The sequence below is a fragment of the Campylobacter sp. JMF_11 EL3 genome (assembly GCF_027736965.1).
In the GTDB taxonomy this organism is placed as follows: Bacteria; Campylobacterota; Campylobacteria; order Campylobacterales; family Campylobacteraceae; genus Campylobacter_B.
Window position 1 is genome coordinate 114,420 of the sequence record NZ_JAOVTJ010000001.1, and the last position, 230,686, is coordinate 345,105.

The 230,686-nt window shown below is 41.3% G+C and carries 218 protein-coding genes, 1 tRNA gene and 2 pseudogenes (2 of these 221 only partly in view); 116 read left to right on the plus strand and 105 right to left on the minus strand.

Annotated elements, in window-relative coordinates:
- The 4 genes from OFN67_RS00600 to OFN67_RS00615 all read left to right on the plus strand — a co-directional run.
- Positions 1-390, plus strand: partial view of a cytidylate kinase-like family protein gene (locus OFN67_RS00600; RefSeq protein ID WP_270868329.1) — the 3' portion only. The gene continues 186 nt to the left of window position 1, outside the view; 390 of the gene's 576 nt are visible here — the last part of the coding sequence; the start codon falls outside the window, past its left edge; its stop codon occupies positions 388-390.
- Between the two features lie 217 nt (positions 391-607).
- Complete coding sequence (exbB, locus tag OFN67_RS00605; RefSeq protein ID WP_270859086.1) at positions 608-1,021, plus strand: TonB-system energizer ExbB; 414 nt, start codon at positions 608-610, stop codon at positions 1,019-1,021.
- Between the two features lies 1 nt (position 1,022).
- Positions 1,023-1,406 carry a TonB system transport protein ExbD gene (gene exbD, locus OFN67_RS00610; RefSeq protein WP_270868328.1) on the plus strand — a complete coding sequence of 128 codons (384 nt, stop codon included), beginning with the start codon at positions 1,023-1,025 and terminating at the stop codon, positions 1,404-1,406.
- Positions 1,399-2,169 carry an energy transducer TonB gene (locus OFN67_RS00615; RefSeq protein WP_270868327.1) on the plus strand — a complete coding sequence of 257 codons (771 nt, stop codon included), beginning with the start codon at positions 1,399-1,401 and terminating at the stop codon, positions 2,167-2,169. Before exbD ends, OFN67_RS00615 begins: the two co-directional genes overlap by 8 nt.
- A gap of 263 nt (positions 2,170-2,432) precedes the next feature.
- Here OFN67_RS00615 and OFN67_RS00620 read toward each other — a convergent pair whose 3' ends face one another.
- The 8 genes from OFN67_RS00620 to glmU form a co-directional block, all read right to left on the minus strand.
- Complete coding sequence (locus tag OFN67_RS00620) at positions 2,433-3,398, minus strand: hypothetical protein (RefSeq protein WP_270868326.1); 966 nt, start codon at positions 3,396-3,398, stop codon at positions 2,433-2,435.
- 171 nt (positions 3,399-3,569) lie between these two features.
- Positions 3,570-4,271, minus strand: a complete 702-nt coding sequence (gene truA, locus OFN67_RS00625; RefSeq protein ID WP_270868325.1) for a tRNA pseudouridine(38-40) synthase TruA — start codon at positions 4,269-4,271, stop codon at positions 3,570-3,572.
- Between the two features lies 1 nt (position 4,272).
- The gene (locus OFN67_RS00630) at positions 4,273-5,304 is read right to left on the minus strand and encodes an LptF/LptG family permease (protein WP_270868324.1); all 1,032 of its coding nucleotides are present in this window, start codon (positions 5,302-5,304) and stop codon (positions 4,273-4,275) included.
- Positions 5,297-6,049, minus strand: coding sequence for a prepilin peptidase (locus tag OFN67_RS00635; protein ID WP_270868323.1), 753 nt, complete (start codon positions 6,047-6,049; stop codon positions 5,297-5,299). Before OFN67_RS00635 ends, OFN67_RS00630 begins: the two co-directional genes overlap by 8 nt.
- A gap of 109 nt (positions 6,050-6,158) precedes the next feature.
- Positions 6,159-7,301: an acyltransferase gene (locus tag OFN67_RS00640; RefSeq protein WP_270868322.1), complete on the minus strand. Its 1,143-nt coding sequence runs from the start codon at positions 7,299-7,301 to the stop codon at positions 6,159-6,161.
- Positions 7,302-7,303: 2 nt separating this feature from the next.
- On the minus strand, positions 7,304-7,981 hold the full coding sequence (gene uppS, locus OFN67_RS00645) for a polyprenyl diphosphate synthase (RefSeq protein ID WP_270868321.1): 678 nt from the start codon (positions 7,979-7,981) through the stop codon (positions 7,304-7,306).
- Positions 7,982-7,984: 3 nt separating this feature from the next.
- Positions 7,985-9,166 (minus strand): bifunctional phosphopantothenoylcysteine decarboxylase/phosphopantothenate--cysteine ligase CoaBC, encoded by a 1,182-nt coding sequence (gene coaBC / locus OFN67_RS00650; RefSeq protein WP_270859075.1) that lies wholly within the window; start codon positions 9,164-9,166, stop codon positions 7,985-7,987.
- Positions 9,159-10,460 carry a bifunctional UDP-N-acetylglucosamine diphosphorylase/glucosamine-1-phosphate N-acetyltransferase GlmU gene (gene glmU, locus OFN67_RS00655; protein WP_270868320.1) on the minus strand — a complete coding sequence of 434 codons (1,302 nt, stop codon included), beginning with the start codon at positions 10,458-10,460 and terminating at the stop codon, positions 9,159-9,161. Before glmU ends, coaBC begins: the two co-directional genes overlap by 8 nt.
- A 166-nt stretch (positions 10,461-10,626) precedes the next feature.
- Between glmU and OFN67_RS00660 the strand changes: the two genes are divergently transcribed.
- From OFN67_RS00660 to OFN67_RS00730, 15 genes are all read left to right on the plus strand, one after another.
- Positions 10,627-11,484 (plus strand): EamA family transporter, encoded by an 858-nt coding sequence (locus OFN67_RS00660; RefSeq protein ID WP_270868319.1) that lies wholly within the window; start codon positions 10,627-10,629, stop codon positions 11,482-11,484.
- A gap of 131 nt (positions 11,485-11,615) precedes the next feature.
- On the plus strand, positions 11,616-12,800 hold the full coding sequence (locus OFN67_RS00665) for an efflux RND transporter periplasmic adaptor subunit (RefSeq protein ID WP_270873916.1): 1,185 nt from the start codon (positions 11,616-11,618) through the stop codon (positions 12,798-12,800).
- A gap of 16 nt (positions 12,801-12,816) precedes the next feature.
- Positions 12,817-14,745 carry a MacB family efflux pump subunit gene (locus tag OFN67_RS00670; RefSeq protein WP_270859071.1) on the plus strand — a complete coding sequence of 643 codons (1,929 nt, stop codon included), beginning with the start codon at positions 12,817-12,819 and terminating at the stop codon, positions 14,743-14,745.
- A 2-nt stretch (positions 14,746-14,747) separates the two neighbouring features.
- Positions 14,748-16,106, plus strand: coding sequence for a TolC family protein (locus tag OFN67_RS00675; protein WP_270873917.1), 1,359 nt, complete (start codon positions 14,748-14,750; stop codon positions 16,104-16,106).
- Positions 16,107-16,207: 101 nt separating this feature from the next.
- Positions 16,208-16,342 carry a 50S ribosomal protein L34 gene (gene rpmH, locus OFN67_RS00680; protein WP_270859069.1) on the plus strand — a complete coding sequence of 45 codons (135 nt, stop codon included), beginning with the start codon at positions 16,208-16,210 and terminating at the stop codon, positions 16,340-16,342.
- 14 nt (positions 16,343-16,356) lie between these two features.
- A complete protein-coding gene (gene rnpA, locus OFN67_RS00685) occupies positions 16,357-16,662 on the plus strand; it encodes a ribonuclease P protein component (protein ID WP_270859218.1) in 306 nt (101 codons plus the stop codon).
- A complete protein-coding gene (gene yidD, locus OFN67_RS00690; RefSeq protein WP_270868315.1) occupies positions 16,659-16,988 on the plus strand; it encodes a membrane protein insertion efficiency factor YidD in 330 nt (109 codons plus the stop codon). Before rnpA ends, yidD begins: the two co-directional genes overlap by 4 nt.
- Positions 16,989-16,990: 2 nt before the next feature.
- Positions 16,991-18,574: a membrane protein insertase YidC gene (gene yidC / locus OFN67_RS00695; RefSeq protein WP_443101021.1), complete on the plus strand. Its 1,584-nt coding sequence runs from the start codon at positions 16,991-16,993 to the stop codon at positions 18,572-18,574.
- Positions 18,564-19,301 (plus strand): Jag N-terminal domain-containing protein, encoded by a 738-nt coding sequence (locus tag OFN67_RS00700; protein ID WP_270868314.1) that lies wholly within the window; start codon positions 18,564-18,566, stop codon positions 19,299-19,301. The genes yidC and OFN67_RS00700 overlap by 11 nt, the downstream gene beginning before the upstream one ends.
- Entirely contained in the window at positions 19,301-20,632 is a 1,332-nt protein-coding gene (gene mnmE / locus OFN67_RS00705) for a tRNA uridine-5-carboxymethylaminomethyl(34) synthesis GTPase MnmE (RefSeq protein WP_270868313.1), read from the plus strand. Before OFN67_RS00700 ends, mnmE begins: the two co-directional genes overlap by 1 nt.
- Positions 20,633-20,689: 57 nt before the next feature.
- Positions 20,690-21,571, plus strand: a complete 882-nt coding sequence (locus OFN67_RS00710; protein ID WP_270868312.1) for a lysophospholipid acyltransferase family protein — start codon at positions 20,690-20,692, stop codon at positions 21,569-21,571.
- Complete coding sequence (locus tag OFN67_RS00715; RefSeq protein ID WP_270868311.1) at positions 21,571-22,464, plus strand: ELM1/GtrOC1 family putative glycosyltransferase; 894 nt, start codon at positions 21,571-21,573, stop codon at positions 22,462-22,464. The genes OFN67_RS00710 and OFN67_RS00715 overlap by 1 nt, the downstream gene beginning before the upstream one ends.
- On the plus strand, positions 22,461-23,552 hold the full coding sequence (locus OFN67_RS00720; RefSeq protein WP_270868310.1) for a glycosyltransferase family 4 protein: 1,092 nt from the start codon (positions 22,461-22,463) through the stop codon (positions 23,550-23,552). Before OFN67_RS00715 ends, OFN67_RS00720 begins: the two co-directional genes overlap by 4 nt.
- Positions 23,549-24,745 carry an O-antigen ligase family protein gene (locus tag OFN67_RS00725; RefSeq protein WP_270868309.1) on the plus strand — a complete coding sequence of 399 codons (1,197 nt, stop codon included), beginning with the start codon at positions 23,549-23,551 and terminating at the stop codon, positions 24,743-24,745. Before OFN67_RS00720 ends, OFN67_RS00725 begins: the two co-directional genes overlap by 4 nt.
- Positions 24,742-25,719 carry a glycosyltransferase gene (locus OFN67_RS00730; protein WP_270868308.1) on the plus strand — a complete coding sequence of 326 codons (978 nt, stop codon included), beginning with the start codon at positions 24,742-24,744 and terminating at the stop codon, positions 25,717-25,719. The genes OFN67_RS00725 and OFN67_RS00730 overlap by 4 nt, the downstream gene beginning before the upstream one ends.
- A 152-nt stretch (positions 25,720-25,871) precedes the next feature.
- Here the strand turns inward: OFN67_RS00730 and OFN67_RS08050 are convergent.
- Positions 25,872-26,030: pseudogene (locus tag OFN67_RS08050) on the minus strand (DapH/DapD/GlmU-related protein); the annotation flags it as partial.
- 312 nt (positions 26,031-26,342) lie between these two features.
- On the opposite strand from OFN67_RS08050, the gene OFN67_RS00740 reads away from it, so the two are divergent.
- From OFN67_RS00740 to OFN67_RS00770, 7 genes are all read left to right on the plus strand, one after another.
- A complete protein-coding gene (locus tag OFN67_RS00740) occupies positions 26,343-27,338 on the plus strand; it encodes a glycosyltransferase (protein WP_270868306.1) in 996 nt (331 codons plus the stop codon).
- The gene (locus OFN67_RS00745) at positions 27,335-28,126 is read left to right on the plus strand and encodes a polysaccharide deacetylase family protein (RefSeq protein WP_270868305.1); all 792 of its coding nucleotides are present in this window, start codon (positions 27,335-27,337) and stop codon (positions 28,124-28,126) included. The genes OFN67_RS00740 and OFN67_RS00745 overlap by 4 nt, the downstream gene beginning before the upstream one ends.
- Complete coding sequence (locus OFN67_RS00750) at positions 28,123-28,875, plus strand: glycosyltransferase family 2 protein (RefSeq protein ID WP_270868304.1); 753 nt, start codon at positions 28,123-28,125, stop codon at positions 28,873-28,875. Before OFN67_RS00745 ends, OFN67_RS00750 begins: the two co-directional genes overlap by 4 nt.
- A 53-nt stretch (positions 28,876-28,928) precedes the next feature.
- Entirely contained in the window at positions 28,929-31,121 is a 2,193-nt protein-coding gene (purL, locus tag OFN67_RS00755) for a phosphoribosylformylglycinamidine synthase subunit PurL (protein WP_270868303.1), read from the plus strand.
- A 2-nt stretch (positions 31,122-31,123) separates the two neighbouring features.
- Positions 31,124-32,023 carry a DnaJ domain-containing protein gene (locus OFN67_RS00760; protein WP_270868302.1) on the plus strand — a complete coding sequence of 300 codons (900 nt, stop codon included), beginning with the start codon at positions 31,124-31,126 and terminating at the stop codon, positions 32,021-32,023.
- A gap of 38 nt (positions 32,024-32,061) precedes the next feature.
- On the plus strand, positions 32,062-33,594 hold the full coding sequence (purH, locus tag OFN67_RS00765; protein WP_270868301.1) for a bifunctional phosphoribosylaminoimidazolecarboxamide formyltransferase/IMP cyclohydrolase: 1,533 nt from the start codon (positions 32,062-32,064) through the stop codon (positions 33,592-33,594).
- A 549-nt stretch (positions 33,595-34,143) separates the two neighbouring features.
- Positions 34,144-35,208, plus strand: a complete 1,065-nt coding sequence (locus tag OFN67_RS00770; protein ID WP_270868300.1) for an acyltransferase family protein — start codon at positions 34,144-34,146, stop codon at positions 35,206-35,208.
- Positions 35,209-35,262: 54 nt separating this feature from the next.
- On the opposite strand, the gene OFN67_RS00775 is transcribed toward OFN67_RS00770, so the two are convergent.
- Together OFN67_RS00775 and OFN67_RS00780 are read right to left on the minus strand one after the other, a co-directional pair.
- The gene (locus OFN67_RS00775; protein ID WP_270868299.1) at positions 35,263-36,597 is read right to left on the minus strand and encodes a sodium-dependent transporter; all 1,335 of its coding nucleotides are present in this window, start codon (positions 36,595-36,597) and stop codon (positions 35,263-35,265) included.
- A gap of 26 nt (positions 36,598-36,623) precedes the next feature.
- Positions 36,624-37,976: a sodium-dependent transporter gene (locus tag OFN67_RS00780; RefSeq protein WP_270868298.1), complete on the minus strand. Its 1,353-nt coding sequence runs from the start codon at positions 37,974-37,976 to the stop codon at positions 36,624-36,626.
- 128 nt (positions 37,977-38,104) lie between these two features.
- Here OFN67_RS00780 and thyX point away from each other — a divergent pair, with 128 nt between their 5' ends.
- Positions 38,105-38,728: an FAD-dependent thymidylate synthase gene (gene thyX, locus OFN67_RS00785; RefSeq protein ID WP_270868297.1), complete on the plus strand. Its 624-nt coding sequence runs from the start codon at positions 38,105-38,107 to the stop codon at positions 38,726-38,728.
- A 621-nt stretch (positions 38,729-39,349) separates the two neighbouring features.
- Here the strand turns inward: thyX and OFN67_RS00790 are convergent.
- The 4 genes from OFN67_RS00790 to radA form a co-directional block, all read right to left on the minus strand.
- Entirely contained in the window at positions 39,350-40,135 is a 786-nt protein-coding gene (locus OFN67_RS00790; protein WP_270868296.1) for a hypothetical protein, read from the minus strand.
- Positions 40,136-40,465: 330 nt separating this feature from the next.
- Positions 40,466-40,690 (minus strand): cbb3-type cytochrome oxidase assembly protein CcoS, encoded by a 225-nt coding sequence (ccoS, locus tag OFN67_RS00795; protein WP_270859044.1) that lies wholly within the window; start codon positions 40,688-40,690, stop codon positions 40,466-40,468.
- Positions 40,687-43,071, minus strand: a complete 2,385-nt coding sequence (locus tag OFN67_RS00800) for a heavy metal translocating P-type ATPase (RefSeq protein WP_270868295.1) — start codon at positions 43,069-43,071, stop codon at positions 40,687-40,689. Before OFN67_RS00800 ends, ccoS begins: the two co-directional genes overlap by 4 nt.
- Before the next feature lie 43 nt (positions 43,072-43,114).
- A complete protein-coding gene (gene radA, locus OFN67_RS00805) occupies positions 43,115-44,464 on the minus strand; it encodes a DNA repair protein RadA (RefSeq protein WP_270868294.1) in 1,350 nt (449 codons plus the stop codon).
- Positions 44,465-44,607: 143 nt separating this feature from the next.
- Here radA and brnQ point away from each other — a divergent pair, with 143 nt between their 5' ends.
- The 5 genes from brnQ (at position 44,608) to OFN67_RS00830 (ending at position 49,384) form a co-directional block, all read left to right on the plus strand.
- Positions 44,608-45,924 carry a branched-chain amino acid transport system II carrier protein gene (gene brnQ / locus OFN67_RS00810; protein ID WP_270859041.1) on the plus strand — a complete coding sequence of 439 codons (1,317 nt, stop codon included), beginning with the start codon at positions 44,608-44,610 and terminating at the stop codon, positions 45,922-45,924.
- A 164-nt stretch (positions 45,925-46,088) separates the two neighbouring features.
- On the plus strand, positions 46,089-47,777 hold the full coding sequence (locus OFN67_RS00815; protein WP_270868293.1) for an acetolactate synthase large subunit: 1,689 nt from the start codon (positions 46,089-46,091) through the stop codon (positions 47,775-47,777).
- Positions 47,778-47,786: 9 nt separating this feature from the next.
- Positions 47,787-48,257: an acetolactate synthase small subunit gene (gene ilvN / locus OFN67_RS00820; RefSeq protein WP_270859039.1), complete on the plus strand. Its 471-nt coding sequence runs from the start codon at positions 47,787-47,789 to the stop codon at positions 48,255-48,257.
- Between the two features lie 8 nt (positions 48,258-48,265).
- Complete coding sequence (lpxD, locus tag OFN67_RS00825; RefSeq protein ID WP_270868292.1) at positions 48,266-49,219, plus strand: UDP-3-O-(3-hydroxymyristoyl)glucosamine N-acyltransferase; 954 nt, start codon at positions 48,266-48,268, stop codon at positions 49,217-49,219.
- 9 nt (positions 49,220-49,228) lie between these two features.
- Entirely contained in the window at positions 49,229-49,384 is a 156-nt protein-coding gene (locus tag OFN67_RS00830; protein WP_270859037.1) for a hypothetical protein, read from the plus strand.
- Between the two features lie 25 nt (positions 49,385-49,409).
- Here the strand turns inward: OFN67_RS00830 and OFN67_RS00835 are convergent, their stop codons facing one another.
- The 9 genes from OFN67_RS00835 to OFN67_RS00875 are packed head-to-tail and all read right to left on the minus strand — an operon-like array spanning position 49,410 to position 57,042.
- Entirely contained in the window at positions 49,410-50,171 is a 762-nt protein-coding gene (locus OFN67_RS00835) for a TIGR02757 family protein (RefSeq protein WP_270868291.1), read from the minus strand.
- A gap of 28 nt (positions 50,172-50,199) precedes the next feature.
- On the minus strand, positions 50,200-50,775 hold the full coding sequence (gene rsmD / locus OFN67_RS00840) for a 16S rRNA (guanine(966)-N(2))-methyltransferase RsmD (RefSeq protein WP_270868290.1): 576 nt from the start codon (positions 50,773-50,775) through the stop codon (positions 50,200-50,202).
- Positions 50,762-51,118: a hypothetical protein gene (locus tag OFN67_RS00845; protein WP_270868289.1), complete on the minus strand. Its 357-nt coding sequence runs from the start codon at positions 51,116-51,118 to the stop codon at positions 50,762-50,764. Before OFN67_RS00845 ends, rsmD begins: the two co-directional genes overlap by 14 nt.
- Complete coding sequence (locus tag OFN67_RS00850) at positions 51,118-52,074, minus strand: SAM-dependent methyltransferase (RefSeq protein WP_270868288.1); 957 nt, start codon at positions 52,072-52,074, stop codon at positions 51,118-51,120. Before OFN67_RS00850 ends, OFN67_RS00845 begins: the two co-directional genes overlap by 1 nt.
- Positions 52,071-53,237, minus strand: coding sequence for an aspartate aminotransferase family protein (locus OFN67_RS00855; protein ID WP_270868287.1), 1,167 nt, complete (start codon positions 53,235-53,237; stop codon positions 52,071-52,073). Before OFN67_RS00855 ends, OFN67_RS00850 begins: the two co-directional genes overlap by 4 nt.
- Positions 53,234-53,857, minus strand: coding sequence for a trimeric intracellular cation channel family protein (locus tag OFN67_RS00860; RefSeq protein ID WP_270859031.1), 624 nt, complete (start codon positions 53,855-53,857; stop codon positions 53,234-53,236). The genes OFN67_RS00855 and OFN67_RS00860 overlap by 4 nt, the downstream gene beginning before the upstream one ends.
- 49 nt (positions 53,858-53,906) lie before the next feature.
- A complete protein-coding gene (locus OFN67_RS00865) occupies positions 53,907-54,497 on the minus strand; it encodes an NUDIX domain-containing protein (RefSeq protein WP_270859030.1) in 591 nt (196 codons plus the stop codon).
- Positions 54,482-55,864: a magnesium transporter gene (gene mgtE / locus OFN67_RS00870; RefSeq protein WP_270868286.1), complete on the minus strand. Its 1,383-nt coding sequence runs from the start codon at positions 55,862-55,864 to the stop codon at positions 54,482-54,484. The genes OFN67_RS00865 and mgtE overlap by 16 nt, the downstream gene beginning before the upstream one ends.
- Positions 55,865-55,872: 8 nt before the next feature.
- Positions 55,873-57,042, minus strand: coding sequence for a peptidoglycan DD-metalloendopeptidase family protein (locus OFN67_RS00875; protein ID WP_270859028.1), 1,170 nt, complete (start codon positions 57,040-57,042; stop codon positions 55,873-55,875).
- A 130-nt stretch (positions 57,043-57,172) separates the two neighbouring features.
- Between OFN67_RS00875 and OFN67_RS00880 the strand changes: the two genes are divergently transcribed.
- Positions 57,173-57,898 (plus strand): plasminogen-binding N-terminal domain-containing protein, encoded by a 726-nt coding sequence (locus tag OFN67_RS00880; protein WP_270868285.1) that lies wholly within the window; start codon positions 57,173-57,175, stop codon positions 57,896-57,898.
- Positions 57,891-59,270: an FAD-linked oxidase C-terminal domain-containing protein gene (locus tag OFN67_RS00885; RefSeq protein WP_270868421.1), complete on the plus strand. Its 1,380-nt coding sequence runs from the start codon at positions 57,891-57,893 to the stop codon at positions 59,268-59,270. The genes OFN67_RS00880 and OFN67_RS00885 overlap by 8 nt, the downstream gene beginning before the upstream one ends.
- 36 nt (positions 59,271-59,306) lie before the next feature.
- On the opposite strand, the gene OFN67_RS00890 is transcribed toward OFN67_RS00885, so the two are convergent.
- The 4 genes from OFN67_RS00890 to truD all read right to left on the minus strand — a co-directional run bounded on the left by OFN67_RS00890 (position 59,307) and on the right by truD (position 61,497).
- Entirely contained in the window at positions 59,307-59,471 is a 165-nt protein-coding gene (locus OFN67_RS00890) for a hypothetical protein (protein WP_270868284.1), read from the minus strand.
- Between the two features lie 2 nt (positions 59,472-59,473).
- Positions 59,474-59,803 carry a DUF6572 domain-containing protein gene (locus OFN67_RS00895; protein WP_270868283.1) on the minus strand — a complete coding sequence of 110 codons (330 nt, stop codon included), beginning with the start codon at positions 59,801-59,803 and terminating at the stop codon, positions 59,474-59,476.
- A 150-nt stretch (positions 59,804-59,953) separates the two neighbouring features.
- Entirely contained in the window at positions 59,954-60,238 is a 285-nt protein-coding gene (locus OFN67_RS00900) for an Imm53 family immunity protein (protein WP_270868282.1), read from the minus strand.
- Between the two features lie 146 nt (positions 60,239-60,384).
- Positions 60,385-61,497, minus strand: coding sequence for a tRNA pseudouridine(13) synthase TruD (truD, locus tag OFN67_RS00905; RefSeq protein WP_270868281.1), 1,113 nt, complete (start codon positions 61,495-61,497; stop codon positions 60,385-60,387).
- A 111-nt stretch (positions 61,498-61,608) separates the two neighbouring features.
- On the opposite strand from truD, the gene OFN67_RS00910 reads away from it, so the two are divergent.
- Entirely contained in the window at positions 61,609-62,649 is a 1,041-nt protein-coding gene (locus OFN67_RS00910) for a hypothetical protein (protein WP_270868280.1), read from the plus strand.
- Positions 62,650-63,058: 409 nt separating this feature from the next.
- Here OFN67_RS00910 and OFN67_RS00915 read toward each other — a convergent pair whose 3' ends face one another.
- Positions 63,059-65,635 carry an ATP-dependent Clp protease ATP-binding subunit gene (locus OFN67_RS00915; protein WP_270868279.1) on the minus strand — a complete coding sequence of 859 codons (2,577 nt, stop codon included), beginning with the start codon at positions 65,633-65,635 and terminating at the stop codon, positions 63,059-63,061.
- Positions 65,636-65,819: 184 nt separating this feature from the next.
- Here OFN67_RS00915 and OFN67_RS00920 point away from each other — a divergent pair, with 184 nt between their 5' ends.
- The 9 genes from OFN67_RS00920 to OFN67_RS00960 all read left to right on the plus strand — a co-directional run bounded on the left by OFN67_RS00920 (position 65,820) and on the right by OFN67_RS00960 (position 73,127).
- Positions 65,820-67,166 (plus strand): S41 family peptidase, encoded by a 1,347-nt coding sequence (locus tag OFN67_RS00920; protein ID WP_442867877.1) that lies wholly within the window; start codon positions 65,820-65,822, stop codon positions 67,164-67,166.
- 1 nt (position 67,167) lies between these two features.
- Entirely contained in the window at positions 67,168-67,884 is a 717-nt protein-coding gene (gene purC, locus OFN67_RS00925) for a phosphoribosylaminoimidazolesuccinocarboxamide synthase (RefSeq protein WP_270859019.1), read from the plus strand.
- A gap of 3 nt (positions 67,885-67,887) precedes the next feature.
- Positions 67,888-68,124, plus strand: coding sequence for a phosphoribosylformylglycinamidine synthase subunit PurS (purS, locus tag OFN67_RS00930; protein WP_270859018.1), 237 nt, complete (start codon positions 67,888-67,890; stop codon positions 68,122-68,124).
- The gene (purQ, locus tag OFN67_RS00935; protein WP_270868278.1) at positions 68,121-68,786 is read left to right on the plus strand and encodes a phosphoribosylformylglycinamidine synthase I; all 666 of its coding nucleotides are present in this window, start codon (positions 68,121-68,123) and stop codon (positions 68,784-68,786) included. The genes purS and purQ overlap by 4 nt, the downstream gene beginning before the upstream one ends.
- Positions 68,780-70,072 carry a hypothetical protein gene (locus OFN67_RS00940; protein WP_270868277.1) on the plus strand — a complete coding sequence of 431 codons (1,293 nt, stop codon included), beginning with the start codon at positions 68,780-68,782 and terminating at the stop codon, positions 70,070-70,072. The genes purQ and OFN67_RS00940 overlap by 7 nt, the downstream gene beginning before the upstream one ends.
- Positions 70,059-70,781 (plus strand): lysophospholipid acyltransferase family protein, encoded by a 723-nt coding sequence (locus tag OFN67_RS00945; RefSeq protein ID WP_270868276.1) that lies wholly within the window; start codon positions 70,059-70,061, stop codon positions 70,779-70,781. The genes OFN67_RS00940 and OFN67_RS00945 overlap by 14 nt, the downstream gene beginning before the upstream one ends.
- Positions 70,782-70,804: 23 nt before the next feature.
- A complete protein-coding gene (locus OFN67_RS00950; RefSeq protein ID WP_270868275.1) occupies positions 70,805-71,878 on the plus strand; it encodes a CapA family protein in 1,074 nt (357 codons plus the stop codon).
- 22 nt (positions 71,879-71,900) lie between these two features.
- Positions 71,901-72,662: a TSUP family transporter gene (locus OFN67_RS00955; protein WP_270868274.1), complete on the plus strand. Its 762-nt coding sequence runs from the start codon at positions 71,901-71,903 to the stop codon at positions 72,660-72,662.
- Positions 72,663-72,752: 90 nt separating this feature from the next.
- Positions 72,753-73,127: a RidA family protein gene (locus OFN67_RS00960; RefSeq protein WP_270859012.1), complete on the plus strand. Its 375-nt coding sequence runs from the start codon at positions 72,753-72,755 to the stop codon at positions 73,125-73,127.
- Positions 73,128-73,221: 94 nt separating this feature from the next.
- Here the strand turns inward: OFN67_RS00960 and OFN67_RS00965 are convergent, their stop codons facing one another.
- Complete coding sequence (locus OFN67_RS00965) at positions 73,222-74,625, minus strand: DUF4139 domain-containing protein (RefSeq protein WP_270868273.1); 1,404 nt, start codon at positions 74,623-74,625, stop codon at positions 73,222-73,224.
- Positions 74,626-74,723: 98 nt separating this feature from the next.
- On the opposite strand from OFN67_RS00965, the gene OFN67_RS00970 reads away from it, so the two are divergent.
- On the plus strand, positions 74,724-75,365 hold the full coding sequence (locus OFN67_RS00970) for a Crp/Fnr family transcriptional regulator (protein ID WP_270859010.1): 642 nt from the start codon (positions 74,724-74,726) through the stop codon (positions 75,363-75,365).
- 126 nt (positions 75,366-75,491) lie between these two features.
- On the opposite strand, the gene OFN67_RS00975 is transcribed toward OFN67_RS00970, so the two are convergent.
- On the minus strand, positions 75,492-77,780 hold the full coding sequence (locus OFN67_RS00975) for a hypothetical protein (protein ID WP_270873918.1): 2,289 nt from the start codon (positions 77,778-77,780) through the stop codon (positions 75,492-75,494).
- A 106-nt stretch (positions 77,781-77,886) separates the two neighbouring features.
- Between OFN67_RS00975 and OFN67_RS00980 the strand changes: the two genes are divergently transcribed.
- Entirely contained in the window at positions 77,887-78,795 is a 909-nt protein-coding gene (locus OFN67_RS00980; RefSeq protein WP_270873919.1) for a helix-turn-helix transcriptional regulator, read from the plus strand.
- A gap of 28 nt (positions 78,796-78,823) precedes the next feature.
- Here OFN67_RS00980 and OFN67_RS00985 read toward each other — a convergent pair whose 3' ends face one another.
- The gene (locus OFN67_RS00985) at positions 78,824-79,288 is read right to left on the minus strand and encodes a hypothetical protein (RefSeq protein WP_270868270.1); all 465 of its coding nucleotides are present in this window, start codon (positions 79,286-79,288) and stop codon (positions 78,824-78,826) included.
- A gap of 182 nt (positions 79,289-79,470) precedes the next feature.
- Between OFN67_RS00985 and OFN67_RS00990 the strand changes: the two genes are divergently transcribed.
- Positions 79,471-79,647: a YgaP family membrane protein gene (locus OFN67_RS00990; RefSeq protein ID WP_270864919.1), complete on the plus strand. Its 177-nt coding sequence runs from the start codon at positions 79,471-79,473 to the stop codon at positions 79,645-79,647.
- Between the two features lie 32 nt (positions 79,648-79,679).
- On the opposite strand, the gene OFN67_RS00995 is transcribed toward OFN67_RS00990, so the two are convergent.
- The 4 genes from OFN67_RS00995 to OFN67_RS01010 are packed head-to-tail and all read right to left on the minus strand — an operon-like array spanning position 79,680 to position 82,471.
- Positions 79,680-80,753, minus strand: coding sequence for a TRAP transporter substrate-binding protein (locus OFN67_RS00995; RefSeq protein WP_270868269.1), 1,074 nt, complete (start codon positions 80,751-80,753; stop codon positions 79,680-79,682).
- 32 nt (positions 80,754-80,785) lie between these two features.
- On the minus strand, positions 80,786-81,019 hold the full coding sequence (locus OFN67_RS01000) for a hypothetical protein (protein WP_270868268.1): 234 nt from the start codon (positions 81,017-81,019) through the stop codon (positions 80,786-80,788).
- A complete protein-coding gene (locus OFN67_RS01005; protein WP_270868267.1) occupies positions 81,009-82,055 on the minus strand; it encodes a DHH family phosphoesterase in 1,047 nt (348 codons plus the stop codon). Before OFN67_RS01005 ends, OFN67_RS01000 begins: the two co-directional genes overlap by 11 nt.
- A complete protein-coding gene (locus tag OFN67_RS01010) occupies positions 82,055-82,471 on the minus strand; it encodes an Rrf2 family transcriptional regulator (protein WP_270858996.1) in 417 nt (138 codons plus the stop codon). Before OFN67_RS01010 ends, OFN67_RS01005 begins: the two co-directional genes overlap by 1 nt.
- A gap of 108 nt (positions 82,472-82,579) precedes the next feature.
- Here OFN67_RS01010 and rpsO point away from each other — a divergent pair, with 108 nt between their 5' ends.
- Both rpsO and OFN67_RS01020 read left to right on the plus strand, forming a co-directional pair.
- Complete coding sequence (gene rpsO, locus OFN67_RS01015; RefSeq protein WP_270858995.1) at positions 82,580-82,852, plus strand: 30S ribosomal protein S15; 273 nt, start codon at positions 82,580-82,582, stop codon at positions 82,850-82,852.
- A gap of 442 nt (positions 82,853-83,294) precedes the next feature.
- The gene (locus OFN67_RS01020; RefSeq protein WP_270861811.1) at positions 83,295-84,116 is read left to right on the plus strand and encodes a hypothetical protein; all 822 of its coding nucleotides are present in this window, start codon (positions 83,295-83,297) and stop codon (positions 84,114-84,116) included.
- Between the two features lie 419 nt (positions 84,117-84,535).
- Here the strand turns inward: OFN67_RS01020 and OFN67_RS01025 are convergent, their stop codons facing one another.
- Entirely contained in the window at positions 84,536-85,600 is a 1,065-nt protein-coding gene (locus OFN67_RS01025) for a tyrosine-type recombinase/integrase (RefSeq protein WP_270866446.1), read from the minus strand.
- Positions 85,597-88,194 carry a YhdP family protein gene (locus OFN67_RS01030; protein WP_270873920.1) on the minus strand — a complete coding sequence of 866 codons (2,598 nt, stop codon included), beginning with the start codon at positions 88,192-88,194 and terminating at the stop codon, positions 85,597-85,599. The genes OFN67_RS01025 and OFN67_RS01030 overlap by 4 nt, the downstream gene beginning before the upstream one ends.
- A 107-nt stretch (positions 88,195-88,301) precedes the next feature.
- Between OFN67_RS01030 and mltG the strand changes: the two genes are divergently transcribed.
- The 3 genes from mltG to OFN67_RS01045 are packed head-to-tail and all read left to right on the plus strand — an operon-like array spanning position 88,302 to position 92,332.
- Complete coding sequence (mltG, locus tag OFN67_RS01035) at positions 88,302-89,258, plus strand: endolytic transglycosylase MltG (protein WP_270868265.1); 957 nt, start codon at positions 88,302-88,304, stop codon at positions 89,256-89,258.
- A 15-nt stretch (positions 89,259-89,273) separates the two neighbouring features.
- Positions 89,274-91,457, plus strand: a complete 2,184-nt coding sequence (locus OFN67_RS01040) for an NADP-dependent isocitrate dehydrogenase (RefSeq protein WP_270868264.1) — start codon at positions 89,274-89,276, stop codon at positions 91,455-91,457.
- Entirely contained in the window at positions 91,457-92,332 is an 876-nt protein-coding gene (locus OFN67_RS01045) for a lactate/malate family dehydrogenase (protein ID WP_270868263.1), read from the plus strand. Before OFN67_RS01040 ends, OFN67_RS01045 begins: the two co-directional genes overlap by 1 nt.
- A 131-nt stretch (positions 92,333-92,463) precedes the next feature.
- On the opposite strand, the gene OFN67_RS01050 is transcribed toward OFN67_RS01045, so the two are convergent.
- From OFN67_RS01050 to OFN67_RS01065, 4 genes are all read right to left on the minus strand, one after another.
- Positions 92,464-93,807, minus strand: a complete 1,344-nt coding sequence (locus OFN67_RS01050; protein WP_270868262.1) for a site-specific DNA-methyltransferase — start codon at positions 93,805-93,807, stop codon at positions 92,464-92,466.
- Entirely contained in the window at positions 93,785-94,606 is an 822-nt protein-coding gene (locus OFN67_RS01055; RefSeq protein WP_270868261.1) for a DNA-methyltransferase, read from the minus strand. Before OFN67_RS01055 ends, OFN67_RS01050 begins: the two co-directional genes overlap by 23 nt.
- 8 nt (positions 94,607-94,614) lie before the next feature.
- Entirely contained in the window at positions 94,615-96,837 is a 2,223-nt protein-coding gene (locus OFN67_RS01060; RefSeq protein WP_270868260.1) for an HNH endonuclease, read from the minus strand.
- Between the two features lie 92 nt (positions 96,838-96,929).
- The gene (locus OFN67_RS01065) at positions 96,930-97,433 is read right to left on the minus strand and encodes a hypothetical protein (RefSeq protein ID WP_270858980.1); all 504 of its coding nucleotides are present in this window, start codon (positions 97,431-97,433) and stop codon (positions 96,930-96,932) included.
- A gap of 87 nt (positions 97,434-97,520) precedes the next feature.
- Here OFN67_RS01065 and OFN67_RS01070 point away from each other — a divergent pair, with 87 nt between their 5' ends.
- Together OFN67_RS01070 and OFN67_RS01075 are read left to right on the plus strand one after the other, a co-directional pair.
- Positions 97,521-98,399: an aminotransferase class IV gene (locus OFN67_RS01070; protein WP_270861801.1), complete on the plus strand. Its 879-nt coding sequence runs from the start codon at positions 97,521-97,523 to the stop codon at positions 98,397-98,399.
- A gap of 236 nt (positions 98,400-98,635) precedes the next feature.
- Entirely contained in the window at positions 98,636-98,995 is a 360-nt protein-coding gene (locus OFN67_RS01075) for a hypothetical protein (protein ID WP_270868259.1), read from the plus strand.
- A 73-nt stretch (positions 98,996-99,068) separates the two neighbouring features.
- Here OFN67_RS01075 and OFN67_RS01080 read toward each other — a convergent pair whose 3' ends face one another.
- Positions 99,069-100,412 carry an ATP-dependent DNA helicase gene (locus OFN67_RS01080; protein ID WP_270868258.1) on the minus strand — a complete coding sequence of 448 codons (1,344 nt, stop codon included), beginning with the start codon at positions 100,410-100,412 and terminating at the stop codon, positions 99,069-99,071.
- A gap of 55 nt (positions 100,413-100,467) precedes the next feature.
- On the opposite strand from OFN67_RS01080, the gene OFN67_RS01085 reads away from it, so the two are divergent.
- The gene (locus OFN67_RS01085) at positions 100,468-101,799 is read left to right on the plus strand and encodes an SH3 domain-containing C40 family peptidase (RefSeq protein WP_270868257.1); all 1,332 of its coding nucleotides are present in this window, start codon (positions 100,468-100,470) and stop codon (positions 101,797-101,799) included.
- Complete coding sequence (locus OFN67_RS01090; protein ID WP_270868256.1) at positions 101,796-102,752, plus strand: hypothetical protein; 957 nt, start codon at positions 101,796-101,798, stop codon at positions 102,750-102,752. Before OFN67_RS01085 ends, OFN67_RS01090 begins: the two co-directional genes overlap by 4 nt.
- A gap of 50 nt (positions 102,753-102,802) precedes the next feature.
- On the opposite strand, the gene OFN67_RS01095 is transcribed toward OFN67_RS01090, so the two are convergent.
- The 5 genes from OFN67_RS01095 to OFN67_RS01115 form a co-directional block, all read right to left on the minus strand.
- Positions 102,803-104,146: an anaerobic C4-dicarboxylate transporter gene (locus OFN67_RS01095; protein ID WP_270868255.1), complete on the minus strand. Its 1,344-nt coding sequence runs from the start codon at positions 104,144-104,146 to the stop codon at positions 102,803-102,805.
- A gap of 70 nt (positions 104,147-104,216) precedes the next feature.
- On the minus strand, positions 104,217-105,626 hold the full coding sequence (locus OFN67_RS01100; protein WP_270858973.1) for an aspartate ammonia-lyase: 1,410 nt from the start codon (positions 105,624-105,626) through the stop codon (positions 104,217-104,219).
- Between the two features lie 127 nt (positions 105,627-105,753).
- Positions 105,754-106,362, minus strand: coding sequence for a DedA family protein (locus OFN67_RS01105; protein WP_270866434.1), 609 nt, complete (start codon positions 106,360-106,362; stop codon positions 105,754-105,756).
- Positions 106,363-106,440: 78 nt separating this feature from the next.
- Positions 106,441-107,253 (minus strand): peptidylprolyl isomerase, encoded by an 813-nt coding sequence (locus OFN67_RS01110; RefSeq protein WP_270866433.1) that lies wholly within the window; start codon positions 107,251-107,253, stop codon positions 106,441-106,443.
- A 113-nt stretch (positions 107,254-107,366) separates the two neighbouring features.
- Positions 107,367-108,143 carry a MetQ/NlpA family ABC transporter substrate-binding protein gene (locus tag OFN67_RS01115; protein WP_270866432.1) on the minus strand — a complete coding sequence of 259 codons (777 nt, stop codon included), beginning with the start codon at positions 108,141-108,143 and terminating at the stop codon, positions 107,367-107,369.
- Positions 108,144-108,331: 188 nt separating this feature from the next.
- Here OFN67_RS01115 and OFN67_RS01120 point away from each other — a divergent pair, with 188 nt between their 5' ends.
- Both OFN67_RS01120 and OFN67_RS01125 read left to right on the plus strand, forming a co-directional pair.
- The gene (locus OFN67_RS01120) at positions 108,332-108,979 is read left to right on the plus strand and encodes a ferritin family protein (RefSeq protein ID WP_270866431.1); all 648 of its coding nucleotides are present in this window, start codon (positions 108,332-108,334) and stop codon (positions 108,977-108,979) included.
- Positions 108,980-109,073: 94 nt separating this feature from the next.
- Positions 109,074-109,904, plus strand: a complete 831-nt coding sequence (locus OFN67_RS01125) for a hypothetical protein (protein WP_270868254.1) — start codon at positions 109,074-109,076, stop codon at positions 109,902-109,904.
- A 421-nt stretch (positions 109,905-110,325) separates the two neighbouring features.
- On the opposite strand, the gene OFN67_RS01130 is transcribed toward OFN67_RS01125, so the two are convergent.
- The 8 genes from OFN67_RS01130 to OFN67_RS01165 all read right to left on the minus strand — a co-directional run bounded on the left by OFN67_RS01130 (position 110,326) and on the right by OFN67_RS01165 (position 118,224).
- Positions 110,326-111,561, minus strand: coding sequence for a zeta toxin family protein (locus tag OFN67_RS01130; protein WP_270868253.1), 1,236 nt, complete (start codon positions 111,559-111,561; stop codon positions 110,326-110,328).
- Between the two features lie 39 nt (positions 111,562-111,600).
- Positions 111,601-111,768, minus strand: coding sequence for a hypothetical protein (locus tag OFN67_RS01135; RefSeq protein WP_270868252.1), 168 nt, complete (start codon positions 111,766-111,768; stop codon positions 111,601-111,603).
- Positions 111,755-112,564, minus strand: coding sequence for a hypothetical protein (locus OFN67_RS01140; RefSeq protein ID WP_270868251.1), 810 nt, complete (start codon positions 112,562-112,564; stop codon positions 111,755-111,757). Before OFN67_RS01140 ends, OFN67_RS01135 begins: the two co-directional genes overlap by 14 nt.
- Positions 112,565-112,598: 34 nt before the next feature.
- Positions 112,599-112,928: a DUF455 family protein gene (locus OFN67_RS01145; RefSeq protein WP_270868250.1), complete on the minus strand. Its 330-nt coding sequence runs from the start codon at positions 112,926-112,928 to the stop codon at positions 112,599-112,601.
- Between the two features lie 14 nt (positions 112,929-112,942).
- Positions 112,943-114,967, minus strand: a complete 2,025-nt coding sequence (locus tag OFN67_RS01150) for an ATP-dependent helicase (RefSeq protein WP_443101031.1) — start codon at positions 114,965-114,967, stop codon at positions 112,943-112,945.
- Between the two features lie 155 nt (positions 114,968-115,122).
- The gene (locus OFN67_RS01155) at positions 115,123-116,460 is read right to left on the minus strand and encodes a M48 family metalloprotease (RefSeq protein ID WP_270873921.1); all 1,338 of its coding nucleotides are present in this window, start codon (positions 116,458-116,460) and stop codon (positions 115,123-115,125) included.
- A 12-nt stretch (positions 116,461-116,472) separates the two neighbouring features.
- Complete coding sequence (locus tag OFN67_RS01160) at positions 116,473-117,066, minus strand: LemA family protein (RefSeq protein WP_270873922.1); 594 nt, start codon at positions 117,064-117,066, stop codon at positions 116,473-116,475.
- Between the two features lie 66 nt (positions 117,067-117,132).
- On the minus strand, positions 117,133-118,224 hold the full coding sequence (locus tag OFN67_RS01165; protein ID WP_270873923.1) for a D-alanine--D-alanine ligase: 1,092 nt from the start codon (positions 118,222-118,224) through the stop codon (positions 117,133-117,135).
- A gap of 124 nt (positions 118,225-118,348) precedes the next feature.
- Between OFN67_RS01165 and OFN67_RS01170 the strand changes: the two genes are divergently transcribed.
- The 9 genes from OFN67_RS01170 to msrB all read left to right on the plus strand — a co-directional run bounded on the left by OFN67_RS01170 (position 118,349) and on the right by msrB (position 135,269).
- Entirely contained in the window at positions 118,349-120,862 is a 2,514-nt protein-coding gene (locus tag OFN67_RS01170; protein WP_270868246.1) for a transglycosylase domain-containing protein, read from the plus strand.
- A gap of 72 nt (positions 120,863-120,934) precedes the next feature.
- On the plus strand, positions 120,935-126,088 hold the full coding sequence (locus OFN67_RS01175) for an alpha-2-macroglobulin family protein (RefSeq protein WP_270868245.1): 5,154 nt from the start codon (positions 120,935-120,937) through the stop codon (positions 126,086-126,088).
- Positions 126,089-126,212: 124 nt separating this feature from the next.
- The gene (locus tag OFN67_RS01180) at positions 126,213-127,358 is read left to right on the plus strand and encodes a hydrogenase small subunit (protein ID WP_270868244.1); all 1,146 of its coding nucleotides are present in this window, start codon (positions 126,213-126,215) and stop codon (positions 127,356-127,358) included.
- A gap of 2 nt (positions 127,359-127,360) precedes the next feature.
- Positions 127,361-129,085: a nickel-dependent hydrogenase large subunit gene (locus tag OFN67_RS01185; protein WP_270868243.1), complete on the plus strand. Its 1,725-nt coding sequence runs from the start codon at positions 127,361-127,363 to the stop codon at positions 129,083-129,085.
- Positions 129,086-129,087: 2 nt separating this feature from the next.
- On the plus strand, positions 129,088-129,756 hold the full coding sequence (cybH, locus tag OFN67_RS01190) for a Ni/Fe-hydrogenase, b-type cytochrome subunit (RefSeq protein WP_270868242.1): 669 nt from the start codon (positions 129,088-129,090) through the stop codon (positions 129,754-129,756).
- Positions 129,753-130,301, plus strand: a complete 549-nt coding sequence (locus OFN67_RS01195; protein ID WP_270868241.1) for a HyaD/HybD family hydrogenase maturation endopeptidase — start codon at positions 129,753-129,755, stop codon at positions 130,299-130,301. Before cybH ends, OFN67_RS01195 begins: the two co-directional genes overlap by 4 nt.
- On the plus strand, positions 130,298-131,869 hold the full coding sequence (locus OFN67_RS01200) for a hypothetical protein (RefSeq protein WP_270868240.1): 1,572 nt from the start codon (positions 130,298-130,300) through the stop codon (positions 131,867-131,869). The genes OFN67_RS01195 and OFN67_RS01200 overlap by 4 nt, the downstream gene beginning before the upstream one ends.
- Positions 131,859-134,153, plus strand: a complete 2,295-nt coding sequence (gene hypF, locus OFN67_RS01205; protein WP_270868239.1) for a carbamoyltransferase HypF — start codon at positions 131,859-131,861, stop codon at positions 134,151-134,153. The genes OFN67_RS01200 and hypF overlap by 11 nt, the downstream gene beginning before the upstream one ends.
- Before the next feature lie 84 nt (positions 134,154-134,237).
- Positions 134,238-135,269: a peptide-methionine (R)-S-oxide reductase MsrB gene (gene msrB, locus OFN67_RS01210; RefSeq protein ID WP_270873924.1), complete on the plus strand. Its 1,032-nt coding sequence runs from the start codon at positions 134,238-134,240 to the stop codon at positions 135,267-135,269.
- Positions 135,270-135,506: 237 nt separating this feature from the next.
- Here the strand turns inward: msrB and OFN67_RS01215 are convergent, their stop codons facing one another.
- From OFN67_RS01215 to OFN67_RS01260, 10 genes are all read right to left on the minus strand, one after another.
- On the minus strand, positions 135,507-136,652 hold the full coding sequence (locus OFN67_RS01215; RefSeq protein WP_270873925.1) for a DUF3137 domain-containing protein: 1,146 nt from the start codon (positions 136,650-136,652) through the stop codon (positions 135,507-135,509).
- 47 nt (positions 136,653-136,699) lie between these two features.
- On the minus strand, positions 136,700-137,638 hold the full coding sequence (locus OFN67_RS01220) for a carbon-nitrogen hydrolase (RefSeq protein ID WP_270868236.1): 939 nt from the start codon (positions 137,636-137,638) through the stop codon (positions 136,700-136,702).
- 16 nt (positions 137,639-137,654) lie between these two features.
- Positions 137,655-138,635 (minus strand): agmatine deiminase family protein, encoded by a 981-nt coding sequence (locus OFN67_RS01225; protein ID WP_270868235.1) that lies wholly within the window; start codon positions 138,633-138,635, stop codon positions 137,655-137,657.
- Between the two features lie 69 nt (positions 138,636-138,704).
- Positions 138,705-139,496 carry a DUF3298 and DUF4163 domain-containing protein gene (locus OFN67_RS01230; RefSeq protein ID WP_270868234.1) on the minus strand — a complete coding sequence of 264 codons (792 nt, stop codon included), beginning with the start codon at positions 139,494-139,496 and terminating at the stop codon, positions 138,705-138,707.
- Positions 139,497-139,520: 24 nt separating this feature from the next.
- Positions 139,521-141,230, minus strand: a complete 1,710-nt coding sequence (locus OFN67_RS01235; RefSeq protein WP_270868233.1) for a proline--tRNA ligase — start codon at positions 141,228-141,230, stop codon at positions 139,521-139,523.
- Positions 141,220-142,527, minus strand: a complete 1,308-nt coding sequence (gene hemA, locus OFN67_RS01240; protein ID WP_270868232.1) for a glutamyl-tRNA reductase — start codon at positions 142,525-142,527, stop codon at positions 141,220-141,222. The genes OFN67_RS01235 and hemA overlap by 11 nt, the downstream gene beginning before the upstream one ends.
- Complete coding sequence (locus OFN67_RS01245) at positions 142,527-143,429, minus strand: polyprenyl synthetase family protein (protein ID WP_270868231.1); 903 nt, start codon at positions 143,427-143,429, stop codon at positions 142,527-142,529. Before OFN67_RS01245 ends, hemA begins: the two co-directional genes overlap by 1 nt.
- A 60-nt stretch (positions 143,430-143,489) precedes the next feature.
- On the minus strand, positions 143,490-144,110 hold the full coding sequence (locus OFN67_RS01250) for an HAD family hydrolase (RefSeq protein ID WP_270868230.1): 621 nt from the start codon (positions 144,108-144,110) through the stop codon (positions 143,490-143,492).
- On the minus strand, positions 144,091-144,804 hold the full coding sequence (locus tag OFN67_RS01255) for an SIR2 family NAD-dependent protein deacylase (RefSeq protein ID WP_270868229.1): 714 nt from the start codon (positions 144,802-144,804) through the stop codon (positions 144,091-144,093). Before OFN67_RS01255 ends, OFN67_RS01250 begins: the two co-directional genes overlap by 20 nt.
- A 120-nt stretch (positions 144,805-144,924) precedes the next feature.
- Entirely contained in the window at positions 144,925-145,257 is a 333-nt protein-coding gene (locus OFN67_RS01260; protein ID WP_270868228.1) for a hypothetical protein, read from the minus strand.
- Positions 145,258-145,459: 202 nt separating this feature from the next.
- On the opposite strand from OFN67_RS01260, the gene OFN67_RS01265 reads away from it, so the two are divergent.
- The 5 genes from OFN67_RS01265 to OFN67_RS01285 all read left to right on the plus strand — a co-directional run bounded on the left by OFN67_RS01265 (position 145,460) and on the right by OFN67_RS01285 (position 149,471).
- A complete protein-coding gene (locus tag OFN67_RS01265) occupies positions 145,460-146,752 on the plus strand; it encodes an O-acetylhomoserine aminocarboxypropyltransferase/cysteine synthase family protein (RefSeq protein WP_270873926.1) in 1,293 nt (430 codons plus the stop codon).
- Between the two features lie 9 nt (positions 146,753-146,761).
- On the plus strand, positions 146,762-147,175 hold the full coding sequence (locus OFN67_RS01270; RefSeq protein ID WP_270858939.1) for an RrF2 family transcriptional regulator: 414 nt from the start codon (positions 146,762-146,764) through the stop codon (positions 147,173-147,175).
- Between the two features lie 44 nt (positions 147,176-147,219).
- Positions 147,220-148,134 carry a cysteine synthase A gene (gene cysK / locus OFN67_RS01275; protein ID WP_270864410.1) on the plus strand — a complete coding sequence of 305 codons (915 nt, stop codon included), beginning with the start codon at positions 147,220-147,222 and terminating at the stop codon, positions 148,132-148,134.
- Positions 148,135-148,482: 348 nt separating this feature from the next.
- Positions 148,483-149,079 (plus strand): hypothetical protein, encoded by a 597-nt coding sequence (locus tag OFN67_RS01280; protein ID WP_270873927.1) that lies wholly within the window; start codon positions 148,483-148,485, stop codon positions 149,077-149,079.
- Between the two features lie 47 nt (positions 149,080-149,126).
- The gene (locus tag OFN67_RS01285) at positions 149,127-149,471 is read left to right on the plus strand and encodes a hypothetical protein (protein WP_270868225.1); all 345 of its coding nucleotides are present in this window, start codon (positions 149,127-149,129) and stop codon (positions 149,469-149,471) included.
- Between the two features lie 147 nt (positions 149,472-149,618).
- Here the strand turns inward: OFN67_RS01285 and cmoA are convergent, their stop codons facing one another.
- The 12 genes from cmoA to cmoB form a co-directional block, all read right to left on the minus strand.
- Positions 149,619-150,323 (minus strand): carboxy-S-adenosyl-L-methionine synthase CmoA, encoded by a 705-nt coding sequence (cmoA, locus tag OFN67_RS01290; RefSeq protein ID WP_270868224.1) that lies wholly within the window; start codon positions 150,321-150,323, stop codon positions 149,619-149,621.
- A complete protein-coding gene (locus OFN67_RS01295; protein ID WP_270868223.1) occupies positions 150,313-151,233 on the minus strand; it encodes a bifunctional riboflavin kinase/FAD synthetase in 921 nt (306 codons plus the stop codon). Before OFN67_RS01295 ends, cmoA begins: the two co-directional genes overlap by 11 nt.
- On the minus strand, positions 151,215-151,730 hold the full coding sequence (locus OFN67_RS01300; protein WP_270858934.1) for a lipocalin family protein: 516 nt from the start codon (positions 151,728-151,730) through the stop codon (positions 151,215-151,217). Before OFN67_RS01300 ends, OFN67_RS01295 begins: the two co-directional genes overlap by 19 nt.
- Complete coding sequence (gene tlyA, locus OFN67_RS01305) at positions 151,731-152,435, minus strand: 23S rRNA (cytidine-2'-O)-methyltransferase TlyA (protein ID WP_270868222.1); 705 nt, start codon at positions 152,433-152,435, stop codon at positions 151,731-151,733.
- Positions 152,425-154,371 (minus strand): NAD-dependent DNA ligase LigA, encoded by a 1,947-nt coding sequence (gene ligA, locus OFN67_RS01310; RefSeq protein ID WP_270868221.1) that lies wholly within the window; start codon positions 154,369-154,371, stop codon positions 152,425-152,427. The genes tlyA and ligA overlap by 11 nt, the downstream gene beginning before the upstream one ends.
- Position 154,372: 1 nt before the next feature.
- On the minus strand, positions 154,373-155,086 hold the full coding sequence (gene kdsB / locus OFN67_RS01315; RefSeq protein ID WP_270868220.1) for a 3-deoxy-manno-octulosonate cytidylyltransferase: 714 nt from the start codon (positions 155,084-155,086) through the stop codon (positions 154,373-154,375).
- Positions 155,083-156,534: a threonine synthase gene (thrC, locus tag OFN67_RS01320; protein ID WP_270868219.1), complete on the minus strand. Its 1,452-nt coding sequence runs from the start codon at positions 156,532-156,534 to the stop codon at positions 155,083-155,085. Before thrC ends, kdsB begins: the two co-directional genes overlap by 4 nt.
- A gap of 9 nt (positions 156,535-156,543) precedes the next feature.
- The gene (gene argB, locus OFN67_RS01325) at positions 156,544-157,392 is read right to left on the minus strand and encodes an acetylglutamate kinase (protein WP_270868218.1); all 849 of its coding nucleotides are present in this window, start codon (positions 157,390-157,392) and stop codon (positions 156,544-156,546) included.
- Positions 157,393-157,406: 14 nt separating this feature from the next.
- Entirely contained in the window at positions 157,407-158,348 is a 942-nt protein-coding gene (locus OFN67_RS01330; RefSeq protein ID WP_270868217.1) for a tetraacyldisaccharide 4'-kinase, read from the minus strand.
- On the minus strand, positions 158,341-159,477 hold the full coding sequence (locus tag OFN67_RS01335) for a DegT/DnrJ/EryC1/StrS family aminotransferase (protein ID WP_270858927.1): 1,137 nt from the start codon (positions 159,475-159,477) through the stop codon (positions 158,341-158,343). The genes OFN67_RS01330 and OFN67_RS01335 overlap by 8 nt, the downstream gene beginning before the upstream one ends.
- Positions 159,478-159,485: 8 nt before the next feature.
- Positions 159,486-160,289 (minus strand): NAD(+) synthase, encoded by an 804-nt coding sequence (gene nadE, locus OFN67_RS01340; RefSeq protein WP_270868216.1) that lies wholly within the window; start codon positions 160,287-160,289, stop codon positions 159,486-159,488.
- A 163-nt stretch (positions 160,290-160,452) separates the two neighbouring features.
- Entirely contained in the window at positions 160,453-161,346 is an 894-nt protein-coding gene (gene cmoB, locus OFN67_RS01345; protein WP_270868215.1) for a tRNA 5-methoxyuridine(34)/uridine 5-oxyacetic acid(34) synthase CmoB, read from the minus strand.
- A gap of 135 nt (positions 161,347-161,481) precedes the next feature.
- Here cmoB and OFN67_RS01350 point away from each other — a divergent pair, with 135 nt between their 5' ends.
- The 5 genes from OFN67_RS01350 to OFN67_RS01370 are packed head-to-tail and all read left to right on the plus strand — an operon-like array spanning position 161,482 to position 164,719.
- A complete protein-coding gene (locus tag OFN67_RS01350; RefSeq protein WP_270868214.1) occupies positions 161,482-162,567 on the plus strand; it encodes a transglutaminase-like domain-containing protein in 1,086 nt (361 codons plus the stop codon).
- Positions 162,564-162,887: an aryl sulfotransferase gene (locus OFN67_RS01355; protein ID WP_270868213.1), complete on the plus strand. Its 324-nt coding sequence runs from the start codon at positions 162,564-162,566 to the stop codon at positions 162,885-162,887. Before OFN67_RS01350 ends, OFN67_RS01355 begins: the two co-directional genes overlap by 4 nt.
- Positions 162,880-163,155, plus strand: coding sequence for a heavy-metal-associated domain-containing protein (locus OFN67_RS01360; protein ID WP_270868212.1), 276 nt, complete (start codon positions 162,880-162,882; stop codon positions 163,153-163,155). The genes OFN67_RS01355 and OFN67_RS01360 overlap by 8 nt, the downstream gene beginning before the upstream one ends.
- A gap of 8 nt (positions 163,156-163,163) precedes the next feature.
- The gene (locus OFN67_RS01365) at positions 163,164-163,436 is read left to right on the plus strand and encodes a cation transporter (protein ID WP_270868211.1); all 273 of its coding nucleotides are present in this window, start codon (positions 163,164-163,166) and stop codon (positions 163,434-163,436) included.
- 8 nt (positions 163,437-163,444) lie between these two features.
- Complete coding sequence (locus tag OFN67_RS01370; protein WP_270868210.1) at positions 163,445-164,719, plus strand: M20/M25/M40 family metallo-hydrolase; 1,275 nt, start codon at positions 163,445-163,447, stop codon at positions 164,717-164,719.
- Between the two features lie 2 nt (positions 164,720-164,721).
- Here OFN67_RS01370 and nth read toward each other — a convergent pair whose 3' ends face one another.
- Complete coding sequence (nth, locus tag OFN67_RS01375; RefSeq protein ID WP_270868209.1) at positions 164,722-165,354, minus strand: endonuclease III; 633 nt, start codon at positions 165,352-165,354, stop codon at positions 164,722-164,724.
- Between the two features lie 77 nt (positions 165,355-165,431).
- Between nth and OFN67_RS01380 the strand changes: the two genes are divergently transcribed.
- The 11 genes from OFN67_RS01380 to OFN67_RS01430 all read left to right on the plus strand — a co-directional run bounded on the left by OFN67_RS01380 (position 165,432) and on the right by OFN67_RS01430 (position 178,753).
- Positions 165,432-166,241 carry a peptidylprolyl isomerase gene (locus tag OFN67_RS01380; RefSeq protein ID WP_270868208.1) on the plus strand — a complete coding sequence of 270 codons (810 nt, stop codon included), beginning with the start codon at positions 165,432-165,434 and terminating at the stop codon, positions 166,239-166,241.
- Between the two features lie 125 nt (positions 166,242-166,366).
- On the plus strand, positions 166,367-167,188 hold the full coding sequence (locus OFN67_RS01385) for a peptidylprolyl isomerase (protein ID WP_270858917.1): 822 nt from the start codon (positions 166,367-166,369) through the stop codon (positions 167,186-167,188).
- 20 nt (positions 167,189-167,208) lie between these two features.
- On the plus strand, positions 167,209-168,273 hold the full coding sequence (gene fbaA, locus OFN67_RS01390) for a class II fructose-bisphosphate aldolase (protein WP_270868207.1): 1,065 nt from the start codon (positions 167,209-167,211) through the stop codon (positions 168,271-168,273).
- 10 nt (positions 168,274-168,283) lie between these two features.
- Entirely contained in the window at positions 168,284-169,567 is a 1,284-nt protein-coding gene (locus tag OFN67_RS01395) for a MotA/TolQ/ExbB proton channel family protein (RefSeq protein WP_270864385.1), read from the plus strand.
- A complete protein-coding gene (locus OFN67_RS01400; protein WP_270868206.1) occupies positions 169,557-170,567 on the plus strand; it encodes an OmpA family protein in 1,011 nt (336 codons plus the stop codon). Before OFN67_RS01395 ends, OFN67_RS01400 begins: the two co-directional genes overlap by 11 nt.
- Entirely contained in the window at positions 170,554-171,534 is a 981-nt protein-coding gene (locus tag OFN67_RS01405) for a 1-aminocyclopropane-1-carboxylate deaminase (RefSeq protein ID WP_270868205.1), read from the plus strand. Before OFN67_RS01400 ends, OFN67_RS01405 begins: the two co-directional genes overlap by 14 nt.
- A gap of 75 nt (positions 171,535-171,609) precedes the next feature.
- Positions 171,610-174,267, plus strand: coding sequence for an N-6 DNA methylase (locus tag OFN67_RS01410; RefSeq protein ID WP_270868204.1), 2,658 nt, complete (start codon positions 171,610-171,612; stop codon positions 174,265-174,267).
- Complete coding sequence (locus tag OFN67_RS01415) at positions 174,206-174,829, plus strand: restriction endonuclease subunit S (protein ID WP_443101032.1); 624 nt, start codon at positions 174,206-174,208, stop codon at positions 174,827-174,829. The genes OFN67_RS01410 and OFN67_RS01415 overlap by 62 nt, the downstream gene beginning before the upstream one ends.
- Before the next feature lie 351 nt (positions 174,830-175,180).
- The gene (gene hisD / locus OFN67_RS01420) at positions 175,181-176,473 is read left to right on the plus strand and encodes a histidinol dehydrogenase (protein ID WP_270873928.1); all 1,293 of its coding nucleotides are present in this window, start codon (positions 175,181-175,183) and stop codon (positions 176,471-176,473) included.
- 46 nt (positions 176,474-176,519) lie between these two features.
- Positions 176,520-177,692, plus strand: coding sequence for a hypothetical protein (locus tag OFN67_RS01425; protein ID WP_270868201.1), 1,173 nt, complete (start codon positions 176,520-176,522; stop codon positions 177,690-177,692).
- Positions 177,689-178,753: a hypothetical protein gene (locus OFN67_RS01430; protein ID WP_270868200.1), complete on the plus strand. Its 1,065-nt coding sequence runs from the start codon at positions 177,689-177,691 to the stop codon at positions 178,751-178,753. The genes OFN67_RS01425 and OFN67_RS01430 overlap by 4 nt, the downstream gene beginning before the upstream one ends.
- 526 nt (positions 178,754-179,279) lie before the next feature.
- Here OFN67_RS01430 and OFN67_RS01435 read toward each other — a convergent pair.
- The 5 genes from OFN67_RS01435 to metK all read right to left on the minus strand — a co-directional run bounded on the left by OFN67_RS01435 (position 179,280) and on the right by metK (position 184,522).
- A complete protein-coding gene (locus tag OFN67_RS01435) occupies positions 179,280-179,642 on the minus strand; it encodes a hypothetical protein (protein WP_270868199.1) in 363 nt (120 codons plus the stop codon).
- A gap of 160 nt (positions 179,643-179,802) precedes the next feature.
- Complete coding sequence (locus OFN67_RS01440) at positions 179,803-180,165, minus strand: tetratricopeptide repeat protein (RefSeq protein ID WP_270868198.1); 363 nt, start codon at positions 180,163-180,165, stop codon at positions 179,803-179,805.
- A gap of 132 nt (positions 180,166-180,297) precedes the next feature.
- Positions 180,298-181,740, minus strand: coding sequence for a pyruvate kinase (gene pyk / locus OFN67_RS01445; RefSeq protein WP_270868197.1), 1,443 nt, complete (start codon positions 181,738-181,740; stop codon positions 180,298-180,300).
- A gap of 72 nt (positions 181,741-181,812) precedes the next feature.
- The gene (locus OFN67_RS01450; protein ID WP_270868196.1) at positions 181,813-183,159 is read right to left on the minus strand and encodes an FAD-dependent oxidoreductase; all 1,347 of its coding nucleotides are present in this window, start codon (positions 183,157-183,159) and stop codon (positions 181,813-181,815) included.
- A 163-nt stretch (positions 183,160-183,322) separates the two neighbouring features.
- The gene (gene metK, locus OFN67_RS01455) at positions 183,323-184,522 is read right to left on the minus strand and encodes a methionine adenosyltransferase (protein WP_270858903.1); all 1,200 of its coding nucleotides are present in this window, start codon (positions 184,520-184,522) and stop codon (positions 183,323-183,325) included.
- 155 nt (positions 184,523-184,677) lie between these two features.
- Here metK and sstT point away from each other — a divergent pair, with 155 nt between their 5' ends.
- The 13 genes and pseudogenes from sstT (at position 184,678) to OFN67_RS01520 (ending at position 199,261) form a co-directional block, all read left to right on the plus strand.
- On the plus strand, positions 184,678-185,943 hold the full coding sequence (sstT, locus tag OFN67_RS01460; RefSeq protein WP_270865003.1) for a serine/threonine transporter SstT: 1,266 nt from the start codon (positions 184,678-184,680) through the stop codon (positions 185,941-185,943).
- A 91-nt stretch (positions 185,944-186,034) separates the two neighbouring features.
- Positions 186,035-187,750 (plus strand): M3 family oligoendopeptidase, encoded by a 1,716-nt coding sequence (locus tag OFN67_RS01465; protein WP_270873929.1) that lies wholly within the window; start codon positions 186,035-186,037, stop codon positions 187,748-187,750.
- Positions 187,751-187,752: 2 nt separating this feature from the next.
- Positions 187,753-188,154: a hypothetical protein gene (locus OFN67_RS01470; protein ID WP_270870750.1), complete on the plus strand. Its 402-nt coding sequence runs from the start codon at positions 187,753-187,755 to the stop codon at positions 188,152-188,154.
- 7 nt (positions 188,155-188,161) lie between these two features.
- A pseudogene (locus OFN67_RS01475) lies at positions 188,162-190,214 on the plus strand (ATP-dependent helicase).
- On the plus strand, positions 190,211-191,044 hold the full coding sequence (gene truB / locus OFN67_RS01480) for a tRNA pseudouridine(55) synthase TruB (protein WP_270873930.1): 834 nt from the start codon (positions 190,211-190,213) through the stop codon (positions 191,042-191,044). The pseudogene OFN67_RS01475 and the gene truB overlap by 4 nt, the downstream one beginning before the upstream one ends.
- On the plus strand, positions 191,041-191,796 hold the full coding sequence (locus OFN67_RS01485; protein WP_270868191.1) for a 4-(cytidine 5'-diphospho)-2-C-methyl-D-erythritol kinase: 756 nt from the start codon (positions 191,041-191,043) through the stop codon (positions 191,794-191,796). Before truB ends, OFN67_RS01485 begins: the two co-directional genes overlap by 4 nt.
- A 4-nt stretch (positions 191,797-191,800) precedes the next feature.
- Positions 191,801-192,256, plus strand: a complete 456-nt coding sequence (smpB, locus tag OFN67_RS01490) for an SsrA-binding protein SmpB (RefSeq protein WP_270858896.1) — start codon at positions 191,801-191,803, stop codon at positions 192,254-192,256.
- Positions 192,257-192,281: 25 nt separating this feature from the next.
- A complete protein-coding gene (locus tag OFN67_RS01495) occupies positions 192,282-192,902 on the plus strand; it encodes a TlpA family protein disulfide reductase (RefSeq protein ID WP_270868190.1) in 621 nt (206 codons plus the stop codon).
- Positions 192,886-193,182 carry an ATP-dependent Clp protease adaptor ClpS gene (locus tag OFN67_RS01500; protein ID WP_270858894.1) on the plus strand — a complete coding sequence of 99 codons (297 nt, stop codon included), beginning with the start codon at positions 192,886-192,888 and terminating at the stop codon, positions 193,180-193,182. The genes OFN67_RS01495 and OFN67_RS01500 overlap by 17 nt, the downstream gene beginning before the upstream one ends.
- Entirely contained in the window at positions 193,179-195,530 is a 2,352-nt protein-coding gene (locus tag OFN67_RS01505) for an AAA family ATPase (protein ID WP_270873931.1), read from the plus strand. Before OFN67_RS01500 ends, OFN67_RS01505 begins: the two co-directional genes overlap by 4 nt.
- A gap of 2 nt (positions 195,531-195,532) precedes the next feature.
- A complete protein-coding gene (aat, locus tag OFN67_RS01510) occupies positions 195,533-196,204 on the plus strand; it encodes a leucyl/phenylalanyl-tRNA--protein transferase (protein ID WP_270868188.1) in 672 nt (223 codons plus the stop codon).
- A complete protein-coding gene (locus tag OFN67_RS01515; RefSeq protein WP_270873932.1) occupies positions 196,201-198,015 on the plus strand; it encodes a peptidoglycan D,D-transpeptidase FtsI family protein in 1,815 nt (604 codons plus the stop codon). The genes aat and OFN67_RS01515 overlap by 4 nt, the downstream gene beginning before the upstream one ends.
- A gap of 10 nt (positions 198,016-198,025) precedes the next feature.
- Positions 198,026-199,261: a nucleotide sugar dehydrogenase gene (locus OFN67_RS01520; protein WP_270868186.1), complete on the plus strand. Its 1,236-nt coding sequence runs from the start codon at positions 198,026-198,028 to the stop codon at positions 199,259-199,261.
- 23 nt (positions 199,262-199,284) lie between these two features.
- Here the strand turns inward: OFN67_RS01520 and hemH are convergent, their stop codons facing one another.
- On the minus strand, positions 199,285-200,232 hold the full coding sequence (gene hemH, locus OFN67_RS01525; RefSeq protein WP_270868185.1) for a ferrochelatase: 948 nt from the start codon (positions 200,230-200,232) through the stop codon (positions 199,285-199,287).
- Positions 200,229-201,089 (minus strand): Gfo/Idh/MocA family protein, encoded by an 861-nt coding sequence (locus OFN67_RS01530; RefSeq protein WP_270861717.1) that lies wholly within the window; start codon positions 201,087-201,089, stop codon positions 200,229-200,231. The genes hemH and OFN67_RS01530 overlap by 4 nt, the downstream gene beginning before the upstream one ends.
- A gap of 120 nt (positions 201,090-201,209) precedes the next feature.
- Between OFN67_RS01530 and alaS the strand changes: the two genes are divergently transcribed.
- The 4 genes from alaS to OFN67_RS01550 are packed head-to-tail and all read left to right on the plus strand — an operon-like array spanning position 201,210 to position 206,707.
- Positions 201,210-203,762, plus strand: coding sequence for an alanine--tRNA ligase (gene alaS / locus OFN67_RS01535; RefSeq protein ID WP_270868184.1), 2,553 nt, complete (start codon positions 201,210-201,212; stop codon positions 203,760-203,762).
- Positions 203,759-204,253: a hypothetical protein gene (locus OFN67_RS01540; RefSeq protein WP_270868183.1), complete on the plus strand. Its 495-nt coding sequence runs from the start codon at positions 203,759-203,761 to the stop codon at positions 204,251-204,253. Before alaS ends, OFN67_RS01540 begins: the two co-directional genes overlap by 4 nt.
- A complete protein-coding gene (gene maf / locus OFN67_RS01545; protein ID WP_270868182.1) occupies positions 204,250-204,810 on the plus strand; it encodes a septum formation inhibitor Maf in 561 nt (186 codons plus the stop codon). The genes OFN67_RS01540 and maf overlap by 4 nt, the downstream gene beginning before the upstream one ends.
- Entirely contained in the window at positions 204,791-206,707 is a 1,917-nt protein-coding gene (locus OFN67_RS01550) for a transglycosylase domain-containing protein (RefSeq protein ID WP_270865019.1), read from the plus strand. The genes maf and OFN67_RS01550 overlap by 20 nt, the downstream gene beginning before the upstream one ends.
- A 728-nt stretch (positions 206,708-207,435) precedes the next feature.
- Here the strand turns inward: OFN67_RS01550 and OFN67_RS01555 are convergent.
- Positions 207,436-208,197 carry a pyridoxine 5'-phosphate synthase gene (locus OFN67_RS01555; protein ID WP_270858881.1) on the minus strand — a complete coding sequence of 254 codons (762 nt, stop codon included), beginning with the start codon at positions 208,195-208,197 and terminating at the stop codon, positions 207,436-207,438.
- A gap of 55 nt (positions 208,198-208,252) precedes the next feature.
- Here OFN67_RS01555 and OFN67_RS01560 point away from each other — a divergent pair, with 55 nt between their 5' ends.
- From OFN67_RS01560 to OFN67_RS01590, 7 genes are all read left to right on the plus strand, one after another.
- Positions 208,253-209,263 (plus strand): Ppx/GppA phosphatase family protein, encoded by a 1,011-nt coding sequence (locus OFN67_RS01560; RefSeq protein WP_270868181.1) that lies wholly within the window; start codon positions 208,253-208,255, stop codon positions 209,261-209,263.
- Between the two features lie 250 nt (positions 209,264-209,513).
- A complete protein-coding gene (locus OFN67_RS01565) occupies positions 209,514-209,954 on the plus strand; it encodes a GatB/YqeY domain-containing protein (RefSeq protein WP_270867917.1) in 441 nt (146 codons plus the stop codon).
- Positions 209,955-210,102: 148 nt separating this feature from the next.
- Positions 210,103-210,366 carry a co-chaperone GroES gene (groES, locus tag OFN67_RS01570; protein WP_270858878.1) on the plus strand — a complete coding sequence of 88 codons (264 nt, stop codon included), beginning with the start codon at positions 210,103-210,105 and terminating at the stop codon, positions 210,364-210,366.
- Between the two features lie 11 nt (positions 210,367-210,377).
- Positions 210,378-212,015, plus strand: a complete 1,638-nt coding sequence (groL, locus tag OFN67_RS01575; protein WP_270858877.1) for a chaperonin GroEL — start codon at positions 210,378-210,380, stop codon at positions 212,013-212,015.
- 144 nt (positions 212,016-212,159) lie between these two features.
- Positions 212,160-212,486 carry a hypothetical protein gene (locus OFN67_RS01580; RefSeq protein ID WP_270858876.1) on the plus strand — a complete coding sequence of 109 codons (327 nt, stop codon included), beginning with the start codon at positions 212,160-212,162 and terminating at the stop codon, positions 212,484-212,486.
- 14 nt (positions 212,487-212,500) lie between these two features.
- A complete protein-coding gene (locus tag OFN67_RS01585) occupies positions 212,501-212,830 on the plus strand; it encodes a DUF4298 domain-containing protein (RefSeq protein ID WP_270865024.1) in 330 nt (109 codons plus the stop codon).
- 2 nt (positions 212,831-212,832) lie between these two features.
- The gene (locus OFN67_RS01590) at positions 212,833-213,495 is read left to right on the plus strand and encodes a tetratricopeptide repeat protein (protein ID WP_270873933.1); all 663 of its coding nucleotides are present in this window, start codon (positions 212,833-212,835) and stop codon (positions 213,493-213,495) included.
- Between the two features lie 48 nt (positions 213,496-213,543).
- Here the strand turns inward: OFN67_RS01590 and OFN67_RS01595 are convergent, their stop codons facing one another.
- The 13 genes from OFN67_RS01595 to murA form a co-directional block, all read right to left on the minus strand.
- Entirely contained in the window at positions 213,544-214,350 is an 807-nt protein-coding gene (locus OFN67_RS01595; RefSeq protein WP_270873934.1) for a M48 family metallopeptidase, read from the minus strand.
- Positions 214,343-214,813, minus strand: a complete 471-nt coding sequence (locus OFN67_RS01600; RefSeq protein WP_270873935.1) for a YbjQ family protein — start codon at positions 214,811-214,813, stop codon at positions 214,343-214,345. The genes OFN67_RS01595 and OFN67_RS01600 overlap by 8 nt, the downstream gene beginning before the upstream one ends.
- 3 nt (positions 214,814-214,816) lie before the next feature.
- Positions 214,817-215,158 (minus strand): YbjQ family protein, encoded by a 342-nt coding sequence (locus OFN67_RS01605; protein ID WP_270858871.1) that lies wholly within the window; start codon positions 215,156-215,158, stop codon positions 214,817-214,819.
- A 54-nt stretch (positions 215,159-215,212) separates the two neighbouring features.
- The gene (locus OFN67_RS01610) at positions 215,213-216,382 is read right to left on the minus strand and encodes a pyridoxal phosphate-dependent aminotransferase (protein WP_270873963.1); all 1,170 of its coding nucleotides are present in this window, start codon (positions 216,380-216,382) and stop codon (positions 215,213-215,215) included.
- A 482-nt stretch (positions 216,383-216,864) separates the two neighbouring features.
- On the minus strand, positions 216,865-217,560 hold the full coding sequence (gene cysE, locus OFN67_RS01615) for a serine O-acetyltransferase (RefSeq protein ID WP_270858868.1): 696 nt from the start codon (positions 217,558-217,560) through the stop codon (positions 216,865-216,867).
- A gap of 9 nt (positions 217,561-217,569) precedes the next feature.
- The gene (gene speA, locus OFN67_RS01620; protein ID WP_270867924.1) at positions 217,570-219,405 is read right to left on the minus strand and encodes a biosynthetic arginine decarboxylase; all 1,836 of its coding nucleotides are present in this window, start codon (positions 219,403-219,405) and stop codon (positions 217,570-217,572) included.
- Positions 219,402-220,646 (minus strand): histidine--tRNA ligase, encoded by a 1,245-nt coding sequence (gene hisS / locus OFN67_RS01625; protein WP_270873936.1) that lies wholly within the window; start codon positions 220,644-220,646, stop codon positions 219,402-219,404. Before hisS ends, speA begins: the two co-directional genes overlap by 4 nt.
- Positions 220,639-221,268, minus strand: a complete 630-nt coding sequence (gene tmk / locus OFN67_RS01630) for a dTMP kinase (RefSeq protein ID WP_270867926.1) — start codon at positions 221,266-221,268, stop codon at positions 220,639-220,641. Before tmk ends, hisS begins: the two co-directional genes overlap by 8 nt.
- Complete coding sequence (gene coaD / locus OFN67_RS01635; RefSeq protein ID WP_270858864.1) at positions 221,268-221,741, minus strand: pantetheine-phosphate adenylyltransferase; 474 nt, start codon at positions 221,739-221,741, stop codon at positions 221,268-221,270. The genes tmk and coaD overlap by 1 nt, the downstream gene beginning before the upstream one ends.
- The gene (locus tag OFN67_RS01640; RefSeq protein ID WP_270867927.1) at positions 221,738-222,298 is read right to left on the minus strand and encodes a UbiX family flavin prenyltransferase; all 561 of its coding nucleotides are present in this window, start codon (positions 222,296-222,298) and stop codon (positions 221,738-221,740) included. The genes coaD and OFN67_RS01640 overlap by 4 nt, the downstream gene beginning before the upstream one ends.
- Before the next feature lie 31 nt (positions 222,299-222,329).
- Positions 222,330-222,404 (minus strand) — tRNA-Gly (locus OFN67_RS01645).
- Between the two features lie 61 nt (positions 222,405-222,465).
- Positions 222,466-223,638, minus strand: a complete 1,173-nt coding sequence (locus tag OFN67_RS01650) for a molybdopterin molybdotransferase MoeA (protein ID WP_270867928.1) — start codon at positions 223,636-223,638, stop codon at positions 222,466-222,468.
- Positions 223,635-224,903 carry a UDP-N-acetylglucosamine 1-carboxyvinyltransferase gene (murA, locus tag OFN67_RS01655; RefSeq protein ID WP_270867929.1) on the minus strand — a complete coding sequence of 423 codons (1,269 nt, stop codon included), beginning with the start codon at positions 224,901-224,903 and terminating at the stop codon, positions 223,635-223,637. Before murA ends, OFN67_RS01650 begins: the two co-directional genes overlap by 4 nt.
- 122 nt (positions 224,904-225,025) lie before the next feature.
- Between murA and OFN67_RS01660 the strand changes: the two genes are divergently transcribed.
- The 4 genes from OFN67_RS01660 to OFN67_RS01675 are packed head-to-tail and all read left to right on the plus strand — an operon-like array spanning position 225,026 to position 227,301.
- The gene (locus OFN67_RS01660) at positions 225,026-225,679 is read left to right on the plus strand and encodes an NlpC/P60 family protein (protein WP_270867930.1); all 654 of its coding nucleotides are present in this window, start codon (positions 225,026-225,028) and stop codon (positions 225,677-225,679) included.
- A 19-nt stretch (positions 225,680-225,698) separates the two neighbouring features.
- On the plus strand, positions 225,699-226,274 hold the full coding sequence (locus tag OFN67_RS01665; protein WP_270867931.1) for a rhomboid family intramembrane serine protease: 576 nt from the start codon (positions 225,699-225,701) through the stop codon (positions 226,272-226,274).
- Positions 226,275-226,307: 33 nt separating this feature from the next.
- Positions 226,308-226,796, plus strand: coding sequence for a SixA phosphatase family protein (locus OFN67_RS01670; RefSeq protein ID WP_270867932.1), 489 nt, complete (start codon positions 226,308-226,310; stop codon positions 226,794-226,796).
- Between the two features lie 22 nt (positions 226,797-226,818).
- Positions 226,819-227,301 (plus strand): flavodoxin domain-containing protein, encoded by a 483-nt coding sequence (locus OFN67_RS01675; RefSeq protein WP_270867933.1) that lies wholly within the window; start codon positions 226,819-226,821, stop codon positions 227,299-227,301.
- A gap of 54 nt (positions 227,302-227,355) precedes the next feature.
- Here OFN67_RS01675 and OFN67_RS01680 read toward each other — a convergent pair whose 3' ends face one another.
- The 5 genes from OFN67_RS01680 to OFN67_RS01700 all read right to left on the minus strand — a co-directional run.
- On the minus strand, positions 227,356-227,841 hold the full coding sequence (locus tag OFN67_RS01680) for a hypothetical protein (protein ID WP_270867934.1): 486 nt from the start codon (positions 227,839-227,841) through the stop codon (positions 227,356-227,358).
- 96 nt (positions 227,842-227,937) lie between these two features.
- Positions 227,938-228,417, minus strand: coding sequence for a hypothetical protein (locus OFN67_RS01685; protein WP_270865041.1), 480 nt, complete (start codon positions 228,415-228,417; stop codon positions 227,938-227,940).
- A 448-nt stretch (positions 228,418-228,865) separates the two neighbouring features.
- Entirely contained in the window at positions 228,866-229,594 is a 729-nt protein-coding gene (locus OFN67_RS01690; protein WP_270867935.1) for an alpha/beta fold hydrolase, read from the minus strand.
- A complete protein-coding gene (locus OFN67_RS01695; RefSeq protein WP_442867895.1) occupies positions 229,584-229,808 on the minus strand; it encodes a prevent-host-death protein in 225 nt (74 codons plus the stop codon). The genes OFN67_RS01690 and OFN67_RS01695 overlap by 11 nt, the downstream gene beginning before the upstream one ends.
- Before the next feature lie 51 nt (positions 229,809-229,859).
- Positions 229,860-230,686: the 3' portion of a D-alanine--D-alanine ligase gene (locus tag OFN67_RS01700; RefSeq protein WP_270867936.1), read on the minus strand. Its footprint extends 211 nt past the window's final position; 827 of the gene's 1,038 nt are visible here — the last part of the coding sequence; its start codon lies off the right edge, out of view — the gene reads right to left on this strand; the stop codon is at positions 229,860-229,862.

Here is a 230,686-nt window from a genome sequence, read left to right on the forward strand (position 1 = left end):
ATTTCGCACAACGAAATCGCAAACGAAGAGAAGCGCGAACGCATAGCCAAAATTTATCGCCAAATCGCACATGACGGAAATATCATAATTTTGGGGCGTTGCGCTGGGTATTTTTTGCGCAGTAGAGGGGATTTGCTGCGTGTGTTTTTGCGCGCGGAGGACGAGTTTAAGCTCGCTCGCCTTGCTAGCGAAACTAAGGGCGATGTCAGGGAGTTTATGGAAAACTCAGACGCTGGCAGAGCGAGCTTTCATAGGTATTACACGAACGAAATTTGGGGCGCGTCGCAAAACTATGATATCTGCATAAATACATCGTTTTGCGGTGTCGATGGCGCGGCGCAAATCGTGGAAAATTTGATTAAATTTAAAGAAAATTTGGGCGCAAAATGATTTAAATTTTCAAAACTTATAGCGCGTAGTATAAAATTTTATACAATCAATTTTGAGAGAATTTATTAAAAATTTTGCTTTCAAAATTGATTGATATTGATAAAAGTTATTGACTTATATTCTAAATTTCGTTAAAATACCCCGATTTTTCGCTATTTTCAAAATCACTGTATTTTTGATAAGCAAAATTTACAAATTTTATCCACGGGGGAAATTTATGGATTTTCTAAAAGACTATATTGATTATATAATTATTTCTATTTTGGTTTTTATGAGCTTTTTGGTCGTTTGGTTTAGCATAGAGCGGGTGCTGTTTTACAGAAGAGTATCGCCAAAAGACTACAAAAGCAAGGCGCTGTATGAGGAGGCACTGAGCAAAAATCTCACTGCGCTTTATATCGTGTATTCTAACGCCCCGTATATCGGGCTTTTGGGCACTGTGGCTGGCATTATGATTACATTTTATGACATGGGTGCTAGTGCCAATATCGACGCAAAGGCTATCATGCAAGGCCTCTCTCTCGCGCTCAAAGCCACTGCGCTGGGGCTTTTGGTCGCTGTGCCTACGCTGATGATTTACAACTGCTTTTTGCGCAAAGTCGATGTCATGCTCAATCGCTACGAGGGCTAAAATGCGACTACCTAGGAAAGAGGGGCTAAATATCGTCCCATTTATCGATATTATGCTGGTTTTGCTAGCGATCACGCTTAGCGTTTCGACATTTATCGCACAAGGGCTTATTAAGGTGGATCTCCCAAGCGCAAAGAGTGCAACAAAGCCTAGCGAAGAGAAGAAAATCACCATTAAAATCGACGAGCACTCGCAAATTTTCATCGATGATATCGCCGTGGATAGCGAGGCTTTGAAGTCAAATTTAGAGCATTTGCAAAAGCATGATTTGGTGGTTTTAGAAAACGACAAAAACTCTAAATTTGAAGCATTTGTTGTCGTAATGGACGCCCTAAAAGAGCTAAATCACGAAAATTTCGCAATTGTGACGAAAAAAGATGAATAGTGCAATCGGATTTTTTACTTCGCTCGTTTTGCATATAGCTTTGCTTTGCTACGCTTTTGCGAATTTCAGGGCGCCAAATTTGATGCAAGATGAGGCGTTAAGCGTGATTAGAATCGAAAATTTCGTCGCTTTGAGTGATACTGCGCCCGAAAATGTGGAAAATTTAGCCGAGCAAAATTCACAGCCTGAACCTGCCCCAGAACCTGTCCCTGAAACAAAACCCGAGCCTGAGCCTGAGCCAGAACCTGCGCCTGAACCTGCCCCAGAGCCCGAGCCAGAGCCTGCGCCTGCGCCCGAACCGCTCCCTAAACCTGAGCCAAAACCAAAACCAAAACCAAAACCAAAAAAAATCGCAAAAGAAAAGGCTGTAAAAAAGAATTTCGATAGCAATAAAACAGGCGCAAATTTGCCAAATTTAGCCCAAACTAATGCTAGCGCAGGCGCACCAAAAGCGGGCATGGCAAACATACAAGGCAACGCCAAGAGCGATAATATCGGTGGCGTGATACAAAAAATCATCGCAGCCTACGCGCAAAAAAACTACCCAAAAAGCGCGAAAATGCGTAAGCAAACCGGCGTGGTAAAGGCGGAGTTTTCGTATTTGCCAGGTGGCGCGGTGCAGGGCGCAAAGATCACGGCTAGCTCTGGTGTGGAGGCGCTCGATGAGGCTGTTTTGAAGGCGATAGAGCGCACGAAATCGAAATTTCCGCCCACGACAAGCGCGCGAACTTTTGTCGTAAATGTGCGTTTTGTGCTGAAATAAAATTTAAAATTTTGCAAATTTAGCGACTTTAAATTTTGAATTTGTAGATTGCCACGCTCGTTTCACTCGCTCGCAATGACAGATTAAGGAAAATTTGCCAGCCATTGTCATTGCGAGCTTTCGCAGAAAGCGAAGCAATCTACGAGATTAAATTTACGATTGATTTTTATGTTATTATAAGTAAAGCTTTGCAAAGCAAAGAAGCTTTATTTAAATGATTATTAAATTATTTTATCTTTTTTTTGTGGGCAAGGATGCCAACCCTACGATGCTACGATGCTAATTAATGTATTCATTAGATTTCTCCTTTTATTAATGTTTGTTTTAACTAAGCATTTAATATCTAAAAATTTAACACCAACTTCCATATTTTTGCAACCACAAAAAGTATCTTCCATATCGTATTTGGAGCTATCGGCTATGTTTGGAACTAAATTATATAAGCCCTTATAATAATTTTCGGTATAAAAAATTATCTCGTTTGTTTTATTATTCGTTATAGTATATTTAATCGCTTTAAAAAATTTAGAAGCTAATTTGTTAAGGTTAATTTCTTCTTTTTTCGCTGTGTAATCAAATTTTGGAATTTTATCTTTTGTAGTTATTTCTAGCTTCATTAACTCTTTTTTTAATTTATCATATTTGTCATATAAATTATCGTGTTGCTTTTCTATATTTTTCCAATCATCATAGGCTTTATCGACGCTAGGGTCTCCTAAATAATCCACATCGCCCTTAAATCTGGTGGCAACATAAATATCGTGTTTTTCTTTTTCTAATGCTTTGAAAGCATTTAAATCGTTTTTTATAGTTTTTAAATTTTCAAATTCACTCGAATTTGTATCAAAATAATAGATATAAATTTTCCCGTCTTTTCCATTTAAACCGAGAGATTTGACTTTAATGCCGTCTAAATAGTAATCGCTATTTGCATAAAATTCAGTGCTATTTAACGGCTCAGTATCATAATAAATACTCGCTGGATACTCAATCTTTTCTTTTACAAAACTCTTTGGCATAGTTTTGCAATAATATGCCCCCAAAATATTTGTAATAATAATGTCATAAGTCGGTATCAAACCAAGCACGATAATCGAAAATATCTTAAAGGTTGTTTGAGTTTTAGCAAACTTTTCTGGAATTTTACCGCGTATAAATCTGGCCAAAGCAAACCATATCGCCATAGCTATCAGCACAGGCGAAATTAAAATAATATAAAATAAAACCATAAATTTTTCCTTTCAGGTCGTATCGTTTATTCACGATACGAATTTTTTTAAATTTGGTCAGTATCTGTGATACCGAATTTATCAAATTCACAAATTTAAACTTACTTTTGAATTCTAAAATTTAAGCAACAAATAAATTCAAATTTGCAAATTTAAAGGTAATTCTTAAATTTAGTAAATCACATTTGAGAGATAAAGTCCATTTGGTGGGGCTGGTATGCGGGTGAGGGCGCAGGAGAGGTCTATGGGGCGATTTGATTTGAGCGAGGCAAGGGCGTTTGCTAGCATTAATCGCACTTGCGCGCGCAAAAAGCCGTTTGCGACGAAATTTACCACGCTGAGATTTCCGTGCGAATACGCGCGCGCTACGAAAATTTCACGAACAGGGCTTTTTATCTCGCTTCCCACCTTCATAAACTCGCTAAAATCGTGTTCGCCGATAAATTTCGCAAGAATCAAATTTAGCTTTTCAATTTCAAATTTGGGCATAAAAATTTGAAAATCGCTTAGAAATGGGTTAAATTCGCCATGGTTGATGATGTATCGATACGCCCTAGCTTTCGCGCTGTATCTTGGGTGAAATTCATCGCTTACCACGCGCAGGTCGCGCACGAAAATGTATGGCGCGCAGTGGCGATTGATGAGCTCTTTAAGGCGTGGCAGGCTTTGGTAGAGTTCGCATTTTACGGTGCTTGTTTGGCGCAGGGCATGCACGCCCTTGTCTGTGCGAGAGCTAGTGGTGAGCGCGCCAAAAATCCCGACCCTGCCTAGCGCGATTTTGAGCGCGTCCTCGACGCTACGACCATGTGGCTGGGACTGCGAGCCACAAAATCGCGCGCCGTTGTAAGCGTAGGTAAGAAGTAAATTTTGCATTTTAATATCGCGGTTTGATTTTGAAGTTATAATAAATCCAAGATAGGATAAATGTCAGCAAAAATGTCACGCTAATGGCGATTTGTGGGCGTTTGGCCAGTATCATAATCAGCGCAAAATAGCTAAAAAGCACCCCGAAAATCCCAGCGTAAATAAAGCCCTTTTCGTAGCGGTAAGTTACGATTCCAAAGCTTAGCGCAAAAAGCACGCTTGCTAGCGGAAATAGCGAAACAAGCACATAAATGCTGAAATCTTTTTTGCGTTTGTCGTTTTTGCGCATTTCGCGCCAGTATCCTAGCACATCGCTCCCTGTGCGGATATTGCTCTTAGAAAGTGTGCGTATGATAAGCTCGTTAAACTCAGTAATATGCCACTCGTCGCTATCCACGGTGTAGATTTTGCCATCATGCAAAAGTGCGGAGAAGCTTTGATTTTCGCTTACAAACTCGCCTTTTTTGGCGATGATTATGCGCTCATCTTCACCTTTTTTGCCGTGGTTGTAAAATACTAAATTTTTATAAATTTTGCCGTTTTCGCCCTCGTCTTCACCCTCGATGAAAACCATCCACTCCGAAAATTTCTGCCCAAATTCGCTAGCTTTGATATTTAGCGTGGCGCTGACTTTTTTGTAGTCGATGAAATTGTCTTTGAGATTTTCGGCGATTGGCATCATCACAAGCGAAATAAAGAGCAAAAGAACCGAAAAAATCGCCGCAATCACGCCGAAAAACACAGCGATTTTGCGCGTAACATAACCGATAGTAAAAAGCACGATTGTCTCGTTTTCTTTCGAAAGGCGGAAAAGCGCCATGCTAAGGGCGACAAAAAAGGCAATCGGCACGGTGAAAATGAGAATTCGCGGTAGCATAAAAAGGTAGAGTTTGATTAGCTCTATCAAATTTATCTCGATAAAAGAGGTAATGCGCGCAATCTGCAAGAAAAACACAATCGACATAATGATAAAAAGCGTGCTAAATAGCGATGCAAACGAGCTTATGAAGTTGCTAAATAGGTATTTTTGAACTCTATCCATAAATCATTTCCAAAAGCTCTAAAATTTGAGCTTTGAATAAAATCGTAAGCAAAAGTCCGGCTGATAAAAACGGCACAAACGGCAGTTCGTAGCCTTTTTTGTTGGCGATTGCGTATGCTGGCAGGGTCAAAATCGCGCCGATATAAATCGCGATTCCGCCTAGCTTCCAGCCCAAAATCGCGCCGATGATTATGGCGATAAAAATATCGGCTGAGCCCATGGCTTCGCGCTTTAAGACCTTTGTGATGATAAGGCGAAGCGCGAAAAACGCTAGCCCATACCCAGCGGCTGGATACAGCAAGCTAATGTCAAAATCATAAAGCAAAGGATAGACTAGGCTAAGTGCAGTAGCTGTGAAAAGCAGGCTATCTGGCACGGCCTTGAACTCGAAATCGATTGCCGAAAGCGCTAGCAAAAGTATGAAAAGTAGCGCTAAAATGGCGGCTTTGATGATATCTGGCTCGCAGATATACGCGCTCGCGGCTAGCGCACCAGCTAGAAATTCCACTATGGGATAGCGGATAGAGATTTTTTCCTTGCAAAATGCGCATTTTCCGCCCAAAAACAGCCACGAAAACAGCGGGACATTGTGGTAAAATTTCAGCGGAGTGCCGCATTTAGGGCAGTGCGAAGCAGGGAAGTTGATACTCTCGCCACGCGGAAGCCTGTGGATTAAGACATTGCTAAATGAGCCGACACAGATGCCAAAAAGGGCGAAAATCGCCATATAAAGGTAGTATTCCATAAAAATCCATTATTAAATTGATAAATTTTGCAAACGGCTATTTTACAATTTTTTGGCTAAATTTTGGGCAAATTCGGGAGTGAATTTGCAAATTTAGGCTTAAAATTTTTCAGACCACTTTTCGTAAAATAGGAATTTTTGAGAGTATAAACGCCAAAAGTGCAGAAATCACAAAAACTGCCAAGCTTAAAAGTGGAATCATTATTATCGGATTTAGCGTGGTTGAAGTGATGTGAAATTTGTGTAAAATACTTAAAATTGCAGGGTGGATTAGGTAAATCCCAAAACTTAGTGCTGAAAGCTTGGTTGTAAATTTGTAAAATTTATCGCTAAATTGGTATTTTCCAAAAAAATCTTTTGCATAAATAAAAATAGCAAAGGTTACTAGTGCTGTGTTGAGTTTTACGATTTTGTTGCTATAAAAGTATTGTGTGCCATAGCGAGAAAGCTCGTCATTAATAGCAAAAGTCGAATTGAGCGCAATTGAAACAACTAAAAAAATGATTGCAAAAATGTAAATTTGCTTTTTTGTAGCATTTGAAATTTTAAAATTTGCAAAATAAAATCCAGCTAAAAAATACAAAATATAGCCATTAAATTCTGGCATTGGAAAATAAATTTCTTTGTCTAAAAAATATCTCATAAAGACATTTAAAAACTCAAAACATGGACCAAAAATTATTAAAACGATAAGTAAAATTTCAAAATCTTTTTTGCTTAAATTTCGCACCAAAACCTGCAAAAATGGAGCTAAAATATAAAGTCCGATGATGAGATACAAAAACCATAAATGATAACAACTAGGGCGAAATACAGAAGCAAAAAAATTCAGCGCAAATTTCGAAATATCAAAACTAAAAGCGTAAATAATGCTCCAAAAAATCAGAACAATAATCATGCGAAATATATTTTTCTTTAAAATTCTAGCTAAATTTTCGCTCACACTTTCACTATATCGCCTAAAATCAAGTAAAAACATACCGCTAACCATGACAAAAACCGGCACACACCAGCGAACTAAGCCATTATATAAATTGAAAATTTGCCACTCGTAAGTATCACTAGAAATCCCCCATTGCGATGAGGCTACATGCAAAACAATAACCGCAAAAATCGCAATAACTCTTAAAAAATCAGGATAAAAAACCCTTTGCGGTGTGTGTGCGCGCGTGTCAGAAATGCTGTTTGTTTGTGAAGTTCTAGAAATAATTTTTATATCTTGCGAATTTTGTGGATTTTTATTATTTTGCATTATCACAAACCACCAAATCTTCGGTTTTTGTTTTTAAATTCGCTGATGATTTGCGACAATTCTTCGTTAGAAAATTCTGGCCACAAAGTATCGCTAAATGCAAATTCGGCGTAACTTGCCTGCCAAAGCAAAAAATTTGAAATGCGCTTTTCGCCACCTGTGCGGATTAGCAAATCCACATCGCCACTGCGCACGGTATCTAGGTGTGCTGAAATTTCGCTCTCGCTAAATTCGCTCCCAGAGCGTGAAATTTCGCGACACGCTCGCACGATTTCATCACGCGCGCCGTAATTTATCGCCAAATTTAGATTTAAATTCGCACAATTTTGCGTAAAATTTTGCAAATCATAAATTTTACTTTTCAAATCATCGCTAAATTTCGCTATATCGCCGACGGCTTTAAAATTTATCCCATTTGCCAAAAAACTCTCTTTTTTATCAACCAAAAATTTCGCCAAAAGCTTCATCAAAAACTCAACTTCGCTTTTTGGTCGCTTCCAGTTTTCGGTGCTAAATGCGTAAAGAGTTAGATTTGGGATTTTTTCGTTTATGCAAAATTCGCAGACACTCTGCACGACCTGTGCGCCCACTTCGTGCCCGCCAGTGCGCAATAGGGCGCGTTTTTTAGCCCAGCGCCCATTGCCGTCCATAATGATCGCTAAATGGTTTAATTGATTCACGATTTAGATTTTTTTAAGTTCGTTTGCTAGTTTTAGCGCGATTTCATCTTTGCTCGCAGTGTCTAGCTCGGTAATAAAATCGTTTGTCAAAAGCGTGATTCTCGTGACATCGCCACCTAGTTTTACCACATCATCTAGCGTATTTAGGCACACTGCGTCGAGATTTTTCTCATCTAGCATGCGTTTTGCTTCGTTTAGTGCGGTTTCTTTGTCGGTTTCGAGCTTGAAGCCGATTTTTTTTATATTTGCATGCACTGAGCTTAGGATATCATCGGTCTTGCCAAGGCGCAGGTTCCACACATCGCCGATTTCTGTCTTTTTGACCTTGCCTTTGTAGCGGACTTTTGGAGTGTAGTCGCTAACAGCTGCTGCCATTATCAGGTATGAGCCATCAGGGAATTTCGTGCTATCAAGGGCTGATTTTAGACCGATTGTGCTCTCAAAAATCGTAAGTTTGTAAGGCAAATTTGGATAATCCACGCTCGAAATCAGCGTTACATTTGCGCCTAGATAATAAAATGCGTCCGCGATTGCCTTTGATGTTTTTCCGCTAGAAAAATTTGTAATTCCGCGGATATTGTCGATTTTCTCGGTTGTTGGACCGCCTGTGATGACGACATTTTTGCCTTCCCAAAATTTATCCTTATGGATTGCGCGTTTTACGGTTTGAAGTATCGCCTCTGTGGTCGCAAGGCCGCCTTTGCCCTTTTCGCCACAAGCTAGCATTTTTTCGATTGGCTCGACAAACAAAGCTTTGACATTGCTTTTTAAAATTTCAATGCAGTTTTGGGTTATGTTGTTTTCAAGTAGCGCAGGATTGGCTGCTGGTGCGATTACGACCTTGGCTTTGGCGAAGGCTGCGTTTATGGTTTGTAAAAATACATTATCGCAAACTCCCCAAGCAAGCTTGTTTATCGTATTTGCCGTAGCAGGAGCGATTAAGACTAAATCTACTTTTGAGTAGTTTATGTGATTTACCCCTTTTTGCCAGTCTTCGTTGCCACTGCATAGCACAGGGTGATCGCACAAAGCCTCGAAAGCCTTATAGCTCACAAACTCGCTCGCACCCTCGCTAAGTGCGACATAAACATCGAAATTTGCCTTTTTAAGCGCAGAGAGAATTTCAAACGCTTTATAAAAACTAATGCTTCCACAAACTGCTAGTAAAATTTTCTTCTTACTCATTGTTGCTCCTAAAAAATTTATAGAAAAATTCAGCTTTGTTTGTTTGTTTTGATCTAGCTATCGCTAGTGCGCCGTTTGGGACATCTGAGACGATAGTTGAGCCCGCTGCTATGATGACATCATCGCCTATTTTAACTGGGGCTACGAACTGCGTATCAGAGCCTACGAAGACATTTTTTCCGATTATGGTTTTGTATTTTTTCTTGCCGTCATAATTGCAAGTAATCGTGCCGCAGCCGATATTTGTGCCACTACTAATCTCGCAATCTCCAAGATAGCTTAAATGGCCTGCTTTGATATTATTTACTTTTGCGTTTTTTAGCTCGACGAAATTTCCGATATGAGTGCCCACAATCTCGCATTTTGGGCGTATGTGCGCCATAGGGCCAAGGTCGGAATTTTTGATAAGTGAGCTTTCGACTACGCTTGAACTTTTGATTATAGAGTTTTCGATCACGCACTCGCCGATGATACTGACATTTTCTTGCAACTCGCACTCGCCGATAAATTTCGCCCTGCAATCGATATAAATCGTGCTAGGAAGGCGCATTAGCACGCCAGCTTTCATCAAGCGCTCTTTTATGCGATTTTGCATGATTTCCTCAGCCACGCTTAGCGCAAATTTATCATTTATACCCATGAAATTTTGCTCATCAACCCACACGGCAGAGCATTTTAGCCCCATATCCTTGGCGATTTTTATGCTATCTGTGAGGTAATACTCTTTTTGGGCGTTGTTTGGTGTGATTTGAGGCAGTATTTTTTTTAGCACCTTTGTATCGAAGCAGTAGCACCCAGCATTAGCGTCGCAAACTAGCTTTTCTTCCTCGCTAGCGTCCTTTTGCTCGACGATTTTTAAAATTTCGCTGTCTTTTGTGATAACCCTGCCATATCCAAATGGATCTTTTGCGCTAAATACGCTCAGGGCGACATCTGCGTCGCTACTGCAAAGCGAGCGCAAATCTGCGCTGTCGATTAATGGCATATCGCCACATACGATTAGAGTTTTTTGGCTATCAAATTTGATATCTTTTAGTGCGCCTGCGGTGCCAGGGAAGTTTTCGTGGTCTTGTTTGTAAATTTTGGTGTTTGGATACTCACTCAAAACTGCCTCTTTCACACGATCAAATTGATAGTGCAAAATCACGCTCACATCATCGCTAATCTCATACGCGCGCTCTAAAACATGGCTTAACATCGACTTTCCGCAAAGCTCAAATAGGACTTTTGGGCGGTCTGACTTCATACGCGTGCCAAAACCAGCGGCTAGAATTACTACTGAAATTTCACTCATAATTTTCCTAAAAAATAAAAATTTAGGGATTTTATCACAGCAAAGATTAATAAAAGATTACTTTTGCGGGCTGAAAATTTAAAATTTGCCATTAATAAAATTTGTAATATAAATTTAATCTCAAATTTTATAAAATCCTCGAAATTTTAAAATTTTGGGGCAAATTTTGACAAAACTTATCATCGTTACATTTATTTGGGCGTTTAGCTTTTCGCTAATCGGCGAGTTTTTGCGCGGGATTGATAGCGCGTATTTGGCGCTTTCGCGCGTGGCTTTGGCGTTTGTGTGCTTCGTGCCGTTTATGAAATTCAAAGGTGTAAATTTGCGTCTAGCAGGGCAAATTTGCGCGATTGGCGCAGTGCAAATCGGCATAATGTATATTTTTTATTACAAAAGTTTTGCGTATCTCAAAGTCTATGAAGTGGCGCTTTTTACGATATTTACGCCGTTTTATGTAACGCTGATATATGACGCGTTTGCTAGGCGTTTTCGCTCGCTTTATCTACTTAGCGTCTCATTTGCGGTTTTGGGGGCGTTTGTGATTAAATTTAATGGCATAAATTCTGAGTTTTTAACTGGATTTTTGCTGATTCAAGGGGCGAATTTGTGCTTTGGCGCAGGTCAGAGCGCGTATAAATATCTGTGCGAAAGCAAGGGCCTTGGCGAGCAAAAAGAGCTTTTTGGCTATTTTTTCCTAGGCGCGGTGATTGCGTGCGCGCTTGTGGCGGCGCTTTTTGGAAACGCAGCGAAATTTAATCCAAACGCAGAGCAGGTCGCAATCATAATTTTTATGGGCGTGGTAAGCTCTGCGCTTTGCTATTTTTTATGGAACAAAGGTGCTTGCGAAGTCGATGCTGGCGTGCTTGCGATTATGAATAACGCTCTAATCCCAGCTGCGATTATCGTAAATTTAGCCCTTTGGCATAAAGACGCCGAGCTTGGTAAATTCCTAATCGGTAGCGTAATAATCGCTTTTTCACTAATCCTACACAAAAAAATAATGAAATTTTACGCAAAAGCCTAAATTTGGTTAGTTTTGATTAGCTTTTGTAAAATTTAGAGATAGAATTTGTAATTAAAATTTCGCAAAATTTCATTAGGTTTAAATTTGTTCGCTAAAATTGCGGATTTGAATTTAAAAAAAAGTTGGAGAAGATGAAAAAAATAGTCAAAATTTTAGTTATTTTAGCCCTGATTTTGGGCGGATATTTCGCGTATAAAAAATTTGGCGCAAAAGATGAAGCCCCAAAAATCCTAACCACAAAAATGCAAAAAGGCAATATTCGTGGCACCGTGACAGCCACTGGCGAGGTTTATGCGCAAGAATTAGTCGATGTGGGTGCGCAAGTAGGCGGTCAAATCAAAAAGCTCTATGTCAAAGTCGGCGATGTGGTCAAGGCTGGCGATATGATAGCCCAAATCGACTCAGTTACCCAAGAAAACAATATCGCCAAGGAAAAGGCGCAGTTAAATATCTATGAGGCAAATTTGGTTTCAGCCAAAATAGCTAGCGATAATGCCCAGATCCAATACAACCGCGAGCTTAAACTCTACAAAGCAAACGCGACCTCAAAAGAAGCCCTAGAAAACGCCAAAAACAATTTCGCTGCAAAAGAGGCAGCCAAAAAGCAGATCGAAGCGCAAATCGAGCAGACCAAACTATCTTTAAGCACAGCTGAGACAAATTTAGGCTACACCAAAATCACAGCCCCTACTAGCGGGACAATTGTATCGGTGCCGGTAGAAGAGGGCAAAACCGTAAATGCCAACCAAACCACGCCAACAATCGCAAAAATCGCGGATTTAAGCAAAATGGAGATAAAAATGGAAGTCGCCGAGGGCGATATTTCTAAAATTAGTGTTGGCACGCCAGTAGAATATTATATACTTTCGAATTTAAACGATGTGCGCCAAGCTCATGTCTCTCACATAGACCCAGGCCTTACTACGCTAAGTGATGGTAGCTATGACAAGGCTAGCACGAGTGCGAGCTCATCAAAAAGCGCTGTTTATTTTTATGTCAAATCCTCAATCGATAATAGAGATAATTACCTAAAAATCGGCATGACGACAGAGTGTGAAATCATTGTAAATCACGCAGAAGATACAAACTATCTGCCAACTTCTGTGATTAAACGCGATGAAAAAGGCGATTATGTCATGGTAAAAAGGGGTTTTGGCTCAGAGAAAACCTATATCAAAAAGGGTATTAGCGATGATTTAAATACCGAAATTTTGGGTGGTTTGAGCGATGATGATGAGATTATCATCGCAGATGGTTCAAACGCCAATCAAATCGGCGATGGCAGAGGCGGACGCGCTCCTAGAATGAGATTTTAAAATTTAAAATTTAGCCATGATAAAGTTAGAAAATATAAATAAAAAATTCAAACTCGGCGACGATGAGGTTCATATCCTAAAAGATATAAATTTGCATATAAAAGCCGGCGAATTCGTATCAATCATCGGTCAAAGTGGTAGTGGAAAATCCACGCTGATGAATATCATCGGCTGTATCGATACCCCAACTAGCGGAAGCTATAAAATCGACGATAAAGAGGTTGCTAAGCTTAGTTCAGATGAGCTTGCAAGCCTTAGAAGCAAGAAATTTGGCTTTGTTTTTCAAAAATACAATCTCATCGCCTCAATCGACGCTACCGAAAATGTCGCCCTACCAGCCGTGTATGCAGGTGTGCCATCTCATGCTAGGATTAAGCGCGCAATAGAGCTTTTAGAAGGTTTAGAGCTAGGCGACCGCACGAAAAATTTGCCAAACAAGCTCTCAGGCGGACAGCAGCAGCGCGTCTCTATCGCAAGAGCTCTCATAAATGGTGGCGAGATAATCCTGGCCGATGAGCCAACAGGCGCACTTGATAGCAAATCTGGCGTCATGGTAATGGAGATTTTAAAAAAACTCCACGAAGAAGGTCATACCATAATCGTCGTAACCCACGATAGCAATGTTGCCTCAATCGCTGATAGGATTGTCGAGATCAAAGACGGCCAAATTTTAAGCGATAATGTCAAAATGGGGCGCACCTTTGATTTGCATAAAGAAAAGCTAGAAAAAGAAAACTCGCTTTTTTCTGCCAAAGATCAATTTATAGAGAGCTTTAAAATGTCAGTCAGCGCGATATTTTCACATAAGTTGCGCTCGATTTTGACAATGCTTGGAATTATAATCGGAATTGCCTCTGTTATCTGCGTCGTTGCCCTAGGAAACGGCTCGGAGGAGAGGATTTTATCAAATATCCGCTCGATTGGCACAAATACTATCAGTGTCTATCCGGGGCGAAATTTCGGCGATATTAGAGCAGGCGGGATAAATACTCTAACCAAAAACGACTCCCTGGCATTAGCGCACCAGCCTTATGTGGATTATTCTACGCCAAACTCACGCACGAGTGGAACGCTAACTTACGCTAGTATGAGTGCGACGGGGCAGGTTTTTGGCGGTGATGTAAATTCGCTCGCAGTCAGTGGAATAGATGTGGTAGAGGGGCGAAATTTCAACGAAGATGATATAAAATACTCAAATTCTGTCATCATCATCGATCAAAACACCAAAAAAACGCTATTTAAAGGCGTGGAACCACTTGGAAATACGATTTTATTCAACGGCAGAGCTTTGCGCATAATCGGCATAGCTGGCGAGGATAAAAACGCCTTTGGCAGTAGCGAGAGTTTGCGCGTGTATGCGCCATATACGACCGTGATTGATAAAATTTCAGGCGATAGGCAGATTAGCTCGATTACGGTCAAAATCAAAGACGATGTCAGCACCGCAATGGCTGAGGAGAGTATCACACAGCTACTAATCCAGCGCCACGGCACGAGGGATTTTCACACGCGAAATTCAGATACGATTAAGCAAACGATAGAGAGCACGACAGGCACGATGAAAATTTTAATCGGCTCAATCGCCTTTATTTCGCTAATCGTGGGCGGAATCGGCGTAATGAATATCATGCTAGTCTCAGTTACCGAGCGCACCAGAGAGATCGGAATCCGCATGGCAATCGGCGCCAAAGAGGGCAATATCTTGCAACAATTCCTAATCGAGGCGATTTTGCTATGTTGGTTCGGCGGAATTTTGGGAATTTTGTTTGCGCTTTTAATTGGATTTGGCTTTAACACCCTAAGTCCTGATTTTTCTATGAAATTTACCATTGCGCCGATAATTGTATCTTTTGTGGCCTCATCGGCTATTGGAATTATTTTTGGATATTTGCCAGCAAGAAGTGCTAGCAAACTAAACCCAATCGACGCATTAGCACAGGAGTAGAGATGAAATTTAATATATTTGTAAGCGCAGTTTTCGTGGCGTTTTTTGGCGGGTGTGCCGCGATAAATAGCAACCTTGATTACGAAGTGCAAGATAGCTTTATAGACGAAAACGAAACCTATGAAATCGCGCAGGATTGGTATAAGGGATACAATCAGCCATATTTAAATGCCCTTGTTGATGAGGCTTTGGCGAAAAACCACGATTTGCGCGCAGCGGCGTTAAATTTAGAGCGCGCGTATGCGAATTTAGGCCTTAGCAAAGAGGATTTATTCCCTACGCTTGGGGCTTCGTGGGGTGCTAGCGCAAACCGCGATATCAGCAGAAGCGATGAGTGGAGCAAGACTTATAGCTCTGGCTTTAATGTCAGCTATGAGCTAGATCTTTTCGGGCGGATTCGCTCGAACATAAATGCTAGCGAGTGGGACGCAAGTGCTAGTGTGTTTGACTTACAAAACGCCCGTTTGACGCTGATAAATTCGGTCGTGAGCGGGTATTTTGAGATGCTTTATCTAAACGACGCGCTAAAATGGACGAAGCAAAATTTAAAAGATTATGCGCAAATTGAGCAGATTGTCAAGGCAAAATACGATTACGGCAGATCCGAGCTCATCGAATACAAGCAGGTGCAAAACAGCATTTTGAATCTAAAAAACCGCGTTTTGGAAATCGAGAAAAATATCGAGGATAACCGCAAATTTATGCGCGATTTAATCTCGCCTGATTTGCAGTTTCGCGCAGATTTGCCAAGCATTGAGAGCGTGAAATTTCTAGGCGCAGACCTTAGTGTGCCTTACACTGCTTTGCATAATCGCCCAGACATTAGAGCTGCGATTTCTAGGCTAAATGCGGCGTTTTATGACCACAGACGCGCAAGGCTAAATTTCTTCCCGCGCGTAAATTTGGGCGCAGGGTTAAATTCAGCTAATACAGATAAATTTAGCGATGGATTTGATTTGAAATTTTTGAGCGGAAATGTCAGCATTAGTCTGCCGTTTTTGGACTATGGACGGCTAAAATCGCAGTTAAGGATAGCTGAGGTGGATTTTTATGCTTACCGAAATTCTTACGAAAAAACCCTAAGCGGCGCAGTAAATGAGACGCTAAATTTGTATAGAATTTACGAAATCAACCGTGCAAGGCTTGCAAATTTAGCCGATACTTACAAAACAGCTAGTGAAATCGAGCGCATTTACCGCGTCAAATACGACGCAGGTGCTAGCGAACTAAAAGATTTTTTGGAGGCTAGATCGAGTGCGATTTCGGCGCGAATAAATCTACTTGCGCAAAGATATGCGAGTATGCAAAATGAAATTTCGATCTACCGCGCTATGGCTGGTAAATTTCGCCAAAAATTTTAAATTTTAAAATTTGTTTAGCATTGAAAAATTTAGTTTTTCAATGCTTTTTAAGTAAAATTTTTGTAAAATCCACACCTTAAATTTTTTAAAAAAGGAAGAATATGAAAAGAACATATCAACCACACAACACCCCTAGAAAGCGCACACACGGCTTTCGTGTAAGAATGAAAACAAAAAATGGACGCAAAGTTATCAACGCAAGACGCGCCAAAGGTAGAGCAAGATTGGCTGCGTAGGTAGTTTCGCTCCGATAAGCGAAAATCAGGTTTTTTCAGAAGTTTATAAAAGTGCTGCGAAATGGCACTGTGATTGCGCTGTCGTGTATTTTATGGACGGCGAGCGCAGGTTTAGTGCGATAGCTAGTAAAAAGATTGGAAATGCGGTTAAGCGAAATCGCACCAAACGCCTGCTAAGAGCGGCGTTTTATAATCAGCAAAATTTATTAAAAGATGGCACTTTTATCATTATCGCAAAAAAACAGATTGAAAACATGAGTTTTAAAGAGATAGAGCGAAGTTTGCGTTGGGCTTTTAAAAAGATAGGTTCGATAAAATGAGAAATTTTTGTGTTTTTTTGATTAAATTTTACAGAGCCTTTATTTCACCTCTTTTACCTGCGAGTTGTCGCTACTATCCCACATGCTCTACTTACGCGCTCTATCAGTTTAAATTTAACCACCCCTTACACGCATTTTTTGCTACATTAATTAGAATTTTAAAGTGCAACCCTTTTTTCAAGGGCGGAATAGATTACCCTATCATCAAGCATAATTTTAAATTTAATTTTTTTTGGGCATGCAAAAACAGTGCTTTGGGCGTAAAACCAAAAATTTGGTTTATACCATATTCAAAAAATCAGTATTATATAATATTTAGGAGATAATCGTGTTAGATCAAATATCCCAACAAAAACGCCTAGGACTAGCTATTTTGCTAGCTTTTTTGTTTTTTGTGGCATACGACCATTTTTATATGTCAAAAGTCAGAGCAGCTATGGAGGCGAACAAAACAGCCACTGCCGCGCAAAGTGCGCAAAGCGTGGCAAAACAAGCCCCAACTAGCGCAAGTGCTAGCATAACTCCAAGCGCAAGCGCAGGTGTGAGCGCGCAAAATCAGTTAGTCAAAATCGTCGGCAAAGAGGCGAATTTTACGATTGATAATTTCGGTCGCATTAGCTCATACACGCTAAATGATAAAAAATTTACAAAAGATGGCGAACCGATAAATTTAATCAGCAAAGATGGCGATTCAAAACCGCTTGAAATCAGATTTGAAGACGCTAATTTAAACGAGTTAGCATTTTCGACGCCATATACTGCCTCTGCTGATAGATTAGATATCACAAACGGCGCAGCTAGCGTGGTTTTGACGCAAAATTTAGGCAATTTTGTCGTTAGTAAAAATTTGAAATTTAACCCAAATGGAAGTTATGAAATCGATATCAAATTTAACCGCCCGACTTCGTATTTTATCACACCTGGCTCTCGTCCTGATGTCGAGGTAGATGGATATACAATCCACGGTATCACAGTGGGCAAAAGCGACGATACAGTCGAGATTTTCGAAGACGGCGATGTGAGCGAAAACGAACGCGTCGAAAACGCTATATTTGTGGCTAGCTCAGATAGATACTACACGAGCCTATTTTTTGGCGAAAATTTAAACACCACGATTACTAGCGCAAACGATATTTCGCAAGCCTTCATTAGAGCAAACGGCGATTTTAAGAGCATTGGCTATATCGGACCGAAGGATTATGTAACCCTAAAAGAGGTAGATCCAAAGCTAACTAATGTCATCGAGTATGGCTGGTTCACCTTCATCGCAAGGCCTATGTTTAAATTTTTGCGCTGGATTTATAGCCATGTAGGCAACTGGGGCTGGGCGATTGTGATACTTACGCTAATTATCCGCGCAGCACTCTTTCCGCTTAGCTACAAGGGTATGTTATCAATGAATAAGCTAAAAGATTTAGCCCCAAAAATGAAAGAGTTGCAAGAAAAATACAAAGGTGATCCGCAAAAATTGCAAATGCATATGATGGAGCTATATCGCAAAAATGGCGCGAACCCAATGGGCGGATGTTTGCCGATACTACTTCAAATTCCGGTATTTTTCGCGATTTACCGCGTGCTTTTAAACGCAATCGAGCTAAAAGGCGCTGAGTGGGCTATGTGGATACACGATCTATCGCTAAAAGATCCATATTATATCTTGCCGATTTTGATGACAGCGCTTATGTTTTTACAGCAAAAAATCACGCCTACTTCATTTACAGACCCAATGCAAGAGAAGGTAATGAAATTCTTACCACTAATGTTTGGTGTGTTTTTCCTAATGTTCCCAGCGGGTCTTACGCTGTATTGGACTGTGAATAATATGTGTTCGATAGTGCAACAATATGTCATAAACAAAATCTTTGCTCGCCAAAAGCAAGCCCAAATTTCGGAGAAAAAACATGAAAATTGAAGCGATAAATTTAACGCAAGCTTACCAAAAAGCAGCAGATGAGTTTGGGTGTTCGATTACTGAGCTAAATATCAGGGTAATTCAACAGCCAAGTAGCGGATTTTTGGGCTTTTTTAAGAAAAACGCCATTATCGAGGTTGTCAAAAAGGGCGAGAAATTTCCACAAAGCGAAAATTTAGGCCAAAAACCAAATGATGAGAAAAAACCGCAAAATTCGCAAAAAACTAGAAGCGCAAATTCGCACAAAGTCCGCAAAGAAAAGCCAAAAGCTACCATAAATGATGAAATTTGCAAAGATATCGAGCAAAAAATCACAAATTTGATTGCGCAAAGCGGATTTAATCTTAGCGTTTGCGAGGTTAAAATTCACGATGAAAACAGCGTCTATATCAAAATCGACGGCGATGATAGCGCGCTTTTAATCGGCAAGGAAGGCCACAGATACAAGGCTTTTTCGTATATGATTTATAACTGGATTAGTATGAAATACAATCTCTCTGTCGTTTTTGAAGTGGCTGAATTTTTGCAAAACCAAAGCAAACATATCGACTCGTATGTGGGTGCATTAAAGGCGAACGCAAACGGCTCAAAAATCGTAACCAAGCCATTTGACGGGGCATTTGTCAAAATCGCTAGCGACAAGATTAAAGAAAGCTTCCCAGATCGCACGATCGGTATCAAATCCACTCGTAACGGCAAAATCATCATAATCGACGAAAAAAATTAATGAATCAAACAATCGCTGCTATCGCCACCGCTCATGGAGTCGGTGGAATATCAATCGTGCGCATAAGTGGGGCAGGCGCCTTGCAAATCGCGCGCGAAATTTCGCATAAAAATGACTTCTTGCCACGCCACGCCACACTAGCGAATTTATACGGCGCAGACGGGGTGAAATTTGGCGAGGCGATTTTTATATATTTCAAAGCCCCGCATAGCTTCACTGGCGAGGATGTCGTGGAGATCCAAACACACGGCGGACTTATTAGCTCGTCTATGGCGCTTGATAGCGTGGTTGCGCTAGGAGCGCGTATCGCTGAGCCTGGGGAGTTTAGCAAAAGGGCGTTTTTAAACGGCAAAATGGATTTAAGCAAGGCTGAGGCGATTAGCGATTTGATACTTTCTCGCTCAGAAAGTGCGGCTAAGATTTTGTCTCGTAACTTGCACGGCGAGCTTGAAGGCTTTGTAAATGACCTGCGCGCTAAGCTTGTCAAAACCCTTGCCTTTGCCGAGGTTTGCATAGATTATGCCGAAGAGGATTTACCACGCGATGTGCTTGAAAATTCGCTAAAAATGCTAAATGAAAACATAGAAAATTTAGAAAAAATCACCCAGATTAGCAAGAGCAGAAAAGGGCTAATCGAGGGCTTTAAAGTCGCAATCGTAGGCAAACCAAATGTGGGCAAAAGCAGTATTTTAAACGCGCTTTTAAACTACGAGCGCGCAATCGTCAGCGATGAGGCTGGCACGACTAGGGATAGAATCGAAGAGAGCCTTAAAATCGGCACTCACCTAATCCGTATCATTGATACAGCAGGCATTAGGCATGGCGAGAGCAAGACCGAAAATATCGGCATTTCATACTCAATCAAGGCGATTGATGAGGCGGATATTATCCTGGCTGTGTTTGATGGCTCTGCAAATTTTAGCGATGAAGATGAAAAAATCGTCCAAATTTTGGAGCAAAAAAGCGATAAAAAAATATTTTATATCTTAAATAAATCTGATTTAGCGCAAAATTTTGCATATAATTTTGCGCAAAAACCGCTTAAAATTTCAGCCAAAAAGGGCGTCGATGAGATTTTAAAAGAGCTTGAAATTTACCTAAATTCGCAGAATTTCGACGGACTTATGCTAAGTAATACTCGCCAAATCAATGCTTGCCAAAACGCACTAAACGCCCTAAAAAGCGCGCGCGAAAAGCTAAACGAGGCTGAGCTTGAAATTTTTGCTTATGAAATGAATCGCGCCATAGAGCAGATTTCATCGATTTCTAGGCCCTTTGAGAGGGACGAAATTTTAGATGAAATGTTTGGAAATTTTTGCCTAGGAAAGTGATTTTATATCTTATTTAGCCAAAATTTACTATAATCACCCCTTTTAATAAGGGTGAAAATGAGAGAAAAATTTGAATATTTCATAGTCGTAATTTTAATAAAATTAGCCAAAATTCTACCGACAAATTTCTTATATTTTTTCTTTGATTTCTTGGCGAAATTTGCCTTTTTTGCGCTAAAATCACGCGCAAAAATCGCTATAAAAAACCTTAGCCTTGCCTACCCACAAAAATCAGCTGGCGAGATTAAATCCCTAGCGCGCGAAAATTTCCGCTCCGTAGCCAAAACCCTGACCCAAACCCTGCTTTTTTACCACGAAAGGCTTGATTTTAGCGCACTTATTGCTAACAAAGACGAGGCACTAGAAAAGGTAAAAGTGCTAAAAGGTGATAGCAAAAACGGCATTTTGTTTTTCACGGCGCATTTTGGAAACTGGGAAGTTTTAGCCCATTTTTACGGCGCCAACGGCTTTCCTGTGGCAGTTGTGGGGCGCAGGGGAAATAACGAACTCATCGAAGATCGCCTAGTTACGCCGTTTCGCAAAAAATACGGCAACGAGCTAATCTACAAAGATGACGCCATGCGCGGGCTTGTCGAGCGTCTAAGAGCGGGCAAAAATGTAGGAATCCTGCCAGATCAAAAGTCGGGCGGAAAAAACAGCCTAAAAACCACATTTTTTGGGCGTGAGTGTTACACCACAAAGACGATTGCATCGCTGTATTTGAAATTTAACCCAGTCCTAATCCCCGTTTTCGCGCGTCGCATGAGTGATGGTCGCTACGAAATCGTCATCAAAGATTTCACCCCGCCAAGCGCGGATTTGGATAAATCACAGGCCGAGCAGTTCATAACCCAGCAGTGTAACGATATCTTCGAAGAGGTCGTGCGAAGCGCACCCGAGCAGTGGTTTTGGATGCATAATCGCTGGAAAGTTGATTGATGAGAGCGCTTATCTTTACCGACGGGCGCAAGGGGCATGAGAGCCAAAGCGTGGCGTTTTGTGAGTTAAAAGGCTTGGAATTTGAGCTTTGCAAAGTTAGCTATAAAAACAAAATTTTAAAAATTCTCTCATATTTTTTGGATTTTTTGGGGCTGAAATTTAAAATTTTCGAGTGCGAAAACAAAAAATTTGCGAATTTTGACATTTTTGTGGGAGCTGGGTCGGCGACATACTATGCGCTGAAATACTGCGCCGCGAAATTTGGCAAAAAAAGCGTCGCGCTAATGTATCCAAAAGGCTATAAAAAGGACTTTTCGCTCATTTTCGCAAACGCTCACGACACCACGCAAACTGCGCCAAATATGGTGATTTTGCCGACAAATTTAAACCTTAGCAAACCAGCAAATTTCTACGCTCCCAAAAAACATGCCATTGCATTTGTCATCGGTGGGCCAAACGCTTCGTTTGATATGAATAACGAAATTTGCGAGATTGTGGAGAAAATCAAGGCAAAATTTCCGCTTCACGAATACGCTCTGACTACTAGCCCACGCACCCCGCGCGATATCGAGGCGCAGTTTGAATGCGAGAATTTCGATTTTAGCGTGATTTATAGCAAAAATCAGATTAATCCAATCGGCGATTTTTTGGAGGGTTGCGAGTGGATTTTTATCACGCAAGATTCTGTTTCGATGATAAGCGAGGCTGTGTGCAATGGTCGCGCAAATGTCGCTGTTTTGGCGCTTCCGCGCAAAAATTCGCACAATAAATTTGACGATTTTATCGCAAATTTGGCGCAAAATGAGTGTTTGCGAATTTACGCTAAAAACGGCGAGTTAAAACCGACAAAAAAGATAAATTTAAGCCAAATTTTGCAAGGAATTAGCCTATGAGAGTGGTGCAAATACTGCCCGAACTTAACGAAGGCGGCGTCGAGCGCGGTGTGGTCGAGCTCACGCGCGAATTTGCTAAATTTGGCGTAGAGAGCGTGGTGATTAGTAACGGCGGAAAGCTAGTAAGCGAGCTAGAAAAAAACGGCGTGCGCCACATAAAATTCGATGTTTGCTCCAAAAATATATTCACAGCATTTTCTCGCGCTAGTGCGCTTAAAGAAATTTTGCGCGAGATTGCCCCAGATATCGTGCATGTGCGCTCTCGCGTGCCTGCATGGCTAGTGAAATTCGCCAAAAGGGGGCTAAATTTTGGGCTAGTTAGCACCGTGCATGGGCTAAATTCTGTGAATTTTTACAGCAAAATCATGGTAAAAGCCGATAAAATCATCTGTGTCAGCAACGCTACGAAGGATTATGTAGTGCGAAATTTCGGCGCAGATGTCAGCAAAATCAGGGTGATTCCGCGCGGAATTGATTTGGAAAAATTTAATCCTAGCAATTTAGACGCCGAATTTATGGCGAAATTTCGCGCCGAATTTGGGCTAAAAGATAGCGATTTCATCGTCGCAAGTGTCGGTCGTATAACGCAACTTAAAGACTATGAAACGCTCATAAAAGCGGGGCAAATTTTAAAGCAAAGCTTTGGTGAGGGGCTAAAAATTTTAATCGTGGGCGGTGTGAGAGATGATAAAAAAGAGTATTTTTTGGGGCTACAAAATTTAGCGCGTGAGTTAAATTTGGCGCAAAGTGTGATTTTTACTGGTTCTCAAAGCAAAATCCCTGAGATTTACGCGCTAAGCAATGTAGTCGTGAGTGCGTCGAAAAAACCTGAGAGTTTCGGGCGAAGCGTGGCTGAGGCGATCGCGCTAAATGCGCCTGTGGTGGCCTCTAATCATGGTGGCGTGCTAGATATAATCAAATCTGGCGAAAATGGCGAGTTTTTTGCCGTGGGCGATGAGAGGGAGCTAGCCGTGGCGGTAGAGCGCGCGAAGGATTATAAATTTGACGGATACGGCTATATAGCGGAGAATTTCAGCCTAGCGCAAATGGTGGAGAAAACTATGAGTGTGTATAAGGAGATGGTGTGAGTAAAATTTTGGATTTTATCAGATTAAATCCTTGGCAAAGTGCGCTAAAATTCGGGCTTATAATTTGGCTTTGTTCGATTGCATTTGAAAATAGCGTGTATCAAATTTCGACGATTTATATAATAGTTTTGGCGATTTTGCATGTTGTAATTTACAAAAATTTCAGCGTTTTAATCGCAAATTTAAAAGAAGTCAAGCTTTTTTCGTTTTTTGTCTTTTTAATCATTGTTTCTATGGTTATCGCAAATCTCCTAAACCCCGAGCTTTTGACAAAAAAATCGTGGCGAAATATCATTATTTTTGTCACTAGATATGGTTTTGTTTTTATCGCATTGGCTTATTTTTATAAGTTGAAATTTTTCTCCAAAAAAGAGATTATTTTATATTTATTGCTTGGAACATCGATTTTATTGGTATCGGCGATTTATCAAGCGATAAATAATCCAGACTTAATCCTAAGCAAAAAGGTAAATAATATCAAAAAAACAGGTCTAACTGGGCTTTTGGATAATCGCAACAGGCTAGGGCTTATGATGGGTATAGGGGCTGTGTTTAGCCTGATTTTTACAAAATACAAGCCAAAGTTTGGCATAGTTTTGTTTTTATTGCATATTAGCGTTTTGGTTTTTACATATTCGCGTTCGTCGTGGGTCGGCGTGAGTGCGGCTATGCTTTTGTGGGTGGCTTTAAATTTGAGAAAAAATATAAAATTTATACTTTTAGTTTTGATTTTATTTAGTCTTATTGTTTTGGGGATTTATTTTTATTTTGACGCCGTTGCGATTAGGTTTAATCATCTTTTAAAAGGTGTGAGTAGCCACAGAGACATTATCTGGGAATATACGATTACTCAAATCCAAAACAATCCTATTTTTGGGCATGGTGTGCAAACTTGGATTAGCCTAGAAAAACCAAAAAAACTTACGCAATTTGTCATGGTGCATAATGCTGAGCTTGAAATTTTGCTTTTCTCTGGAATTTTTGGTCTTCTAGCATGGCTTGGGGTGCTGTTTTGCGCTATCAAAGAGATATTTAGAAGTAAAAATTTTATCTATTTTTGTGCTTTGGCATATTTTTGCATTGTAATTCAATTTGATTTTAGTCTGTTTGATACAAAAAGGCTGATGAGCTATCTAAGTTTATTTGCGTTTTTGATTTTTGCTGATAAATTTACACAAAAGGCCGGTGCGTGAAAATAGCCTATTTTTCGTGCTCTACAATCTATGGCGGCGTAGAAAAAATCGTTTGCGATAGCATAAATGAGCTATGCCAAAACGATGAAGTGCTTTTAATCGTGCCAAACGGGTGTTTGTATAAAGATAAAATTTCGCCAAAAGTTAGAATTTACGAGTATAAAAACTATGATAAAAGGTGGAATTTACTTTTATATTTTGAAATTTTAAAAGTATTGAAAAAATTTGGCGCCCAGATTTTACACACTCACGGCGCAAAAGCTTCACAAATGGGTTTTTTGCTGAATAAATTTATGGATTTTGTGCAAGTTGCTACAAAGCATAATGTGCGAAAGGGCAAAATTTTTAATAAAATTTCAAATGTCATTTCGGTATCAAAGAGCGTAGCCCAAACTATAAATCACAAAAGTGAAGTTATATATTTTGGTATTAAACAAAGGCAAATTTCACGAAATTTAGACGATAAATTTAGCATTATTGCGGTTGGAAGACTAGATTTTATCAAAGGTTTTGATGAGTTGATAAAATCTGTTAGCAAGCTTGATTTTGACTTTGTTTTGCAAATTGTCGGCGAGGGAAAAGAGAGAAAAAATTTGCAAAATTTAATAAATTCTTTAAATTTGCAAAGCAAAGTGGTGCTCCTCGGATTTAAAGACGATGTCGCGCAAAGGCTAGCAAATTCGCACCTACAAATCATATCATCTCGTAGCGAGGGGCTTTCGATTAGTTTAATTGAAGGGATTTTTTATGCTAATGTTTTACTTGGCACCAAAGTGGGTGGAATTAGTGAAATTTTAGATGAGGAATTTTTTATCGATTATGAAAATATGAGCGCAAAAATTAGTAAAATTTACAAAAATTACGATATATACTCACAAAAATTTAGCGAAAAACACAAAGAGATAAAAAATAGTCTGAAATTTGAAAATTATATATCCACTCTAAAAAATTATTACGAAAACTGCCTAAAATAGGCAATTTATACGCTAAACCCCAAGCTAAAATCACTCAATGCTCTTGTTTGCTCTAAAAGCTCATTTTGGCTCATATTTTTTGGGTGTTTTTCGCTTTTGTGTGAGGTTTGTAGCGCTTCTCGCATTTTTTGCATATATTCATCATATGTGCAAATCAGCCTTGCTGGATTTCCGCCGACAACCGAATTTGGGGCTACATTTTTTGTGATTACGCTTCCGGCTGCGATTATGACCTTATCGCCGATTTTTGTGCGTGGTAAAATAATGCTTCCATAACCGATAAAAACATCGCTTCCTATCTCGACTTTGCCGATTTTAGAGTAGCCAAGAGCTTTTTTTGTGCTCGCATCGTGGGCTAAAATCGTGGCATTTGTTATGGTGACATTATCGCCGATACTGATGAGATGACCGAACGCCTCATCGATGCAAGAGTTGATAATATGGACATTACTGCCCATTTTTATATTTTTGTATGTGGGTTTGCCTTTTAGCTTTTTTATCAAATTTTTAAACATAAATTTTCCTTAAATTTTTTGCCTATTATATAGAAAAAATAATTAAATTTAACGAAGTATAAAGCGGTAATATGAGATAATCGCAGGATTTAAAATTTAGGAAATGGTTTGAAAATCTTACACGCTCTTAATTGGATAAAATTTGCAGGAACAGAAAACGCTTGTGTCCAGCTATGCAACGAATTAGTTAAAGAACACGAAATTTATCTAATGAGCGATAAAAATATTTTAAAATACATAGACAAAAATGTAAAATTAATAGAGATAAATTTTAAAAAAAACAGATACAACCCCATTTTTTTGCATAAAATTGCTAAAATTTTAGATGAAATTAGCCCGGATATCATACACGCTCACAATGCAAAAGTGATAGAGATTATCTATAATGCTAGATTTTTTATGAAAAAGAAAATTCCGCTGATTGCTACAAAACACACTTTGGAATTCAAAAAAAATTATAAATTAGCTGATTTGTGCGTGGCTGTGTTAGATGAGACAAAAAAGATTTTACCGCCAAATTCTATAATTATCGAAAATGGAATTTTGTATAAAAAGCCAGAAAAGATTAAAAAACTAGATAAATTTCACATCATCAGCTCTGGCAGATTAAGCGCTATTAAGCAAATGGATGTGGTCATCAAAGCGCTTAGTTTGGTAAAATTTGACTTTGTGTGCGAGATATTTGGTCAGGGCGAGAAGCAAGGTGAGCTAGAAAGGCTAATTAGTGAGCTAAAACTTGATAAAAAGGTCTTTTTGCGCGGTTTCGTGGATAATATAAATGATCATTTAGCAAGCTGTGATTTGCAAATCATCGCTTCGAAATTCGAAGCTTACGGACTTGTGGCGATTGATGGGGTTTATTATTCGCCGCTTATGATTTCAACGAATACTGGCATTTGTGAGCGAATTTTGCCTAGTGAGTTAAAATTTAGCGCCACGCCAGAAAATTTAGCTCACAAACTAGATGAAATCCACGCAAACTACGATAAATTCGTGCAAATTTTCGCCCCTATCAAAGCCAAAAAAGACGAATTTAGCGTAGCAAAAATGGCGCAAAAATACATAAATGCGTATGAAAATTTGATAAAGGATTTTAAAAAATGATATATTTTTTCTCAATTTTAGCCGTGGCGATTATAGCCTTTTCGTGCAGGTATAACTGGTGGCGGATCCCGCAGGGCTGGGATAAGGCGCGCGTGCTGATGTATCACTCCATAAGCGAGCATAAGGGTGATAAATTTGATAAATGGCGCGTTCGCCCAGCTGATTTTGAAGCCCAAATCGCGTGGCTAGCCAAAAACGGCTTTACTACTTTCACGCTTAGCGAGTTAGCAAATTTAGCCCAAATCCCGCCAAAATCGGTCTGTATTACCTTCGATGACGGATTTATGGATAACTACACAAACGCCTTTGAAATTTTGAAAAAATATAATTTCAAAGCCACGATTTTTGTGGTCGCAGGTGCTACGCAAAATGATTGGGAGCGCGGAAATACCGAGCATTTAAGCCAAATTTTAACTAGCGATGAGATAAATTTAATGTACCGCTCAAATTTAATCGAGTTTGGCTCGCACACGCTAAGCCACGCGAATTTAGAGCGTTTGTGGGCGAGCGAGCCCGAAAAAGCGCGAGATGAAATCGAAAAATCCAAAAAAGAGTTAGAGAAAATCACCGGGCGCGAGTGTAGGGTTTTCGCCTATCCTTACGGCAAATTTAACGATGAAATTTTGTCATTTACTAGGAGTGTGGGATACTGCGCCGCAGTCGTGGTAAAGCGCGGACTTTACGAAGCGGGGAACGATAAATTCGCCATAAAGCGAATTGGCATTTTGGGGACGGAGAGTTTTTTTGATTTTTGGCTGAAATTCACACGCATAAGGAATAAACTATGATAAATGCAAGTGTCTATGCAATCGTGCAAAATGAAGAAAAACATATCGAACGAATGCTAAAAAGTGTCGCGGATTTCGCTGAAATCATCATCGTCGATAGCGGCAGCACCGATAAGACGCTAGAAATCGCGCAAAAATACGGCGCGAAAATCCACCACCACGACTGGCAAGGCGAGGGCGTGCAAAAAAACTACGCTTTTTCGCTCTGCTCTCACGAGTGGGTGCTAAACCTTGACGGCGATGAGGAAGTAAGCGCTGAGCTAAAAGCTGAAATTTGCGAGTTTATGGAACAGAGCGAATTCGACGGGCTTGATATTAAATTTCACGAATTTTACATGGGCGGAATCGTCGATGATAGAGTGCGCAAAAACACCCATATCAGATTTTTTCGCAAAAGCTCTGGCGAATACCGAAATTTGGGCGTTCATGCGCAAGTTAGCATAAATGGCAAAGTGCGAGGCTCGCGCGGCGTGATTTATCATTTCAGCGATAAACCAATCAAAGAGTTAGTGAGCAAAAACAACAACTATTCGAGCCTGCGCGCACAGCAAAAATTTGAAAAAGGCAAAAAACCGAGCCTAGCCAAACTGCTTTTTATCTTTCCGCTTGTCTTTTTCAAATCGTATTTTTTAAGGCGAAGTTTTTTTGACGGCAAAAAAGGCTTCATAATCGCCGTTATAAACGCATTTTACGCATTTATGAAAGAAGCAAAACTTTATGAATTGTGGCTTAATAAAAAAGGAAATTAAGCAAAATTTAGCTATCATAAAAAATCATTAAATTCCACAAAAAGGGCGATAAAATGGATAAAAAAACCATTGCGGCACACAAAATCAGCGAAGACGAATATGCGAAAATTTTAGAAATTCTAGGGCGTGAGCCAAATTTGCTAGAACTTGGCATTTTTTCGGCTATGTGGAGCGAACACTGCTCATATAAATCAAGCAAAAAATACCTAAACGGCTTTCCGACCAAGGCTCCATGGGTCATACAAGGTCCCGGTGAAAATGCCGGTGTTATCGACATTGGCGGTGGCATGGCGGCTGTTTTTAAAATGGAAAGCCACAATCACCCTAGCTATATCGAGCCGTTTCAAGGCGCAGCCACAGGCGTAGGCGGAATTTTACGCGATATTTTCACAATGGGTGCAAGGGTCGAAGCAAATCTAAATTCGCTTCGTTTTGGCGATGTCGTGGGAAATTCTAAAACAAATCGCTACCAAAGATATTTGGTCAAAGGCGCAGTTAGCGGTATTGCACACTATGGCAACTGCATGGGAATCCCTACGATAGGTGGCGAAACGACATTTGATAGCAGTTTTAACGGAAATATTTTGGTAAATGCCTTTGCTCTTGGAATTGTAAAAAGTGATGAAATTTTCTACGGCAAGGCAGAAGGTGTGGGTAACTCAGTCATTTATGTAGGCTCAAAAACAGGCAGGGACGGGCTTGGTGGAGCTGTTATGGCAAGTGATAGCTTTAACGATGAGAACAAATCTCTTCGCCCAACCGTGCAAGTTGGCGATCCATTTGCCGAAAAGCTTTTAATGGAAGCTTGTTTGGAGCTTTTTAAGACTGACTATGTCGTTGGAATTCAAGATATGGGCGCGGCGGGTCTTACTTCTAGTAGCTTTGAAATGGCAGGACGAAGCGGAAGCGGTATGAAAATGCACCTTGATCGTGTCCCTATGCGTGAAAGCGGTATGACGCCATACGAACTAATGCTAAGCGAAAGCCAAGAGCGAATGCTGATTTGTGCGAAAAAAGGTTGCGAAGATAAGATAAAAGAGATTTTTGCGAAGTGGGATTTAGACGCAGAAGTCATCGGCGAAGTAACCAATACCGGTAAAATGGAGCTTTACTGGCATGGCGAGCTAGCTGGCGAGATTCCAATCGAGCCTTTAAGCGAAGCAGCGCCGATTCTAGACCGCCCTACAAAACGCCCAGCGTATTTGGACGAAATCGCAAACCAAAATTTATGCACATGCTCTGATAAATTTGACATAAACGCCGATTTTGACAAGGTTTTTTCGCACCCAGATGTGCTAAATAAATCACTTATTTACGATCAATATGACGCAAATGTCGGGCTAAACTCAGCCAAACGCCCGGGCAAACTAGGCGCTGCGGTAATGAGAGTTAAAGAAAATGGCGCAAAACTCGCAATCGCTATGGATTGCAACACTCGCATGAATTATATCGATCCTTTCACTGGTGCGGCTCTTGCTGTGGCTGTGAGCGGACGCAAGGTAGCCCTTAGTGGCGCGACACCGCTGGCCATAACTGATTGTCTAAACTACGGCAATCCGCAAAATCCAGAGGTTATGTGGCAGTTCGCACAGGGCGCAGAGGGTATCAAAGAGGCCTGCAAGGCTCTAAATACGCCTGTTGTGAGCGGAAATGTGAGCTTGTATAACGAAACAGAGGGCGTGAGTATCCAGCCGACCCCTGCGATCGTAACCGTGGGCGTAAATAACGGCGAGATTATCCCTAGCGATTTCACTCAGGCTGGTACTAGCGTCTATTTGGTGGGCGATACACACGGCGTGTTTTCAGGTTCGCTGTATCAACAAGCCGTAAAAGGCGCAATCGGAGGCATGCTACCAAAGCTAGATTTAGCCAAAGAGCGCAAACTTTGGGACTTTGCGATTAAAGCGGGCCAGCAGGGTGCATTGCGCTTCGCAAACTCCGTAGGAATCGGTGGTGTGGCAATCACCCTAGCCAAAATGGCGTGTGTGGGTAAAATGGGTGGCGAGTTTAAAATGCCGTGTGATGATGAGAGAGATATTTTTGACGAGAGCTTTACGAGGGCTGTTTTTGGCGTGAGCGACGAGGCGAAATTTGAAAGCTTGGCGCGCGAAGCAGGGTTAAATTTCGTAAAACTTGGCATTACTGGCGGTAAAATTTTCCAAATCAATAGCATTTCGCGCGATTTGGGAGAGTTGAGCGAAATTTATTTCAACGAATTTGCAAAAATCATTAGAAGCGAAGATTAATAGTGTCGAGTATTTTTTATCTATTTTTGGCTTTTTTGCTTTATCATTTTATAAAGGGATTTATAAGCGGTCTGGGCGGAAATTCCGGCTATGAGAGAAAAGAGCCAAAAATGAGCCTTGAAGAGGCGAAAATTTTAATCACCCTAACTGCAAAGGTCGCCAAAAGCGACGGCGTGGTAAATGAGACAGAAGCCACGATGATAGGCGAGATTTTGGACGATTTGGTTCGCAAAATGGGCGGTGGCGAAAACGAGAGAAAACTTTTGAAGCAAGTTTATAAGATAAACAAAGACAAAGAGCACGATATCTACTCTCTCGCGTTTCATTACAATCAAAAATTTCACCTAAGTTCGAGCCGAAAAGCGGCGCTAATTTATTTTTTCTTAAACATAGCCTATATCGATCGCTCATTTAGCGAGCAAGAGCGAGATATAATCGCCAAAATCGCGCGCGGATTTGGTATGCCTTCCCATGTGGTAAGTCAAATTTTTGCTATGTTTGAGGCGAGTTATTATGGCACATACGGCGGTTCTAGCCAAAATTACGACAACCGCGGGCGTGGTGGCTACCAAAATAGTCGAAATTCTGGCGGTTATCAAAACGGTGGCAGTTATGGCGGAAATTACGGCGGCGGATATCAAAATTCTAGCTCTGGTGGCGGATATGGTGGCTCTGCGCGAGATACAAGCTCGAAAAAAGACCCTTACGAAGTCCTTGGTGTGGATAAAAGTGCTAGTTTTGGCGAAATAAAGAAAAAATATCGCGAACTAGTCAAAAAATACCACCCAGATATTTTAATGGGCAAGGGTGCAGATGACGAGATTATCCAAGAAGGCACGAAAAAGCTTCAAGAAATCAACGAAGCGTATGAGAGCCTAAATGAGCGTTTGAGCGAAAGCTAAATTTTAAAATTTAAAAATTCAATTTATAAGGAGTGAGCATGAGAGCGTTAATCAGCGTTAGCGACAAAGACGGCGTAGTGGAATTTGCAAAAGATTTGGCAAATTTGGGTTGGGAGATTTTAAGCACGGGTGGCACTTATAAGCTACTTTGCGAAAACGGCGTAAATGCTGTGGAAGTAAGCGCCTACACAGGAAGCCCTGAGATGTTTGAAGGCAGAGTAAAAACCCTGCACCCTAAAATTCACGGCGGAATTTTGCATAAAAGGGACGACAAAAACCACGCCGAACAAGCCCTAAAACACGGCATTGGCGGAATTGATTTGGTTTGTGTGAATTTATATCCTTTCAAGCAAACCACGATTCGCACAGATGATTTTGATGAGATTATCGAAAATATCGACATCGGCGGACCTGCCATGGTGCGAAGTGCAGCGAAAAATTTCAAAGATGTTTTGATAGTAACGGACATTTTAGATTATGATTTAGTTATCGAAAAAATCAAAGCAAAAGCCGATGATTTGGAATTTCGCCGAAGCCTTATGATAAAAGCCTACGAGCACACTGCCGCGTATGATAGCATGATAGCAAACTATATGAACGAGCGATTTAACGGCGGTTTTGGTGCTAAAAAATTTATCACAGGCTCAAAAGTCATGGCGACAAGATACGGCGAAAACCCGCACCAAAAGGGCGCTTTGTATGAATTCGAAAACTTTTTTAGCCTAAATTTCAAAGCCCTAAAAGGCGAAGCAAGTTTTAACAATATGACCGATATTCACGGCGCAGTTATGTTAGCTAGTAGCTTTGGCGAAGCCCCAGCAGTGAGTATCTGCAAACACGCAAATCCATGCGGGTTTGCCATAAAATCAAATTTGCTAGAAAGCTACACTGAAGCTCTTAAATGCGACCCTGTGTCAGCCTATGGTGGCGTGGTGGCGATAAACGGCACACTTGATAAGGCACTCGCAGAGAAAATCAATGAAATTTTTGTGGAAGTCATAATTGCAGCTAATGTCGATGACGCCGCGCTTGAAGTATTTGCAAACAAAAAACGCATTAAAATTTTCACGCAAGAGAATAAATTTTTAATGCGTGAAAATGATAAATATGACTTTAAATTCATAGACGGCGGATTTGTCTATCAAGAACGCGACTATGTGGGTGCTGATGAGGTCAAAAATGCTAAATGCGTTACCAAGCGTTCGGCAAATTCTGGCGAATTTACCGATTTGCAAATCGCTTGGCAGGTCGCAGCGCTAACCAAATCAAACTGCGTTGTGTATGTGAAAAACTCGGCAATGGTGGCGATCGGCATGGGTATGACAAGCCGTGTCGATGCTGCGCGCGCTGCCGTGGCAAAAGCAAGGGATTTGGGCTTAGATTTGCAAGGTTGCGCACTGGCTAGTGAAGCGTTTTTTCCTTTCAAAGATAGCATAGAAATCGCAAATGAAGTAGGCGTAAAAGCCGTAATCCAGCCGGGTGGCTCAATCCGTGATGATGAAGTTGTTGCAGCTGCCGATGAATTTGGCATGGCGATGTATTTTACGGGAATTCGCCACTTTTTGCATTAAGATTTTTAAATTGAAACAAGCCTAGTATTTTGCGGCGTGGGCTAGGACAGACGAGTCGGTCTAGTCCGTCGCTCACTCCGTGAAAAATCGTCGGCATTTGGTTATCAAATTTAAGTTGAATTTGCCTAACTTTTAATTCCCAAATCGGCTAGATTAAATGTTTAAATGTTTCGCATTTCGTGCTCACTACCGACAAGGTAGCAATGCTTGAAATGCGAAATTTACTAAATTTGCCGAATTTGTCATTACGAGCTTTCGTAGAAAGTGAAGCAATCTACGACTTCAAAACAATTAAATGCCAAAATTGTAAAATTCATAAAATTTCATAAATTTTGCAAAAACACTGACCTTAAATTCTGCACTCGTAGATTGCTTCGAATTTGCTACGCAAATTCTCGCAATTACAAACCAAACAACTAAACCCAAATTCCTTATAAATTTATCTCATTTCTAAGCCATAGCATTTCGCTACGCTATTAAGTAAATTTAAACTTATAAAAGGCTATAATTTTGGCTTTTTCAAACCAATAAAAAGAGGGTTTTAAGCAGATGAATTTCTTATCATTGCCCAATGCCGGGCGACAAAACGAGTTGGATATAGCAAGGGGTCTTGCTGTAATCTTTATGGTGCTAATCCACTGCGTGGAATACTTCTACAACGGCGAAGATTCCGTGTTTTTCAAGGTCGCAAACTTCCTAGGCTCACCACCTGCTGCTCCTGTTTTTATGTTTATTTTGGGTTGCGGTATTGTCTATTCTAGGCGTAGTGCGCCGGGGCTACTTTTTAGGCGCGGTGTGATATTTTTGGTGTTATCTTATGTCTTTAATGCGCTTGTGTATGTGCTTCCATACTACATTAGTGCCAAGCTAAACGATGACGCTGAAATTTTCGAAGAAAATTGGACGCAGATTTACGATGCGGACATTTTGCAGTTTGCGGGACTTGCGTTTATATTTTTTGCGCTAATGAAAAAGCTAAATTTATCAAATTTAGGCTATCTCATAGTAGGAATCATCTGCTCAGGCGCAGCAATGTATCTAGGCGAGAATTTCGCAGAGTTTGAATCTGACGCAATGTTGGCAGTAACAGGGCTATTTTGGGGCACACACGAGGGAAGTTATTTTCCATTTTTAAGCTGGATTGCCTACCCGATAGCCGGGTATTTATTCGCTGATATTTTAATCTACACTCGCCCAGAAGATAAAGGCAGCCTATACACAAAGCTAAGCGTTATCGCCGGAATTATTTTTATCGCCTCGGCTGTGGTATTGGCGAAGTTTTATGCGTGGGACGATATGATGGACGGCGACCCATACTACCACCAAAACATATTTTTTAACATAATGTTTATCGCCTTTGTTTTGGCGTGGATTGGGCTAATGTATCTGGTAGCTAAGGTGCTTCCAAATCTTATTATGTCGTGTTTAAAAACGATAAGTGTGCTTGTAACGCCGTTTTATGTGTTGCAATACATTTTTATAATTTATATTGCCGTGCTTGTTTTTGGTGACGAAGCAGAGTGGGATATGACGCCTGTGCTACTAATGTTTGTAGCTGTGAGTGTGCTATCATACATCGTGGCGGTAATCTACTCAAAAATTCGCAAAGCATAAAAAAGGCTACCGAAATTTCGGTAGCCAAAATCCAAATTTAATTCACAAATTTAGCTAAAAAAACAGCAAATTTACCATTATTATGATTATTGCAAGAGGGGCTATAAATCTTAGCGAAAAATACCAGATCTCAAACGCACCCTTGCCCATATCAGCGCTAAAAAACTCCGCCAAAAGGGATTTTTTCATCACAAATCCGACGAAAATCGCCGAACTTAGCGCGCCAAGAGGAAGCATGATATTTGAGGTCAAAAAGTCTAAAATATCGAAAAATCCCTTGCCAAAAAATGTAAAACTCTCGCCAAATTCCGCGTTCATTGATAGCGTGCAGCACGCTCCTAGCGCGCCTACGACTATGCCTGATAACCCACACGCTCTGTTTCTAGAAATGCCAAAATGATTGACAAGATATAAAATAAATGGCTCTATCATCGAAACCGCGCTCGTAATCCCAGCAAAAAACAGCGACACAAAAAACAAAATCGCTAAAATTTGCCCCATAAAGCCAAGCTTAGCAAACATCGTGGTAAGCGATACAAACACCAATCCTGCGCCCTGAGATGGGCTAGCATTAAATTCGAAGATAAATGTAAATACGATTAGTCCCATCATAAGACCAATTGCGATATTGATAAATACGATATTTACGCAACTTTTCACTAGCTTTACACCCTCTCCAAGGCTAGCAGCATACGCAGCGATACAGCCAATTCCGATACAAAGGGTAAAAAGTGAAAGTCCAAGCGCGTCAAGCACGCTAGCGACGGTGATTTTGGAAAAATCAGGCGTGAATAAAAACTTCACGGCCTCGCCAAACCCGTCCATAAAAACCGCATATCCTAGCATTAAAAGCAAAAGCATGAAAAGCAGGGGCATCATTATCAAATTTAGCTTTTCTATGCCACTTTTGATTCCGCGCGATACTACAAAAAGTGTCAGCGCAAGCCCTAACGCATAAAATGCAAGACTTGAAAATAGCGAGTGCGAAATCACGCCCCCAAAGAGCGCGCCAGCCTCATCTACTGAGGCAGGAAGCGCGCTAAAACCGATGAAAATGTATCTCATAACCCAGCCAAGGATTACGAGATAAAATGACAAAACAAAAATTCCACCCACTATGAAAATTCCAGCGAATTTCCACTTTTCGCCGTTTTTGGGGTCGAGATATCTATACGCGCTAGGCAAATCAGCTCTGCTAATGCGCCCAATCGCCATTTCGGCTAAAAATAGGCTAAACCCAATCCCGAGTGTGAGCACGAGGTATAAAAGCACAAATGCGCTTCCGCCGTTGCTACCGACTAGGGTTGGAAACTTCCACGCATTTCCAAGTCCCACAGCACCACCAGCGACCGCTAAAACAAAGCCGATTTTGCTAAATTTATCGTTCATAATCTTTCTTTAAATTTCAAATTTGACTATCCAAAATTTACGATTCCTAGCTCTCTTAGCGCGATTACAAAAATCGCAAGCGGAGATACCACGCGAAGTAGGACATAGTACCAAATCTTAAAGCCCAAATCTCCCATATATGGCGAAAGTAGGGCATAAACGCCGTCTTTTTTGATGACATATCCTACGAAAATGACAATGATTAATCCGCCAAGTGGCATTAAAATTTTAGATGTCAAATAATCCAGCGCGTCGAAAAACGGCTGTCCTGCGATGATGAAATACTCGCTTGTCGCGCCATAGTATCCCAAAATGCAGGCAATTCCTAGCACATAGGTAAATACAAAAACCGCCACGCAAGCTTTCGCGCGAGAAAATGCGCGGGATTTGACTAGGTAATAAACAGCTGGTTCAATCATCGAAATCGCTGAGGTAATGGCGGCGAAAAGTAGGGTTAGGAAAAACGCAAACGCCAAAATATGGCCGATAAAGCCAAGTTTGCTAAATAGCACGGCAAGGGAAACGAAAATCAGTCCAGGACCTGATTGGGCTGGATCGCCGTTAAATTCGAAAATAAATGTGAAAACAACAAGACCCATCATAACGCCAATCATTACATTGATTAAAACGATATTAATGCTCGAAGTTAGGATATTGGTGCGCTCTGGAAGGCTTGCAGCGTATGTCAAAATCGTAGTTACGCCAAGGCTAAGTGTGAAAAACGCTAACCCTAGCGCGTCAAGCACGCTTTGTGAATTTAGCGCGCTAAAATCAGGTAAAAGCAAGAATTTTGCGCTTTGTGCGAATCCGTCGAAGCTAGCCGAATACAAAACCATAAGCACAAGCAGGATAAAAAGGCTAGGCATCATCCAGATATTTAATCTCTCAATTCCGTTTTTGATACCCTTTGAGACGATCAAAAAGCACACAAGCGACATTATCGTAAAGCAGACAATCGCTACGAGCGGTGAATTTGAAATCAAAGCGTTAAACATCGCACCGCTATCGTCTAAATTTTGAGGCAACGAAAAAATCGATGTGGCTGTGTATTTCAAGATCCAGCCCATTACGACGCTGTAAAATGAGTAAATCAAAAGCGCAGTAATCATCAAAAATCCGGCCTTGCTCCAAAGCTCTTTGTTGCTAGGGGCAAGTCTTCGGTAGCTATCGACTGGATCGCTTTCGCCAAGGCGTCCAATGGTGATTTCGCCGATAAAAATGACAAAACTTACCAAAAATGTGAGCAAAAGATAGAGCAAAATAAATGCGCTACCGCCGTTTTGACCTACGAGTGTGGGGAATTTCCAAGCGTTTCCAAGTCCCACGGCTGAGCCTGCGACCGCCAAAATAAAACCGATGCGTGTGAATTTGTCGTTCATACTTTTCCTTTTGGTAAAAAATTTGTCAATTTTATCAGAATTTAGCTTACATTAAGCCTTTTAAATTTGAATATATTTGCAAATTTTGGCTAAAATCACGCGTTATAAAATTTAATCAAGGAAAATTTATGGAAGTAAAACTTTTGAATTTCACGCCACTTTGGGTATGCTCAAACGCCATAAGAACTTGCTGGCAAAGCTTCGAGCGGGGCGATAACGGCGGCGAAAAGGACTTAGCGCTAATTAATCGCGTGGGAAATGAAATGAAGCACTCATCTACGCTCGAACATATTTTTTATAATTTTTATATCAAGGGCATCTCGCGCGCGCTTTTGCAAGAGTTAGCGCGCCATCGCATGGCAAGTCTGAGCGTGAAATCGACCCGCTATACGCTAAAAGAGCTAAGAAATGAGCCTGAAATCACAAGCGATAGCGCCGCAAAATACATCGTGCTAACTGGCAACGAGGCTGTCGATAGCGCAAGCATAAAAGCCCTAAATAATCTAAGGGAAATTTTAGGTGCAAACACTAGCCTAGATATCGCCAAATACTGCCTGCCAGAGTGCTATAAAACCGAGCTGGCGTGGAGCATAAATGCTAGAAGCCTGCAAAACTTCCTCTCTCTTCGTTCTAGCAAATCGGCACTTTGGGAGATACGCGCACTCGCAAATGCGCTCTTTGCAGCACTGCCAGAAGAGCATAAATTTATCTTCGAGCATTGTATGTATAAGGCAAATCAGCAAGAATCGTAATATTTGTGTTATTTCGAGCCTAGCGTTGAAATCCAGGGAAATTTCGATAAATTTTAATTTGCAAATGAATTTTGGTAAATTTTAAATTTACTTTAAATTTTACTGGATTGCTTCGTCGCTTCGCTTCTCGCAATGACAAATTAGGCAAAATTTGTATAATCTGTCATTGCGAGAATTTTGCGTCAGCAAAATTCGTGGCAATCTACGAGCAAAAATCACCAAAACACAAATTTTGTGTCATTGCGAGCGAAGCGAAGCAGAGTAATTGGGGCTCCCTTCCCCCTTACAAGAAAAGCAAAATTTCGCCTAAAATTTAAAAAATCGTTCAATGCTAAATTTAAGTAGAATTTTGAATTTAAATTTCCCTGGATTGCTTCGAAAACTTCGTTTTCTCGCAATGACATTTTATGTAAATTTAATCTCGGTCAGTATTTTAAAATACCGAATTTATCAAATTCACAAATTTAAACTCAAATTTGATAGTTTGGGTTTAAATTTGCAAAATTTTACCAATTGTTTATATTTATTATTTGTAGCCTTGCTTCTAGCTTGTCTAGCTCGATTTGAGCAACTGCTTCTCTACTCATTGTGTCTCCTTAAAAATAAAGTTTTATTAAATTTTTATCTTTTAAAATATAATTTTTCAATATTATCTATGTTTATATTTTTCTTATCTAAAAACCATTGTTTGATTTCTAAATAATCCTTTTTATCAAAAATACAAACCATATAAAATTTTCCACGCAATTTGCCTGTTGCATAAGCCCAACCATTTCTCTGTGGTTCATCAATTATGATTATGGGAAATGCTGTAAAGTTTTTTAAATTCTTTTTTACAATCAAATAGAAGCAAATTTTTAAAAATAAATTTGATAAAAACATAAAAAATATAAAAAATATCCCGATTGCTTTAAAAATAACTAACACAATAACAGAATATACTACAAAACTCAATCCCACATTTTTTCTATCATAACACCAAAATGGCTTACAAATAATATCTCTCAAATTTGCATTTGATGAGCTAAATTGCGTTTTTTCAAATTCATAAAATTTTATTGACTTATTTGTGAAGTGAATTTTGGCTTTTCTTCGTATGATAAAAATGTAGTAACTAATTATGAAATAACACAATAAATTCAAAATTGCAATCCCATTAATTATTGCTATATAATCACCGATTTCATTAATAATTTCATCGTTTTCATTAAACATTAAGTATTTATAAATGAAAATATGTATATTTAATAAAATTATAAAACTCAATAAAGCCGAATTTTCAAATAACATACCATTAAAAATTTGATGATAATCTTTGATAATAATCGGCTCTTTGTCGTAATCTCTCTGATTTTCATCTGAATTTTTATTTCTAACATTTTTATTCCAATTTTCAAAATTTTCCAAAATTTAATCCTTTTATAAATATTTAGTCATTGCGAACGAAGTGAAGCAATCCAGCAACAGTGAAGCCGTTTTTAGAATTTGCAGTCACTTTAAATTTTACTGGATTGCTTCGAAAACTTCGTTTTCTTGCAATGACAGCAAATTTAGCGTTTTGGTTATTTTTACTCGTAGATTGCTTCGTCGCTTCGCTTCTCGCAATGACAAATTAGGCAAAATTTGTATAATCTGTCATTGCGAGAATTTTGCGTCAGCAAAATTCGTGGCAATCTACGAGTAAGAAATTTCGGCGCAGTATTTCTGCGAAATTTAAGTGGAATTTTACTCTAAATTTCAACTATCCAAATTTTCTTTTTTTCGCCTTAACGCCTCTTTGCGTTTTTCTTCCATTTTCACAGCTTCGTTGAGTGCGTCCTCGCCGTCGAATTCCGTCCCGCCAAGAAATTTCGAATAATCATCGAATTGATGATTTTTCAGCGCCCACAAAAGCCCGCCTAACACGCAAAATCCAAGTATTAGCGAAATCGTAACCATAGTCATTAGCACGGCGTTACTCATAGTTTTATCCTTCTTAAAAGCATTGAGTTTGCGACCACGATTAGCGAGCTTAGGCTCATCGAGAGTGCCGCAAACAGCGGGATTGCATATCCCAAAAACGCAAGCGGAATCGTGATTAGGTTATAAAGTAGCGAAATAGCGATATTTTGGCGGATTTTACTGCCTGTTTTGCGCGCGATACGCATGGCGCGCACTAGGCTCGTCATATCGTCTTTGATAAGCACGACATCGCTTTTTTGCACGCTAAGATTTGCGCCACTTCCTAGGCAAATCCCAGCATGAGCGAGGCTAAGCGCGGCCGCGTCGTTTATCCCGTCGCCTACCATTACCACTTTTTTGCCTATTTTAGCGAGGTTTTGGATATAGCTAGCCTTTTCATCTGGCAAAATTTGCGCGCCAAATTTCACTATTTCTAGCTCGCGCGCTATCGCACTGACGGCGTTTTGGTGATCGCCACTGATGATATGAAGTTCGTAACCTAAATTTTGTAGCGTTTTTATAGCCTCTTTGCTATCATCTTTAAGTGGCGCAAGAAGCCAAAATTTGGCTAAAATTTGCCCATTTTGCATGAAAAAATACTCGCTTAAATCCCCGCTAGCGACATTTGCGCCAAGCTCGCACATAAATTTCGCGCTTCCGCCATAAATTTCATTTTCGCCAAATTTCGCGCTAAGGCCCTTGGCTGGGTGGTTTGTGATATTTTCTAAATTCGCAGGCGCAAATTTTGCAAATTCGCCCGAATTTAAAAATTCAAGCACGGCCTCGGAAATAGGGTGGTTTGAGCTTTGCAAAAGCCCTTTTAGCGCGCCGATATCGCAGAGTGGCGAAATTTCGCTTTTTTTGACGATTAGCGCAGAGCTTGTGAGTGTGCCTGTTTTGTCAAAGACGATAGTATCGGCGTTGGAAAGGATTTCTAGCATTTTGGCCTCTTTGAAGATTATGCCATGTCTTAGTGCCGCAGAGATCGCGCACAGCGTCGCAATCGGCGTGGCAAGGGCTAGGGCGCAAGGGCAGGCGATGATGATGACGCTAACGCTGATTAGTAGCGCGCTTGCAAAGCCTGCTTTGGCATACCAAAACACAAACGCCACAAACGCCACGGCTATGACAAAAATCGAAAAATAGCCTGAAATTTTATTAGCCAAAATTTCAAATTTTGGTTTTTTTAGATTTGCGTTTTCTAAAAGCTCGACGATTTTGCTAAGCAATGAGCCCTTAAAATCGGCGTTTGCGCGGTATTTTAGCGAGCCAGATAGGCAGAGCGAGCCTGATTTGATTTCATCGTTTTTGCCTAGCGATACTGGGATACTCTCGCCCGAAATGCCCGAATAATCGAAACTTCCCTCACCACTACTTACCACGCCGTCGATTAGGACGCGATCGCCTTGATTTATGAGAATTTCATCGCCGATTTGCACCTCGTTTGGGGATTTGTTTGCATAGCTTCCGTCAAAGCCAAGTGTGCAAACCTCGCCAAGAAGCATATTTGAAAGCGAGCTTAAATTTTCGCCAGCCCTTTTTTGGCTTAAAATTTGCAGATATTTTCCTGCAAAAACAAAGGTGATTATCATCGCTACGGATTCAAAATACACCTCGCCATTGCGCGAAAACATAACATAAAGCGAATAAATATAAATTACCAAAGCCCCAAGCCCAATGAGCAAGTCCATATTTGGGGTGCGAGTTTTAAGCGCATAAAATGCACTCTTAAAAAATACTGCCCCAGTATAGAAAAGCACAGGCGTAGCTAGGATAAACTCAGCAAAGTGCAAAATATCCTTCGTGCCCTGCTCGATCCCCGTGAAATACCCGCCATACAGCGCGATTGAGATCCACATTATATTCATCACGCAAAAAATTCCAACCAAAAGTCTAGCATAAAATTCCCTGCGTTTTGCCGTGTCTTTGGCGTTTTGGGTGTTTGTGTCATAAGGGTAGGCATCGTATCCAATCGAGCGGATTAAATTTAAAATTTCGGCTAGCCCTATTTGCTCTTCGTCCCAGACAATGCGCGCTTTGTGCGAGGCTGCGTTTAGGCTTACTTCGATTATGCCAGTGGCGTTATTTAGGATTTTTTCGTTTAGCCAAACGCAAGCCGAGCAGTGAATTCCGTCGATTAAAAGCGAAATTTGGTTAAATCCGTCTTTATCTTTGGTGACATAGTTTTTGTAAATACTGCTAGCTGGTCCCTGAATTTGGGCGTTTTGTTTGGCTGGGCGCAGGGTATTTTTGCCAAGGCGCTCGTAAAATTCGCCCAAATTTTGCCCCTGCAAAAGATAATAGACATTTTTGCACCCATTACAGCAAAACTTATGCCCCGCCTCATCGCTAAAAAGCTCCGCGCTCTCAAACGAGCCGTGGCAGTGATCGCATTTTTCCATTGAATTTGTCCGTCCAAGAATTTCGCGCGATTATAGCATTTTTTTACATCCAATCAAGGATTTGCGAAATTTCCGTGGCGTGAAAAATTTTAAGCCCTAGCGAATTTTGCGGTTTCATCGGCGAGATTATGTTTTTGAATTTTTGCAAACTCGCTTCTTTTATACGAGCGTCGAGATTGAAAATTTCACGAATTTCGCCATTTAGGCTAACTTCGCCGATAAATGCGCTTTCTTTGCTAAGCGGGCGGTTTTTAAAGCTACTTACGATCGCAGCGACCACGGCTAAATCGCAGGCGGTTTCGGTGATTTTGACCCCGCCGATGACATTTACGAAGACATCGTATCCGCCAAGACCTATTTCAAGCTTCCTATCCAAAAGCGCTAAAAGCATATCGAGGCGGTTTTTATCATATCCTGTGGCAGAGCGTTTGGGATACGAGCTTTCGCAAACTAGGGCTTGGATTTCGACAACAAGGGCGCGTGAGCCCTCCATTGTCACGGTGATTGCTGAGCCTGAGGCAGGTTTGGTGCGAGTGAAAAATTTACTTGCGACATCTTTCGCGCTAATTAGTCCTTTTTCGCTCATTTCAAAAATCCCAACCTCGCTAGTAGAACCAAAACGATTTTTAAAGCCACGCAAAATTCGAAGTTCCTTGCTCGCGTCCCCTTCGAAATACAGCACCACATCGACCATGTGCTCTAAAATCCTAGGTCCCGCAATCGAGCCTTCTTTGGTAATATGCCCGATGATAAAAATGCTAATCCCGCGCTCTTTGGCTAATCGCATTAGCTCAAAAGTGATCTCACGCACCTGCGTCACGGAGCCTGGGGCTGATGAAATTTTGTCGCTATAAAGGGTCTGGATACTATCAATGATGACGCTTTTGTAATTTTTGTTTGAAATTTCATCTAAAATCGTGTTTAAATTTATCTCAGTTAGCAAGAATAAATTTTTGTTGATTGCGCCTAGGCGGTCGGCTCGCATTTTGATTTGGCTGGCACTTTCTTCGCCACTGACATAGAGTGCAGGCGAATTTGGGCTGGCTAAATTCGCAGCGATTTTGAGCAAAAGCGTGGATTTGCCAATGCCAGGACTTCCGCCAATTAGCACGAGTGAGCCCTCTACGAGCCCGCCACCTAAAACCAAATTTAACTCAGCGTCTTTGGTGTCTATGCGCACGACATCTTCGATTTGGATTTCATCGATTGCTTTTGCGCCGCTCGCGCCTTTTTTTTGCTCTAATTTTTCTATCTCTTTTAGGGTTTTAATCTGCTCGGCTTTAAGCTCCACGAAACTATCCCATGCGCCACAATCAGGGCATTTGCCAAGCCATCTGGATTGTTGATTTCCGCAGTGTTGGCACTCGAAAAGTGTTGATTTTGATTTTGCCATTTTGTTTTACCTTGAAATTTATTAAATTTCGCGCGATTATAGCAAAAATTTTTGCCTTAAATTTTTAGTAAAAATAAAATTTAAATGAAATTTAAATTAAATAATGAGAAAATGAACGATTAAATTTTTGATAAGGAGATTTCATGGACAGAAAGCTTACCAAAAAAGAGTTTTTTACCATTGCTTTAATGCTTTTTGCTATGTATTTTGGTGCTGGAAACTTCATTTTTCCGCCGATTGTGGGCAAAAACGCAGGCGATAACTTTTTCGTGGGAATTATGTTTTTTTGCTGTGCCGCGATTTTAATCCCAGTCCTTGGCGTCGCAGCTGTGGCTAAATCAAAGGGCTTGGCAAATTTAGTCGAGCGCGTAGATCCTGTGTTTGCGCTGATTTTTACAGTCGCATTGTATCTGACTATCGGTCCGCTTTTTGCGATACCGCGTGCTGCAAATATGCCATTTGATATCGTCGTGCGCGAAAATGTCGCCGAAACATCGGTGCAGATGTGGCTTTTGATTTATTCGGCTGCGTATTTTGCGCTAAATTTTGTTTTATGCTTAAATCCATCAAAACTCGTCGATTTGCTCGGACGCTACCTTACGCCTGTGCTTTTGATTTTGATTTTGGGGCTTTTTGTATCGTCGTTTTTCACCCCTATGGGCGAATTCGTCGCTCCAAATGAAGCGTATAGAGATCACGCAGTCGCAAGTGGTTTCGTCGATGGATACCAGACTATGGACGCTTTGGCTTCACTAGCCTTTGGTATCATTATCGCAAATGCGATGAGAGCGCGTGGTGTTAGTGATGAGGGACATATCGTCGTATCTATGATAAAAGCAGGTATGTTTGCGGGCGCGCTTTTAGCCGTGATTTATCTGATGATTTCATATCTTGGTGCAAGTGCGGCTAGCCTTTTCCCTGATGTAACAAACGGCGCGCAATACCTTAGCAAAATCAGCCACTATCTTTTTGGCAGTGTCGGCACAGCCTTGCTAGGGCTTGCATTTTTCCTAGCCTGCCTTACTACGACTTTGGGTTTGATTAGCTCATGTAGCCAGTATTTTGAAAATTTGGTCAAAGGCAAAATTCCATACAAAGCGTGGGTTGTGATACTTTGCCTCGTATCATTTGGTGTGGCAAATTTCGGACTTACAACGATTATTAGTGCGAGTATCCCTGTGCTAATCGCGATTTATCCAGCTGCGATTATGCTTATAATTTTATCGCTAATCGATCCGCTAATTGATACAAGCAAGTTAGTTTATAGGGCTTGCGTGTATGCGAGCTTCGCTGTGGGTATCGTAAATGGACTAGATGTCTTAAAAATCAAAATTCCAGGTATTACTAACTGGGTTAGTAGCTTTCCATTTTATGATGCTATGCTTGGTTGGATTGTGCCTAGCGTAGTGGCTTTTGTGATTAGTTTTTTGATACATATCCTTACGAAAAAATCATTTTAACCAAATTTAGGCTTGCGCGCGTTCGCAAGCCTTTTTAAATTTTGCCTTAAATTTAATCAAAATTCTTACAAAAATATAAAATTTAATCAAATTCTTTAAAAAATTCTTAGAATTTAATCTAAAAAATAATAAAATATCCAGTCATTTCATAATTAGGATTGAACATGGAGAAATTAAACGGTTCGCAGATGATTATCGAGGCGCTTCATCAAGAGGGCGTTGAGGTAGTATTTGGATATCCTGGTGGCGCTGCGCTAAACATATATGATGAAACATACAAACAGACATATTTCAAACATATCCTGGTGCGCCACGAACAAGCTGCGACTATGGCGGCTGACGGATATGCGCGTGCTAGCGGAAAGGTCGGCGTAGCTATCGTAACAAGCGGTCCTGGTTTTACAAATGCAATCACAGGCCTTGCCACTGCGTATGCAGATTCTATCCCAATCGTGCTAATTAGCGGACAGGTTGCTGGTTCGCTTATCGGAACTGACGCATTTCAAGAGATTGATGCGGTTGGAATTTCAAGACCATGTGTCAAACACAATTTCCTAGTAAAAACCGTTGAAGAGCTTCCAATGGTGCTAAAACAAGCATTTTATATCGCGCGCTCTGGCAGACCGGGCCCTGTGCATATCGATGTGCCAAAAGATGTCACGGCTAAACTTGGCGAGTTTATTTATCCAGATGAGATAAAAATGCAAACATATCGCCCAACTTACAAAGGCAACGCAAAACAGATAAAAAAAGTAGCTGAGCTAATAATGGCGGCAGAGCGACCGATAATTTATATCGGCGGTGGCGTGATTTTAAGCGAGGCTAGTGAGGAAGTAAGACAGCTAGCGCATATCACGCAAATCCCAGTAGTCGAAACCCTAATGGCACTTGGCGCGATGAGAAGCGATGATGAGTTAAATTTGGGCTTAGTGGGAATGCATGGAAGCTACGCAGCCAATATGGCGCTTAGCGAAACTGACCTTATAATCTGCCTTGGAGCGAGATTTGACGATAGAGTAACTGGAAAACTCGAAGAATTCGCTAAAAACGCAAAAATTATCCATGTCGATATCGACCCAAGCTCGATTTCAAAAATCGTAAATGCGCATTTCCCAATCGTAGGCGATGTAAAATCGGTCCTAGCAGAGCTAAATCCTAGATTAAAGGACGAAGCAGAGCCTGCGAACTACGCTAAATGGCGCGAACAAATCAAAATTTATAAAGAAATTCACCCGCTAAAATACACAGATAGCGATGAGGTTTTAAAACCACAATGGGTAGTGCAAAAAACTGGCGAGATCGCAAGTGATGACGCTATCATCGTTACAGATGTCGGACAGCACCAAATGTGGGTAGCGCAGTTTTATCCATTTAAGCGCCCTCGCACGCTTCTTACAAGCGGTGGGCTTGGCACTATGGGATATGGCTTGCCTGCTGCAATGGGAGCGAAAGCTTACGCTGGCGAGAAAAGGCAGGTTATAAATTTCACAGGCGATGGCTCAATTTTGATGAATATCCAAGAGCTAATGACGCTTAGCGAAAATAATCTTGGTGTCGTAAATATCATACTTAATAACAACTTTTTGGGTATGGTTAGGCAGTGGCAAAGTATGTTTTATGGTGCGAGATTTTCATCGACGGATCTTAGCAAACAGCCAGATTTCGTAAAACTCGTAGAAAGCTTTGGCGGGCTTGGATTTAGCGTTAGCACAAAGGCTGAGTTTGAAAGCGCGCTAAAAACTGCGCTTGAAAGCAATAAGGTTTGTTTCATCGAGGTTAAGGTCGATCGCTTCGAAAATGTTTTCCCAATGGTGCCAGCAGGTGGCGCGCTATATAATATGATATTTGAATAGGATTTGATTATGAATAGTATAAAAAGAATTATTTCAGTCATAGTTTTGGACGAACACGGCGTGCTTTCTCGTATTTCTGGGCTTTTTGCAGGGCGCGGATATAATATCAACTCCCTAACCGTCGCACCTATCCCAAATACAAATTTATCTAGGCTTACGATTGTAACCTTGGGTGATGAGCGCATTATAGAGCAAATTACCAAGCAACTTCACAAGCTAATCCCGATTTATAAAGTAATCGAGGAGGCAAATTTTGTCGAAAAAGAGATGGTTTTAATAAAAATCGCATTAAACGAAAATTTAGCCGGACTTGACGCTTTGCTAAAAGCGTATAACGGCTCTATCGCAAACAGCGACGAAAACCATATCGTGCTTATGGCGTGCGATGATGCTGATAGAATCGAGAGTTTTTTAAAGACCGTGAAAAAATACAACCCAATCGATATCGTCAGAAGTGGTAGCGTCGCACTTGATATGTAGGAGAATATATGAAACTTTCTGAAATTGTTAAAATTTTAAGAATGGATTTTGATAGTTTGGGGATCGAAGATGCCGAAATCACAGCTATAAATTCATTGCAAAATGCAAGCGGAAGCGAGCTTAGCTACTGTGATAGCGAAAAAAATGAAAAATTTATCGCAGATAGCAAGGCGTGCGCGGTTTTGGTGAAAAAGGGCGTCGAGGTTCCAAAAAACATAATCAAAGTCGAGTGTGTAAATCCACACCTAGCCTTTGCGATACTAAGCAAATATTTCGCAAAACCGCTTATTAGGGAAGCTCGCCCAAGCGCGATAGCTAAAAGTGCGCAAATTGCAAAGGGTGTTTATATCGGCTCAAATACCCAAATCGGCGAGAGAGTCGTAGTCTGCGCTGGTGCGTATATCGGCGATGATGTCGTTATCGGCGATGATTGTGTGATACACCCAGGGGTCGTGATTTACAATGACACGATTATAGGGGCTCGCTGCCATATCCTAGCAAACGCAGTTATCGGCTCGGACGGCTTTGGCTACGCGCACAGAAGCGACGGCACGCATGTTAAAATTTATCACAATGGAAATGTCGTGCTCGAAGATGAGGTCGAAATCGGTGCGAATACCACGATAGATAGGGCGGTTTTTGGCTCTACGATAATTTCATCTTGCACCAAAATCGACAATCTAGTCCAAATCGGACACAACTGCGAGCTAGGTCAAAATTGTCTAATCGTCTCACAAGTGGGACTTGCAGGATCAACTATACTTGGTAGAAATGTCGTCCTTGGCGGTCAAGCAGGCAGTGGCGGACATGTCAGGGTAGGGGATTTCGTCCAAGTCGCAGCCAGAGGCGGGATTAGCAAAGACCTGCCAGCTGGTAAAAATTTCGCCGGCCACCCGATAATGGAGCTAAAAGAGTGGTTTAAACTCCAAGCCAAGATTGCGCGATTTTTCAAAGATAAATAAGGATTAAAAATGACACTAGAAGAGTTAAATGATACAATCGCTAGAATTTTGCTAGAAAGCCCCGAGCTTAGGGGTTGTGAAGTGGAAGTCGTGGGCGAGAAAAAACACGAAATTTTCGCAATCTATGTCGATGAAAACGCCAGAAAAATAGTCGTAGAAATCTAAATTTAGCCCAAAAATGGGCTAAATTTCACTTCAAATTTTTTATTAATTCCTCAATTTCTCTACTTTGTCCTAGTCTATACAGCGCAAAATCGTATTTTATCGGATCGTGCGGGTCGAACTCACGCAGTTTCGCGCTAAGAGCGCTAACAGCGCGAAAATCATAAACCTTTCTATCTATTAAGCCCAAGGCTAGCGAGACCTTGTGCGTGTGAGTATCGAGCGGTATGAGCAGTTTGGACGAACTTATGCGCGAAAATAGCCCCAAATCTATATCGCTTTTGCGCACCATCCAGCGCAAAAACAGATTGTAGCGTTTGTATGGCGAGGTCGGTTTGGCGGTGAAATTTTTGCCGAAAAAAAACTCATATCCAGCCGAGCGATACTCTGAAAGCTCGTAAATTTGGGCTATGAGCGCATTTATGCCATTTATGATTTCGCCATTTTTCATACCATTTAAAATGATTTTTTCTATATCGCACTCGCAAAGTCTGCGAAGCGCGAGAAAAATCTCCGCCACATCGCGCTCGCTTTGAAAGCGGTATTTTTTGCCTTGCAAAGCTGATTTTATCGTCTTTTCATCGCTTCCAAGCAAATCAAAATTTAGCGAATTTAAAAATTTCACTATCTGTCCTGCGTTGCCATAGGCAAAAAGTGCGCAAATTAGCGCGATTACGGGTGCGTGCGGAGTGTGAGCGAGAGGTTTTAGCACTTGCAGTGGATCTGGGGCGCTAAAAAGATTTTCATCAGTATTGCTACGCGCCGAATAATACTCCAAAAGTGCCTTCATTTCGGCACCGCTAAGGTTTTTTGAAATTTTATTTTGCATAGTAAGATAGCGTCGTAGCGCCAAATTTCTTGGATTTTAAAAGGCTAAATTTGGCGATATTTGCCTCAAATTTCATCTCACTTGCGTGCTCGATTATTACAAATTTCACCCTCTCGCACTCGCAAATTTCGCAGATTAGGCCCACTACGCGCTCGTAAATTCCAGCAAAACCATCTCTGATATCAAATGGCGGATCAAGGTAGATGAAAATTTTCTCATTGTCTAAATTCGCCAAAATTTGTGGCAAAAGCGCGAAACAATCGCCATTTAGGGCATTTTTTTCCACGCCAAAAAGGGCGAAGTTGCGCCTTGTGATTTCGTAAGCTTTGCGATCTTTTTCGATAGCAAAAACCTCTTTTGCGCCGTTGCTAAGGGCTTCGAGCGCCATGCCGCCGCTTCCGCCAAAGCCCTCGATGAAGCAGCTGCTCTCTAATTCATACCTAAATGAGTCGAAAAACGAGCCCTTTACGATCGATTTCGTGCTGCGCGTAGTGCCTAGGCTTGGGAGTTCCAAGCTTTTTCCTTTGTAAATTCCGCTTGAAATTTTGCCTCTAAATTTCGCCACTTTGTTTCCTTAAAATTTCTAAAATTCGCGCTTTAAATTCATCAAATACTGCGCCGATTTGCGCTTCTAAATCCAAATTTTGTGAAAACTCAAATTTATTATAGCTGGCTTGCACGATTTCGCTCTCGCTAAAATTTTTAAGCGCCAAAACAAGCTGTTCTTTGCTAAACGGCAGTTCTAAATCGCCGTTTTTGGCGATGATAAAGAGCGGTTTGGCACTTGCTCTGGCAGTGTCTGTCACGACAAAATCGGCCTCGCCTAAATTTTGCACGGCAAAATTTGCCAAAAACATTTCGAGGCTTTTTTGCATAATCTCGCATTCGCAATCGATAAAAACTCTCATTAAAATCCTTTTAAAAACTCGATAAATTTGAACTTTTCGCCAAATTCGTGGCGCAGGTGGTTAAACTGGGCTAGGGCGTTTTGATAGCCGTTTTGACCCAAATTTTGCGCAAATTGCTCCAAAATTTGCGTCGCGCCAAATTCGATTAAAGCCTTTTCAAAACTCATAAATCTGCCAATTTTCGCGCCAGTATTCTCAAAAGCTCGCGATAAAATTTCAAAATCTACATTGTAAGTAATGTCGCTTACCCCGTAAAATTCGGCTAAATTTTGAATTTCAAAAAAATTATAGACTTGGTGATTTTTGTAAATTCTAAGCGAAATTTCCCCGCTCGCACCCATTTTGCCATAATCAAATGCCAAAAAGGCGAATTTTTGCGCATTAATGCTACTAGCAAATTCTCCGTATCCAAGCGGAATTTCTGCGCCCTCAGCGCTAAATTTTAAAATTTCATTATCGCAAATTTCGCGCCAAATTTGTTTAAAATCCTCGATATAAAGCATTTTGCCCTCTTTTACGACCTCGCATTTGAAGGTGTCAAAAAGCTCGTTTGCGATAAAAATCGCCTCGCTAAATTTCGCCTCTTTTAGCGAAGCGAAGTGTTTTAGCGTGATTTCATCGCCAAATTTTTTAGCGAAATTTTTGCTTTGGATTTGGCGCAGCCTCTGGTGTGGCTCGATGATGACAAACTCAAATTTCGCCAAAGAATTTGGATCGAAAGTAAAAAGCGCTTGCGCTATATCAGCGAGCAAAAATCCCTCGTTTGCGCCAATTTCGACGAGTGAAATTTTGCCAGCAAAATTCGCACTAAGGCGCAAAATTTCGCGCCCCAAGCAAATCCCAAAAAAGCTTCCCACGCTAACAGCGGTGTAAAAATCGCCCTCTTTGCCGATTTTAACGCCATTTGCGTAGTAGCTATCATTTAGCCACGCCTCGAAAAAATCGCTAAATTTCAATCTTGAAGCTCTTCAAGAGTTTTGCGCAAAATTTCAAATCCTGCTTTTATCTCTTTTTTCTTTATGTTTAGTGGCGGTAAAAATCTTAGCGTTTTGCTACCTGATTTTAGCACCAAAAGTCCGTTTCTTAGGCACTCGGCAAAGAGTATGCTTAGATATGTGCTGTCTTTTAAAACTAGTCCTTGCATTAGTCCAAGCCCTGTGCGAGATTCGAAGAAATTTGGGAAATCTTTTAAAATTTTGTCTAAATTTTCCTCAAATTCAGCGATAGTTTTTTTAAGCTCGCCACTTTCGTAGAGGTATTCTAGCTCGCGCAAAACGGCGTTTGCGGTCGATGTGGCTAGGTGGTTGCCACCAAATGTGCTTCCATGCTCGCCAGGGGCAAAGATATTTTCCCTAGCTACGCACGCACCGATTGGCACGCCACCTGCTAGCCCCTTGGCAAAGGTGATAATGTCAGGCTCGATACCATAAATCTTGCTTGCGACAAATTCGCCTGAGCGATAGACGCCACATTGGACCTCGTCGGTGATTAGAAGTAGATTTTTTTCTTTCAAAACTTTGGCTAGTTTTTGGACTGATTTTTTATCCAGTGGGCAAATTCCGCCCTCGCCTTGGATTAGTTCTATCATCACAGCGACCGTTTTATCGCTGATATTTGCGATGATTTCATCAATTCCGTCGTAAAATTTAAACCCCTCAATGTATGGAGCGAAAATTTCAGGGTGAAATTTATCCTGTCCTGTGGCACTCAAAGTAGCCATAGTGCGTCCGTGGAAGGAATTTTTCAAAGTCAAAATTTCATATTTTTTGCTCTCAAATTTAGTCATGCCGTATTTGCGCGCCATTTTTATGGCTGCTTCGTTCGCCTCTGCCCCAGAGTTGCAAAACACAGCGTATGTTTGATAGCCTAAAAGATTGCTGATTTTTTTGGCTAGCACCTCTTGTGGCAGGACTCTATAAATGTTCGAGCTATGGATTATCATCGCGCTTTGCGTGTTTATGGCCTCTATCACCACAGGGCTTGCATGCCCTAGGCTACACACTCCGATACCTGCGGCGAAATCAATGTATTTCTCGCCGTTGCTATCCCATAGCTTCGCGCCTTTACCCCTCGTAAAAGCGACATCGACCCTAGAAAAATTACTCATTAAATACTTCATTTGTTATACTCCACTTTTGGCAAATGCCAACCCCTATAATACGCAAACATTCTAACCACAATCCCAGCGAAAAATAGTGCCAAAATCGTGTAGATATTCGCCAAGTCAAGCCAGTCTAAGATAAAATAAACCAGCCCGACACCCATACTTATCGTCCCATAAAGCCCCGTGCGCAAAAACCACGGCACCTCATTTAATAGCACATCGCGCAAAATTCCGCCACCAACGCCATTAAAAAAGGCGATAAGTATCGCCCCAAAAACATTTAATCCATACTCGATCGAAACCATAGCCCCGACAATCGAGAAGCAAATCACATCGATTGCGTCGGAGAAAATAAATATAAATCTGCCTTGCAGTTTTTTGGTCTGAGCTGCGAAAATATGCGAGGCGATAAGCACCGCAATAACGATGATTACTGGCATATAGTGCGTGAAGGAATACAGCGGTCTGCCCACCGTGATATCGCGCACAATCCCGCCACCAAGGGCGGTTAAAAACGCAGCCAAAAAAATCCCCAGCCAGTCGCAATCCCTTTTAACCGCGAATAAAAATCCGCTCAAAGAAGCTGAGGCAATGCCGATGTATTCGATATATAAAATGATATTATGCTGTGTCATCGGCGTGGGTAAATTCTAAAATTTAGTGAAATTTGGGCTAAAATTTGCATTAAATTTCGCCCTTGTTTTGGAAAAACCACAAAAACGCCGCCACTAACCCAGAGGCTCGCACGATTTTTTCGTCATACATAAATTTTTTAGCTTCATCTAACGGCAAAAAATACAGCTCGATATTCTCGCCATCGACCCCGCCACCTGCGCCTTTTTTCATACTCTCATCAATCTCGCCGTAAAATAAAATTTGGCGATTTGCGCCAAAACCAAGCGCGCTGTAAAAGCTCGTGATAAACTCCAAATTTTTAAGTTCATATCCAGTTTCTTCGTAAATTTCCTCGATTGCGGTTTGTTCCTCGCTAATGCCTTTGTCTAAAATCCCAGCGCACAGCTCGTAGGTAAAGCCCTTTTCATCGCAGTTTATTAAATTTTCGTCTTGGTAAAACCACACGCTTGGGCGAAACTGCTTAACGAGCAAAAACGCCTTTTTTTCGCTGTGATACAGCAGTATTGAGACGCTATCATGCACCTTGACGCAGTCCCACGCGCGCGCCTCGCCGTTTAATTCGAAATTTAGCCTAAATGGCTTAATGAAATTCGAGTGTTCGAGTTTTGAAATTTTAAAATTTTTTATATCAATATCCATGTCGCAAGTCCTAAAAAGCTAAAAAATCCCACTATATCAGTAACCGTGGTCAGCAAAACCGAGCTTCCCACAGCTGGATCGATTCCAAAACGGCGCAAGGCAATCGGAATAATCGCACCAAAAAATCCAGCCAAGGTCAAATTTATCACCATTGACATCGCAATCACGACGCCAAGAAGCTTCATACCAAACCATACCCACGCCACAATTCCCATTGCCACGGCAAAAATTGAGCCATTTACTAGCGAAATGGTAACTTCGCGCGTGATTACCGAGCGGATATCGCGCGCCTCGATTTCGCCAAGGGCTAGGCGACGCACCGTAACGGTGAGAGCCTGCGTGCCTGTGTTGCCACCCATGGAGGCCACGATTGGCATAAGCACGGCAAGGGCGACTAGTTGCTCGATTGTAGCGTCAAAAAGTCCGATGATAATCGAGCTAATAATCGCCGTGCATAAATTCACGCCCAGCCACGATGCACGCGCCTTTCCAGCTGAAAATGCAGTATCTTCCTCCTCAGCCTCATCATCGACACCGGCAAGGTTGTAAATTTGCTCTGTGGCGCGCTCTTGAATCAAATCATGCACATCATCGGCTGTGATTCGCCCAATCAGCACGCCGTTTGCGTCCAAAACAGGGATTACATTTAGGTCAAATTCCTCGAAGTCTTTGATGACATCTTCGATTTTATCGGTATCGGTGGCGAAATGCACCTTTGCGTCTGCGTTAAATTTTTGCGAAATTTCTTTTAGCGTGAGCGAAAAATCGTATAAAATCAAATCTGAGGTCGAAAACGCGCTTAGCATGTGGCCCTTATCATCTAAAACAAAGAGCTGAAAAACATTTTCGATATCGCCGTTTTGGCGCATTACCCTTAGCATATCGACAGCTTCGCCTAGGGTTTGGTTTTCGCGTGCGCTAAAAACCTCGGTTTGCATATACGCACCAGCTTCGTCATCGTCGTATTTATTAATCGTCAAAATATCGTGGCGATCGTCCTCATCAAGCCCGTAAAAAAGCTCCTTTGCCTTATCCTCGTCGATTTCTTCGATACTTTGGAGTAGTTCTGCTTGATCATCACTTTCTAGCTCCTCGATAGCTTCGACGATTTTCTCGCTAGGAAGGGTTTCGATGATGTCTTCGAGCATGTGATCTGGCATTTCAAGCGCAGCGTCAGCGAGGTCCTCGGGATCGAGTTTTTCTAGGAATTCGACATATTTTTCCTCGTCGTGTTTTTTAAGCGCCTTTAAGTGATCTGCAAGGTCCGCTGGGCTTAGCTCTTCTTCTATCGTATCGCCGATATGCGCCTCTAAAAGAGCTTCGGCCTCTTCGTAATCTGTCAAAAATTCTTTATCTTTTGCTTCCATTTTTGCCTCTAATTTATGCTGACTAAATTTTCATAAGGTTCAAATTTCGCTGGGTTTTTCGAGCCGTCTTTAACCGCGTCAAATTTAGCGTTCATATCTTTTACTAGCGCCTTAAATTTGCGCTCTTCCTCGCTTACGAAATTTGATTTTGTGATTTTTATGGTTTTTAGGGGATCGACTGGCTGGTTGTTGCGATACAGACCCAAATGCAAATGCGGTCCCGAGCTTAGGCCTGTGGAGCCTACATAGGCGATTAGTTGGCCCTGTTTTACGCTCATACCGACTTTTAGCCCTTTGGCAAATCCGCTTAAATGCGCATACAGCGTAACCAAACCTCCGCCGTGGTTGATTTCGACGGTGTTTCCATAGCCGTTTTTGCGCCCTACGAAGGTTACTTTGCCATTACCTGCGGCATTTACTTTCGTGCCTTTTGGCGCAGCATAATCCACGCCTAGGTGCGCGCGGTATCGTTTAAGCACCGGGTGGAAGCGTTTAGGCGTAAAACGAGATGAAATTCTAGTATAAACAAGAGGTGTGGTAAGCACGAAATGTTCGACCTTTTTGCCAGTTTCGTTGTAGTATTTGTCCTCGAAATAATAAAGCGATTTTGGCTTTTTGGCTTCCTCGATTGTGCCGGCTAGGATTTTAACCCCGCCAAATGGGCGTCCAAGGCGAGTTTTTTGCTCGTATAAAATCGTAAGGCGATCGCCTTTTTGTAGTTTTTTGAAATTTACCTCGTTTTTAAAAACGCTCGAAAATTCGTTTGCTAGCGCGATACTTCCGGTAGCCTTTAAGATATCATTTGAGGGCGATGAAGTAATCTCAATGCTTAAAGCGTAAGAGTGCTGTTCATAAACAATCGGCGTGTAGATAAATTTGTAAATTCCCTTTTTGTCGCGGTAAATTTGGATTTGAAGTTCGTCGTTTATGGGGATTAGGACTTGGACGATTTTGCCAAGCGGGTCTTTAAGCATCATACACTCGACATCTGCGCGCACTTCGGCGGCTAATTCTTGGTCCTCTTTGTCTAAATCATAATATGTCGAGAGCGGAATAGAGAAATTTTCCATAAATTGTAGCAAGCTCACGCCTGAGGGCCATTTAAATTTTTCCACACTCGCAGAAGAGGCAAATGAAAGGCTAAAAAGTAAAAAAATCAGTGCAAAAATTCTCATCATAAACCGCTTTAAAATTGAAATTAAAACCTCAATTCTAGCCAAATTTGGTTTATATTTGGCAAATATCCCTTGCCGTTTGTTGTAAATTCTTATGTATAATTGGCGAAATTTTTTATTTTAGGAGTTAAATTTGGAACGAATTTTACTTGCTTTGGGGCTATTTTTATCATCTGTTTTTGGGGCTGAGTTTTACATGCCACCTTATGAAACGCTGATTTTTGATGTGCAAAATGGCGAAGCCGTAATCGCTGATAATCCCGCTATCATGGTAGGAAGCGCTGGGGTTGTAATGCATGATTTCGGTAACGGCGAAAACGCTATCATCGCGCGAGCTGTGGTAACTGAAAAAATCGGCGCAAAGGCAAAAATCAGATTTGAAGTCTTTGGTATGTTGGAGCAAAAAGCCCTGCCACTACCAAAAATTTTGCCAGCTAATGGCGATAAGGTGATTTTAAACTACCTTTATGACCGTGCCCTAATCGTGGCTCCAAATGCTGAAATTTACGCACAAATCGTGCAAGCTTTCCCAAATATCGAGTTTATTCACCCTGATCTTGGTGGAGCGTATTTGAGGCTAAATTCTAAACCAAACCCAAGCCGTGATGATTTCCGCAAAATTTGCGCGAAAAACAGCACTGGGCTAATTTTTATCGCAATGAACGAAAAGAGCGTATTCGCAGACTGCGGCAGCTTCAAACCACTTCGCACATACGAAAGTGGCAAGGTCGCATACTACACGCTTCCGTTTTATTCACGCGTAGGGGATATCAAAACCGTGTTTTGGGATTTCACAAATGGTCCGATTAGCGACTATGACAGACACTACTCATATCTTTTGGGCTTAGATGATGAATAATTCTGATATAGAATTTTTTACGAATTTATTAGGCGAGCAAAACGCCTATTTCGACGAAGCGCATAAAATCGCCTACTGCTACGACGCGACTAGAAGGCGTTTTAAACCAGACGCTGTGCTTTTCCCGCGTGATGAGAGCGATGTGAGCGAGATTTTAAAATACTGCAACGCTCATAATCTGCCAATTATCCCGCGCGGGGCTGGAAGTGGCTTTACGGGCGGTTCTTTGGCGCATGAGGGCGGGATAATTCTAGGCTTTGAAAAGCACATGAATAAAATTTTAGAGATTGATTTGCAAAATTTAGTCGCCGTTGTCCAACCCGGCGTGATAAATAAAGATTTGCAAAACGCAGTCGCAAAAATGGGGCTGTTTTATCCGCCAGATCCTGCGAGTGAGGCATACAGCACGCTTGGTGGCAATGTCGCTGAAAACTCAGGCGGTATGAGAGCGGCGAAATACGGCATAACCAAAGACTATGTCATGGCTCTACGCGCTGTGCTTCCTAGTGGCGAAATCATACGCGCTGGCAAACGCACCATAAAAGATGTCGCTGGGTATAATATCGCTGGAATTTTAATCGCTAGTGAGGGCTCACTTGCTGTGATTACCGAAATCACGCTAAAACTCATCACAATGCCTAAATTTAAAAAGACCGCAATGGGAATTTTCCCAAGTGTCAAAAACGCAATGGACGCCGTGTATAAGACAATGGCGAGTGGCGTAACGCCCGTGGCAATGGAGTTTTTGGACAATCTGTGCATAAAGGCTGTCGAGCAGAAATTTCATAAAGGCTTGCCAACTAGCGCTGGGGCGATACTAATCTGCGATGTCGATGGCAATATCGAAGATAGCCTAGAAGCCGATTTGCGCGTGATCAAAGATAGTTTTATGGCAAATGGCGCTAGCGAATTTCGTGTGGCAAAAGATGAAAAAGAGAGTGCGGATATTTGGTTTGCGCGCAGAAACTGCTCGCAATCAATCACCTGCTATGGCTCTTTGAAGTTAAACGAAGATATCACCGTGCCACGCTCGAATTTGCCTGCGCTTTTGGATAAAATCGCTGAAATTTCGGCTAAATATGGGCTTGTAACGCCGTGTTTTGGGCACACTGGCGATGGTAATGTCCATACAAATGTCATGGCTGATAAAAGCAATGTCGAAGAGGTCAAAAAGGCTCACCTAGCTATCGAGGAGATTTTCGCAGCGACTGTGGAGCTTGGTGGCACGCTAAGTGGGGAGCATGGGATTGGCATTTCGAAGGCTCCGTATATGAAAATGGCGTTTAACGAGGCTGAAATGGAGCTTTTCCGCGCGATTAAAAAGGCCTTTGATCCAAACAATATCCTAAATCCAAACAAAATGGGGCTGTAAAATTTAGCTTATTTGCGGTGGGCAAGTATGCCCACCCTACGAAGCTTTGCCATAGTTTGATTTTGAAATACAGCGTGGATTTTCGACATTGACCAAATTTAAATTTGATTGTAGAATTTGGGAATTTGGAAGTATCGAAGCGTTTAGCGTGGCAGAAAATCCAAAAATTATGGCGATGAATATATTTATAAATTTATTCATATTCATACTCTCCACTCAAAGACTAGTTCTATATTAATTGAATTTAAAACATCGCTTACTTGTAAAAGAAAATTTTTACCTTTTTCGTTTATACAATGTCTAGATACTATTTTTATTTTAATTTCTTTGTTTTTAACTTCTGGTTTAATATCGAAAATTTCACCACTTTCAACAGCTTCGATATATGAGTTTATTTTTTCTTGCATTAGCCACATATGTTCGTTATCATCTTTTTCTTGCCCTGTCCATTCTAAATAATCAACCATAATTAAATCGGCAGTCGTATTATAAACCGCTATCATATCAATTTCATCTTTTTTATTTAATGCCATTTATTTTCCTTAATTTTATTCAGGTCTTACAATCTGAATTTTTGTTGGCGGAATTTTTGTGCCACCTTCAAAATTTGGTTTGCCCTTTCCAATAATAGTTGCACCATTTTGTTCTATTTCTGGGAAACCAATTTTAAATATGGTGCTATTTTAGTTTTTATTATCCAACCAAGCTATTGCCATTTTTAATAATTTTTCCAAATTATTTGAGCTAGAAGCACCATCAAAACTATTTTCGGTTGCATTGATTACAAGCCAATCATTATCCGATATATCTAAATTTTTACTTATTCTTTGTTTGTCTTCTTCGCCGCTTATATTTATATGCCAACCTGGATTGTCTAAATTTTCTATGACAATTCCATTATTATGTTCCCATTCTCCATTACATTTTGAAATATACCAATTTTGTAAATATAGAATTTCTTTACTCATTATTACTCTTTTCTAAAAGTTTTTTAGAACCGTATGGTGGGTATCCTTGCCCACCGAATTTTATATTTTTATCAAATTTCATTATTATTTCAAACCAGACGCAGTATTTCTAGCTTGCGAAGCGAAAATTGGCTAAATTTCAAATTTCACTCTTCGTTAGGGGCAAAATTTTCGAAAATTTCTCTATGCAAAATTTCTTCCAAAATCACCGTCGCATACGAGCCTTTTGGCAGATAAAAGCTAAATCCAAACTGCGCCTTTTCCTCGTCGTAGCTGTGCGAGATATCCTCTATATAGCTCCACGCATAGCGATACGAGCCGTTTGTTTGCGCCAAATACGCCTCAGCCTCGGCGAAAATCTCGCTCTCAAATCTATTCGCCACGCCACTTGCGCGCAGTTTTTGCGCCCCAGCGATGAGCCCAGTACTCGTGATATCGCGGCGCACAAATCGCTCTATCTCCGCGCCCAAATCCTCGCAGGTAAAAAACGCCCCATGCGGGAAATGCCCTAAAATCTCGCCCGGAAGTAGCTTGTAAAATTGCGCCTGAGTGGCGATAGATTTGGCAAGGGCTTTGTCAAATCCGTAAATTTTGGCAAACTCGCTCACACTAAATTCGCTAGCAAATTTTGAAATCTCGACCCTTTTGGCTAGCCAAGCGTTAAATAGCTCGCTTTGATACGCGCTGATTAAAAAGTCGCGCATTTTGGGATTTTTAATGCGCTTTTCGCCACGCAGTATCGCTAGACCCGTCTTAGCATTGTCGCCAAATTTGCCAAAGCGCTGAAATCCAAAATAGTTCGCAAACCCCTGCGCGCCGAGTGTTTCAAGAGCTTCACGTAGTTTTAAAGCGTCAGTTGGCAAGACCTTTTTTAGGCGGATAAAAAAATTATTTCCCTTTAAATGTCCGATTTTTAGCTTGTTTTTGTGGCGATTAAGGCTTAAAATTTTGATTTTTTCGTGCGAAAAACTCTCTAAATTTTGCGCGAATTTGAAAGGAAATGTAACAAACTGGCTAGTTAAGCCCTCTTTGTCTTTAAGCCCTGCATAGCCAAAATCGCGCATCTTAACACCTAAATGTTCGCTTAAAATCTGCAAGGCTTCCCAGGTGGTTAGGTCCTTTTTTTGCAGATGTATCATCGCATGCTCGCCATCACCGCTAGGCTCATACAATGGGACTTCGCGCACGACGAAATCGTTTGAGTTTTTGCTAAAATGCGCGTTTATGGGCGCGTGGTTTAAGGTATATAAAAATTTCATATTAATTTCACTTTTTGGCTAAAATAAAAGCGATTATTATATAAAATCGCGCCTAAAAATCTAATTATTAGCCAAAATTTAGTAGAATTTCGGGCGCAAAAAGGAGCAGTTATGTTGGAGATCAGGCTTTTCAGATTTGACCCTAAAATCGATGTTTTAAGCTATTTTAAGCCATATATTTTTGAGCGCGAAAATTTCGCTAGCGTGGGCGAGCTTTTGGACGAGATAAAGGCGGGCGATCCGTATTTTAGCTATGAGGGCGTGAGTTTTGTCAAAATAAATGGCGTGGTCGCAAGCGTGGAGGAGCCATTTGGTGGGATTTTGGCGCGTTTTGGTAGGATTTTATACATTGCGCCACTTAGCCAGAAAGAGGCGCGAAAGGATTTGGAGTGCGGATTTGAGAGTTTTTACTCTAAATTTCAGAGTTTTTCTGCTATCGCTAATAGCGATACTTTCGAGTTTTACAAGGAATTAGCGCCGTATTTTTACAGCTCAAATTTAAGGAAGTTTAGCGAGGTTTTTTTGGGAAACAGCGCCTTTGTTTTTGCGAATTTTCTGCTCGAAAATTTCCCGCAAAAAAGGGGCGAAATTTTAGATTTTATCCGCCCGCAGCTCGTCTATTTCACGCCGTGTAATGCCCTAAATTTGGACTATGATTGCGATTTGATTTATGATAGGCTTTGCGAGCTTTGTGGGATTGATCCAGCGCGCGCGGATAAAATTTATAGCGCGCAAAGTCTAGCCGAGATAGACGCAAACACTGCCCTGCACCGCTACACGGGCTTTAAAATCGCTGTTTGGGGCGATGAGGGCGCGCGGGATTTGGTGCGCAGATTTGGCGGAGATGTCGTGAGATTTGAGCGCGAAAATGAGGCGTTAAGGGCTGAAATTTACGGCGCCGAAAAGGAGTGCGCGCTAAGGGTGGCTGGGGAAATTCTCTTTGACGCGTTTGATAGCGGGGCTGATTTTTTGCTGGTAAATTCCAAAAAAGCACTTGGCTTTATTGATGGTAAAAGTGCCGAAATCTGCGCACTAATGGGGCGCGAGCTAATTGATTTTTACCTGCTTAGCACGGACGAGTTTATCACTCTTAGCAAGGGTGAAAAACCAAAAACTTTGGCGTCGCATAAACTAAAAGTCGCGTTGGTGTAGAGCGGTGTGAATTTCAAATGAAAGCCAAGATTTTTTAATTTTAATCTCTATATCTTTTTACAGTTGTGCTTTTCGTTGTTTGGAATTTAATTATATTTCGTGGCATGGATTTAGGCATTATTTTTCAAATGATTTTGAAAAATTTCTATTTTTTGCACTATTTTTTATGTTTGCGAGTTTTTGTTTATATGGATTTTTTTGTAAATCAAAAAGGCAATTTAACACCAAAAATTTTAATTTTATTTCGCCCAAAACCAAAAAACAACCCAAAAAACCAAAAGGCGAAAAAGTCAAATTTGATAAACCAAAAAATAAGTTAAATTTGAAAAATGTAAAATTTAAAAATCAAAAAGGCAGTATCGATGAAATGGATTAAATTTAAGGCGCAAATTCGCGCCTTAAATTTCACCTATGAAACGACCTTGATCTCGATATCTTCGCCGTTGGCGTCGATTAGGATTGCATTTCCTTCTTTTAGCTCGTCGTTTAAAATCATATCGGCGATCTTATCCTCGACCAAATCATAAAGTGCGCGTCTTAGCGGTCTGGCGCCGTATTCTGCGTCAAATCCAGCCCCAGCAATGAGCTTTTTGGCATTTTCGCTTAGAGTCGCGCTGATACCGCGCTCTTCGAGCAAATGTGCTAGCTCTTTAAACATAATTCCCACGATATCGATGAGATTGTCTTCGCTAAGGGCGTTGAAAATTACAATGTCATCGAGCCTGTTGATAAATTCAGGTCTGAAATAGTTTTTCAGCTCGTCTTTTACGGCGTTTTCGCGCTCATTTTCGCCCAGACTCATAATCTTATCCGAGCCGATATTGCTCGTAAGGATAATAATAGTGTTTTTAAAATCCACGACCACGCCCTTGTTATCGGTCGCACGCCCGTCATCGAGTATGCCAAGCAAGATATTAAAGACATCTTTGTGTGCCTTTTCGATTTCATCGAAAAGTAGCACGCTATATGGACGGCGGCGCACAGCCTCGCTTAGCTGCCCACCCTCATCGTATCCTACATATCCAGGGGGCGCACCAAGCAAGCGTGAGACGCTGTGTTTTTCCATATATTCGCTCATATCAAATCTAATCATCGCTCGCTCATCGTCGAATAAAAATTTCGCTAGCGTTTTGGCGCTCTCTGTTTTGCCCACGCCAGTAGGTCCTAAAAACAAAAAGCTTCCAATTGGGCGATTTGCGCTAGCAAGGCCAGCCTTGTTTCGCTTCACAGCGCGCGCTATGGCGTGAAGCGCGGCGTCTTGACCCACGACGCTTTGTTTTAGGTGAGATTCGATATTTAGGTATTTTTCGCGCTCTGATGAGAGCATTTTGCTTACACTAATTCCTGTCCATTTGCTAAGGATTCCTGCGACCATTTCCTCATCGACGCGGTTTTTTAGCAAAACTCCGCTTTCCTTCATACCCTCCCATTTGGCTTCTAGCTCTTTGACTTTGGCGTTTGCGGCTGGGATTTTGCCGTATTCGATCTCGGCGGCCTTGCTTAAATCACCTTTGCTTCTAGCGTTTGCGGCTTCGATTTTTAGGCTATCTATTGATTTTTTGGCTTCGCTTATGCCGTTAAATACAGCCTTTTCGTTTTCAAATTTAGCTAAAAGCGAATTTTTGGTTTCGTTTAAATTCTCAATCTCTTTGTCGATTTGATTTAGCCTTTTGTCGTTTTTGGCGTCGTTTTCCATTTTTAGGGCTTCTTTTTCGACTTGGAGGGTTAGGATTTCCCTTTTTGCCTTGGCTAGCTCGTAAGGCTCGCTCTCGATTTGCATTTTTAGCTCAGCGGCAGCCTCGTCGATCAAATCAATCGCTTTATCAGGCAAAAATCTATCGCTGATATAGCGGTGGCTAAGCTTGGTGGCAGCGACTAGCGCGCTATCTGTGATTGTGACATTGTGATGAACCTCTAAGCGCTCTTTTATACCACGAAGTATCGCCGTAGCCTCGCTCACGGTCGGTTCAGCCACGATGACAGGCTGGAAACGGCGTTGCAAGGCGGCGTCTTTTTCGAAATATTTGCGGTATTCTTTGAGCGTAGTCGCGCCGATAGTGTGTAGCTCGCCCCTAGCTAGGGCAGGTTTTAGGATATTTGCAGCGTCCATACTGCCTTCACTTGCCCCAGCACCCACGATAGTGTGAATTTCATCGATGAAAAGTATCACATCGCCAGCTTTTTTGACCTCGTCGATGACGGCTTTTAGGCGGTCTTCGAACTCGCCTCTGTATTTCGCACCGGCAATGAGCGCGCTCATATCAAGTGCCATTACGCGCTTGTTTTGCAGGCTAAGTGGGACATCTTTTTGCGCGATTAACTGCGCCAAACCCTCGACAATGGCGGTTTTACCCACACCTGGTTCGCCAAGAAGTATTGGGTTGTTTTTCGTTTTGCGAATCAAAATTTGCATCATGCGAGTGATGACTTCATCGCGCCCGATAATCGGATCTAACTCGCCATTTATCGCTTTTTGGGTCAAATTTAGCGCAAATTTGCTAAGCGCTTCAAGCGTGTCATCGCCTGTTTTGGTGGTGATATTTTTGCCTGCTCTTAGCATTTCTAGCTCTTTTTTTATCTCGTTAAGATCGGCAAATTTAGCCAAAATTTCTTTTAGCGGAGATTTGTCTAAATTCGCCACTAACCAAGTATCAATAGCGATAAATTTATCCCCAAGGCTCGTCATTAGGCCTTTTGCGCTCTCTAGCGAATTTACCACTTCGCGCGAAATTTTGATATTATCGCGTGTGACATTTGAGCTAGTTGGCAGGGTTTGTAGCGCGCTTTTGATTTCTAATTCAACTGCGCTTTTGCTGATGTCAAATTTGTTAAAAATTTGATTTAGCACAGAGGTTGAATCCACGCACAATGCCCACAAAATGTGCAAATTCGCAACCTCGCCATTTTTGGAGTGGATAGCTAGGGAGAGCGAACTTTCGAGTAGTGAGTGCATTTTGTCGGTTAAAATTTCAAGTGTTTCGTTCATAAAAAACTCCTTAAAGTTGATTTTGTCTGTATTATATATATTTAGTCTAATTATGTCAAGGTTTTTTAGTAAATAAATTTAATCTTTCAAATTTTTCGCTCTGAATTTTAAAATTTTATCGCTAAAAATGGCTTAAATTTAACTAATATTTAGCGAAATTTTTATAGAATTCCGCCTATTTCAAATTAAGGACAAATTTTTGCAACAAAAACATCTCTTTTTTGGCTTTGGTTTTGTATTTTCACTACTTTTTGGTCTGTTTTTTGTAGGAAATTTGGAGGCGAAAGAGGCAAATTCGACCAAAAAACCTGACAGCGAAAAAACAAGGCTTGAAGCGCTGGCAAAGCTTACTAAAACCCTAGCAATCGTGGAAAATAACTATGTCGAGCAGATGAGTTTTTCGGAGCTTGTGGATAAGACGATTTCTGGATTAATGGGAAATTTGGACGCTCATTCTAGCTTTATGGATCAAAAAGCTTACAATGATACTAAGGTGCAAACTCAGGGCGAATTCGGCGGTTTGGGCATTCAGGTCGGTATGAAAGACGGCGCACTAACGATAATTTCGCCGATTGAGGGCACACCGGCTGATAAAAAGGGGCTCAAAGCAAATGATGTGATTTTGCGAATCGACGGAAATGCGACACTTGGGATTACAATCGATGAAGCTGTAAGCAAAATGCGTGGCAAACCAAAAACAAAAATCACGCTCACAATCGTTCGCAAAGGCGAGAGTAAGCCCTTTGATGTGGAGATTGTGCGCGATATAATCAAGGTCGAGTCTGCGTATTCGAAAATGATAGATGATGAGAAAATTTTGTATTTGCGCGTAACAAATTTCGACCAGCATGTTACGGCTGATACGGCTAAATTTATAAAAGAACACCCCGAGGCAAAGGGGATAATCCTTGATTTGCGAAATAACCCTGGCGGACTTTTGGAGCAGGCAATCGGGCTTGTGAATTTATTCGTGGATAAGGGCTTAATCGTATCGCAAAAAGGTCGCAACAAAGCCGATACCGAGGAGCATAACGCAGATCCTAAGAAAAAGGTAACCGATCTGCCACTCGTCGTGCTAGTAAATGGCGGAAGTGCGAGTGCAAGCGAGATCGTAAGCGGGTCGTTGCAGGATTTAAAACGCGCTGTAATCGTGGGCGAGAATACCTTTGGCAAGGGTAGCGTGCAGGTGATTTTGCCTATCGAAAACAAAGAAGCCTTGCGACTAACAATCGCGCGGTATTACCTTTCTAGTGGTCGCACAATCCAAGCTGTGGGCGTTACGCCTGATTTGATTGTAGCAGCTGGCAAGGTGCCTCAAAAGAGCGAAAATGAATTTTCGGTCAAAGAAGCCGACCTGAAAAAACACCTAGAAAGTGAGCTTGCAAAGGTCGAAGAGCCGAAAAAAGAAGAAGAAAAAAAAGAGAAAAAAGATGAGAAGAATTTCATCTCAAAAGAGCAGATTAACGACGATATTCAGCTAAAAACCGCAATTGATGCGATTAAAATTTTAAGACTAAGCAAAGGAGAGTAGCATGGCAAGCAAAAAAGAGCTTATTTACGAGGGCAAAGGCAAAAAAATGTGGTCAGTCGAGGGCAACGATGATTTGCTAATTAGCGAATTCAAAGATTCCTTAACTGCATTTAACGGCGTGAAAAAGGCAGAAGAGGCTGGAAAAGGCGCACTTAATTGCAAAATTTCAACTCAAATTTTTCATTTATTAGAGAAAAACGGCATCAAAACTGCGCTAGTTGAGACGCTAAACGAAACTGAGCAATTAGTCAAAAAATGCAAAATTTTCCCACTTGAAATCATCGCGCGAAATGTCGCTACTGGCTCACTTACAAAACGCCTTGGTATCAAAGAGGGCACGATTTTGCCATTTACTTTGGTCGAGTTTTGCTACAAAGACGATGATTTGGGCGATCCGATTCTAAACGACGAACACGCCATAATCCTAGGCGCGGTAAAAGATCAAGCCGAGCTTGACGAGCTTAAAGTAATCGCAAAGAAAATAAATGAAATTTTGGTTAAATTTTTCGATGAGAGAAATTTGCGCCTAATCGACTTTAAAATCGAACTTGGCAAAGATAGCAAAGGCGAAATTTTACTAGCTGATGAGATTAGCCCTGATAGCTGCCGTTTTTGGGATAAGGACACGAACCAAAAACTAGACAAAGATGTATTCCGTCAAGGGCTCGGTGATGTAAAAGTCGCTTATGAGGAAGTTTTAAAAAGAATTTTAGGATAAAAAATGAAAGTAATCGTAAATGTAAAATTGAAAAATGGCGTTTTAGATCCACAAGGCAAGGCCGTCAAACATGCCCTAACTTCGCTTGGTTTTAGTGGTGTAAATTCTGTAAGCGTGGCTAAACAAATCGAGCTTGACATGCAAGGCGAGAACAAAGAGGCGATTTATAAAAATGTAGAGCAAATGTGCGAAGACCTGCTAGCCAACACCGTTATCGAAGATTACGAGATTGTGCTATGAAGGTAGCGGTTATCAATTTCCCGGGCACGAACTGCGAACGCGACACGAAGTATGCTTTTGAGCGTCTTGGTTGCGATGTGGAAGTGATTTGGCATAAGGATACTAGGCTAAATGCCGATTTGGTCGTGCTTCCTGGCGGTTTTAGCCATGGCGATTATCTAAGAACGGCTGCGATTGCGAAATTTAGCCCTATCATGGAGGCTGTGCGTGCTCACGCCAAAAAGGGCGGGTATTTGCTCGGTATTTGCAATGGATTTCAAATGCTTTTAGAGCTCAAACTCTTAGAGGGCGCGATGAACCGCAACATAAATTTGAGCTTTATCTCTAAATATCACTATCTAAAAGTTATTAGTAATGACAATAAATTTCTTGCTTGTTGCAAAAATGGCGAAATTTTAAATATCCCTATCGCGCACGGCGAGGGCAATTACTATGTCGATAGCGAAAATTTGAAAAAAATGTATGATAATGACCAAATTTTGCTTAAATACTGCGACGAAAATGGCAATGATTTAAACCCAAATGGCTCGGTTGATAGCATAGCTGGAATTTGCGATAAAAACAAAAAAATCTTTGGTCTCATGCCACACCCTGAGCGCGCTATCGAGGAAATTCTCGGTGGTACGGACGGCGAAAAAATGCTAAAAGGGCTAGTTTGTTAAGAAAAATTTTAACCCTTTTTGGTATTTGCGCACTTAGCCTAGCTGCGCCAGAGGTTAGCATAGATTCGCTTGATGATTTGAGCAAATACGCTCCGAAAAAATCGGAGCAAACCAGCTCTACTGAGGGCGCACAGCGTGATAACTCTCGCGTAATGATGAAATTGAATAAAAACGAGGTTATGAACAAAAACCTTAGCCTTGATGATTTGAAGGCGCTCGCACCGACAAATGAGGTGGATTTGGATATTTCAGATGAGAAAATCTATGAGGATATCAAACCCAAAGAACTCACTCTCAAAGTCGATGGAGCGCCTAAAAAAGCCTATTATAATGAAATTTTTAGGATAAATTTCAGCGTGTATTTAGGTCAAAAAGTAACCGTTACGCCAAAGCTAGCGATAGATCGCACGGAGAATTTAATCTGGCTAAACGAGGATAATCTCTCGTGGATACAGGGCGATGAGATGTTTGAAACGACGCTGTATTTTAGCGCAAACGGCGAGGGTGCGAAGATAAATGACATTATTCTAACCTTAGAGCGAAATGGCGAATTTTTTGAAAAAAGCTCGATTAAACCGCGCAATCCTGAGTTTATCAAGCTAGAAAAAAGGGAAAATTTCGTCCATATTTCAGCTGATGATTTGAAGCTAAAAAACTACAAAACCGCCAAATTTGACGATAATTCAAATTTACTCACCTTAGATTTAAGCGTGCGAAACGGCGCGCTTGCCTCATTTAGCGTGGATAATCCAGCCATTATCAAGCAAGGCGTGGATTCTGTGCGTGGCGGATACGCTAGCCAGAGTGGGTATTATTTCGCTGTAATCGATAAAAATGTGAAAAATTTCGATTTTAGCTATTTTAATCTGCAAACGAAAAAATTCGAAAATTTCGGTATCGAGCTAAATCCACAGGCCGAGGATCTTAGCACGCAAATCGGGCTCAATCCGAAAGAATCCAAATTCGAAGCTTACAAACAAATCGCCATTTACACCCTCGCAGCGGTGCTTTTGGTGATGTTTTTGCTCAGCAAAAATATCACTCCGCTGATTTTTGCGGTGATTATTTTGGCACTAAATTTGTATTATCAAAACCCTTATGGAAATGGCAAAATAGCCAAAAATACCGCCGTGCATATCCTGCCGATACCGACATCTACGGTGTTTTATGTCACCAAAGAGCCTCAAAAGGTCGAAATTTTGGGCGAAAACAAGGGATTTTATAAAATCATGCTAAGTGGTAGCAAAATCGGCTGGATCAAAAAGGACGAAATTGTCAAGGATTAAGGCGCTTTTTTACTCGTTTTGGTTCGTCGCTACGGTAATGGTCGTAATCGTGCTGATGTGGGCGAAAAACAGCTCGCACCGCACATTTCGCCGTATGTGGGGCAGGTGGCAAAGATACGCTGTGGGTTATGATATCGAAATCATCGGCTCGCCAGACCCGCAGGTGGGACTTTTTATCGCAAATCATCAAAGCATTATGGATATCGTGGTCTTGGAAGAAACGCACCCCGCAAACATCTGCTGGATAGCCAAAAAAGAGATTGGCGAACTGCCGATAATCGGCAAAATTTTAACCCTGCCAAAGATGATTGCCGTCGATCGCAAAAACCCTCGCGAGCTCGTGCGAATCGTGCATGAAGTAGATGATCGTATAAAAAACGGCCGCGCTATCGTGATGTTTCCAGAAGGCACCAGACATCGTGGCACGAAAATGCTCAAATTTCAAAATGGCGCAAAAATGATAGCAAACAAACTAGGCCTTAAAGTCCAGCCTATCGTGCTTATCGGCACTGGGGCGATTGCGGATTCGAAGGAATTTCGCGTGCGAAGCGGGCATGTGAAAATCATCTACCTAGACCCAGTCGATACGAGCGATAGCGCATGGCTAGAAAATACCCGCACCAAAATGCAAGCCATCATCGACGAGCACGAAAATTCAGCGCAAAATTCAGAGCAAAATTCGGCTAATAATAGTAGCGAGCAGTGTTAAATTTGGCTAAATTTGGGGAAATTTTGAAAATTTTAATTCTCTTTTTTTCATTTTTACTTTTTGGTTGTGCTAGCGAAAACACCCTCTCTCTCATCGCTGTGGGGGACAATCTAATCCACTCCAAGCTAATCGAGGGCGCGCATGATAAAACCGCCAAAAGCCACGATTTTAAGCCGTATTATCGCTTTATCAAAGATGAAATCAAAGACAAAGATATCAAAATCATAAACCAAGAAACAATCCTAATCGAAGATAAAAAAAAGCTCTCAGGCTACCCAAATTTCGGCTCTCCGCTCGAAGTAGGCGAGGCTGTGAGGGACGCTGGGTTTAATCTAATCGCCCATGCTACAAACCACGCGCTCGATAAGGGCGAAGAAGGCATACTAGATAGCGCGAAATTTTGGTCTGACTTCGATGATATCACATATATCGGCATTTCGCCAGATCAAAATAGCAGTAAAATCGTTAAAATTTTGAAAAAAAACAATGTTAGCGTCGCGTTTTTGAACTACACTTATGGGCTAAACGGCCACATAATGCCAAAAGGCAAAGGGTATTTGGTGGATTTGCTAAGCGACGAGGAAAAAATTTTAAGCGACTTAGAACTTGCGAAAAAACACGCCGATTTTGTGGTGGTTTTGCCACACTGGGGCGTGGAATACACGCACAAGCCAACCGTCGCGCAGAAAAAGCAGGCGCAGTTTTTGGCAAACTCTGGCGCAGATCTCATCATCGGCACACACCCGCATGTAATCCAGCCATTAGAGCTCATCACCACAGATGATAATAGAAGCGTGCCGTGCTTTTATTCGCTAGGAAACTTCATTTCTAACCAAGACGAGAGCGCGCGCATGCTGGGCGCCATGGCTGATATCGTAATCGAAAAAGAGGGCAACACAACAAAGATAAAAAGTCTGCGCGCAGTCCCGCTAATCACGCACATTAGCCCATACTCGCACGATTTTTCTGTGCATTTGCTTGCTCGCTACCCTGAAATGCTTGCGATGACGCACAGGCTTAGGCGGGTTAAGGACTTTAAACCTGAAAATCTAAAAACGCTTTGGAACAGCGTTTTTCCTGAGTTTGAGATAAAATAAATTTGATTAAAAGGGGGAGAGTGTGGAATTTGAAATTTGGCAAATTTTGATTTTAGTTGCTGCGGCGTTTGCTGGTGGATTTATCGACGCAATCGCAGGCGGAGGCGGACTGATATGTCTGCCTGCACTGCTTGCAGTGGGTATCCCGCCACACCTCGCCCTTGGCACGAACAAGCTTCAAGGCACATTTGGCACATTTTCTGCGGCGCTAAATTTCACGCTCAAAGGGCTAGTCGATCCGCGCAAAATCGCACTTGGGATAGTCTGCACTCTCATTGGCGCATTTATTGGCACGCGTGTGGTGCTTTTAATCGACGCGAAATTTCTAAACTACATTATCCCGGTTTTGCTTTTAGCGCTTTTTATCTACACTGTGCTAAGCCCAAATTTGGGCGAAAGTGAGCGCGCAGCGAAGATGAGCAAAAATTTATTTTATGTTTTGTTTGGTCTGCTTTTGGGATTTTATGACGGATTTTTCGGACCTGGGGCTGGGTCGTTCTGGACTTTTGCGCTAGTTGGCGTGCTAGGGCTTCACATGAAAACTGCCGTCGCGCAGACAAAAATTTTAAATTTCGTCTCAAATATCGTATCACTAGGCGTGTTTATTATCGGCGGACAGGTGCTGTGGATGATAGGTATCATCATGGGTTGCGCGCAGATAGTAGGTGGCTGGATGGGGTCGAATTTGGTCGTGAAAAAGGATGTGAAATTTGTGCGCACGATACTGCTTTTTGTCGTTGCATGCACGATTTTAAAGCTACTTTATGGACTGATTTTTGGCTAAAATTTGGTAGTTTTATAAAAAAACTTAAATTTATTGGCTCATAAGTTAAAAGTGGCTAGAATTTTTTAATTTTTTTTGAAAGGATACTGTATGAAGGTAATTTCGACAAAAAAAGCCCCAGGTGCCATTGGGCCGTATTCACAAGCAATCGTCGCAAATGGATTTGTTTTCACTTCTGGTCAGATTGCGCTCACGCCAGATGGCGAGTTCGCTGGCGGCGATGTGAGAGCGCAAACTACGCAGGTTATGGCTAATTTAAAAGCGATTTTGAAAAAGGCCGGAAGCGACTTTGACCACGCGATTAAAACCACGATTTTTTTGGCTGATATGGGCGATTTCGCGGCGGTAAATGAGGTGTATGGCGAGTATTTCAAAGACACCAAACCAGCCCGCTCAACCGTTCAGGTCGCAAAACTCCCAAAAGACGCTCTTGTAGAAATCGAAGTCATCGCAAGCGTGAAATAATTCACAAAATTTTACTAAAAATTTTACAAATCATAGGAAAAAATTCCTATGATTTTTTAAATTTAGCCCAAAATTTGGGCGCGAAACCCAAATCTCACTCGCTTCTAGCGTCGCTGATTTCATATCCGAAATTTATCGTTTTTGCCTCGCCGTTATTTAGCCTGAATTTCCAGCTTGCTCGGCCCTCAGTGTCGATATTATCTATTTTTGTGCCACTTTTATCAGTGATTTTGACTTTTTCGTCCGCGCTTAGTGGCATTTTGGCGAGTAGTTCGATATCCCAAGCCCGCTTGCTTGTGTTTTTCACCTCGTAATTCCAGCTAGAAATCGTGGTTTTTTTGGTGCCAAAAAAGTTTTCTTTGGTGTTTTTCTCATCGATTTTTTTGGTAACTTTGATTAGGCGATTTTGTCCTAAAAATACGCTAGTATCCACACCCGCAGGTATTTCCTCGCGCCAGTCCTGGCCTGCATTTACACCGTCGATTTCGATTGTCGTAAGGGCGTGGTTGAGTGGCTTTTCAAGTTTTGTTTTGGCCTGCAAAAACGCTAAATTTTGGCTGTATGCGTCGATAAAAATGCTAAATTTCGCCTCTAAAATTTGCTTGTCAAAGTCGATTTTCGCACTCTCATTTGGCGCAATGCTTAAATTTTCAATCGTGTATGAGTTCGATAGTGTGAGCTGGGCATTTGTCGCCTGCACGGCGCGGTTGCTCATCGCAGCCCTTGGCGCGGCACTTAGCATGGCTTTTTGCATATACACGCCATCTGCTTCGTAAGTTTGCCCGCCGATATAGTGCGCTTTAAACGGCCTTGGGGCGAGCAGGGCAGAATACGCATACGGATAAATCGCCACACTAAGCGCGTCAAGAGCCGAATTTAGCGGGTTTTTCACGCGGATTGATTGCGTGATAGCAAGCTTTTGCTTCGCTGTATCGGCGCTGATTTTCGCGCTCGCTCCCTCGTTTAAAAACGCCGCGTATCGCAACGCAACGCTCTTTGGCGCGCACGCAAAGCTTAAATTTGCATGCCTCATTTGCGCGCTAGGTGTGCGTGCGATTTGCTCGTTTAGCGCGCTCTCATCGGCTTGAAGCTTAGCTATATTTTCAAAATCCCTTAGCGCGCCCATGTAAAATTCATCTGCATTTCCGCTACCAGAACTAGCCAAACTTTTGCTAAATTCAATCTTGGCCTGGATTGCCTTTTTTTGCGCTACTACCTTTGCGAGTGCCTCTTCTAGGCGTTTTCTCTCGTCGCTTTTTATCTCGTAAATCCCGCTGTCTTCAAGGTTTTCTAGCTCGCACTCGCTTTTGATTTCAAGCAGACCTAAATCGAGCGTAGCAGGGATTTCCACGCTAAATTTCGCAGTGCCCGGGCTAAAAGTTTGAGTCAAAAAACTATCATTTTGATAAATTTCGATGAAATTTTGCTTTGGTTTTTCTGGCTCGTTTGCGCCACAGAGCGCGCACGATACGATTAGTGGCAGGGTTAGGCTTTTCATTGCATCTCCTTAAAAATTTTCAAAATATTAGTAATTTAAAGTAAATGGTAGTTTAAAAGTGTAAAATGAAAGCTTTATAAAATTTTGAGGGGTGAAATATGCTAGAAGCGCAAGACTGGGAGTTTTTGAAGGGAAATTTTTGCGATAAATTTGATTTTGAGGGCGATGATTTGAGCTTGATTTACAAAAACGCGTATAAAAAGCGCCTAAGAGCAGGGCAGATAATCTATGCTAGCGAGGATTGTCTGGGCTATGTTTTGCTTCGTAGCGGGCTTTTGCGCGCATTTATCGGCACTGGGGGCAAGGAGCTGACCGTTTTTAGCATACAAAACGGCGAGAGCTGTATGATCTGCGATACTTGCAAGTTCGCCCTTGCCCAAAACCGCCTTAGCGTCGAGGCTAGAAGCGAGTGCGAGCTCATCGTAATCCCGCCAAGCATTTTCAAAATCCTAAAAGAACGCTACCCAAGCGTGCTAAATTTCGCCCTAGAAATCGTAGCCAAACGCTTTTCGCAAGTCATAATGGCAAGCGAGCAGGCGATTTTCGCGCCACTTAGCGAGCGCATAATGGGCTTTTTGCGCGAAAATTTGGGCGCAAACGGCGAAGTGTGCGCGACGCACGAAGATATAGCCAATCATATCGGAAGTGCCAGAGAGGCGGTATCGCGCGTGCTAAAAGAGATGGAAAAATCAGGCAAAATCGCCCTTAGCAGGGGCAAGGTCGTGGTGATTGAGATTTGAAATTTTGAAATTTTGAAATTTTGCGTTTTGTTTAAATTTTGGCTTGCAAAATACTGCGCCGAAATTTTTTGAAATTTTAAAAATTTTAAAATTTGGCTAAATTTTAAAATTTAGCCAAATTTTGTGCTAAAACAGCCCCCTTAAAATCCCCTTAACAGCCTCTTTTGCCTTGTCTTCACGGCTTTTTTCTTTGGCGTTATTTTGCGCGCTAGAATTCGCGCCAGTGTTTTGCCCTGATTTAGACCCCTTATCGCCTAAGAGTTTGTCGATACCTTTGCTGATTTCTTTGTTTAATTTATCCTTCAAATACGCAGAATCGACGCTATATTTTGGGTTTTGCGTGGTGCCGGTGATTTGGACGCTAATATCCGTTTTTTCGATATTTGCCTTAACCGGGATATTGATTTGCTTGCTTTGGGTGTCAAATTTGCCCCCGCTCACATTTAGCTTGCTTTTTTGTGCGCTCATATTTGTGTTAAAAGTGATTAAATTTTGCACGATTGTGCCATCAAGCGTTACATTATTATAAACTTCGCCGGCTAAATCGCGACCTAAAATTTTGCTTACAACGCCCATAAAATCGCTACTTTTGAGGCGTCCTTGATTTATGAGTGAGTTAAATTTACCCTTTTTGGTCTTTGTGTTGTAGCTAAAATCCATGTCCCCAACGCCGTCGTAAATGTGGCGCACACCAAGCATATCGGTCAGGTCTTTGACTGCGAATTTCGTGAGTTTGACGCTGACATCATCGTTTATCATTTTGCCGTTCATCGCCCCGCCAAGGATATTTGACGCAAATGAAACGGCGAAATTTTTAGGCTTGTAATCAATTTTGCCGTTTGCGTTAAATTTGCCAAACAGCTCAATGCCAGTTAGAAATTTCATCTTGCTTAAATTTGGCACATTTACGCCATAATCGGCGTTTAGAGTGCTAGTTTTGAGATTATAAGTGCCTGTTATTTTGTCGAAATTCGCTAAATCTGAGCCAAGTTTGGCGGTAAAATTCGCAAGCGAGTTTTTGATATTTGCGCCCAAATTTAGGCTAAATTTCGTATCGTTTGGGAAAGATTTGCCACTAAGTTTGTCGAGGTATTTTTTATAAAGCACGCCATTAGCGATATTTGCGCTAAGTTCGCCATTTATGCCAGAGGCGAGGTTTAGCTTAGCTTCGCCGTTTATCGCGCCATTTCCGATAGCTTCCATGCCCAAAAATGAGGTTATAACTGCCAAATTTAGCGATTTTGCGCGCACGCTTAGCGCGCTAAGGTTGCCACTAGCTATCAAATTTCCGCCAAGCGCGTCGAGATTTAGGGCTAGGTTAGCTAGTTTGCCCGATTTTAGCGTGATATCAGCCACGCCCTTGCCAGAGCCTGAAAATTTCTGCCCTGTGATGTGAGAGAGTTTAGCAAAGTCGCTAATAGCGAAATTTGCGCTTGCTTTGCCGTCTTTGCTGGGCGCATTATACGCGCCATTTATCACGGCTTTAAGCCCATTTTTAAAGGCGTTTATGTTTGTGTTTTTTAGCGTGAAATCCTTAAAATCGCTGATTAGCTCGCCACTAGCGAGTAAATCGCCAGAGGTTTCGAAATTTATGATTTTGGCTAAATTTTTAAGCTCAGGCACACTTAGGGTAAAATCGCTTTGAAGGGTGCGTTTTTGCATATCAAAAATGCTATTTTTTGCGCTTAAATTTGCCAAATTTGAGCTGATTTCGCTCGTGGCTTTGGCGATACCCTCGCTCACGCTGATATCGGAGTTTAGCGCGATTTTAACGCCACTTGGGATAGTTATGTTTAGATCTTTTAGCGCCTTTTCATTTAGCAATAAATTTTGCGATTTTATGGTTGCACTGCCCTCTGGTGCGCCGTTTGTGGCGATGATATTGGAGTTAATGGCGACATTTCCAGTGGCGTAAAGTGGCTGACCTGCCACGGCTAAAATTTTGGCGACATTTAAATTTGGCGCTACGATTTGCAGGTCTGTGGGCATAAAATCTGTGAGATTAGCTAGAAATTTCACATCGCTATCAAACGCCCGTCCTGCGCCGTTTGCGCTGATTTTTTGCATATTTCCTAGCACGCGACCATTTAGCGAAATCGCTTCCCCGTCAAGTGCTACGCCAAAGCTTTTTAGATCTTTTGCATTTAGCTCGTAGTTTGTGTCGAAGCTTTTGGAAAAAATGTCGTATTTGCCAACCAAATGCGCCGAAATTTCGCCATTAACTAGCGCTGTAATGTCGAAATCATCGCAGTTAAGGTCGAATTTTTCGAGTTTAATATCAAAGCCCGTTTTCTCGCTAATGTATCGTTCGATATGAGGCTTAGTGATAGAGTTGCCAAAATCGCTCCAAAGTAGCGCAAAAACCCCGCCGAAAATCAATCCGATAAAAACCAAAATTCCTATGATATATTTCATAATCTGCCCTTTAAAATTTTTCTTCGATTTTATCGCATTAGATTAAAATTTTATGCCAAAAATTTTGATAAAATAGGGCAAATTTAATAAATTTCAAGGATTTTTCATGCTACTGCTAAAACAAGTGGAAAATAAAAAAAATAAAAGATTAAATCAAATTTTTGAATTCGTCAAATCCCGCCCCGCAAAAACGCAAGAATTAGCCCAAATTTTCGGTGTCAATGCAAAGACGATAATCAGAGATATGGAGATTTTAAGGGATTATGGCGTGGTAAAAGAGGGGTGGAGCTGGAAATACGACCCTAGCGCGCAAATGCGGGATTTAAGCGATGAGGAGAGGCTGGTGCTAAGCCTGATAGCAAGTCTGTGCGAAAACATATCCTCTGATTTTTATTTCAAAAATAGCGAGCTGATTTCTGGGCTACTTGGAGGCATGGACGAGCAGATTTTGGCGTTTTTTGGCAACGAAAAGCTGGATAAAAAATCAATAGAAAAATTTAGCCTTGTCCAAAAAGCGATAAAAAACAAAAATATTATCAATTGCACTTACGGCAAGCATGAATTCAGAGCAAAACCCCTAAAAATCGCGTTTTTGGAGGGGTTTTGGTATTTGTTTATGTTCGACTGCGGCGAAGGGGATAGGTTTAAGAAATTTCATTTCAAAGATATCGAAAATATAAAAATCACGCCCGAGGTTTTCAAAACATCTGTGCAGGTGCAAAAGCGTATAAAACAGGCGCGCTCGGTGTGGTTCGAGCTAGAAGACAAGTATAGGGCGAGGCTGTGGATAGATGAAGTGATCGCGAAGTATTTTAGGCGCAAACCATATATCAACTGCGATTTTACAAAGGAGTGCGAGGACGGCTCGATCGAGATTGAGTTTGGGTTTAGCAATCCTATGGAGGTCAAACCGCTGATTTATCGGTTTTTGCCACATATCAAGGTCGTCGAACCAGCCTGGCTAAATGACGAGATAAAGGCGGAAATCGCGGGGTATTTGGGGGAGATAAGCTAGTCTTGCAAACTTTGCTTTATCGTGCGATTTACAAATAACTAGCTTCAAGCCTATCGTTTATGCCATCTAGTCTGTGCTCTAAATCGATTATCGTATTTTCTAAAACCGCTATTTTCGCTTCTAAATTTGATATTTTTTTCTCCAAATTTCGCTCGTTGTCTTGCACATCGATTATCGTGTCTCTTAGAAATTCTATATCGTTTTTTAAATCCGATATTCTTTTTTTTAAACTATCATCGTGGTATGGCGAATAATCAGTAATTTTTTTATCGCCAACCTTGAAATCTTTGATTATTTGTATAGCTTCTTTTTCGTCCTTGACACTAAATGTGCCAAAATGAGCACCTGCCGGTCTGAAAAGTCCAAAACTAATCTTGTTCTCTTGCGTATCGATAAGGCAAGCCATTCCACGGCTATCATTAACAAACGCATTTGAGCCTTGTTTTCTTTTTAAAGCACCGATTTCTAGCGGGAATTTGTCTAAATTTAGCATATCTTTGTCCTTTCCTTTAAATTTCGATTGGATTTTACTCAAAATTTCAGACACTTTTATGTCAAATTTAGCCACGAAAATTTCTAAATTTGACAAATTTTTGGTGATTTTATCACTATGAGAGCGCTCTTAAAATGCTATAATCGCGTCAAATTCGTAAAATTTAGAAAAAAGGAGAGAGTATGCAAAGCATAAAAACCCGTATGATTCGCATAGTAATCGGCGCGATAATCATGGTAGTTGGGGCGTTTTATCACAGCTGGTGGGGCGCAGTGGGGCTAGTGCCGTTTGTCGTGGGGGTGAGTGGATTTTGTCCTGCGTGCTATTTTTTAAATCGTTGCAAACTGCCACAAAATTAAAAATCAAAAGTAGGGCAAGCTTGCCCTACAAATTAATTCGAAGTATTTGAATCGCTTGAAGTGTTGTTGATATAGGCGTTTGTGCTGATTTTGTTCCACTCGCGGCCGATTTTTAAAAACGCTCTTTGGCTATCTAAAATCTCTTTGAAAAGCGGATCTTTCGCACTTTCTTCATCTAAAATTTCATTTGTCGCGCTTCTTAGTTTCTCGACTACATCGGCAGGGAAATTGCGGACTTGCACATTTGGAAACTGTGCTTTAAGCTCTGCCCAAATTTTAGAATTCTCATAAAAGCCCTTGTTCTGGAAATTTTCGCCAGCCATACGAGCTGCTGCTTCGATGATAGCTTGCAAATCAGCTGGAAGCTTCTCAAAAGCCTTTAAATTCACCAAAATTTGGCAATCCCCAGCTGGTTCTTGCCAGCCTGTGTAGTAGTAGTTCGCCACTTTGTGGAAGCCAAGAGGCATATCATACACCGGGCTTACCCACTCCACAGCGTCGATTGTGCCCATTTCTAGCGCCATAAATAGCTCACCAGTTGGGACAGTGTTTATCGTAGCGCCTAGTTTGCTCATTACCTCGCCACCAAAGCCAGGAATTCTAAATTTAATGCCTTGCAAATCGGCTAACGAGTTGATCTCTTTTTTAAACCAACCGCCCATTTGCATGCCGGTTGAGCCCATTAGAAATGTCTTCATGCCATACGCGCTAAACATTTTGTCATTTAGCTCTTTTCCGCCACCATAATAATACCAAGCGTGTTGCTCATCAGTAGTCATACCAAATGGCACGGCAGTCCATAGCATGGTCTTTGCGTCCTTGCCTTTGTAGTAATACAGCGAAGTATAGCCTAAATCATACTGACCGCTTTTGACGAAATCAAAAACACCAAAGCTAGCTTTGTGTTTTGATGGAGTGTCGATACGGATTTCCAATCGTCCGCCACTTAGCTCTTCGGCGTATTTTTTAAATTCATTAGCCGCGTCGCCAAGGACAGGCATAGTGCTCTCCCAGGTGCTAGCTAGGCGCAAGCGGTATTTTTTCTCCGCTGCGAAAGCGTGTGTCGAAAAAAGCATTACAAATGCTAAAACTAAAAATTTTTTCATAAAAATCTCCCTTCAATAAATTTTTTAAAATTTTAATTAAATAATTCAGGTTTGTTTGCGCGCAAAAACTCAACCACGGCGATTGGCTCGTCTGCACCCTGCGCGTCTGAGTTTTGCAAAACAGCGTCGATATTTTCGATATAGGCTTGCGCGGCGGCTTGGAGTTTGTCGCGCCTGACGCCAGCGTAGATTAGCATGGCTTCGAGTGTGATATTTAGCTCGTAGATTAAATCATCGTTGCTTAAATTTTCGTTTTCAGATTTCATTGTCTGCCTTTTGGGTTTTTAAATTTATAAGTTGTTCGATTTGGGACTTTATCGCTTCGTATGAATTCGCGTCCTTAAAGCCGATGAAAATCCCGCCACTAGCGTTCGCGTGTCCGCCACCGCCAAGTAGATTTTTCGCCATTGCGCTCACATCGACTTTGCCGTTTGCACGGAAACTTAGCGTTTTTTTCGAGGTTACATCGATAAAAAAGTCCATATCAGGGTTGCGCGTCAAAAAGTCATTTCCGATGACGCTGACATTGCCGATATTATAGGTCAAAATGCCCTTAAAGCCCTCGTATTCGATACTAAATCTCTCTTTTTGCGCGCCAAGAAGAGTTACGACATAATCTGAGATTAGGTTGCTTAGCGTGTCGTTTCGCTCACTATTAAAAAAGCTTTTTTTGATAGCGTGAAGCGCGTCATCTAGGGCGATGTGAGGCTCGTTTAAATTTTGAAATTCAAAAATTTTATTTAGCAAAAAATTTATATACTCTCTGCTTTGCTCTTCGAACATGATTTTGTTGATCTCTTTTGCATTTGAAACCATGCCAAGGCAAACCTTGCCAAGCTCGAACTCGCTCTCATCTTTTAGCCAGATATCGACTGCATTTACGACTTTGACAAATTTCGCTAGCTCTTCGTCTTCGCCAAAAATCGCGCTGAAAAAATCATAGGTGATTTTGGTAGCGCAACGAGAATTATCTAGCAGATACCAAGGGTACTTCTGCGCGCACTCTGCGCCACTTTGGTGATGATCGAGCAAGAAAATTTTGGCGTTTTTTTGCGCTAATTGTGTTTGAAATTTCTCGCACTGAGCGGGGAGTAAATTTAAATCAGTTATCAAAACAAGTGATTTTGCGTCTGGGTTAGTTTGCAAATTTTCATCGATTTTGCCCAAAATTTGGTCAAATTTTTCGACGATTTCTTTGCCATAATTTGCGTTAAAAAACTCCACGCCACTAATGTAGTGCGCGACTACGAGCTGGGCAGAGTATCCGTCTAAATCGGTGTGGCTTAGGTGGTAAATTTTCATTAACGCTCTTTTTTGATAATGTCTTGCAAGGTGACATTTTGCATATACTCATCGACTTTGTCTTGAAGCTCGTTAAACATAAGATTTACGCGACATAAAGCCCGTCCGTTTGGGCAGCCTTTGGTGCCTTCTTGTGTGCAATCAAAAATCGAAGCTTTGCGTTTTTCGGCGCTTGTGATGATTTCAAGCAGAGTGATTTCGCTAGGTTTTTTGGCTAGGCTAAATCCGCCTTTGGCGCCTTTAAATGAGTTTAAAAGCTTGCTTCTAGCTAGGCTTTGCAAAATTTTGGCTAAAAAACTGCGTGAAATTTGAAGTTTTTCAGATATCGTATCGACATCCACAGACTCACTATTTTGATTTTGAGCTATGCAAATCATCGCAAGTAGGGCGTATTCTGACGCTTTTGTAAAGAGCATTTTCTCTCCTTTTTTGATAAATCCGACTATTTTACCCAAAAAAAGCAAAAATTTAGGTAAATTTAGTATAATTACCGCTTATTTTATTTCACCGATCAGGAGGTCATTATGGCTTTAGACACGGCTCAAAAAGCACAAATAGTTGCGAAATTCGCTAGAAAAGAGAAAGATACAGGTTCAGCAGAGGTGCAAATCGCGCTACTTTCTGCAAAAATTGCATATCTTACAGATCACATCAAAGCAAATCCAAAAGATTTCTCATCTCGCCTTGGACTACTTAAAATCGTAGGTCAAAGAAAAAGAATGATGAAATATCTAAAAAACAAAGATTACGCTACATACTCAAAACTAGTTGCAGAACTTGGTTTAAGAGATAAATAATTTCAGTTTTTATTTTGTCTTAAAGCGCGTCTAGCCCCGCTAGATGCGCTTTTTTTATAACAAAAAATTTAAAATTTTTAAGTGATAATCATCAATTTATAACGCACAAAACACAGTTATATTCAAATTTTAAAAGCCTATACCTAAAATTTAGTAATCTTATGCGAAAAATTTGCGTGTGCTGCGCTTTGTATGGGACATACAAGTTGAAATTTTTTATTATAAAAAAAAATTAAACATCGCAAAGATAAATTTTGCATTATAAAATTTTATAAATTCGGTGATAAAAATTTTTCAGTTTTGACGACTTTGCTTGTTATATTTATTCGTAGTAAAAAACAATAAAAATTTTCAAATTTCCTCGCAAATTTTCCAAATTTTAGCCCATTTTAAGAGGGGGGGGATACAATATAAACTTTATTTTTTTTACAAAGGGCGGAAAATGATTGATAGCGTGGTTGCAAGCGAGCTGTTTATAAACGAGGATATTTTGACATTTTGGGCAGGCAGAAACAAAGAAATCTGCGATATGTGCGTGGCAAACGAAAATTTCGATCGTATCAAACGCTACAATATTTCGCTATCGAATCTCAAAGTCGATACTTTTAGAGCTGGCCATGTGCTTTTTGGCGATGTGGGCGATATATTTTTGAAATTCAGCGCGGGGCGCATTAGGTTTTACGGCGACAAGGCTCCGAGGCTGTATCAGGGCGTGTGCCATACCAAAACCAGAATCGGGCGAAAAGATGTGGAGTTTCACTTCGTCTATGCCTCGGCTTACGACGCTAGCGACAATCTCATCGAGGTTTTGCACATCGCAAACGACAAAGAGACTATGTTTTGCCTCGTCGATATCATGCTAAATGGCCAAGATTTCAGCGTCGATGAATACCATGCGCCGACTAAAATCGACCTTGACGCTGACCACACTAGAAGGGTTGCGAGCGTAGATGTGCGAAACCAGCAGTGGAACATAAACACCGCCAAAACCGCCGAAAAAGCAAAAGACGAAAATTTGGATAGCGAGATGATTAAACGCTCTAAATTTGAGGTTGCGGGGCAGATTTCGACCCTGCTAGAAAAGCACAAAGAGACGCTGAAAAATATCACAAATAGAAGTGGCGAGAATTTTTACGATTTGTATGCGAAATTTAGCGTTTATGATGATTTTTTGAAAATCGAGAGCTACAAAAGCGCGCTTGGCGATATCCAAACAATCCTAAATAAAATTTATAAAATCAAATTTGACAGGCTTTTGGACTGAAATTTGGGTCAAATTTGGCTTTTTGTTTGAAATTTGCGTGAAATTTTATGATAAATTTTGCGCAAAATTTTAAGTAAAATTTGGGCTTGAATTTTAAAAATTTTTGTCATTGCGAGCTTTCGTAGAAAGCGAAGCAATCTACGAGTTTAAATTGCAAAAACGCAAATTCCGTGTCATTGCGAGGAGCTGTTTTAACGGTGAGTGAAGTAATTTAGTAAAATTTAGAGAGAATTTTAAAATTATAAAAATTGATTTAAATTTCCCTGGATTGCTTCGGCGATACTCGCCCGCAATGACAGCAAATTTAGCGCAAGGGAATTTCAGGCTCGTAGATTGCTTCGTCGCTTTGCTCCTCGCAATGACAAATCAAAAAATTTTCAAAATTTCACGCTCAAATTCCGCAAATTTCACGCCAAATTTCACTCACCAGAAAAGTCCTCTGCTACCATTGCGGCTAGGCGGAGTTTTTCATTATCGAAATGCGTGTAAATGCGCGAGGTATTCAGGCTCGCATGCCCTAGGGCTTCTTGGACTAGCACCAAATCTTTTTCACGCTTGTAAAGCATGGTCGCAAAGGTGTGACGCAACATGTGCGCGCCGTTTTTTTTCTTGCGAATTCCTACGCTTAAAAGCAGTTTTTCTACGATTCTGCTGATATAAGCCTGAGTGAGCGCCGAGCCTTTTTTGTTGGTAAAGACATAATCATCTTTGTTTGCAAAATTCGTTTCCAACGCGTCCAAATCGCCCTGGATAAGGCGCTTTTTTATCATTACGACGCGGTATTTATTTCCCTTGCCTCGTATCCGCAATACATACAAATCCCCGTCCTCGCTGATATCCTTGCGGCGCAGGTTTATCGCCTCTCCCACACGGATCCCTGTGTAGATAATCACCTTTAAAATCAATCTATTTCTATGGGTAAATTTCTTAAAATCTGCGCTATTTATCGCGCCGATAAATTTTGAAATTTCATCTTCGCTTAGAAATTCAGGCAGTTTCACGCCACGATTTCCGCTCACGCCACCCCAGCTTTTAAGCTCTATTCCGTAGTTGTGCGAGGCGCCATTAGTTTCGTTTTGGCGGTCGATGAAGCCAAAAAAGTTTATCACGGCGATTCGGTAGTTTTTTTTGCTCGCATCGCTAAGCCCTCCCGTGATAGAGGCCAAAACCTCGCTTAAAAGCTCTTCGTCGATATTTTTCATGCTTTCTAGCTCGTAGGATAAAAGCGCGTTATAGAGCTTAAAAAGCGGGTTGAAATATGTATTAATGCCCGTTAGCCCCGCGTTTCTAGCGTCTTTGGCTAGGGTTGAAAGAGCCCCTATATTTGGGACATTTTTGGCTAGTGCCATTATGGTTTTGCTAAACAGCTCCTCGTTTTTAAGCTCTTTGTTTGAAAGCGAGCTTAGCTTATACCTGACGAATTTAGCCATCCAAAAAAGTAGCGAAGAGGCGAAATTTTCTTTGGCGTCTAGGGGTTGTTTCATTTCTCGTCCTTAAAGATCACAAACGGCAACATTAGCGTGTTTTTGATGAGATTATATGGTGTTTTTAAAACATCTGTGGTGACGGCTGTCGAGTAAGTCGGCTTGCTCATAGTGCCTCGGATTTCGATGATAGTCGAGATTGTTTTATCCTCGCCCAAGATTATTTGATTTAAAAGCGGGATTTTCGAGATTATCGAGCTTGCGTCTTTGAGATATTTTAGCTCCAAATCAATATTTAGCGCGCCTGATTTTAGATTTACTTCGCCGTTTCCTGCGATATCTGCGCTCGTGCCCTCAAACTGCATTGCGTTTAGATAGATTTTATCCTCGCTGCGACGGAAGTAAATTTTGCCGTTTTTCACGCTAAATCCGCGGTCATTAAAATCCGGCGTTTTGAAAGCCAGAAGCGAAGGGACGGAGTTTAGGAAGCTAAGGAGTTTTTGATAGACGATATAATCTTTCAAAAATGTATTTTCGACCAAAATCTCCCCTCGATAGTTTCTCGGATCGATTCCGCTGGCTTTGAGCGTGAAATTTCCACTATCGAAGCTTTGCGAGCCGATGATTTGATTCAGCTCCCTGCCACTGATATTTTGCGCGAAAATTTGAAATAGGCTTTTTTTGAAAATTAGCTTAAAATCGCCTTGCCTAAATTTCGCATTTAGGCTCATATCCTTGCCAGAGAGCGAGCCTGAATACGACACCAAGTCGATAGTTTTGTTCATATCGGTTAAAATCACAGATGAATTTGTGCCAGAAAAGTTAAATTTCGAGCGCGCAGAATTCGAGCCTGAGTTAAATTCGCTGGTTTGGACGCTAGTATCTATCATGATATCGAGGTCTTTGAGCGTGATATTTGTGCCAGTCTTGCCACTACTAAAACTTAGTTTGCCATTGCCCATAGCGCCATTTAGCGAGCTTCCTGCGACCTTTAAATTTAGGCTATCGCTATTGTAATACCTGCCATTTTTTTCTATCAAACCAAAGTCAAATTTCAAATTTTTGCTAGTGATTGTGAAATTTGAAAAATCAGCCGTGCTAATGTGCGCATCACCGCCCGTGATTCCGATAGTTTTGAGAGTTTTGGAAAAATTTATTAGATCTTTTATCTCGGCCACATTTATGTCGATTTTATCGCCAAATCTCATATCCGCACCTAAAAACTGCGAGTGCAAAATCGGCGCAGTCCCGCTAAAATCGAGCGTGAGATTGTCTTTGACATTTGAGAATTTTAAAATTTCATTATCCCCAGCCGTGATATTAAAGCTTTTTATCTCTCCGCTAAATTTAGCCTTTCGCGTGGTAAAATCGATAGTCCCGTCCGCTGTGGTGTTGAAAATTTCATTGCTTAGATTTGAGTTTTTGATATCAAGCTTTTTCTCCGTGATATGCACGCTAGCATGCGAGCTTTTAAATTTCGCTTTTGAAATCATAATTTCGCCGTTTTTTAGGCTCACATTTGCATCTACGACTGCGCTTTCATGCACTGGGTCGATGTCGATTAGCACTCGTGCGTCGATTTGCTCGGCCTTGCTGACATATACTGGCTCATTTATGCCATAAAATGCTAAAATATCAATCAAATCCTTGCCGATATTTTCTTTGGTGCGCAAATCAAGCGCGACAATCGGCTCTCCGCTAAAAATTTGCTTGATTTTCACCCCAGAGCCATCTAAGCTAATGCCATTAAAGGTCGGATTGCCGATAGCGATATCTAGGGTGCCGTTTTCTAGCGTGATATCAGCGCAATCAGCGATAACTGGCGAAACTGTGCTAGCAAAACTCACATTTAAATCCTGTGCGCTAGCTCTTGCGAAAATGCGCTTCTCATCGGCGTGGGGATTGTCTAAATCAATGGCGATTTTTAGGGTGTCGATGTAGTATTTCTGCGCTACGACCAGCCCATAAATCCACTCTTTGGCGTGAGGATTGAGGCCTGTGAGCGCGCCAAGCTCGTCCATAAAGCGTTTTAGGCTCGTGGCGTGGGCGTTTGAAATCTCTAAATTTAAATTCGAGCCTATATTTAGCGCAGAAATTTCGCCTGAGATTTCATGCGAAGTAAATGTGCCGTTAAAATCATAAATGCTAGATTTGAAATTCGCGCTAGCCTCGCCTTTAAGCGTGGCGTTGAAATCTTTGAGTGAGATTTCATTTACGCTTACTTTTAGTCCGTTGCTAAGCTGGCTAAGGCCTGCGTTTATGCGAAAATAGCGAGTGTCGATGAAAAATATATCATCGTGGTATAAAACCTCGATTTTATCCTCGCCAATGCGTAAATTTTGGATATTAATCTCCTCGAAAAATTTCATCGCAAGTGTAAATTTCTTGCTATATTCGATGAGTTTTTCGTTTTTTTCTCTAAGTTCGGCGGTGGTTTTTGGCGTAGGATTTGCGTCTGAGAGCTCTTTTTTGTTGATTTGCAGATCTTTTACGCGCAAGATTAGATTGTTTTCAAGCTTTAAAAAAAATCCCTCGATTTTGACGAATTTATTCTCAAATTTATCGATTTTTACCCCTGTTTTTATAAAGATAATTCCACTCATAAAAAGTAAAAGCAAAATGGTAAAAAATCCGTAGATTATCTTTCGTATCACACGCTCTCCAAACTTTTGGCTAAATAAATTTGTGCGTATAATATAAAATTTAGGCAAAATTTGGGCTTATTTTCGTATAATTTCGCAAAATTTGATTAAGGAAAATTATGCAATCTTTGGGCAGGCTTATCCGTTTTTTATCTTTTGTAGTTGAAATTTTACTAATTTTCGTAGCAGTTATTTTCTGGGATTTTCACCAAAGCGCGCAAAACCCAAAAATCGTCGCAGTAGGGCAAGGAAGCGCGGTAAAAATCCTATCTTCGCTGGGGACTGGGGCGAGATTTGGCAAGACTCACGCTAGACTTCTCTCGCTTTATGGTGGCGCAAAAACCGGCGAATTGGAGCTTAGCGCGGAAAATTTACCAAAATATAGATTTTTATACGAGCTAGCTCACGCAAAGCCTGTGATGAACGAAATCAAGCTAATTCCTGGCGAGACCACGATAGTATTTTTGCAAAATTTAGCCAAATCTCGCGCGTTAAGTTTTGAAATTTTAGAGAGCGAATACAACGCAACTGCGCCGTTTTACGAGGGATTTTTGGTGCCAGAGACCTATAAAATCAATAAAAACGAAAACGAAAAAAATATCATTAAAATTTTAAGTGCGAGTGCGAATAAATTTCACGCTGAATTTAGAGAAAAACACTGCGCCGATTGCAACGATACAGCCTATAAAGAGGCGCTAATCAAGGCTTCGATTATCCAAAAAGAGGCCGCAAACACCGATGAAATGCCAATCGTAGCCTCAGTGATTGAAAACCGCCTAAAAATTGGCATGCGACTTCAAATGGACGGCACGCTAAATTACGGGCTGTATTCGCATACTAGGGTTACGCCAGCGCGTATCCGCACCGATACTAGCCACTATAATACATATTTAAACGACGGCCTGCCACACGAGCCTGTGTGCGTGGTCTCGCCAAATGCGATAAAAGCGGTCTTTGCGCCAGCAAGCACTGAATTTTTATATTTCATGCGAAATAAAAAAACAGGCTTGCATGATTTTGCCAAAACACAGGCCGAGCACGAGCGCAATGTCAGAGCTGCGCGAAGCGCAAAATAACAAAAAGGAGAGATTATGGCGATTTACTACACTTACACGGACGAATCCCCAGCCATAGCCACACACTCGCTACTACCGATAATTGGGGCGTTTTTACGCTCGGAAAATATCGAGGTGAAAACGGCTGATATTTCGCTTGCTAGCAGGGTTTTGGCGAATTTTAGCGAGTATTTGAGCGAGGCGCAAAAAACTAGCGATGATTTGGCGTTTTTGGCAAATTTGACCAAAAGTAGCGATGCAAATATCATAAAACTGCCAAATATTTCAGCCTCGCTTCCACAGCTTAAAGCCTGCATTAGCGAGCTTCAAGCGAGGGGTTATGCTTTGCCAAACTACCCTGATAACGCGCAAAGCGACGAGGAAAAATCTATCAAAGCCCGCTATGCAAAGGTGCTAGGAAGCGCGGTAAATCCAGTCCTTCGCGAGGGCAACTCAGACAGACGCGCCGCAAAAAGCGTTAAAGACTACGCTAGGGCAAACCCTGTGTGGAGTGCCCAGTGGAGCGGGAGCGAGCAAACCTGCGTGGCAAGCATGAGTGGGGGCGATTTTTACGCTTCTGAGAAATCGAAAATTTTCGCTAATGGTGCAAATTTGAGCATAAATTTCACTTGCGCTAGTGGCGAGAAAACCTGCCTAAAAACCCTAAAAATCGAAGCTGGCGAGGTCGTAGATAGCGCGTTTATGAGTGTGAGTGAGCTTGATAATTTTATCGCTGCTAGCGCGCAAAAAGCCAAAGAAAGCGGGCTTGTGTATAGCGCGCATTTGAAGGCTACGATGATGAAGGTAAGCGATCCTGTGATTTTCGGACGATTTGTGAGCGTGCTATTTGGGGGAGTTTTTGCTGAATTTAAAGATGAATTTGCGAAATTAGGCATAAATGCAAACGACGGGCTAAAAGGGGTCTTTGAAAAAATAAAAAATTCGCCAAATTTCGCCCAAATAAAGGCTAAATTTGACGAAGCGTTTGCAAATTTGCCCGAAATTTATCATATCGACGAAAATACGACAAATTTCGATATGCCAAATTTAGTGATAATCGACGCCTCAATGCCTGCGATGATACGAAACGGCGGAAGGCTGCGCATCAAAGGCGGGCAAATGCGCGAAGCAATGGCGGCGATCCCTGATAGATGCTACGCTAAAATTTACGAGGCGATGATTGAGGATTTGAGGGCGCATGGGTTTTTGGATCCTGCTAAAATCGGAGCCGTGGCAAATGTGGGATTAATGGCGCAAAAAGCCGAAGAATACGGCTCGCACGATAAGACCTTTATCATGGAAAATGACGGGCGTATCGAGGTTGTAAGCGAAAATGGCGAAGTAGTTTTTGCGTATGATTTGCAAAAAGGCGATATTTTTCGCATGACGCAAACCAAAGAAAAAGCGATTAAAAACTGGGTAAATTTAGCGTTTTCGCGCGCAAAAATCAGTGGCGAGAAGCTGATTTTTTGGCTAGATGAGGCTAGGGCGCACGATAGAAATATAAAAGAAATTTTGCTAAGCCAAATCGCTCAAAATGCCGAATTTAAGGGCGCAAATTTTGAAATTTTAGATCCGTATAAAGCTGTAATTAAGACAAACGAGATTATTCGAAGCGGGAAAAATGTCATAAGCGCGACGGGCAATATTTTGCGCGATTATTTGACCGATTTATACCCGATTTTGGAGCTTGGAAGTAGCGCGAAAATGCTCTCAATCGTGCCACTTTTGGAGGGTGGAGCGATGTTTGAGACAGGTGCTGGTGGGACTGCGCCGGATTTGGTGGCTATGATGAGAGAGCAAAATCACCTTAGCTGGGATAGTCTGGGCGAGTTTATGGCGCTGTGTGAGGCGCTGGAATTTGTAGCGCAAAAAGAGCAAAACAAAAAAGCAAAAATCCTAGCAAATGCGCTAAATGCGGCTATTTTTAGATATTTAAATGAAGCAAAATCCCCAAGCCGTGAAGTAGGGCAAAATGATATTCGCGCAAGCCACTATTTTTTGGCTAAATTTTGGGCGGAAGAATTGGCAAAATTCGAGCCAAAATTCGAGCAAATTTATGCAAAATTTAGCGAAAACGAGGCACAAATTTTAGATGAATTAAACGCGGGGCAGGGCAAAGGCGTGGATTTTGGCGGATATTTTACGCTAGAATTTGACAAAACCCAAAAAATCATGCGCCCAAGCAAAATTTTAAACAAAATCATAGAGGAAATTTAATGAAAATAGCAATAATCGGAGCTGGAAATATCGGCGCAAATGTCGCAAATAATGTGATTGTAAATGAAAATTTGGCCAAATCTATCAGCGAAATCGCGCTTGTGGATATCGCAGAAAACATCGCGCGCGGTAAGGCGCTGGATTTGGCGCATTTAGCGAGCCTTTGCGAGTGCGATGTGAGGGTGTGCGCTGGAAGCGAGCCCGAGCTTTTAAATGGCGCAGGTATCGTCGCAATCACGGCTGGGCTTACGCGAAAAGCGGGGCAAAGCAGAGAAGATTTGCTAAGAGCAAATGCTAAAATCGTGAGCGAGTGCGCGAGGAACACAGCCAAATTCGCCCCTAATGCGATAATCATCATCGTAACAAATCCGCTTGATTTAATGGTTTTGTGTGCGCAAAAAGCAAGCAATTTTGCGCCTAGTCGCGTTATCGGCATGGCTGGCGAGCTAGATAGCGCGAGGTTGAAATTTGAGATTGCGAAATTTAGCGGGGATAAAATTTCGGCTCTAAATGCCCCAGTGGTGGGCACTCACAACGATGAAATGGTGATTTTAAAGGACGAGATAAACGCTAAAATTTCAGCCACTGATTTAAACACTGCCTCGCAAAATACCCTAAATAGCGGTAAAAGCGTCGTTAGCCTGCTTGGCACTTCGGCGTATTTCGCCCCAGCTGGCGGGATCGTAAAAATCATAAAAAGCATAATTGCAGATGATAACAAAACCCTAATTTGCTCGGTAGTCGATGAAAACGGCGTGCCATTTGGCAGGTTTGTGCGCATCGGCAAAAACGGCGCAAATATCCTAAAATACGACTATCCTAGCGAATTTGTGCAAAAATATGAAAAAATGAAACAAAGTGTAAAAGTAATTTAATTTTAAGCTTTTGGTAAATTTTGACTATTAAACCGAATTTAACTTTTTGATTTAAGAATTCAAGGCTTTTGAATTTACGCGGTTTATTTTATGATCTCGGTTAAGACGAATGAATAGCTGGATTAGCTTGGCTATTCACTAATCATTTTAACCTTGACACCTGGAATTTCGCTTTCAAATCTTGACAACATCAATTTCGAAAAACCTTCGTTATACTCATAACCAATGCATGATCTATGTACGGATAGCGCAGAGATTAAAGTTGTTCCACTCCCTAAAAACGGATCAACGACAAGTTCTCCCTTGGTAGTGGATATCTTAATAATCCTTGTAGATAAATCGTTCGGGTAAATTGCAGGATGTATATACTTTTTCCCAACACTTCCAGCTTTCCTGTTAATATTCCAAAATGCCTTTCCTGAGATAATGTCGTTTTTATAATCCTTAAATGATTTAAATATTGAATCATCAACAGCAAAACTTTCGCTCTTGGAAAACAACATAATATATTCATGATGATCCCCAACATTCTTGTTATTTGTCGGAATGCCTGATGATTTGTGCCATATTAGAATGCCTCTATATTTAAATCCTATCAATTTACAAATCGTTACAAAGTCTTTGGGTATTAAAATGGGTTTCCCTTTGCTAGTTCTAATGTTGATATTTATCCATAAACTACCTGTTTTATCTAATTTCGAATAACACTCAGACCAAACTCTTTTCATTCTATCAAGATATACTTCATAGTTTTCTTGACCTATCTGCCCTTTTTTGTAGTAATCTTTGAGATTCCAATACGGCGGAGATGTGACCATGACTTTAACGGATTTATTTTTTATTGATTTCATCGTTTCAGATGTGCCAAATATTACTTGTGCCAATGAATTTGATTTATTGTTATTTTCGGACGCTTTATAAATACTGCGCTTACATATTGATAGCGATTGTATTGCTTTATCATCATAGTAGTAATAGTCTGATCCGCATTCTGTCATCCGAATTAATCGTTTAACTATATCATCTATCGTAAGAAGAATATGATTTGTAATATGTGCATTTCCGTCATCTTCTGTTGGAATCCATACATTCCCTGGGTCTTTTCCTTTCGGATTGTAGTTTTTTGTTCTTTTTCCCCATTCAACATCCTTCCAAATATGTTTTTCTCGAATCAGGTCTTTATTAAATCGCATATTATTACGCTCTTTCGCAAACCACACAATATAAATTACATTATCTGCAAAAGAAGCATTTTGAATATGTTCTGTTGGAAACACTATTGTGTTTACATACTCGTATCCTTTTTTAATTCCTTCATCAATAATATCTAAAAAGTCATGTTTTACATTCCCGTTTTTATAGTATTCTGTACGATACAAAGCAAAAAAACATCCATCGCGACTTAGTGTATCATAACAAGCTTTTAAAGCGCCAACTGTACCATTAAATAACTTATTTGTTATTACTGTTTGCACTTTCTAATTCCTTTATTCTTTTTTTTGCAAGGTCACAATAACTTTTCACAACCTCAATCGCAATCCAATCTCTATTAAGCAAATGAGCGACTTTTGCAGTTGTTCCACTCCCAGCAAATGGGTCAAGGACCAAGTCGCCTTCGTTACTCCAAGATTTAATATGATCTTCCACCAATTTTTCAGGGAAAATTGCTGGGTGTTCATATGCAATTTTATCTTTTGTTGCAAATCCCTTTCCGTTTGCATATCTCCACACATTAGTTCTTATACCAAATTCATTAATCTTCTTTCTTCCTTTGGCAGTTAGAGAACCATCTTTCTCTCTTCGTGTAACTTCGCCGTAAGTATATTGCCCCGCCCACTTGTTTGGCTTATCTTTAAGTAGATTAATTGTCTTAGGCTTCCCCTTGCTTAAAACAAACATGTGTTCAAAAGAATTAAAGTACCTGTTTGGATGTGGCGGTCCAGAGCCTGCTTTTTCATAGATTATTACATCAAACATATCAAACCCGATTTCCTGAAAATACAGAGCCTGCTTAAAACTTGTTAACGATTTATTTCCTTTATTTGTCTTATCTCCTATTACCCATACGACAACCCCACCAGGCTTCATTACTCGATACAATTCATTGGCAACTACTTTGAAGACCTCAAAATTCCAAGCGGACACTCCCTTATAGTCTCGTAGGTCATCATATGGAGGGCTTGTAACAACCAAGTCAACATAATTATCAGGGAAACACTTAAGCATTTCGTCAGATTTAGCATTATATATTCTGTTCTTCTCAATTATTTTCATCATTATCCTCACATAGCTATTAAGTTGTATTCCTCAGCAGATATTGCGTTGTCTGCCAACAGATATTCAAGATGGTATGATCTCAATAGATTATCCGTTTTTAGTTCTCTCAATCTGCTTACAAATTGTAAATGCAAGTAATTGTTTTCATCTAACATTTCATATTGCATCTTTTTTTCATCAAGGTTTAGGAAATGTATTTTCCTATGGCAGTTAGGGCATAGTGCAAATAGATTTAGATAATGGTCTGGACCATAAGCAATGTTAAATGGAATTAAATGATGAAATTCTAGATAAGGATCACCACCACTCGTAATGAATGTTTCTTCTCCACAGCATTCACACTTCAACTTATTGTTATTTGCAAAACTAACCATGTAATATGACTTCATTAGGCCTATCAGAGTCATATTTCTAACTCGACTATCAGAGTAAGCTACTGTAGCTTCGCCAGAAATAACTTTAATTTTTTCCATTAGGTCTTTAGCACTCTCATTTCTATATAGCTTGACTGTTTCTTCTTTTTCGTCTTCATCGCCGATGTACTCTTTATAATCTGATGTTTTTAATGCAAGAAGCAGTTTTTGAATTTCTTTTTTTAATGCAGAAAGACTTTTTAACCCAAGAGAATTCATTAAATATGAATATTCTTCTTTTAGACTTCTTACAATTGAATCAAGCTTTGCTTTATCTATATCGGATACAGAGTAATCTTTTTTCTTGTTCATAATAACCGAAATAGCAGACAAAAGAAGGATAAACCTATCGGGTCTAATATTGTACAAATCCCAATTTATCTTTACCTTAGCATCGATTGTGTTGTTTATTCCGTTAGACTCATCTGCATATCTTCTCTTAAGATCATTCTCGCATTGAATAAATACATCTTTATATTTTATATGTTTGTACTCAGTTGCTTTAGAATAAACATCATAAACAAAAGACAGTGCCTCTTTATTATTAATTGCAACTTTAGAAGACTTAAAAGAACATATGGATAGTGGATTGGTTTCGCTATCTACTTTTAAGTCTGTTCTTATTCCAAGAAGATACTTTAATAATTCTTTTCTTGAATCTTCATTTTCTATATCTTGCTTCCTTCCAAACGAAACAACTTTATCCTTAATGTCTTCTAAGTGCTCTGACAATGATTGCTCCCCGCTAATCCATTCATCTTCAGTAAATAATGATTTTTTTCTCGAAACAATATACTTATACTCATCGAGACTCATTTCATTATTTCTTAAAAGATAGCCCAAAATATCCGTATATGGTGAATAGCTAATGGCAAATTTCTTATCTCCACCAGAAAATCCTTCTATTTTATTAATATCAGCTGTTGCTGGTTGAGATATCATCTTGATTTTTTGGTGTTCCCATATAGCTAAAAATTCATTAGCATTTGCTTTTAATGCTAATTCACCTATTGGAGTAAGACTGCTGAATTCAAAATCATTAGCACCAGATGTTTTCGAATGAAAAAAGCCATAGTAATAGAGAATTTGTCTCTCATTTCTAATAAATGCTGGCACATCATTCTCGATGTTCCGATACTTTGGATTATCCATTGGATACTCATCAATTATCTCCTTAACATTCTTTCTAGTCAGTTCTTCTTCATGGGATAACCTGCATATTTTATCAATAGCATCTTTAGAAACAATGTACTTTACAGAATTGTCGCTTATTATGTGACTCTCATTTCCAGTATCGATGCAACTACTAATTGCTGCACTCATAATCTCCTCATTAATTTTATATGACGAATATACAAATCCGGGCTTTTGAATACTTTCCTTTAAATACTTTTTCACTCCTGTTTGTCCACCAGACCCCATCAGTAATGTGAAATAGAACTTTTTTGCACACTGATAATATGTATTCCTTTCATTTTGAGAAGCGAAAGAGCTGTAACTCGCAAAATTCATAAAAGTATTAAATGATGAAGATCTAAAATTGATTGCTTCATTATCAGGATAAAAAAACTTATATGCTTCTTCTTGCACCTTTTCATCTAATGAATCAATATAACCATCAAAAATATCTATAACCTGTTGAACATACTCATTTGTCATTATGTTATTTGAAAGGAATACGAAGTAATATAATGTTAAAAACTTCTTAGTATACCACAAAGTACCTGAGGATTGGATCTTTGTAAGTTCCATCGACTTAGTAAGTGCATAATTGCCAGGCAAAAGGCATTTGATAAATTCACGGTAAAAAGACATATAACTACTCCTTTTTAATTAAATTATCTGCGTTCTACTTTAGCAATATCATAAATATCGCAATATATCAAAATATCTCAAATTTTAAAATTTTATTCTTCTGGGTTGATTTCGACTATTTTATTTAGGACATATTGTTCTAAATCTCGTTTGGCGATATCGTTTTTAAGGGCTTCGTTGTAGATTTTTTCGACAGGTTTGGAGTATTTTTCGTATGGAAAATACAAAAAGTGATTTGCCCAAGCTTTTTGGATTAAATTTTTAGTGATTTCCTTGCGCCCCCATGCCTTAAAGCAGTCAAATCCGATAAAGACAGCAGAGGTCAGCAAAATGGTAAAAAGTATGGAAAAGTGAAAGTCGATTTTAGTAAAAAGCAGGTGTGTAATGCCTATGGCAAACATCACGAAAACAAAGGCAAATGTCCCAAAAATCGCATACGAGCGACCATAATTAAATCTGAAATTTAGCTTAGCGGGATCGACTAGCATACCATCGTTAAACTCAGCGTTTGCCTCCAACAAATCGCGGAAAAGCACAGGTTTATCCGAGATATGAAACATAATATTTAAAATTTTGTCTTTGCAGTTTTTATTCATCTTTTTTCCTTGTCAAATTTGGCGCCATTATATCTGAATTTTAATTTTTATAAGATAAAATCACCTTTTAAATTTAAGGAGAGCGTAATGTTTGAGATAGCTAATATGAATAACGATGATTTTGTCTATATCAATGGCGAAATCGTGCGTGCCAAAGACGCTGCGATAAGCCCATTTGACCGCGGTTTCATGCTAGGGGACGGCATTTATGAGGCTGCACCTGTGGTAAATGGCAAAATTTGCGATAAAGCCGATTTCTGGGAGAGATTTGAAAATTCTGTCGCACAAATCGAGCTTAAAATCCCATATACTCACGAAGAATACGAGGCGTTTTTAAACGAAGTCATCGCCAAAAACGGCGTCAAAGAGGGCGTGGTTTATACGCAAATCACCCGCGGTGCGGCGTTTAGGGATTTCGACTACACTGATACGAAGCCGACCGTGTTTGCCTATGCCTTTTCAAAAGTGATTTTCGATAATCCACTTGGCACCAAAGGTATCGAAATCGTAAGCCTGCCTGAGATTCGCTGGCATAGACGCGATATCAAATCAATCTCGCTTCTAGCGCAGTGTATCTCAAAGCACCTAGCGCACAAGGCTGGGGCTTTCGAGTGCTTTTTGGTAGAAGACGGCTTGGTGACTGAGTGTTCGAGTTCGAGCGCGTTTATCATAAAAGACGGCGTTTTGATTACCAGGCCGCTATCGCACGACATTTTGCCGGGTATTAGACGCAAGGTGATTTTGGGCTTTGCGGGCGAGCTTGGGCTAAAAGTCGAGCAAAGGGCGTTTAGCATGGAGGAAGTCTATGGCGCGGACGAGGTTTTCATAAGTGCAGCTTCTTTGATGGCAATCCCTGTCATCAAAGCCGACGGCAAGCCGATAAATGGCGGCAAAATCGGCAAATTTACCCCGCTAATTCGCGAACGCTACGCCAAACACCTAAAAGAACAAGCTGGGCTTTTATAATTTTGCTTTGAAATTTTGCTCGAATTTGCTCTGAATTCGGGCAAAATTTGGCAAATTTAATCAAATTTTTAAAATTCAAAATTCTAAAATTTCGCTTCGCAACCCATAAACACTGCGCCTGGAATTTTGCTTTTTGATTTTGTTTGATTTGGCGTGGCAGAAATTTTTGTTTGGCATATCGACAAGCAAGTATCTCCGCTCTACGGTGCTTAAAATTTGGATTTCAAGGAAAAACTATGTTAGATATTATAGAGATGATTTTAGGCTATATAATCCCATACGAATTATTTTTATATATGCCGTTTCAGGTTATTTTATTTGTTTTTTTCACATGGTTTTTGATGATAATTTCATTGTTTGGAATTTTAATTTCTGCATTTTTTAAACGAGTTGCATACAAAAAAATACTCATAAAGTTATTAAAAATTACCATGCTTTTTATGTGGTTAAGTTTTATAATTTCATATTGCTATTATTGTGGCTATGTCGCTAGTTACGGAATATCGCAAGTTCATATTTATAAACCTGTTTTTTATCTATTTGGAATTGTAATAGTGAATATTTTAGTTTATTTATATATGATATCAACGAAATAGTAAAAGAAGCTATTTTATGGTGGGTATTCTTGCCCGCCATAATGATTAAAAACAATAAATCTAATGCAAAATTTCACAAAATTTGATTATAAATTTTAAAAAATTCATTTTCTTCGTAAAATTTCACCACGGCTTTGTCGATTTTGACTATGCGCGAAAGGTAGGCGTAAAGACCTTCTTTGCGCGTGTAGAGGATTTTTAAGCCATTTAGACTTGTGGCGCGTGAGAGCGCGACATAGAGTTGGCCGTTGGCAAAAATCCTATCGATATCGCAGGCTAGGTTTTCGATACTCATGCCCTGGGATTTGTGGATTGTGATCGCGTAGGCGAGTTTTAGCGGGAATTGATAATACCGCGCGATTAAAAAATCGCTCGCCTCGTCCTCGTCCGCTCTAATCTCGCTGTAATCATACCCTGCGCGCTCAACTCGCACGAAGGCGCCTGATTTTTTGCGCACTACGATACTATCAATTTCGCCAAAGCCGTTTAGCTCGATATTTTCTACCACACCGCTTTCGCCGTTGTAAAACTCGCCTGATTTATTCATCGTAAAAAGCACTTTTGCGCCGACTTTTAGGCGCAGGGATTGGCTCAAATTTAGCGAATTTAGCCATTTTGAAATTTTATTATCATCATAAGAGTTTTCGTGGATTTCGCACACCCCCTCGCATAGATACAACCTCGAATCTAGCGCACCAAGCCTAGCTTCGTTTATCGCATTGACCTCGGCATTTCGCCCAGAGATTATGGTCGCATTATCATCTAAACTCTCACGCGGAGTGATTAAATTCACCAAAAATTTGGCTAAATTTTCGCTGATTTTGCCAAGCCTGATTTGCGATAAAATTTCATACAAACTCTCATCGTCCGTGCGCTTAGAACCTAGCATTTCTATGTAGAAAAACTTCATCGTCTCCCATGCGTGCGTGCCAAAGGCATACTCGCTCATACGCAAAAGCGAGCCTTGTTTGCTAGCGCTTAGCTCGTCCTTTTTGACGACTGGCGGGAGTTGATAAAAATCTCCCGTTACTAGCAAATGACCGCTAAATTTGGACTTTACGAGGCGGTATTCGATCATTTCAAAGACATCAGCTCCGACCATTGAAATTTCATCAAGCACGATTAAATCAGTAATTGAGAGAATTTTGTTAAGTTCGATTATTTTGGCTTTTTGCGAGCGGTCTAATTTTTTGAGCTCTTCAAAATTTTTGCTAATGCCAAATTTAAAAAAACTATGCAAGGTTACACCGCCGATTTCTACGGCACTAATGCCGGTTGAGCCTAGCACAATGACGATTTTGCCGTGAGTGCGAAACTCTTCGATGACGCCTTTGACGACATAGCTTTTACCTACACCGCCACCGCCTGTGATAAATACATTTTGTGATTTGAGCTTTTGTGATACGAAATTAATCAAATTTTATCCTGTTTTTTGGCAAAATTATAGCCAAAAATTTTTAAAGGTAGCAGTTTTGAGAAGGCAAATTTTAATATTTATAACATTTATGTGGATTTTGGCTGGTTGTGCCTCGCACACGCCACAAAAATCCAAATTTATCCCTGAAAATCCAGAGGTTTTGGCATTGGAATTTGAGCAAAGTGCGGAAATTTTGCCACCTGTGAGCGCCCAAAGCGTAGCAAGCGGGGAGAATTTTAAGGAAAGGTATTTTCGCGTTTGGGACGCTGAAAAAATCACAGCTAACCCAAAGGACGCATTTTGGGGGCTAAACTACGCTAAGGGCAGGCATTATGATTTACAAGGAAACATCTACCCGCAAGCTGTGTATGATGCCATGCACGAAAATGCGAACAAAAAAGCCCTTGGTAGCGTAAATACCCCAGCAATCACCATAAAAAACACGCTTTTGCGAAATATCCCAAGCGATATGCCGATTTTCGGCGATCCTAGCGAACCGGGCGAGGGCGAGCCTTTTGATTATGCGGCAAATTCCGCTCTTGGCGTGGGGTATCCGCTTTTTATCTCGCATTTTAGCAAAGACGGCGTCTGGGCGTTCGTGCAAAATGACGGCGTGTGGGGCTGGGTGAAGGCTAGCGATATCCAAGAAATGGGGATAAACGGCGCTAGCGCGTATAAAAATTCGAAATTTATAGCGATTTTGCAGGATAATGCGCCGATTTTTGACGAGAATAGGCGTGAAATTTTTAGAGCGCGCACGGGGACGATTTTGCCGTATGATTTCGCTGGTGGCGGGCTATATGGTGGCAAGATGATTAGCAAAGAGGGCGTGAGAGCGTATTTTGTGGAGGATAAATTTGCCAGAATTTGGCCAGCCGAGCTAAATAGCGAAAATGCAAAACTAATCAGCGCAAGCCTGATAGGGCAAAAATATGGCTGGGGCGGATACAAACTGCTGCGCGATTGCTCGCTATTGACAAAGGATTTTTTGGCGAATTTTGGGCTTTGGCTCCCAAGGAATTCAAAGGCGCAATCAAAGCGCGGAAGGACATTTTCGCTAGCAAATTTGAGTGCGAGCGAGAAGCTAAATTTGATCAAAACACACGCCAAACCTTATGCGAGCGTGATTTATATGCCAGGGCATGTAATGCTCTATGTAGGCGAGATAGAGGGCGCGCCAGCCGTGCTTCACAATGTCTGGGGGCTAAGGCGTATGAATAAAGAGCGCGCGGTGATTGGCAAAACGGCGATTACCTCGCTAAGCATAGGCGAGGATAGGGCTGATATCGCAGAAGATAGATTGCTAATCTCGCGTATTAGCGCATTTAGCGTGCTTAGCGAAGACGACGGGGTTAGCATACGAGAACTTTTTGGACTAGAAAAATGAGATCGAAACTTTACAACGACAATCTTTTAATCGAAGCCCAAACCCATATTGATAGACTTCATTTAAATATCGCGTGGGAGCGGTTTTGTGAATTTTACAAAAAGGCTAGCGCGATACGCAAAAACGATGAGTATTTGCTAGGGCTTTTTGGGGCGTGTTTGGGATATCTGCCTGATGAGGGTATGAAATTTATGGACTATGGCGCGCATATCATAGACGAGGGCAGGGTCATAGGGATAATCGAAATTTTAAACGAGGCAAACCCTGATAAAAATTTGGTTATTCCAAGGGCGTTTGCTAGGCTTGGCGAGCATGAGGAGGCTAGATATCTCATCATCACGGATAAAAAAATTTTGAGATTTTACCTAGATTATGAAGCGCAGTGGCAGAGCTTTTATTTTGAAGATTTGGATTTTTTGGAATTTTGCAAATTTTACGCACTGCTAAATTACAATGCCCTAAAATCCGGTATCCCAGTGACGATGAGGGAGCGCACGGCGTATCGCGAACAAGACATTTCTAGCAAACTTTACCGAAATTTTAAAATTTTTCGTATGTCGCTTTTCGAGGATATGTGTATCCAAAACGAGAGCTTAAATCATCTTTTGCTAAGCGAGGCGTTAAACAAGCTTTGCGATAGGATAATTTTCGCGATTTATGCTTCGCATAATGAGCTTTTGCCAAGTGGAGCGCTAGAAAGCGTGCAAACATACGACGAGCTAAAAAGCCTTTTTGCGCTTATTCACACGGGGGACGATGAGCGTGGTGTGGTGAGATTTAATGGAGATTTGTTCGCGCCTGATTTGCTTTTAGATAATCTTAAAATTAGCGATTTGGCATTGGAGTTAAATTTGATTTCCAAATACGATTATAAACTCGATGTTACGCCAGATATGCTCTCATACATACTATCGCAAATTTACAATTTCGAAGAAATTTTTCAAAAGAACTGAATTTTAAAATTTAAAATTTCTTGCAGAATAAATTCTGCAAGAAATTAGTATTAAATTAAGGCAGGAGCTACTAAGAAGCCTAACGCTACTGATAGCGCGACCATAATAGTTCCTGGGATGAAGAAGCTGTGATTGAATACATATTTTCCAACTCTTGTTGTGCCTGTATCGTCCATAGCGATAGCACCCAAAGTCGTAGGATATGTAGGTAATACGAAAAGACCTGATACAGCAGCAAAAGAAGCAACCAAAACCCAAACTTGTCCAGCTGTCTCTGGGCTAGTCATACCAAGTGCTAATGCAACTGCTGGCATCATAACTTTCGTAGTTGCAGCTTGTGAATATAGCAAGCAGCTTAGGAAATATAAAACGATAGCTAGAACAAATGGATAGTTGCTAACGATATTTTTCGCTACATCTTTGAAAAGATCGATGTGGCCATTAACAAATGTAGTTCCAAGCCATGCGATACCTACGACGCAGATACAAGCGCTCATACCGCTTTGGAAAGTGTTTGCTTGTAATAGTTTGCCTGTATCGACTTTGCACAAAACTGTGATAAAAAAGCCGATTGTAAGCATAAAGCTAATAATAGCAGCGTCGCGAGAAAGGATTGGTTTTTCGACCAAACCAACGCTTTTTGAGATAGCAAGAGCGTAAGCAACGACAATCAAAACACCGATAGCAAAAATCGCAACCGAGCGTTTTGCAAATGGTTTTGGCTCAGCGTATTCTGTAACTTTAACCTCTGCAACTAAACCTTTTGCTAGTCTTTCTTGATAGATTGGATCTGATGAAAGGTCTAGTTTGAAAAATGTATTTACAATAATCGCTGTAACAATCATAGCAACAAATGTTGTTGAAATACAAATGAAAAGTAGTTTTGGATAGCTTACACCTAGTGGCTCAACAACACCTGTCATAGCTACGAACGCAGCTGAAATAGGTGAAGCTGTGATAGCGACTTGGCTTGATACAACTGAAAGCGCTAGTGGTGCGCTTGGTTTGATGTTTTGACCCTTAGCAACCTCTACGATAACTGGAATCATAGAAAACGCAGTGTGACCAGTACCAGCTAGGATTGTTAGCATATAAGTAACAGTTGGTGCTAGGATATTGATTTGTTTTGGGTGTTTGCGCAAAATTCTAGACGCAATCTGAACCAAATAATCCAAACCACCTGCAACTTGCATAGCAGCAATCGCTGAAATAACTGATGCGATGATCAAAATAACATCTACTGGAATATCTTTGAATTCCACCTTCATACCGATAATCGCCATAACGACGATACCTAAACCGCCGGCGTATCCGACGCCCATGCCGCCCAAGCGAACGCCTAGGTAAATACCAGCTAGCAATACGGCTAGTTGGACAAATAGCATAATATCCATGCAAGACTCCTTTGAAAATTCAAAACTCTAAATTTAGGGTAGGTCAAAATTTGACCTACCACGATAAAATTTATTTACCTGTTTTTTTCATACCAGGATTTAGCATGTTTTTAGGATCTAAAATTTTATCGATTTCTTCTTTTGTTAAATAACCGCGCTCTAAGCAGATATCGCCGACTGCTTTACCAGTTTGCAACGCCTCTTTTGCGATACTTGCTGATTTTTCATAACCTAAAATTGGGTTAAACGCAGTTACGATACCAACTGAGTTTAGCACTGATTTTAAGCAAGCTTCTGGATTTGCAGTTAGTTTTTTGATAGCTTTGTCGCTTAGTGTTTTAACTGCGTTTTCCAAGATTACGATTGAGTTAAATAGATTATAAGCAATGCCTGGTTCGAAAGCGTTAAGCTCGAAATCGCCTCTTTCAGAGCATAGCATGATAGATACATCATTGCCGATGACTTCGTAGCATGCCTCGCCTACAACTTCGCAAATTACAGGATTTACCTTACCTGGCATGATTGAGCTACCTGGTTGCATTTGTGGTAGGTTAATCTCGCCTAGACCGCATCTTGGGCCTGAATTCATTAGGCGTAAGTCGTTGATGATTTTGCTGATTCTTACAGCAGCTGTTTTTAGTGCGCCAGATACATGCACGAAATCGCCTGTATCTTGTGTAGCTGCGATGAAATCCTCAGCTGGTTTGAACTCAACGCCAGTGATTTGGCTTAGGTGTTTTTCTACTACAAATTTATAATCTGGGTGGCAGTTGATACCTGTGCCAATCGCAGTTGCGCCCATATTTAAAAAGCTCATTGACTCTCTTGCAGCTTTGATTTTTGCTATATCGCTTTTAATGTAGCTTGCAAAAGCGTGGAAGGTGTTGCCAAGTGTAGTTGGGACAGCGTCTTCAAGCTCTGTTCTACCCATTTTGATGATATCTTTGAAAGCCTCAGCTTTTTTCTCTAATTCGCCTTTTAGCTCTTCCATAGCAGCTAGCAAATCTGTAAGTTTAGCGTAAGCTGCGACTTTGATTGAGCTAGGGTATGTATCGTTTGTGCTTTGGCCTAGGTTTGTGTGATCGTTTGGATGAATGAATTGATATTCGCCTTTGGCATGACCTTGAATTTCAAGAGCGACATTTGTCAAAACCTCATTGACATTCATATTTGTGCTAGTTCCTGCGCCACCTTGGATCATATCTACTACGAATTGATCTGCGAATTCGCCTGCGATAACTTTGTCGCAAGCAGCTACAAGCGCGTCAGCAATCTCTGGTTTTAAAACGCCCAATTCTTTGTTTGAAAGTGCTGCTGCTTTTTTGATTTGTGCAAATGCTTTTACAAAAAATGGATAATCGCCAAGTTTGCGACCTGTCATTTTGAAGTTGTCCAAAGCTCTGAAAGTCTGAACGCCATAGTATTTGTCGTTAGGAATTTCGAGCTCACCTATAAAATCGTGTTCTTTTCTAGTTTCCATCACTAGTCCTTTCTGAAAGAATTTATGTGATTGTATTATTAAATACCTAAAAACAATCTTAAATTTTCGTTAAAATGTTACTTTAAATTCAAAATTTTATAATTATTCGTTTTATTTTAAGATTTTATTAAATTTGGCGATTTTTTCGCTTGATATGAAGTATGTAAATTACAGAAAGAAGTAGGACAAATCCCAATAAAAGAAGCGTGATTATATGCAATTTTTCCTTAATTAATTCTTGATTTTCGCCGATAAAATATCCAAGTAGCATTAAAATCAGCACCCAAATCCCAGCACCAAGTGCTGTAAATGCGCAAAACCGCGCTAAATTCATCTTCGCAAGCCCTGCTGGCAGGCTGATGTATTGGCGGATACCTGGGATTAGTCTGCAATTAAATGTAGAAATTTCGCCATGTTTGTTGAAAAACGCTTCAAATTTGGCGAATTTTTCGTTTGTTACGCCGATAAATTTGCCAAATTTATCGATAAATTTGCGCCCGAAAAAATAGCACAAATAGTAGTTAAACACAGCCCCAGCCACGCTCCCAGCTAGCCCGCATGCAAATGCTATGGCAAAGCTCATTTCGCCCTTGCTAGCGAGGTATCCTGCTGGAATCATCACAACTTCGCTTGGAAACGGGAAAAAACTGCTTTCTAAAAACATCATCGCAAAAATGCCGAAATATCCCCACGCTGCGACGAATTCTACGATAAAATTTACGATTGATGTAAGCACGATTTTTCCTTAAATTTGAAATTTAGAATTTGCGCGAAACTTAAATTTTATTAAATTCCGCGCATTAAATTAAAATTTTTATTTTGCGTATTCTACTGTCTGTTTGCTAAATAGCTCGTTTGCGATATCGTCGATTTTTTTGTTTAGTTTGCTTGGCGCAATTTGAGCTTTTATCATCTCTTTGACTTTGTCAAATTCCACAGGAGCAGCTTCTTTTAGGTCTTCTTTGTAGATGACATGATAGCCAAATTGAGTTTTCACAGGGGTTTTGCTAATCTCGCCTTTATTTAGCGCCCACGCAGCCTCTTCGAACTCGCTTACCATCATACCTTTGCCAAATGAGCCCAAATCGCCGCCATTTTCTTTGGCGCTTGGATCTGTTGAAATTTCTTTGGCAAGTTTGTTAAATTCGGCTTTTAATTTGTCTTTGCTGACTTTTTCTAGCTTAGCGATAGCGTCTTTTGCCTCTTTTTCATCTTTTAGCAAAATGTGGCTAGCTACGACGCTTTCTGGTTGCATGAAGCTGTCTTTGTTGTCATCATAGATTTTTTTTGCCTCTTCGTCGGTTACTTTGACATCTTTTGTCTGCTCTTGTTGCCACAAAGCAAAGGCGATTTCATCTTTTGCAAGTTCGACTTGTTTTTTGTATTCTTCGCCATTTACGATACCGCTTTTTTTAGCCTCGGCAATCATAAGTTTAAATTTAATCATTTGATCGATTAGTTGTTTTTTGTCCTCATCGCTTGGGGTAGCGTGTGGGTTTTGAGCGAAAACTGGTGCGATATCCTCGTCTGTAACCGTGATATCTGTGCCTTTGACACTAGCTAGCACGCCAGCATTTAGCGAAAGTGCCATAGCGGCGACGAAACTGATTGATAAGAATTTTTTCATTTTTTTCCTTTTTTGAAAATTTTTGCGCGCATTATAAAAAAAGATTGTAAATATATGCGTAATATGATAAAAAATGCGAAATTTAGCCTACGAATTCGTAGGCTAAATTTGGATTAAAACGACGGAACAATCGCGCCTTTGTATTTTTCCTCGATAAATTTTTTCACACTTTCGCTTTGAAGTGCGCTATCAAGGGCTTTGATTTTTGGTAGGTTTTCATTGCCTTCTTTGACGACGACGATGTTTGTGTATGGGTTGCCGACTGCTTTTTCGATGAAAAGTGAGTCTTTAACTGGGTTTAAATCCGCGTTGAAAGCGAAATTTGAGTTGATTACAGCGATATCGACATCATCAAGTGTGCGAGGCAAATTTGGACCTTCAAGCTCTAAAATTTGGATATTTTTAGGATTTTTGGTTACATCTAGGGCTGTGCGGAGCTCTACATCTTTATTAACCTCGATTAATCCTGCATCCGCAAGCACATCAAGCGCGCGAGATTCGTTCGTAGGATCGTTTGGCACGGCTACTTTGGCGCCGTCTTTTAGGTCTTTTAGATCTGTGATTTTTTTGCTATAAATTCCCATCGGTTCTAAATGCACGCCAACTGTTGTTTTGAGTTTTGTGCCATTTTTGGCGTTAAATTCCACTAAATATGGCTCGTGTTGGAAATAGTTCGCATCCACGCTGCCGTCATCTGTGGCTAAATTTGGAGTAACATAGTCGTTGAAAACTTTGACTTCGAGTTCGTATCCAGCGGCTTTTAGCTCTGGTGCGATATGCTCTAAAATTTCAGCATGTGGCACAGGAGTAGCTGCGACAACTAATTTTTCTGCCAAGGCAAAACTTACAACGCTTGCACTAAGAAGTGTAGTTAGAAATAATTTTTTCATTTCTTTCCTTTGATGAGAATTTAAAAAGGGCGATTTTATCATAAAATTTGGGCGCAAAACACAACAATTATTAAATTTATATGTAAATTTGTATTTGAAATTTCACTTCTAAATAATAATTTTTATTAAGTAGAGTTTAATGAGCTTTTGGTTATCATAAATTTTGAATTTTTGATAAAGGAGAGAGTATGAGACAATACGAAACATACAAATGCGACAAATGCGGCTGTGAAGTCGAAGTGCAAAAAGTAGGTGAGGGCGCAGTTTTGACATGCTGTGGAGAGCTGATGAAATGTATCACTGAGGATTTGACACAGGTAAATTTAATGAAGGCGTTTGCTGGCGAATCACAAGCTAGAAACAAATACGATCTTTACGGCGATTTAGCCAAAGAAGCAGGTTTTCACGCTATCGCGCGCCACTTTTACGAAGCGGCTGAAAATGAAAAATGGCACGCAAGAGCCGAGCTCAAAGCTCACCACGCAGCAGCTGGAATTCCGCTAGATAAAATGGATAAAAACCTAATCGATGCCGCAGCTGGCGAGAGATACGAGCATGAGAGCATGTATCCTGCGTTTGCGCAAATCGCCACAGAAGAGGGCAAAAAAGAGGTCGCAAGGCTATTTAACGCTATCGGCAAGGTCGAAGTCGAGCACGAACGCGAATACAACGAGCTTCAAAAAATCTTGCTTGAAGAGGGATTTTTCGAGAGTTTTGATGAAGAAGTTTGGGTTTGCGAAGTTTGCGGTCATGTGCATCGTGGCAAAAAGGCCCCAGGCGCATGTCCTTTGTGCAAAGCACCAAAAGAGTATTTTAAAAAACAAAGATTAGTTTAATCCTTAAAATTCTGACGCCAAAAAGCGTCAGAATTACCAAATTTTACTCAAAATTTCACTATAATTCGCCCTAAATTTTACAAAAGGAAAATTTATGAAAAAGCTGCTTTTTTGTGCGATTTTTGGTGCAGTATTGGCTCACGCAAACTTCCTTGATGAGGACATTAGGCTCTGCGATGAGGGTAGGGCTAGCAGTTGCGATTTTCTTATCAACTACTACAAAAGCGCCGAGCAAGAAAAGCACCGCAAAGCTTATGAAATCATCGCCAAACTATGTCTAAATGGCGATGATAGCAAGTGTGAAATCATCCGCTCTGAGGAATTTTTTGGCGGTGATCGCAAGCGTTATGCCGAAATTTTGGAGAAAAGTTGCGATGAGAAAAACATCAAAAGTTGCCTGTTTTTATTAGAGGATTATCCGATGTGGTCGGACCCCGCACCAAGGGTGCAAAGCGTGTATGATAGGCTGTGCAAATTCGGTGCGTTGCAAGATTGTGATAAACAAAACCTCGATTTTAGCGATGTTAGGGACTTGCGCAAAGCTCACGATATCGCAAGAGCTGCAAGAAAGCTAGAAACGCTTCCAAAAGAGCTGAAAAAATCTGCTCAAAACAAGCTTGACGCCGCAAAATTTGATGATATGATTGGGGCTGAAAATTTCGCTAGCGAGGACAATTTGGCGCGAGTAAAGCAAAAATGCGAGGAGAAAAACAGCTCTTATTGCGCACTTTTGGGCTATTTTTATGAGGTGCGCGCCAAGGCTAGCACTGATAGCGATGATGATTTTTACGAGTTTAACGCTGCGTCGATGAAATTCTACAAAAAAGCCTGCGAGTATGGGGAGTGGAACGATTGGGATACGGGGCATTATTGCAGGGGATACGGCGGGGCTATATTTTATCGCCGTATGCGTGCAGGAGAGTGAAAGCTAGGCAAAATTCGGCGAAATTTTGATTTTGCCAAATTTTGTTTTTTAAATTTTGCAAAATTTAAAATTCCGCTTATGCAACTTTAAAATACTGTGCCGAAATTTTGCTTTTTATTTTCAAAGGAAAATTTTGCTTTCAACTCTCATTGCGAGGCGATGAAATCTCCGTGGTAATCTAGGGAATACCAAAAATTTTAAAATATAAAATTTAATTAGAATTTCAAATTTTTGATTATTAAGCCAAAATTTGCATTTTAAATTTCAAAATTCTTTGAAATTTTACTAGATTGCTTCGTCGCTTTGCTCATCGCAATGACATTTTGGGCGAAATTTCGGCACAGTATCAGAGATTGCACTCAGCGAATTTTGCATAAAATTTCAGACGCAGTATCTGCAAAAAAACAAAATTTGCCAAATTTTACTCTCTTGTAAAAACTCTGATATTATCCGCAAATCCGCTATCTTGCACTATTTTAAGATTTTCATTTAGTTTGGATACGACCAAATCGTGGTGAGATTGCACGACATAGCGAGCCTCTTGCGGGCAGAGTTTTTTCCAAATTTCATAGCGTTCGTTGCAAGATTTCCAGCTAAGCTCGCCGTCGCAAGTTTGGATTAAAACTTCCGTTTTGTAACCTGCGGTTTTGAATTTTTTAAGCGTGTAAATTGGTGTATCAGCTGTGCGAAAAGTCCCCTCAATAGCGATATTATAGCGTTCTACGATTGCTTTATTTATGATTATTTCTGTAAGTTTTGCGCAAAATTTAGCTGTTCGCTCTGCCATTTTTTGGCTATCAAGGGCGCAAATTTGGGCGTAGTAGGGGTGGTATTTGCGAAACTCATCGCCGTTTATGACAACGCCATTTTCGCCTAGCTCGTTAAGGGCTAGGCGGAGCATATTTGCCTTACCAGCTCCTGGCTGACCGCCTAAAACATAGGCTTTTGGGGCTTCGTTGCCAGCTTTTGCGAGTGGATTTTTATCCAAAATCACCTCAGTCCATACATTTTGGCTCGCTCTTTGGGCGAAAAATTCGGCGTTTTCGTTGATTTTGGCTATGTCGCAGAGCAAATTTTGGCTAATTTCTTTATCTTTATAGGCTTGCAAAGTCGCAAAATTCGTGGTTGTGCCGCCGTCTATGGATTTTATGAGCCTTGCAAGATTTGGCATTTGAGTTGCGATATTTCTAAGCACATTTTTTATCTCATCATCGCTCATATCGTATTTTGAAAGAAACATTGTGCGAGCGACTTTCTCATCTGTGTAAAATTTGTGATAATCAAAGTTTTTATCTTGCGTAGGTCTGATTAAAATATCGAATTTAGCGAATTTCTCTTCTAATTCGTCAAAGAAGTTTTGCAAATTTTGCCCGTAAATTTCTCGCAATTTTTCTGCAAAAAATTCCAAAAACAAACCGTGAGTATTAAATGAAACTTCCCGCCCCATTAGCTTCATATCGTATTCTTCGCGGATTTGCTCGATTTTTTCAGCCGTTTTTTCAAAATCAATGCTTTCATGTTCGCTCATTAAAATTTGATGATAAATTTCGCCCATTTTTTTGCTATCACTTCTCATTTCCTCGTCCCTATCTGCTGGGAATAAATGCCCAACACAAGCGTATTCGAGTAAAACATCTCTTTGCATTAACGAAGCCATTTTTTAATCCTTTAAGTTTTGATAAATGCGATTTTATCGCTATTTGGTAAAATTTTGAGCTTGAAGCTCTTTGATTTTTTCTATCTCTTTTGGTGAGTAACCTGCCTTTAAACGGGCGGTTTCGTTTATCGCGCGAGTGGTTTTTTTAAAAATTTTCCCAAATTTGCCTAAGGCATTTCTGCCATCATCATATCTATTTTGTTCCATTTGTTTCCCCTTGGATAAAATTTCGAATTGTCTCATCGTTTGTTATCGCCAATATATCATCAAAAGCTTTTGCATAATCAGCTATAAATTTATTCTTATCAATATGTTTTAAAATTTCACTAGCCATTTTAAGGCGTTCATTTCTGAAATTTTGATATTTTTCTGTCGCAATAAAAGCTAAAATTTCATCACTTGGTCTTTTATTTTTTATAGCCTGCTTTGTGCTAGGACAATTATGTGAAATAAAGATTAAAATATCGCTGCTAATTTTACTAAATGCCCTAGAATTAGGATTTATCGGCGCTTGGTTATCGAGATAAAATTTAAGCAAATCAACATTGTTTGTGTATATTAAAAAATCCACAAAATATACATTTTGTGGATTTTCATTTTTTAAGTTTTCTACAACTTTATCAAGTTGTGCAAAATCCAAATTTTGCTCGTTTAATATATGGGCGATTTTTAAAGCGAATTCGTCATTTTTGGTTTTTGTGTAATCAAAATCATCTTTTTTTGCATTGCCAAGTGAAATCAAAGCCAGCATTTCGTTAAAATTTTCCTGTGGTAGTGCGCTTAAATCGCACTTTGAAATAGCGTGATAGATTGTTTCGTTATCACTAAAAATAAGGTCTAGAAATTTGTCGATTTCGTTTTTATCAAGAGAGTTTAGTTTGTCGCACGGAGTGTTTTGGAAAAACTCGTCAATTTTTGTCAAATTTAGCTTAATATCATCTGCAACGGCGAAATTTAAACACAATCCCACCATGCACAGTATCACAAAAAATAATCTTTTCATTTTTTTCCTTTATTTGAAATTTGCAAATTTAAACCTACGAAGCAAGTAAATTTAAATTTGCAAATTCATCATCGAGCGCCAAATCAATCGCGCTGTATTCGATATGCGCCACAGAGTGCAGAAATAGGGCGTTTTTATCGACATTGTGCTTTTTTAAATTTTTGTTTTGGATTTTTATATCTTTGACCTGTGAAATTTGGGCGAATTTTGCATAGCTAGGATTTTCGAGTGGTATTGGCTCAAAATTTTGCTCAAATTCTACTTCATTTTTGCAAAATTTTGCGTAAAATTTTGCAAATTTTTCTATTTTTTCGTTTGGGCTACCAGCGTTTAAAATTTCCCAAATTTCTGCGTGAAAACTCATTATAACCCCCAAATTTACGCCATACCGGCTTCGACTAAAAAACAGCTTGGCTGATAGTTTATTTTGCGAATTTTATCAAATTTCGCGTAGCTTAGATAGAGCTCATTTCGCGCCCTAGTAACCGCGACATAAAATAGTCGTCGCTCCTCATCTAGGCTGCCACCCATGCCCATTAGCTTCAAATTCGGAAAGCGGTTTTGCGCCAAATCTACCAAAAACACGCTATCAAACTCCAAACCCTTGCTAGCATGCACGCTTAGCAGATTTACGCCCTCTCCCTCGCTCATTTCCTTTGCGCCAAGTGTGATGAAGTTATAAAAACTCCCCGCGTCCTTGTATTTGCTCGCAATCCCGCCTAAAATCGCTACTTTGTTGTAAATTTTCTCATTTTCGTTCGTTTTGCGATCGAGATCGATTTTGCCGTTTTTGAGCGTGGCTCTGTGAGTGGCGATATTACCTGCAATTATGGCAAAAAGCTTGGAGGATTTTATCAAATTCACTAGCTCGCCAGCGCCGAAATTTGGGCTAAATTTGCTAAATAGCGTGTATAGCTCGTGCAAAATCACAGCTGCGCTTTCGTTTAGTTTGTTGTATTTTAGCACCGGATTTTTGGCGAAATTTTCGCTAAATCCAAGCGTGTTAAACCGCTCCAAACTCGCCTGTAAATCCATATCGTCAAAAAGTCCTAGCTGATAATTTCGCTTTTTTTGCTCGTAAATTTTCGCACTCATATCAGGGCGCAAAAAGCCATCTTTGATATTTCCGCCACCAAGCGCGATTAGCGCGTCGAAAATCTCCTTGCTAGTGGCGTTTCCGATACCTTTGGCATATTCTAAAATCCCAAGGAAAGCCATCATATCCTTTGGGTTTATCAGCGCGCCGAAAATATCCATAAACGCCTTTATTTCGCGACTTTCAAAAAAGCTCGTGCTGCCTTTGCGTTTCGCGCCGATTCCTAGCTCTTTGAGTGCGACCTCGATCCCGTCAGCCGAAGAGTTGTTGCGAAAAATTACCGCAAAACTCTCAGGCGCGCGCCCGCTTTGTTTGATTTGCTGTGCGATATGGCCGTATTGCGACATAATCTCATCATACACATGCAGTTTTGGCGCGCTAAATTTGCCCGTGCGCCCCACGACTAGCTTTTTGTCATACAGGCGCGGATTGTTTGAAATGACCTTGTTTGCAAGGGCTAAAATTTGGCTAGATGAGCGGTAATTTATGTTTAGCGTGTAAATTTTCGCGTCGCTAAAACGGGTGCCAAAAGAGCCGATTATATCGATGTTTGCGCCGTTAAAGGCATAAATGCTCTGGTCGAAATCGCCCACGCAAAAAAGGCTTTTTGTCCTAAATGCGTCGATTAGTGAGCCTTGAAGCGAGTTTGTGTCTTGATACTCATCGACTAAAATTTCATCATAGTATAGTGGCGCGCCCTTGCGCAGTTCGTGGCGCATTTTAAGCAGTATGTCGTTAAAATCGGCGTAGTTAAAGCGGGCTTTTTCCTCTTCAAATTCACGCAAAATATCCTCGTAAATTTCGCTAAATTCAGCCTGATCTTCGAAATTTCTAGCAAACCATGAGCTAAAACTCTCGCCTGTTTGTTTGTTTTGAAAGAGCGAGTATATGTCGTATAAATACGCACCGCCATACGGCCTAGTGTCGCTGATATGGTAAAATTTGCGATTTTCTACGATACTTTTTAAAAGCGTTTTTAACTCGCTTGGCTGCTTTAAAATCACACCCTTGCCAAGCTCGCGCAAAAGTGCGTAAGATACCGCGTGGAAGGTGCCTGCGGTGATTTTGGCGGTGATTTTTTTGTCAAAATAGCGATTTAACCTCGCAATCATTTCGCTAGCTGCCTTGTTTGTGAATGTTAGAAGCAAAATTTTGCTTGGATTTACGCCAAGGTGCAGTAAATGCGCAATGCGCGCTACAATGGTGCTAGTCTTGCCTGTGCCTGCGCTTGCGATTACGAGATTGTGGCCAAAGGGCGCAGTCGCGGCAGAGTATTGTTCTTGGTTTAAATTTGATATTGCGTTCAAAATTTTCCTTTAAAATCGTAGATTATAGCCTAAATTTATTATAAAAAAATTAGCCCTGCGCCTAAAATTTGGCGCAAATTTGGCATTGAATTTTGCTTAAATTTGCGAATTTTAAAATTTAGCCTAAATTTGCAAATTTGAAATTTTGCGAAAATTCACGCGCCCATTTCTTTTAGTTTTTTTATCCGTGATTGCAGGCTAGGGTGCGTGGCGAAAAGCCCAGAAAATGCGGGCAAGAAAAACATGTGCGCGCAGGCTCTGGCGTTTGTGTTTTTGATATGAAAATTTGCGAAATTTCTTAGTGGATTTGCGCGAAAATTTCGCATTTCATCTGTGTTTATACTGCCCTTTTGGCGCGTTTTTGAGGAAAAATATCTGTTTAAATTCGGCTTTTCTTCATCTTTTGGGGCTTTAAAATCCTTTTTGCCGATTCCGTCGTGATAGGCTTTGTTGAATTTTTGTATCATAAAAAGCTTATCAAGCGCCTTTTTGATCCCCAAAGGATTGCGCGTGTATTTGGCTGCGCTAGCGTCTGCTAAAAACTCTTTTTGCCTAGAAATCGCGCTTTGGATAAGTTCGGCAAAAACCTTACCCAAAAGCCCAAGTAGCCAAAATATGACGCCCACAAGTATGACTATGGCAATCCCGCTTCCTTTGGAGTTTCTGCCGCTTCTACCCCTGCCAAATGCCCTTAAAATCTCATATCCGATGAAGCTAAGTGTCCCAAGTGCGCCAATGACGCTAATTAGCCTGATATTTAGCTCGATATCATCGTGAAATGCGTGCGAAAACTCATGCGCGATTACCCCTTGCATTTCGTCGCGGTTAAATGTCCTCATCGCCCCAGCCGTGACAAAAATCGCGATTTTTTCGCTATCTTTGCCGAAATTCTCCCCGCTTGCCATGGCATTTACGCCATTTTCGTTTTTCATGATAAAAACCCGTGGCATGCCCACACGCGAGGCAATTGCCATTTCTTCGATTATGTTAAGCAAAATTTTTTCGGAATTTTTGGCTGTGTGGGGGTGAATTTCTGTGGCGTCAAGCCCCTTTGCAAGGCTAGAAATGTCTGTCGCCTCAAAATGGCGTTTTTTGATATAGTTAAATAAAATCACGCAGACTAAAAGCACAGATAAAAGTAGTGGCAGGGCGTAATCCGCGCCCTCGCCAAGGGCAAAATTTTTGTAATTTAAAAAATCAAAAAATAGCGCGTATGAGAGCCAAAAAACCTGCACCAAAACGCTTGCAAAGACGAAATTTAGCCACGCAACCTTGCTTTTGGCTAGTTTTTGGTGCTCGTTTATGCTGTGAGATAGAGAGGCTGTTTTGCCAAGGAAAATGCGCGTTATGGCAAACAAAACCGCGCTACACGCCAAAACGCATAGATAATACCCGGCCTTTGGCGTGCAGGAAATCTCATTTACGCTTAAAAAATGGCAAAATTTTTCAGGTAGGTAAAAGAGCACTAAATTTAGCGCAGACAACGCCTCCACAAAATTTCTCGCTTAAAACTCGATTTTTGGGGCTTTTTGGATATTTTCCTCGCTGAATTCAAGCAGGGCTAAATCTTTGTGAAATTTAGGGAAAAATCCGACTAAAATATTGTTTGGAAAGCTTTGTTTATAGGTGTTAAAGTCCGTCACTGCGTCATTGTAAGACTGCCTAGCAAAGCCGATTTTATTCTCAGTAGAGGTGATTTCCTCGCTTAGTTGCATCATATTTTCGCTAGCTTTTAGCTCAGGATAGGCTTCGACCTGGATATTTAGCCCATTTAGCGCGCTTTTTAGCTCGTTTTCTGCGCTTGCTAAATTTCGCATATCGCTATCATTTAAGCCGTTTTGTTTGATACTTTCTAACGCGATAGTTGCGCGGTTTCTGGCATTTACGATATTTTCTAGGGTTTGTTTTTCATGCGCCATGTATTTTTTGACAACTTCGATTAAATTTGGGATTAGATCATATCTGCGTTTTAGCTGGACATCGATTTGTGCAAAGGCGTTTTTGGCTTCGTTTAAAAGTGCGACAAGTTTGTTGTAAATACCAATGAGAAAAATTCCACCAAGAATTAAAATAGCTAAAATTACTAGCAAAACACTCATTTTTTATCCTTTTGTTAAATTTGGCTAAATTTCACGCTAAATTTGGAATTTAGCGTGAAATTTGGATTATTTGTTGGCTGCGATTTGCGTAACCAAATCGTAGGTTACTGGGATTTTTTTGTATTGCGGCAAAGATGTAGAAAGCCCGTCGATAATCGCGCCAAAATCGTTAAACAAATAGCTTGCAAGAGCCGCTGGGACAGGGTTGATTTCGTTTAGATAGATTTCGTTATTAAACACGAAAAAGTCGCATCTGATGATCGAGCCCTCAAATCCACTGTTGTAAATTTTAGCAAACGCATCTTTCATCTTATCTGCGATTGAAATGCCCACGGTTTGCTCTGTCACGGTGTTTGGTTGGGTGGTGTCGATATATTTGCGACCAAAGTCTAGGAAGTCTTTTTTCACAGGTTGGCCAAATTTTGAAAATACAATTTCGCCACCTATTTTACAACCCGCTAGGCTGTATTCTTTGACATCTTTGACGAAAGGCTCGACGATGACCTCGCTATCTAGCTTAAAGACCTTGTCGATGATTTTATCGAGTTCCATATCGCTATTTACGATACTAGCGCCGATACTGCTACCTAGGTGAGCTGGTTTTATGATGACAGGGTAGTTAAAAGACGGCAGACTCGTGCGCTTCAAAACCGCGTAATTAATCGCCTTAACCCCTGCGTTTTTGGCTAAATTTTTGGTTAAAATTTTATTATGGCTTACCGCACTTGCCTCCAATCTAGGGCCGATTTGTGGAATTTCGTAAAATTCTAAAAGTGAAGCTAGTTTGCCGTCGCAACCATCACCACCATGGATTGTGTTGATACACACATCGATTTCTAATCTGTTTTTTGAAAACATACCGCTTGTGTAAAATCCGCCATAAGAGAGGGTTAGCTCTTTGACCTTGCTGCCATAAGAAGTTTGAGATGAAAAACCGCCCTCAGCAGCGTCTGTGTTGGTAGAGTGAGATCTAGCAAAATTTCTAGCAAAGTAGCTTGCTACCATATTTCCCTCTTCGATTTCGAAAAATCTGCGGTTAGCGTCGCAGTAGATAAAGACTAAATTTTTGCCTTTTAGTGCGTTTTTTACAGCGATTGCTGTGAGGATACTGACATCGTGCTCGTAGCTTTGTCCGCCAAAAATGATACCATATTTCATAATAACTCCTTTGGGCTCTTTAAAGTGTAATTTAACTCTCGATTTTATAAAATTTATGCTTTATATTCTCTTTTTGTGTGAAAAATTTGAGTAAATTTATAAATTTTATAGATATAATATTTTTATGAAATTTATAGGGTTTGTGAAATTTAGCGCATTTTTGGGCGCATTTTTGCTTTCGTTGTTTTTGATTTTGGATTTTTTATTTCCCCTAAATTTGGCTGGATTAAATAAAGAAAAGTCGTTAGTTTTGTATTCGAGCGATGGGGAAATTTTAAATATGCAAATCAGCAGTGATGAGATTTGGAGGTTTTATGCTAGCAGCGATGAAATCCCACAGCGTCTAAAACAGAGCGTGGTGCATTTCGAGGACAGGTATTTTTACTACCATTTTGGCGTAAATCCATTTTCGATAGCACGGGCATTTACGCATAATATTTCGCAAAATTTTACGCATAAAAATGCAAATATAGCCAGAGTGGGTGCAAGCACCATTACAATGCAGGTTGCGCGTATGATGAACCCCAAAGAGCGCAGTTACAAAAACAAATTTATCGAAATTTTCAACGCCTTTCAACTCGAATTTCACTATACCAAAGATGAAATTTTGACAATGTATTTCAATCTAGCCCCTTATGGTGGCAATATCGAGGGTGTGGCGAGTGCTAGCTATTTTTATTTTGGCAAGGCTCTGGGCGAGCTTAGCAACGCTCAAATCGCGCTTCTTGCGGTGGTGCCAAAAAACCCGAACAAAAACCGCCTAGACCGCGCGAATTTGGATTTAAACTCGCTAAAAAATAGGCTGATTTCTAGTCTTTATAAGGCAGGAATTTTATCGCTTAGCGAATTTGAACGAGCTAGTAGCGAGAAATTTAGCCCCGCAAGGCACCCTGCGCCAAATTTCGCCCCGCATTATGCAATGCGCGCCTTTAAAAATGCGAAAAATTTGGGCGTGGTAGGGCGCGTTGGCGCGAGTGAGGCTGTGGGTGCGCGTGTGGGCGAAACAGCGAGCAAAACAGCTGGCGTGGCAGAGGGTGTGAGTGAAACAGCCACCGAAACAAAACGCGCGCGCGCAAGTTCTGTGGGGGCAACTTCTGTGGAGGCAAGCCAAAGCGCGCACTTGGCACAAAATGGCGCGATAAAGCCCGCAAACACAGACAATCACGCCGTGCGCACAGGCGATACAAAGCGCGTGGCACAAAATAGCGCAATCTGGCAAAAAAAAGCAGAGCGCATAGCGCAAAACGGCACAAATTTAATCCACTCAAATTTAAACAAAACCTATCAACTCACCCTTGAAAATTTCCTTAAATCAAGGATAAATGACCTAGCCAAATTTGGCGTCAAAAACGGCTCGGCAATCCTAATCGACAACGAAAAAATGGCGGTTGTGGCATACGCAGGTTCGCATGATTTTGGCGGATTTTTGGGACAAAATGACGGCATAGTCTGGGCGAAAAATGTTGGCTCTACGCTAAAACCATTTATCTACGCAAGAGCCCTTGAAGATGGGCTTATCACGCCACGCCGTGAGCTAATCGACGCTCCGATTAGCTTCAAAAACTACTCTCCACGCAATTACAATCTAGGCTTTATGGGGGTTATTAGCGCAAATGAGGCGCTCGGATATAGCCTAAATATCCCGGCTTTGAAGCTTTTATTATCCCTTGGCGATGACGGGCTTTATGAGCTTTTGCTTCGCGCAAATCTCGCGCCGTATTCCAAAGAGCATTATGGGCTCGGGCTCGGGCTTGGCGGAATTAGCATAAATTTACTAAATCTCACTCATCTTTACAGCGTTTTTGCAAACTCTGGCGAGTTAAAACCGCTAGAACTAGCAGGGGCAAAAATTGGTCAGAGCGCGCAAATACTAAGCCCGCAAAGTGCGTATATCATCACGCAAATGCTAAAAAACGCCCCACGAAGCTATCTTGGCTCTGTGTGGCAAAATACCAAAAACATGCCAGCCCTGATGTTTAAAACCGGCACGAGTGCCGACGGGCGCGACCTTTATACGATTGGCGTGACGCCAAAATTTAGCCTTGGGGTTTGGTTTGGCAATTTCAACGGCGAAAAAACGAGCGATATAAGTGGCGGGCTTAGTGCTGCGCGCGTGGTTTTTGATATGTTTTCTTATCTTTCAAACACAGGTGCGATAAATGCCGAATTTACCCGCCCAAATGGCGTGAGCGAAAGGGAAATTTGCGCTGATTTTTTCGTAGAAAAAGAGTGTAAAAAAATGGTGCGAGATTTGGTGATAGAGGGTGTAACTTTGCACGATGAGTGCGAATTTTACCGCCCTAGCGAGCTTTTTTATCTTTTGCAAAACGGCATTATTGACGCAAATGCGACCAAAAACGGCAGGTGCAAGGATAAATTTGCCCAGATTAGCCCCGCTCTTAGCGATATAGATGGCAAAATTTACGAAGTGGGCGATAGCGAAGAGATAAATCTTAGCGCTTCTTGCACGGCTGTTTTTGGCGATGAAATTTTTATCAGCGTAAATAATAGCCCATACGAGGCGAAAAAAAATGGCGAGAATTTTATGCTAAATTTGAGCCCGGGCGAATATGAGCTTTCGTGTTTGGACGAAAACGCGAATTTTAGCGTGGCGAAATTTAGGGTAAAAAATAGATAAAATAAAAAATAAAAAATTACCAAAATATAAAAATTTCACAATATAATTACGCGAAATTCTTAGGGGAAAATCATGGAAAAAATTTTAATCAAATTTGGGCTTTGTAGCGCACTTTGCGCTGGGTGGCTCTTTGGCGTGGAAACGCAGATTAATGATGAGAGCTTGGTTTTTAGTGGTGCAAAAATCGCGCCTTTTGGCATAAGCGAGGAGCAAATCGCAAAATGTGCGCCAGGGATTACTGGCGTGTATGAGTATAAAAATGGCGGTGAAATAGAGTTTTATCCAAAGACTAAGCTAAATGCTAGCACTCGCTATAACTGCGAGATTGGCGGGGAGAAATTTAGCTTTACGACGGCTGAGTTTAGCGCGAGCGAGCTTAAAATACTGCGCCCAGGTCTTGCAAAGATTAGCTTTAACGATAGCGTTAGCGAGGAGGGGGCAAAGTCAGGGATTAGGGTGTATTCGCTGCAAAATTTAGCCAAAAACGATATTAGCTTTACCATTAGCGCACAAAATGATAGAAGTTTTTTGATTTCTTATGACGCTAAGCACCCAAATATCGTCATCGAAGCAGGCGCTGTAAAATCAAAAAACGGCGCAACGCTAAGCGCGCCAAAAATCCTAAAAGCAGATGAAGAGCCATTTAGTGATAGTATAAATGCGTCAAACCTAGATGATGTCAAAATCCGCGAAATTAGCTTTAATGACGGCTCGTTTGGAGCGAGGCTGTATTTCCCGCACTATGTCGATGACGCGAATTTAGCCAAATTTATCCGCGTTAATGGCGTGGGTAAATTTAGCCTTGGCGAGGCTAGATACAGATACTACGAAGATGAGCAAAAATACCCGCAAATCAGTGATAAATACTACTATCATGTAGATATCAAAAGCGCTGAATTTGCGCCAAATAAAAGCTATGAATTGCGCCTTTTAAAGGGCTTTGGCGATGATTCTAGGATAGTTAGAGATGAAATAAAGCTAAATTTCAAAACTGGCGATAGGAAGCCTTTTGTGCAGTTTAGTGATATGAAAAAATTCGTCCCTAAAAACGCAAATATCGCGATAAAAAGCTCAAATTTAAATGAAATTAGCATTAGCGTTTCAAAAATCAGCGATGAGAATTTCAGATATTTTCTAAATTTCGAAAGCAATTATCCGCACTCGCTAGCTAGCGAGGTTGTGAATAAAAAATTTGACATTGGCGGGGCGAAAAACGAGATTAGCGAGCATAAAATCGCTATGGATTTTAAGGGCTTTGAGGACGGCGTGTATGTGATAGATGTGCATTATAAAGAGGGCGCTATAATGCGAACTATCTCGCGCACAGTCTATATCAGCGACATTTCAGCTCAGGTTAGTATGGCTGATAGTGGCGCACTAATCTATACTTCGCGCCTAAGCGATGCGAAGGCTTTGTCGCACGCTATCGTTAAAATTTACAATGACAAAAACGAGATGATTTTAGAAAAGCGCACAAATAGTGACGGGATTTTGCTTGTAAATGACACTAAATTTTTGGATAAAAATCCTAAATCTATCGAGATTACAGACGGCAAAGAGCGCGGATTTGTGATATTTGACGAGGCTGTTTCTAGCACGGAAGCGACTACAAGCGATGCGCGGGCAATGGTGTATTTCGCTAGCGAGCTAGTAAGCCCAAATGAGGCACTAATCGGCTCTGTGGTGCTCAAAAAGAGCGATTTTACGCCGATTAAAAACACTCCGATTAAATACAAAATCACAGATCCTTACGGCGTGAATATCATCACTCGCGCGCTCAAAACCGACTCTTATGGCGCGCTAAATTTCAAAGAGAATTTGGGCGAAAAAAGCGGAAGTTATACCTTTGAGCTGATTTACGAGGATAAAATCATCGAAACCAAGAAATTTAGCGTCGAAAATTTCATACCAAACCGCGTGAAAAACGAAATTTTAACGAGCAAAGATGAAATTTACAAAGATGAGTTAATAATCGCAAATTTGATTTCAAACTACCTTGTGGGCGCACCAGCTGCAAATTTAGCCAGCAAAATTGAGGTGAAATCTTACGAAAAAGAGCTTAAAATCAGCGGTTTTGAAGGATACAGCTTCACAAATGCAAGACTTAAAAAAGAGGGCACATTGGAGGTAAAAAGCGAGGAATTTAGGCTGGATAATAATGGCAAAAAAGACCTCGTAATCGCTCCAAAGGCGCAGGGTGTCTCAAATGCGGCAAATTTGATGATGAATTTTAGCGTCCAAGACGGGGGCAAAAATGTCAGCGCATATAAAATGCTAAGCTACTATCCATACGAAAAAATTCTCGGAATTCGCGCTAACAAGGACTTTATAAGCAGTGGCGAGGAGGTGAAATTCGACCTTGCATTGCTAGATAGCGTTAGCAAAAAAGAGCAAAAAGGCAAGGTGGATTTAGAAATTTATCGCCAAGATTTCACTTACATTTACAATGGCGAGAGATATGTCGAGCAAGAGAGCTTTTCGCTTGTGGATAGCATTAGCGCAGAGGGCTCACAGATTGGGTATAAATTCGAAAATGGCGGTTCGTATATCGTAGTAGCAAACGACTACGCAAGCGGGGCAAGTGCGAGCGTGAGAGTCGATGTGAGCGGATATGGATACTATGGCAGGCTAAATGCCAAAGATGTCAATACCGCCCGTATAAATTTAGAAAAATCAAAGCTCAAACCTGGCGAAATGATAAAAGGCGTGATTACTTCGCCTATCGAAAACGGCGTGCTAAATGTGGCTTTGATAGGAGAGGGTGTGTATGATTATAAAATCACGCAAATTCGCGGAAACAGCGCAAGTTTCGAGCTAAGAGTGCCAGAAAATTTCACCGGCGGACACATTAGCGCTAGCATTTCACGCGCTGCTTTGGGCGCTGCTATGCCACTTCGCACTTACGCCAATGTAGCCGTAAGCCTCGATGTGAGCGAGAAAAAACTCCCTCTTAGCCTGCAAAGCAAGTCTGAGTATAAAAACGGCGAAAAAGCCATAATCGTGGCAAAATCCGCGCCAAATTCTAAAATCACGCTTTATGCTGTGGATTTAGGAATACTAGACGCGATAAATCAAAAAGAGCTAAATGCGTTTTCGTATTTTGATAAGCCGATATATTTCAGGCACCGATATTTCGATATTTTCGATGATTTGAGTGTGTATAGCGCAAACGGCAAAGAACTAAGTTTTGGTGGCGATGAAATGCTAAAAAGCGCGAAGCGAAATTTAAGCCCAGTGCAAAACAAAAAAGATAAAAAATTTGTCAAAATGTATGAGAGTATCGCAAACGGCGTAGGTGAGGCTAGATTTGAGGTAGATTTACCAAAACACTTTAACTCTATGATTCGCCTAAGTGCGCTAGCCCTTGATGATGAAGAAAAAATCGGCTGGGCAAACTCTCAAATCAGCGTCAAAGATGATATCGTCATCAAACCAGCTGATTTGACATACATGGTCAAAGGCGATGATATAAATATCCCGCTAACGCTCATAAATACGACAAATTCGCCAAAATCGCTAAATTTAAAGGCGAGTTTTAACGACGCAGTTCAAATTTCGCTTAGTGATGCAAATATCACGCTAGGCGCGCTAGAAGCAAAGAATTTGAAATTTAGAGCAAATGCGTTAGAGCTTGGCGAGGGCGTGGTGAGCTTGGAAGCGAGCGAAGAAAATGGGGCGAAATTTGAGTATGAGTTGAAATTTGATGTCATTTCGCAGTTTCCGCGCTCGAAATTTAGCGCCAGTGCTTATAGCGACGCGCCGATGAATTTTAGTCTGCCAGCTTCGTATAAAGATGTCTTTACATACATAGGCACTAGACCTAGCACTTATACGGTGGCAAGGGAGTTGGAGCGATATCCGTATGGTTGCACAGAGCAGATTAGTTCTAAAATTTTAGCCTATGATTTCTTTTATAAACGCGACCACGACGAGGCGATGAAGAGGGCTGTTTTAGAGCATGCTACGAAAATTTTATCAAGGCTTAAAAATAACGGCGAGTTTGGGTATTGGAGCGCGCATGGCGAGACGAACGCATTTGCGTCGCTGTATGCTAGCGATGTGCTTTTGGATATGGACGCGAAATACAAAATCCTAACCCCAAAACAAAAAGAGCTGATTTTAAGGGCGCTAAAATCGTCGTATTCTAGCGAGCCTAGCTTGCGATTGTATGCGGATTTCGTGCTAGATAGGGTTGGCGCATTAAGCGATGATGAGCTAAATTTCGTCTATGATAAAAAACTCTACGAAGCTAGCCCGCTAGCAACATTTTCTATGCTTGCGATTTTGCAAAAACACAGAATGAGCGCGGAATTTAGTAAAATTTATAGTTCAAATTATAAATTTGATTATGCTAATAAAGATGCTAGTAAAATTTTTGCTAGTGAGGTTAGGGACGCTGGATTTGCTCTGTATGCCTTAGGAAGTGTCGGTATAAAAGATAGTATTTTGGATACTTTGGCGCAAAATTTAAGCCAAAATTTACAAGACATTTATAGCACGCAAGAAAGAGCGTTTGTGCTAAGAGCGCTAGAAGCGTATTTTGGCGAAGATGATAAGGGTGTGGGCGCAGATATAGTCGCAAACGGACTTACACAAAGTATCCAAACTCCGTCAAATTCAGTAATTACGCTAAATTCTAACGACAGAGAGATCAAAATTTCGCCAAAAAATGGCGAGAAAATTTTTGCTAATTTGCTTAGCTTTGGTTACGAACCAGTCGCGCTCAAACATAGCCCACTTAGTATAAACAACCACACAGGAAATCTGCACGGAATCAAACAGCTAGAAATCGTGCGTGAATTTGTCGATGAGGCTGGTAATGCGGTTTCGCTTGATAATCTAAAAGTAGGGCAAAGAATTTATTCTAAGATAAATTTCCGCTCAAATTTCTATATCAGAAATTTTGTGATTGACGAGGCGGCAAGCACCTGCTTTGAGATCGTCAATGAGCGCATAAATCCGGGATTTATAAGGCCTGAGAATTTGCAGGACAAAACTGGCTTCGAGCACAAAGAGATAATGTTTGATAGGGTGCTAAGCTTCCCGGTTGGTGGGGCGTATTACAAAGATACGAAAAACGGCAATGACTATACCGGCGTATTTTACACGCCGCTTAATGTAGTGTATTCTGGTATGTGTGCCTTGCCAGCTGTGAGTATCACCGATATGCAAAACGAAAGCGTAATGGATTATGATTTACCAGTGCTAAATTTCAAAATAAAATAAATCTAACCTTAAATTTTAACTTACTTGTAGAAAATTTAACTACAAGTAAGTTCTTCCTTAACAAATTTTAAACAAAAAAACTATATAATTACGGATTAACGCTATAAGCGTAAAGGAGAACATAATGATTGATTTAGCAAAAGTAGCCGATAGGCTAGAACAAGTCGCTAAACTACCCAAGATAAAAGAGGGCGATAGTATCACTAAACGCCTTGCTGAGCGCGGTTTTTCACGCCGTGATTTTATGAAATGGGCAGGCGCAATGACTGCGGCGATTGGGTTACCTAGCGTATTTGCACCACAAGTTGCACGGGCGGCAGAACTCGCCGATCGCTTACCTGTGATTTGGCTTCACATGGCAGAATGCACAGGTTGTAGCGAAAGCTTACTTAGAATTGATACTCCAACTATCGATTCGTTGATTTTCGACTATATTAGTTTAGAATATCACGAGACGATTATGGCTGCTGCTGGCTGGCAAGCAGAGGAAAATTTAGACGGAGCTATCGAAAAATATAAGGGGCAGTATATTTTAATGGTAGAAGGTGGAATTCCAAGCGGAAGTAGCGAATATTTCCTTACAGTAGGACCTGCTGGTAAGACAGGTGCCGAGCATTGCAGACATGCTGCTGCTGGTGCAGCTGCGATTTTTGCTATTGGAACATGTTCGAGCTTCGGTGGTATCCAAGCAGCAAAACCAAACCCAACAAACGCTGTTGCGTTAAGCAAATTAACTAAAAAACAAGTAATCAATGTCCCTGGCTGTCCGCCAAGCGAAAAAAATATCGTAGGAAATGTCCTTCACTACATACTATTTGGCACACTTCCAGCACTTGATGTTTATAATCGTCCAAAATGGGCTTACGGACTTAGAATTCACGATTTGTGCGAAAGACGCGGTCACTTCGATGCAGGTGAGTTCGTAGAGCAATTCGGCGATCAAGGCGCAAAAGACGGATATTGTTTATATAAAGTAGGTTGCAAAGGCCCATATACATTTAATAACTGCTCACGCGAGAGATTTAACGCTCACACTAGCTGGCCAATCCAAGCAGGTCATGGCTGTATCGGCTGCTCTGAGCCTGATTTTTGGGATCACATGGGACCATTTGAGGAGCCATTGGCAGATAGATTATACAATACCGTATTTAGCGGAGCAGGTGCTGATGCGACAGCCGATAAAATCGGTATAGGAATTTTGGCTGTTACAGGTGTAGCTATCACAGTTCATGCAGCCATTGCATCATTTAAAAAGAATAAGGGAGAGTAGAAATGTCACAAAGATTAGTAATAGATCCGATAACTCGTATTGAAGGACACTTACGCATAGAAGTAGTTGTCGATGATAACGGAGTTGTAACGGATGCGTATTCTGGCTCTACTTTATGGCGTGGATTAGAGACTATCGTTAAGGGTCGCGATCCTAGGGATATCGGCTTTTTTATGCAAAGAATTTGCGGTGTTTGCACATTTTCTCACTATAATGCTGGAATTTCAGCTGTTGAAAATGCTCTTGGCATAACTCCACCACTAAATGCGATTTTGACTAGAACGCTAATGAACACTGCGTTATTTATGCACGATCACCCAGTGCATTTTTATCAACTACACGGACTTGACTGGGTCGATATCGTGAGCGCACTAAGCGCAGATCCACACGCTGCTAGCCAAGAGGCTTTCAGATATACAGATTTGCCTTATGCTTGCGGTGAGGATCAGCTAAAAGCGGTTCAACAAAGAGTAAAAGCTTTCGTTGAAAAAGGCGCACTTGGACCATTTGCAAACGCATATTTCGGACACAGCACATACAAGCTAACCCCTGAGCAAAATTTGATTGCGCTTAGCCACTATTTAGAGTGCTTGCGTATCCAAAGAACAGCTGCGCAAATGATGGCTATTTTCGGTGGCAAACAACCACACCCACAAACCCTAACAGTCGGTGGCGTAACATGCGTAATGGATATCCTAAGCCCAGCAAGACTTGGTGAGTATATGGTCAAATTCCAAGAAGTTGCTGATTTCATCAACCGCGCATATTATCCAGACTTGCTTATGGCTGGTGGTGCTTATGCTAATGAAGCAAGTGTCTTAAATGATGTCGGTGTCGCAAATCTATGGACACACCAAACTTTCCAATATTCACGCAATGATTTCTTATTCCAAAGCGGTGTGATTTTAGACGGCGATATTAGCAAGGTTCATGAGCTAGATGAGAGCAAGATTACAGAAGAAGCTACTCACTCATGGTATAAAAATGACAAACCACTTCACCCTTATGACGGCGAACAAGAACCAAACTACACAGGATTTAAGGTAGAGCAAACCCTAAATGCAAAAGGTGAAATGGAAGATACAAAAGTCCTAAATACTGAGGGTAAATATACTTGGATAAAAGCTCCTAGATATGATGGCAAATCGCTTCAAGTTGGACCACTATCAAATATCGTTGTAAATTACGCAAAAGGTAATGAATTTGTAGTAAAAGTAGTAGATAAATTCTTAGCCGATACAGGTCTTCCACTAGAAGCAGTATTCTCTACTCTTGGTAGAACAGCATGCCGTATGATCGAGGCAAAAGTCGTAGCTGATAATGGACTATTAGCATTTAATAACCTAATCGCTAATATTAAATCAGGCGACACTGAGACTTGCGCTAAATACACAATCGATAAAAAGAAATCATACAAAGGCAGATATATCGGACATGTTCCGCGCGGTAGCCTAAGCCACTGGTGCAGAATCGAAAATGGAGTAATCCAAAACTGGCAAGCAGTCGTTCCTAGCACATGGAACGCTAGTCCAAAAGACGCTCAGGGCAACATGGCATCTTATGAGTCATGCTTAATCGGTCTTAAAATTGCAGATTTAACGCAACCACTTGAAATTATCCGCAAAATCCACTCTTATGATCCGTGCATTGCGTGCGCTGTTCATGTTATGGATACCAAAGGCAACGAGCTTAGCTCATATAAAGTAAATCCAAATATCAAGGATTAACCATGAACAAAAGAGAAGCTGAGTATGAATTTTCGATAGGATTGCGCCTTACCCACTGGATACGCGCTATCGCTATCGTCATACTTGTAATTACTGGATTTTATTTGGCTTATGTTTTCATAGCCCCAGAGATTAGTTCTGAGCCAAATTTATTCTTGCAAGCTAAAATTCGCTTCGTGCATTTAGTGGCAGGTTTCGTGCTAATGGCGGCTATGCTTTACAAATCATATCTGTTTTTGTTCGACAAACACAGCAGAAAAGAGCTAGTTAGTATCAAGGATTTTATTAATCCTAGGGTTTGGATTGAGCAGATCAAATTTTACCTATTTTTAGGCGAACACCCACATTTGCACGGCGTTTATAATCCTTTGCAATTCATTGCGTATTTAGGATTTTATATCGTTTTGGCTCTGATTTGTATCACTGGTCTTGTGCTTCATGTGCATATGTATCATGGCGGACTTGGCGGTATGATTTATGATTTAATGCGCCCAATCGAGGCTATGATGGGTGGTCTAAGCGAGGTTCGCACTATCCACCATTTATCGATGAATATCATCATTTTGTTTATCCCTGTGCATGTTTATATGGCTGTTTTCAACGCTGTAAAAGGACAAGACGGAGCTATGGACGCTATCATTAGCGGCTATAAGTTCAAGGTTCAAAAATGAAATTAGGTGTTATCGGTATAGGTAACATTATGTACTCCGACGAAGGTGTCGGAGTACATTTTATGCACGCACTGCAACAAAACTACAAATTCACCCCAAACTCACCTGACGATAGTATCGAATTCATCGACGGAGGCACGCTGGCTGCGCTTTTAATGCACATTTTGGTCGAATTCGACGAAATTTTGCTGATTGATTGTATCGACGCAGACGAGGGCAGTATCGGCGATGTGTATTTCTTCGACTACGAGGCTATGCCAAAAAGCGTGAAATGGAGCGGTTCGGCTCACGAGGTGGAGATGCTAGAAACCCTGCAAATGCTAGATCTTTGTGGCGATAGACCACGCACGCAAATCCTAGCCGTAGTGCCAATGCGCATAGAGCCGATGAGGTTTAGCGTGAGCGATGAGGTGCTGAAATCTAGCGAGATTATGGAGCGCACGGCGATAGATTTTATCGCTTCTCGCGGTTTTTCGTGCGAAAAAATTGGGAATTTAAGCGTGCGCGATATCGCTGAAAATTTTGATTCTAAGGGCAAAAATTGATAATTTCTTTTAAATTTGATTATTTGAACAACAACGGCTTAATCGCCTATTTTTTGGATTTTTATGCGCGCAAGGCTGGGCTGAAATATGCCCTAAATTTAGGCAAAAATTTAACCACACTCTATGTCGAAGCAGATGAAAAAGAGCTACTCGAATTTAGCGATAAATTTATGGCGCTTATCCCAAATTCTGCGTTTTTGGCAAAATCGAGCGTGGAGGTGGTATCTGGCGAAGGGGATTTGAAGGAAGTTTGCGCCAGAAGCGACGAGATTAAATTTTTGCCTAAATTTTCGAATTTCACCCCAAGCCAAATTCACGAATTTTTGCAAAGTGGCGAATTTATAGAAAACGAATTTGGGGTTTTAAGCGGTGTTAGCGTCTTTGACGGCGAGAGTTTCGTCGCTGTAAATAAGCAAAATTGTGCAGAGTTAACCGAGTATGCTTACCGCATTTTGCGTCATAATCAAATTTTGCAAATTTCGCTAAATGGCGAGAAATTCAGCCTAAGTGCTGATTTAAATTTCGAAAATTCAGACTTTATGGTCGCTACTGGCCTAAAATCGTTTAATAAAATTTTTATCACCGATGACAAGCAAAAAATCGCCCTTGCGACATACGAAAAGCCAATTTTACGCCTCAAAACAAACAGCGTTTTTCGTAGCTCCTTCTCAAAATCGCCTAAATTTTTCGATGTGAAAATGTGTAGTGATCTTTTTACTTTCGCGCTTTTTAAACGGCTCGAAGATGATGAAATCTACTATGTCGGTGCAAAAGGCGCGCAGGGTAACAAAAATAAATTTTTAAATTTATGCGTGATTGAGGATAGATTTCTTATCACAAAAAACTTTGAATTTATGAGCGAAGCTGAAAAAACGCTCCTTGCCTCTGGCGATGAGATTACGCATTTTGGGCTCATTTGCAAGGAAAGGGAGATTTTTGATTCGCGCGTGATGAGGGTCTTTGTATCGAAAAACAGCGCCGATGAGATTGCGATTTACGAAGCCAAATCCAAGCGCAAACTCCTAAATTTCGCTATGCCTGCGAATTTAGACGCTCTTTTTGATGAAATCAAAAGCGACGAAACAGGCGCAAAACTTTTGGCAAATTTTAGCGCAAACGCTAGCCTAGATTATGCGCGAGCAAATGCCGATTTTAGCGAAGTAAAACCTAGTTTTTATGGCTATTTCGAACTGCTTTCTCGCGTGATTTTTGGCAAAGACGCGCAGTATTTGTTAGAGTGTGCTGGGGAGTTTTTGGGCGAAAAGGGCATGAAACTAGACTTCGAGCTTAAAGAAAACGGCGATTTTAACTTCGCCAAAACGCTTCGTTCGGCGATGAGCTACAAGCTAGCAGGGGTCGATGACAAGGTTTTAAGCTACGGCGTGATTGATACTCTGGCTAGATTTATCGGCGATTTGGCTGACGCAAACGAGGCATTATACGATTCTGGCGTGCTTAGCGGTTCGCTCTTTGCCGAGCGCAGGTTCGCAAACATCGCCACACTCGTGCTTGGCAAATCTCGCCTTGATTTCTCGGCATATTTGGGTTTGCAAGGCTGTGAGCGTTAAAATCGAGATTGCAGGAGCTGTGCAGGGCGTGGGCTTTCGCCCGTTTATCTACCGCATTTGCACCGATCTAGGCATAAAAGGCGAGGTTTATAACGACGGCGAGGGCGTGAAAATCCACGCAAACGCCACGAGCGAGCAAATAGCGCGACTTAAAGAGCGCATTTATAGCGAGCTTCCGCCACTTGCGCGGATTGATAAATTTGAAATTTTTGAAATCGCGCCTAAAATTTATAATGATTTTAAAATCACGCACTCGCAAGAAACGCAAAAATTTAACCCAATCTTGCCTGATTTTGCCATTTGCGATGATTGCAGGCGCGAATTTTACGAACCGCAAAATAAACGCTACCGCTACCCATTTATCAACTGCACGAACTGCGGGCCGCGACTTAGTATCATCAAAAAACTCCCTTATGACCGCGCAAATACAACAATGGCGAAATTTAAAATGTGCGAGTTTTGCGGCGGCGAATACATTGACCCGCTAAATCGCCGTTATCACGCCGAGCCGATTGCCTGCGCAAAATGCGGACCCAAGCTCTTTTTGAAAAACAAAAATGGCGAAATTTTGGGTATTGGCAAAAATGCGGTTAAAATGCTTTGTGAAATTTTATCTCGTGGCGAAATAGTCGCTGTAAAGGGGCTTGGCGGATTTCACATAATGTGCGACGCGACGAACGAAGACGCCGTAGCGGCCTTACGAATTCGCAAAAATCGCCCCGATAAGCCGTTTGCTGTGATGTGTAAAGATTATGAAATGGCTGAAAAATTTGCCAAATTTTGCGAGAGTGAAAAAGAGCTTTTAAACTTGCAGATTAAACCGATTGTTTTGGTTAAAAAATCGAAAAATCCGCAAAATTTAGCCCTTGCTGGGGCGGTTGCGCCAAATTTAAGCAAGGTTGGCATTTTTCTAGCAAATACGGGTATTCATTTGCTACTTTTTGAGTATTTTAATCGCCCGTTAATCGCCACAAGCGCTAATATCAGTGGCGAGCCGATAATTTACGATGAGGCGAGTTTGCGCCAAAAATTGGGCGGTGTGATTGATTTTTATTTGGATAATGACAGAGAGATTATCACGCCAAGCGACGATAGCGTGGGCTTTGTGGTGCAAAATCAGACGCAGAGTATCGCAGAAATCACGGAGCAAAATTCGCAAAATTTAACGCAAAATTTTACGCAATATTTACGCACTTCGCGTGGGCTAAATCCGCAAATTTTCAAAAGCAAATTTACTCATAAAGGCTCGTTTCTCGCCCTTGGCGCGGAGCTAAAAAACCAGTTTGCAATATACAAAGACGGGCAAATTTTTATTTCCCCATATATCGGCGATTTGAAAAATATCGCCACAAATGCTCGATTTTTCGCGCTTTTGGATATTTTCATCAAAACTTATGATTTGAAATTTGACGCTGTTTTGGGCGACCTGCACCCGAATTTTTTACACTCCAAACATTTTGAAAATTTAGGCTTTGAAGTGGTGAAATTTCAGCACCATTACGCGCATTTGGTTGCGAATTTGGCGGATAATGATTTGCTTGGAAGTGGTAAAAAATACCTTGGATTTAGTTTTGATGGCACTGGTTATGGCGAAGATGGCGCGATTTGGGGTGGCGAAGTGCTGGAATTTGACGAATTTGGCTATAAAAGGGTTTTGCATTTTGACGAATTTGCGCTAATCGGCGGTGAGAGTTCGATCAAAAATATCTACAAACTCGCAATTTCGCTGATTTTTAAATTTGGCATTGAAAGCGAGGCGAGTGAGTTTTTGGCGAAATTTAGCCAAAATGAAATTTTAAATCTAGCCAAAATTGCCCCGCGCTCGCCAAAGACAACCTCGCTTGGGCGCATTTTTGACGCATTTGCAAGTGTGATTTGCGCCATAAAAAGCGTTAGTTTCGACGGCCAAAGCGGTATGAGTTTGGAAAATCTCTTTGATGAGAGCAAAATCACGAGTGAGAGCGAAAAACGCTATAAATTTGAGATAATAAACGGCAAAATCAGCGTCAAAAATGCTTTTTTAAGCGCGCTAAAAGATGAGCCAGCCGTGGCTGCGTCAAATTTCATAAACGCACTCGCTAAAATAATGCTTCAAATCGCAAAAGAGCGAAATTTAGAGGTCGTGCTAAGTGGCGGGGTTTTTCAAAATGCCACGCTTTTGGCTTTGGTAGTGCGAAAATTTAGCGAGGATGGCGTGAGATTTCACCTACACAAAAACACTCCCGCAAACGATAGTGGCGTGGCTCTCGGGCAACTCATGGCCTATATCGCTCGCCTGAAATAATCAATAAATTTTATCAACTAACTTAAAATTTTAAAATTTTACGCTAAAATCGCAGGGAATTTTTAATCAAACAAGGCAAAAATGATGAAAATTTTAAAATTTTTACTATGTTTTGCGCTGTTTTTAGGCGCAGATGAAATAAATTTAAAGGGCGAAAGCGTGCAGAGCAAAAATCAAAATTTAAAAGAAATTTATTTAGCGGGTGGCTGTTTTTGGGGTATGGAAGGGTATTTTAGGCGAGTAAAGGGCGTCGCGAGCAGCGAGGTTGGCTACGCAAACGGCAATAGCGAAAAAACGGATTATTATTCGCTCAAAAACACAGACCACGCCGAAACGCTAAAAATCAAATTTGATGAAAATGTCGTGGCATTTGCCGAGATTTTGGAGCATTTTTTCAGAGTGATTGACCCCATAAGTGTCGATAAACAGGGTAACGATGTCGGCAGGCAGTATCGCACGGGGATTTATTATACCAACGAGAGCGACAAGGAATTTTTGCAAAATTTCATCGCCTTAAAACAAAAAAAATATAAGGAAAAAATCGCCGTTGAGGTCGCACCACTACGCAATTACGCGCGCGCAGAAGAGTATCACCAAAACTACCTTGGCAAAAACCCAAATGGATATTGTCATATCGACCTAAATTTGGCGAGCAAACCGCTTTATGACGAGAGCAGGTTCGCGCTCCCTAGCCCAGAAGAGATGAAGGAAAATCTAACGCCGTTGCAGTTTAGCGTGACGCAAGAAAAGGCGACGGAGCGCCCATACACGAGCGAATTTGATAAACTCGACGCAAAGGGCATTTATATCGATGTCGTTACGAAAAAACCGCTTTTTAGCTCGACGGATAAATTCGACGCAGGGTGTGGGTGGCCGAGCTTTTCTAAGCCGATTACTACCGACGCGCTGGATTATGCGCGCGATACTAGCCACGGCATGGTGCGCACGGAGGTTAGCTCACGGCTTGGTGGGGCGCATTTGGGGCATGTTTTTGAGGACGGTATCAAAGAAAAGGGCGGTTTGCGCTACTGCATAAACGGCGCCTCGCTCGAATTTATCCCGCTTGAAAAAATGAGCGAGCGCGGATACGGCGAGTTTATCCCGTATGTGAAATAGTGAAATTCTGCTGTCTGCAAGCTTCGATACCTGCGCCGAAATTTCGCCAAATTTTGCTTGCCATTGTCATTGCGAGAAATTTTGCTTTCGCAAAATTTCGTGGCAATCGTCAAATTTTAAATTATCAATCATAAAATGGCAGAATTTTAAAGTTTAAATTTTTGCCATTTACCCTGCGCTTAGTTTGAAATTTGGCGATTGCTTCGCTTTGCTTGCAATGACACTTATGTGCAAATTTTATACAATAAAATTTTCGGGTGCAGTATCTGGCTTGAAAATCTTTGAATTTAGCTTTAAATTATTAACAATATCGATAAATTGCATTATCTCGTTTTTATATTCTTCTGAGATAGAATTTTCACCGATTATAGGTTTATGATAATCTATTTTTTCAAAACTATCGCGATTAAAATTTAAATATATGTAAATTTTGTTGTTAAAAAAGCAAAAATTGCACTTAGTGTTAAGCATTTCTCTTAAATTTAACATTTTTTCCATAAGAGCAGGGGTTAAGATATATCTTGCGCCGACTTCATCTGTGCAATATGTCGTGAAAGTGTCGTTAAAACAGGCATTATCCATTTTTGTTTTGGTAAAATGCGAGCTAGCAAATTCGTCGTAATTATCCAAAACAGTAACCCTAGACTTAAAAGATTTATTGAATTCAGCTATAAATAATACACCAAAAAACATAACTTTGTTTTTTACAAGTTGTCTTTCAAGTGTAGGGGCTATTTTTGAAAATTTTAAATCGCTAAATTTGATTTTGACACCGCCTACTTCACCATAAACCAAATCGTTGCCATTATAGCTATCCAAAACGCCTCCGCTATAAAGTTGCGGGATATCAAATTCGCTAAATTTTATAAATTTATGCGGTTCATAAACTAAATTTGGTGAAATATCTTTTATAATTTCTCTCATCAGTTGCTTTTTGAATTTGTATTTAAACCACTCTTTAAAATCGAGTAAATATATGATTTCATAAATTTTAAGCAACAAACTAGTTATTATCATGCCTCCAAAAAAGCCGTAGAAAAAATAATTAAGCCAAGAAATATCAAATTTTCTTATAAAATACAAAAAAGGAATAATTACGATTAAAGAGATTATTAAATATTTGAATTTTTTGGATAACAATAGCACGATTGGCACCGACAAGCACATTATGACAAGTAAGTCAAACGCTGTGGTGCTGGTGTGTTTTGTAAATTTAATTTCATAACGCCAAAATATATATGTTAATAAAATTATCGATATAGGCAAAAAGAAAGTAAAAAATTTTTTAGCATTTTTCATTTTTAAAGAACCTTTGGCTCTTATGTTTTCCCAATGAGCCAAAGTATCTAGCGTGATTTTGGCATTTTTTTCATTTTCAGCCATTTTTCGTCTCAAACTACCTTGAATTTTTGCTTAAAAGGCTTAAAATTTTAATCATCAAATCTTTTTAGAAGCGAGCCGTAGCTCTCAATTCGGCGATCGCGTAAAAACGGCCACCACCTGCGCACATTTTCGCACCTTTGCATATCAATCTCCACGACCTCGCAAAGCTCGCTTTCGCTATCTGCGCGAAATAGCTCTTCGCCCTGCGCTCCAAAAACGAAGCTATTGCCCCAAAATTTAATCCCCTCTGCGCTCTCATCGCATGTCATTTCGGGCGCAGTATTTCCCAAAACTACATTTGGCGAAATTTCGCTAAGCTTCGCACTCTCAAATCCCACGCGATTTACGGCGATCACAGGCAGTGAGTTTGCCACGCTATGTCCTCTTTGCACAGCGACCCACGCTTCTAGCTGTCGCTCTCGCTCCGAGCTTTCATCTCCCATAAACCAGCCAATCGCAGTCGGATAGATTAGCACCTGCGCCCCACGAAGTGCCATTGCGCGCGCAGCCTCAGGATACCACTGATCCCAGCACACCAGCACGCCGAGCCTTCCCACGCTCGTATCAATCGGCTCAAAGCCCATATCGCCGGGCGTGAAATAGAATTTTTCATAAAAATTAGGATCGTCTGGGATATGCATTTTGCGGTATTTGCCAAGCACTTTGCCGTCGCGCTCGAAAACCACAGCCGTGTTGTGATACAGCCCAGCACTCCTGCGCTCAAAAAGTGAAGCCACAAGCACCACGCCAAATTCTTTGGCGATACTGCCCCAAAATTTCACATCGTCTTCGAAATTTGTCGCATAGTCGAAATTTTCGGTGTTTTCGCGCTGACAAAAATAGTGAGTTTGGTGGAGTTCTTGAAGCACGATTAAATTCGCCCCTTTTTGCGCCGCCTTTGCGATAAGCTCCTTGGTGCGCGCTATCGTGGCTGATTTGGTGCCGTAAAATTTGTGTGAGATTAGTCCTACTTTTAAATTTTTCATTTTTTGCCTTTAAATTTTAAATTTTATCGCTAAATTTATTCATACACGAGCAGTGAAGCGAGCCGTTTTGACGGATAAAAACCCGCGCATCTACGCCAACAACCTTGCGCCCTGGGCAAGCATTTGCTAATCGCGATAGTGCGATTTCGTCGTTTTTATCGCCATAAGTAGGCACGATAAGACCGCCATTTACAAATACGAAATTCGCATAAGTCGCCCCCAAACGCCTATTTTCGTAAAAAATCGGCGCTGGAAGCGGAAGTTCGATGACCTCGAATCCATGCGCTAAAATCTGCTCTTTTAGCGAGCGCAGGGCAGGGTAGTGTGTGTCGTTAGAATCATCGCATGAAGCCACGGCAACGAGATTTTCGCCCGCAAATCTAGCCAGTGTGTCGATATGACAGTCTGTATCATCGCCCTGAATAAATCCGCCTTTAAGCCAGATTATTTTTTTTAGCCCAAAAATTTCGCCTAGCTTTTGCTCTAAAATTTCTTTGCTAAGGGCGTTTCGGTTGTCATTTAGCAAGCACTCCTCGGTCGTCATTAGCACGCCAGCGCCGTTAAATTCGACACTTCCGCCCTCTAAAATCAAATCGACATTGCGCAGCGCTTTGCCCCAAATTTCATAAAGCGTGGCATTTAGTGCGTTGTCCTTTTCGCTCGCAAATTTCCCACCCCAAGCGTTGAAGGTGAAATTTAGCGCCTCTACCTTGCCCTCATTTTCGACATCAATCGCGCCATAATCGCGTATCCAAGTGTCATTTGTAGGGATTTGCACGAAATTAACGGCGAATTTTTCGTCTATTTCGCCACAGATTTTCTCAAAAATTTCTTTGCGCGGTGCGATAGCCACGACTGGCTGAAACTGCGCCACAGCGCGGATAAAGTGCGTATAAGCACTACTAATCTCGCCCAAATACGGCGCCCAGTCGCTGTCCTCGTGAGGTAGTGAAACTAAAAGTGCGTTTTGATTTTCCCACTCTGCAAATGCTCTCATTTTCTCTCCAAAATTAAATTTGCGTTGAATTTTATGTAAAATTTAGCGTAAAATTTTACGCTAAATTTGTTAAAATTTTAAAAATTCCTCTTTGAAAATGCCTTTTAAATTTTCGTAAGGCACGATGATTTCGGGCTCGCCCATAGCATACGGCGCGATGAAATACGGCGCGAAGACAAACGCCACGCCTTCTTTGGCGAAGTAAAATTCGCTTTTAAAAACGATATCTTCTGGCAGATTATCAACCCAAAATGTCTTGATAAACTCCGTAATATCGCGCTCTTGGCAGGCTTTGTCGCAGTTTGGCTGCGAGGCTATGATATCTGCGCGAAGCATATCTTTGTAACCCTTGAAAATCTCCTTGTATAGGGGCTCCACGCTAACCGCGCCGATTAGGACATTTGTAATGTCGATTTTTTTGTCTGCGACTAAATCGTAGATGATATAGCTCGTGTGCTCCATGCCGTGCGCTCCGCCAGAATACGAGTATGAAAACTGCTTGATTTGGGCTAGGTTGCCGATTTGAGAGACGAAGCTTTGCTCGGCGCTAAATTCGCTATGAAAGTCCAAATCGCCATTTTGAGCCATTTCTTTATCGGCTTGGGCTTTGGATTGTTCTACTAAACTTGTGGCGTATTTTTTCGCGTCCAGGCTTTTTAGCAAAAGCGCGCATCTCTCGTCGATACTCTCACCCTCGCAAATCCCAAACAGGCGGTTTTTTAGCAAAATGTCTAAATTTTCGTTGCCGGTTTGAACTAGGGTGTAGCTGTGCGCATCGTCTGAATACAGCTCCTGGGACTGAGGGTTAATCTGCGCGTAAGAAAACAGCGCAAACAGCGCAATTGTGGCAAGTTTTTTCATTTTTTTCCTTTAAATTTACAAAATTTACGCCAATTTTTCTTTAATCAAATCCAAAATTTTATCCACGCTAATGCTTTGTTTTTCTAGATTTTTGCGCTCGATAAACTCTACTTCGCCGTTAGCTAGGCCTTTGCCGACTAGCAGGGCGTATGGAAAGCCCATAAGCTCGTAATCGTTCATCTTAACACCAAATCGCTCATTTCTATCATCAAGCAGAGCGTTAATACCTAAATTTCGGCATTTCTCGTAAAGTTCGGTCGCAAAATTGACGATATTTTCATCTTTTGCATTTGAAATGATGATTTCCAGCGCAAAAGGCGATAGCTCTTTTGACCACACACAACCCTTCTCATCGTGGCTAGACTCGACTGCGACTGCGACTAGGCGGCTCACGCCGATACCATAGCAACCCATGAAAAATGGCTGTGTTTTGCCGTTTTCGTCTAAAAATTTCGCCCCCATAGGGTCTGAATATCTCTGTCCTAGCTGGAAAATGTGTCCTACTTCAATGCCCTTTGTGACGCGCAGTTCGCCCCCGCAGCACGGGCATTTATCCCCAGCTTTGACCTCGGTTAAGTCTTTGAAGCGAGTTTTGTTAAAATTCGTAACCGCACAACCGATTAAATGGTAGTTTTCTTCGTTTGCCCCAGCTATCATTTCGCGCTCGTTTTCAAGCTCAGCGTCTATGTAAAAATCAATATCTCTTGGCAGTCCAAATGGCCCGCAAAACCCTGGCACAAGCCCAGCTTCGCGCACTTCGCTCTCATCTGCGTCGATTAGTTCTAGCGCGCCACAAGCGTTTTGCGCCTTTGTCTCTTGCAAATCATCATCGCCTCTAACAAAGAAAACCACGATTTTTGCGCTATCTTCGTAGATTGCCTTTTTCATCACGGCTTTGATTGTAAAAAATTTATCCACTTTGAAAAATTCAGCCACACTCTCGATTGTTTTGGTGCCTGGCGTGTGAAATTTCATCATGCCTTCGGTTTCTGGCGCTTCGCAAGGGGCTGTGCGTTTAGCGCGGTGCGCTGCTTCGATATTAGCAGCATAAGAGCAGTTTTTGCAGACCAAAATATCGTCCTCGCCGTTATCTGCTAGCACCATAAATTCCTTGCTTCCACTTCCGCCGATTGCGCCACTATCGGCTTCTACGGCACGGAAATTTAGCCCAAGACGGGTGAAAATTTTGGTGTATGTTTGCTCCATGAGATCAAATTCGCGCTTCAAATCAGCCTCATTTGCATGGAAACTATATCCGTCTTTCATAGTAAATTCGCGCCCACGAAGTAACCCAAAGCGCGGTCTAGCCTCATCTCTAAATTTGGTGTTTATTTGGTAGATATGAAGTGGAAGTTGCTTGTAGCTGGTGATTTTATTGGCTACCATTAGCACGGCGCTTTCCTCGTTTGTCGGGCTTAGGACGAAGTCGTTTTCTTTGCGGTCTTTTAGGCGCAAAAGCTCTTTGCCGTATTTGTTATACCTGCCACTTGCTTTCCACGCATCAGCTGGTGTAACCACGCTAAATGCGATCTCTTGCGCGCCTGCATTATTCATCTCTTCGCGCACGATTTGCGTGATTTTGTTTAAAACCATTTTTCCTAACGGCATAAAATTATAAAGTCCGCTGCCTAACTGCTCGATAAATCCTGCCCTAAGCAAGAAAATATGGCTTGGCAAAATGGCGTCTTTTGGTGCTTCTTTAAATGTCGGTGCAAAAAGTTTGCTAAATTTCATTTTTATTCTCCATTGTTTTGCTATTTTCGTAGTCTAAAAATTTTTCGTAATTTTCTTTAAGGGCGAAAATTTCATTTAACGAATTTGTCGCGAAATCAATCTCGTCCTTGCTCTTTAAATTTTTCAAATTTGTCGTTGGTGTGTGCAAAAATGATTTGAAAACTTGGTGAATTAGCTTTCTTGCTTCTTCTTTGTCGCTGTTTTTTAAATAGCCCTTTTTGATAGCTTTTTCTAACTCGATTTCGGAAACCTCACGGGCTTTGGCGCGTAGGGCTTTGATGAGTGGGGTGGCTGCTTTGGCGTTTTGGCTATCGAAAAACTCGCTAGTTTGCGCCCCGATGATCGCATAGGCGTTGTGAGCCTGCTCCTCGCGCAAGATTAGGTTGTTTTTGACGATTTCTTCTAAATCATCGACGCTATATACGACGATATCCTCGCTTTGGCTTAGCTCTATGTCGCGCGGGACGGCGATATCAAAAAAGTAGCGTTTGAAATTTTTGGCTTCAATGATTTCATCGGTGATTATTGGCGTAGCGGAGCTTGTCGCGCTGAAAAATAGTCTATTGATATTGACATATTTTTTTAGATTTTCTAAGCTATCAAATTTCACGCCTTCCCCTAGGCTTTTGGCTAAATTTTCGGCGTTTTTTAAATTTCGGTTTAAAATTGTAATCTTCGCGCCACTTGCGAGCAGGTGTTTGCACGCTAGCTCGCTCATCTCGCCAGCACCGCACACTATGGCTTCCTCGCCTTGAAGCGAGCCTAATTTTTCCTTTGCCATGGATACTGCCACGCTTGAAACAGATACTGGGTTTTTGGAAATTTCGGTTTTTGTGCGCACGCTAGCGGCGCATTTTAGCGAAGCGTCGATTGCGCTTTTGATATCCTCGCCTGTGTTGTTGTTTTCAAGCGCAAATTTATACGCATCTTTTAGCTGGCCTACGATTTGCGTTTCGCCGACAACTAGGCTATCGAGCGAGCTCGCGACCGAAAAAAGATGATGAATCGCGCCATCATCATCGTATAAATCAGCCCTGGTTTCTAGCTCGTCTAGCCCCACGCCACTGACGCGAGATAGCGCAAGCAGGGTAAATTTCGACGCAGCCTCATAATCGCTTACACTAGCGAAAATTTCCACGCGGTTACAGGTATTTAGCACCATGCACTCTTTGATACTCGCGTTCGAGCACAAAAGTCGTAAAATTTCTTTTTTTCGCACATCGTTTGTGAAAGATAGCTTTTCACGCACTGTAATATCTGTGTTTTTGTGAGTAAAACTCACACTCATATAAGCCATTAAAACTCCCTATTTATCATATTTTCAGCGATTTGTATAAGTTTTTCGTTTTTGAAATCTTTTATCGCTTCTATTGCGCTAGTGCCTAAAAATTTCGCTTCATTTATGCAACGCTCAATGATTTTATGCTCGCTAAATTTTGCCCTAAGCCACGAAATTTCGTCCTCGTTTAGCTCTTTTTTGAAAAGTGATTTTAGTTTGTCTTTATCATTTTCGTTCAAATTCTCGTATAGATAAATATACGCTAGCGTAGTTTTACCCTCTTTGAAATCCCCTAAATTTGGCTTTCCTAATACTTCGCTCGATTGCGTGATATCCAAAATATCATCGATTATTTGAAAGGCAAGGCCTAAATTTTTGCCATATTCGCCAAATTTTTCTACCTCCGCACCCTCGCCAAATTTCAAATACGCCGCACTTCTTGCCACTTCCTCGATGAAAACGGCGGTTTTGTAATAAATCATTTGGGTGTATTTTTGAGCATCAGAGTTGAAATTTTGCGACATTTTTACATCCATCATTTCGCCGATTGCGAGTTTGGTGACAGCCGAGCTTAGAGAAGTAGCGATGAAAGCAGGAAATTTGCAAAGCTCGCTGTAAGCTTTGGAGTAGAGTATATCGCCGAGCATAACGGCGTTTTTAGAGCCCTGGGTTGCGTTGATTGAGGGCTTGCCGCGGCGCATTACGCTTTCGTCGATGACATCATCGTGAAGCAGGCTAGCAGCCTGAATAAGCTCGGTAATAGCGCATAGTCTTAGGCTCTCTTCGCTCTGGCCTGCGATATTTAAAAGCAGTTTTGAGCGCAGTTTTTTGCCTGAACTAAGAGTCAAAAACATTTCGCTAGCCACGCTGTATCCGCAACTAGCGATGAAATTTTGCATAATTTGATCGATTTTGTCCATTATTTCTTTCTTTTTTGATAAAAAATTTAGCGATTATAGCAAAATTAAATTTAATCCAAGCTAGAATTTATCGATAATCTCCCACGCTTGCTCTGGCGTTTTTGCGTTTTTTACGCCCTCTCTAAACTCACCCATGCCCCAGCTTACTTGCAGATACTGGATATTTGCCCTTTTGGCGGCGAATTCGTCCTTTTTGCTATCGCCTAAAAAAATCGCTTTTTTAAATTTGCTATTTTTTAAAACTTCTAAAATCATAGCGGGATCTGGTTTGTGTGGCACTCTCTCGCTCTCGCCCACGATAAAGTCAAAAAACTCGCTTAGCCCCGTAAATTCGGCTATGCTAGCAAGGCTAACTTGTGGAGCATTCGAGGCTAGGGCGACGAAAAAGCCAGCGTTTTTGCATTTTTTTAGCAAATCCAAAATCCCAGGATATGGCAGGGCGAATTTGCGGTAATTCCCCATATACACAGCCATAAATTCAGCCCCTAGCTCCGCGCTCACGCTCTGTGTGCCATATAGCGCGATAAAGGGGTTTTGCGCAGGATCGTTTATCACGCTCATTATGTAATCATGCTCCAAAGGTGCGAGATCAAGGCGGTTTCTAGTGAAATTTATACTCTCGCAAATGGCCTTTTTGCTATCAAGTAGCGTGCCGTCCATATCAAAGATTATCGTTTTCATGCGCCTCGCCTTGCAAAAATTTTCTAATATCGCTCTCCCATTTTGGCGCGGCGGTTACTGCACTTTCGGTGTAACATTTATCGAAAAATTTATCGATTCGCGAGGCGTCAAGGTTGTTTAAAACGCTGATTTTAAAGTATCTTGTATAGCCTGCTACATCGAGCACCTCCCCGCTCGTGCCGATACAGACGAACATTTCGCACTCTTGCAGCGCCTCGTATAAATCGGCGTAGTGCGGGGCTTGCTCGCCAAACATAACGATATTGTGGCGCATTTTAGAGCTTTTACATTTTTCACAAATTTGCCCATTTATTGGCGCGTAGCCGATATTTTGGACATGTCCGCACGCCTCACAGCGAATTTCGGGCAAAAATCCGTGCAAATGAATTACACCATCACACCCAGCGCGTTCTAGCAGATCATCGACATTTTGAGTTTGCACGACGATTTTTTCTCCAAATTCTTTTTTTAATTTTGCGATTGTGTAGTGGGCTAAATTTGGCTCGCAACCCGCTAATTGCGCTCTGCGCTCATCGTAAAATTTAAGCACCTTCGCTCTATCTTTTAAAAACCCAGGCACCGAGCAAACCTCTGCCACGCTGTATTGCTCCCATAATCCGCCACTCTCCCTAAATGTGCGAAGCCCGCTAGCCGCACTCAGCCCAGCCCCGCTTAAAATCAATACTTTTTTCATTTTTTACTCCATAAATTTTATTTTTTTGCGGGGGCGGCGCTCAGAGTTGCGATGGCCGCCCGCCCCCACGCCCCCACCAGGCCGACGCTAGTAGTGACGCGCTTTGCGCGCTAATTTTACTTAAAAGTCATCGCTAAATTTGCCCTTGTGCTTCTCTTTTTTGTAAGTTTTTGAATTTTTGAGTTTTTCTAGCAAATTTGCCTCTTTTATCAGCTCGTCTTTGCCCTTGTGCGCTAGGACCGATTTCACGAAGTTTTCGAGCGATTTCGTGTAGGGCTGATCTAGATAAACAGCTTCTACTTTTTTTAAAACTTCGTAGTTTTTTATTACGCGAATTTTAAATAAATTCTCGTCAAAATCATCTCGTTTCAAAATCGAAATTGCCGATTTTGCGAAGCGTTCTAAGGCGCGGATGTATTTGATACGATCGCTTTTTTCATTTATTTGGCTCAAATTTTATCCTTTGAAATCAAAAGTGCGATTATACCAAATTTAGCTTTATTTTTTATTTTACATATTTTTCCTATATATTATTAAAACTATATTTTTTTCAAAACACTTTAAATAGGGAATTTATAAAATATATTTTCTCTATTGACTTGTTTGTAAATAAGTGTTATAATCTCTTTAAAATTTTAAAAATTAAGGAGGAGAGATGGCGGAATTTAACTTCGAAACACTAGCAACCCACGCAGGATACAGCTCAAAAGAGGGCTGCGGTGCAATGGCGGTGCCGATCTATCTAACCACAGCGTTTGACTTTGGCACGAGCGAGGAGGCGGCAGCTAGATTTGCATTGCAAAGCCTTGGTCCCATTTATACGCGCTTGAATAACCCAACGGTCGATATTTTCGAGGCGCGCATTGCAGCATTAGAGGGCGGAGTTGCGGCGATTGGCACTGCTAGCGGTCAAGCCGCTTCGTTTTATGCGGTCGCAAATGTCGCAAGTGCGGGCGATAATATCATCATGGCGCAAAAAGTCTATGGCGGAACTTCGAATTTAATGCTTCATACGCTTAAAAAATTTGGCATTGAGACGCGTATGTTCGACGCAGACAGCGCGGACGATTTAGAAAGCTTGATTGATGAGAGAACAAAGGCGATTTTCTTCGAAACGCTTTCAAATCCGCAAGTGGCAATTCCAAATTTTTATAAAATCATCGAAATCGCCGATAAATACGGCATTATCAGCATTGTGGATAACACAGTCGCCACGCCAGTGCTGTTTAATCCTATCAAAAAAGGCGCCGATATCGTCGTGCATAGCGCGAGTAAGTATATCAGCGGTCAAGGGCTAACCATCGCAGGTGCTGTCGTAAGCGGGGCTAGCACAAACAAAAAAATCCTAGCTAATCCACGATACGCTGATTTCAACGAGCCTGATGAGAGCTATCATGGGCTAGTTTATACAGATTTGGTAGAAAATTTCGACATTTTCACGCTTCGAATTCGCCTTGGTTTGCTTCGCGATATCGGTGCGACGATGAGCCCATTTAGCGCGTGGCAGTTGATTCAGGGGCTTGAAACCCTAAGCGTGAGGGTCAAAGAACACTCTCGCAAAACGCAAAAAATCGCTGAATTTTTAGAATCTCACCCAGCTATAAAAAGCGTAAATTACCCAGGACTAAAAAGCTCACCACTAAATAAATTTGTGAGTGAAAATTTCACCGAGGGGCTATGTAGCGGGCTTTTGTGCTTTGATGCTGGAAGCAGAAAAGTAGCTGATGATATCATGCGAGAGGTGAAAATTTTCGCCGTTGTCGTAAATATCGGCGATAGCAAATCCGTCATCACTCACCCAGCTAGCTCAACTCACTCGCAATCAAGCGACGAGGAACTTTTAAGCGCAGGGATTACTCCTGGCTTAATAAGACTTAGCGTGGGGCTAGAAGACACTGACGATTTGATTAATGATTTAAAAAACGCAATCGAAAAAGCGACTAAATAAGGGGAATATATGGCACTTTTATCTACAAAAGGCGTTTATGGTTTAATGGCGATTTTAGAAATCGCCAAAGCTAGCGAAATTTCGCCGATTAGCATTAGCGAAATTTCAGATAGAATTTTGGTTTCCAAAAACTATTTGGAGCAAATTTTAAATGGCCTTAGAGGCGGTGGATTGATCGAGAGCATAAAGGGCAAAAACGGCGGATATTATCTCTCGCGTGATATTGAGGATATCACATTTGCCGATGTTTTCAAGGCTATGGAGAAGGACTTTAAGCTTACGAATTTGAAGCTATTAAACCCAAATTTAGAGTTTTTTTTCAAAGAGTATGATGAAAAACTGCTAGAAATTTTCAACAAATCAATTAGCAAATTTGAAGAATACAAGGAAGAAAGCACTAAATTTTTGGATTTTAGTATTTGATTTGAGGCTACGCGCAGTTTCACAACGATAAAAAAAGGAAAAAAATGAAAATAGCAAACGATGTAACAGATCTAATCGGCAACACTCCGTTAGTTAGGATTAATACCTTTTCAAAAAACGCGACAATACTTGCAAAAGCTGAGTTTCTAAACCCAAGCCACTCGGTCAAAGATCGTATCGCGTGGAATATCATCAAGGTCGCCTTCGTGCAAAATCTCATCAACAAAGACACTATCCTAATCGAGCCAACTAGCGGAAATACGGGCGTAGGACTAGCCATGGTAGCTGCGAAAATGGGGCTAAAACTAATCCTAACAATGCCAAGTTCGATGAGTATCGAAAGACAAAAGCTAATCGCGGCTTTTGGTGCGAAAATCGTGCTCACAGATCCGCAATTTGGTATGAAAGGTGCCGTGGATAAGGCAAACGAACTAGCCGAGGAAAACCCAAATTCCTTTATCCCAAGCCAGTTTGACAACCCTGCCAACCCACAAGCCCACTACGAGAGCACTGGCCCTGAGATTTGGCGCGATACAGACGGCAAAGTCGATATCTTAGTCGCTGGATTTGGCACGGGAGGCACGCTAAGCGGGACGGCGAAATATCTCAAAGAGCAAAACCCTGATTTAAAGGTAATCGCGGTCGAGCCTGATTCGTCGCCACTAGCTAGTAGAGGGTGCGCTGGAAGCCACAAAATACAAGGAATCGGCGCAAATTTCATACCGAAAAACCTAAATTTAGACATAATCGATGAGTATATCGCGGTCGCAAATGGCGCAGCTTTCGATACTGCAAAGACTTTGGCGCAAAAAGAGGGCTTGCTAGTGGGCATTTCAAGCGGCGCAAATGTCTATGCGGCAAACATCATCGCCAATCGCTTCGAAAATCGTGGCAAAATCATCGTAACCACGCTAAATGACACCGGCGAGAGATACCTTTCTACCGATTTATTCAAATAAAATTTAATTTCAAATTTGCGAATTTTGTAATTCGCAAATTTGCTTTTTACTACGAAAAATTCCAAACGCTAAATTTGCAAAATTTATAAAATTCTATAAATTTTTGCCAAAACACTGCGCCGAAATTTTAAATTCGTAGATTGCTTCGAATTTGCTACGCAAATTCTCGCAATGACACTAGCGAGTAAATTTGTTTAATTTGTCATTGCGAGCGAGTGTAACGAGCGTGGCAATCTACGAGTTTAAAATTCCAAACGCTAAATTTGCGAAATTGAAATTCCATAAATTTACACATTATTATCAAAATTTGCGCTAGAATTTGGCTAAATTTCATAAAAAAGGAAAGTTATGAAAAAGCTTTTTGTTTTTTTATTTTTGTGCGCTTCTTTGTGGGGCAAAATCAACATAAACGACGCGACTAGATACGAGCTAATGACCATTGGCGGGCTTGATGCGGGCAGGGCGGACATGCTCATAAACTACCGCAAATCGCGCGAAATCACAGATGAAAATCAGCTAAAAAATATAACCGGTTTTGGCGGTTATGATACGACTAGGCTCGCGCAAAATTTTGATTTGCAAGCCCTGCCAAAGCCAGAGCCTGTCCCAGAACCTAAAAAAGAGAGCGAACAAAACATAATCATAATCCAACCAGAAAAAAAGATCTATGTAAATCACCCGCCAAGATACCGCTACGAACAGCATTTCGGCAATGGTATCACTATCATAGAGGAGGGCAATCTACGACGCAGACCACTGCCGCCACGCTACGAGGAGCACCGAGGGCGCCGCTTTGGCGCGCATGAACAAAACAGAGTCGCCAAACCTGCGCCCGTGCCACAGCACCTCACCACACAAAGAGCTAAGAGCTCCCAAAATAACTGCGTCATGCGAAATGGAATTTGCATAAGTGGCGAAGTGCGCGCCAGAGGCGTGTGGAGGTAGGCTATCTGGCTTAAATTTTAAAATATGAAAAGGAAACAAATAGTAGAATGAGCGAAATAGCTGTATTTTTAGGAAAATTAGGAATATTTTTATGTGCAATTTCACTGTTAATTCTAGGTCGTGCATTTTTCCATTTTCAAATCAGTGTTAAAAATTTTTTTTGTTTTGGAATTATTGATTTTGATGAAATTAAAAGAGAAATTCAAAAAATTATAAAGAGGGTTAAAAGTAAAAATAAAGATAATTTTTTTCAGACATTTAAATTTTGGATTAAAAGCATACTATATTTAATGAGTATTTTCATTATTTTTACTGCTTATCTATTATTATATGTTGGGCTTATATGCTTGAATTTAGGGTTAATATTGATTTTGATTTATTACAACTTTTGATAGTTAAATTTATACCACAAACCAAAATCATTTTTAAGCTATTTTATGGATTTAAAGTCATTTAAAATTTAACTTTCCAAAATGCTACAAATTTTGCAAAACACAAATTTTCGGGGCAGTGTTTGCAAAAATAAAGGCGAAATTTAGCTATTTTCTCGCCATGAAAACAGCGAAATTCGCCCATTTAAAGATAATTTCCACGCTGGCAAATCCAGCATTAAGCGCGAGCGTTTTGTTCTCACTCTCGGTGTATGGGATTAGCACATTTTCGAGCGCTTTGCGCTTTTGGGCGATTTCGAACTTCGAATAGCCTTGATTTTCTTTGTAATTTTCGTAAATTTCAATCATATTTTTACTAAGCGTTTTATCCTCATAAACGAGCTTTTCAGCGAAAATCAAAACTCCGTTTTCGCCCAAATTTTCATAAATTTTGCGCATAAATTCTGCCCGTTTTATCGGGCGAATAAACTGCAAAGTGTAGTTTAAAATCACGGCGTCAAAGCCCTTAAAATCGCACTCTAAGATATCTTCGCACGAAAATTTTATCTGCGCGCCAAAAGCAGCGGTTTTTGCCGCGGCGATTTCTAGCATTGCTTCGGAGTTATCCACGCCAAAAAGCGCCAAATCAGGGCGCATTTGATACAAGCTAAGCAAAATCCCAGCCGTCGAGCAGCCAAGGTCTATGGCTTTGGCACCATGAGTCAAAATCCGTGCCAAAAGCTCGCAAACAAGCTCGGAGCTTTGCTTGTAAAACGGCACCGAGCGCGCGATCATATCGTCAAAGACGCTAGCGACGCTTTTGTCGAACTCAAACTGCTTTTTTATCGGCGTTTTGAAAATTTCATCTTTCATATTTGTTTCCTAAAATCTCCCTAGCAATGGCGATGTCGCTTGAAATTTGTGCTTTTAATTCGCCTAAATTTGCAAATTTTTTGTTTTCGCGGATAAATTTGATAAATTTCACGCTCGCGCTCTTTGGCGTGAAATTTGCGCCAAACTCCCCTAAAATGTGCGTTTCTATGGCGAAATTGCTATCTGTGCTGACCCTGTGCCCTATAAATGAGACACTTTTGTAAATTTTGTTTTTTACCCTGCACAGCGTGGCATAAACGCCATGTTTGGGCATATAAAACTCGCTAGCATCTAGATTTAGCGTCGCAAACAGCTCCTTTGCGCCTAGTCCTTGACCGCTGATGACTTTGCCAGAGATTTCATACTCTCGCCCCAAAAACTGCGCCGCCTTCTCGCACTCACCAGCGTTTAAAAACTCTTTGATTAGCCTCGTATGCACGCCAACGCCGTCGATTTTATACTCGTCGATTATGAGCGTTTCGCCGGCGAAATTCGCGCGTAAAAACTCTGCGTCGCTGGCTCTATTTTTGCCAAATTTAAAATCATTTCCGACTACGATTTTTTCCAAATTTGGAAAATTTGCGTTTAAAAGTGCGATAAATTCGGCTCCACTTAAATTTTTCACCCTAACTAAATCGCAGTAAAAAATCTCTTTTTCGCAAATTTGGCTAATTAGGCTAGGTGGCGTGAGTTTGGGCGCAGTATCGGCGATGACTATGACTATGCCACCATGCTCGCCAAGAGCGTCAAATAGCTTTTGATGAGCCCTGTGAAATCCGTCGAAATTGCCGATAGCAAGGGCTTTAATCTCGCTTTTTTTCGCTCCATTTAAATTTAGAAATTTCTCGTTTTCGCCAAATTTGGCTAGGATTGAAATTTCGCTAGGCTCGCTCATTTTTGCTTCGTCCATACGATTTTTTGGGTGTCATAGCCACTTTCTTTGGCTTTGTTTAGGTAGATATTTTTGATGAGTTCGGGCATGGTTTTGGTGCGCGAAAGCATATAAAGCTCGCCTGTGTTTTCGCCAAAAACGAGCGCGTAGCTGTAATCCACATCGGTTTGAGCGACGCTAAATTTGGCATTTTTTATCATACCTTTGCGAACTAAATTTCCCTCGGATTTTTTGCCCACAAAGGCTAGTTCTTCGCTAGATAATTTGATTTTTCCGCTTTGGCTTTGGGCTGATTTTAGCATATTTATCGAGCCATTTTTATCGACGAAAATTTCATAAGCTGTGTTTTCTAACTCGCCTGTAAAGCCCTTGATATGGGCTATCTCATACCAACCACCGCAAAATTTAGCTATGTCAAAATCCCGCGTGATAGGCGCGTTTGGCGAAATGCTTTTGGCGCACGCCCCTAGGAAAAATATAGTTAAAGTTAAAATTAAAATTTGCTTAAATTTCATCTATTCTCCTTTTTTATAATGATAGAAAAACTCCTGATTTCCCTCTTTACCTTTGATTTGACAAGGGAGTTTTTGTATCATTATAAGCCCCATTTTAGCGCAGTTTAACTCAAATTTCGCCATTGCTTGCTCTACTAGCTTTTGATTTTTTATGACGCCTTTTTTATCTCGTTTTGCGCCCACGCCGACCTCGAATTGCGGTTTGAAAAGCAAGATTATATCGCGCGAAGCAAGGCGCAAAATGCTAGGCAAAATTTTCTCAATCCCGATAAAGCTGACATCGCAGGTGATTAGCTCAAAACTCGTTTGGCTCTCAAACTCCCTGATATCGGTGTTTTCGCGCACGATTACACGCGGATCGTGGCGCAAGCTATCATCTAGCTGTGCGCTTCCCACATCAAGGGCTACGACCTCGCTTGCGCCGTATTTTAGCAAAATTTGCACAAATCCGCCCGTCGATGAGCCGATATCTAGGGCGCGCACGCCCGCGATATCAAGCGCGCACTCATCTAAAAATCCCTTTAATTTCAGTGCGCCACGGCTTACGAAAATCTCGTCTGTCGCGCTAATCTCGCCATTTTCTACTTCGGCTGAGACCTTGCCTAAAATCTCGCCATTTAGCAAAATTTTGCCCTCTTTAATGAGATTTTGGGCTTTGTTTCGGCTGATTTTTAGAGCGTCTGCCACGAAACTATCAAATCTCACGCGCCATTTCCTCGAACTCAACTTCGCTTAGCGTGCGCACGCCAAGGGCATTTGCCTTATCTAGCTTGCTTCCAGCCTCGCTTCCATAAATCACAAAATCGGTTTTGGCTGATACTGAGCCCGAAACCTTTGCGCCCATTTGCAAAAGGCGGTTTTTGATCTCGTCTCTGGGGCGCGACATGGTGCCAGTAAGCACGATGGTCTTGCCAGTAAAGGCGGTTTGCGTGGTTTCGCTCTTAGAAATTTGTGGATTTATGATTGTGATTAGATTGCGAATTTTTTCTTCGTTTTCGGCGCAAAATTCGCAAAAACTTTTTGCCATAGCCTCTCCAAAATTTTCTAAATTTAGCACCTCTTCATAGCTAGCGTCTAGCCATTTCTCGCCGAAACTCTCGGCGATTTTGCGCGCTGCGACCTCGCCTATATGCTCGATACCAAGCCCGCTGATGAAGCGATAAAGCTGCGCGCCCTTGCTTGAATTTATAGCGTTTAAGAGATTTGAAATTTTTTTATCTTTAAAGCCTTCAAGCCCCGCAAAATCAGCCTCACTAAGCGCGTAAATATCGGCGATTTCGTTAATTTTGCCAAGGCTATGAAGCAAGCTAATCGTAGCCTCGCTTAGCCCTTCGATATTCATACATTTTTTCGAGCAAAAATAGATTAAAGCCCCCACAATTCGTGCTTTGCAACTCAAATTTTGACATTTTATCAAAGCACCCTCATCGAGCAGGCCACCGCCACATACAGGACACGCGCTAGGGCGAGTTATGGGCGTTTGTGAGCCGTCTCTGCGCCCAGCAAAGACGCTTGTGATTTTTGGGATTACATCGCCGCTTCGTATAATTCCCACAAAATCGTTTTTCATCAGCCCCAAACGCTCGATTTCATCGAAATTATGAAGCGTAGCGTTGCTGACATTTGCCCCGTCGATATTGACGCTTTCGACCACCGCCACAGGGGTGATTGCGCCCGTTCTACCAACTTGTAAATTTATATCAACTAGCCTTGTGATTTTTTCAACAGCAGGGAATTTATACGCCACCATGAAACGCGGAAATTTCACGGTGTATCCCAACAAATCGCACTTCGCGACATCGTTTATGCGAAGCACCATGCCATCTAGCATCAGATCTTTTTTATCGCGCAGGGCGTGAAGCTCATCGTAAGCCTTGCGGATTTCATTTGCACTCGCACAAATTCGCCTAAAATCGTCCCTCTTAAAGCCAAGACTTCGCACAAACTCCATAATCTCACTATGTCGCGTGAAATTTAATCTATTTTCTCCCACACCCCAAGGTATGAATTGAAGTTTTCGCTTCGCTACAACCGCGCTATCTAGCTGGCGAAGGCTTCCAGCTGCGGCGTTGCGTGGGTTTGAAAACAGCGCTTCGCCATTTTGCGCGCGCTCATCGTTTAGGGCGTCAAAATCGCTTTTAGCAATCAAAACTTCGCCACGAATTTCGATTTTTTCGTTATATGGGATTTGAAGTGGGATAGATTTTATCGCTCTTGCATTGGCGGTTACATTTTCGCCGATTTTGCCGTCTCCGCGCGTGGCAGCCGAGATTAAAATGCCGTCTTCGTATGTGAGATTTAGGCTCGCTCCGTCAAATTTCGGCTCGACATAAAATTCTAAATTTGCCTTTTCGCCACGCCCAAGCCACGCCAAAAGCTCGCCGTCGTTAAAAATATCCTCCATAGACCACATTTGCGCGCTGTGAGAAAGCTTTTCGAAACCCTCGCTAAGCTCGCCTCCGATACGCAAAGTAGGGGAGTATGGCAAAATTTGCTCTGGGTGAGCGCGCTCGAAGATTTCGACCTTGCTATATAGCGTATCGTATTCTTCGTCGCTAGCGATTGGATTATCCTGCGTGTAATACGCTCTCGCCCATAAATTCAGGGTTTGCACTGCCTCTTTGTATTCGTTAAAATCCATTTTATTTCCCAAAAATTTTCAGCGCTTTTTCATAATCTTCTTGCGTGTCGATTCCGACGCTGTTTGTCTCTATTTGCAACATTGCGATTTTTTTGCCAGCACTTAGGGCGCGAAGTTGCTCTAATTTCTCGGTGTTTTCTAGCACGCTAGGCGGTAGGGCGCAAAACTCGCGCAAGGTTTTTGCACTATACGCATAAATGCCAATATGCCCCAAATAGTCCTTAAATTCGGCTCTTGGATAAGGTATCGGCGCGCGTGAAAAATAAATCGCAAAGCCGTGGTTGTCCAAAATCACCTTGACTAAATTTGGATCTTGCGCGCTTTTTTCGTCGATTTTTTTGTAGCAACTAGCCATAAATGCGCCGTTTTTGATCGCGCTGGTGGCAAATTCTTTAAATTTAATTAAATTTTGCGTCTCAAAAAACGGCTCGTCGGCTTGGACATTGATTAAAATTTCATCATCGCTTAAATTTGCGTTTTTCACAGCTTCGTTTATTCTATCTGTGCCACTTTGGTGGTTTTCATCTGTCATAACGGCGCGAAATCCATAATCCTTGGCGATTTGCAGGATTTGCTCATCATCTACCGCGATTAGCACGCTATCTACTTTGGCGGCGTTTTGCGCTGTTTTGATAAACATTGGCACACCGGCAAATTCGCATAAAATTTTGTTTTTAAACCTAGTTGAGGCTAGGCGGGCAGGTATTATAATCATAGTTTTATCCAATCAATAATCGTGTTTTTAATCTCGTTTTGCTCGATTATGCTCGTGTGAATTTCAGGGCTGGCAAAAAGGCGTGAAATTTGCGCTGGAATATCGCTTTGAAACTCTTTCGAGAGTGCTATCATATCGGCCTTTTCATCTTCGCACGGACGAGATTTTATCGCTTTTATCATCGACGGGGTAAATTTTATCCATTTCGCCGTAGAAACGATGAGAGTTGGCGTATCGCCACCTAAAAGTTTGAAGCAGTTTGCAGTGTGTGGGTCGATGAGACGGCCACTACTGCTAGCTTCTTTGATAAATTTCGAGCACTCGTCATCGCTTGTGAAACCGGCCTCAAATTCGCTTTGAAGCTTAGTAAGCTCATCTTTGCTAAGGGCGTAGAATTTATCTTGCGCAAGGCTAGCCATAAGCTCTTTTGTGCGTTTATCGCCGAATAAATCAGCCAGCACGCGCTCGACATTTGAACTAATCAAAATGTCCATTGCAGGGCTAATCGTGCTAATTAGCTCCCTGCCACGCAAATCGTAAATTCCAGTATTAATGAAATCAGTTAGGATATTGTTTGCATTGGAGGCAATTTTGATTTTGCCAATATTTGCGCCCATTTTTTTGGCGAAATACGCACCAAGGGCGTTGCCGAAATTTCCGCTTGGCACGATTACATCAAATTTATCGTGCGCGCTAAATTTTGGATTTTTGCTAAATTGCACGCTAGCGTAAATGTAGTAGATGATTTGAAACAAAATTCTGCCGAAATTTACAGAATTTGCCGCACTTAGGCAAAGATTATTAGCTCTTAGCTCGTTTTTAAAATCATCATCGCTAAGTAGCGATTTTAACGCTCTTTGAGCGTCGTCAAAATTCCCTTTAATGCCTAGAATTTTTAAATTTTTGGCTGATTGTTTTACCATTTGTTGGCGCTGAATTTCACTCGTTCCGCCAGCTGGATATAGACATACGACCTTGATATTTGGGTCGTTTGCAAATGTTTCAAGCGTGGCTGGGCCAGTATCGCCACTAGTAGCGCAGATTATGAGGTATTTTTCATTTCTTTGCGCCGCTAGCTCGCCAAGAAGTGCGCCAAAAGGTTGAAGTGCCATATCTTTAAAAGCAAGCGTCGGGCCGTGATAAAGCTCCAAAATATAGGTGTTATCGTTAAATTTAGAAATTTCAAGTGGCAGGGCAGGGTTTTCGAAACTATCATATCTAGCAAGAGCGGTTTTGAAAACCTCTGGCGAAATGTCGAAATCTAGGGCTTTTATAAGCTTTAAAGCGATTTGTTTATAGCTAAGCTCTTTGCACTCGCTCCAAAATTCAGGTGTAAGTTTTGGCAACTCGCGCGGTGTATAAAGTCCGCCAAATGCAGCACTTGGGCTTAGTAGTGCGTCGCTAAGTGTGGCGCTGGCGCTAAAATCTCGTGTGGAAACTAATTTCATAAATTCTCCTTATCTAATCAAACTTCCGATACCAGTATCAGTGAAAAGCTCTAATAAAAGCGAGTGTGGGATTTTGCCATTTATTATGTGAGCGGCCTTGGTGCCTGTGTTTATGCACTCTAAGCAAGCATCGATTTTAGGTATCATACCGCCACTAATCGTGCCGTCTTTTTTCAAAGCCGAGATCGAATTTTCATCGAGTTTGCTAATGAGTTTGCCCTCTTTATCTAGCACGCCGTCGATATCGCTTAGAAAAATCACTTTGTCGGCTTTTAGGTAGCTAGCGATTTTGCTAGCGCAAAGATCTGCGTTTATGTTAAAGCTGATATTTTCGTCATTTTCGCCACCGGCAAGTGGCGCGATGACAGGCAGATAATCGCGATCTAGCAAATCATAAATGACTTTTGTATTCACATCTGTGATTTCGCCTACGAAGCCGTATTTTTCGCGGTCTAAAAATTTTGCCTTCAAAAGTCCGCCGTCCTTACCACTAATGCCTATGGCAGGGGCTCCGTTTTGGTTAAGAAGCGCGGTGATTTCTTTATTTACAAGTCCGCTTAGCACCATTTCGGTTACTTCGATAGCTTCTTTGCTTGTTACGCGCAAACCATCGCAAAATTCGCTTTTGATATCCAGTAAATCGAGGGTTTGGTTGATTTTTTTGCCGCCGCCATGCACGACGATGACCTTGATACCAACCATGTGCAAAAGCGTGATATCACGAGCGAAATTTAGCTTTAAAACCTCGTCGGTTTGGGCTGCGCCGCCGTATTTAATGACGAAAATTTTATCGCGAAATTTGCGGATATAAGGTAGGGCTGAGATGATAATTTCTGCGATTTGACTTGATTTTATCATTGTTTTCTCCAAATTTAGTGGTTTAGTTTGCTAGCAATGTAGGCTTTGATTTGGTTTTTGAAATTTTCGCTAAGCGTGGTTTTAAGCTCGATTACGCTGATATTTAGCCCGAAATTTTCGAGCTTGACGAAATCTTTGGCGGTGCAAATGATATGCGTGGCACTAGATTTATGAAGTAAATTTTTAATTTCATCTTTTGTAAAATCATAGTGATCTGGGAAATAAAAACTGGCTTTGGCGTGTTTTTCAAACTCTTTTAAGCGCCATGGCTTGGCGATTGCGCTGATTAAAATCGTATTTTCCTTGTCGGTGTGTGGATTTGGAAAATTTGAAATTTCACTAGTGGATTTTATATCATCTAGGCTGGGAATAAAATCTGCGAATTTGTAGAAATTTGGTGGATAGCGATAGCCAGCAACCGGCAGCGGCAAGGGCAAAAGTGGCGAATCGCTAGGGCGCAAAACAATCTCAAATTTTTCTATATGAAATTTAGAAAATCCATCGTCTAAAATCACGAGAGCAAAGCCATCTTTTTTGGCCTGCATTATGGCATTTTCGCGGTTTTCGCTCACAAGAACGCTTGCGTTTTTTAGGGTTTTGGCATAGAGCATGGCTTCATCGCCACTGGTTTTTATGTCGCATAAAATTTCGCCATTTTTCGCCACATATTGTAGTCCGTGGCTTTTGCGGCCGTATCCGCGCAGTATTATGCAGGTAGGAATTTCAGGGCTAAATTCTGTAAAAATCGCCCCCACAAGCGGAGTTTTACCACTTCCGCCAAGGGTTAGATTTCCCACGCTTACTACTGCTATGCCATAATCTTTGGGTTTAGTTATAGCGCGCCTAATCATCTGAATAAAGCCAAAAATGATTGAGAGTGGAAGCAAAAAAAATGAAATTATAAGCCAAATAACGCCCGGATCGTATAAATTTTTTTCGAGCCAAATTTTAAACACGGCTTCTCGCAATTTCTATAATTTTTTCGCAGATATACGCCACATCGTCATCGCTAAGCGAGGCATAAATCGGCAAAGATAAAATTTGTTGATAATTTTTTAGCGCATTTGGGAAGTCATTGACTTTGTAATTATACTTGGATTTGTAGTAGCTTAGCAGGTGCAGTGGCACATAGTGAAGCCCCACATCAATGCCCCTAGAAATCATTTCGCGCGCGAAATCATCGCGGTTTTTGTCGATTTTTATGATAAATTGTGTATAAATGTGCTCCGCGCTATCGGTAGGAAGCTCGATATGAGGGCAATTTTCCAAGGATTTCCTAAACATTTTTGCGATATTTTGGCGACGCTTGATAAAACTATCTGTTTTTTCTAGTTGCGATAGTGCAAATGCCGCATTTATCGAGTTTAAATCGTATTTTTGACCGATACGATCTACATTGTAAGTAAAGCCTAAATTTCCGTCTTTATAAAACGCTTCGCCCACGATTCCGTTATTGCGCAAAATTTTGGCAGAATTTGCCAAACCTTCGTTATTTGTGACGAAAAATCCAGCCGTAGAGATTGCGTCTTGGGCTTGTGGATTTATCTGAAAGCACGAAAACAGCGAGTTTTCAAACGAGCCGATTTTTTTGCCCTTGTATGTAGCACCTGTGGCCCTAGAAGCGTCATCTATGATAGTGATATTTTCTTTTTTGGCGATTTCGTAAATCTCGTCCATATCGGTTACGAGCCCGGCTGTGTGCGAGATAAAGGCGCATTTTAGCTTTTTGTGTCTGTTTAGCTCGATAGCTTTTGAAAAGCTTTCAGGGGTGATATTAAAGGTGTTTGTATCGATATCTACAAATATCGGCTCAGCATCAAAATGCCTAATAACCGCCGCTACATGCGGAAATGAATTGACCGAGCATAAAATTCTATCTCCGCGCTTGACACCAAGTGTGCAAAGCGCAAGATGAAGCGCAGTAGTGCCACTAGTAGTGGAGATTGCGTAATTCACACCAAAATACTCACAAATTTTGTTTTCAAAAATTTCTGAGTATTTTATTTGTGGATTGTGAAGGGCATTTAGTATAAGCGATTCTTCTTTATCATCAACCTGCGCTTTAAAAAAAGGTATTTGCCTCATGTGAAATCCTAAGCATTAGGATCTACTTGTGCTACATTTGGCATGCGTAATTTAAAGCTATTTTTTATCATTCTATTTGTGATAAATTTGCATAAATCAGCGTTGTGATTCGAATCAAGCAAGTATGCTAAATCATCTTTTGTGATTTCTTTGCCGCCTCTAATTTTTTCGCGAAGTTCAGGGCGAGAGAAGATGTCTCTAAGCACGCTATCTAGGATATCATAGCTATATCCAAGCTCTCTTTCGTCGCTTTGATTTTCCCATAAATCTGCGCTTGGAGTTTTTGCGATTATGTTTTCATTGATAGTAAGCGCTTCGGCAAGCTTGCTTACTTTTGTCTTTAAAATTTCGCCGATTGGGTTAAAGGCACACGCTAAATCACCATAAATCGTGCTGTATCCTAGCATTCTTTCGCTCAAATTTGTTGTTCCGACTACGACTGCGCGGTGTTTCGCGCTGTAATCATATAATAATCCCATGCGAACTCTTGTTGCAAAATTTCCAGTTCTTAGCTTGTCTGCGCCAGTATCAAGCGAAGCGAAAGCCTCCATAAATGGGGCGATTTCTTGGATTTCGTAGTCTATACCAAACATATCGCAATGCTCAATCGCATCGCCTAAATTTGCTAAATTTGAGCTAGGCATAGGCATGATTAGGGCGCGAGTTGGGATCTCTGTTAGGGCGCATAACGCCGATACTACGGCACTATCAAGTCCTCCGCTGACTCCGACTACGAAAGCGTCTGCTCCTGTTTTTTCAAGTTCTGTGGCCAAAAAATCGGTCAAATATGGAATTAAATTTTGAGCGTTCATAGAAAACCTTTGTAAATTATAAACTAAACTTTTAATTCTACCAATATTAAACTAAAATTAAGCTTTAAAAAAGAGAGAAAAATTTGATTAAAATTTATGATTTATTTGTGTATTTTGCCAAATTTGACAAAATACACAAAATTATTTGTAAAATTTTGCGTATTTACAGGCTGATTTTGACATAGACTCGTTTCGGGGCAGGGTAACCTTCGATAGTGAGATTTGGGTTTTTTGGATCTAGGAAATTTTCCAAGCTCTGGCCGTCAATCCACTCAGTTTTTCGCTGTTCGTTAAAATCAGTTTGTTTGGTTTCTAAAATTTCAAAATTCTTAAATTTCGCCCTTTCGCACCAGTTACTAAGTGCGCCGATAGTGGGCACGAAGTAGATATTTGAGATCTTAGAATACCCGCCCTTTGGCGTAAGGGCAAAATCTCCGTCCATATCTATATACATCGTATCTAAAATCACCTCGCCACCGCTATTTAGCGCGGATTTGAGCTGTTTTAGCATAGAGATAGGATCTGAGCGATGATAAATCACGCCAAGGCAGAAAATCGTGTCAAATTTCGCCCCATAAAACGGCAAATGCTCCACGCCAAGCGGCTCGAAAATCGCCTGCGCTCGCATAAAATGCTGTAAAAACAAAAATTGCAGATAAAATAGCGCGCTAGGATCAAAGCCTGTAACGCTATGCGCGCCAAGGCCTAGCATACGATACATATAGTATCCATTATTACAGCCCACATCTGCGACATTTTTGCCCGCCAAATCAATATACCCCCTTAAAAGGTTAAATTTGATGAAGCTTTGCCACTCGCTGTCGATAAAAAGCTCATTTAGCGCGAAAGGCCCCTTGCGCCAAGGTTTTAGCGATAGTGCGATTTGCTTGATTTGCTCCATTTGCTCTTCGTTTGCGTCAAATTTCGCACTTATAGCATCGCCAAAACTCACCTTGCAATCAAATTTTGGCAGTGCCTTAATCGCACCTAAAATTTCGGCGTTTTGAGCGTTTTCTAGTTTTTTTAACATTTCGTTTTTTATGGTAGTTAAATCCATTTTTTACCCTAAATTTCATAAATTTTGCGCCATTTTATCAAAGCAAATTTAAAAAAGCAATTTTAAAGCGTTAAAAAGATAAAATCTCTGTCTTTTAGAGCCAAGTTTGGTTAGATTATTCAGGAATTTTTTCAAATGAAAAGACGAGATTTTTTTAAATTTAGTAGTATTTTAGGTGTCGCTAGCTTCGCTCCTAGCGTGGTTTTAGCTGATACAAGCGCCAAAGAAGCTGAGCAAAAAACGCGCAAATTTAGCGTTAGTTTAAAACACGCTATCAAAGAGGTCGGCAAAGAGAGCAGGGTCTGGGTCCCGCTCGTGCTTCCAAGCGATTTTCAGCAGGTCATTTCGCACTATAAGGTTGGCTCAAACGCAGTGGAGAAATTTATCACTGAGGGCGAAATTCCGACATATTATGCGAAATTTAGCGGAAGCGAAACTCCGATACTTGATATCAGTTTCGATGTGCAAACCACCGAGCGAAATACCGATTTTTCGAAGGTAAATTTCAACGAAAACGAAAAATTAGCCCCCGAAATCGCTAAATTTTTGCAACCAACTACGCAAATTCAAATCGACGGCGTGGTTAAACAAAAATCAGATGAAATCGTAGGAAATATCAAAGGCGATTTAGAAAAGGCTAGGGCGATTTACACCTGGGTGGCAAACACCATGGAGCGCGATAACAGCGTGCTTGGGTGCGGACTAGGCGATGTGAAGCAAATACTTAGTAGCGGTAAATTAAGTGGCAAATGCACCGACATAAACTCGGTTTTTGTGGCTTTGGCGAGGGCTGCTGGGATACCTGCGCGCGAAATGTTTGGTATTCGTGTGGGCGCGTCGCGCTTCTCATCTCAAATGGGCGCAGCACCCAAAGATGACGGATTTAGCCATATTTCAGGCGGACAACACTGTCGCGCTGAGTTTTATCTCAAAGGATACGGCTGGATTCCAGTAGATCCTGCCGATGTCACCAAAGTCCGCCTAGGCGAAAAACTCACAAACGACGACCAAAAAATCGCGCAAATCCGCGAATATCTCTTTGGCAACTGGGAGATGTGCTGGATAGGGTTTAATTACGGCAGAGATTTTACGCTAAGTCCGCGCCCAGCGCAATTTCCGATAAATAATTTCGGCTATGTTTATGGCGAAACAGACGGACAAACGCTAAATTATTACGACCCGAAAGAATTTAGCTACGATTACAAAAGTCGCGAAATTTGAGTAAGCTAAAATTTATCGTTCTAGCGATTATAAGCGCATTTATGGCGACTTTGTGCTGTTTGCCAGCGCTTTTATTTTTGCTTTTTGGGGTGAGTTTTTCGGCACTTTCCTTTGCGGACGAGCTGGCGAAATTTCGCCCCATTTTTACGGCGTTTTCCATTGTTTTTTACATTGTGAGTCTATATTTTGTGCTATTTCGTAAAAACTCATGCGTCATCGGCGCAGGTCGCAAAAAATGGTATTTTATTTACATTTTAAGCGGAATTTTGATATTTTTACTTCTATTTTATCCTGAAATTTTAGGGAGATTTTATGCGTAAAATTTTAGTTTTATCACTCGTTTGTGGCGCGCTTTTTGCACAGCGCGAAATCGAAATCCAAGTCGGAAAAATCCATTGCAACCTATGCGCAACTTCGATTAAATTTGCCTTGCAAAAATGCGAGGGGGTAATCAGCGTCGAGGCCAAAGAGGGCGAGAAAAAGGCGGTCGTCATCGCTGAGGATAGCGCCGATACGAACGCTATGATCGAGGCTTTGAAAAACGCAAAATACGAAAAAGCCAAAATTTTAAGTATTAAACAAAAATAAGGAAATTTATGCGTAAAATTTTACTATTATTTGCCCTTGTTAGCGCGCTTTTCGCCGATAGAGAGATTGAAATTTATGTAGAGAAAATACACTGCCCGCTCTGCACGCAAATGGTGCGAAAGGCCCTAAGTGAGTGCGATGGCGTAATCAGCGCGCGCGTGGAGTTAGCAACTAAAACAGCCAGCGTGCTAGCGCGCGATGATGCCGACACAAAGGCAATGCTTGAAGCTATCGCAAAGACCACTTACGAAGGCAAAATCGTAAGTGATAAGCGAAAATAAGGCGAAAAATGCAAAAAGTTATGAGTTATTTTAGGCAAATTTGCGAAATTCCGCACCTTAGCTATGAAACGGAAAAATTGCGAGATTTTTTAGTGGAATTTGCAAAAAAGCACGAATTTAGCGTGGAAGTTGATAGTGCCGGAAATATTTATGCCCTCAAAGGTGAGCCAAAAATTTGCCTGCAAGCGCACTATGATATGGTTGGCGTGGGACTTGCGCCGCAAATCGAGCTAGTGGAGCAAGACGGATTTTTAAGCGCGAAAAACTCATCGCTTGGGGCTGATAATGGAATCGGTGTAGCAATTATAATGGCGATGATGAGCGAATTTAGCGATTTTGAGGCAGTTTTTACTAACAACGAAGAAGTGGGGCTCTGGGGCGTTAGAGAATTTGAGGGCACGATAAAAAGCAAAAAAATGCTAAATTTAGACAGCGAAGATGAAAACGAAGTCATAATCGGGTGCGCAGGAAGTGCCGAAATTCGCGCTCTTTGCGACAGCGCGCGCGAGAAGACAAGTGGCTTTTGCTATGAGATTTTTATCGATGATTTCCCGGGCGGTCATAGTGGTGTGGAAATTCATAAAAATTTGCCAAACGCTATTAAATTTTTAGCCGAATTTATCGCTAAAAATAGCGGTAAAATCGCCGAATTTAACGGCGGCGAAAGGGCAAATTCGATTCCTGCAAAAGCTAGTGCGACTGCAATTTTTAAAAATGAAATTTCAAATTTTCCAAATTTCATAAAACATAAATTTTTTGGATTTAAAGAGTGCGAAATTTATGAAAATTCGGACAATATTTTAAATCTCATTTGCGAATTTAAGCAAGGCGTTAGGGATTTTAACGATGATTTAGGCTTGCCACAAACTAGCATAAATTTATCTTTGGCTGGTGAAAAAAACGGCAAATTTGAACTTTTGTTTTACGCTAGATCGATGAGCGAAAAGGGTTTAAAAGGTGTGAAATACCAAACCAAAATGTCGGCTGAGAATTTTGGCTTGAAATGCGTTTTTGGCGAAACTAGCCAGCCTTGGCAACCGCAAATTAGCGAATTTAGCGAATTTATCTTAAAAAATTTGCAAAAATTTGTGCCAACTGCTAGGCTGGGAGCCGTTCATGCCGGGTTAGAGTGTGGCGTTTTTATCACAAAAGATAGCGCTATACAGGCAGCTTCGATTGGTCCAAATATCACTTCGCCACACAGCACGCATGAAAAAGTCGAGCTAAAATCGGTCGAAAAAATTCTAAATGCCGTGCGAGAAATCATTAAAAATGTAGGATAAATTTATGAAATTTTATCCTTACTCTTGCAAAGATGATTTAAAAAACACTCTGCGCACCTAGGTTTTACAGCTTTACAGGTGTATCGTCCAAATAGCACCAAAGCTTGGTGCAGATAGTTTAAATCGCTTACAAATGCCTTTGTAAGGTCGTTTTCGGTAAGTTCCGGTGTTTTTGCGCTACTTAGCCCAAGCCTGTGCGAAACGCGAAAAACATGTGTATCCACGGCGATAAAATTTGCCCCGCAATGCTCGATTAGCACGACATGGGCTGTCTTTTGCCCGACCCCTGCAAGGCTAATTAAATCCTTTTCATTTAGCGGGATTTCGCCGCCGAAATTTTCCACCACAGACTTTGCCATTTTGATTAAATTTTGCGCTTTGTTGTTAAAAAAACTGCACGAATTTATCAGCATTTTAACTGCGCCCAAATTTGCATTTGCGAGCGAGTGTATGTCAGGAAACTCCCTAAATAGCGCAGGTGTGATTAAATTTACTCGTTTATCGGTGCATTGCGCGCTAAGCATAACGCAGACGATTAACTCGTATAAATTCCTAAATTTAAGCTCGGTTGTCGGCTCACCAAAATGCGATAACAATAAATTTTTGATTTCTAAAATATCTTTTTTCGTTCTCATGCCCCTATTTTACACAAAAATTTTGATTATTAACAGCTTTTTGGCTATAATCTCGCATTTTTTTACAAGGAATTTTAATGAAAAAATTACTATTTTCAGCCCTAAGTTTAGCAGCGGCAGCGAGCCTAAATGCGACAGTTTTCGCCACAGTAAATGGCGCGCCAATCACAGAGGCCGAGGTCGCCCCGCACATAGCAGCACTTGGCAAAAATCCAGCCACGCTTAGCAATCAAGAAAAACAAATGGTGCTTGCAAGAGCGATTGATATTGAAATTTTAGCCGCTGAGGCTAAAAAAAGTGGCGTTACAAATCTACAAGAATACAAAGACGCCCTAAAAGCAGCGCAAGATAGAATCGCTATCGAAATGTATCAACACCAACTATCAAAGCAAATCAAAGTAAGCGACGCTGATATTGCTAAATTTTACAACGAAAACAAATCTGCTTTCGTCGAACCAGCCGCTTTGTTGCTATCTAATATCACAGTGGAGAAAAAGGCCGAAGCTGACGCGATTATCAAAGAGCTAAAAAACACAAAAGCCGACGCTTTGGTGGCAAAATTTGAAGAACTTGCAGTAGCTAAATCAATCGTGCCTGAGGCCAAACAAACCAAAGGTCATCTTGCATGGGTTACCCAAGAAATGATGCCAAAAGCGTTTTGGGACGCTTCAAGCAAGCTTAAAAGAGGCGCTATCACGCAAACCCCTATCAAAACTGATTTAGGCTATCATATCGTGCTCAAAGAAGACGCCAAACTTCAAAAACAGCTTAGCCAAGACGAAGCCAAGCCTTTCATCGAAAATTTAATCAAAGGCCAACAAGCAGGCGCTGTATTAGAGCAAAAACTACAAGAACTTCGCAAAAGCGCGAAGGTAGAAGTAAAATAAATTTCACTTCAATTACACTGACCCGCTCATAGATACGCGAAAATGCGTATCCTAAGGCGGGCAAAATTTTAATCATTAACCAGCTTTGGCTATAATCTTGCGATTTTTTTTACAAAGGAATTTAAATGAATAAATTAGTTTTTTCAGCACTTAGTTTGGCTGTGGCCATGGGCCTAAATGCGACAGTTTTAGCGACTGCTAATGGCAAAAACATCACAGAAAATGATGTTATTCCATTTCTAGTAGCCCAAGGCATAGCTCCACAACAATTCGCTTCACTGCCAGCAAATACCAAAAAAGATATCTTAAACCGCGTTATCGCTAGAAAACTTGTCGTAGAACAAGCTAAAAAAGCAGGCGTTATGAACGACGAAGTTTATAAAAAAGAGTTAGAGTTCCAAAAAGACAACCTAGCTGTGCGCGTATGGCAATCAAAAGAGGCCAAAAAAATCAAAATCAGCGACAAAGAGGTTCAAGACTTTTACAACAAAAATAAAGCCAAATTTGTAAATCCAGAACTTGCCCAAGTTCGCCATATTTTGGTCAAAACAGACGCCGAGGCAAAGGCTGTGATTGATGAGCTAAAAGGGCTAAATGGTGGCGCACTAATCACTAAATTTAGCGAAATCGCAAAAGCCAAATCAATCGAGCCAGCCGCAAAACAATCAGGTGGCGCACTACCAGCGTTTCCAAAAGAGGGCGCTATGGTTAAACCTTTCGCAGACGCTGCGTTTGCGCTAAAAAAAGGTGAAATTTCAAAAACTCCTGTTAAGACAGAATTTGGCTACCATGTAATCTTAAAAGAGGATCAAATTGCAAAACGCCAAGTCCCAGTTAGCGAGGTAAAACCTCTAATCGAAGGCTCAATCCGCCAAGAAAAAGCAGCCGCAAATTCAGAAAAATTGGCGCAAGATCTGCTTAAAAAAGCAAAAATCGAATACAAATAATCTTAAAAAAGGGGTGCAAAATGGGTGTTTTAGATGTAGTTAAAGCTGGTGTATTATTTGGTGATGATGTTAGCAAGCTCTACAAATACGCGCAGAGCGAGGGTTTTGCAATCCCTGCTGTAAATGTCGTAGGAAGCCACTCTGTAAATGCTGTATTAGAGAGCGCCAAAAAGGCAAACTCTCCTGTGATTATCCAATTTAGCAATGGCGGAGCGAGTTATTATGCGGGCAAAGAGTGCGAAAACGGCGCAATTATGGGCGCAGTCGCAGGTGCTTTGCAGGTGCATTTGCTAGCTAGGTATTATGGTGTGCCTGTGATTTTACACACTGATCACGCAGCGCGCAAACTGCTTCCTTGGATTGACGGATTATTAGAGGCAAGCGCAGGGTATAAAAAAGCGCACGGCGTGCCACTATTTAGCTCTCACATGCTAGATCTTAGCGAAGAGAGTTTGGAAGAAAATTTAAGTACTTGCGAAAGCTATCTTAAAAAGATGAGCGAGCTAGGAATTAGCCTAGAAATCGAGCTTGGCGTAACAGGTGGCGAGGAAGATGGCGTGGATAATACAAGCGTGGATAACGCGCTTTTATACACGCAACCAGAAGATGTCGCGCTTGCGTATGAAAGACTTAAAAAAATCAGCGATAATTTCTCGATTGCAGCGAGCTTTGGCAATGTGCATGGCGTGTATAAACCGGGAAATGTCGTGCTTCGCCCTGAAATTCTACGAAATTCACAAAAATTCGTGCAAGAAAAATTTGGCTTAAATGACGCCAAACCTGTAAATTTCGTATTCCACGGCGGTAGCGGTAGTGAGATCAAAGATATCAAAGACGCTGTAAGCTATGGCGTAGTCAAGATGAATATCGACACCGATACGCAGTGGGCGTTTTGGGACGGCGTGAGAGAGTATGAGCTCAAAAATAGAGCATATTTGCAAGGTCAAATCGGCAACCCAGAAGGCGAAGATAAACCAAACAAAAAATACTACGACCCTCGCAAATGGCTAAGATGTGGCGAGGAAAGTATGGTAAAAAGATTGCTTGTCGCATTTGAAAATTTAAATTGTATAAACAAAAACTAAGGCAAATTTCATGGAAAAAACAACAGAAATTTTAGATTTAACGCTTCCAGAAAATCCAGAGCGCTCACTACTGGGCGTTTATCTGAAAATCGTGTTTGTTCCTGTGGCGATTTTCGCCATATTTTTGCTAGGATTTTTGAAGGTAATCAACTTCAAAGTCGAGCTCCACTCGATCGTAATGATGGGCTTTTTGCTCATCATTGCGCTATTTTTGGCTAGGCATAATGCTGAATTTGGCTGTTTGAAATTTCAAAATAGTATCGAAAATTTCAAAATTCAGCTTAAAAACTACATCGTCGAAAATCTCCTTAGCATAGGCGCTAAGAAAAAGTCCGACGCTAAATTTGAAAATTTCGTAGATGAATACTCGCACTCGCTTCGCAATGACAACTACGCCTCCGTCGCGGTGGGTGTTTTCCCAATGCTGGGCATTTTGGGCACATTTATTAGCATTGCGATTTCTATGCCAAATTTCTCATCATCAAATATCGCAAATTTAGAGACCGAGATTGCTGGGCTTCTAGGTGGCGTTGGCACGGCGTTTTATGTGTCGATTTATGGTATTTTTCTGGCGCTTTGGTGGATTTATTTCGAAAAAAAGGGAATTAGCAAATTCGAAAGATTGCTTTTAAAATACAAAAACGCCACAAAAAACTTTTTTTGGAGCAAAGAGGAAATCACGCAAAGCTACCTTAGCGAGATACTTGATCGCAACGCCGAGGTTTCGCGCTCCTTCATGGCTATGGCTTCAAATACCCTTAGCGATAGCCTAAATGTCGCAATCGATGAAAAAATGCAAACACTTCAAGGCATAATTGACGCCGAGCAGCGCGCCCTTGCGCTAACTACTAGCGAATTAGAAAGGGCTAATGAAATGATACTAAATGCCAACCTAACTCACGGCGAAATCAGCAAAAATTTCGACCAAATTTTATCGTCTTTAAAGGCCGTTACGAGCAACATGGTCGAGATTCAAAACGGCATTTCAGCAGGATATTTGAGCTTTTCAAAATCATCTGAGCAAAAAAGCGCAAATCTGCAAACCAGCGCAGACGCCCTAAATCAGGCAATCGTAAATTTTACCTTGCAGATCAAATCCCTAAATGAAAATATGCTAAGCGAGCAAATTAACGCAAGAGAGAGCTTTAAAGCAAGTTTTAAAGAGCTAAATGACGAAATCAAATCGCTTTTTGATTCTAGCCTAGGCAAAAACACAAGCTCAGAGGGTATCATCGACGAGCTACGCAAAACGCTTCAAAGCATAGACGAAAAAGAAAACCAAAATGAAGAGTAAAACCAGCGAAAAAGAGACCTTTTGGATAGCTTACGCTGATTTAATGGCGGGGCTTTTGTTTGTCTTTATTTTACTAATCGGCGGGATTATCGTCAAATACTATTTGGTGCAAGACGACCTCAAAGCCCAAACTAGCGAGCACGAAAAGACTATGGTCGCACTTCAATCCTCGCAGAAAAAATCAGCCGAATTAGAGGCTTTAAATAAGATTTTTTCCGAACAGCTTGAAAAGCTAAATGTCGAAAACACCGACCTTCGCAAGCAAAATTCGATCTATTTTATCCAAATCGAAGATTTAAGCGCCATGGCAGAAAAACTCAAAAAAGAGAATTTCGACATTAGCGAACTTTTGAAAAACTCACGCACCGAAGCTACCGAAAAAGAGATAAAAATCGCGTTTTTGCTCGATCAGCTAACCCAAAAAGAGAGCGATTTCAACAAAATTTTGCACGATTTAAATGTCACCAAAAACCGAATTCGCAACCTAACCGGTCAAAAGGTCAAACTAATCGCCGAGCTTAAAGAGAGATTAGGCGGCAAAATCCGCATAGATAGCGAGAGCGGGGCGATGACGCTAAATTCGTCCGTGCTTTTCGACAAGGGTTCAAGCGAGCTTAAAGAGGGTAGCAAAGAGAGCTTTAAAACCGCGCTAGAAGGGTATTTTAGCGCACTTATGGATAATGATGAAATCAGAAATAGCCTAGATCAAATCATCATCGAGGGCCACACAGACAGCGACGGCGGGTATTTATACAACCTAGCCCTTTCGCAAGAGCGCGCATTGGCGGTCATGAATTTCATAAACGAGTGGAACAAAGACGAGAGATTGCAAAAATACCTAATCGCAAGCGGGCGCAGTTATTCTCAGCCTGTGCTAACTGACGGCGCCGAGGACAAAGACGCGAGCCGTAGAATCGAAATCAAATTTACGCTTAGCAACAAAGAGGCCATGGAAGAGATCCGCAAATTTTTGGAATTTGACGCAAATGCGACAAGATAGCTTTGGCGGGGCGCAATACTCGCGCGAGCTCTCGCAGCGTGCTATAATCTCGCCTGAGTTTGAAGCTCATTTGCGCGAAGTAGACAAGGTGCAAAAAACAGGCGAAATTTCGCTACAACCCCCAAAAATCCAAAAGATAAAAATCGAAAATTTTAGCTTTGCAATTTTGCGTGATGATTTGATTGGGATTTTTAACGGCAATAAAGCAAGGAAGCTTCAATCCCTGCTGGGTGCCGATTTGCAGGGCATTTCAAAGATTGTAAGCTTTGGTAGCTCGCAATCAAACGCCATGTATAACGAAAGCGTTTTTGCCCGCATAAAAGGGCTAAAATTTCAGTTTGTCATCTCGCATTTAAGCGAAAATTTAAGCGCGCGCCCGTGTGGGAATTTCGCCGCCGCACTAGAAAATGGCATGGAGATTTTCGTGGCGCAAAATCGCCGTGAATTCGCGCTTAGCCTTTGCGATGAGAGCACGATTTTTATCGAAGAGGGGGTTGCGCAGGGCGAAGCTGAGGCTGGATTTATCGCGCAGGCTAAATTTATCGAGGAATATGCGCGCGAAAATGGGCGAGAATTTGACATTTTTTTGCCAAGTGGCACTGGCACGAGCGCGGCGTATCTAGCCAAACACAGCCGTTTTCGCACCTTTACCACGCCTTGCGTGGGCGATTGCTCGTATCTGAGAGAGCAAATACTAGCCCTAGATCCGCGCTCGGGCGTGCAAATTTTGCCCCCGCCACGCAAATTTCACTTTGGCAAACCCTACGCCGAACTTTATGAAATTTGGCAAAAAGCCCGTGCGCAAACCGGCATAGAATTTGATCTCATTTATGACCCTGTGGGACTTCTCACGCTTTTAGCTAACCGCGAAAAATTCGCAAACGAAGTCCTATATATCCACCAAGGCGGAGTGCTCGGCAATATCTCGCAACTGCAAAGATATGAGTATAAATTTAAAATTTTGTAAATCGCCTTTAAAAGCCTTTTTATAAACATTTAGCTAAAATCCAAAGTTCAAATTTGCAAATTTAAGGATTAAAAAATGCCAAGCATAGAAGAAAAAGTAGAATATCTTATAAAACAACAACTAGATAAACTCAAAATCAAACATTATGCGAAAACCGAAATAATCAACAAAGGCATTGATGAAGCCTTAAATAAAGCTCCAAGCAAAAGTGGTGGTGAAGGTAAAAATTTGCCTGATATTAAACTTTTTATTGAGACAAAAGAGTTAAAGCAACTGCCCGTGATGATTGAAGTCAAAGGAAGCAAAGGCGACCTAGCCAAATTTACCACAAACGGCGAAATTGACAATTTCACAAAAGACAAAAAACCAAACTATGCAAATATCAAAAAATACGCTCTAAACGGAGCTATTCACTACGCCGATGCCGTTACATTTTATTCTGATTTTAGTGAGTGTTTGGCTATCGGTATAAACGGATATGACACACCTACAAAAGATACAAAAATCGAATATGCCGTTTATTTCGTAACAAATCCACAAATTTATCAAAAATTAGGCGATTTTAGCGACCTAAGTTTTCTAAAAAGCGAAAATTTAGATGAAATCATCGAAAACTGCAAACTTTCAGCCGAGCAAATCGAAGCAAAATCAAAAGAGATAGAAAACGCCATAGAAGTCAGACTTAAAAATTTAAACGAAACTATTCACCACACTTACGGCGTTGCAGTTCAGCACAGGGTTGAGATTGTAGTCGGTATGATTATGGCTGCACTTGGATTTTCTAACATTGTAAAACCTTTAAATTCCGATGAACTAAACGGCGAAAACACTTCAAATTCAAACGACGGCAAAAAAATATTAAACAAAATCGCCGACTTTTTAGACGCCAAAAATTTATCAAAACCGAAAAAAGATATGATTTTAAACGAACTTGAAAAGGTTTTTATCCACACGAATTTATGGCAGAGTGAAAACGGCGAAAGTAAGCTAAAAAATATCTATAAAATCGTCCTTGACAATGTAATGCCATATCTTAAAAACAATCGCTACCATTTAGATTTCACGGGTCAGCTTTTCAATGTCCTAAATCGCTATGTCGATGTGCCTGACGGCGAGAAAAACGATGTCGTGCTAACTCCACGCTATGTAACCGAGCTTATGGCTAGACTTTGTGAAGTCAATAAAGACAGCTTTGTTTGGGACTACGCATTAGGAAGTGGTGGATTTTTGATTTCTGCGATGAAACTTATGCTAGAAGATGCAAAAAAGAGCATAAAATCCGACACAGAGCTTAAAGATAAGCTTTTTCATATCAAACAAAAGCAACTCTTAGGTGTCGAGCTTCGCCCGGACATTTGCCTACTTGCGATTTTAAATATGATTTTAATGGGCGACGGAAGCTCAAATATCATAAACGCAAACAGCCTTGATAAAAATAAATTTGACGGAAATTACCAAGACGAAAACACCCCTTTCCCTGCAAATGTATTTTTGCTAAATCCGCCGTATTCAGCTGACGGCAAAGGTTTTGTCTTTGTCGAAAAAGCCCTTAAAAAGATGAAAAACGGCAAAGCAGCCGTCCTAATCCAAGAAAACGCAGGAGCAGGACAGGGCTTACCATACACGGCTGAAATTTTAAAACACTCAACACTTCTTGCAAGCATAAAAATGAGCGATATTTTCTGTGGCAAAGCAGGAGTTCAAACTGCCGTTTATGTATTTAGCGTAGGCACTCCACACGATGAGACGAAATTAGTCAAATTTATCGATTTTTCAAATGACGGATATATCAGACAAAATCGCAAAAAAAGTGGCTTAAATGTAAATTTACGCGACAGCGATGATGCCAAAGGTCGCTACAAAGAGATTGTCGATATTGTGCTAAATCGCAAAAAATCCACAAACTATTTTAATGATTGCGTTATCGAAGATACCATTAGCCTTGACGGCAAAGACTGGACTTACGCCCAACACAAAAAAATCGACACAATGCCAAATTTAGGCGATTTTAAAAAGACCGTGAGCGATTATCTAGCTTGGGAAGTAAGCCAAATTCTTTCAAAGGAAACTCCCCGTAGCATAAATTTTTCAAATTTACAAAGATTAGAAAATGAATTTAAAGCTAACGGCGGGGAATTTAGGGAATTTAAGCTTAATGAATTATTTGAAAGCTCAAACGGAGATTTTGATATTCAAAAAACTCATATTAACGGCAAAGGTCATTATGTCGTAAGCTCGGGCGAACAAAATTTAGGAATTATTGGAAAAACCGATATAAAAGCTAAAATTTTTGACGCAAACACAATTACTATTGATATGTTTGGAAATGCTTATTTTCGCCCTTATGAATACAAAATGGTAACTCACGCAAGAGTTTTTTCTTTGAAATTTACAAAAGGAAATTTAAATCCAAAACTCGGATTATATTTTGTTTCAAAGCTATTTTTCTTGCCACAAATTTATTCGTATTCAGATATGGCAAGTTGGAATAAAATTCAAAATTTAGAGATAAATTTGCCATTTATAAACGGCGAGATTGCTTTTGATTTTATTGAAAAATTTATAGCGGAGCTGGAAGCGGAGCGTGTTGCGGAGCTGGAAGCGTATTTAGCGGCGACTGGTTTAAAAGACTACAAACTCACCACCACCGAACAAACCGCACTTGATATTTTTGCAAACTACGAGAGAGAGAGAGAGAGAGAGAGAGAGAGTAAATTCCGCCACGCCGCTTAAATTCGCCGAATTTAAAATCGGTGAATTGTTTGAGAAATTAGAGTTAAAATTCTTAAAAAGGAAATTTGAAAAAGAAAAAGATATTTCTAAAACACAAACGCAAGAATTTAATTTGCCGTTAGTTAATGCAAAAGACGGAAATAATGGCGTTATGTATTTTGGTAGAGAACAAGATTTTCAATCGGCAGAAATGACACTTGATATAGTAAATGACGGAGCAGTATCAACAGGCAATGTATATGCTCAACCGCAAAAAACTGGTGTTTTATATAACGCTTATTTAATAAAACCAAATTTTGCTTATGTAACAAAAGAAAATTTATTGTATTTAGCTAAATCAATAGAAAAATCAATAAAGCATAAATTTTCGTATGAAAATAAAGCAAGTTGGAATAAAGTAAAATTTGAAAAAATCAAACTCCCTATAAACGAAAACGGCGAACTAGACTTTGAATTTATGGAAAATTTTATAAAAGCAATTCAAAAATTAGTCATAAAAGATGTCGTTTTGTGGGCTGATAAAAAAATCAACGCCACGAAGCAAGTCATTGCAAAACACTAAATTTACAAATTTGTTTAATCTGTCATTGCGAGAAACGGCGCAAGCCGTTTCGTGGCAATCTACGACTTTAAAATTTAAGGTCAGTATTTTTGCAAATTTACCGCAAAGAATTTTAAATTCGTAGATTGACTTCGCCTACGGCTCGTCCAAATGCCCCTTCGCTTCGCTCGGGTCGCTACGCTCATTTTGCTTCGCTTTCTGTGAAAGCTCGCAATGACAAAATCGGGGCAGTATTTCAAACTTGCGGTAGCGGAAATCTCGCAATGACATTAAATTCCCAAATTTATTAAATTCAAAACCAAATTATGCTATAAACTCCAAATTTTTACAATCAAAATTTTAGGATTAAATATGAAAATTTTAAAAAGCACAGATAGCAATTTTGCGCAAGAATTCGAGGCTCTGGTAAATCGTGGCAATATGGATATGCAAAAGGTAATGCCGATCGTAAGCGGTATCATCGATGATATCAAGGCGCGTGGCGATGAGGCGCTAAACGAGCAAATAGCCAAATTTGACAAATGGGAAGTTAAGGGAAATTTGGCGATTTCGCAAGATGAGATGAAAAAGGCTTTTGACGAGCTAAGCGACGAGTTAAAAACCGCCCTTAAAGTGGCGTATGATCGCATTTATGCCTATCACGAAAAGCAACTCGAAAAAAGCTGGATTGACTTCGGCGCGCACGGCGAAATTTTGGGTCAAAAAATCACGCCCGTAGATCGCGCGGGGCTGTATATCCCGGGTGGCAAGGCTGCCTATCCTAGCTCGCTTTTGATGAACGCAGTGCCTGCAATCGTCGCAGGTGTCTCTGATATCACGGTCTGCACCCCTGCTGTGGGCGGAGTGGTAAATTCGCTTCTTCTTGCCGCCATGTATGTGCTAGGAATCAAAAAAGCCTATAAAGTCGGCGGTGCGAGCGCAGTCGCAGCCATGGCGTATGGCACGGAAACGATAGAAAAGGTCGATGTCATCACAGGCCCTGGAAATATCTTTGTCGCCACGGCTAAAAAGCTAGTTTTTGGCGATGTAAATATAGATATGATCGCAGGTCCTAGCGAAGTGGGCGTGCTAGCAGATGCTAGTGCGAGTGCGTATCACACGGCTGTGGATTTGCTAAGCCAAGCCGAGCACGACGAGATCGCAAGCAGTATTTTGGTAAGTGCAGATGAGAAATTTGCCCTTGCTGTAAAAGATGAAATTTATAAAATTTTGCCTACATTAGAGCGCGAGAGTATCGCTAGAAAGAGCATTGATGACAAGGGTGCGATTATTATCGCGCGAGATTTCGACGAGGCGATAGATTTGATGAACGACCTAGCTGTCGAACACCTAGAAATCGCCATGGACAACGCCTACGATTACCTTGCGCGCATTAAGCACGCAGGCGCGATTTTTTTAGGACACTACACGCCCGAGGCTATGGGGGATTATTTGGCGGGGCCAAATCATACTTTGCCGACAGGTGGCAGTGCTAGATTTTTCTCGCCGCTTGGGGTTTATCACTTCATCAAACGAAGCTCGGTAATCGCGCTAAATAAGGGCGCAATCGACGCTCTGGGCGAAGCGTGCATGGCACTAGCGCAGGCTGAGGGGCTCACAGCGCACAAAAAATCGGTTGAAATTCGCTATAAAAATAATGATTAGGAAATTTACCAGTTTTTTACTTTGGATTTTTGGTATTATTGGTTTTTTGTTTTTGGTTTTTGGCGTTGCTATTTATATTTTTTTAAATTCTTTATTTTCGCCGCCAGCTGGGTGCGATCCGAGCGAGCCCAGCGACGCTTGCGATTATATAAACACAAATTACGAAAGCCAGTTTGAAAACACCCAAGCAAACCCCTTTCCTGCGGATTTAACCCCAAAGCCTATATTTTGGGAAAATGCGATTGATGGAGCATTTCCCGATGCCATTAGCGTGCCTTATATCTACTTGCGAGATAAGCATGGCGTGTGGCTTCGCTACAACGACGGCTTGTCGTTTGATTATCTTTTGGGCGAAGATATGCCTGAAAAGCATTATTTATACATAGAAGATGATTTTTCGCCAAGCGAGGAAGTGCGAAAAAAGGAGAAATTCCACAGCCACAAATCATGGAATATCACCCTAAAAGAGGGCGCAAACGAAATTTACAAGCAAACGGCGCATAAAATCACTAGACAATACATTGGCTCGTTTGATTTGCACTCAAACCCGGGCAAGACGCTGTGGTTTCCTAGCAGTGCCGAGCAAAATTTCGAGGCGATTTCAAGATTGCAAATCCCACTTGAAACTTACGATTTCCCGTCTAAACTAAATAGAAATACCGAAATCACACCCCAAAAATACGGCAAATTTCACGGAGATAGCGAGGTTTTGCCAGTAGATGAAAATGTCTATGAGATCAAAACCGCCCAAGGAGCGCAAAAAATCCGCACCTCAAATATGAGCAAATGGTCAGTAGAATACAAAAAACAAAAGGCGATTTGTGGGGATAAATTTTGTTTATTTCTTTTCACGGATACAGATAAAAAAAATAAATATTGCGAAAATATAGGCAATGAAACAGCGATAGTTTTTTTAAATTTAGAGCGCAAATTCACTTCTAGATCATATAGCAATAGCCCGCTATATAATACCAATGGCTATCATTTTGGGCTAAAAGAGGGTTACGAAATCGACGATATAGCCTCATTTGAGATGATACCGAGCGAGTTTGCGGAGTTTAGGAAAGAGCAACAACCCGATAAAATGACCTACAAAAATGTCCCCACAGGCGAAAAATTTATCGAATATGAGCTTAAAATTTACGCCAAAGACGGCGCGCTCATCAATCAGTATTGCGACCACTACTACATGCACAAGCCAATAAGGGAGTTGCAGTGAAAATAGGGCAAATGGGCGGAATTTTTTGTTTTTTGCTAGTTTTTGTTTGCTTTACTAGCGCAAATGAGCAGAATTTTACGCAGAATTTATCACAAAATTTTACGCAAAATTTAAGCGAGAGTATTTCTGTGGATACTGCGCCTGATACTGCGCCGAATTTGGACGCAAATTTTAGTAATGGTGTTTTTGCAGATAGTGCGCCAAATTTTGAAATTTTCCACGACGAAAACGCTACAAACGAGCAAATTTCTAGCGCACTAGACGGGCTTTTGGATTTTGCGCGCGCAAATGCTGAGCGCATAAATGAGGAATTTGGCGAGTATGGCGAGCGGATTTTCACTCATTTTATCTACAATCCCAAAATTTCGCGCACAGGCAAATTTGATTTCGACAAAATCACTGAAATTTTAAAATTCAGCCCAAATTTGAATTATAACGAGGGCGAATTTGACAATCCATTAAATATCGTAAATTCCTATGGTTGCGATATCGGCGCAGGTTTGGAAAATGACGAAAATTCCACTAAATTTGATAGCGAGGAGCTGTTTGCGCTAATAGATTTGCTGGTAAGTAGTGGCGCCAAACCTAGCGAAAACGACGCAAAAATGGCTAGTGCGTGCGACAATTTCGACGCGTTTGCGTATTTTTTGGCTAATGGCGCACCGCTAGGAAATGGCGTGGTCGCTGATATCACTTCGAGCGAAGCGGAGTTTATCAAAGACCAAAATATCACGCTTGATTATCTTTTAAAAACCCCGCCAAGCGATCTTAGGCGCATTGCGCAGAGTTACGATTTTTCAAAATTTCACGCCGATAAAATGCGGTTTTTCGAGGAGAGTTTAAAGTATAAAGGGATAAACGAGCTCGATAAAAAGGAGCTTGAAGGCTTTATTAAATTTTCTGCGCTTATGGATAATTCGCTTGCGGTGCAGTTTTTGTTGGAGCATGGCATTTGCGAAAAAGACCGCCAAATGTGCGCTTATATGAAGGCGCAGGCGAAGTATTTCGAGGCCGAGAAAATCTCGGATATGCTTAGCTTGGAGCTGAAACATAAATTTTGAAATTTCACGCTGGCGCAACCTTGAAATACTGCACCGAAAATAAAATTCGTCATTGCGAGCGAGTGTAACGAGCGTGGCAATCTACGAATTAAAAATTTAAGGTCAGTATTTTTGCAAATTTATTGTTAGGAATTTTAAACTCGTAGATTGCTTCGTCGCTTCGCTCCTCGCAATGACAATAGCGAGCAATTTTTTCATAATCTGTCATTGCGAGACCACGCAGTGGTCGAAGCAATCCATTAAAATTTAGAGAGAATTTTACTGGATTGCTTCGGCAAAGCGTCTTGACGCTTTGCTTTTGCTCGCAATGACAAAAATAACAATTCGTCGCAATGCGCTCGCAATGACAAAATCGGGCAGTATTTAGGAATTTGCGGTAGCGAAAGCTCGCAATGACAAATTAAAGCAAATTCGCTTCGCTCGCAATGACAAAAATAATGCTTCTTACAATGACAAAGAATTTTCGGGCATAAAAAAAAGCGCCGAAAAATTCGGCGCCGAAGTAGAAATAAAAGTAAAACTACGATTATTTATCGTTAGCAATTCTTTCTTTCATAGAGCAAGCTTTTTGGTGTCCTTGCTCGCAAGCCATTGATAGTGATAGCATTGCACGATCGTGATTATGCCATTTGCCGTCTAAAACTGAGTGGAAGATACCGTCGCGGTAGCAAGCCTCAGCCCATTTAGCGATATTGCAAGTTTTGTCATAATATGTGTGAGCTTTGTCATAGTCTTTTGGTAAGCCGTCTTCACCACGGAAATATTTCATACCAAGCTCAGTGCAAGCTTGATAATCTCCTGCTTCGCATTTAGCGTCCATTTCCTCTGCTATACCAGCGAATGCGCAACTCGCAAAACCAAATAGTGCTAAGAAAACTAGTTTTTTCATAACTTTCTCCTTGTAAAAATAATATGTGTTTCCTTTGGAACGCGTGATTATACACTAAAATAGTTATAATAGAGTTAAATTTTAATTAAATTTTATGTAAATTCGATAATTTGCGCCGAATTTTATCGGCGCAGTGGTAAAAACAGAGTAAAAATAGTGATTAATTATCGTCTTTGATTCTCTCTGCCATTTTGCAAGCTTTTTCGTGACCTTGATCACAAGCCATTTTCAAAGATTGCATTGCGCGATCGTGGTTGTGCTCTGCACCAACGCCTACTGAGTGAAATATTCCGTCGCGGTAGCAAGCCTCAGCGTAATTGTGTTGGTTACAAGTTTTATCATAATATGAGTGAGCTTTCTCGTGGTCTTGTGGCAAACCATCTTGACCGCGGTAGTATTTCATACCAAGCTCAGTGCAAGCTTGATAATCTCCTGCTTCACATTTTGCGTCCATTTCCTCAGCTATACCAGCGAATGCACAACTCGCAACACCAAACAATGTTAAGAAAACTAGTTTTTTCATAACTTTGCTCCTTTTAATAAAATATTCGTTTCCTTTAAAACGGGGCGTATTATACTCCAAAAATTTGCTAATAAAGCTAAATTTTACTTAAATTTTTAGTAAATTCGACAAATTTTATTAATTTACTAGGTTTTACGCGTCTTGTAAGTAGTAGGATATTTGTTCGTCCTTCAACATACGGATAAGATTTGTAGTCCCGCTTACACCTGTTGGATAACCTGCCGTCATGATATATGTTCCATCAAGCTTGATCGCACCACAATCCACGCCGCTTTTGATAGCCTTTGCCATGAGCGTGTGAAGCTTGGCTTCTTCTGCTATAACTAGGCTTTGGCCTATACCCCAACAAAGCGTGAGATAGCGCGCTGTGTTTATATCGTGCGTAACGGCTAGGATATCGATATTTGGGCGATATCTCGCCATTTGCACGGCTAGTTTGCCAGAGGAGGTTAGGGCGATGATTTTATCCGCGTTTAGCTGACCTGCTAGCCTAACGGCAGATTCAGCCATGATATCGGTGCTATCGTGGTTTTCGTGCTTGAAGCGGTTGTAAGCGTAGATTTCTTGCGCTTCTAGTATCGTATGCGACATAGCGCGCACGACAGCGACTGGATTTATGCCTACTGCGCTCTCTTCGCTTAGCATTACAGCGTCTGTGCCGTCAAGCACGGCGTTGGCGACATCGCTGATTTCGGCTCTGGTGGCTGTTTCGTTGCGCGTCATGCTAAGAAGCATTTGAGTGGCTGTGATGACTGGTTTGGCGGCTTCGTTAGCTTTTTTGATAATCAATTTTTGGATTGAAGGCACCTTGTAAAACGGCACCTCGATACCCAAATCGCCCCTAGCGACCATGATTCCGTCGCTCTCGTCGATAATGCTATCTATATTTTCCACAGCGTCAAATTTTTCTATTTTTGCCAAAACATGGGCGTGCGAGCCAGAGGCGCGCAAAATTTTCTTTGCTTTGATTATGTCGTTTGCGCTTTGCACAAAGCTGATTGCCACAAAATCCACGCCAAGAGTGGCGCCAAATTCCATATCGGCTCTATCTTTTGGCGTGATGACATCTATGCCAAGAACGGTATTTGGGAAATTTACACCCTTTTTCGAGCTTAGAGTGCCGTCGTTTTCAATGACGGTTTGGACGACATCGTTTCCGCTGTGAGCAACCCTAGCGCGGATTATGCCGTCGTAGAGATAGACATATTCGCCAGCTTTTAGCATAGGCAAAATTTGGGGTTGATTAATGCTAAGAGCGTAGTGGTGTGGGGCGATTTGGGTGCCGATTTGCTCTTTGGCGTAGATATCAAGCCTATCGCCAGCTTTTAATTCAAACGGTGCTTCAAGCTCGCCAATGCGGATTTTAGGGCCGCAGATGTCTTGTAAAATCCCGATATGAAATCCGACCTTTTTCTCCACGCTACGGATTTTTGCGACATTTTGCGCGTGGTATTCGTGCGAGTTGTGCGAAAAATTTAGTCTAAAAACATTGACCCCAGCCCTAACCATGGCTTCCATTATCTCTTCGTTATCGCTAGCTGGGCCAAGCGTGGCTATGATTTTTGCTTTTTTCATTAAATTTTCCTTTGTGTTGAAATTTGAAATTTAAAAGTGAAATTTATGCAGAAAAATTCTGCATAAATTTGATTATTTTACAAGTTCGTTTTCGAATTTTTCAGCGTCGAATTTTTTGCCCAAAAACGAGCAGATTGAGATAGCGTCGCGCTCTGCGTTGCCAAAACAGCTTGTCGCACCCGGGCTTGGAGTCATATTGAAAATCACGCCGTTATTATCGTCGATTCTAGCCTCGCCTAGAAGCAATTCAAGCTTGTCTTGGTCGATGATTTGGGCTCTGACGCCTCCAAAACCTTTGGCATAGTAAATATCTTCTTCTCTAATGCTAGGTATGATTTTTTTGGCGTTTTTGATAAAGAGTTTTTTGCCCAAAACCGGCACTTCAAAAGCGATATTGCGCATTAAGAAATTTCGCACATCACTATCGCCAAAATTATTCCAAAATACCTTTGCGACCTTTGGCGTGAAATTTAGGGATTGGAAAAACTCAGGCACTGAACGACAGCCTTTGTAACGCTCTAATTTTGGCATAGTTAGCGCAGTAGGGCCAAATCTCGTGCAACCATCAGCTAGCAGGTCAGGGTCTCCGTGAAGTGCGGCAAATGGGAGTTTTGGGTTTTGCACCATATAGACTTTGCCGTTTAATAGTTTTTGTTTGGTTAGATAAAAGCTTCCAGCGATACAAATCGCGCTAAGGCTCTTGCCGTAGCCCATTTTATGCGCTAGCCATAGTGAGTGCGCGCCCGCATCAACTACGACAAAATCAGCGCTGACTGAAATTTTGTTTGCAGTGCGGATATAAAATTTATCGCCTACCTTTGTGATATTTTGAACCTCAGAATTTAGGTATAAATCGCAAATTTTGCCCTTTGTTTTTTGCGCATTTTCGACTAGGGTATTTGTCATGGCACCAAAATCGATTGTAGTATATGCGCCAGTTTGCACGCCAAGACCTGCGACATCTTCGGGGCGAGGGTTGCCATTGCTATCGAAAATGACCTTTGGCTCGATCTGTTTTAGCTTGTCTTTGTCATAAAATTCCAAATACGGATAAAGCTCTTTGAAAACCTCATAGCGATCTTTGATAAAAGCGACCTCGCTATCGCCCACGCCGATTGCCATTTTTTGCCCTTCAAAGATAAATTTACCGATATAATCGTGCTTTTTGCAGTATTTCGCAATCATATCGGCTGCGCGTTTGACCTTTTTGGCTTTGTCGATTGTGTAGTTTGTCTCGATATCGCCACAATGAATCGTTTGCGAATTTGCCGTGCCTTTTGTATTTAGCGTGGCTAAACCCTCGTATTTTTCGATGATTGCGATGGATTTTATATCAGTGTATTGCGCCAAAGTGTATGCTAGCGCACCGCCAGAAATACCGCCGCCGACAATGACGACTTCGTAGTGTTTTTCTTGCATTTTCACCCCTTAAAAGTATGCGATATTTTGCAAAAATTTTACTTAAAAAAGTGTTAAATTTCGCCGAATTTATCGGAATTTCTCGGAGTTAAATTTAAGATTAAATTGTCATAAAATAACTAAGAATTTAAAAATTTCGCAAGGTTAAATTCCTTGCGAAATTTTATTTTTTCAAAGATTTGAAAAGCTCTACGCTATCGAGCTGTTCCCATGGGTATTTTGGGTTGCCGACTTGGCCGTAAGCAGCTACTTTTGCGTATAAAAATGTCTGGGCACTTGGTTTGTCTAGGCCGAATTTCTCGGTAATCCAACGCGGGGTTAGGGCGAAATTTTCGAGGACAAATTTCGAGAGTGTATCATCATCAATACCAGCGTTTGTGCCCATACAATCGACACTCACGCTAACTGGTTTTGCTACGCCGATAGCATAGCTTAGCTGGATTATACATTTTTTCGCTAACCCTGCTGCGACGATATTTTTAGCGATATAGCGCGCTGCGTAAAGCCCCGAGCGATCGACTTTGGTGTAGTCTTTGCTAGATTGTGCGCCACCACCAATTGGCGAATATCCGCCAAAGCTATCGACGATGAGTTTGCGACCAGTCAAACCGCTATCGTGAAGCGAGCTGTGATTTACATAGCGACCTGTTGGGTTGATATAAATTATGGTTTTTTCTTTTTGATAAAGCTCTTTTGGAAGACCTGCTGTGTCGATTAAATTTTGGATTAGTTCGCGCACATACTCGATACTCATACTCTCCACGCAAGGCGCGCTTACTACGATTGTGTGGATTGATTGCGGTTTGCAGTCTTCGAAATTTGACTTCGTGCCATAATCAAGCGTAACTTGTGTTTTAATATCCACGCCAAGCTGATTTGGGTGAGTTTTGGCATACTCATAAACCTTATCGCAAAGAAGCCTTGCATAAGTAATTGCTGCTGGCATGAAATTTTGCGTCTCCGAGCTAGCAAAGCCAAACATTATGCCTTGATCTCCCGCGCCGATTTCGCCACTTTCTTGATCTACGCCTTGATTGATATCTGGGCTTTGTTGGTTTAGATATACATCGACCTCGACATCTTGCGGGTGCAGGCACTGCTCGCGGGTAAAAAATGGATTGTCATTGTAGCCAATGTCGCTAAGAGCGCGTTTGACGATATGGCGATAATCATCGTGTGTAAAATCGACCTTGGCATTTACTTCGCCGCCGATTACGATATGTTTGCCCGCTACGAAAACCTCGCTAGCTACGCGTCCTTTGGGATCTTTTTTTAAAATTTCATCGACGATTGAATCTGCGATTATGTCGGCGCATTTATCTGGGTGACCAGGGCTTACGACCTCGCTTGTGAATAGATACATTTAAGCTCCTAAAATTTTGAAAATTTTGGGCGTAATTCTAGCGTTTAATATTTAATGTAAAATGAAATTTTATTAAATTTTTAAAGAATTTAAATAATGTTAAATAAAAATTTAGATATATTGCGACAAATTTTACTCATTGAAAGGGAGGCAAGATGACTTACTTAGATAAGCTGATACAAAGTTACAGCAACAAAAGCCTGATAATGCGCATTATCATCGGACTTTTGCTCGGTGCTGCGCTAGGGTATTTTGCTAGGGTCGGTGTATCTGGGCTGGATTTAGACGGCGGTGAAACAAATGCGTGGAGTAATATCGCGAATTTGGCTAGATTGTTTGGTGATTTTTTCGTAAGTGCGCTTAAAGCTGTCGCCCCAGTGCTAGTTTTTATTCTAATTTTAAGTTCGCTTGTCAATAAAACTTTTGGAAGCACGACAGGACTAAAAAGAGTTATCGTGCTTTATATCGTAGGCACGCTTTTGGCTGCTTTTGTTGGCGTTGGCGTTAGCTTTATGTTTCCGACTCCGATTGCACTTGATGGCGTTGGCGCGGCAAACTCACCTGCACCTGCAAATGTCTGGGAAGTGCTAAAAACTACATTTTTCAAAATCGTTGATAACCCTGTAAATGCCCTTTCTAGCGGTAATTATGTCGGTATCGTCGCATGGGCGGTAGGACTTGGAATCGCGCTTAAATTTTGCACGAACGAAACCAAACGCTTCATCGGCGATTTAAGCGAAGGTGTAACAAAAATAATTCAAGTTGTAATTCAACTAGCACCAATTGGTATTTTTGGCATTATTACTTACACCGTGTATGATTTGGGCGTGGAAGGTCTAGCAACCTATGCTAAGCTTACAGGCGTGCTTGTGCTAGCACTTATTTTAGTAGCTGTCGTAGTAAATCCGCTAATCGTATTTTTCGTAACCAAGAAAAACCCTTTCCCTATCGTCTTTACCTGCCTTAAAGAGAGTGGAATTCCAGCGTTTTTTACACGCTCATCGGCTGCGAATATCCCTGTAAATATGAACCTTTGCAAAAAACTTGGCGTCGATGATGAGCTAAGCTCAATTTCAATTCCGCTGGGAGCTACCGTAAATATGGCGGGAGCCGCTGTGGTTATCGCTATTTTGGCACTTTCGACTGCATACACGCTAGGAATTCACCCTGATTTTGGCACGGCTTTGCTACTATGTGTAGTCTCAGCCGTGGGCGCATGTGGCACAAGTGGCGTGCCTGGCGGTTCGCTTATGCTTATTCCGCTTGCGTGTGCGCTTTTTGGTATCGACAACGATATCGCATTTAAGGTCATCACCGTCGGTGTCATAATCTCTGTAATCCAAGACTCAATGGAAACAGCCCTAAATAGCTCCACCGACGCACTTTTTACAATTATCGTTTCACAAACTTCAAAACATTAAAATTTAAAAATTTAAGCGACCAAATTTTTGGTCGCTTACCACTGTATAACTCTTTTTGGCTAGAATTGCGCCAAAAATTTAAAGGAAAAGTATGAATTGGGATTTGAGTGAATTATTTCAAAACGAGGAAAAATTCGAGCTTGCCATAGAAAATACGCGCACTAAGGCTAGCGAATTTGAGGCGAAATTTAGGGGAAATTTAGCGAATTTAACCTGCGATGAATTTTGCGAAGCATTAGGCGAATACGAGCGCATAAACGCGCAAATTTCAAAGATTATGAGCTTCGTGCATTTAGATTTTGCCAGAGATACTACGCGTGGGGCAAGGCAGGCCAAAGTGGAGCAAATCTGCAACGATATCGCCCAAAATTTGCTATTTTTCGAGCTAGAATTTAACGAGCTTAGCGAGGAGAGAGCGCAAAATTTTATCGCGGGTAGTGGCCGTTTTGCTTACTATTTAAATTTGCTTAAAAAACACAAATCGCACCAACTAAGCCTGCTTGAAGAAAAGGTTTTGCTAAAAACGAGCGTGGTTGGCGCAGAGGCGTTTTCAAGGCTTTTTGATGAGAGTATGGCAAGGCTAAAATTTGACTTTGGGGGCGAGAAAATCAGTGAAGAGGAGCTTTTATCGCACCTTTATGATAGCGATAGAAATGCGCGCAAGCAGGCCGCAGCCTCGCTAAGTGCGGTCTTAGAGCAAAATTCGCACCTTTTAACCTACATTTATAATATGATAAAAACTAGCCTTAAAATCAGTTGCGAGCTTCGTGGATACGGCCAAGGCGAGCTAATCATGCACGAAGAAAACCAAATCGAAAAATCAAGCGTCGATGCACTCATTAGCGCAACCGAGCGAAATTTTGATTTAGTGTGGCGCTACTATGATAAAAAGCGCGAAATTTTGGGGCTTGAAAAGCTCTATGATTTTGATCGATACGCACCGCTAAATTTAAACGACGATAGCAAATTTAGCTTTGATGAGGCTAAGCAAATCGTCCTTGACGCCTTTGATAAATTTAGCCCTAAATTTGGGCAAATCGCAAGGGAAGCGTTTGCGAAAAACTGGATTGATGCCATGCCAAAGCCAAATAAACAAAGTGGCGCATTTTCGCACTCGGGTTCGGCTGATACGCACCCGTTTGTGCTGCTAAATTTCACTGCCAAGCGTCGCGATGTATTCACCCTAGCGCACGAGTTAGGTCATGCAATCCACCAGTATTTAAGCTACAATGCTGGATATTTTTACTCATTTACGCCACTTACCACAGCTGAGACAGCCTCTGTATTTTGCGAAATGCTAGTTTTTGACTACATGCTCTCGCGCTCAGATAAAAGCGTGGCTCGCGCCATGATAGCAAACAAACTCGAAGATATTTTTGCCACGCTGTATCGCCAGATAGGATTTACGACATTTGAGCGCAGAATTCACGCCACGCCTGATGAGCTAACCACGGAGCAAATTAATGAAATTTGGCTAGAAGAGTCCAAAAAAATGTTTGGCGATGCGCTAGAACTTAGAAATGAATATAAAATTTGGTGGAGTTATATACCGCACTTTATCCACACGCCGTTTTATTGCTACTCTTATGGCTTTGCGCAGTTGCTAGTTTTGGCGCTTTATGGGCTGTATAAAAGTGGTAAAATTTCAAATTTCGCCGAAATTTACACTGAATTTTTAAGCTCAGGCGGAAGCGATTCGCCGAAAAATTTAGTCGCAAAATTTGGGCTAAATTTAGATGATGATAAATTTTGGGAGATTGGAATTTCTCAAATTCGCTCTCTCGTCGATGAGTTTGTAAAGGAGTAAAGATGATTTTAGAAAACGAAAAATTCATACAAAAAGAGATTGCGCACATCAAAGAAATTTTGGAGCTTTTTTTCGAGCTTGGCGAGAGTTTTGGCGTGGTAGCGCGCACAAGCGAGGTGAAATTCGACCCCGAACTTCCTAGCGAGATAAGTGCGGGCTTTATCAAAAAACCTGTGATTTTCTTCGAGTTAGAAAACTACACGCTGTCAAGCGCGCATATCCAAAAGGACGATTTGAAATTTGAAGCTGGTTTTGGTAGCGAGGATTTCGCAGCAGTCGTATCAATCCCGCTGTATGCTATAATGGAGCTAGTCCAAGCTAACACCCCAGTGGCTGTAAATTTAGCCAAAATTGATAGCGAGTGGATCAAAAAAGAGAGATCTCGCAGAATTTTCGCTAGATAGGAAAGATATGAAATTTTTAGACGAATTAAACGAGGCTCAGCGCAGGGCAGCACTGCATATAGACGGAGCTATGCTGATTTTAGCGGGCGCAGGTAGTGGCAAAACTAAAACAATCACCGCGCGCCTAGCTTACCTGCTAGCAAACGGCGTGCCCGCGCAAAACACGCTCACGCTAACTTTCACAAACAAAGCAGCTAGCGAAATGCGCTCTCGCGCGCTTAATCTAATCGCAAATTTAGGGCTTGAAGTGGGTGTGCCACTGCTATGCACATTTCATAAATTTGGACTTTTGTTTTTGAAATTTTACATTAGCGAGCTTGGCCGTAAGCCAAATTTTGCCGTCATAGATACTGATGATAAGAAAAAAATCCTAAAATCGTTTGAGATAAATTTGCAAACAAGCACCATGGCAAATGAAATTTCAAAATACAAAAACGCCCTAATTGGCCCAGATGAGCTTAAAAACAATATCGCCTCGCTAAGCGATGATATCAAGCAGGCAAACGAGGGATTTTACGCCAAAATGCTAGAAGCCTACACCAGATACGAAGAGTATTTGCTAAGCAATAATTTAGTCGATTTTGATGATTTGCTCGTGCTTCCTTACAAAATTTTAGACGCAAACGAGGCACTTTGCGATGAAGTTTCACGCCAATACACCTACATAACCGTCGATGAGTATCAAGACACGAACGAAATTCAGTTTAAACTACTACAAAAGCTTTGCAAAGCGCACCAAAATTTAACCGTCGTGGGCGATGATGATCAGAGCATTTATAGCTGGCGTGGGGCTAGGGTGGAAAATATCCTAAAATTTCGCGATCAATTTGAAAATGTAAAATATGTGAAATTAGAGGAAAATTACCGCTCGACTAGCCAAATTCTCTTCGCTGCAAACGAGCTAATTTCGCATAATAAAAACCGCCTTGGCAAAAATTTAAAAAGCACATTTGGCAAGGGCGAAGATGTCAAAATCCTACACTGCGAAAACGAAAGCGACGAAAGCGCGCAAGTAGCGGCGAAAATCAAAGAGCTCATAAACTCAGGTATCCACCCAGCCCAAATCGCCGTGCTTTACCGCGTAAATGCCCTTTCGCGCGCACTCGAAGAGGGGCTAAACCGCGCGAAAATTGCATATCGCATAGTAGGTGGCGTGAAATTTTACGAAAGAGCCGAGATCAAAGACATCATCGCATACCTGCGCCTAATCATCAACGAAAACGACGATTTTTCAATGCGTCGCATTATAAATGTCCCAAAAAGGGGCATTGGCAAGGTTAGCCTTGCAAGGCTCGATGAAATCGGCGCAAGGAAGCATTTAAGCTTGTTTGATGCGTTTTCAGATCAGGGTGCAAATCTAAGCGCCAAAGCAAAAGAGGCCCTAGAAAAGCTCAAACTATACATAAACGAACTCTCGCACGAGCCAAGCGTGGAGAAAAAAATCGACGGAGTGCTGGATAAATTTGAGCTAAAAGAATACTACGAGAGCATGCCAGAGGGCGATGATAGATTGGCTAATATCAACGAATTTTGCGCTATGCTAAAAGATGAAGCCGTAAATAAGCCAAATTTCGATTTGGGCGAGTTTTTAAACGATTTGGCACTTCTTAGCGATCAAGACAATATCAGCGCAGAGGCGATAAATATCATGAGCGTGCATGCTAGCAAGGGTTTGGAGTTTTCGCACCTTTTTGTCATCGGGCTTGAAGAGGGGTTTTTCCCAATCATCAGCGACACGACAGATTTAGAAGAGGAGCGCAGGCTAGCGTATGTAGCCATAACTAGGGCGAAAAAAGAGCTAACGCTTAGTTTTGCGAATTCGCGCTTTTATCGCGGGAAACGGGATTATCTATCCAAATCGCGATTTTTAGGCGAAGCAGGGCTAATCGATACTCCACTTAGCCCACAAAGTGACGGCGAGTTTAAAAAGGGTGATTTAATCACCCACAAACTCTTTGGTATGGGCAAGGTAAGCGCCAGTAAATGGCGACAAACTTACCATAAATTTCGGCGGAATCGAGCGCATGATAATGAAAAATTTCGTGCAAAAACTAGTATGAATAGACTTTTTTTAGCAAACAAACCTGCCGGAATTTCATCAAATCAGTTTTTAGGACGCTTGAAGCGCAAATATGGCGTGAAAAAAGCCGGATTTTCTGGCACCCTAGATCCCTTTGCTAGCGGGGCTTTGGTCATTGGCTTTGGAGAATACACACGGTTTTTTCGATTTTTGCGTAAATCGCCCAAAGTCTATATCGCCACGCTGTGGTTTGGTGCTAGTAGCGAAAGTGGCGATAACGAAAATATTTATAGCGTAGAAAATGTGCCAAAGCTTAGCATGGAGCAAATTTTAGGTGCAAGGGATAGCTTGCTGGGCGAGGTGCGATACACACCACCAAAATTTAGCGCGAAAAAAATAGATGGCGTGCGTGCGTATGAACTAGCTAGAAAAGGCGAGGAAGTGACGCTTAAAGAGCAGGTTATGAGCGTGTATGGGTGCGAAATCCTAAGCTATCGCCACCCGTTTTTGAGCTTTAAAATTTCAGTTAGCGAGGGCGGATATATCCGCTCATACGGCAAACTTTTATGCAAAAAGCTAGGCGTATGCGGGACACTAAGCGCGCTTTGCCGAGTAAGCGAGGGCGAATTTAGCCTAGAAAATCCGAAATTTATGAGTGAGGCTAGTATAAATCCGAAAGATTATCTAAATTTAAAAGAAAATTTTTATAATGGCGATAAAAATGAAATTTTGCTCGGCAAAAAACTTCGCGCGCAAAATTTTAAATTTCAAAACAGTGGCGAATATTTGATAAATTTGGGCGAATTTCACGCAATAATCGAAATTTGCGATGGCGAAGTAAAATATCTGTGGAATAGGATAAAGATTTGAAAAGTTTTGCTAAAATAAATGTTTTTTTGAAAATTACTGGCGCAAACGGCGCATTTCACAATATCGCCTCTCGTTTTGTAATTTGCGATGAAATTTACGACGAAATCAGCTTCGAGCGGGGCGAGCGGGGCGGATTTTGCATAGAGTGCAACAAAGAAATCGCCGGTAAAAACATAATCCAAAGCGCATACGAGCGGCTGTGCGAGAGCGGTTACAAAAACGAGCTCGATGAATTTTTTGCAAAATTTTATGTAAAACTTTACAAACAAATTCCAGCAGGCGGTGGATTGGGTGGCGGTAGTAGTAACTGCGCCGCGTTTTTAAAAATGATAAACGATGAGCTAAATTTGGGAATTTCAAAGCCAAATTTAATGCAAATTGCAAATTCGCTCGGAAGCGATATTTGCTTTTTTTTAAGTGGTGAAAAAAGCGCAAATGTGAGTGGCAAAGGCGAAATAATCGAAGCGTTTGATGATGAAATCCCGCCACTTAGGCTTTGCCTAAAAGGGCTATTTTGCGATACTGGCGCGGTGTATAGGGAATTTAGAAAAAATCATTTTAATAAAATTAATTTAGGCTTAGCTAGCAAGCTTTTAAAGCTAAAATCAAGCGAAATTTTAAATAATTTTGACGCTGAGAGCCTAAATGATTTGCTAGCCCCAGCGCGCGCACTTTATCCAGATTTGCGACTAGAAAAGGGCGAGTTTTTAAGCGGAAGTGGCAGTTCGTGCTTCAAGGTAGATTTAAGGTAGAAAAATGATAAAAGAACTTACAAAAAACAGAAAAGCCTTCCACGACTTCGAAATTTTAGAAAATTTCGAAGCTGGCGTGGTTTTAAAGGGTAGCGAGGTCAAATCCTTGCGCGCTGGCAGGGCAAATCTCAAAGACAGCTTTTGTCGCATAATAAGAGGCGAGTTATTTTTGCTAGGGGCGCACATAAGCTATTTGGAGCACACTAACCCGCATTTTCGCCCAGACGAAAAGGCCCCAAGGAAGCTTTTAATGCACAAAAAGCAAATCGACAAACTTCTAGGCCATGTCAGCAAGGACGGCCTTACGCTGGTCGTTACCTCGCTGTATCTAAACGACAAAAACCGCGTCAAGGCTAGGGTGGCACTAGCGCGTGGCAAAAACCTGCATGATAAAAGAGAGGCGCTAAAACGCAAGGAAGCCGACAGAGAGGCTAGAAGCGCCATGAAAAATTATAAATAAAAATTTTAAGTAAAAAGGAGAAATGATGAGAAAAATTTTAACGCTGATTTTTGCTGGATTGCTTCTTTGTGGTTGTAATGATGAAAGTGCGCAAAATGCGCAAAATAGCGAAGCAGTGGCGAAATTTACCCCATTTAGCGTGGGCGAAAAATTTAGCTTAAAAAGCGTCGTGGGTGGCGAAGTGGTGATCGAGCGCACGAATAAGGGCTTTAAAATCGCAGGAAGCGATAAAATTTTGATGTTTGATATCTTTGGGACATATTGCGAGCCGTGCAAAATCGAGGCTCCGCACCTAATGGACTATCAGCTAAAAAACGCAGATGATTTTATGATGGTTGGCTTAATCCACTTCGAGGATATCACAGATGCGCAGGTTGTGGAGAATTTCACCAAAAAATACAATGCGTATTATTTCATAGCAAACGACAAGCAAAATTCCCGTATCGTGGAGCAAATTTTAACCGATATCAACTACCGCCACGCTCTTTCAATCCCATTTAAGGTGGTTTTTAAGGACGGCGAGTATCAGACACTGACAGATATAAACGAGGGAGATGAGCGCGGAAAGCCATATTATTTGGGTATGGTTTCGACAAAAGTGATAGAAAAAGATATGCTTAGGATAAAAAATGGCAACGCAAACTAGCACAAAGGTGCGAGTTAAGACCTTCAAACCCTCGCCGTATCGCGTGGTGCTACTAAATGACGATGTTACGCCAATGGATTTTGTGGTGATAATTTTAATCGAAATTTTCGCTCACACCACGCAAAATGCAGTCAAAATCATGCTAAATGTCCATAAAAACGGGCGCGGGATTTGTGGGGTATATGCCAAAGAGATCGCCAAAAGCAAGCAAGAAGCCGTTTTAGAGGCAGCCGCGAGAGAGGGCTTCCCGCTAAAATGCATTATAGAGGAGGATAAATGATAGGATTTTATTTACAAAAAGACATTGATAACGCTGTGCGAAACGCCGTAAAAGGCGGGTTTGAGTATGTTAGCATAGCAAGCGTGATATATGAAATTTTCTCAGATAAAAATTTTAGAAATTTTTTTGAAAACGAGTTTTCAAATTTTGAGTATGAAAATTTCAAAACCAGCATTGGCGAGCTAATCGCTTCAATGCCAAAATCAGACGAAAAAAACCGCACCAAGGTCGCAGCGACAACCGATTTGGCGCGCATTATGGGGCTTTTCGAGGAAAGCATTGACAACGAAAACGAGCTAGATTTTATATCTTATGTCCTTGCTAGCAAGGATACAGATGCGGCTAAAATTTTCGAATTTTACGGGATAAATTCTTACGATTTTGATAAATTTAGAGATAGATATTTGCAGTGGTTTGACAATCGCGATATGGCGCAAAACGGCGAAAATGGCGAGATGGACGAGGGGCTTTTTAATGATTTTTTAGGCGAAGATGACGAGAGCAAAAAGAAAAAAAAGCCAGCTAGCGAGCTATATACGACGAATTTAAACGAAATGGCAAAAAGTGGCAAAATCGACCCGCTAATCGGGCGCGAAAAAGAGATCGAAAAGACCTTGCAAACCCTTTGCCGCCGCAAAAAAAACAATCCAGTCCTTGTGGGCGAAGCAGGCGTGGGAAAGACGGCTATCGTAGAGGGAATTGCACTAAAAATCGCAAATGGCGAAGTTCCAGCAAAGCTAGCTGGAAAGACGATTTACGCCCTTGATATGGGCGCGCTCGTAGCTGGGACGACGCTAAGAGGCGAGTTTGAGGAGAGATTAAAAAATGTAATCGATGAATTTAGCAAAAATGATAAAGCTATACTTTTCATCGATGAAATTCACACGATTGCGGGTGCAGGGGCAGGATCGCGCGAGGATTTGGATATGTCAAATCTGCTAAAACCGGGCCTTGCAAACGGCACGCTTAGCCTAATTGGCGCCACGACTTATGCTGAATTTCGCAATCTAAGCAAAGACAAAGCGCTTGCTAGAAGGCTATGCAAAATCGACATAAACGAGCCTAGTATCGAAGATAGCGTGGAAATTTTAAAAGGAATTGTGAAAAAATACGAGGAATTTCACAATGTCAAATTTAGCGATGAAATTTTGCGCGAGGCTGTGAATTTAGCCAAACGCTACGAAAGCGACAAATTTTTGCCAGATAGCGCGATTGATTTAATCGACGAAGTGGGCGCGAGCTACGCATTTAAGGAGCATAGCGAGGCGATAAATGTCAGCAAAGAAGATTTGGTAAATGTGCTAAGTGCTAGCGCAAATATCGCAAATTTAAGCCAGAGCGTCGATAACAAAGAGACCTTGCGAAATTTAGAGGAAAATATCAAAAAAGAAATTTTCGGTCAAGACGAGGCAGTTTCTAGCCTAAGCAAGGCACTTTTGCGCTCTTATGCTGGACTTAGACACGAAAATTCGCCAATTGGAGTGTTTTTATTCACAGGAAGCTCGGGCGTAGGCAAAAGCGAGCTAGCCAAGGTTTTGGCTAAAAATTTAGGTGTAAATTTCGAGCGATTTGATATGAGCGAGTATATGGAAGCTCACAGCGTGAGCCGCCTAATCGGCGCGCCTCCGGGATATGTGGGGTTTGAAAACGGCGGAATTTTGACAAATCAGATCAAAAAACACCCTTACAGCGTCGTGCTTTTCGACGAGATCGAAAAGGCTCACCCGAGCATGACAAATATATTTTTGGGTATTTTTGATAACGGCGTGCTAACTGACACAAACGGCACGAGTAGCGATTTTAAAAACACCATTATCATTATGACCTCGAATTTAGGCACCAAAGAAGCGCCACAAGTGGGCTTTACCAAAGATGAAAGCTATAAAATCGACAACGCTGTGAAGAGCTTTTTCGCCCCTGAATTTCGCAATCGCATAGATAAAATCATAAATTTCAATCCGCTAAAAGGCGAAATTTTAGAAAAAATCGTGGATAAAACAGTGCGCGAAATACAATCAGGGCTCAAAAATATCGAAATTTCGCTAAGCAAAGGCGCAAAAGAGTATTTGATAAAAAAAGGTTATAGCGCAGAATTTGGCGCAAGAAATCTCAAACGAGAGGTGCAGTTGCAAATCTCAGATGAGATTAGCTCGGAAATTTTATTTGGCGCGTTGCAAAATGGTGGTAGGGTTTTTGTGGATTTCGCTGATGAAAAGCTTAAATTTGACTTCGAAAGTGTGCCAATGCTGGACGCGAAGGTATCAAATACTGCCCAAATTAGCGCAGATGAGAACGGCGGTTTAACCAAAAGTCCAGACGAACCCCAAAACGCCACGGTCATAAAATAAAAATGTCGAAATTCTACACCTTCCCAAACCCAAAAACCGCGCCAGATTTCGCCCCGCTAGCTAGCGGGGGAGATTTGAGCGCAGAGTGTTTGCTAAGCGCATACACGCAGGGAATTTTCCCGTGGTTTTGTGATGGAGAGCCGATTTTATGGTGGTCGCCAAACCCGCGCGCGATCTTAGAGCCAAAGGCTGTGCGCACCCAAAAATCGATAAAGCCATATTTAAAACGATATGAAGTAAAATTCGACCAAAATTTCGCTGGATTTATCACCCTTTGCAAACAAACCCGCCAAAACTCAGATGATGGGACTTGGATTAGCGATGAGATTGTAGAGGCGTATATAAATTTAGCAAATTTAGGCGTCGCTCACAGCGTGGAAGTCTATGAAGAAGGCGTTTTAATTGGCGGATTATACGGGCTGATTTTGGGCAAGGTGTTTTGTGGCGAGAGTATGCTCAGCCTAAAAACAGGCGCGTCGAAGGTCGCTTTAATCACGCTTTGTAGGGTTTTAGAAAAATTTGACTTTTTGATTGATTGTCAGATTATGAACGAGCATTTGCGCTTTATGGGGGCGCAAGATATGCCAAGGGGCGAATTTTTAGCCAAATTTCAAATTTTGCAAAACTTGCCAAGCGGATTTGAAAAATTTAAAGATTTAGAAAAGTTAATATGATTTTACGGGATAAAAACTCAAATATCGGTATTTGTGTGCTTGCGGCTGTGCTGGGATTTTTGATGTGCGTGTTTGTGTGGATGATGTTTTACTCTGCTAGTAGCGATCGCAGGCTTCCACGCCTTGACATAAACGAAACAAACAGCGCAATCAGGGGCTCAATCATCACCAAAGACAAATATGTCGTCTCAAACTCGACCAAACTCTACAAGGTCAGCATAGACTCTCGCTCTCTTGATCCGCACAAGCTCGATTTGTTTGTCAAACTCTACTGCATTTATACAGGCGATAGCGAAAAACGGGTCAAAAAAACAATCCAAAGCTCAAAGGGCACCACGGTTTTATCCTACAAAATCGACGCCAAAACAGCCGTGCATTTAAAAGAGTTAGCTTACAAGCTAAATTTAAAGAAATTTTTCGTGGCCTTTGAGACAGCTAGCGGGCGTGTAAATCCGCCAGTGCGTATGAGTGTGAGCGAAAGTGGCGAAAAGCGCACTTACAATATCCAAAACTCACTAACCCCGCTTTTAGGCTATATCAACAAAAAAGAGGTTTCAGGGATTACCAAAGTAGTCGGCATTAAGGGCGTGGAGAAATACTATGAGTATTATCTAACCCCGCTAAAAGATGAGTTTATCACGGGCCCAAGGGATCTAAAAGGCAATATTATCCTAGAAAAAAGCACCAAAAAAACAAACAAAATCGACGGATATAATGTCCATTTAAGCGTGCCTTTGGCGCTACAAAGAGATGTCGAGAGGCTAATTGATAAAGCTAGCTTAGCTTACGATGCCAAAGAGATAATCGTAGGCATAATGAACTCAAAAACAGGCAAAATTCTCTCCCTTGCCACAAACGCTAGGTATAATCCCGAAAATATCACAAAACAAGATGTAAAAAACCTAAATTCGACCGCTAGCGAGTATGCTTACGAGGTCGGCTCGATTATGAAGCCGATAATTTTCTCAATCGCTTATGAGGGAAATTTAGTCAAACCAACAGAAATCATAAACACCCACAATGGCGCATACAAGCTAGGTTCGCGCACTATCCGCGACACTCACCCAGCAAAATCAATGAGTGGCGAGGAAATCATCGTGCATTCATCAAATATCGGTATGATTAAAATCGCCGAGCGTATGAGTGGGCAGATGATTTATGACGGGCTTTTAAATTTCGGTATGGCGCAAAAAACCGGTATTGATTTGCCTTATGAGCAAATTGGAAATATCCCTAGCGTGCGAAGTTTGGAGGGCAAGGTTTATAAGGCTACGATTAGCTATGGTTATGGCGCGCAGATGACATTTTTGCAGATGTTAAGCGCGTATGGGGTTTTTAATAACGGCGGAGTTTGGATTAGTCCAAGGCTGGTCGAAAATTTAGAAATGAACGGTAAAATTTACCCTGTAAATGAGAGCGAAACACGCACCGTGCTAAGCCCGCAAACAGCAGATGTTATGCGACAAATTTTAATCAAGGTAGTCGAAGGCGGCACAGGGCGCAAAGGGCGCACGAGCGGTATCGAAGTAGGAGGCAAAACAGGCACCGCTAGAATTGCCAAAGGTGGCGGATATTCTAGCGCGTATAATAGCTCGTTTTTTGGTTTTGCGAACGACGCTCACACTAGCTACACCATAGGCGTGCTAGTTAGAGAGCCTAAAAAAGGCAGTTATTACGCGGCGCAAAACGCCTTACCTGTGTTTAAAAGTATAGTTGATTTGCTAGTCGAAAAAGGATTTTTAACCCCTAGTGGCGATAGCGACAAGATAAATCATGTAGATATTAAAGATTTAAATGAAATCAAAGATTAAAGGATAAGCGATGAAAATAGGAATTATCGGACTTGGTTATGTGGGGCTTCCCCTAGCAGCGGCATTTAGCGCAAAACACAGCGTTGTTGGATTTGATATAATGAAATCTCGCATAGACGAGCTAAACGGGGGCCATGATAAGACCCTAGAATTAGAAGATGACAAACTTGCCACAGCGCTAAAAAATGGGCTTAAATTTACCTGCGATATAAATGATTTAAAAGATTGCAACTTTTATGTCGTTTGCGTCCCAACGCCTGTGGATAAATTCAACCGCCCAGATATCACGCCACTAATCAAAGCTAGCCAGAGTGTAGGCTCTGTGCTTAAAAAAGGCGATATCGTAGTGTATGAAAGCACGGTCTATCCTGGGGCTACTGAGGAGGACTGCGTGCCTGTTTTAGAGCGCACTAGCGGGCTTAAATTTAACGAGGATTTTTTCTGCGGATACTCGCCAGAGCGCATAAATCCGGGCGATAAAATTCACACTGTAACAAAAATCAAAAAAATCGTCTCAGGTAGCAATGAACGCACACTTGATATCGTCGATGAAACATACTCTTCTATCCTAGAAAACGGCACTTTTCGCGCCAAAAGTATCAAGGTAGCAGAAGCTGCCAAAGTCATCGAAAACACACAACGCGACATAAATATCGGCTTTATCAACGAGCTTGCGATTTTGTTTAACAAACTAGGAATAGATACCAATGATGTCATCGACGCAGCCGCGACGAAATGGAATTTCTTAAGCTTCCGCCCAGGGCTTGTGGGAGGGCATTGTATCGGCATAGATCCATACTACTTAGCCCAAAAAGCCACAGAAGTGGGCTATCACCCGCAAATCATACTCGCAAGTCGCCGCATCAACGACAATATGGGCAAATATGTCGCCACGCAGGTCGTGCAGATGATGATAAAATTCGACAAAAAAATCAAACATAGCAAAATTTTGATTTTAGGTCTTACCTTTAAAGAAAACTGCCCAGACATACGCAATACGCGCGTTATTGATATGATTGATGAGCTTAAAAATTTCGGTTGCGCGGTCAGTGTATATGATCCATGGGCGAGCAAGGACGACGCGAAACGCTACTACGATATCGAGCTAATCGAAAAGCCAAATTTAGGCGATTTCGACTGCGTTGTAATCGCCGTAGCGCACAATCAATTTAAAGAATTCGACTACTCTGGCTCACTGGTATATGATGTGAAAAATATCTACGAAGGCGCGCAAGGCAGGCTATAATAAGCTATAATCTGGGGCTAAATTTAGCCCTGGGTTTTTTGAGCGTGAGTGATGATAAACGGGGCAAACTCATCGCCAAAATTCGGACACTCACAAACCTCAAAATAGCTAAATTTAAGCTCTTTTGCCACATTTCTAAAATACATATCAAGCTCAAATTTCGTCTCAGAATTATCTATACAAAACGAAATCGGAAAAATCAGCGCGCGCTTATTTTGCAAATTTGCCAAATGCTCGTTTAGGTTTGGTTCTAGCCATTTTACGGGGCCTAGGCGGGATTGATAGGCGAGCGAAATATCTTTAAATTTTATGCCAGATTTTTGCAAAATTTCACTTAGAATTTTGACATGCTCATTAACCTGCGCCTCGTAAGGATCGCCAGCGGCGATGATTTTTACAGGCAGTGAGTGAGCCGAGAAAACTAAGCTTGTGCGCGAAATTTCATCAGCACTTAAATTTTTGATTTTTTCTTTGATTAAATTTAGCAGGATTTGGTTGTAAATTTCGCTTTTATAAAAAATATCAACTATTTTAAAATTTGAAATTTCTAAATTTGCTAGGGTTTTTTTAGCGTCGTCAATGCTCGATTTCACAGTCGTTTGCGAAAAATGCGGATAAAGTGGAAAAAGCAAAATTTCATCAAATTTCGCATATTTTGCCAAAACATCACGAGCAAAAGGGGCAGTGTAATTCATAGCAAAATCGCAAACAAACTCATTTTGGTATAAATTTATCTTATCGCAAAGTCGCTTTGTAAGCCCAGCGATAGGGGACTTTCCGCCAAGTTTTTCGTAGTTTTGGCACGCTTCTTTAACGCGCATTTTGGTAATCAAACTAGCTAAAATTTTGCGCAAAATTTTGCTTTTGACCCCCAAAATATTTGGATCGCAAAACATATTTTTTAAAAATACGCTAACCTCGTCTAAGGTATTTGGACCGCCCATATTTAGGAGAATTAAGGCTTTTTTCACGAGATTAACTCTCTTAGTTTGATTGCTTCATCAGGGGTCGCAATTCCCTCGAATTTAGAATTTTCGATTAAATTTAAAAACGCTTTGTGCTGGTATCTAAGCGCGTAATCATCGCGATCGACACGCTGATTTATCCGTCCGTCGTTTGTAACCTTGAATAAATTTAGGGATTCTAAATCGCCAAAATAAACGCCAGAATTCGTGCAAATCTCCACGCCGTGGCGTTTGAGCGGGTATAAATTTGATAGCAAAATCGTGCAATTACTCATCGACTTTGTGCGAAATGCGACTCCGATGCCGTTAGAATCGCCATTTTTGCAGATATTTTGTGATGAAATTTCAGATTTGCTAAGCAGGGCAATCAAATCCAAATCCCTAATCAGCGCATTTTGCAAGCAGTTTGCACTCTCAGAGCTAAATCCATCTACGAAATTTATCGAATAAATTTTCTCGTCCTTAGCTAACTCCCTACACAGCGAGATTATGACAGGATTATAGCGCCCAGCATATCCCACGCCAAGCTTCGCGCCATTAATCGAAATAGAGTAATTTATCTCCCTAGCCTCAGCTAAATTCCCAGCTAGCGGGGATTCTACAAAGATATTTTTGGTAAAAGGTATGCATTTTAAAATGATTTCTTTGTGCGTCGCAGGCGGTGTAGCGATGACCACAGCGTCTGGTTTGGCACTCTCAAACATTTTAGCTAAATCATTATAAAGTGGATATCTAGGGCCAAAATCCTCGGTTTTTTCTTTGTCATAAAGCGCGACCAAATCGAAATAATCGCTTCTTCTAAGCTCTTTGAAATGTTTTGCGCCAAGCTCCCCTAAGCCTATTATGGCTATTTTTTTCTTCATTAATTAATCCTGTAAATTTTGCATAATTTTGATTATAACGAATAAGAGTAAAAATTTATATTTCTTAAAATCAAAATTTGCTAAAATGGGCGCTAAATTTTACTAAATTTAGGATAGTTAATGGATATTAGAAAAGCTTATTTAGACTTTTTTGCGTCAAAAGGACACGAGGTTATGCCAAGCTCACCGCTTGTGCCAGATGATGATAGTTTATTATTCACAAATGCTGGTATGGTGCCGTTTAAAAGCATTTTTACAGGTGCGGTGCCACGCCCAACTCCGCCGATTCGCACGAGTTGCCAAACCTGCATTAGAGCAGGTGGCAAACACAACGACCTTGATAATGTCGGCTACACAGCGCGCCACCACACATTTTTTGAAATGCTTGGAAATTTCAGTTTCGGCGAGTATTTCAAAACAGACGCGATAGCCTACGCATGGGAGTTTGTAACCGAAATTTTAAAACTCCCAAAAGACAAACTTTATGTCACCGTCCATGATAGCGATGATGAGGCGTTTGAAATTTGGTCGCGCCATATCGCAAAAGAGCGAATTTACCGCTTCGGCGATCACGATAATTTCTGGGCTATGGGCGATACTGGACCTTGTGGGCCATGTAGCGAGATTTTTTACGATCAAGGAAGCGAGCATTTCCATAGCGATGAGGATTATATGGGCGGAGACGGCGATCGCTTCTTAGAAATTTGGAATTTAGTCTTTATGCAATACGAGCGAAGCGCAGACGGCAAACTCTCGCCACTTCCAAAACCATCAATCGATACAGGCATGGGTTTAGAGCGCGTAACAGCGATAAAAGAGGGCAAATTTAGCAATTACGATAGCTCGCTATTTATGCCATTAATCGGCGCAGTCGAGAAGCTATGTGGCAAAAAATACGAGTATGAAACTGGCGCGAGCTACCGCGTCATCGCAGATCATATCCGCTCGGTTACATTTTTGCTAGCCCAAGGCACGAACTTTGATAGAGAGGGCAGAGGCTATGTGCTTAGAAGGATTTTGCGCAGGGCGGTTAGACATGGATATTTGCTAGGCATAAAAGAGCCGTTTATGTATAAGCTAGTCGATGATGTTTGCGCTAGTATGGGCTCTCACTATACATATTTAAACGAGAAAAAAGAGGCGGTAAAAGAGCTAGTAAAACTCGAAGAAGAGCGATTTTTCGCCACTTTGGCAAACGGAATCGAGCTATTTAACGAAGAATTAGCCAAAACCTCAGGCAATGTTTTCTCTGGCGATGTCGCATTTAAGCTCTATGATACCTACGGATTTCCGCTCGATCTCACAGCCGATATGCTAAGAGAGAAAAATCTTAAAGTCGATGAGGCTAAATTTGATGAGCTAATGGCGGAACAAAAACGCAGAGCCAAAGCTAGCTGGAAAGGCTCAGGAGATAAAGCGCAAGCCAAAGGCGATTTCGCACAACTTATCGAAAAATTTGGTAAAAATGAGTTTGTGGGGTATTCATGCCAAGAGAGCGAGGGTCGAATTTTAGCCCTTTTGGACGAGAATTTTAAAATTTGCGATAGTTTAGAGCCAGGACACACTGGCTGGGTAATGCTAGATATCACGCCATTTTACGCTACAAGTGGCGGTCAGTGCGCAGATACCGGCACTATCGAAAAAAGCGAGGTTATCGACACGCAAAAATTCTTTGATTTAAATTTATCTCAAATCAAAGTAAAAAGCCTACTTAAAACCGGCGATCTCGTAAAATGCGTGGTAAGCACTGGCAAAAGAGCGATGATAGCGCGTCATCACAGCGCGACACACCTGCTTCACGCTGCGCTAAGAGAGGTGCTAGGCGAGCATATCGCGCAGGCTGGATCGCTTGTAGAGGCAAACAGACTTAGATTTGACTTTTCGCACCCAAAAGCGATGAGTAGCGAAGAACTCGCCAAAGTCGAGCAAATCGTAAATCGCTGGATTAGCGCGGGCGCACAGAATAAAACCGAAATTTTAGATATAGACGAAGCCAAAAAATCAGGCGCGATTGCGCTTTTTGGCGAAAAATACGGCGCGAAAGTGCGTGTGGTAAGCTTTGGCGAGGTAAGCAAGGAGCTTTGCGGCGGCACCCATGTCGAAAACATAAGCGAAATCGGAGCGTTTTTAATCTCAAAAGAGAGTGGTGTAAGTGCTGGCGTGCGCAGAATCGAGGCGATTTGTTCGCAAGAAGTGCTAAATTTCACGCTAAATTTAAGATCGCAAATTAACGAAATCGAAGCTGAATTTAAAGGCGCAAACCCACTAGATGGCATTAAAAAGCTAAAAGATGAAATCAAAGGCTTAAAAGAAAAATTAAAACACGCAGGCGATCAAAAGTCCCTGCCTTGCCAAGAAATCTCAGGCGTGAAGCTTTGCGTAGCAGTGGTAGAAAACGGCGAAATTAAAACCATGATTGATGAGTTTAAAAACGCGAACGAAAAGGCTGCGATTTTGCTAATGCAAGTGGGCGAAAATGATAAAATCACAGTCGCAGCCGGAGCGAAAAACGCCCCAATCAAGGCTGGTGAGTGGGTTAAAATGACAGCTCAAATTTTAGGCGGCAACGGCGGCGGACGCGATGATTTCGCTACTGCTGGCGGAAAAGATACTAGCATGGTTTCTAGCGCGCTAGCTGGGGCACTAGAATTTGCAAAAGGTAAGCTAGGTTGAACGAATTAGAAACGAGCTTTGCCAGAAGTGATCAAATTTTGCCCCTAATTCACATTTTAGGGGCGATTTGCTTTATTTGCGCGCATGTTTGCATTATCATGCTGATTCGAATTTTCAGCGATAAAACAGACATCACAAACTCAAATTTCGAAAAAATCAAATTTTATCTTTCGAAATTTAACCTCTTTTTCGGCTCGTTTTTTTTGATTATAATTGTGAGTGGATTTTTTCTAAGCATAGGCAACAACTTCAAATTCGCAGACCCTATGATAAATGCTGTAATCGTTACGCTGTGGGTTTTGGCGGTGTTTATTTTGATAAATTTTGGCTATGTTTATTTTAAATTTTACTCGTTTAAAAAGGCGCTTTTAGCGGGCGATAAATTAGAAGCTAGCGAGCATTTGATTATCATCGCTAGATATTTCGTCCCGCTAAATGTCGCTGTATCGGTGCTTTGCACCTATCTTTGTGTAGCGGTAGGTAGATTTTGATTTATTTGGTTTCATCTTCGCCGACAAGGGCGCAAATTTTGCGGGAAGCTGGGATAAAATTCGAGCAAATCAACTTTGAATTTGACGAAAATGTAGGCGACATAGCCGATGCCAAAACATACGCTTACCGCGTGGCAAGTGCGAAAAAATCGCAGTTTTTAGCCAAAAACAAAAATGCAAAAAATTTGCTTTTTTGCGATAGCTCAGTTTTGGTAGGTGGCAAAATTTTAGGCAAAGCAAAAGATATTAACCACGCAAGAGCTATGCTAAACGCCCAATCTGACGCTATTAGTGAGGTTTATACGGCGATGATTTTTGTGGGCGAGGGTTTTGAGATAAGCACGCTTTTGGTGGCTAGTTACAAATTCGCCAAATTTGGCGAGGCAGATTTAGAAGCGTATCTAAAAAGTGGCGATTGGCGCGGCAAAGCAGGGGCTATGAGTATCGAGGGGTTTAACAAAAAATATATCCAAAGCTTTCGTGGCGATACCAGCACCGCTATGGGTTTAAATGTGGAAATTTTAAAAAGGTATTTAGATGGTAAGAATTTTATTTAGTTTTATTACGGTTTGTTTTTTCGCAGGGTGCGGTGTGTTTATGTATTTTTATACGCAAATTCGCCTAGAATCGAACTCAATTATTGATTATCACCCAGAGCTAACGACCAAAATTTACGATCGCAACGGCAACTTGCTTGCCAATATTTTTAACGAACAAAACCGCCTTTATACTAGATTTGACGAGATTCCAGGTCGTATGGTAGAAGCTTTGGTTGCTATCGAGGATACCGCGTTTTTCGAGCATCAGGGCATTAATACAGAGGCGATTTTTCGCGCGATTGTAAAAGATATAAAAGCGATGAAATTTGTAGAAGGTGCCTCCACTATCACGCAACAACTTGTCAAAAATTTGGTTTTATCTAGCGAAAAAAAGATAGATAGAAAAATCAAAGAGATGATTTTATCGCTAAAAATCGAAAACACCCTAAGCAAAGAGGAAATTTTAGAAAGATATTTTAACGAAGTGTATTTCGGACACGGGTATTACGGCGTCAAAACCGCCGCGCTTGGGTATTTTAAAAAGGATTTAGCCGACCTTAGTATCAAAGAAATCGCCATTTTAGTGGGTTTGCCAAAAGCCCCTAGCCAGTATGACCCTACCAAGCACCTAGATTTGGCGCTTTCTCGCGCAAACAATGTAATTTACCGTATGCACGAGCTTGGCTGGATAAACAAAACCGAGTATGAAATCGCAATGGCAGAAGAGCCGTTTGTCTATGATGAAACCCTAACTCAAAATGTCGCCCCATACGCAGTCGATGAGATCGTCAAAGAGGCAGAGAGACTGCTACCAGATGTGCGCACAGGTGGGTATAGAATCGAAACAAGCCTTGATTTAAAGGCGCAAGAAATGGCGCAAGAGGCATTGATTTTTGGCTACAACGAAATTTTAAAACGCAACAAAGACGCAAATGCTAGCAATGTAAATGGCGCGATTATCGTTACGCACCCGCAAAATGGCGAAATTATCGCACTTGTAGGCGGTGTGGATTATGCGAAGTCAAATTTCAACCGCGCTAGCCAAAGCAGACGCCAAACAGGGTCAAGCTTCAAGCCATTTATCTACCAAATCGCCCTAGATAGCGGCTATTCGACGATGACAGAGGTCCCTGATATCGCGCGTGAATTTGATGATGGAAGCAACAAAAGCTGGAAACCGAAAAACTACGATAGCACATACAGCGGCTATATCACGATAAAAGAGGCCTTGCAACGCTCTCGCAACCTCGCTTCGATAAATTTAATGCAATCAATCGGCATTGAGCGCACGATTCGCAAACTAAACGAATACGGCTTTAAAAATGTCCCGCCAGCGCTGTCTGTGGCAATCGGAAGTTACGGCATTTCGCCACTTGAATACTCGACTATGTATTCGATGTTTCCTGGTCTTGGCATTAGCACGAAGTCTAAATTCATCACCGCAATCACCGATAATAACGGCACTACGCACTATATCGAGCCTGAGCGCAGACGCATTTTGCGCCCAGAACAAGCGTATTTGATGACGACGCTGATGAAAAATATCGTCCAGCGAGGAACTGGCACCAGAGCGCGCGTGCAAGGCATCGAGATTGCTGGCAAAACAGGCACTTCAAACGATAGCATTGACGCGTGGTTTTGCGGATTTACGCCTGATTTGCAAATCATTGTTTGGTATGGAAACGACGATTACAAGCCTATGCGCAAGGTAGAAGGTGGCGGTAGAACAGCTGCGCCTGTGTTTGCGAAATTTTTGGAAAATTATCTTAAAGAATACCCGCAAGCTAAGCGAAATTTCAGCGTCCCAAGTGGAGTATTTACCCGCAGATACGGCGCTGGTGATGAGTATTACACCAAAATTTCCCCACTTCCAAGAAGGGTTGAAACAAACGCAGAAGACGGGTTGATGTTTTAGGACGAATTTTTGAGAATAACTTAAACAAAAAACGCAAAAAATGGGAAATTTTTTAAAATTTCAAGGTTTAACATTTTTAACCCTGCTAATTTTTGATTTTTGTTTTTTTCTGCTGTGTTCCGCATTTTTGGGCGAATTTTTTGCCTTTATCATTTTAGGATTTTTAAATTTAGGATTTGTTTTTAAATTTTGCCTAGCTTTGTGGAAATTTTATAAAGGCACATACGAGGAGGAAAAATTCAGCGCAAAATTTGCATTTGCACAATTTGCGAAATATTTTGCGGAAGCACTATTTTTAGGAATTTGGTTGATATTAGAAGCTGCTTCGGCACTTTTTAGCTCGCTTGGGTGAAATACTTTTAAAATTCCGCTTCGCAAATTTAAAATACTGCGCCGAAAATTTAAAATTTTGCTTTTATGATATTGCGCCCAAAATTTTGCTTTTAAGTGTCATTGCGAGCCCGCTTTGCGGGCGTGGCAATCTACAAAATCCAAATCACTAACCGCTATAATGGCAAAATTCTAAAATTCAAAATTTCGCGAAATTCTGCCATTTACTCTACTTTTAATTTTAGCTTTGTAGATTGCTTCGTCAATGCTTCGCATTTCCTCGCAATGACACTTAAAGACAAAATTTCGGCGCAGTATTTAAAATTTGCGAAGCGGAAATTTTGGAGTTTAACGATTTCGCAAATTTCGCCTAAATTTTGCTTTTGGGCGAAATTCCACTATTTTATCACCTCTTTCATCTCTTTTATCGCATTTTCAAGCCCTACGAAAATCGCGCGCGAAATGATACTTTGACCGATATTTACGAGCGAAATTTCGCTGTTTTTCACCAGCGCAGAGACATTTTGGTAGTTCAGACCTCCGCCAGCAGTTACATTCATACCTAGCCCCTTGGCATACGCACTCATGTGGCGAAGCTTGGAGATTTCATCTTTTAACATCGATTTTAGCGTATCAAGCGGGAGATTATACGCCTTTATCGCATGTGGCGTAAAAGCCAAATTTGACCTAATCGTCGCAAACAGCGCAGAGTATGTGCCAGTGCGAAGCTCGATCGAGCGGACATTAAAATCATTTGCCATGTCGATTACTTCGCGCACAGGCTCGATAAACAGCCCCACGCGCACGCCTGAGTGTTGCAAAAACTCGATATCACTCGCGATTTGCTCAGAGTGCAGATTTAGCCCACAATCCTCACCAGAGTGCGGCACTAGCGTGATACGATATGGTTTAGCCTTGACCAAAATCTCCAAAAGCTCGCTCCCACCGCTACATTCGACATTTACAGGTACCTTTGAGTGGCGCACGATATCGGCGATATCATCTTCGTTGATATGGCGTCGATCCTCGTGCAAACGAAGCGTGATTTGATTTGCACCCGCGCTGATTGCGGTGTAAGCCGCCATCAAGATATCAGGGTCGTTCATCGCCCGCGCCTCGCGCAGAACCGCGACATGATCGATATTTACTCCAAGTAGCATTTTAACTCCTAAGAAAATTTTCGCTATTATAACCAAAAAAGGTAAGGAGAAATTTATGGTTTTAGGCTTTGATTTGGGCTCGAATACACTGCGCGCATGCGTGATGAAGCCAGCTAAAACGGGCTTTGAGATAGTTAAATCTAGCGAGCGCATAGTAGGCTCAGCTAGGGGATTGGTGGCAAATAAGCCTTTGCAAACAGACGCCAAAGAGCGCATTTTGCGGGCTTTGGGCGAAATTTTAGAAGAACTTTCGGATTTGATTTATGAGCGAAATTTAGAGATTTTGGATAATTGTGCTAAAAATTTAGAGAGCGATGATACCTGCGCGCGAAATTTTAAAAATGCCAAATTTAGCCTACCTTACGCCGCTGTGGCGACGGAAGCCTTTCGAGTCGCCAGCGATAGCGTAGAATTTTTCGAAAAACTTTACAAAGAATTTTGCGTAAAATTTAGCATAATCGACGGCGAAACAGAGACAAATTTGACCAGGCTTGGTATCGAAAACAGACTTCAAATTTTAGGTATCAAAGTGCAAAATGTCGTCAGTATCGACCTTGGCGGGGCTAGCACAGAGATAAGCAGTGCCGAATTTGGACAAAGCTTTAAATTTGGCATTGTGAGATTTTGCAATGAAAATCCCGGAATTTTACAAAATTTTAATTACGCCAAATTTAGCCAAATCGCAAACGAGCAGACAAGAAGCGCAAGGGAGTTTTTGCGCAGTTTAGGCACAGGAAAAATCGTGCTCACAAGCGGTGTGCCAACCACGATAAGCGCCCTTAAATTGGGAATTTGTGCCAAAGATTACGACGCAGGCAAAATCAATGGAAGCGTTTTGAGATTTAGCGATTTTGCTGGGGCGATAGAGCAAATTTTGAAATTCTCAAAGCGCGAAGCCGATGAGGCAATGGGCGAGAATAGGGCGGAGGTTATCGTGGCTGGGGCGCTACTTTTAGAGGCGATTTTGAGCGATTTTAGCGGTAGTGGCGCAGATTTTATCGTCGTTGATGATGGATTACGAGAGGGCGTATGTATAAATTTAATGCAAAATTTGGCGAAGCCATAATTAAAAATAAAATCAGCTAAATTTAGAAAAACGCAGTTTTTCTAAATTTAGCCACTTCTAAGGTTTTACAGGGGTGGGGGTTGGTAAGGGGGAGGGTAGCGTCTCCTAAAAAGCGCGCCCTCCCCCTTACAGAGAATTTCACGGCGCAGGTTAAATTCAAAAAATCGTTCAATGCTAAATTTAGGTTAAATTTTACTTCAAATTTTTACTATAAAACAGTATCATACCCAAATTTTATCAAGGAGAAAAAATGGTAAGAGAGCAAATTTTAGAAGATATCAAAACCGCTATGAAATCCGGTGATACGGTGCGTAGAGACGCTTTGCGTATGCTAAATTCTACGCTTAAACAAATTGAGGTCGATGAGAGAATTACTCTGAGCGATGAGAGGGTTTTTAGCGTTTTACAAACCGAAATCAAGCGCAGAAACGAAAGCGCAGCGCAATACAAGGCTGGTGGGCGCGAGGATTTGGCGCAAAAAGAGCTTGGCGAGGCCGAAATTATCGGCGCGTATCTACCAAAACAGCTTAGCGATGACGAGCTTAGCGCGGCTTTGAGCGCATTGCTTGGCGAGCTTAGCGCAACGAGTGCCAAAGATATGGGGCGCGTGATGAAAGCCGCAAAAGAAAAATTCGGCGCTAGTGTCGATGGCAAACGCCTAAGCGAAGCGGTAAAATCGGCTTTGAACTAAAATTTAAAATTCACAATTTAGGCTAAAATTTAAGCAAAATTTTAGCCTAAAACTATTGACAAAAAATCAAATTTTGCATATAATCTAGCACTCAAAGATACAGAGTGACAACTTTTAGAAAATCAAAACTAATTTAGAAAGGACGAAAATGAATTTTCAACCACTTGGAAAACGCGTTTTAATCGAGCGCGAGGAAGAGACCAAAACCACAGCTAGCGGTATCATTATCCCAGATAACGCTTCAAAAGAGAAGCCATCAACTGGTAAAATCGTGGCTGTCGGCACAGAGTGCGATAGCGTAAAACTTGGCGATGTTGTAGCGTTCGCAAAATACGCTGGCGCGGATATCACAATCGATGATAAGAAATATCTTATCTTAAATTTAGAAGATGTTTTAGGAATACTTAAATAAAAGGAATCAAAATGGCAAAAGAAATTTTTTTCTCAGACGAAGCTAGAAACAAACTTTACTCAGGCGTAAAAAAACTAAACGACGCAGTTAAGGTCACAATGGGACCAAGAGGCAGAAATGTGCTTATCCAAAAAAGCTTTGGCGCACCTGCTATCACAAAAGACGGCGTAAGCGTAGCAAAAGAGATCGAGCTTAAAGACACTCTCGAAAACATGGGCGCAAGCTTGGTTAGAGAGGTCGCAAGCAAAACTAACGACGAGGCAGGCGACGGCACAACTACTGCGACCGTGCTAGCTCACGCGATTTTCAAAGAGGGCTTACGCAATGTAACAGCTGGTGCAAATCCTATCGAAGTAAAACGCGGTATGGATAAATTTAGCGCAGCCGTAATCGAAGAGCTAAAAAAATCTGCAAAAGCAGTAAGTGGCAAAAAAGAGATTGCCCAAGTCGCTACAATCTCAGCTAACAACGATGAGAGCGTGGGTGATTTGATTTCTGAGGCTATGGAAAAGGTCGGCAAAGACGGCGTAATCACAGTCGAAGAAGCAAAATCAATCAACGACGAGCTAAATGTGGTCGAGGGTATGCAGTTCGACAGAGGCTATCTAAGCCCATATTTCATCACAAACCCTGAAAAAATGCTAGTAGAGCTTAGCTCACCGCTAATTTTACTTTTCGATAAAAAAATTACAAATTTAAAAGATTTGCTTCCGGTTTTAGAGCAAGTGCAAAAAACAGGCAAACCACTTCTAATCATCGCAGAGGATATCGAGGGCGAAGCACTTGCGACTTTGGTTGTCAATAAACTTCGTGGCGTGCTAAACATTTCAGCCGTAAAAGCCCCTGGATTTGGCGATAGAAGAAAGGCAATGCTAGAAGATATCGCTATCCTTACAGGTGGAACAGTCGTAAGCGAAGAGCTAGGCAGAACGCTAGAAAGCGCAAATATGGCTGATCTTGGTCAGGCTGAGCGTATCGTAATCGACAAAGACAACACTACAATCGTAAATGGTGTAGGCGAAAAAAGCGCAATTGACGCTAGAATCGCGCAAATCAAAGCTCAAATTTTAGAGACAACAAGCGATTATGATAAAGAAAAATTACAAGAACGCCTTGCAAAACTAAGCGGTGGCGTAGCTGTAATCAAAGTAGGCGCAGCAACCGAAACAGAGATGAAAGAGAAAAAAGATCGTGTCGATGACGCGCTAAATGCGACAAAAGCAGCTGTCGAGGAAGGTATCGTAATCGGCGGTGGCGCTGCGCTAATCAAAGCTAGCAAAAATGTCAGCCTAGATCTAAGTGGCGATCAAAAAATCGGCGCAGATATCGTCAAACGAGCTCTCTATGCTCCACTTCGCCAAATCGTAGAAAACGCTGGATATGACGCAGGCGTAATCGCAAACGCAGTCGAAAACGCAAGCGATGAGGCGCAAGGCTTCAACGCTGCAAGTGGCGAATTTACAAATATGTATAACGCTGGAATCATTGATCCGCTAAAAGTAGAGCGCGTAGCTTTGCAAAATGCGGTTTCAGTCGCTAGCATGCTACTAACCACAGAAGCGACAGTCAGCGAAATCAAAGAGGACAAACCAGCTCTTCCTCCAATGCCAGATATGGGTGGCATGGGCGGTATGGGCGGTATGATGTAAGCTTGCCTAGCGCAAATTCAAGAGGCAAATTTAAGAGGGGCAATTCCCTCTTAAATTTGCAAAATTTATTCTATTTCTCGCCATAATCTTATTAAATTTTTAATTCTTTTTTTGTAAAATCAAGGCTTTTTAAAAGGAGAAAATATGAGAAGTCAAATTTTAAATTCCTTTGTTATTTTTGCCGTTTGTTTAGGGCTAGCAGGGTGTGTCCAAAACAAGCCAAAACCGCGCGTGGAGCCATATCCGATAGTCAAAGACAGCTCCAAACAACCGCCTAAAAAAACAAAAAGAATTAAGAAAAAACAAAACGCCTCTAAACAAGATAGCACGAAAAAACCTATCGCGCAAAATTCAGAGAAGCGTTGGGTTGTGGATATCGACTCTCTAAAAAGAGAAGAACCGCCAGCTACGGAAAAAAAGCCAAAGGTGGATAATGGCACTCCTCGCAAATACACTGTCCCGGTAGAGTAAATTTAGGCTAAGCGATGAAACGAGTTGAGCGAGTAGAGCAAATGAGCGAGATTTTAGCAAAAGTGCAAAAGTTCCTAGATGCATTTGAACTCGCCCTTGATGAGTATAAAAATTCGCAAAAACTTATCAAAAAACTTAGCAGATATTATTCTAGTAAAATTTGGCTAAGTGATTACGAGGCCGATGAAAGCGGTAAAATACCGCGCGAAATAGGTGAGGGGAAAAGCCTTCGTGCGATCAATCGCGGTGCGCTAAGCGAAGATGGGATTTACAACGCTATTTGGCTAAACAAACGCCTAGCGCGCGATATGAAAAAATTATCAAATTTGATTTGCAAGGAATAAAAATGAACAAAAAATATGTTTTTATCTTGGTTTTACTAGCGCTCTGCGCTGTGGGAGCACTTTTGGGCGTGGCTAAAAAAGACGAGCTTAAATGCTACGCAAAAGATGCTCAAAGCTGCCTAAATGTCGGTATGAAATACTTCGAAAACAGCCATGACCCAGTAGCGCAAAAGTATTTCAAAAAATCTTGTGATTTAAAAAGCGCGTATGCGTGCTACAATCTAGGCGTTATGTTTGACAACGGCTTTGGCGTGGCTAAAATGGAGCCAGAGGCGATTAGGTATTATACCAAGGCCTGCGATAGCGGCTACGCCCCAGCATGTGTAAATTTAAGCTATATCTACCACGACAGCTCAGTTTATAGCAACACAACCCAAGCTATCGAATTAGCCAAAAAAGCCTGCGATTTAGGTGAGGGAAGCGGGTGCTATAATCTAGGGTTTTATTATCTAAAAGGCAACGCATACCGCCAAAACATACCAGAGGCCATAGCTAGCTACGAAAAAGCCTGCGATCTAAACTACGCCCCAGCGTGCGGATTAATCGGAAATATGTTTGCCAAAGGCGAGTATTTGCAACAAAACAATCAAAAAGCCATAGCTTTTCACCAAAAAGCCTGCTCTCTTGGCAACGAAAAAAGCTGCGCACTCTTCAAAAAACAATAAATTTATCTAAATTTCAACGGCGTTAAATTTGCAAATTTAACGCCAAATTTATCTTTTAAATTTCACTACTTCGCTTAAATTTTCTTCGAGTTTGATTGTATTTTGCATGCTGAAATTTGATGATTTTATCGCGTCAATGCGCTTTTGCAAAAGCGGGTGCGATTCAAAAAGATTGATGAAGGTATCGCTGTCACCAAGTTTTTTTGCGCTAGCGAAAAACTCATCTGCACCGCCAATATGCCCATAAGCGCAGTTTAAAATCCTAAGCGCCTCGCTATCGGCGGCGGCTTCTTGCGAGCGCGAGTATTTGCCAGCAATCGCTCCGCCTAAAATTTGGCTTAGTCTCTCATCGCTAAAACCGAACAAAATCGCCATTACAGCGCCATTTCCTAAACCTTTTATGTGATCGCGGTGCTTAAAATGCGCTAGCTCGTGGGCTAAAACAAAGGCTAGCCCATTTTCGCTTTTAATATGCGAAAAAAGCCCGGTATTGACTGTGAGTGCGCCATTTAGGGCTGCGCTTGCGTTTGGGATTTTGCTTTCGTTTATCACGATAAAATATTCGTTTTTGACCTTGGCGCATGAATTTAGCCGTGAGGTTAGGGTGCGGATTTGTCTGGCAAGCTTCTCGTGTTTTGGCTCGATTACGCGCTCGCTTTCACTGGCTTTGAAAATTTTATACTCTTTGCCCTCTGGGATAAATTTCACAGCCACGCCCACGAAAATATTTAGCGCGAAAAACGCGCACGCGATAACTGCGACAAGCCCCACGCCAAGGGCTAGGAAATTTATAGCATGATTTTCTTTGGAATAATTTTGTTCGCCCTCGTTTTGCGAGGGAATAAATTTAGCCATTGAAATTCGCCTGTTTTGGCTCTTTGGCGTAATAAATCGCCGTAGCGTAAGCTAGGATTTCCACGCTTCCGACATTTTTCGTGGTTTGATTTATCGAGCTTGTTTCTATGCGCAAATTTATAATCTCGTCCGCGCCCAAGGCCTTTTCTTTTAGCCTAATCACAGCCTCGCGTCTAGCGCGGTCTAGCAAGCTTTCATACGGCACGACATCGCCACCGAAAAAATTTATCACGCTAGCGTAAATTCGCTTGAAATAATCAATACTTATAACCACATTTCCGCTTACAAATCTTACCCTTTCGATTTTGCCCGAATTTAGCAATGGGTATTTTGAGTTTGTGGTGGGTATGTGTAAAAACAGAGCCTCTTTTTTGCGAATTCTAGCGAAATGGCGCACCTCAGCTTGCTTGCCAAAGATATATCCAACCCCAAGCAAAATGAGAAATATTATAATATCGCTCATAGCTTACCTTGCCAAAACTGCCGTGCCATAGACATAAATTTCGCTCGCACCAGCCGCAACCGAGCTAGTGGAAAATCGCAAATTTACAATCGCGTTTGCCCCCATGGCTCTGGCCTGCGCGCACATACGCTCGATTGCTTGTTCGCGCGATTCTTCGAGTAGCTCGGTATATCCTACTAGCTCGCCACCTACGATATTTTTTAGGCTCGCCATGATATCGCGTCCGAAGTGTTTAGCTCTGACTGTGCTTCCACTCACCACGCCGAAAACCTGCTCGATCTCACGCCCTGGGATTGTCTCTGTATTTACCAAAGTCATCATAAGTGAATTTTTAAAATTTGCCATATTTTCTCCCAAATTTTACAAAATTTGCGAAATTTTAAATTTCGCAAATTTAGCTTATTTATAGTTTTTCACAAATTCTGCTATGCGCGCGATTCCCTCTTTTATCTCGTCCATTGAGCAAGCATAACTAATCCTAAAATGCTCGTCCATACCAAATCCCACGCCCGGCACGGTCGCTACAAGCGCCTCATCTAGCAATTTTGTGCAAAATTTCATGCTATCTTTTTCTACGCCCCCGCAGTTGATAAATAGATAAAACGCGCCATCAGGTTTGACTACGCTAAGACCATCTATCGCATTTATCGCATCTACGGCGTAATCACGGCGTTTTTGATACTCTTTATTCATCATAGCGATATACTCATCGGCCTTGCCTTCTAGCACAGCCACGGCACCTGCTTGGACTATGCTTGAAATATTGCTCGTGCTTTGGCTTTGAAGTTTTTTCATAGCTTTGTTTAACTCGTCGTTCGCGCACGCTGTATAACCAAATCTCCACCCAGGCATTGCGCCACATTTGCTAAGGCCATTTACGGTGATAGTGCGATTAAACATATCCTCGCTGATACTAGCACAAGCTACAAATTCTTTATCAAAAATGATTTTTTCGTAAATTTCATCTGCGATTACGGCGATATCTGTGCCTTTTAGCACCTCAGCGATCGCTACTAACTCATCTTTGCTATACACAGCTCCTGCTGGATTTGACGGAGAGCAAAGGCTAAGCGCCTTCGTGCGTGGCGTGATAGCTGCTTTTAATTCATCTGCTGTGATTTTGTATTTATTTTCTGGTTTTGTGTCGATTATGACAGGTTTGCCACCGCAAAATTTAACAATCTCAGGATATGTCACCCAAAATGGCGCTGGCACGATAACCTCGTCGCCATCATCTATCAAACATGAAAAAATATTAAAAAGCGAGTGTTTAGCCCCTACATTTGTGATGATTTGGCTAGGTTTGTAATCCAGACCATTATCTCGTTTTAGTTTTAGTGCGACTGCGTTTAGAATTTCAGCTGTGCCTGGGATTGGTGTGTATTTACCGCAGCCTTTTCTCATAGCCTCTATTACGGCATTTTTCGCCGCTTCGGCAGTATCGAAATCAGGCTCGCCTGCGCTAAAAATAATCACATCTTTTCCACTAGCTTTAAGCTCTTTTGCGCGTGTGCTAATGGCGATTGTTAGGCTTTCGCTTAGTCTGTTTATGCGTGAAGCAAGTTTCATTTTTTTCTCCTTTTGGTATGTTTTTAAACAATCATAAATCATCTCTTTGACGCTGAAAGTTTCGTCTTTGCCTTCATAATTTGCGGTATTATAAATATCACTTATCTTGCAATCATCTTCACCGCACTCTAATTTATAGATTATTTTTTGACTTTCTGGCGTCCAACCTTTGCAAATTTGCTCCACCTCTACATCGCCAAATTTTAAAATTTCAAATTTATATTCTGGGTTATCGCAAACATCTTGCCCAGAGATTGTAGGAGCATAATCTAGGCAACCAATCTCTCCGTTTGCGAATTCCTCATCTTTCAAAAATGCGATTTTTAAAGAATTTGTGCAAATTTCGCCACAAATTTTATCAAAATTTTCTTGATTTTGATATATTTTTTTAACTGTTTCTATTTTAAGATTATTAAATTCCCAAGCGTTTAACGCACCGCAAATTCCAAGCAAAATCAAAATTTTTCTCATTATTCCCCCTGTTATTTGAGTGATTTTAGATAGTTTTCATACTCTTGGTTGATCTCTTTTTCTTTGTCGCAGAGATTTTTATCGCCATTTTGTATGCAATCTTCTAAAATTTCAATTCGTTTGATTAGATATTTCATCAGCTCTTTGTTGATATCTGGGAGTTTATTGTGCGCTAGCGGATCGCTGTCGCACTCGCCTAAAATCCTAGCTGGCACGCCCACAGCTGTGGAGTTTGCGGGGACATCTTTTATCACGACAGAATTTGCGCCGATTTTAGAGTGCGCTCCGATTGTGATATTACCTAAAATTTTTGCCCCGGCTCCCACGACTACGCCGTTTTCTAGGGTAGGGTGCCTTTTGCCCTTTTCCAAGCTAACGCCACCTAGGGTTACATTTTGATAAATCAAACAATTATCGCCGACAATCGCTGTCTCGCCGATGACCAAACCAGCCGCATGGTCAAAAAACACGCCACTGCCGATTTTCGCCCCTGGGTTGATATCCACAGCGGTGATTAAGCGTGTAATGCCAGAGATTATGCGCGCGATAAGGCGAAATTTGCGCTCATAAAACCAGTGCGCGAAACGATAATTTATCAACGCCCACACACCCGGATAGCAAAAAATCACCTCAAATACGCTATTGCACGCCGGATCTTGGCGAGATGGCTCGGTAAAATCGTGTTTTATAGTTTGCCAAAAAGTCATAATCCCGCCTTACTGGATAGTTTTTAAATAGCTATTATCATTTAGGAACAAATACAGCTCGCCTAGGACATGCTTTTTCTCTTTTTCTGAAAGCAGTGGCGAGTTTGCGATTCGTTCGTTTAAGCTCTCTCTGATATCGACTACATCATAATCCATATCATCTAAAATATCAATGACAGATTGCGACTCAATAAAATCCGTAATCTCAAATCCCCCGTCTTTTAAAATCACGGTTGCCTCATTTGGGTGAGCGAAGAGGTTGTGATTCATACCAAGCACCTCTTGATACGCCCCGACTAAGAAAAATCCGAGAAAATACTCTTCCTCTTCTGGGTCGATATCGTGCAAAAACAGAGGATTATGCTCTTTGTCAAATGTAATCTCGCCGTCGCTATCGCAGGTGATATCCCACAGCGTCGCAGAAAGCGTAGCGCGCTCGTCGAGGTGTTCGAGTGGCATGACTGGGAAATGCTGTTTAATGCCCCAAAAATCAGGTAAGGATTGGAAAAGCGAGAAATTTACCAAATACCGCTCTTGCGCGTTTCCTAGTGAATTTAAGAAATTTCCATACTCTTGCTTATTTCCCAAAAGCGCATAAGCCTTGCGCACGACTAGATGCACCAAAATTTCGCCATTTGAGCGATCTGTGAGATCCACATATCCCAAATCAAAGAGCGTCAGCACGCTTTCCATGTGCGCCATAGCGTCATGCAGGTATTCAAGGGCGTTTGAGGGCTTTAACGAAGTGTAAAGATCGTAAAGCTCGGTGATGACTGGCGGATTTTCCTTTTTTAAAGCCAGTTTGGCCTCTGTGTATTCTTGGGTAAAAAGCTCCAAAACAGGCGCGACCAGCACAGCGTGGCTAGCTGCGACATAACGGCCACTTTCTATGAAAATATTTGGCTCGATCTCGTTTTTATCCTGCGCGATTGATTTTAAAAGAAAAACGACATCGTTTGCGTATTCTTTGAGGGTGTAATTTCTGCTGAAATTTTCCTTCACTTGCGAGTATTCTATCGCCAAACCACCGCCTAAATTTATCGAATTTAGATTTTTCGCGCCCATTTTGCGAAGTTCGGCGTAGATGTTTCCAGCCTCGACTAACGCCTTTTTGAGCGGGTGAATTTCGGTGATTTGCGAACCGATATGGAAATGAATCATCGTAAATTGCTCGATTAGATTATTTTTTTTGAGCAAATTTACAGCCTCGATTAGCTCGGTCGAAGTAAGGCCAAATTTGGAGTTTATTCCGCCACTTTTGACCCAAATTCCGCTACCTGAATTATGAAGTCGTATGCGAAGCCCGATAAATGGCTTTGGCGCAAAGCGTTCTTTGGCGGTTTCGATTATGGTTTTTAGCTCGTTTAGACCCTCGATTGTAAGCGTGATATTATGCCCCATCTCTGCGGCGATAAAGCCGATATTGATAAGCTCTTTATCCTTAAAGCCATTTACGGTGATTGGCGCGTTGTCGTTGTTATACGCCATAGCTAAAAGCAGTTCTGGCTTAGAACCAGCCTCCAAGCCATACCCGTAAGGCTTGCCGATTTCGACCAAATTTTTCACAAATCCCGGGAATTGATTTACTTTGAGCGGATAGACGGCGTTGAATTTGCCCTTGTAGTCAAATTCTTTTATTGCGCGGTTGAAATTCGAGTAAATTTCGACAATTTGTTTTTTGATAAGGTGCGGAAAACGAAGCAAAATAGGGCCTCTAATGCCGTCAGCCCTGATTTCTTTAACCATATCGACAAGAGGCTGTTTGAAGTCAGAATTCACGCACAACTTGCCAGAATCAATGACGAAATTTGAATTTCCCCAAATATTTAGTCCATAATCGTTCATACTCTATCCTTAAAAAAGTCTTCGATTTCGTTAAATTTAACCATGTCTTGGCTTTTATCCTCTAAATTTTTGCACCATACGCTAGCATTTTTAAACTCATCTTCGCCGATACATAGGCAAAATTTAGCCATTTTTGAATCTGCGTTTTTTAGGTGTTTTTGCAAATTTTTTGGCTCGTATGCGATATGAGTTTTGGTGATTGTGCGCAGTTTTTGTCCGATAGCAAACGCACAAGGCACGATTGCCTCGTCCATTGCGCCGATGTAAATTCCAGCTCGGGGGCTAGGGGCTTCTTTTAATTTTAAAATTTCGATTAGCCTTTCAATTCCTATCGCAAAACCCACGCCAAATGTGCTTCTTTTGCCACCCAAAAACTCTACTAGTCTATCGTATCTGCCGCCACCACCGACTGCGCTTTGTGCGCCAAGCTCACTGCTGACGAACTCAAATGCGGTTTTGCAGTAATAATCAAGCCCTCTAACCAATCGTTTGTCGATTTCGAAATTTAGCCCATTTGCAAGCAAAATTTCTTGCAATTTTTCAAATTCGCCTTTGCACTCATCGCTTAGATTATCGGTGATTAGCGGGGCGGTGGCAAGCTCGCTTTGGCAGGCTTCGTTTTTGCAATCAAGCACGCGGATTGGGTTTGTGATAATGCGCCTTTTACAATCCTCGCAAAGCCTATCCTCGCGCTCGTTTAAAAATTTGATTAGTTTGTTTTTATACTCTGGCATGCACGAGCTATCGCCTAGGGAGTTTAGTTTGAGCGTGGTTTTTACGCCTAGTTTGCGCAAAATTTCAGCTAGTAACAAAATCACGCTCGCGTCCTCATACACGCTTCCCTCGCCAAAACACTCTACGCCAAATTGGTGAAATTCGCGTAGTCTGCCTCGTTGTGGGCGTTCGTAGCGAAACATCGAGCCGGTGTAGTAAAATTTGCGCACGCCACCAGCCTTGTCAAATTTATTCTCGATAAATGAGCGAACGACCCCAGCCGTGCCCTCTGGGCGCAAGCAGACGCTATCGCCGCTTTTGTCACTAAACTCATACATTTCCTTGCCGACTATATCGCTACTCTCGCCCACGCTTCGGCGAAATAGGGCGGTTTGTTCGAGTTTTGGGGTTTCGATTAGCTCAAATCCATAATTCCTCGCCACGCTTTCACATACACGCACGATTTTTGCGAAAAGTTCGGCTTCATAGCCCATTAGGTCGTTCATACCACGCAGTGCTTTAATCATCTATAAATTCCTTTATTTTTTTTGTTATTTTATCAATATCATCGTTTGCATTGACGATTAAAAAATTTAATTTTAGCTTTTGTAAGGTAAATTTTATCTTTTCTTGCACCCTAAGCAGATACTCCACGCCACGAAGCTCGATTTTATCGTATCCCGCGCGAGTATTTAGCCTAGCTATCAAATCATCTTTGCTAATCTCAAAAAATACAAATTTACCATAAATTTCACCACCAAGCGCGATTTTATTTAGCATTACAAGCTCGTCAAATTTAGCGTTTTCATCGTTGGCTAGGGCATAAGCGATACCTGAGATGAAGCTTCTATCGCTTAGGATTAGATTGTGCGAATTTGGCAAAACAACCTTCTCGTGGTGTTCGGCGCGATCAGCTAAAAACAAAAACATCTCAGCAGTTTTTGAGATACTTCCGCAAATTTGACCTAAATTTATGTGGTTGTCGCCATTAAATTTGAAATTTTCGTTTAAAATTATACTACGCAAAATTTCGCCAAACCTCGTAGCGCCCGGTTCTTTGGTAACTATCGCGCCAGGATAAATTTCAGCTAGGCGCGATATTTGCGTGCTTTTGCCAACTCCGTCAATCCCTTCGAAGGCTACAAACATCAATTTTCCTTTTTAAGCAGTGGCAAAATTTGCTTTGGCACAAACTGCGAAACATCGCCGTCGTGGCGCAGTATCGTGCGAACCATAGAGCTCGAAATAAAGGCATTTTTCAGACTTGGCATCAAAAATACACTCTCAAATTTATCCCATAGCGATGTGTTTGTGTAGCTAAGCTGTAATTCGTATTCGAAATCGCTCACCGCGCGCAGTCCCCTAATGCAAAAATTCGTGCCATGGGATTTGGCGAAATCGACTAGCAGATTTGAAAACGGCTCGACTTTGACATTTTTTAGATCGCTAAGGGCAAGCCTTGTCATCTCTAAGCGCTTTTCTAGCGAAAAACAAGGGCTTTTGCTCTCGCTAAGTGCGATTGCGACGACGACCTCGTCAAAAAGCCCAAGGGCGCGTTTGATTACATCTAAATGACCATTTGTGATAGGATCAAAAGTACCGGGATAGATACATTTTCTCATTTTTGCCACCTTTTAAAGAGATTGTTTGCCACGCCCATAGCGTCGCACCATTTGCCGATTATGAAATTTTGCATATCTTCTAAATTTTTTGCACCGCTGTATCCGCCGATAATGGGCGGAGCGATGATGACGCCGAGATTTGCTAACTCGCTCATTGAACGAAGCGAAATAGGCGAAAAAGGCATTTCGCGCACGCCAAGGATTAGTTTTTTGCGCTCTTTTAGCGCGACGGCTGCTGCGCGAGTGCTAAGAGTATCGGCGATACCTGCGTGAATTTTTGCCAGTGAGTTGATAGAGCAGGGGGCAAAAATCGTAGCGTCTATACCAAACGAACCAGACGCCACACTCGCGCCAATATCGCTATCATCGAAGAATTTCACAGCTTGATTTTCGCTAATGAAATTTGCAAAATTTATATTATTTTCGGATTTTAAGACGATTTTTGCATTTTTGCTTATGATTGCGTAAATTTCGTTTGGCGTGGTCGATAAAAATTTGATTAAATTTAACCCAATTTCGCAAAAACTAGCACCGCTTACACAAACTAGGATTTTCATAAGCAAACTTTTTGATTTGGATTTAAAAAAGTGGAGCGGGAAACGAGAGTCGAACTCGCGACATCAACCATGGCAAGGTTGCGCTCTACCACTGAGCTATTCCCGCACGAAGTAAAAAAGAACTTGGATTTTAGCTTAAAATTTCTCATTTGTCAATACCATTTTGCTTAAATTTCATAAATTTTTACAATTTCGCCATTTTTTTGCTCGCATTGCTCAAATTTTGAGAGCATAAAATGCGTCGCCGAACAAAGTGGCTTAATCATAGCCGAGTTTGATTTTATCGGCGTAAAATAGCCGTTTTCATATACGCCTAGGCTTAAATTTATGCGATTTGGGCGAAATTTTAGCTCACCATTAAATTTGGCTAAAATTTCACGCGCCTTAAAATTTTCACCAACCATTTTTTTAAGCACCGGCAAGATTATGATTTTTGCTAAAATAAACGCCGCTAGCGGGTTTCCCGGCATTACAAAAACAAGCTTTTTGCCCGCATGGTAGCATTTAATCGGCTTTCCTGGCTTTATGTCGATATGCTCAAACACTGGGCTAAATCCAAGCTCGCACAAAATTTGCGCCATGAAATCAGCCTCGCCCACGCTTGCCCCACCGCTTGTGATTATCACATCATAGCTTTGCGCTGCGCTTTTTAGGGCTTCTCTCACTGCGCCCGCTTCGTCTTTGATGATTCCAAGATAGTCGTTTGCGAAATTTTCACTCTGCAAAAGCGCGCAAATTCCACTTGCGTTTGCGTTGTAAATTTCGCGCTCATTTGCGCTTTCCCACGGCTCTTTTAGCTCATCGCCACTCGAAAGCACGGCGATTTTTGGCGTGGTGCGCACGGGGATTTCATTTATGCCTTGCGCTGCTAAAAGCATGATTTTAGCAGCATTTATCCGCTCTCCTGCGCTAAGTAACACCTCGCCCTCGCGCACTTCTTCGCCCATTTTGCGAAGTCCATCACCTGCTTTTGCGTTAGCTGGAATTTGCAAAAACCCGTCCCTAGCGTGCGCGTCCTCTACGCGAAGCACGCTGTTTGCGCCCTTTGGCATAGGTGCGCCTGTCATTATTTTTTGCGCTTGATTTGGCGAAATTTCATAAAATTTTTGATCACCAGCAAAGATAGTTGGCTCTATGATTTGCAAACTCTCGCCGATTTTTTCGCTGTTATACGCATAGCCATCAAGTGCGCTATTATCGAAGCTTGGCACATTTTTTTGCGCCGTTATATCCCGAGCCAAAACAGCCCCAAGAGAGCGTGAAATTTCAATCTTTTTTTCGCCAAAAAAGCCTAAATTTTGCCTAAAAATCAATTCCAGCGCAGTGTTTATATCAATCATTCTTCTAGCCTTAGAATTTGCGCGCCTAGTGCGCTAAATTTGGCCTCCAAGCTCTCATATCCGCGGTCTAAGTGATATATGCGATGCACGCGCGTAGTGCCACTTGCTGCAAGAGCCGCTAAAACAAGAGCCGAGCTAGCGCGCAAATCCGTCGCCATGACATCTGCGCCTGCGAGTTTGCCACCCTTGATTGTAGCGATATTGCCGTTTAGTTTGATATCTGCGCCCATGCGGTTTAGTTCGCTCACATGCATAAAGCGGTTTTCAAACAGCCTCTCCTCGACCGTGCTAGTGCCCTGAGCGACGCATGTTAGCGCCATAAACTGCGCTTGCATATCGGTCGGAAAGCCCGGATACTCGGTAGTGATGATTTTGGTCGCTTTGATTTCGTCTGCTGGCAAAATGGTGATTTTAGAGTCGTTACCACTGCCTGAAATTTCAAATTTAAATCCCATATCCTCAAATTTCGCTAGCACAGCGCCCAAATGCGCAGGATTTACGCTTGTAACGCTGATTTTAGAATTTGTTATCGCCCCGGCGCACAGATATGTCCCAGCCTCGATACGATCGGGGATTACGGTGATTTCGTTGATATTTAAAAGTTCGCCCGCTGTGCCTGTGATTTTAAGCTCGTCAGTGCCGATTCCTTCGATTTTTACGCCAGCACTAGCTAGGGCTTCGCACACAGCCACGACCTCTGGTTCTTTGGCAGCGTTGATTATGCAAGTCTCCCCATGCGCTAACGCGGCCGCCATTACGACATTTTCGGTGCCTGTAACGGTGATTTTATCAAACGAAATATTCGCGCCCTTTAATGCGCCCTCGCACACGACATAGCCTTCTTCGATTTTGACCTGTGCGCCCATTTTTTCGACCGCTTTTAGGTGCAAATCAATCGGCCTTGCCCCTATCGCGCACCCGCCTGGCATGCTAACTTCTGCCTTGCCAAAACGCGTTAGCAATGGACCAAGAACTAAAATCGAAGCGCGCATTTTGCGCACGATGTCATAAACTGCCTTAGTTGAGTTTATCCCTCTTGGATCGATTATAGCGGTATGAGCGTCTAAATACTCGCATTTTGCGCCTAAATTTGCCAAAAGCTGGATTAGGGTTTTGATATCTGAAACATCTGGTAAATTTTTAATTGTAACTGGGTTTTTGGACAGTATAATTAGCGCGATTAGCGGTAGTGCCGCGTTTTTGGCGCCTGAGATTTTTATTTCGCCACTAAGCTTGGCTTCGCCTTTGATTTGTAAATAGTGCATTTTCTCTCCGTTTTGATTGCAAAAATTTCACCGTGATTATACATAAATTTGCTTTAAAATTACTATTTTATTACATTTGGTTGCTAAAATGAAAACACATTTCGTATTTTTTAAGGTAGTTTATGAAAAAAATTTTTGCTTTATTTTTAGGGGCGTTTTTGATGAGTGGCTGCTCGTGGCTAGCTCCGTTTTCATCGCCTGCAAACCCCACTACGCAAGGGGATTATGAGGTTTATGAAGATAACTCTGGCTCGTCACAAATCCCAGGAAATACCTACAACACAACGCTCATTTCATGGGTAGATAAATACACCGGAACCAAGGTAGGCGGGGATTGTAGCGGGTTTATCACAGCGCTAAATTCTAAAAACAAAGAGATTTTTTTCAACTCAAAAGAGCTGCCTAAGTATTTCACAAACGGCAGAAAATCACAAGCGATTTATAATTATTACAAAAAACGCGACCTAATCGCGCACAAAAACCCGCGAGTAGGGGATTTGATATTTTTCCAAAACACTCTTCAATCAAACAAAAAACGCCTAAATAACGAAATCAGCCATATCGGCGTGATCCGCGAAATTTACGCAGACGGCAGGATAAAATTCGTGCATAATTCGCGCGGTAGAAACAAGGTCGATTTTGTAAATTTAAACAAAAAAAATACTCACAAAAACGGCAAAAAAATCGAAAATAGCTATATCGTGCGCTGCGGAAGCAACAAAGTTTCTTGCCTAGCTTCAAATCGCTTCGCAGGATATGGTCGCGTAAAACAATAAATTTAGGAAATTTATGCAAATGGCAAATTTCGGACAAAGGGCGAATTTCGGGCAGGCAGGCAAGGCCACACTAGCTATCATCATCGCAAACTGCGTGCTTTTTGTCCTAGCGAATTTAATCCCAAATTTGGGCGCGTATTTGGGGCTAAATTTGCTATTTTTTGACGGATTTTTTTGGCAAATTTTATCATCATTTTTCATGCACGCTGGAATTGCGCATTTGGCGATGAATATGGCCGTGCTGTATCAGTTCGGCTCTATTTTAGAGCGATTTTTCGGTAGCGTTAAATTTACAATTTTATATTTCGGGCTTGGAATTTTTACAAATTTAATCTGTCTAATTTACATTTTTTGCGCTTACAAATTTATGGGACAAAATATAAATTTAATCGGTGCGAGTGGCGTAATCTGCGCGCTTTTGGGCGTGATTTTGTGCTATGAGAGACAAAATTTAAAAAGCGTTTTGGCTATGGTTGTGCTTATTAGCTTTGCTCCGCTTTTGCTAGCTTCAAATGTGGCGTGGTATGCGCATTTGATAGGGTTTGGGGTAGGATTTGGATTCGGCAAGATACAGCAAAAATTTAAAATTTTGTAAAATTTTGCGTAAAATTATACGAAAAGGAAATTTATGAAACAAATTTATTTTATCAGACACGCCAAAGCCGAGGCTTTCGCACAGACAGATTTCGAGCGCAAACTAAGCCAAAAGGGCGAAGATGACGCAGGCAGGCTAGGGGAGCTTTTGGCAAAAGAGGGCATAAAGCCCGATATCATCATCACTAGCCCTGCCAAACGCGCACTAAAAACTGCCAAAATCATAGCCAAAAATATTGGCGCCAAAGATATTTTAAAAGAAAAAAAAGAGCTTTACGACATCAGCGCGCGAGAGCTGGCGGAGTTTGTGCGCATGCTCGATGAAAAATACAAAGTGGTTTTCATAGTAGGCCACAACCCCACAATCGGCGCAGTGTGCGAGTATTTCAGCAACTCAGTAATCGAAAAATTCCCGACTTGTGCGATTTTCGGATTAGAATTTGAAGCGGAAAATTTCGCTGAGATTAGCGAACATAGTGGGAAAGTTTTGCTTTTTGATTATCCAAATTTGCATTTACAATAAATTTTTACAAAAGGAGAGAATTATGTCAAAATTGTTAGTTTATGCCTCAAAAAGTGGCGATACAAAGGCTGTGGCTGAGTATATCGCAGAAAAACTAGGCTTTAAGATAATGGACGCAAAAGAGATTTGCCAAGCAGATATCGAGGAGGCTAGTGCGCTGATTTTAGCGGTTTCTACGCATGCTCAGGGGCAAATTTTCGCAAATTTTGAAAACAAATTAGAGCTATTAAACAGTATTGATTTAAAGGGCAAACCTGTCGGGCTCGTGGGCGTGGGAAACTGCGAACGACACGGCGATGATTTTTGTAGTGGGCTTAGTGCGTTTTTGCCGGTATTGCGCAACGCAAAACTCGTAGGGCTAACAGACGCTGATGGGTATAATTTTAGCTATTCAAGGGCATTTGTAAATGGGAAATTTCTAGGTCTAACTATTGATTTCAAAGGTGATAAAAACTGGAAAAATAGGGCTGATAAGTGGGCTAGGGCAGTAGAGAGTGAATTTTAAATTTAAACGCCGTTTTTGGCGTTTAAATTTATAAATTTTATCTCACAACGCTGATTATTCCGCTGCGCCGAGCGTTCGCTCTCTTTTGTCGATACTTATCTGTCCGGCGTAGAGATTGCGGTATTGCGCATGGAGGTTGTATCCGTCGAAATCGTCGTCCTTATAGACGGCCTTGTATAAATCGATCGCCTTTTTTATCCTGAAATGTAGGCTGTCGCGCGGATACTTGACATCTTTGCTATACATTTTGTTAAAAATATAATTCAGCAAGATAAACGCCTCTTTTCGCGTTAAATTTTGCTTGTTTTTGAAAAATTCTTTTTCGTCGAAAATCAGCACGAAACCATAGTTAGGATCGGTGTTTGTCTCGGTTTCGTTGTAGTCAAATTTGACATAAATTTTCTCTTTGATCTGCACGAATTTCATTTCGTTGAAATCGAATTGAAAATAGTTTGGAACGCCCCTGAAATTCGAACGCCCACCAAATTGCTTTAAATATAAATTTTTATTATCGCCGATTATTACAACATCGAAAAGCATATCAAACCTTTATCATATATATAATTCATAATTTTAATAAATTTTGGTAAAAACTCGGTAAATTTGTAAGCCAAATTTCACAATTTTCAATGAAATTTAAACGAAATTTTGCGCCAAATTTTCGCGATGATCGATACTCAAACACCCCACAAATACATTTCGATACTGCGCGTGCATGTTGAATTTATGGTCTTTTTCTTTGGTGAAATTATAAATTTTGTTTAAAAATTCAATCGTTTTTTTTATTTTTGCGTGCAGGCTGTCGCGCGGGTATTTGACATTTTTGTCATAAATTTTATCAAAAAGATAGCTTAGCATATAAAAAATCTCTTTTTTAGAAAGGTGAGTTTTGTTGTTTATAAAAAATTTATTGTCCTCGAAAACGAGGTAAAATCCGTAGTCCAAATCAGATTTGCAACCTGTGGATTTGATAGAAAGTTTGTTGTTTAGCTTGACAAAAGACATCGCAGAAAAGTCGAATTTCAGGTAGTGCGGGACGCCGTTTAGGTTCGAGCGACCAAACCGCTTTAAATATAAATTTTTCGTATCGCCAATTAAACTGATATCAAAAAGCATGTCAAACCTTTCTCATCTGATTGGTCTAGGCATTATAGCGCAATAAATTTAATATAAAATTAGAAGCATGATTACATTTTAGGTTTATGTATTTTTAAATTTTATTTTTAGTATTGAAAACTGCAATTTTCATTTTTACTTTTATATCCAATCCCATTATTTTAAAGTTCATCTTTTTCAATAATTGCTTGTAAAATCATAGTTCGTATCCTCTCGTTTTCACTTTTGCGAATATCATTGCAATGACACGGATTATAGCGTTAGGTTATTTTGGCTCGTAGATTGCCACGCTCGTTACACTCGCTCGCAATGACAAATCAGGGGAAATTTTCCGCTGTCGTTCGCTCGCAATGACAATGGAAAGTGTAAAATTCAAATTTAAATCCACTTTGCCATGCGAGCAATGCTCGCTCGCGATGACAAATAGTGAGAAATAACTAAATTTGGATTATTTAAATTCGGCCGTGATTGTATCTGCGATGAATTTCGCGTGTTTTATGAAAAAAAAGTGATCCCCATCAAGCGGGTAAAATTTGCTATTTTTGATGAGCGAGTGGATTTTCTCGCCACTACTTAGAGCTGTGGCTGTATCGCTAATACCCCAAAAAATCAGCGTTTTTTCGGGTTTAATCTCGGCAAAAATCGGCTCGAAATCCTCGCGAATCACATTTTTTAGCGTCCCAAACATCTCTTCGCTCATACCAGAAGCGTCTTTGCTAGCAAAAAATCGCCAAAACTTCGCAAGCCCAATATATTTTAGGCACTTAAACACCGCGATTTTCGCCCTCACCTTCAAAGGCTTTGGCTCGATTATCCCAGCCGAGCTTAGCAAAATCAGCCTTTTTGGCGCAAGCAGTGTGGCGACCTTGCCACCGAAACTATGCCCCATAATGGCCTCAGGTGCGCCTCCAAGCGCAGCGATAAACTCACGCATAATGCCCGCATAATCCTCGCTTGTAAGCGCGAATTTTGGTTGCGAGCTAGCGCCAAATCCGGGTAAATCCACGAAAACTAGCCTATAATTTGGGAAAAATTTCGCCTCAAAGACCCTCTGCATAAGCTCTTTTTTCGCGCCCCAGCCGTGCAAAACCAAAATATACGGCTCGACGCTTAAATTTTCGATTTCGTAGCTGATTTTGTATTCGTTGCCACCAAATTTTATGGTTTTACTGGCCATCTTGACCCTTTTTACCATAAATCGCTTTGAGTAGCTCGACTGCCTTTTCTAGGCGCTCGTATTCGCTCATGCTAAGCATTACGGCCTCAAATTTATTATTTTTGACAATCATAGCCTTTTTAATCTCTTGACTATTTAGTTTTTTTAAAATTGAGCTAAAATTTCTCGCCATTTCCGTCGCTGTGTAAATTTCGTCTTTATTTAACATAAACAATCCTTATGTAAAATTTTACGCAAAATTTAGCGTAAAATTTTTAAATTTAGCTTATTTATTCGCTGAAATTTTTGTTATCAAATCATACGAAATCGGAATTTCCTTAGAGGCTGGAAGCGAAGTAGCTAGCTTGCTCAAAACCTCTGCAAAGTCGCTAAATAGGTAGTTTGCCATACTTCCTGGATTTGGATTTATTTCGTTTAGATACACTTCGTTATTTTGCACGAAAAAATCACACCTAATCAGCGCCCCCTCAAATCCACCGACATTATAAAGCTTGGCAAACGCATCTTTCATCTTATCCTCGACTGACATACCGATTTGTGCCTCTTCGACCACGCCAGTGCGCGAAAAGTCAAGGTATTTTCTACCAAAATCCAAATAACCCTCTTTTTTCGGCTCTTCGATGAAGGAATACTCGATTTTGCCGTCGATTTTAGCCCCTGCTAGGTTGTATTCTTTGATATTTTCCATATATGGCTCGACGATTGCGCTATCATCTAGCTCATAAACCTTATCCATGCAGTAGTCGAACTCTTTTTCTGATTTTGCTATGCCGATACCGATACTAGAACCCAAATGAGCGGGTTTGATGATGACTGGGAAGTTGAAATTCGGCAAGCTGTTGCGATTGACGATTTCAAATGGCACGGTTTTTACACCTGCGATTTGTGCTAAGTATTTGGTTAAAATTTTGTTGTAGCTTAGCACGCTAGCCTCGATTCTAGGGCCGATATAAGGGATTGAGAAAAACTCAAAAAGGCTTGCGAATTTTCCGTCCTCGCCGTCGCAACCATGGATTAAATTCACATAAACACTCACTTCAAGCATGCTTTTTTTGCCAAACATACCCCCACTCATATAAAATCCACCATTTG

Bases quoted from the DNA above. Each gene is read 5' to 3' on its own strand.
- OFN67_RS00630 (WP_270868324.1), bottom strand. From the start codon at position 5,304: ATGGATAGAGTTCAAAAATACCTATTTAGCAACTTCATAAGCTCGTTT.
- OFN67_RS00895 (WP_270868283.1), bottom strand. From the start codon at position 59,803: ATGGCATTAAATAAAAAAGATGAAATTGATATGATAGCGGTTTATAAT.
- ligA (WP_270868221.1), bottom strand. From the start codon at position 154,371: ATGGATTTTAACGAATACAAAGAGGCAGTGCAAACCCTGAATTTATGG.
- argB (WP_270868218.1), bottom strand. From the start codon at position 157,392: ATGATAAAATCAAGTCAAATCGCAGAAATTATCATCTCAGCCCTACCT.
- groES (WP_270858878.1), top strand. From the start codon at position 210,103: ATGAATTTTCAACCACTTGGAAAACGCGTTTTAATCGAGCGCGAGGAA.
- OFN67_RS01245 (WP_270868231.1), bottom strand. From the start codon at position 143,429: ATGGACAAAATCGATCAAATTATGCAAAATTTCATCGCTAGTTGCGGA.
- thyX (WP_270868297.1), top strand. From the start codon at position 38,105: ATGGAAGTAAAACTTTTGAATTTCACGCCACTTTGGGTATGCTCAAAC.
- OFN67_RS01370 (WP_270868210.1), top strand. From the start codon at position 163,445: ATGCAAAAAGTTATGAGTTATTTTAGGCAAATTTGCGAAATTCCGCAC.
- truA (WP_270868325.1), bottom strand. From the start codon at position 4,271: ATGCAAAATTTACTTCTTACCTACGCTTACAACGGCGCGCGATTTTGT.
- OFN67_RS01270 (WP_270858939.1), top strand. From the start codon at position 146,762: ATGGCACTTTTATCTACAAAAGGCGTTTATGGTTTAATGGCGATTTTA.
- OFN67_RS01520 (WP_270868186.1), top strand. From the start codon at position 198,026: ATGAAAATAGGAATTATCGGACTTGGTTATGTGGGGCTTCCCCTAGCA.
- OFN67_RS01670 (WP_270867932.1), top strand. From the start codon at position 226,308: ATGAAACAAATTTATTTTATCAGACACGCCAAAGCCGAGGCTTTCGCA.
- OFN67_RS01690 (WP_270867935.1), bottom strand. From the start codon at position 229,594: ATGGCCAGTAAAACCATAAAATTTGGTGGCAACGAATACAAAATCAGC.
- exbD (WP_270868328.1), top strand. From the start codon at position 1,023: ATGCGACTACCTAGGAAAGAGGGGCTAAATATCGTCCCATTTATCGAT.
- OFN67_RS01605 (WP_270858871.1), bottom strand. From the start codon at position 215,158: ATGGCAAATTTTAAAAATTCACTTATGATGACTTTGGTAAATACAGAG.
- OFN67_RS01040 (WP_270868264.1), top strand. From the start codon at position 89,274: ATGGCGATTTACTACACTTACACGGACGAATCCCCAGCCATAGCCACA.
- OFN67_RS01055 (WP_270868261.1), bottom strand. From the start codon at position 94,606: ATGAAAATAATTGAGAAGAACAGAATATATAATGCTAAATCTGACGAA.
- coaD (WP_270858864.1), bottom strand. From the start codon at position 221,741: ATGAGAAAATGTATCTATCCCGGTACTTTTGATCCTATCACAAATGGT.
- OFN67_RS01265 (WP_270873926.1), top strand. From the start codon at position 145,460: ATGGCGGAATTTAACTTCGAAACACTAGCAACCCACGCAGGATACAGC.
- OFN67_RS01130 (WP_270868253.1), bottom strand. From the start codon at position 111,561: ATGGCTTCGTTAATGCAAAGAGATGTTTTACTCGAATACGCTTGTGTT.
- OFN67_RS01560 (WP_270868181.1), top strand. From the start codon at position 208,253: ATGGTTTTAGGCTTTGATTTGGGCTCGAATACACTGCGCGCATGCGTG.
- OFN67_RS01595 (WP_270873934.1), bottom strand. From the start codon at position 214,350: ATGGCTAAATTTATTCCCTCGCAAAACGAGGGCGAACAAAATTATTCC.
- ilvN (WP_270859039.1), top strand. From the start codon at position 47,787: ATGAATAGTATAAAAAGAATTATTTCAGTCATAGTTTTGGACGAACAC.
- OFN67_RS01500 (WP_270858894.1), top strand. From the start codon at position 192,886: ATGGCAACGCAAACTAGCACAAAGGTGCGAGTTAAGACCTTCAAACCC.
- OFN67_RS00815 (WP_270868293.1), top strand. From the start codon at position 46,089: ATGGAGAAATTAAACGGTTCGCAGATGATTATCGAGGCGCTTCATCAA.
- OFN67_RS01465 (WP_270873929.1), top strand. From the start codon at position 186,035: ATGAATTGGGATTTGAGTGAATTATTTCAAAACGAGGAAAAATTCGAG.
- OFN67_RS01095 (WP_270868255.1), bottom strand. From the start codon at position 104,146: ATGGATATTATGCTATTTGTCCAACTAGCCGTATTGCTAGCTGGTATT.
- OFN67_RS01640 (WP_270867927.1), bottom strand. From the start codon at position 222,298: ATGAAAATCCTAGTTTGTGTAAGCGGTGCTAGTTTTTGCGAAATTGGG.
- OFN67_RS00915 (WP_270868279.1), bottom strand. From the start codon at position 65,635: ATGAACGAAACACTTGAAATTTTAACCGACAAAATGCACTCACTACTC.
- OFN67_RS01180 (WP_270868244.1), top strand. From the start codon at position 126,213: ATGATTGATTTAGCAAAAGTAGCCGATAGGCTAGAACAAGTCGCTAAA.
- sstT (WP_270865003.1), top strand. From the start codon at position 184,678: ATGACTTACTTAGATAAGCTGATACAAAGTTACAGCAACAAAAGCCTG.
- OFN67_RS01215 (WP_270873925.1), bottom strand. From the start codon at position 136,652: ATGGCTGAAAATGAAAAAAATGCCAAAATCACGCTAGATACTTTGGCT.
- OFN67_RS01350 (WP_270868214.1), top strand. From the start codon at position 161,482: ATGAAAAGACGAGATTTTTTTAAATTTAGTAGTATTTTAGGTGTCGCT.
- OFN67_RS01255 (WP_270868229.1), bottom strand. From the start codon at position 144,804: ATGAAAAAAGTATTGATTTTAAGCGGGGCTGGGCTGAGTGCGGCTAGC.
- OFN67_RS00970 (WP_270859010.1), top strand. From the start codon at position 74,724: ATGCTAGAAGCGCAAGACTGGGAGTTTTTGAAGGGAAATTTTTGCGAT.
- lpxD (WP_270868292.1), top strand. From the start codon at position 48,266: ATGAAACTTTCTGAAATTGTTAAAATTTTAAGAATGGATTTTGATAGT.
- OFN67_RS00890 (WP_270868284.1), bottom strand. From the start codon at position 59,471: ATGAATAAATTTATAAATATATTCATCGCCATAATTTTTGGATTTTCT.
- yidD (WP_270868315.1), top strand. From the start codon at position 16,659: ATGAGAAATTTTTGTGTTTTTTTGATTAAATTTTACAGAGCCTTTATT.
- OFN67_RS00885 (WP_270868421.1), top strand. From the start codon at position 57,891: ATGAATAATTCTGATATAGAATTTTTTACGAATTTATTAGGCGAGCAA.
- OFN67_RS00865 (WP_270859030.1), bottom strand. From the start codon at position 54,497: ATGGATATTGATATAAAAAATTTTAAAATTTCAAAACTCGAACACTCG.
- OFN67_RS00960 (WP_270859012.1), top strand. From the start codon at position 72,753: ATGAAGGTAATTTCGACAAAAAAAGCCCCAGGTGCCATTGGGCCGTAT.
- nadE (WP_270868216.1), bottom strand. From the start codon at position 160,289: ATGAACGCTCAAAATTTAATTCCATATTTGACCGATTTTTTGGCCACA.
- OFN67_RS01435 (WP_270868199.1), bottom strand. From the start codon at position 179,642: ATGAAAAAACTAGTTTTCTTAGCACTATTTGGTTTTGCGAGTTGCGCA.
- OFN67_RS00875 (WP_270859028.1), bottom strand. From the start codon at position 57,042: ATGATGAGAATTTTTGCACTGATTTTTTTACTTTTTAGCCTTTCATTT.
- OFN67_RS01175 (WP_270868245.1), top strand. From the start codon at position 120,935: ATGGAAAAAATTTTAATCAAATTTGGGCTTTGTAGCGCACTTTGCGCT.
- OFN67_RS00900 (WP_270868282.1), bottom strand. From the start codon at position 60,238: ATGAGTAAAGAAATTCTATATTTACAAAATTGGTATATTTCAAAATGT.
- OFN67_RS01005 (WP_270868267.1), bottom strand. From the start codon at position 82,055: ATGAAAATTTACCACCTAAGCCACACCGATTTAGACGGATACTCTGCC.
- OFN67_RS01140 (WP_270868251.1), bottom strand. From the start codon at position 112,564: ATGAAAAGATTATTTTTTGTGATACTGTGCATGGTGGGATTGTGTTTA.
- OFN67_RS00675 (WP_270873917.1), top strand. From the start codon at position 14,748: ATGAAATTTAATATATTTGTAAGCGCAGTTTTCGTGGCGTTTTTTGGC.
- cysE (WP_270858868.1), bottom strand. From the start codon at position 217,560: ATGACTTTTTGGCAAACTATAAAACACGATTTTACCGAGCCATCTCGC.
- OFN67_RS01610 (WP_270873963.1), bottom strand. From the start codon at position 216,382: ATGAAACTTGCTTCACGCATAAACAGACTAAGCGAAAGCCTAACAATC.
- OFN67_RS01110 (WP_270866433.1), bottom strand. From the start codon at position 107,253: ATGAAAAAATTCTTATCAATCAGTTTCGTCGCCGCTATGGCACTTTCG.
- OFN67_RS00775 (WP_270868299.1), bottom strand. From the start codon at position 36,597: ATGAACGATAAATTTAGCAAAATCGGCTTTGTTTTAGCGGTCGCTGGT.
- OFN67_RS01590 (WP_270873933.1), top strand. From the start codon at position 212,833: ATGAACAAAAAATATGTTTTTATCTTGGTTTTACTAGCGCTCTGCGCT.
- OFN67_RS00975 (WP_270873918.1), bottom strand. From the start codon at position 77,780: ATGAAATATATCATAGGAATTTTGGTTTTTATCGGATTGATTTTCGGC.
- OFN67_RS00830 (WP_270859037.1), top strand. From the start codon at position 49,229: ATGACACTAGAAGAGTTAAATGATACAATCGCTAGAATTTTGCTAGAA.
- OFN67_RS01600 (WP_270873935.1), bottom strand. From the start codon at position 214,813: ATGAGCGATATTATAATATTTCTCATTTTGCTTGGGGTTGGATATATC.
- murA (WP_270867929.1), bottom strand. From the start codon at position 224,903: ATGCACTATTTACAAATCAAAGGCGAAGCCAAGCTTAGTGGCGAAATA.
- pyk (WP_270868197.1), bottom strand. From the start codon at position 181,740: ATGAAAAAAGCAAAAATCATAGCCACGCTTGGCCCAGCTAGCGATAAC.
- OFN67_RS00635 (WP_270868323.1), bottom strand. From the start codon at position 6,049: ATGGAATACTACCTTTATATGGCGATTTTCGCCCTTTTTGGCATCTGT.
- OFN67_RS01685 (WP_270865041.1), bottom strand. From the start codon at position 228,417: ATGCTTTTTGATATCAGTTTAATTGGCGATACGAAAAATTTATATTTA.
- OFN67_RS01580 (WP_270858876.1), top strand. From the start codon at position 212,160: ATGAGAAGTCAAATTTTAAATTCCTTTGTTATTTTTGCCGTTTGTTTA.
- OFN67_RS01100 (WP_270858973.1), bottom strand. From the start codon at position 105,626: ATGGAAACTAGAAAAGAACACGATTTTATAGGTGAGCTCGAAATTCCT.
- OFN67_RS00990 (WP_270864919.1), top strand. From the start codon at position 79,471: ATGCAAAGCATAAAAACCCGTATGATTCGCATAGTAATCGGCGCGATA.
- OFN67_RS01115 (WP_270866432.1), bottom strand. From the start codon at position 108,143: ATGAAAAAATTATTTCTAACTACACTTCTTAGTGCAAGCGTTGTAAGT.
- brnQ (WP_270859041.1), top strand. From the start codon at position 44,608: ATGGACAGAAAGCTTACCAAAAAAGAGTTTTTTACCATTGCTTTAATG.
- purS (WP_270859018.1), top strand. From the start codon at position 67,888: ATGAAAGTAATCGTAAATGTAAAATTGAAAAATGGCGTTTTAGATCCA.
- OFN67_RS01300 (WP_270858934.1), bottom strand. From the start codon at position 151,730: ATGAAATTTAAGCAAATTTTAATTTTAACTTTAACTATATTTTTCCTA.
- truD (WP_270868281.1), bottom strand. From the start codon at position 61,497: ATGAAATTTTTATATACCTTAAACCACGCGCCCATAAACGCGCATTTT.
- OFN67_RS01405 (WP_270868205.1), top strand. From the start codon at position 170,554: ATGCGACAAGATAGCTTTGGCGGGGCGCAATACTCGCGCGAGCTCTCG.
- OFN67_RS00800 (WP_270868295.1), bottom strand. From the start codon at position 43,071: ATGGAAAAATGCGATCACTGCCACGGCTCGTTTGAGAGCGCGGAGCTT.
- OFN67_RS00715 (WP_270868311.1), top strand. From the start codon at position 21,571: ATGAGAGCGCTTATCTTTACCGACGGGCGCAAGGGGCATGAGAGCCAA.
- OFN67_RS01410 (WP_270868204.1), top strand. From the start codon at position 171,610: ATGCCAAGCATAGAAGAAAAAGTAGAATATCTTATAAAACAACAACTA.
- OFN67_RS01220 (WP_270868236.1), bottom strand. From the start codon at position 137,638: ATGAAAAATTTAAAAGTAGGACTAATCTCACACAAATTTTACGGCACC.
- OFN67_RS00720 (WP_270868310.1), top strand. From the start codon at position 22,461: ATGAGAGTGGTGCAAATACTGCCCGAACTTAACGAAGGCGGCGTCGAG.
- radA (WP_270868294.1), bottom strand. From the start codon at position 44,464: ATGGCAAAATCAAAATCAACACTTTTCGAGTGCCAACACTGCGGAAAT.
- OFN67_RS01285 (WP_270868225.1), top strand. From the start codon at position 149,127: ATGAGCGAAATAGCTGTATTTTTAGGAAAATTAGGAATATTTTTATGT.
- OFN67_RS00770 (WP_270868300.1), top strand. From the start codon at position 34,144: ATGAATTTCTTATCATTGCCCAATGCCGGGCGACAAAACGAGTTGGAT.
- OFN67_RS00910 (WP_270868280.1), top strand. From the start codon at position 61,609: ATGTTGGAGATCAGGCTTTTCAGATTTGACCCTAAAATCGATGTTTTA.
- alaS (WP_270868184.1), top strand. From the start codon at position 201,210: ATGGATATTAGAAAAGCTTATTTAGACTTTTTTGCGTCAAAAGGACAC.
- OFN67_RS01295 (WP_270868223.1), bottom strand. From the start codon at position 151,233: ATGGACGAAGCAAAAATGAGCGAGCCTAGCGAAATTTCAATCCTAGCC.
- speA (WP_270867924.1), bottom strand. From the start codon at position 219,405: ATGAACGATTATGGACTAAATATTTGGGGAAATTCAAATTTCGTCATT.
- smpB (WP_270858896.1), top strand. From the start codon at position 191,801: ATGATAAAAGAACTTACAAAAAACAGAAAAGCCTTCCACGACTTCGAA.
- OFN67_RS00745 (WP_270868305.1), top strand. From the start codon at position 27,335: ATGATATATTTTTTCTCAATTTTAGCCGTGGCGATTATAGCCTTTTCG.
- thrC (WP_270868219.1), bottom strand. From the start codon at position 156,534: ATGAAATTAGTTTCCACACGAGATTTTAGCGCCAGCGCCACACTTAGC.
- OFN67_RS01090 (WP_270868256.1), top strand. From the start codon at position 101,796: ATGAGATCGAAACTTTACAACGACAATCTTTTAATCGAAGCCCAAACC.
- OFN67_RS01505 (WP_270873931.1), top strand. From the start codon at position 193,179: ATGATAGGATTTTATTTACAAAAAGACATTGATAACGCTGTGCGAAAC.
- OFN67_RS01065 (WP_270858980.1), bottom strand. From the start codon at position 97,433: ATGAATAAAAACTGCAAAGACAAAATTTTAAATATTATGTTTCATATC.
- OFN67_RS01125 (WP_270868254.1), top strand. From the start codon at position 109,074: ATGAAAAAGCTGCTTTTTTGTGCGATTTTTGGTGCAGTATTGGCTCAC.
- OFN67_RS01280 (WP_270873927.1), top strand. From the start codon at position 148,483: ATGAAAAAGCTTTTTGTTTTTTTATTTTTGTGCGCTTCTTTGTGGGGC.
- coaBC (WP_270859075.1), bottom strand. From the start codon at position 9,166: ATGAGTAAGAAGAAAATTTTACTAGCAGTTTGTGGAAGCATTAGTTTT.
- glmU (WP_270868320.1), bottom strand. From the start codon at position 10,460: ATGAGTGAAATTTCAGTAGTAATTCTAGCCGCTGGTTTTGGCACGCGT.
- OFN67_RS00700 (WP_270868314.1), top strand. From the start codon at position 18,564: ATGAAAATTGAAGCGATAAATTTAACGCAAGCTTACCAAAAAGCAGCA.
- rpmH (WP_270859069.1), top strand. From the start codon at position 16,208: ATGAAAAGAACATATCAACCACACAACACCCCTAGAAAGCGCACACAC.
- OFN67_RS01165 (WP_270873923.1), bottom strand. From the start codon at position 118,224: ATGAAATATGGTATCATTTTTGGCGGACAAAGCTACGAGCACGATGTC.
- OFN67_RS00860 (WP_270859031.1), bottom strand. From the start codon at position 53,857: ATGACACAGCATAATATCATTTTATATATCGAATACATCGGCATTGCC.
- purH (WP_270868301.1), top strand. From the start codon at position 32,062: ATGAGAGCGTTAATCAGCGTTAGCGACAAAGACGGCGTAGTGGAATTT.
- mgtE (WP_270868286.1), bottom strand. From the start codon at position 55,864: ATGGAAGCAAAAGATAAAGAATTTTTGACAGATTACGAAGAGGCCGAA.
- OFN67_RS01235 (WP_270868233.1), bottom strand. From the start codon at position 141,230: ATGAAATTTAGCAAACTTTTTGCACCGACATTTAAAGAAGCACCAAAA.
- OFN67_RS01530 (WP_270861717.1), bottom strand. From the start codon at position 201,089: ATGAAGAAAAAAATAGCCATAATAGGCTTAGGGGAGCTTGGCGCAAAA.
- OFN67_RS01395 (WP_270864385.1), top strand. From the start codon at position 168,284: ATGGAAAAAACAACAGAAATTTTAGATTTAACGCTTCCAGAAAATCCA.
- purQ (WP_270868278.1), top strand. From the start codon at position 68,121: ATGAAGGTAGCGGTTATCAATTTCCCGGGCACGAACTGCGAACGCGAC.
- OFN67_RS01365 (WP_270868211.1), top strand. From the start codon at position 163,164: ATGCGTAAAATTTTACTATTATTTGCCCTTGTTAGCGCGCTTTTCGCC.
- OFN67_RS01400 (WP_270868206.1), top strand. From the start codon at position 169,557: ATGAAGAGTAAAACCAGCGAAAAAGAGACCTTTTGGATAGCTTACGCT.
- cmoA (WP_270868224.1), bottom strand. From the start codon at position 150,323: ATGAAAGATGAAATTTTCAAAACGCCGATAAAAAAGCAGTTTGAGTTC.
- purL (WP_270868303.1), top strand. From the start codon at position 28,929: ATGGATAAAAAAACCATTGCGGCACACAAAATCAGCGAAGACGAATAT.
- exbB (WP_270859086.1), top strand. From the start codon at position 608: ATGGATTTTCTAAAAGACTATATTGATTATATAATTATTTCTATTTTG.
- OFN67_RS01585 (WP_270865024.1), top strand. From the start codon at position 212,501: ATGAAACGAGTTGAGCGAGTAGAGCAAATGAGCGAGATTTTAGCAAAA.
- OFN67_RS01000 (WP_270868268.1), bottom strand. From the start codon at position 81,019: ATGAAATCTGAAAACGAAAATTTAAGCAACGATGATTTAATCTACGAG.
- OFN67_RS01225 (WP_270868235.1), bottom strand. From the start codon at position 138,635: ATGAGAGCATTTGCAGAGTGGGAAAATCAAAACGCACTTTTAGTTTCA.
- OFN67_RS00670 (WP_270859071.1), top strand. From the start codon at position 12,817: ATGATAAAGTTAGAAAATATAAATAAAAAATTCAAACTCGGCGACGAT.
- OFN67_RS01185 (WP_270868243.1), top strand. From the start codon at position 127,361: ATGTCACAAAGATTAGTAATAGATCCGATAACTCGTATTGAAGGACAC.
- OFN67_RS00780 (WP_270868298.1), bottom strand. From the start codon at position 37,976: ATGAACGACAAATTCACACGCATCGGTTTTATTTTGGCGGTCGCAGGC.
- OFN67_RS01160 (WP_270873922.1), bottom strand. From the start codon at position 117,066: ATGAGTGTTTTGCTAGTAATTTTAGCTATTTTAATTCTTGGTGGAATT.
- rpsO (WP_270858995.1), top strand. From the start codon at position 82,580: ATGGCTTTAGACACGGCTCAAAAAGCACAAATAGTTGCGAAATTCGCT.
- OFN67_RS01075 (WP_270868259.1), top strand. From the start codon at position 98,636: ATGTTAGATATTATAGAGATGATTTTAGGCTATATAATCCCATACGAA.
- OFN67_RS01335 (WP_270858927.1), bottom strand. From the start codon at position 159,477: ATGAGGCAAATACCTTTTTTTAAAGCGCAGGTTGATGATAAAGAAGAA.
- OFN67_RS01440 (WP_270868198.1), bottom strand. From the start codon at position 180,165: ATGAAAAAACTAGTTTTCTTAACATTGTTTGGTGTTGCGAGTTGTGCA.
- cybH (WP_270868242.1), top strand. From the start codon at position 129,088: ATGAACAAAAGAGAAGCTGAGTATGAATTTTCGATAGGATTGCGCCTT.
- OFN67_RS01470 (WP_270870750.1), top strand. From the start codon at position 187,753: ATGATTTTAGAAAACGAAAAATTCATACAAAAAGAGATTGCGCACATC.
- OFN67_RS01250 (WP_270868230.1), bottom strand. From the start codon at position 144,110: ATGAAAACGATAATCTTTGATATGGACGGCACGCTACTTGATAGCAAA.
- fbaA (WP_270868207.1), top strand. From the start codon at position 167,209: ATGGGTGTTTTAGATGTAGTTAAAGCTGGTGTATTATTTGGTGATGAT.
- OFN67_RS01145 (WP_270868250.1), bottom strand. From the start codon at position 112,928: ATGAGTTTTCACGCAGAAATTTGGGAAATTTTAAACGCTGGTAGCCCA.
- truB (WP_270873930.1), top strand. From the start codon at position 190,211: ATGAATAGACTTTTTTTAGCAAACAAACCTGCCGGAATTTCATCAAAT.
- OFN67_RS01565 (WP_270867917.1), top strand. From the start codon at position 209,514: ATGGTAAGAGAGCAAATTTTAGAAGATATCAAAACCGCTATGAAATCC.
- OFN67_RS01515 (WP_270873932.1), top strand. From the start codon at position 196,201: ATGATTTTACGGGATAAAAACTCAAATATCGGTATTTGTGTGCTTGCG.
- OFN67_RS00710 (WP_270868312.1), top strand. From the start codon at position 20,690: ATGAGAGAAAAATTTGAATATTTCATAGTCGTAATTTTAATAAAATTA.
- OFN67_RS01025 (WP_270866446.1), bottom strand. From the start codon at position 85,600: ATGAAACAACCCCTAGACGCCAAAGAAAATTTCGCCTCTTCGCTACTT.
- nth (WP_270868209.1), bottom strand. From the start codon at position 165,354: ATGAGAACGAAAAAAGATATTTTAGAAATCAAAAATTTATTGTTATCG.
- purC (WP_270859019.1), top strand. From the start codon at position 67,168: ATGGCAAGCAAAAAAGAGCTTATTTACGAGGGCAAAGGCAAAAAAATG.
- hemA (WP_270868232.1), bottom strand. From the start codon at position 142,527: ATGGCTTATATGAGTGTGAGTTTTACTCACAAAAACACAGATATTACA.
- OFN67_RS01045 (WP_270868263.1), top strand. From the start codon at position 91,457: ATGAAAATAGCAATAATCGGAGCTGGAAATATCGGCGCAAATGTCGCA.
- msrB (WP_270873924.1), top strand. From the start codon at position 134,238: ATGAAAATTTTAAAATTTTTACTATGTTTTGCGCTGTTTTTAGGCGCA.
- cmoB (WP_270868215.1), bottom strand. From the start codon at position 161,346: ATGGATTTAACTACCATAAAAAACGAAATGTTAAAAAAACTAGAAAAC.
- OFN67_RS01680 (WP_270867934.1), bottom strand. From the start codon at position 227,841: ATGCTTTTCGATGTTGTAATAATCGGCGATAATAAAAATTTATATTTA.
- OFN67_RS00985 (WP_270868270.1), bottom strand. From the start codon at position 79,288: ATGCTAAATTTAGACAAATTCCCGCTAGAAATCGGTGCTTTAAAAAGA.
- OFN67_RS01660 (WP_270867930.1), top strand. From the start codon at position 225,026: ATGAAAAAAATTTTTGCTTTATTTTTAGGGGCGTTTTTGATGAGTGGC.
- OFN67_RS00835 (WP_270868291.1), bottom strand. From the start codon at position 50,171: ATGAAGGCACTTTTGGAGTATTATTCGGCGCGTAGCAATACTGATGAA.
- OFN67_RS01360 (WP_270868212.1), top strand. From the start codon at position 162,880: ATGCGTAAAATTTTAGTTTTATCACTCGTTTGTGGCGCGCTTTTTGCA.
- OFN67_RS01070 (WP_270861801.1), top strand. From the start codon at position 97,521: ATGTTTGAGATAGCTAATATGAATAACGATGATTTTGTCTATATCAAT.
- groL (WP_270858877.1), top strand. From the start codon at position 210,378: ATGGCAAAAGAAATTTTTTTCTCAGACGAAGCTAGAAACAAACTTTAC.
- mltG (WP_270868265.1), top strand. From the start codon at position 88,302: ATGCAATCTTTGGGCAGGCTTATCCGTTTTTTATCTTTTGTAGTTGAA.
- OFN67_RS01555 (WP_270858881.1), bottom strand. From the start codon at position 208,197: ATGCTACTTGGAGTAAATATCGATCATGTCGCGGTTCTGCGCGAGGCG.
- OFN67_RS00750 (WP_270868304.1), top strand. From the start codon at position 28,123: ATGATAAATGCAAGTGTCTATGCAATCGTGCAAAATGAAGAAAAACAT.
- OFN67_RS00995 (WP_270868269.1), bottom strand. From the start codon at position 80,753: ATGAAAAAATTTTTAGTTTTAGCATTTGTAATGCTTTTTTCGACACAC.
- OFN67_RS01675 (WP_270867933.1), top strand. From the start codon at position 226,819: ATGTCAAAATTGTTAGTTTATGCCTCAAAAAGTGGCGATACAAAGGCT.
- OFN67_RS01450 (WP_270868196.1), bottom strand. From the start codon at position 183,159: ATGCAAGAAAAACACTACGAAGTCGTCATTGTCGGCGGCGGTATTTCT.
- hisS (WP_270873936.1), bottom strand. From the start codon at position 220,646: ATGATTAAAGCACTGCGTGGTATGAACGACCTAATGGGCTATGAAGCC.
- OFN67_RS00845 (WP_270868289.1), bottom strand. From the start codon at position 51,118: ATGAGAGTTTTTATCGATTGCGAATGCGAGATTATGCAAAAAAGCCTC.
- OFN67_RS01385 (WP_270858917.1), top strand. From the start codon at position 166,367: ATGAATAAATTAGTTTTTTCAGCACTTAGTTTGGCTGTGGCCATGGGC.
- OFN67_RS01380 (WP_270868208.1), top strand. From the start codon at position 165,432: ATGAAAAAATTACTATTTTCAGCCCTAAGTTTAGCAGCGGCAGCGAGC.
- OFN67_RS01135 (WP_270868252.1), bottom strand. From the start codon at position 111,768: ATGGAACAAAATAGATATGATGATGGCAGAAATGCCTTAGGCAAATTT.
- OFN67_RS01195 (WP_270868241.1), top strand. From the start codon at position 129,753: ATGAAATTAGGTGTTATCGGTATAGGTAACATTATGTACTCCGACGAA.
- hisD (WP_270873928.1), top strand. From the start codon at position 175,181: ATGAAAATTTTAAAAAGCACAGATAGCAATTTTGCGCAAGAATTCGAG.
- cysK (WP_270864410.1), top strand. From the start codon at position 147,220: ATGAAAATAGCAAACGATGTAACAGATCTAATCGGCAACACTCCGTTA.
- OFN67_RS01120 (WP_270866431.1), top strand. From the start codon at position 108,332: ATGAGACAATACGAAACATACAAATGCGACAAATGCGGCTGTGAAGTC.
- kdsB (WP_270868220.1), bottom strand. From the start codon at position 155,086: ATGATTATAATACCTGCCCGCCTAGCCTCAACTAGGTTTAAAAACAAA.
- OFN67_RS01230 (WP_270868234.1), bottom strand. From the start codon at position 139,496: ATGAAAAAACTTGCCACAATTGCGCTGTTTGCGCTGTTTTCTTACGCG.
- OFN67_RS01650 (WP_270867928.1), bottom strand. From the start codon at position 223,638: ATGATTGATATAAACACTGCGCTGGAATTGATTTTTAGGCAAAATTTA.
- tmk (WP_270867926.1), bottom strand. From the start codon at position 221,268: ATGTTTGTAGCCTTCGAAGGGATTGACGGAGTTGGCAAAAGCACGCAA.
- OFN67_RS01665 (WP_270867931.1), top strand. From the start codon at position 225,699: ATGGCAAATTTCGGACAAAGGGCGAATTTCGGGCAGGCAGGCAAGGCC.
- OFN67_RS01495 (WP_270868190.1), top strand. From the start codon at position 192,282: ATGAGAAAAATTTTAACGCTGATTTTTGCTGGATTGCTTCTTTGTGGT.
- OFN67_RS00640 (WP_270868322.1), bottom strand. From the start codon at position 7,301: ATGCAAAATAATAAAAATCCACAAAATTCGCAAGATATAAAAATTATT.
- OFN67_RS00615 (WP_270868327.1), top strand. From the start codon at position 1,399: ATGAATAGTGCAATCGGATTTTTTACTTCGCTCGTTTTGCATATAGCT.
- OFN67_RS01010 (WP_270858996.1), bottom strand. From the start codon at position 82,471: ATGCTCTTTACAAAAGCGTCAGAATACGCCCTACTTGCGATGATTTGC.
- mnmE (WP_270868313.1), top strand. From the start codon at position 19,301: ATGAATCAAACAATCGCTGCTATCGCCACCGCTCATGGAGTCGGTGGA.
- aat (WP_270868188.1), top strand. From the start codon at position 195,533: ATGTCGAAATTCTACACCTTCCCAAACCCAAAAACCGCGCCAGATTTC.
- OFN67_RS01060 (WP_270868260.1), bottom strand. From the start codon at position 96,837: ATGTCTTTTTACCGTGAATTTATCAAATGCCTTTTGCCTGGCAATTAT.
- OFN67_RS00620 (WP_270868326.1), bottom strand. From the start codon at position 3,398: ATGGTTTTATTTTATATTATTTTAATTTCGCCTGTGCTGATAGCTATG.
- ccoS (WP_270859044.1), bottom strand. From the start codon at position 40,690: ATGAGTAACGCCGTGCTAATGACTATGGTTACGATTTCGCTAATACTT.
- OFN67_RS00965 (WP_270868273.1), bottom strand. From the start codon at position 74,625: ATGAAAAGCCTAACCCTGCCACTAATCGTATCGTGCGCGCTCTGTGGC.
- OFN67_RS00665 (WP_270873916.1), top strand. From the start codon at position 11,616: ATGAAAAAAATAGTCAAAATTTTAGTTATTTTAGCCCTGATTTTGGGC.
- OFN67_RS00855 (WP_270868287.1), bottom strand. From the start codon at position 53,237: ATGAAGTATTTAATGAGTAATTTTTCTAGGGTCGATGTCGCTTTTACG.
- OFN67_RS01550 (WP_270865019.1), top strand. From the start codon at position 204,791: ATGGTAAGAATTTTATTTAGTTTTATTACGGTTTGTTTTTTCGCAGGG.
- OFN67_RS01170 (WP_270868246.1), top strand. From the start codon at position 118,349: ATGAAATTTATAGGGTTTGTGAAATTTAGCGCATTTTTGGGCGCATTT.
- metK (WP_270858903.1), bottom strand. From the start codon at position 184,522: ATGTATCTATTCACAAGCGAGGTCGTAAGCCCTGGTCACCCAGATAAA.
- OFN67_RS01020 (WP_270861811.1), top strand. From the start codon at position 83,295: ATGATTGATAGCGTGGTTGCAAGCGAGCTGTTTATAAACGAGGATATT.
- OFN67_RS00980 (WP_270873919.1), top strand. From the start codon at position 77,887: ATGCTACTGCTAAAACAAGTGGAAAATAAAAAAAATAAAAGATTAAAT.